General features: G+C 63.2%; 164 protein-coding genes, 1 tRNA gene and 1 pseudogene. 95 read left to right on the plus strand and 71 right to left on the minus strand.

Annotated features, from left to right (window positions below; all coding sequences use genetic code 11):
* Positions 1-293 precede the first annotated feature (293 nt).
* From ABEH27_RS15345 to pdeM, 5 genes are all read left to right on the plus strand, one after another.
* Positions 294-1,310, plus strand: coding sequence for a ligase-associated DNA damage response exonuclease (locus ABEH27_RS15345; RefSeq protein ID WP_346614414.1), 1,017 nt, complete (start codon positions 294-296; stop codon positions 1,308-1,310).
* Positions 1,307-2,965, plus strand: a complete 1,659-nt coding sequence (locus ABEH27_RS15350) for an ATP-dependent DNA ligase (protein WP_346614415.1) — start codon at positions 1,307-1,309, stop codon at positions 2,963-2,965. The genes ABEH27_RS15345 and ABEH27_RS15350 overlap by 4 nt, the downstream gene beginning before the upstream one ends.
* Before the next feature lie 106 nt (positions 2,966-3,071).
* The gene (locus ABEH27_RS15355) at positions 3,072-4,187 is read left to right on the plus strand and encodes a succinylglutamate desuccinylase/aspartoacylase family protein (RefSeq protein WP_346614416.1); all 1,116 of its coding nucleotides are present in this window, start codon (positions 3,072-3,074) and stop codon (positions 4,185-4,187) included.
* A gap of 68 nt (positions 4,188-4,255) precedes the next feature.
* A complete protein-coding gene (locus tag ABEH27_RS15360) occupies positions 4,256-6,709 on the plus strand; it encodes a ligase-associated DNA damage response DEXH box helicase (RefSeq protein WP_346614417.1) in 2,454 nt (817 codons plus the stop codon).
* Between the two features lie 44 nt (positions 6,710-6,753).
* Positions 6,754-7,362, plus strand: a complete 609-nt coding sequence (gene pdeM, locus ABEH27_RS15365; RefSeq protein ID WP_346614567.1) for a ligase-associated DNA damage response endonuclease PdeM — start codon at positions 6,754-6,756, stop codon at positions 7,360-7,362.
* Between the two features lie 13 nt (positions 7,363-7,375).
* On the opposite strand, the gene ABEH27_RS15370 is transcribed toward pdeM, so the two are convergent.
* The gene (locus ABEH27_RS15370; protein ID WP_346614418.1) at positions 7,376-7,603 is read right to left on the minus strand and encodes a hypothetical protein; all 228 of its coding nucleotides are present in this window, start codon (positions 7,601-7,603) and stop codon (positions 7,376-7,378) included.
* 98 nt (positions 7,604-7,701) lie between these two features.
* Positions 7,702-8,268, minus strand: coding sequence for a dCTP deaminase (gene dcd / locus ABEH27_RS15375; protein ID WP_012313046.1), 567 nt, complete (start codon positions 8,266-8,268; stop codon positions 7,702-7,704).
* 329 nt (positions 8,269-8,597) lie between these two features.
* Here dcd and ABEH27_RS15380 point away from each other — a divergent pair, with 329 nt between their 5' ends.
* Positions 8,598-8,807 (plus strand): cold-shock protein, encoded by a 210-nt coding sequence (locus ABEH27_RS15380; RefSeq protein WP_016488765.1) that lies wholly within the window; start codon positions 8,598-8,600, stop codon positions 8,805-8,807.
* Between the two features lie 197 nt (positions 8,808-9,004).
* Here the strand turns inward: ABEH27_RS15380 and apbC are convergent, their stop codons facing one another.
* Complete coding sequence (gene apbC, locus ABEH27_RS15385) at positions 9,005-10,099, minus strand: iron-sulfur cluster carrier protein ApbC (RefSeq protein ID WP_346614419.1); 1,095 nt, start codon at positions 10,097-10,099, stop codon at positions 9,005-9,007.
* A gap of 156 nt (positions 10,100-10,255) precedes the next feature.
* Here apbC and metG point away from each other — a divergent pair, with 156 nt between their 5' ends.
* From metG to ABEH27_RS15420, 7 genes are all read left to right on the plus strand, one after another.
* Complete coding sequence (gene metG / locus ABEH27_RS15390) at positions 10,256-12,301, plus strand: methionine--tRNA ligase (protein ID WP_346614420.1); 2,046 nt, start codon at positions 10,256-10,258, stop codon at positions 12,299-12,301.
* Between the two features lie 90 nt (positions 12,302-12,391).
* Complete coding sequence (locus ABEH27_RS15395; RefSeq protein WP_346614421.1) at positions 12,392-12,940, plus strand: Rnf-Nqr domain containing protein; 549 nt, start codon at positions 12,392-12,394, stop codon at positions 12,938-12,940.
* A gap of 9 nt (positions 12,941-12,949) precedes the next feature.
* Positions 12,950-13,924, plus strand: a complete 975-nt coding sequence (locus ABEH27_RS15400) for an RnfABCDGE type electron transport complex subunit D (RefSeq protein ID WP_346614422.1) — start codon at positions 12,950-12,952, stop codon at positions 13,922-13,924.
* Positions 13,921-14,523 (plus strand): RnfABCDGE type electron transport complex subunit G, encoded by a 603-nt coding sequence (locus ABEH27_RS15405; RefSeq protein ID WP_346614423.1) that lies wholly within the window; start codon positions 13,921-13,923, stop codon positions 14,521-14,523. Before ABEH27_RS15400 ends, ABEH27_RS15405 begins: the two co-directional genes overlap by 4 nt.
* Positions 14,516-15,040 carry an Rnf-Nqr domain containing protein gene (locus ABEH27_RS15410; protein ID WP_346614424.1) on the plus strand — a complete coding sequence of 175 codons (525 nt, stop codon included), beginning with the start codon at positions 14,516-14,518 and terminating at the stop codon, positions 15,038-15,040. Before ABEH27_RS15405 ends, ABEH27_RS15410 begins: the two co-directional genes overlap by 8 nt.
* Before the next feature lie 4 nt (positions 15,041-15,044).
* Positions 15,045-15,683 carry an endonuclease III gene (nth, locus tag ABEH27_RS15415; protein ID WP_346614425.1) on the plus strand — a complete coding sequence of 213 codons (639 nt, stop codon included), beginning with the start codon at positions 15,045-15,047 and terminating at the stop codon, positions 15,681-15,683.
* Between the two features lie 104 nt (positions 15,684-15,787).
* Positions 15,788-15,964 carry a hypothetical protein gene (locus tag ABEH27_RS15420; RefSeq protein WP_346614426.1) on the plus strand — a complete coding sequence of 59 codons (177 nt, stop codon included), beginning with the start codon at positions 15,788-15,790 and terminating at the stop codon, positions 15,962-15,964.
* Between the two features lie 49 nt (positions 15,965-16,013).
* Here ABEH27_RS15420 and ABEH27_RS15425 read toward each other — a convergent pair whose 3' ends face one another.
* Entirely contained in the window at positions 16,014-16,640 is a 627-nt protein-coding gene (locus ABEH27_RS15425; RefSeq protein ID WP_346614427.1) for a response regulator transcription factor, read from the minus strand.
* 365 nt (positions 16,641-17,005) lie between these two features.
* Here ABEH27_RS15425 and ABEH27_RS15430 point away from each other — a divergent pair, with 365 nt between their 5' ends.
* On the plus strand, positions 17,006-17,512 hold the full coding sequence (locus tag ABEH27_RS15430) for a hypothetical protein (protein WP_346614428.1): 507 nt from the start codon (positions 17,006-17,008) through the stop codon (positions 17,510-17,512).
* Between the two features lie 67 nt (positions 17,513-17,579).
* Here the strand turns inward: ABEH27_RS15430 and ABEH27_RS15435 are convergent, their stop codons facing one another.
* Together ABEH27_RS15435 and ABEH27_RS15440 are read right to left on the minus strand one after the other, a co-directional pair.
* Complete coding sequence (locus ABEH27_RS15435) at positions 17,580-18,797, minus strand: argininosuccinate synthase (RefSeq protein WP_346614429.1); 1,218 nt, start codon at positions 18,795-18,797, stop codon at positions 17,580-17,582.
* A gap of 653 nt (positions 18,798-19,450) precedes the next feature.
* The gene (locus ABEH27_RS15440) at positions 19,451-20,398 is read right to left on the minus strand and encodes an OmpA family protein (RefSeq protein ID WP_346614430.1); all 948 of its coding nucleotides are present in this window, start codon (positions 20,396-20,398) and stop codon (positions 19,451-19,453) included.
* 130 nt (positions 20,399-20,528) lie between these two features.
* Between ABEH27_RS15440 and pyrC the strand changes: the two genes are divergently transcribed.
* Positions 20,529-21,575 (plus strand): dihydroorotase, encoded by a 1,047-nt coding sequence (pyrC, locus tag ABEH27_RS15445; RefSeq protein WP_346614431.1) that lies wholly within the window; start codon positions 20,529-20,531, stop codon positions 21,573-21,575.
* Positions 21,572-22,246, plus strand: coding sequence for a ribonuclease T (gene rnt, locus ABEH27_RS15450; RefSeq protein WP_346614432.1), 675 nt, complete (start codon positions 21,572-21,574; stop codon positions 22,244-22,246). Before pyrC ends, rnt begins: the two co-directional genes overlap by 4 nt.
* A gap of 166 nt (positions 22,247-22,412) precedes the next feature.
* Here rnt and ABEH27_RS15455 read toward each other — a convergent pair whose 3' ends face one another.
* Entirely contained in the window at positions 22,413-23,015 is a 603-nt protein-coding gene (locus ABEH27_RS15455) for a peroxiredoxin C (protein WP_033702669.1), read from the minus strand.
* 213 nt (positions 23,016-23,228) lie between these two features.
* On the opposite strand from ABEH27_RS15455, the gene ABEH27_RS15460 reads away from it, so the two are divergent.
* Together ABEH27_RS15460 and bfr are read left to right on the plus strand one after the other, a co-directional pair.
* Positions 23,229-23,450: a bacterioferritin-associated ferredoxin gene (locus ABEH27_RS15460; protein WP_346614433.1), complete on the plus strand. Its 222-nt coding sequence runs from the start codon at positions 23,229-23,231 to the stop codon at positions 23,448-23,450.
* A 201-nt stretch (positions 23,451-23,651) separates the two neighbouring features.
* On the plus strand, positions 23,652-24,125 hold the full coding sequence (gene bfr, locus ABEH27_RS15465) for a bacterioferritin (protein WP_346614434.1): 474 nt from the start codon (positions 23,652-23,654) through the stop codon (positions 24,123-24,125).
* 57 nt (positions 24,126-24,182) lie between these two features.
* On the opposite strand, the gene grxD is transcribed toward bfr, so the two are convergent.
* Positions 24,183-24,518: a Grx4 family monothiol glutaredoxin gene (grxD, locus tag ABEH27_RS15470; protein WP_312151734.1), complete on the minus strand. Its 336-nt coding sequence runs from the start codon at positions 24,516-24,518 to the stop codon at positions 24,183-24,185.
* A 91-nt stretch (positions 24,519-24,609) separates the two neighbouring features.
* Positions 24,610-26,715, minus strand: coding sequence for a molybdopterin oxidoreductase family protein (locus tag ABEH27_RS15475; RefSeq protein ID WP_346614435.1), 2,106 nt, complete (start codon positions 26,713-26,715; stop codon positions 24,610-24,612).
* Positions 26,716-27,080: 365 nt separating this feature from the next.
* On the opposite strand from ABEH27_RS15475, the gene argF reads away from it, so the two are divergent.
* Positions 27,081-28,001, plus strand: a complete 921-nt coding sequence (argF, locus tag ABEH27_RS15480; protein WP_233691116.1) for an ornithine carbamoyltransferase — start codon at positions 27,081-27,083, stop codon at positions 27,999-28,001.
* Positions 27,998-29,107, plus strand: a complete 1,110-nt coding sequence (locus tag ABEH27_RS15485; protein WP_346614436.1) for an ABC transporter ATP-binding protein — start codon at positions 27,998-28,000, stop codon at positions 29,105-29,107. The genes argF and ABEH27_RS15485 overlap by 4 nt, the downstream gene beginning before the upstream one ends.
* A 93-nt stretch (positions 29,108-29,200) precedes the next feature.
* Here ABEH27_RS15485 and ybaK read toward each other — a convergent pair whose 3' ends face one another.
* The gene (ybaK, locus tag ABEH27_RS15490; RefSeq protein WP_346614437.1) at positions 29,201-29,671 is read right to left on the minus strand and encodes a Cys-tRNA(Pro) deacylase; all 471 of its coding nucleotides are present in this window, start codon (positions 29,669-29,671) and stop codon (positions 29,201-29,203) included.
* A 301-nt stretch (positions 29,672-29,972) separates the two neighbouring features.
* Here ybaK and ABEH27_RS15495 point away from each other — a divergent pair, with 301 nt between their 5' ends.
* The 4 genes from ABEH27_RS15495 (at position 29,973) to glpD (ending at position 34,929) form a co-directional block, all read left to right on the plus strand.
* The gene (locus ABEH27_RS15495) at positions 29,973-30,824 is read left to right on the plus strand and encodes an MIP/aquaporin family protein (protein ID WP_346614438.1); all 852 of its coding nucleotides are present in this window, start codon (positions 29,973-29,975) and stop codon (positions 30,822-30,824) included.
* A 41-nt stretch (positions 30,825-30,865) separates the two neighbouring features.
* Positions 30,866-32,365 (plus strand): glycerol kinase GlpK, encoded by a 1,500-nt coding sequence (gene glpK / locus ABEH27_RS15500; protein WP_346614439.1) that lies wholly within the window; start codon positions 30,866-30,868, stop codon positions 32,363-32,365.
* 102 nt (positions 32,366-32,467) lie between these two features.
* A complete protein-coding gene (glpR, locus tag ABEH27_RS15505; protein WP_233691111.1) occupies positions 32,468-33,223 on the plus strand; it encodes a DNA-binding transcriptional repressor GlpR in 756 nt (251 codons plus the stop codon).
* Positions 33,224-33,399: 176 nt separating this feature from the next.
* Positions 33,400-34,929 carry a glycerol-3-phosphate dehydrogenase gene (glpD, locus tag ABEH27_RS15510; RefSeq protein ID WP_346614440.1) on the plus strand — a complete coding sequence of 510 codons (1,530 nt, stop codon included), beginning with the start codon at positions 33,400-33,402 and terminating at the stop codon, positions 34,927-34,929.
* A 36-nt stretch (positions 34,930-34,965) separates the two neighbouring features.
* Here glpD and ABEH27_RS15515 read toward each other — a convergent pair whose 3' ends face one another.
* Positions 34,966-39,093 (minus strand): NEL-type E3 ubiquitin ligase domain-containing protein, encoded by a 4,128-nt coding sequence (locus tag ABEH27_RS15515; RefSeq protein ID WP_346614441.1) that lies wholly within the window; start codon positions 39,091-39,093, stop codon positions 34,966-34,968.
* A gap of 339 nt (positions 39,094-39,432) precedes the next feature.
* Between ABEH27_RS15515 and ABEH27_RS15520 the strand changes: the two genes are divergently transcribed.
* The 6 genes from ABEH27_RS15520 to ABEH27_RS15545 all read left to right on the plus strand — a co-directional run bounded on the left by ABEH27_RS15520 (position 39,433) and on the right by ABEH27_RS15545 (position 45,941).
* Complete coding sequence (locus tag ABEH27_RS15520; RefSeq protein WP_346614442.1) at positions 39,433-40,350, plus strand: glutamate/aspartate ABC transporter substrate-binding protein; 918 nt, start codon at positions 39,433-39,435, stop codon at positions 40,348-40,350.
* Positions 40,351-40,492: 142 nt separating this feature from the next.
* Positions 40,493-41,239, plus strand: a complete 747-nt coding sequence (locus ABEH27_RS15525) for an amino acid ABC transporter permease (protein WP_346614443.1) — start codon at positions 40,493-40,495, stop codon at positions 41,237-41,239.
* On the plus strand, positions 41,240-41,911 hold the full coding sequence (locus tag ABEH27_RS15530) for an ABC transporter permease subunit (RefSeq protein WP_346614444.1): 672 nt from the start codon (positions 41,240-41,242) through the stop codon (positions 41,909-41,911).
* Positions 41,908-42,642 (plus strand): amino acid ABC transporter ATP-binding protein, encoded by a 735-nt coding sequence (locus ABEH27_RS15535; RefSeq protein ID WP_346614445.1) that lies wholly within the window; start codon positions 41,908-41,910, stop codon positions 42,640-42,642. The genes ABEH27_RS15530 and ABEH27_RS15535 overlap by 4 nt, the downstream gene beginning before the upstream one ends.
* Before the next feature lie 69 nt (positions 42,643-42,711).
* Positions 42,712-44,616, plus strand: coding sequence for an ATP-binding protein (locus tag ABEH27_RS15540; RefSeq protein WP_346614446.1), 1,905 nt, complete (start codon positions 42,712-42,714; stop codon positions 44,614-44,616).
* Entirely contained in the window at positions 44,613-45,941 is a 1,329-nt protein-coding gene (locus ABEH27_RS15545) for a sigma-54 dependent transcriptional regulator (protein WP_346614447.1), read from the plus strand. Before ABEH27_RS15540 ends, ABEH27_RS15545 begins: the two co-directional genes overlap by 4 nt.
* Positions 45,942-45,991: 50 nt before the next feature.
* Here the strand turns inward: ABEH27_RS15545 and ABEH27_RS15550 are convergent, their stop codons facing one another.
* Complete coding sequence (locus ABEH27_RS15550; protein ID WP_346614448.1) at positions 45,992-46,987, minus strand: alpha/beta hydrolase; 996 nt, start codon at positions 46,985-46,987, stop codon at positions 45,992-45,994.
* 196 nt (positions 46,988-47,183) lie between these two features.
* Here ABEH27_RS15550 and metR point away from each other — a divergent pair, with 196 nt between their 5' ends.
* Positions 47,184-48,101 carry a transcriptional regulator MetR gene (gene metR, locus ABEH27_RS15555; protein WP_346614449.1) on the plus strand — a complete coding sequence of 306 codons (918 nt, stop codon included), beginning with the start codon at positions 47,184-47,186 and terminating at the stop codon, positions 48,099-48,101.
* Here the strand turns inward: metR and ABEH27_RS15560 are convergent.
* The gene (locus ABEH27_RS15560) at positions 48,085-48,498 is read right to left on the minus strand and encodes an NUDIX domain-containing protein (RefSeq protein WP_346614450.1); all 414 of its coding nucleotides are present in this window, start codon (positions 48,496-48,498) and stop codon (positions 48,085-48,087) included. The two genes, metR and ABEH27_RS15560, sit on opposite strands and share 17 nt — an antisense overlap.
* A 209-nt stretch (positions 48,499-48,707) precedes the next feature.
* Here ABEH27_RS15560 and ABEH27_RS15565 point away from each other — a divergent pair, with 209 nt between their 5' ends.
* Both ABEH27_RS15565 and ABEH27_RS15570 read left to right on the plus strand, forming a co-directional pair.
* The gene (locus ABEH27_RS15565; RefSeq protein ID WP_346614451.1) at positions 48,708-52,991 is read left to right on the plus strand and encodes a DEAD/DEAH box helicase; all 4,284 of its coding nucleotides are present in this window, start codon (positions 48,708-48,710) and stop codon (positions 52,989-52,991) included.
* Positions 52,992-53,124: 133 nt separating this feature from the next.
* Positions 53,125-54,744: an FMN-binding glutamate synthase family protein gene (locus ABEH27_RS15570; protein WP_346614452.1), complete on the plus strand. Its 1,620-nt coding sequence runs from the start codon at positions 53,125-53,127 to the stop codon at positions 54,742-54,744.
* A 41-nt stretch (positions 54,745-54,785) separates the two neighbouring features.
* On the opposite strand, the gene ABEH27_RS15575 is transcribed toward ABEH27_RS15570, so the two are convergent.
* Entirely contained in the window at positions 54,786-56,204 is a 1,419-nt protein-coding gene (locus ABEH27_RS15575; protein ID WP_346614453.1) for an amino acid permease, read from the minus strand.
* Between the two features lie 391 nt (positions 56,205-56,595).
* Between ABEH27_RS15575 and ABEH27_RS15580 the strand changes: the two genes are divergently transcribed.
* The 3 genes from ABEH27_RS15580 to ABEH27_RS15590 all read left to right on the plus strand — a co-directional run bounded on the left by ABEH27_RS15580 (position 56,596) and on the right by ABEH27_RS15590 (position 61,119).
* Positions 56,596-59,733 (plus strand): transglycosylase domain-containing protein, encoded by a 3,138-nt coding sequence (locus tag ABEH27_RS15580; RefSeq protein WP_346614454.1) that lies wholly within the window; start codon positions 56,596-56,598, stop codon positions 59,731-59,733.
* Between the two features lie 89 nt (positions 59,734-59,822).
* The gene (locus ABEH27_RS15585; protein ID WP_346614455.1) at positions 59,823-60,368 is read left to right on the plus strand and encodes a PadR family transcriptional regulator; all 546 of its coding nucleotides are present in this window, start codon (positions 59,823-59,825) and stop codon (positions 60,366-60,368) included.
* Positions 60,361-61,119, plus strand: coding sequence for a siderophore-interacting protein (locus ABEH27_RS15590; RefSeq protein WP_346614456.1), 759 nt, complete (start codon positions 60,361-60,363; stop codon positions 61,117-61,119). The genes ABEH27_RS15585 and ABEH27_RS15590 overlap by 8 nt, the downstream gene beginning before the upstream one ends.
* A gap of 101 nt (positions 61,120-61,220) precedes the next feature.
* On the opposite strand, the gene ABEH27_RS15595 is transcribed toward ABEH27_RS15590, so the two are convergent.
* A complete protein-coding gene (locus ABEH27_RS15595; RefSeq protein ID WP_346614457.1) occupies positions 61,221-61,862 on the minus strand; it encodes a Pr6Pr family membrane protein in 642 nt (213 codons plus the stop codon).
* A 1-nt stretch (position 61,863) separates the two neighbouring features.
* A complete protein-coding gene (locus ABEH27_RS15600; protein WP_346614458.1) occupies positions 61,864-62,085 on the minus strand; it encodes a VF530 family protein in 222 nt (73 codons plus the stop codon).
* A gap of 169 nt (positions 62,086-62,254) precedes the next feature.
* Here ABEH27_RS15600 and ABEH27_RS15605 point away from each other — a divergent pair, with 169 nt between their 5' ends.
* The 7 genes from ABEH27_RS15605 to cmoB all read left to right on the plus strand — a co-directional run bounded on the left by ABEH27_RS15605 (position 62,255) and on the right by cmoB (position 73,375).
* The gene (locus tag ABEH27_RS15605; RefSeq protein WP_346614459.1) at positions 62,255-64,300 is read left to right on the plus strand and encodes a TonB-dependent receptor; all 2,046 of its coding nucleotides are present in this window, start codon (positions 62,255-62,257) and stop codon (positions 64,298-64,300) included.
* A 293-nt stretch (positions 64,301-64,593) separates the two neighbouring features.
* The gene (locus tag ABEH27_RS15610) at positions 64,594-65,931 is read left to right on the plus strand and encodes a carbohydrate porin (RefSeq protein WP_346614460.1); all 1,338 of its coding nucleotides are present in this window, start codon (positions 64,594-64,596) and stop codon (positions 65,929-65,931) included.
* Between the two features lie 28 nt (positions 65,932-65,959).
* Positions 65,960-68,371, plus strand: a complete 2,412-nt coding sequence (locus tag ABEH27_RS15615) for a glucose/quinate/shikimate family membrane-bound PQQ-dependent dehydrogenase (RefSeq protein ID WP_346614461.1) — start codon at positions 65,960-65,962, stop codon at positions 68,369-68,371.
* Between the two features lie 228 nt (positions 68,372-68,599).
* Entirely contained in the window at positions 68,600-71,026 is a 2,427-nt protein-coding gene (gene lon, locus ABEH27_RS15620; RefSeq protein ID WP_346614462.1) for an endopeptidase La, read from the plus strand.
* 170 nt (positions 71,027-71,196) lie between these two features.
* Positions 71,197-71,589, plus strand: coding sequence for a protease inhibitor I42 family protein (locus tag ABEH27_RS15625; protein WP_346614463.1), 393 nt, complete (start codon positions 71,197-71,199; stop codon positions 71,587-71,589).
* Positions 71,590-71,678: 89 nt separating this feature from the next.
* Positions 71,679-72,422: a carboxy-S-adenosyl-L-methionine synthase CmoA gene (cmoA, locus tag ABEH27_RS15630; protein WP_346614464.1), complete on the plus strand. Its 744-nt coding sequence runs from the start codon at positions 71,679-71,681 to the stop codon at positions 72,420-72,422.
* Entirely contained in the window at positions 72,419-73,375 is a 957-nt protein-coding gene (cmoB, locus tag ABEH27_RS15635) for a tRNA 5-methoxyuridine(34)/uridine 5-oxyacetic acid(34) synthase CmoB (protein ID WP_346614465.1), read from the plus strand. The genes cmoA and cmoB overlap by 4 nt, the downstream gene beginning before the upstream one ends.
* A 69-nt stretch (positions 73,376-73,444) precedes the next feature.
* Here cmoB and ABEH27_RS15640 read toward each other — a convergent pair whose 3' ends face one another.
* Entirely contained in the window at positions 73,445-73,648 is a 204-nt protein-coding gene (locus ABEH27_RS15640; RefSeq protein WP_346614466.1) for a hypothetical protein, read from the minus strand.
* A gap of 231 nt (positions 73,649-73,879) precedes the next feature.
* On the opposite strand from ABEH27_RS15640, the gene ABEH27_RS15645 reads away from it, so the two are divergent.
* Together ABEH27_RS15645 and ABEH27_RS15650 are read left to right on the plus strand one after the other, a co-directional pair.
* Entirely contained in the window at positions 73,880-74,554 is a 675-nt protein-coding gene (locus ABEH27_RS15645; RefSeq protein ID WP_346614467.1) for a heavy metal response regulator transcription factor, read from the plus strand.
* A complete protein-coding gene (locus ABEH27_RS15650; protein ID WP_346614468.1) occupies positions 74,551-75,933 on the plus strand; it encodes a heavy metal sensor histidine kinase in 1,383 nt (460 codons plus the stop codon). Before ABEH27_RS15645 ends, ABEH27_RS15650 begins: the two co-directional genes overlap by 4 nt.
* Positions 75,934-76,027: 94 nt before the next feature.
* On the opposite strand, the gene pdxJ is transcribed toward ABEH27_RS15650, so the two are convergent.
* From pdxJ to rpoE, 10 genes are all read right to left on the minus strand, one after another.
* Positions 76,028-76,768 carry a pyridoxine 5'-phosphate synthase gene (gene pdxJ, locus ABEH27_RS15655; protein WP_346614469.1) on the minus strand — a complete coding sequence of 247 codons (741 nt, stop codon included), beginning with the start codon at positions 76,766-76,768 and terminating at the stop codon, positions 76,028-76,030.
* Between the two features lie 42 nt (positions 76,769-76,810).
* On the minus strand, positions 76,811-77,494 hold the full coding sequence (gene recO / locus ABEH27_RS15660) for a DNA repair protein RecO (RefSeq protein WP_346614470.1): 684 nt from the start codon (positions 77,492-77,494) through the stop codon (positions 76,811-76,813).
* Positions 77,495-77,545: 51 nt separating this feature from the next.
* Positions 77,546-78,448 (minus strand): GTPase Era, encoded by a 903-nt coding sequence (gene era / locus ABEH27_RS15665; RefSeq protein WP_346614471.1) that lies wholly within the window; start codon positions 78,446-78,448, stop codon positions 77,546-77,548.
* Positions 78,441-79,130 (minus strand): ribonuclease III, encoded by a 690-nt coding sequence (rnc, locus tag ABEH27_RS15670; RefSeq protein WP_346614472.1) that lies wholly within the window; start codon positions 79,128-79,130, stop codon positions 78,441-78,443. The genes era and rnc overlap by 8 nt, the downstream gene beginning before the upstream one ends.
* A gap of 161 nt (positions 79,131-79,291) precedes the next feature.
* Positions 79,292-80,146, minus strand: a complete 855-nt coding sequence (gene lepB, locus ABEH27_RS15675; RefSeq protein ID WP_346614473.1) for a signal peptidase I — start codon at positions 80,144-80,146, stop codon at positions 79,292-79,294.
* Positions 80,147-80,151: 5 nt separating this feature from the next.
* The gene (gene lepA / locus ABEH27_RS15680) at positions 80,152-81,951 is read right to left on the minus strand and encodes a translation elongation factor 4 (protein WP_346614474.1); all 1,800 of its coding nucleotides are present in this window, start codon (positions 81,949-81,951) and stop codon (positions 80,152-80,154) included.
* A 183-nt stretch (positions 81,952-82,134) separates the two neighbouring features.
* A complete protein-coding gene (locus tag ABEH27_RS15685) occupies positions 82,135-83,574 on the minus strand; it encodes a DegQ family serine endoprotease (protein ID WP_346614475.1) in 1,440 nt (479 codons plus the stop codon).
* Between the two features lie 175 nt (positions 83,575-83,749).
* On the minus strand, positions 83,750-84,715 hold the full coding sequence (locus tag ABEH27_RS15690) for a MucB/RseB C-terminal domain-containing protein (protein ID WP_346614476.1): 966 nt from the start codon (positions 84,713-84,715) through the stop codon (positions 83,750-83,752).
* 12 nt (positions 84,716-84,727) lie between these two features.
* The gene (locus tag ABEH27_RS15695; RefSeq protein ID WP_346614477.1) at positions 84,728-85,318 is read right to left on the minus strand and encodes an RseA family anti-sigma factor; all 591 of its coding nucleotides are present in this window, start codon (positions 85,316-85,318) and stop codon (positions 84,728-84,730) included.
* Between the two features lie 31 nt (positions 85,319-85,349).
* Positions 85,350-85,931: an RNA polymerase sigma factor RpoE gene (rpoE, locus tag ABEH27_RS15700; protein WP_003252049.1), complete on the minus strand. Its 582-nt coding sequence runs from the start codon at positions 85,929-85,931 to the stop codon at positions 85,350-85,352.
* Between the two features lie 436 nt (positions 85,932-86,367).
* Here rpoE and nadB point away from each other — a divergent pair, with 436 nt between their 5' ends.
* Positions 86,368-87,972 carry an L-aspartate oxidase gene (gene nadB / locus ABEH27_RS15705; protein WP_346614478.1) on the plus strand — a complete coding sequence of 535 codons (1,605 nt, stop codon included), beginning with the start codon at positions 86,368-86,370 and terminating at the stop codon, positions 87,970-87,972.
* A 72-nt stretch (positions 87,973-88,044) separates the two neighbouring features.
* Here nadB and ABEH27_RS15710 read toward each other — a convergent pair whose 3' ends face one another.
* Both ABEH27_RS15710 and ABEH27_RS15715 read right to left on the minus strand, forming a co-directional pair.
* Positions 88,045-88,503: a protein YgfX gene (locus ABEH27_RS15710; RefSeq protein ID WP_346614479.1), complete on the minus strand. Its 459-nt coding sequence runs from the start codon at positions 88,501-88,503 to the stop codon at positions 88,045-88,047.
* Complete coding sequence (locus ABEH27_RS15715) at positions 88,487-88,741, minus strand: succinate dehydrogenase assembly factor 2 (protein WP_346614480.1); 255 nt, start codon at positions 88,739-88,741, stop codon at positions 88,487-88,489. The genes ABEH27_RS15710 and ABEH27_RS15715 overlap by 17 nt, the downstream gene beginning before the upstream one ends.
* A 133-nt stretch (positions 88,742-88,874) precedes the next feature.
* On the opposite strand from ABEH27_RS15715, the gene ABEH27_RS15720 reads away from it, so the two are divergent.
* Together ABEH27_RS15720 and ABEH27_RS15725 are read left to right on the plus strand one after the other, a co-directional pair.
* A complete protein-coding gene (locus ABEH27_RS15720) occupies positions 88,875-89,816 on the plus strand; it encodes a folate-binding protein YgfZ (RefSeq protein WP_346614481.1) in 942 nt (313 codons plus the stop codon).
* 31 nt (positions 89,817-89,847) lie between these two features.
* Positions 89,848-90,654 (plus strand): HDOD domain-containing protein, encoded by an 807-nt coding sequence (locus ABEH27_RS15725; protein WP_346614482.1) that lies wholly within the window; start codon positions 89,848-89,850, stop codon positions 90,652-90,654.
* Between the two features lie 87 nt (positions 90,655-90,741).
* Here ABEH27_RS15725 and ABEH27_RS15730 read toward each other — a convergent pair whose 3' ends face one another.
* On the minus strand, positions 90,742-92,121 hold the full coding sequence (locus ABEH27_RS15730; protein ID WP_346614483.1) for a sensor histidine kinase N-terminal domain-containing protein: 1,380 nt from the start codon (positions 92,119-92,121) through the stop codon (positions 90,742-90,744).
* On the minus strand, positions 92,114-92,785 hold the full coding sequence (locus ABEH27_RS15735) for a response regulator (RefSeq protein WP_346614484.1): 672 nt from the start codon (positions 92,783-92,785) through the stop codon (positions 92,114-92,116). Before ABEH27_RS15735 ends, ABEH27_RS15730 begins: the two co-directional genes overlap by 8 nt.
* A 199-nt stretch (positions 92,786-92,984) precedes the next feature.
* On the opposite strand from ABEH27_RS15735, the gene ABEH27_RS15740 reads away from it, so the two are divergent.
* The 5 genes from ABEH27_RS15740 to ABEH27_RS15760 all read left to right on the plus strand — a co-directional run bounded on the left by ABEH27_RS15740 (position 92,985) and on the right by ABEH27_RS15760 (position 98,441).
* Positions 92,985-94,274, plus strand: coding sequence for an OprD family porin (locus ABEH27_RS15740; protein WP_346614485.1), 1,290 nt, complete (start codon positions 92,985-92,987; stop codon positions 94,272-94,274).
* Positions 94,275-94,306: 32 nt separating this feature from the next.
* Positions 94,307-95,287 (plus strand): tripartite tricarboxylate transporter substrate binding protein, encoded by a 981-nt coding sequence (locus ABEH27_RS15745; protein WP_300029687.1) that lies wholly within the window; start codon positions 94,307-94,309, stop codon positions 95,285-95,287.
* A gap of 138 nt (positions 95,288-95,425) precedes the next feature.
* Positions 95,426-95,884, plus strand: coding sequence for a tripartite tricarboxylate transporter TctB family protein (locus tag ABEH27_RS15750; RefSeq protein ID WP_346614486.1), 459 nt, complete (start codon positions 95,426-95,428; stop codon positions 95,882-95,884).
* A gap of 3 nt (positions 95,885-95,887) precedes the next feature.
* On the plus strand, positions 95,888-97,402 hold the full coding sequence (locus tag ABEH27_RS15755; protein ID WP_346614487.1) for a tripartite tricarboxylate transporter permease: 1,515 nt from the start codon (positions 95,888-95,890) through the stop codon (positions 97,400-97,402).
* Entirely contained in the window at positions 97,395-98,441 is a 1,047-nt protein-coding gene (locus ABEH27_RS15760) for an AbrB family transcriptional regulator (RefSeq protein WP_346614488.1), read from the plus strand. Before ABEH27_RS15755 ends, ABEH27_RS15760 begins: the two co-directional genes overlap by 8 nt.
* A gap of 2 nt (positions 98,442-98,443) precedes the next feature.
* On the opposite strand, the gene ung is transcribed toward ABEH27_RS15760, so the two are convergent.
* A complete protein-coding gene (ung, locus tag ABEH27_RS15765) occupies positions 98,444-99,136 on the minus strand; it encodes a uracil-DNA glycosylase (protein ID WP_346614489.1) in 693 nt (230 codons plus the stop codon).
* Between the two features lie 126 nt (positions 99,137-99,262).
* Here ung and ABEH27_RS15770 point away from each other — a divergent pair, with 126 nt between their 5' ends.
* Positions 99,263-100,369 (plus strand): enoyl-CoA hydratase/isomerase family protein, encoded by a 1,107-nt coding sequence (locus ABEH27_RS15770; RefSeq protein WP_346614490.1) that lies wholly within the window; start codon positions 99,263-99,265, stop codon positions 100,367-100,369.
* 30 nt (positions 100,370-100,399) lie between these two features.
* On the opposite strand, the gene ABEH27_RS15775 is transcribed toward ABEH27_RS15770, so the two are convergent.
* On the minus strand, positions 100,400-100,840 hold the full coding sequence (locus tag ABEH27_RS15775) for a hypothetical protein (RefSeq protein ID WP_346614491.1): 441 nt from the start codon (positions 100,838-100,840) through the stop codon (positions 100,400-100,402).
* 211 nt (positions 100,841-101,051) lie between these two features.
* Between ABEH27_RS15775 and ABEH27_RS15780 the strand changes: the two genes are divergently transcribed.
* The 5 genes from ABEH27_RS15780 (at position 101,052) to ABEH27_RS15800 (ending at position 104,921) form a co-directional block, all read left to right on the plus strand.
* On the plus strand, positions 101,052-102,542 hold the full coding sequence (locus tag ABEH27_RS15780; protein ID WP_346614492.1) for a sensor domain-containing diguanylate cyclase: 1,491 nt from the start codon (positions 101,052-101,054) through the stop codon (positions 102,540-102,542).
* Positions 102,535-102,765 (plus strand): cysteine-rich CWC family protein, encoded by a 231-nt coding sequence (locus ABEH27_RS15785; protein WP_346614493.1) that lies wholly within the window; start codon positions 102,535-102,537, stop codon positions 102,763-102,765. Before ABEH27_RS15780 ends, ABEH27_RS15785 begins: the two co-directional genes overlap by 8 nt.
* Positions 102,766-102,797: 32 nt before the next feature.
* On the plus strand, positions 102,798-103,490 hold the full coding sequence (locus ABEH27_RS15790; protein ID WP_346614494.1) for a 16S rRNA pseudouridine(516) synthase: 693 nt from the start codon (positions 102,798-102,800) through the stop codon (positions 103,488-103,490).
* Between the two features lie 345 nt (positions 103,491-103,835).
* Entirely contained in the window at positions 103,836-104,726 is an 891-nt protein-coding gene (locus tag ABEH27_RS15795) for an alpha/beta fold hydrolase (protein ID WP_346614495.1), read from the plus strand.
* Positions 104,727-104,847: 121 nt separating this feature from the next.
* A tRNA-Gly gene (locus ABEH27_RS15800) sits at positions 104,848-104,921 on the plus strand.
* A 113-nt stretch (positions 104,922-105,034) separates the two neighbouring features.
* Here the strand turns inward: ABEH27_RS15800 and ABEH27_RS15805 are convergent.
* Positions 105,035-106,102: a glycerophosphodiester phosphodiesterase gene (locus ABEH27_RS15805; RefSeq protein ID WP_346614496.1), complete on the minus strand. Its 1,068-nt coding sequence runs from the start codon at positions 106,100-106,102 to the stop codon at positions 105,035-105,037.
* A 112-nt stretch (positions 106,103-106,214) separates the two neighbouring features.
* On the opposite strand from ABEH27_RS15805, the gene ABEH27_RS15810 reads away from it, so the two are divergent.
* Positions 106,215-107,225, plus strand: a complete 1,011-nt coding sequence (locus ABEH27_RS15810; protein ID WP_346614497.1) for a DUF4917 family protein — start codon at positions 106,215-106,217, stop codon at positions 107,223-107,225.
* A gap of 21 nt (positions 107,226-107,246) precedes the next feature.
* Here the strand turns inward: ABEH27_RS15810 and ABEH27_RS15815 are convergent, their stop codons facing one another.
* From ABEH27_RS15815 to ABEH27_RS15830, 4 genes are all read right to left on the minus strand, one after another.
* Entirely contained in the window at positions 107,247-107,756 is a 510-nt protein-coding gene (locus tag ABEH27_RS15815; protein WP_346614498.1) for a DNA-binding protein, read from the minus strand.
* Between the two features lie 2 nt (positions 107,757-107,758).
* Positions 107,759-108,037, minus strand: a complete 279-nt coding sequence (locus tag ABEH27_RS15820; protein ID WP_346614499.1) for a hypothetical protein — start codon at positions 108,035-108,037, stop codon at positions 107,759-107,761.
* A gap of 161 nt (positions 108,038-108,198) precedes the next feature.
* Positions 108,199-109,422, minus strand: a complete 1,224-nt coding sequence (locus tag ABEH27_RS15825; protein ID WP_346614500.1) for an SAM-dependent methyltransferase — start codon at positions 109,420-109,422, stop codon at positions 108,199-108,201.
* 99 nt (positions 109,423-109,521) lie between these two features.
* On the minus strand, positions 109,522-110,139 hold the full coding sequence (locus ABEH27_RS15830) for a TPM domain-containing protein (protein WP_346614501.1): 618 nt from the start codon (positions 110,137-110,139) through the stop codon (positions 109,522-109,524).
* A gap of 187 nt (positions 110,140-110,326) precedes the next feature.
* Between ABEH27_RS15830 and bglX the strand changes: the two genes are divergently transcribed.
* The 7 genes from bglX to ABEH27_RS15865 all read left to right on the plus strand — a co-directional run bounded on the left by bglX (position 110,327) and on the right by ABEH27_RS15865 (position 119,975).
* Entirely contained in the window at positions 110,327-112,621 is a 2,295-nt protein-coding gene (bglX, locus tag ABEH27_RS15835; RefSeq protein ID WP_346614502.1) for a beta-glucosidase BglX, read from the plus strand.
* A 133-nt stretch (positions 112,622-112,754) separates the two neighbouring features.
* A complete protein-coding gene (locus ABEH27_RS15840; protein ID WP_346614503.1) occupies positions 112,755-114,512 on the plus strand; it encodes an ATP-binding protein in 1,758 nt (585 codons plus the stop codon).
* Positions 114,506-115,831, plus strand: a complete 1,326-nt coding sequence (locus ABEH27_RS15845) for a sigma-54 dependent transcriptional regulator (protein WP_346614504.1) — start codon at positions 114,506-114,508, stop codon at positions 115,829-115,831. The genes ABEH27_RS15840 and ABEH27_RS15845 overlap by 7 nt, the downstream gene beginning before the upstream one ends.
* 225 nt (positions 115,832-116,056) lie before the next feature.
* Positions 116,057-117,376 (plus strand): MFS transporter, encoded by a 1,320-nt coding sequence (locus ABEH27_RS15850; RefSeq protein WP_346614505.1) that lies wholly within the window; start codon positions 116,057-116,059, stop codon positions 117,374-117,376.
* Positions 117,377-117,530: 154 nt separating this feature from the next.
* Entirely contained in the window at positions 117,531-118,670 is a 1,140-nt protein-coding gene (locus ABEH27_RS15855) for a Fic family protein (RefSeq protein WP_346614506.1), read from the plus strand.
* Positions 118,671-119,002: 332 nt separating this feature from the next.
* Positions 119,003-119,251, plus strand: coding sequence for a heme utilization protein (locus ABEH27_RS15860; RefSeq protein WP_346614507.1), 249 nt, complete (start codon positions 119,003-119,005; stop codon positions 119,249-119,251).
* Between the two features lie 118 nt (positions 119,252-119,369).
* Complete coding sequence (locus tag ABEH27_RS15865) at positions 119,370-119,975, plus strand: flavin reductase family protein (protein WP_346614508.1); 606 nt, start codon at positions 119,370-119,372, stop codon at positions 119,973-119,975.
* 13 nt (positions 119,976-119,988) lie between these two features.
* Here ABEH27_RS15865 and ABEH27_RS15870 read toward each other — a convergent pair whose 3' ends face one another.
* Positions 119,989-120,222 carry a hypothetical protein gene (locus ABEH27_RS15870; protein ID WP_346614509.1) on the minus strand — a complete coding sequence of 78 codons (234 nt, stop codon included), beginning with the start codon at positions 120,220-120,222 and terminating at the stop codon, positions 119,989-119,991.
* Between the two features lie 56 nt (positions 120,223-120,278).
* Positions 120,279-120,572, minus strand: coding sequence for a putative quinol monooxygenase (locus ABEH27_RS15875; protein ID WP_346614510.1), 294 nt, complete (start codon positions 120,570-120,572; stop codon positions 120,279-120,281).
* A gap of 202 nt (positions 120,573-120,774) precedes the next feature.
* Here ABEH27_RS15875 and ABEH27_RS15880 point away from each other — a divergent pair, with 202 nt between their 5' ends.
* A complete protein-coding gene (locus tag ABEH27_RS15880) occupies positions 120,775-121,695 on the plus strand; it encodes an AraC family transcriptional regulator (RefSeq protein WP_346614511.1) in 921 nt (306 codons plus the stop codon).
* 6 nt (positions 121,696-121,701) lie between these two features.
* Here the strand turns inward: ABEH27_RS15880 and ABEH27_RS15885 are convergent, their stop codons facing one another.
* On the minus strand, positions 121,702-123,339 hold the full coding sequence (locus ABEH27_RS15885; protein WP_346614512.1) for a 5-guanidino-2-oxopentanoate decarboxylase: 1,638 nt from the start codon (positions 123,337-123,339) through the stop codon (positions 121,702-121,704).
* A 113-nt stretch (positions 123,340-123,452) separates the two neighbouring features.
* On the opposite strand from ABEH27_RS15885, the gene ABEH27_RS15890 reads away from it, so the two are divergent.
* Entirely contained in the window at positions 123,453-124,328 is an 876-nt protein-coding gene (locus ABEH27_RS15890; RefSeq protein WP_346614513.1) for a LysR substrate-binding domain-containing protein, read from the plus strand.
* 9 nt (positions 124,329-124,337) lie between these two features.
* On the opposite strand, the gene ABEH27_RS15895 is transcribed toward ABEH27_RS15890, so the two are convergent.
* Entirely contained in the window at positions 124,338-124,952 is a 615-nt protein-coding gene (locus ABEH27_RS15895) for an NAD(P)-dependent oxidoreductase (RefSeq protein ID WP_346614514.1), read from the minus strand.
* Positions 124,953-125,128: 176 nt separating this feature from the next.
* On the opposite strand from ABEH27_RS15895, the gene ABEH27_RS15900 reads away from it, so the two are divergent.
* On the plus strand, positions 125,129-125,302 hold the full coding sequence (locus ABEH27_RS15900; RefSeq protein ID WP_346614515.1) for a hypothetical protein: 174 nt from the start codon (positions 125,129-125,131) through the stop codon (positions 125,300-125,302).
* A gap of 20 nt (positions 125,303-125,322) precedes the next feature.
* Here ABEH27_RS15900 and ABEH27_RS15905 read toward each other — a convergent pair whose 3' ends face one another.
* The gene (locus ABEH27_RS15905; RefSeq protein WP_346614516.1) at positions 125,323-126,192 is read right to left on the minus strand and encodes an oxaloacetate decarboxylase; all 870 of its coding nucleotides are present in this window, start codon (positions 126,190-126,192) and stop codon (positions 125,323-125,325) included.
* A gap of 454 nt (positions 126,193-126,646) precedes the next feature.
* Here ABEH27_RS15905 and ABEH27_RS15910 point away from each other — a divergent pair, with 454 nt between their 5' ends.
* Positions 126,647-128,110, plus strand: a complete 1,464-nt coding sequence (locus tag ABEH27_RS15910) for an MDR family MFS transporter (protein WP_346614517.1) — start codon at positions 126,647-126,649, stop codon at positions 128,108-128,110.
* Between the two features lie 59 nt (positions 128,111-128,169).
* Here the strand turns inward: ABEH27_RS15910 and ttgR are convergent, their stop codons facing one another.
* Positions 128,170-128,802: an efflux transport transcriptional regulator TtgR gene (ttgR, locus tag ABEH27_RS15915; protein ID WP_346614518.1), complete on the minus strand. Its 633-nt coding sequence runs from the start codon at positions 128,800-128,802 to the stop codon at positions 128,170-128,172.
* Between the two features lie 259 nt (positions 128,803-129,061).
* Between ttgR and ttgA the strand changes: the two genes are divergently transcribed.
* The 6 genes from ttgA to ABEH27_RS15945 all read left to right on the plus strand — a co-directional run bounded on the left by ttgA (position 129,062) and on the right by ABEH27_RS15945 (position 138,102).
* A complete protein-coding gene (gene ttgA, locus ABEH27_RS15920) occupies positions 129,062-130,216 on the plus strand; it encodes a toluene efflux RND transporter periplasmic adaptor subunit TtgA (protein ID WP_346614519.1) in 1,155 nt (384 codons plus the stop codon).
* Between the two features lie 3 nt (positions 130,217-130,219).
* Positions 130,220-133,372: a multidrug efflux RND transporter permease subunit TtgB gene (ttgB, locus tag ABEH27_RS15925; protein WP_346614520.1), complete on the plus strand. Its 3,153-nt coding sequence runs from the start codon at positions 130,220-130,222 to the stop codon at positions 133,370-133,372.
* Positions 133,369-134,823, plus strand: coding sequence for an AdeC/AdeK/OprM family multidrug efflux complex outer membrane factor (locus ABEH27_RS15930; RefSeq protein ID WP_346614521.1), 1,455 nt, complete (start codon positions 133,369-133,371; stop codon positions 134,821-134,823). The genes ttgB and ABEH27_RS15930 overlap by 4 nt, the downstream gene beginning before the upstream one ends.
* Positions 134,824-135,068: 245 nt before the next feature.
* Entirely contained in the window at positions 135,069-136,322 is a 1,254-nt protein-coding gene (locus ABEH27_RS15935) for an OprD family porin (RefSeq protein WP_346614522.1), read from the plus strand.
* Between the two features lie 207 nt (positions 136,323-136,529).
* On the plus strand, positions 136,530-137,453 hold the full coding sequence (locus tag ABEH27_RS15940) for a LysR family transcriptional regulator (protein ID WP_346614523.1): 924 nt from the start codon (positions 136,530-136,532) through the stop codon (positions 137,451-137,453).
* 124 nt (positions 137,454-137,577) lie between these two features.
* Positions 137,578-138,102: an Mpo1-like protein gene (locus ABEH27_RS15945; RefSeq protein WP_346614524.1), complete on the plus strand. Its 525-nt coding sequence runs from the start codon at positions 137,578-137,580 to the stop codon at positions 138,100-138,102.
* Positions 138,103-138,176: 74 nt separating this feature from the next.
* Here the strand turns inward: ABEH27_RS15945 and pcaC are convergent, their stop codons facing one another.
* The 8 genes and pseudogenes from pcaC to pcaR all read right to left on the minus strand — a co-directional run bounded on the left by pcaC (position 138,177) and on the right by pcaR (position 146,255).
* Positions 138,177-138,575 carry a 4-carboxymuconolactone decarboxylase gene (pcaC, locus tag ABEH27_RS15950; RefSeq protein ID WP_346614525.1) on the minus strand — a complete coding sequence of 133 codons (399 nt, stop codon included), beginning with the start codon at positions 138,573-138,575 and terminating at the stop codon, positions 138,177-138,179.
* Positions 138,576-138,585: 10 nt separating this feature from the next.
* On the minus strand, positions 138,586-139,377 hold the full coding sequence (pcaD, locus tag ABEH27_RS15955; protein ID WP_346614526.1) for a 3-oxoadipate enol-lactonase: 792 nt from the start codon (positions 139,375-139,377) through the stop codon (positions 138,586-138,588).
* Positions 139,378-139,388: 11 nt separating this feature from the next.
* Entirely contained in the window at positions 139,389-140,741 is a 1,353-nt protein-coding gene (locus ABEH27_RS15960; RefSeq protein ID WP_346614527.1) for a 3-carboxy-cis,cis-muconate cycloisomerase, read from the minus strand.
* A gap of 9 nt (positions 140,742-140,750) precedes the next feature.
* Positions 140,751-142,040: an MFS family transporter gene (locus ABEH27_RS15965; protein ID WP_346614528.1), complete on the minus strand. Its 1,290-nt coding sequence runs from the start codon at positions 142,038-142,040 to the stop codon at positions 140,751-140,753.
* Between the two features lie 187 nt (positions 142,041-142,227).
* Positions 142,228-143,433: a 3-oxoadipyl-CoA thiolase gene (gene pcaF, locus ABEH27_RS15970; protein ID WP_346614568.1), complete on the minus strand. Its 1,206-nt coding sequence runs from the start codon at positions 143,431-143,433 to the stop codon at positions 142,228-142,230.
* Positions 143,430-143,549: pseudogene (locus ABEH27_RS15975) on the minus strand (CoA-transferase subunit beta); the annotation flags it as partial. The pseudogene ABEH27_RS15975 and the gene pcaF, both read right to left, overlap by 4 nt.
* Positions 143,550-143,725: 176 nt before the next feature.
* Positions 143,726-145,069, minus strand: a complete 1,344-nt coding sequence (locus ABEH27_RS15980) for an MFS transporter (RefSeq protein WP_346614529.1) — start codon at positions 145,067-145,069, stop codon at positions 143,726-143,728.
* A 310-nt stretch (positions 145,070-145,379) separates the two neighbouring features.
* Complete coding sequence (pcaR, locus tag ABEH27_RS15985; protein WP_346614530.1) at positions 145,380-146,255, minus strand: pca regulon transcriptional regulator PcaR; 876 nt, start codon at positions 146,253-146,255, stop codon at positions 145,380-145,382.
* A gap of 466 nt (positions 146,256-146,721) precedes the next feature.
* Here pcaR and ABEH27_RS15990 point away from each other — a divergent pair, with 466 nt between their 5' ends.
* Positions 146,722-146,922, plus strand: a complete 201-nt coding sequence (locus ABEH27_RS15990) for a hypothetical protein (protein ID WP_346614531.1) — start codon at positions 146,722-146,724, stop codon at positions 146,920-146,922.
* Positions 146,923-147,239: 317 nt separating this feature from the next.
* Positions 147,240-148,712: an inorganic phosphate transporter gene (locus tag ABEH27_RS15995; RefSeq protein WP_346614532.1), complete on the plus strand. Its 1,473-nt coding sequence runs from the start codon at positions 147,240-147,242 to the stop codon at positions 148,710-148,712.
* Positions 148,713-148,808: 96 nt separating this feature from the next.
* Here ABEH27_RS15995 and ABEH27_RS16000 read toward each other — a convergent pair whose 3' ends face one another.
* Positions 148,809-150,284: a helicase HerA-like domain-containing protein gene (locus ABEH27_RS16000; protein ID WP_346614533.1), complete on the minus strand. Its 1,476-nt coding sequence runs from the start codon at positions 150,282-150,284 to the stop codon at positions 148,809-148,811.
* Positions 150,285-150,450: 166 nt separating this feature from the next.
* On the opposite strand from ABEH27_RS16000, the gene ABEH27_RS16005 reads away from it, so the two are divergent.
* The 4 genes from ABEH27_RS16005 (at position 150,451) to ABEH27_RS16020 (ending at position 155,328) form a co-directional block, all read left to right on the plus strand.
* The gene (locus ABEH27_RS16005) at positions 150,451-152,325 is read left to right on the plus strand and encodes a methyl-accepting chemotaxis protein (protein ID WP_346614534.1); all 1,875 of its coding nucleotides are present in this window, start codon (positions 150,451-150,453) and stop codon (positions 152,323-152,325) included.
* Positions 152,326-152,460: 135 nt separating this feature from the next.
* Entirely contained in the window at positions 152,461-153,582 is a 1,122-nt protein-coding gene (locus tag ABEH27_RS16010; RefSeq protein WP_346614535.1) for a glycosyltransferase family 1 protein, read from the plus strand.
* Entirely contained in the window at positions 153,575-154,339 is a 765-nt protein-coding gene (locus tag ABEH27_RS16015) for a DUF2334 domain-containing protein (RefSeq protein WP_346614536.1), read from the plus strand. Before ABEH27_RS16010 ends, ABEH27_RS16015 begins: the two co-directional genes overlap by 8 nt.
* Positions 154,336-155,328, plus strand: coding sequence for a lysylphosphatidylglycerol synthase transmembrane domain-containing protein (locus ABEH27_RS16020; protein ID WP_346614537.1), 993 nt, complete (start codon positions 154,336-154,338; stop codon positions 155,326-155,328). The genes ABEH27_RS16015 and ABEH27_RS16020 overlap by 4 nt, the downstream gene beginning before the upstream one ends.
* Here ABEH27_RS16020 and ABEH27_RS16025 read toward each other — a convergent pair.
* The gene (locus tag ABEH27_RS16025; protein WP_346614538.1) at positions 155,234-155,467 is read right to left on the minus strand and encodes a hypothetical protein; all 234 of its coding nucleotides are present in this window, start codon (positions 155,465-155,467) and stop codon (positions 155,234-155,236) included. The genes ABEH27_RS16020 and ABEH27_RS16025 overlap by 95 nt on opposite strands.
* A 50-nt stretch (positions 155,468-155,517) precedes the next feature.
* A complete protein-coding gene (gene purU / locus ABEH27_RS16030) occupies positions 155,518-156,369 on the minus strand; it encodes a formyltetrahydrofolate deformylase (protein WP_346614539.1) in 852 nt (283 codons plus the stop codon).
* Positions 156,370-156,665: 296 nt separating this feature from the next.
* Here purU and mvaT point away from each other — a divergent pair, with 296 nt between their 5' ends.
* On the plus strand, positions 156,666-157,043 hold the full coding sequence (gene mvaT, locus ABEH27_RS16035; RefSeq protein WP_346614540.1) for a histone-like nucleoid-structuring protein MvaT: 378 nt from the start codon (positions 156,666-156,668) through the stop codon (positions 157,041-157,043).
* 81 nt (positions 157,044-157,124) lie between these two features.
* Here mvaT and sbcB read toward each other — a convergent pair whose 3' ends face one another.
* From sbcB to ABEH27_RS16050, 3 genes are all read right to left on the minus strand, one after another.
* Positions 157,125-158,561, minus strand: a complete 1,437-nt coding sequence (gene sbcB, locus ABEH27_RS16040; protein WP_346614541.1) for an exodeoxyribonuclease I — start codon at positions 158,559-158,561, stop codon at positions 157,125-157,127.
* 46 nt (positions 158,562-158,607) lie between these two features.
* The gene (locus tag ABEH27_RS16045; protein ID WP_346614569.1) at positions 158,608-158,967 is read right to left on the minus strand and encodes a PilZ domain-containing protein; all 360 of its coding nucleotides are present in this window, start codon (positions 158,965-158,967) and stop codon (positions 158,608-158,610) included.
* A 122-nt stretch (positions 158,968-159,089) separates the two neighbouring features.
* Positions 159,090-159,476: a tetratricopeptide repeat protein gene (locus ABEH27_RS16050; protein ID WP_346614542.1), complete on the minus strand. Its 387-nt coding sequence runs from the start codon at positions 159,474-159,476 to the stop codon at positions 159,090-159,092.
* Between the two features lie 180 nt (positions 159,477-159,656).
* Between ABEH27_RS16050 and pyk the strand changes: the two genes are divergently transcribed.
* Positions 159,657-161,111: a pyruvate kinase gene (gene pyk, locus ABEH27_RS16055; protein WP_346614543.1), complete on the plus strand. Its 1,455-nt coding sequence runs from the start codon at positions 159,657-159,659 to the stop codon at positions 161,109-161,111.
* A gap of 138 nt (positions 161,112-161,249) precedes the next feature.
* Here the strand turns inward: pyk and ABEH27_RS16060 are convergent, their stop codons facing one another.
* Positions 161,250-162,170 (minus strand): iron-sulfur-binding ferredoxin reductase, encoded by a 921-nt coding sequence (locus ABEH27_RS16060; protein WP_346614544.1) that lies wholly within the window; start codon positions 162,168-162,170, stop codon positions 161,250-161,252.
* Positions 162,171-162,418: 248 nt separating this feature from the next.
* Here ABEH27_RS16060 and ABEH27_RS16065 point away from each other — a divergent pair, with 248 nt between their 5' ends.
* Complete coding sequence (locus tag ABEH27_RS16065) at positions 162,419-163,942, plus strand: fumarate hydratase (protein WP_346614545.1); 1,524 nt, start codon at positions 162,419-162,421, stop codon at positions 163,940-163,942.
* 120 nt (positions 163,943-164,062) lie between these two features.
* Here ABEH27_RS16065 and ABEH27_RS16070 read toward each other — a convergent pair whose 3' ends face one another.
* Complete coding sequence (locus tag ABEH27_RS16070) at positions 164,063-164,935, minus strand: carbon-nitrogen hydrolase family protein (protein WP_346614546.1); 873 nt, start codon at positions 164,933-164,935, stop codon at positions 164,063-164,065.
* Complete coding sequence (locus ABEH27_RS16075) at positions 164,932-165,522, minus strand: GNAT family N-acetyltransferase (RefSeq protein ID WP_346614547.1); 591 nt, start codon at positions 165,520-165,522, stop codon at positions 164,932-164,934. Before ABEH27_RS16075 ends, ABEH27_RS16070 begins: the two co-directional genes overlap by 4 nt.
* 115 nt (positions 165,523-165,637) lie before the next feature.
* Between ABEH27_RS16075 and ABEH27_RS16080 the strand changes: the two genes are divergently transcribed.
* On the plus strand, positions 165,638-166,036 hold the full coding sequence (locus ABEH27_RS16080) for a nuclear transport factor 2 family protein (RefSeq protein ID WP_346614548.1): 399 nt from the start codon (positions 165,638-165,640) through the stop codon (positions 166,034-166,036).
* A gap of 18 nt (positions 166,037-166,054) precedes the next feature.
* Here ABEH27_RS16080 and ABEH27_RS16085 read toward each other — a convergent pair whose 3' ends face one another.
* The 6 genes from ABEH27_RS16085 to ABEH27_RS16110 are packed head-to-tail and all read right to left on the minus strand — an operon-like array spanning position 166,055 to position 170,777.
* Positions 166,055-166,633 carry a DJ-1/PfpI family protein gene (locus ABEH27_RS16085; RefSeq protein ID WP_346614549.1) on the minus strand — a complete coding sequence of 193 codons (579 nt, stop codon included), beginning with the start codon at positions 166,631-166,633 and terminating at the stop codon, positions 166,055-166,057.
* Between the two features lie 51 nt (positions 166,634-166,684).
* Complete coding sequence (locus ABEH27_RS16090; RefSeq protein WP_346614550.1) at positions 166,685-167,842, minus strand: phosphatidylserine/phosphatidylglycerophosphate/cardiolipin synthase family protein; 1,158 nt, start codon at positions 167,840-167,842, stop codon at positions 166,685-166,687.
* 1 nt (position 167,843) lies between these two features.
* The gene (locus ABEH27_RS16095) at positions 167,844-168,425 is read right to left on the minus strand and encodes a YceI family protein (RefSeq protein WP_346614551.1); all 582 of its coding nucleotides are present in this window, start codon (positions 168,423-168,425) and stop codon (positions 167,844-167,846) included.
* 44 nt (positions 168,426-168,469) lie between these two features.
* Positions 168,470-168,766 carry an amidase gene (locus ABEH27_RS16100; RefSeq protein ID WP_346614552.1) on the minus strand — a complete coding sequence of 99 codons (297 nt, stop codon included), beginning with the start codon at positions 168,764-168,766 and terminating at the stop codon, positions 168,470-168,472.
* Positions 168,763-169,842, minus strand: a complete 1,080-nt coding sequence (locus tag ABEH27_RS16105; RefSeq protein ID WP_346614553.1) for a serine hydrolase — start codon at positions 169,840-169,842, stop codon at positions 168,763-168,765. Before ABEH27_RS16105 ends, ABEH27_RS16100 begins: the two co-directional genes overlap by 4 nt.
* A gap of 47 nt (positions 169,843-169,889) precedes the next feature.
* On the minus strand, positions 169,890-170,777 hold the full coding sequence (locus ABEH27_RS16110; RefSeq protein WP_346614554.1) for an acyl-CoA dehydrogenase: 888 nt from the start codon (positions 170,775-170,777) through the stop codon (positions 169,890-169,892).
* A 148-nt stretch (positions 170,778-170,925) separates the two neighbouring features.
* Between ABEH27_RS16110 and olsB the strand changes: the two genes are divergently transcribed.
* A complete protein-coding gene (gene olsB / locus ABEH27_RS16115; protein WP_346614555.1) occupies positions 170,926-171,681 on the plus strand; it encodes an L-ornithine N(alpha)-acyltransferase in 756 nt (251 codons plus the stop codon).
* Positions 171,681-172,469, plus strand: coding sequence for a lysophospholipid acyltransferase family protein (locus ABEH27_RS16120; protein WP_346614556.1), 789 nt, complete (start codon positions 171,681-171,683; stop codon positions 172,467-172,469). Before olsB ends, ABEH27_RS16120 begins: the two co-directional genes overlap by 1 nt.
* Positions 172,470-172,526: 57 nt before the next feature.
* On the opposite strand, the gene ABEH27_RS16125 is transcribed toward ABEH27_RS16120, so the two are convergent.
* Entirely contained in the window at positions 172,527-173,108 is a 582-nt protein-coding gene (locus tag ABEH27_RS16125) for an ACP phosphodiesterase (RefSeq protein ID WP_346614557.1), read from the minus strand.
* Between the two features lie 151 nt (positions 173,109-173,259).
* On the opposite strand from ABEH27_RS16125, the gene ABEH27_RS16130 reads away from it, so the two are divergent.
* Together ABEH27_RS16130 and ABEH27_RS16135 are read left to right on the plus strand one after the other, a co-directional pair.
* Entirely contained in the window at positions 173,260-173,562 is a 303-nt protein-coding gene (locus ABEH27_RS16130; RefSeq protein WP_346614558.1) for a helix-turn-helix transcriptional regulator, read from the plus strand.
* A gap of 17 nt (positions 173,563-173,579) precedes the next feature.
* Complete coding sequence (locus tag ABEH27_RS16135) at positions 173,580-174,629, plus strand: alkene reductase (RefSeq protein WP_346614559.1); 1,050 nt, start codon at positions 173,580-173,582, stop codon at positions 174,627-174,629.
* 91 nt (positions 174,630-174,720) lie between these two features.
* Here the strand turns inward: ABEH27_RS16135 and ABEH27_RS16140 are convergent, their stop codons facing one another.
* The 3 genes from ABEH27_RS16140 to ABEH27_RS16150 all read right to left on the minus strand — a co-directional run bounded on the left by ABEH27_RS16140 (position 174,721) and on the right by ABEH27_RS16150 (position 177,565).
* Positions 174,721-175,545, minus strand: a complete 825-nt coding sequence (locus ABEH27_RS16140) for an ATPase (RefSeq protein WP_346614560.1) — start codon at positions 175,543-175,545, stop codon at positions 174,721-174,723.
* Between the two features lie 87 nt (positions 175,546-175,632).
* Positions 175,633-176,628, minus strand: a complete 996-nt coding sequence (locus ABEH27_RS16145; protein WP_346614561.1) for an NAD(P)-dependent oxidoreductase — start codon at positions 176,626-176,628, stop codon at positions 175,633-175,635.
* Between the two features lie 46 nt (positions 176,629-176,674).
* Positions 176,675-177,565: a LysR family transcriptional regulator ArgP gene (locus tag ABEH27_RS16150; protein WP_346614562.1), complete on the minus strand. Its 891-nt coding sequence runs from the start codon at positions 177,563-177,565 to the stop codon at positions 176,675-176,677.
* Positions 177,566-177,665: 100 nt separating this feature from the next.
* On the opposite strand from ABEH27_RS16150, the gene ABEH27_RS16155 reads away from it, so the two are divergent.
* The 4 genes from ABEH27_RS16155 to ABEH27_RS16170 all read left to right on the plus strand — a co-directional run bounded on the left by ABEH27_RS16155 (position 177,666) and on the right by ABEH27_RS16170 (position 182,847).
* Positions 177,666-178,265 carry a LysE/ArgO family amino acid transporter gene (locus ABEH27_RS16155; protein ID WP_346614563.1) on the plus strand — a complete coding sequence of 200 codons (600 nt, stop codon included), beginning with the start codon at positions 177,666-177,668 and terminating at the stop codon, positions 178,263-178,265.
* Positions 178,266-178,457: 192 nt separating this feature from the next.
* On the plus strand, positions 178,458-179,054 hold the full coding sequence (locus ABEH27_RS16160) for a Fe-Mn family superoxide dismutase (RefSeq protein ID WP_346614564.1): 597 nt from the start codon (positions 178,458-178,460) through the stop codon (positions 179,052-179,054).
* A 255-nt stretch (positions 179,055-179,309) separates the two neighbouring features.
* Positions 179,310-181,361 carry an EAL domain-containing protein gene (locus tag ABEH27_RS16165; RefSeq protein ID WP_346614565.1) on the plus strand — a complete coding sequence of 684 codons (2,052 nt, stop codon included), beginning with the start codon at positions 179,310-179,312 and terminating at the stop codon, positions 181,359-181,361.
* A gap of 148 nt (positions 181,362-181,509) precedes the next feature.
* Entirely contained in the window at positions 181,510-182,847 is a 1,338-nt protein-coding gene (locus ABEH27_RS16170) for an imelysin family protein (protein ID WP_346614566.1), read from the plus strand.
* The last annotated feature ends 349 nt before the right edge of the window (positions 182,848-183,196 follow it).

The following is a 183,196-nucleotide window of genomic DNA, read 5'->3' on the forward strand; positions in this document are numbered from 1 at the left end:
AGGCCAGAGCGTCATCTACAGTACGGGCTCGATGCCCTAGGAGCGGCTCCGCTTCAAGACCTTCCCTCGATGATCAGTCGAGAACTTTCGCCTCTTGGGAGGCGAAAGTCGAGATACAAGGAGCGGCGGTGCGGCGATCCGACTTGCCCGCGATGCGCCGCGCGGGCGGCGCTCGATCACAAGAGCGCCACTGCCCTCGCGACAGGCACCTTAACCTCAAACTCAAACCTCTGCGAACTTCCCAACCCTGGCATCGCTCCTAACTGGTAACCCCAACCACCAGTGCCTACGCCATGGACCTCGTCATCGCCCGCCCCGAAGGCCTGTACTGCCCGCCCGGTGATTTCTACATCGACCCGTGGCGGCCGGTGGCGCGTGCCATCATCACTCATGGCCATGGCGACCATGCCCGTCGCGGCAACGCGCATTACCTGACCGCCACCCCTGGCGCCGGTATCCTGCGCAGCCGCCTTGGCCAGGACATCGACTTGCAGACGCTGACCTACGGCGAACGCATCCGTCACCACGGCGTCACCATCAGCCTGCACCCGGCCGGGCATGTGCTGGGCTCGGCCCAGGTGCGCCTGGAGCATGAGGGCGAGGTCTGGGTGGCCTCCGGTGACTACAAGGTCGAGCCCGACGGCACCTGCGCCCCGTTCGAGCCGGTGCGCTGCCACACCTTCATCACCGAATCGACCTTCGGCTTGCCCATCTACCGCTGGCCAAGCCAGGCCGAGGTGTTTGCCGGGGTGAATGCCTGGTGGCGGGCCAACCGGGATCAGGGCAAGGCCAGCGTGTTGTTCTGCTACGCCTTCGGCAAGGCTCAGCGCATTCTGCACGGCCTGGATAGCAGCATCGGGCCGATTCTGGTGCACGGTGCGGTGGAGCCCCTCAACCAGGTATACCGCGAGGCGGGTGTGTACCTGCCGCAAACCCTCTATGCGGGTGATGTGCCCCGAAACGACCCGCTCATGCGCCAAGCCATCGTTCTGGCGCCCCCCTCTGCCGCAGGCAGCAGCTGGATGCGCCGCTTCGGCGATTACAGCGATGCCTTCGCCAGTGGCTGGATGCTGCTGCGCGGCACGCGGCGCCGGCGCGGCGTGGACCGTGGCTTCGTGTTGTCCGACCATGCTGACTGGCCAGGCCTGCTCTGGGCCATCGAGCAGACCGGTGCCGAACGGGTGATGGTCACCCATGGCTCGGTCAATGTGCTGGTGCGCTTGCTCAATGAAAAGGGCCTCGATGCCCGCGCCTTCGTGACCGAGTATGGCGAGGAAGATGACGCCCCTGCGACGGAAGCCGGAGCATGAGAGCCTTCGCCCAACTCTACCTGCGGCTGGATGCCACGACGTCCAGCAATGCCAAGCTCGAAGCGCTGCGCGACTATTTTGCCGCCGCCCCTGCCGAAGATGCGGCCTGGGCCGTGTATTTCCTGTCGGGTGGCCGGCCGCGCCAGCTGGTGCCTACCCGCGTACTGCGCGAACTGGCGACGGCACTGGCCGGCCTGCCCGATTGGTTGTTCGAAGAAAGCTACCAGGCGGTGGGCGATCTGGCGGAAACCATATCGCTGCTGCTGCCTGAAAATCACCACGGCAGCGACGACGGCCTGGCCCATTGGGTTGAAGGCCACCTGCTCCCCCTTCGCGGGCTGCCCGCCGAAGAAGTGCAGCAGCGCCTGCCTCCCCTGTGGGCACAACTGGACCGCCCCAGCCTGATGCTGTGCCTGAAGCTGATCACCGGCAGCTTTCGCGTCGGCGTGTCCAAATTGTTGGTCACCCGCGCCCTGGCACAGCTGGCCGGGCTGGATGCCAAGCGCGTGGCGCAGCGCCTGGTTGGCTACACCGACATCAGCCATCGCCCTACTGCCGACAGCTACCAAAAGCTGATCGCCGCCGAATCGGCTGATGAACACAGCCAGCGCGGCGGCCAGCCTTACCCGTTCTTTCTGGCACATGCCCTCCAGGCCCCCACCGAGCAGTTCGACGACCTGCTTGGCCCCCCCAGCGCCTGGCAGATCGAATGGAAGTGGGATGGCATACGCGCCCAGGTGGTCAAGCGCGATGGCCAGGTGTGGGTGTGGTCGCGTGGCGAAGAGCTGATCACCGACCGTTTCCCGGAGCTGCACAGCCTGGCGCAGAGCCTGCCGGACGGCGTCGTCCTCGACGGCGAGATCCTGGTCTGGAAACCCGGCGCCACCGCCGAAGCGCTGGCCGTGCAACCGTTCGCCCTGCTGCAGCAACGCATTGGCCGCAAGACCCTGGGCAAGAAGCTGCTGACCGACACGCCCGTGGTACTGCAGGCGTACGATTTGCTGGAGTGGCAAGGCGAGGACTGGCGTAACCGGCCACAACATGAACGCCGTCAGCAATTGCAGCGCCTGGTCGCCGACTACCCACTGGCCCCCGTGCTGCTTTCGCCGCTGCTGGAAGGGCAGGACTGGCAAGACCTTGCCGTTCAGCGCGAACAGTCGCGCAGCCTGGGGGTCGAGGGCCTCATGCTCAAGCAGCGTGACGCCTTGTACGGTGTGGGCCGAACCAAGGACATGGGGGTGTGGTGGAAATGGAAGATCGACCCGTTCAGCGTCGATGCGGTGCTGATTTACGCCCAACGCGGCCATGGCCGTCGCGCCAGCCTGTACAGCGACTACACCTTCGCCGTCTGGAACGCGCCACCCGGTAGCCCGGAGCGTGCGTTGGTCCCGTTCGCCAAGGCCTACTCGGGCCTCAGCGATGAAGAAATGCGCAAGGTGGATGCCATCATCCGCAAGACCACGGTAGAAACCTTTGGCCCGGTGCGCAGCGTGACCCCGACGCTGGTGTTCGAGCTGGGCTTCGAGGGTATCGCACTGTCCAAGCGGCACAAGAGCGGCATCGCCGTGCGCTTCCCACGCATGTTGCGCTGGCGCCAGGACAAACCGGTCGCCGAGGCGGACGACCTGGCGACCTTGCAAGCACTGCTAACCTGACCGCATACCGTGGCAAGACGCGCAGAGAGGCACAGCCGGCAAAATTATGCTTAGCTTTGTGCCGACCCGTGTCGCAGACCGTTTTCGCCACGTAATCAGGACCACCATGCACCATTCGACCCACGACTTGCTGTCCCCCGTACCCGGCATCACTCGCCAACTGCACAGTTTCCACTTCGGCCCGCGCGGTGGCGCCAAGGTGTATATCCAGGCCTCACTGCATGCCGACGAACTGCCGGGCATGCTGGTGGCCTGGCACCTCAAGCGCCGCCTGGGCGAGCTGGAACAGCAAGGGCGCCTGCGCCGCGAAATCATCCTGGTGCCCGTGGCCAACCCGGTGGGCCTGGAGCAGGTGATGCTGGATGCGCCGCTGGGCCGTTTCGAGCTGCAAAGTGGCGAGAACTTCAACCGCAATTTCGTCGACCTTTCCGATAGCATCGGCGACCAGATCGAGGGGCATCTGACCCAGGACCCCGCGCACAACCTCGCGCTGATCCGCGAGTACCTGCGCCGCGGCCTGGACGCCCACCCGGCGCTTACGCCGCTGCAGTCTCAGCGCCTGATCCTGCAGCGGCTGGCCTGCGATGCAGACCTGGTCCTCGACCTGCATTGCGACTTCGAGGCGGTCGAACACCTCTATACCACCCCGGAAGCCTGGCCTCAGGTCGAGCCGCTGGCCCGCTACCTGGGGGCCCAGGCCAGCCTGTTGGCCACCGATTCCGGCGGGCAGTCGTTCGATGAATGTTTCAGCCTGGTCTGGTGGCAGCTGCAGCAACGCTTTGGCAAGCGCTTCCCGATCCCGTTGGGCAGCGTAGCGGTGACCGTCGAACTGCGTGGCCAGGCCGACGTCAGCCATGACCTGGCGAGCAAGGATTGCCAGGCGATCCTTGACTACCTCACCCACGCGGGCGTCCTAGCGGGTACACCCGCGCCCTTGCCGGCACTGCCCAGCCCCGCTACCCCGCTGGCCGCTGTCGAACCGGTATCGGCCCCTCTCGGTGGGCTGCTGGTGTATCACGCCCGGCCTGGCCAGCAGCTTGAGGCTGGCCAACTTATCGCCGAAGTCATCGACCCGCTCAGCGACCGGGTGACCGCCGTGCGCAACAGCCAGCCCGGCCTGCTGTATGCCCGTAGCGTGCGGCGCATGGCCACGGCTGGAATGGTCATTGCCCACGTAGCAGGTCAACAGGTGTGCCGCAGCGGCTATCTGCTGGCGAACTGACTCGGTAAAACCAATGCACCGGGCGGGTGGTCCTTATAAGCACAGCCTTCGAAGGACACCGCGCCCGCATGCCCGCCCAAACCGACCTAGCCAATGCCTGGTTCACCGCACGCGGCTGGAAGCCCTTTGCCTTCCAGCGGCAAGTCTGGGCGGCGGTCGGCCGCGGCGAATCGGGGTTGCTGCATGCCAGCACTGGTGCCGGCAAGACTTACGCGGTATGGCTTGCGGCGCTGCGCGCCTTTGCCCAGCCTGCCCCAGGGCGCCAGCCCGCGCCGTTGCAAGTGCTGTGGATCACACCCATGCGCGCGCTGGCCGCAGATACCGCCCGGGCCTTGCAAGCACCGCTGGATGAGCTCGGCCTGAACTGGAGCGTCGGTGTGCGCAGCGGTGACACCGGCAGCGCCGAGCGCGCCCGGCAAGCCAGGCGCCTGCCGAGCACGTTGATCACCACCCCCGAAAGCCTGACCCTGCTGCTGACCCGGGCACAAGCCTGCGAGGACTTCGCCCACCTGCGCCTGGTGGTGGTGGACGAATGGCACGAACTGCTGGGCAACAAGCGCGGCGTGCAACTGCAACTGGCCCTTGCCCGCCTGCGCCGCTGGCACCCGCGCCTGGTGACCTGGGGGCTCTCGGCCACCCTGGGCAACCTGCCCCATGCGCTCGAGGTGCTGTTGCCCGAGGGCGGCCAGTTGGTGCGGGGCCGCCAGGACAAACGCCTGATTGTCGACACCCTGCTGCCCGAGGCCATCGAACGCTTCCCTTGGGCCGGCCACATGGGCCTGAAAATGCTCGAGCCGGTCGCCCGTGAGCTCGACGGCAGTGCCAGCAGCCTGGTGTTCACCAATACCCGCGCCCAGGCCGAGCTGTGGTACCAGGCCTTGCTCGACGCCCGCCCCGACTGGGCCGGGCAGATCGCCCTGCACCATGCCTCATTGGCCCGCGCGACCCGCGACTGGGTGGAACTCAGCCTCAAACAGGGTGCGCTCAAGGCCGTGATCTGCACGTCCAGCCTGGACTTGGGGGTGGATTTCCTGCCAGTGGAGCGGGTCATGCAAATTGGCTCGGCCAAAGGTATCGCTCGCCTGATGCAGCGCGCCGGGCGTTCCGGGCATGCGCCGGGGCGTCAGTCGCGGATCACCCTGGTGCCCACCCACAGCCTGGAACTGGTGGAAGCCGCAGCGGCGCGCAGCGCCTTGGCTGCGGGGCATATCGAAGCACGCCGCTCGCCACGCCTGTGCATGGATGTGCTGGTCCAGCACCTGGTCTCTATGGCACTGGGCAGTGGGTTTCGCCCAGCCGAACTGCTTGCTGAAGTGCGCAGCACCTGGGCATTTCGCGAGCTGCGTGATAGCCAATGGCAGTGGGCGCTGGACTTCGTCAGCCATGGCGGCAGCTCACTCAGCGCCTACCCTGACTACCAACGCGTCGAAGCCCACGCCGATGGTGTCTGGCGGGTCGCCAGCGAGCGTCTGGCGCGGCGCCATCGCATGGGCATCGGCACCATCGTCAGCGACGCCAGCCTGCAGCTCAAATACTGGAGCAAAGGTGGCGGCGGCAAACACCTGGGCAGTGTCGAAGAAGCGTTCATCGCCCGCCTGCGCCCAGGCGACACCCTGGTCTTTGCCGGGCGTGTACTGGAGCTGGTGCGCGTAGAGAACATGACTGCCTACGTGCGCCGCAGCACTGCCCGCAAAGCCGCCATCGCCCGCTGGAATGGCGGGCGAATGCCGCTTTCCAGCGAACTGGCCGATGCCTTGGTGGAAAAGCTCGATGCCGCCGCCCACGGCCATTTCGACGACCCGGAGATGCGCGTGGTGCGCCCATTGCTCACGCTTCAGGGGCAGTGGTCGGCCTTGCCCAGCACACAGACACTGTTGGCCGAAACGCTTGCCACACGCCAAGGCTCACACCTGTTTCTGTACCCCTTTGCTGGGCGCATGGCCAACCTGGGCTTGGCCAACCTGATCGCCTGGCGGATCAGCCGCCAGCAACCGCTGTCGGTGTCCATTGCCGTCAGTGACTATGGCTTCGAGCTGCTCAGCCCTAGCCCCGTGGACTGGGCCACCCACCTGCCTGCGGCGTTGTCCGGCGAGGGTCTGCTGGATGATGTGCTGGCCAGCCTGAACGCCAGTGAAATGGCCTTGCGACGCTTTCGTGAAATCGCCCAGATTTCCGGGCTGGTGTTTGGCGGGTACCCGGCGGCGCAAAAGAGCACCCGGCAGATCCAGGCGTCGAGCGGGCTGTTCTTCGAGGTCTTTCGCAAGCATGATGCCGGCAACCTGCTGCTGGGCCAGGCACGGGACGAAGTGCTGCGAGAGGAACTGGAAATCGAACGATTGCAGGGTCAATTGGCTAAAATGAGCCAGCTGCGCCTGGACGTGCGCGAACTGCGACGGCCCGGGCCACTGGCGTTCACGCTGCTGGTGGAAGGCATGCGAGAAACCCTGAGCACAGAGAAGCTGGCGGATCGCATAGCGCGGATGGTCGCCGACCTTGAAAAAGCCGCGAGCAGAACGAAGTGAGTGAACACCTGGCCATCGAACATTGCGGGCAAACACTGTGGTTGATGCCTGATCGTGCGCTTTACTGGCCAGCCCGTCGTGCACTGCTGGTAGCCGACGTGCATATCGGCAAGGCTGCCAGTTACCGTGCACTGCACCAACCCGTACCACGCGGCACCACCGAAGCCACGCTCCAGCGCCTGGATGCACTGCTTGCAGCCTGTGAGTGCGAGATGCTGATCGTGCTGGGCGACTTCCTGCATGCGCGAACGGGCCGCACCGCAGCAACGATGGCCAAGCTACAGGCCTGGCGGGCGCGCCATGCAGGGTTGCGCATCGTGCTGGTGCGTGGCAACCACGATCGCCATGCAGGTGATCCACCCGCACAGCTTGGCATCGAGGTTCAGGATGAACCTTGGGTACTGCCGCCGTTCGCGCTGCAACACGAACCTGAAACACACCCGGACCACCCGGTGTTGTCAGGCCATGTACACCCGGTATACGTCCTGCGTGGTCGCGCCCGCCAGCGGCTGAGGCTGCCCTGTTTCGTCATGGGTCAGGTCAGCCTGTTACCGGCGTTTGGTGAATTCACTGGCGGCTGGAATGTCGAGCAGAACCCGGGCAACCGCATCTACCTTGCCGGCGCGGACCAGGTCTGGCCCTTGCATCTCTGACTGAACGGGCCGTTCAGGCCACAGGGGCAGGAGGCGGTTCATCGGGCAGGGTTGGCTCGCCCGGTTCCATGGGTGGGGTATCCCCAGGCTGGGCGGGTTGCGGGGTATCCGGGCCAGGCTGACCGGGTACGCCGCCAAGGTGCATCGGCGCAGGATGGGCCAGCAGAGACCACGCCAGCATGCCGATATGGTTGGGCTGCAGCACAGCCAGCTTTGCACTGATTGCGGGATCGAGTTTCATGGGTAACTCCTGACTAGGGCCGCCACGCATCATGCATGGCAGCACTGTTCAGTAACTTGGAGTGCCCAAGCGAGAACTAATTCCCCGCGCTCGTCGGCTCAGGTGCGTGGCAGGGTAACGCCGCGCTGGCCCTGATACTTGCCGCCACGGTCCTTGTACGACACTTCGCACTCTTCATCGGACTCGAGGAAGAGCATCTGCGCTACGCCTTCATTGGCGTAGATCTTCGCCGGCAGTGTGGTGGTGTTGGAGAATTCCAGGGTCACGTGGCCTTCCCACTCCGGCTCGAGTGGCGTGACGTTGACGATGATGCCGCAACGCGCATAGGTGCTCTTGCCCAGGCAGATGGTCAGCACGTTGCGCGGGATGCGGAAGTACTCGACGGTACGGGCCAGGGCGAAGGAGTTCGGCGGGATGATGCAGACATCGCTCTTGACGTCGACGAAGCTGCCGGCGTCGAAGTTTTTCGGGTCGACGGTGGCCGAGTTGATGTTGGTGAACACCTTGAATTCGTCGGCGCAACGCACGTCGTAACCGTAGCTGGAAACGCCGAACGAGATCACCCGGCTGTCGTGCTCGCCGCGCACCTGGCGCTCGACGAACGGTTCGATCATGCCGTGTTCCTGCGCCATGCGGCGAATCCACTTGTCCGATTTGATGCTCATGGCGGGGGTGTCCTGAGAGTTGCGAGGTGAAAAAACGAAAGGCGCATCTTACCGGTCCCCGCGCTCAGGTTAAAGTTCCATCCCGCATCCCGCGCCAGACGGGGCTTGCGGCCGCCGCCGATCCGAATTTCATCAAAGGCTATTTTGGAGATTGGCAGCTCGTGGAAAGTGGGTTAAGGTGACGCCACTGTGCTGCACGTGACACCGAGAATCTCTAGTTTGATGCACGATCCTGATCGCACCATCGCTGAATTTTCTGCTCTCTTTGCACTCAGTCCCGGCCAGGGTTTTTCCTGACCGTTATCTACTTTGTCCAAGGAGACAGAAAAATGTCCAACCGTCAATCCGGTACCGTTAAGTGGTTCAACGATGAGAAAGGCTACGGCTTCATCACCCCTCAGTCGGGCGACGATCTGTTCGTGCACTTCAAAGCCATCCAAGCTGACGGCTTCAAAACCCTGAAAGAAGGCCAGGCTGTTACTTTCGTCGCTACCCGCGGCCAGAAAGGCATGCAGGCTGAAGAAGTTCAAATCGCCTAAGCGATTTAGCTTCCTAGCTTTCAAAAAAACCCGCCTTCTGGCGGGTTTTTTATGCCTGTCCAGAAGCGGCCTTGCCGGCGCGCCGGACCGGTCGGAAAGGGGTGCGAAGCGCCCCCAAGCCATGTGATCCAACCACATAGTGCTGGGGCCGCTTTGCGGCCCTTTCGCGGCACAAGGCCGCTCCCACACAAAATGCGTCAGTCTTCGCTGATGGTAATGCTCGGCATAGCGGGTGCCGCCGCTTCTTGCAAGACGATCCGTGCACCCACCTGGCGGGCCAGTTCCTGATAGACCATGGCAATCTGGCTTTCCGGCTCGGCAATCGCCGTGGGCTTGCCGCTGTCGGCCTGCTCGCGGATCAGCATCGACAACGGCAACGATGCCAGCAAGTCGACGCCATACTGACTCGCCAGCTTCTCGCCGCCACCTTCACCGAACAGGTGCTCGGCATGGCCGCAGTTGGAGCAGATGTGCACCGCCATGTTCTCGACCACGCCCAGCACCGGGATGTTGACCTTGCGGAACATCTCCACGCCTTTCTTCGCATCCAGCAGCGCCAGGTCCTGCGGCGTGGTCACGATCACCGAACCCGCCACCGGGACCTTCTGCGCCAGCGTCAGCTGGATATCGCCGGTACCCGGCGGCATGTCGATAACCAGGTAATCGAGGTCGTCCCAAGCCGTCTGGGTCACCAATTGCAGCAGCGCACCAGACACCATCGGGCCACGCCATACCATCGGCGTGTTGTCATCGGTGAGAAAGGCCATCGACATGACCTCGACACCATGCGCCTTGATCGGCACGAACCACTTCTGCTCGCGAATCTGCGGCCGGGTGCCTTCGGCGATACCAAACATCACACCCTGGCTGGGGCCGTAGATATCGGCGTCGAGGATGCCCACCCGGGCCCCTTCGCGGGCCAGGGCCAAGGCCAGGTTGGCGGCCGTGGTCGATTTGCCGACACCGCCCTTGCCCGAGGCCACGGCGACGATGTTCTTGACGTTGGCCATGGCCGGCACCTGGGCCTGGGCCTTGTGCGCGGCGACCACGCAGTCGATCGATACCTGGGCCGAACTGACACCGTCGAGGTTCTCGATCGCGGTCTGCAACACCTGGGCCCAGCCGTTCTTGAACAGACCAGCGGCATACCCCAGTTGCAACTGCACAGCGACCTGCCCGCCCTGGATATCGATGGCGCGCACGCAGCCGGCGCTGACCGGGTCCTGGTTCAGATAAGGGTCGGTGTACTGGCGAAGCACGCCTTCGACGGCGGCACGGGTGACGGCACTCATGGAGGCTCCCATTGGCAAACGGATAGTCAAACAGACGCCTATCCTAACCCGTCAATCGTCAGCAGTTGCGTACATGGGGTGAAATATATTCGCCGGCCCTTTATAGTGGCCGATCACCCTCATTTTTACCCGAGCCATATAAGTAGCCGAGCCACCATGTCCGAGCCACGCCAGATTCTCGTCACCAGCGCCCTGCCCTATGCCAATGGGTCCATCCACCTTGGCCATATGCTTGAGTACATTCAGACGGACATGTGGGTTCGCTTCCAGAAAATGCGCGGCAACCAGTGCATCTATGTCTGCGCCGACGACGCCCACGGTTCGGCCATCATGCTGCGCGCCGAAAAGGAAGGCATCACCCCGGAGCAGCTGATCGCCAACGTCCAGGCCGAGCACAGCAGCGACTTCGCCGACTTCCTGGTGGATTTCGACAATTTCCACTCCACCCACAGCGACGAAAACCGCGAACTGTCGGGCATGATCTACTCGCGTCTGCGCGACGCCGGGCACATCGCCACCCGTTCGGTCACCCAGTACTTCGACCCTGAGAAGGGCATGTTCCTGGCCGACCGCTTCATCAAGGGCACCTGCCCCAAGTGCGCGGCCGAAGACCAGTACGGCGACAACTGCGAAAAATGCGGTGCCACCTACGCGCCGACCGAGCTGAAGAACCCCAAGTCGGCAATCTCCGGCGCCACGCCGGTACTGCGCGACTCGCAGCACTTCTTCTTCAAGCTGCCGGACTTCCAGGCCATGCTGCAGCAGTGGACCCGCAGCGGCACGCTGCAGGACGCCGTGGCCAACAAGCTGGCCGAATGGCTGGACGCCGGCCTGCAGGAATGGGACATCTCGCGTGACGCGCCGTACTTCGGCTTCGAGATCCCGGGCGAGCCCGGCAAGTACTTCTACGTGTGGCTGGATGCCCCGATCGGCTACATGGCCAGCTTCAAGAACCTGTGCGCACGCCGCCCTGAGCTGGACTTCGATGCGTTCTGGAACGAAGGCTCGAAAGCCGAGCTGTACCACTTCATCGGCAAGGACATCGTCAACTTCCACGCCCTGTTCTGGCCAGCCATGCTCGAAGGCGCAGGGTTCCGCAAGCCGACCGCGGTCAACGTGCACGGTTACCTGACCGTCAACGGCGCCAAGATGTCCAAGTCGCGCGGCACCTTCATCAAGGCCCGCACCTACCTGGACCACCTGCAGCCTGAATACCTGCGTTACTACTACGCCGCCAAGCTCGGCCGTGGCGTCGATGACCTGGACCTGAACCTCGAAGACTTCGTGCAGAAGGTCAACTCGGATCTGGTTGGCAAGGTGGTAAACATCGCCAGCCGCTGCGCCGGCTTCATTCACAAGGGCAATGACGGCGTGATGGTTGCCGGCGACGCTGCGCCAGAGCTGAGCGAAGCGTTCCTCGCTGCGGCCCCGTCCATCGCCGAAGCCTACGAGGCCCGTGACTTTGGCCGTGCCATGCGCGAAATCATGGCCCTGGCTGACCGTGCCAACGCCTGGATCGCCGACAAGGCTCCGTGGTCGCTGGCCAAGCAGGAAGGCAAGCAGGACGAAGTCCAGGCAATCTGCGCCCAGGGCATCAACCTGTTCCGCCAACTGGTGATTTTCCTCAAGCCGGTCCTGCCGGTACTGGCCGCCGACGCCGAGGCGTTCCTCAATGTCGCGCCGCTGCACTGGAACGACCACCAGTCGCGCCTGGAAAACCACACGCTCAACCCGTTCAAGGCACTGATGAGCCGCATCGAACCGGCCAAGGTCGAAGCCATGATCGCCGCCAGCAAGGAAGACTTGCTGGCAGCTGGCGGCCAGGCCCAGGCACCCGCCGGCAACGGCGAACTGGCCAAGGACCCGCTGTCGGCGGAAATTGAATTCGACACCTTCGCCGCCGTCGACCTGCGCGTAGCGCTGATCGTCAAGGCCGAAGCGGTGCCGGGTGCCGACAAGCTGCTGCAGCTGACCCTGGATATCGGTGACGAACACCGCAACGTGTTCTCGGGCATCAAGTCGGCCTACCCCGACCCATCCAAGCTTGAAGGCCGCCTGACCATGATGGTCGCCAACCTCAAGCCACGCAAAATGCGCTTCGGTGTGTCCGAAGGCATGGTCATGGCGGCAGGCCCTGGCGGCGAAGAGATCTACCTGCTCAGCCCGGACAGCGGCGCCAAGCCTGGCCAGCGCATCAAGTAACCTCCCCCGCCCCGGCCTCAGTGCCGGGGCTTTTTCATCCCCTCGCGCATTACCGGACATCGCCAGCGATTCCCGGCTATCGTCATTGGCATGAATGACCATGCCCTGGTTCTGGTCAGCGCAGCGCTGCTCAGCCATCTGCTTTTGCAACAACAGCCGGCCTCACGACTGCGCCTGCACGTGTGCGGCCTGGCGTGCGCCTTGTCGATCGTGTTTGGGGTCACCGGGGGGCAACTGCTCGAGCGTCTGCTCGTGGTGCCTTGGCAATTGCAGAACCTGCGCTTGTTCCTGCTGCTGCCTTGGATGGCACTGCTCGCCTGGGGTGTAACGCGAACACTGGCAAGGTTACGGCCTGATTGGCCAACAGCAGACCTGGCCTGGCCGATAGCAACCAATGCCTTGCTGCTGGGCCTTGCATTGCAGGTCATCGGCGAGCACCGTGGATGGCTTGCCGCGCTGGGTTACGGCTCAGTCGCCGGGATGGGTTTCTGGCTGGCCCTGGTGCTTTTTGCTGACCTGATGCAGCGGTGCGAACACCCTGACGTGCCGAACGCATTGCGCGGCCTGCCTGTCACTTTGCTCTGCGCAGGTGTCATGGCCCTCGCGATCTCGGGCCTCAACGGCTTACTCGGGCAGTGAGACTGGCTCATGACCACACCTGACCCACGGCTGCTGCGCGACGCAATGGGCCTGGTGCTGCTGGCCTGTCTTCCTGGTTTGCTGGCATCGTTCTGGCTGTTGGGGTGGGGCCTGCTGTTCAGCCTGCTGCTGTGCATGCTCGCTGCAGCCTGCTGCGAAGCTGCGTGCCTGACGCTTCGAGGCCGGCCTGTGGCAACGGCACTGAGCGACGGTAGCGCGTTGGTGAGCGCAGTACTGCTGGCGCTCGCCCTGCCCACCCAGGCGCCTTGGTGGTTACCGGTGATTGCCGCCACCATCGCTATTGGCCTGGGTAAGCAAGCCTTCGGCGGCGTGGGACGCAACGCGTTCAACCCGGCGATGGTCGGCTATGCCTTCGTGCTGCTGAGCTTCCCGCTGCAGATGAGCCATTGGCCCGCGCAGTCGCCAGGTTTTTTCGACAGCTTGAACCTGGTGTTTGGCAGTCGCGAACAGATCGATGCATGGGCCGGGCCGACCGTGCTCGACGGCCTTCGCCACAACCTCAGCCTGACCATCGATGAACTGTTCGCCCATCACCCGGGCTTTGGCCATTTCGGCGGCCGCGGCATTGAATGGGTGAACCTGGCGTTTCTTCTGGGCGGGGTGTTTCTGATACAGCGCAAGGTCTGCAGCTGGCATGCCCCGGCAGGCCTGCTGGCCGCGTTGTTCGTGTTCAGCTTGCTGGGCTGGAATGGCTCAGGCTCGGACTCCAACGGCTCGCCACTGCTGCACCTGTTCTCGGGCTCGACCATGCTGGCGGCATTTTTCATTGCCACCGAACCGGTGTCCGGCCCCAAGGCCGGTTTGGCAAAGTTGATGTTCGGCGTTGGCGCCGGCGCGCTGATCTACGTGATCCGTACCTGGGGTAGTTACCCGGATGGCAGTGCGTTTGCCATTCTGCTGATGAACCTTGCAGCCCCGGCGCTCGACCGGCTTGCCACCCGGCAACAGCAGGCCGCACCATGAACCGTCCTGTGCGCAGCGCATTGTGGGTGTTGCTGGTCGGGGCGCTGGCTTTGCTGGCCACGGTTGCCTGGCAGCAATTTACCCGAAAGCCCATGGCCGATGCCGAACAGCAACTGCAAGCCCGCCAGTTGCTCGCTGTTCTGCCTGGCCAAAGCTACGACAACAGCCCATTGAGCAACCCTCTGCCGCTGTCGGGGGCGCAGCCACCGAAGAGCCGGATATTGGCCGCGTATCGTGCGACCCGAGGCACGGCGGCTACAGCGTTGATCCTGGTGAGCCAGGTACAGGGTTATGCCGGGCCCATACGGCTGAGCATTGCCATCGCTGCGGATGGCCGCCTGATCGGCACCCGAGTGATCGATCAACAGGAGAGCCCCGGCCTGGGTGGGCGCATCAGTGACCCGCAGGTGAATTGGCTGGCGCAGTTCGCCAACCGTAGGCTTGATGCCCGCTGGGCACTCAAGCGCGACCAGGGCGACTTCGATCAATTGGCGGGAGCCACCGTCACCTCGCGCGCAGTCATCGAGGCACAGCACGACGCATTGCGCTACGTTGATCAACATCGCACGCAGTTGCTCGGCGGGCCTGGACATGACTAGGTTCTACTTGCTGGTGGCAAGCCTTGCGCCGCTGCTGGGCGCTACCCGGACATTCATGCAAGCAGCGGTCATCGGCATCAGCATGCTGCTGCTGACAGTGCTGCACCAGACGATGCTGCACCCTCTTCGGCCAAGGCTCGACGGAGCGATGTATGGGCTGGCGAGCCTGCTGCTGGTGGCTGCCCTGGCCTGTTGCCTGCAACTGGCCCTGCGCGCCTGGGCGCTGCCGCTTGCCTTGGCGCTCGGCGACTTCCCGGCACTGATCTGCCTTCAATGCCTGGCTATGGACCGCCTGCTGCCTGAGCAGGGCCGCTGGCGCCATCTGAGTGTGCATCTGGCTGGCTTGCTGGGCCTGTGCCTGTTGCTCGGTGCCAGCCGCCAATGGCTGGAAAATGGCCTGAACCTGCACATCGCCAGCCTGGCGCCTGGCGCGCTACTACTGCTCGGTTTGCTGTTGGCCTTGTACAATCGCCTGCGTCCGGGCCCAGCCCCCTCACGTCGTCAAGGAAAGCGTTGACCCCATGAATGCCGCCAAACGCCTGGAGATCTTTCGCAGGCTGCACGAAGATAACCCCGACCCCAAAACGGAACTGGCTTATACGACCCCTTTCGAGTTGCTGGTCGCCGTTACCCTCTCTGCACAGTCCACCGATGTCGGCGTCAACAAGGCCACCGCCCGCCTGTTCCCGGTTGCCAATACCCCGCAAGCCATCTACGCGCTCGGCGTCGAAGGTTTGAGCGAGTACATCAAGACCATCGGGCTGTATAACAGCAAAGCGAAGAACGTCATTGAAGCTTGCCGCTTGCTGATCGAGCGCCACGACGGTGAAGTGCCGCAGACCCGCGAAGCACTGGAGGCGCTGCCGGGCGTGGGCCGCAAGACCGCCAACGTGGTGCTCAACACCGCATTCCGCCAGCCCACCATGGCAGTCGATACGCATATTTTCAGGGTGAGCAATCGCACAGGTATCGCACCTGGCAAGACGGTCTTGGAGGTCGAGAAGAAATTGCTCAAGTTCGTGCCCAAGGATTACCTGCTCGATGCGCACCACTGGCTCATCCTGCATGGGCGCTACGTGTGTCAGGCGCGCAAGCCCCGCTGCGGCAGTTGCCGCATTGAGGACTTGTGCGAGTACAAGCTGAAAACGTCGGACGATTGACCCGATAGTGAATAGGTAGCGGTTTCGATTGAAAAAATCTTTTTTACCAATGTTCGCTTTCTGGTTATAAGGACGGCCAATGGCCCTTTGGCTTGGAGCGACTCATGAGTACCGATAAAGACGAGCTGTCGATCGAAGATGACTTTGCCACCACTGACGATGATGCCGAGCCCCAGGTAGAACCCGCCAAGACCAACCTGAGCAAGCGCCGGACCATCGACAACCTCCTCGAAGAACGACGCCTGCAGCGGCAACTCGCCGATTTCGACTACGACCTGTAGCCCGGACCAAAAAAAGCCTCCCATGTGGAGGCTTTGCGCTTCTCGGATGTCAGGTAAGGCCATGCCGCTGAGCAAGCTCGATCAGGTCCACCAGCGAATGCGCGTTGAGCTTGAGCAGCAAACGGGTCTTGTAGGTACTGACTGTCTTGTTGCTGAGGAACATGCTGTCGGCGATGTCCTTGTTGGATTTGCCGCGCGCCAGCTGCTGCAGCACCATCATTTCCCGCGCTGAAAGGCGGCTGACCATCTCGGTCTCACTAACACCCCCCACTTGCCCGCGTGACTTGTGCAAAGCCTGGTTGGGGAAATAGCTGTAGCCCGACAACACGGCCTTGATTGCGCTGAGCAGTTCGGTGAGCTCCTGTTGCTTGCACACATAACCTGACGCCCCCGCCTGCATGCAGCGCATCGAGAAATGCCCCGGTGATTGTGAAGTAAGCACCAGCACACGGCTGCACGGGCTGGCCGAAGCCATGCGGGCAATCACCTCGAGCCCGTCAAGTTTGGGAATGCCGATATCCAGCACCACGATATCCGGCAGGTGCTCCCGGGTAAGCTGCAAGGCCGCCACGCCGTTGTCGGTTTCCGCGACCACATCGTAGCCATGCCGCTCCATCAGCATGCGCACTGCCAAGCGTATGACCGGATGATCATCCACGATAAGGACTTTATTCATGCGAGATCCATTCATTCATTATTTTGCGTTGACGTCGGGACACCATAACCGAGCAGGGGGTTCAATGGCGTGTCAATTTCCCGCGCAAACAGACGAATAGATCAACCTTACATCGCTTTCGGAATTTTCCTACAGGATAAAAATTTACCCCCAAGCATAGATGCATATTTATCCGTTCACTTGAAGCGTCTGAATATCAAACGGCATGACAGGAAAAATCCGTTGCATTGGCGGGTTTAGCCAACCACAAATGGGTCAATCCAGCAGCTCGACGTCGGGATCAATTTCACCGTCCGGAAACGGTCCATCATTTAGTTGATCGCCTCGCTAGGGTATTGATTGAAAAACCGCAGGAGGCCCCCATCATGACTGCAACCCAGCCCGCAGCCCCACTGACGATCATCGCCATCTTCGCCGGGATCATCGAGTCCTCTGCACTGGCAACTCTTCCATTTCTCAGCGAAAAAAGTCAGGCACTCTACACTTGGTTTCTCGTGGGGTTTCCGTTTTTTCTTACCGCGCTTTTTTTCCTGACACTCAACTTCAATTACAAGTCACTCTACAAACCCGAAGAAGCGCGTACCTCAACTGAGCCTGCTACAGCACATGCCACAATTGATGCTCAACGATTGACGACCCAGTCTGATCGACCCAACGAAAACCCTGAACCATCCTCATCCGCAGTACAGCCTGTGACGCTCATGCTGTCCGGCCCCGATGCACAGAAACTGATCCAGGAACATCTACTGCGTGCCGTTTCAGAACCTCAACCCGTGGGCGCCAACTGGATATTTTGCAACTTGGACAATCAACAGTGTTTTCGCCTGTCAATAAGCGAGCTACCGGAAAGTGCGGCTCAGCTGATGAAGTGAATGTACGGCCTTTCGCGCCAAAAAAAACCCCGGCCGGAGCCAGGGTTCTTCCAACAGCCTGAGGCGCTTAGAGCATCCCGCGGCCTTTGTTCGCAGCAATACGCATGCGTAGTGCATTCAGCTTGATGAAGCCAGCAGCATCCGCCTGGTTGTAGGCGCCGCCGTCTTCTTCGAAGGTCGCGATGTTGGCATCGAACAGCGAGTCGTCCGACTTGCGCCCGACAACGGTGACATTGCCTTTGTACAGCTTCAGGCGCACAACGCCGTTCACGTTGACCTGCGAAGCGTCGATCATCTTCTGAAGCATCAGGCGCTCCGGGCTCCACCAGTAGCCGGTGTAGATCAGGCTGGCGTACTTGGGCATCAGCTCATCTTTCAGGTGAGCGACTTCACGGTCCAGGGTGATCGATTCGATGGCGCGGTGAGCCCTGAGCATGATGGTGCCGCCCGGGGTCTCGTAGCAGCCGCGCGACTTCATGCCGACGTAACGGTTTTCCACGATATCCAGGCGGCCAATGCCGTTGGCACCGCCGATGCGGTTCAGGTCGGCAAGGACGGTGGCTGGGCTCTTCTCGACGCCGTCGATGGCGACGATGTCACCATTGCGGTAGGTCAGCTCGATGTAGGTTGCCTGGTCCGGTGCGTTCTCTGGCGAGACGCTCCAGCGCCACATGTCTTCTTCGTGCTCGGTCCAGGTATCTTCCAGGACACCGCCTTCATAGGAGATGTGCAGCAGGTTGGCGTCCATCGAGTACGGCGATTTCTTCTTGCCGTGACGCTCAATCGGGATGCCGTGCTTCTCGGCGTAATCCATCAGCTTTTCGCGGGACAGCAGGTCCCACTCGCGCCATGGGGCGATGACCTTGACGCCTGGCTTGAGCGCGTAGGCACCCAGCTCGAAACGTACCTGGTCGTTGCCTTTGCCGGTGGCGCCATGGGAAATGGCGTCAGCGCCGGTTTCGTTGGCGATTTCAATCAGGCGCTTGGCGATCAGCGGGCGGGCGATGGACGTACCCAGCAGGTACTCGCCTTCGTAGACGGTGTTGGCGCGGAACATCGGGAAGACGAAATCACGCACGAATTCTTCGCGCAGGTCGTCGATGTAGATCTCTTTGACGCCCATTGCCTGGGCTTTGGCGCGAGCCGGCTCGACTTCTTCGCCCTGACCCAGGTCAGCGGTGAAGGTCACCACTTCGCAGTCGTAGGTATCCTGCAGCCACTTGAGAATCACCGAAGTATCAAGGCCGCCGGAATACGCCAGTACGACCTTTTTTACGTCCGCCATGCCATCACTCCACGGGGTTGTACGGAAAGGGATCGATTCTACCGGCGTTACGGATAAATTTACAGTGGGGCGACAGCTTGTGACGACAAAGCGACAGGAAGTGTCGAGAGGGCGACGCGGGGGGGGGTGGTTGGGTTGGGTGGGGGTGGGAGGTGTATGGCTGGAGGAGGTGTGGCTAGCGGGTGCATGCCTTGAGGGGGTTGGCGCATGTGAGATCGAGCGCCGCCCGCGCGGCGCTTCGCGAAGCGCTTGCCTTGGTATTTTTAGGGCCCTTGAGATCGAGCGCCGCCCGCGCGGCGCTTCGCGGGGCAAGCCCGCTCCCACATTTGTTGCAACGTGCCATTCCAGTCAGGCCATGGTTGTTCGCCTTGGCGCATGGCTGAAGACAGGTGGGGCGCCGGCCGCGCCAACCAAAAAATCGCGTCGTGCTAACAAGGCTGGCAACTATGGCCTATCAGGCCATGGCACGTTGCAACAAATGTGGGAGCGGGCTTGCCCCGCGATGCGCCGCGCGGGCGGCGCTCGATCTCAAAGGCGCTGAAGGTCCCAAGGCAAGCGCTTCGCGATGCGCCGCGCGGGCGGCGCTCGATCTCATAGGCGCCACACCCCTCAAGGCATGCACTTGGTGCCCCCTCGGTCCCCGCCCCCCGAAATCAGGATGCTTTCACCCCAGGTGCCGCCGGTGCTGAAGCCGGAACCGCCCCAGCCCCACTCGCCGGCGCCGCAACCGGTGCCGGCTTCTCCACCGGCACCACTCGATCCAGCTCGATATTCACCCGCCGGTTGCGTGCGCGATTCGCGGCACTGTTGTTCTTCACCAGCGGATATCGCTCACCATGGAAGCGTACGGTGATCTGATCTTCAGCAATACCGTGGGCCTTGAAGTATTCAGCCACCGCCAGCGCACGGCGCCGCGAAGTATCCCGGTTGGTCAGGCGGTTGCCACTGTTGTCGGAGTGACCATTGAGCTCGATATGGTTGACCGTCGGATCAGCCTTGAGATAGTCGAGAATCACATCCAGCCGCGCACGGGCCGAAGCGTCCAGATCAATCCCACCGCCGGGGAAACCGACCTGAGTCTGGCGAACCTGATCGTAGTTCATCGCCAACATCTTGCCGGCACAGGCCTGATAGTCACTGTAGGCCTTGGCGAAGCTCACCGGCAGCACACGGACTTCCATCGGCCGCCCCGCTTCGCCGCTATAGCTTCGCACCACCGTACTGCGGCCATCGAGCAACCCATTGATCAGGCGGCTTGCCTGGCCTTGGGACGAACTGAACAGGACACCGCTGCGCGCCAGGTGCACCGCTCCCAGGTTGATGTCACCACGCCCGGGTTGCCACGGTGCGGCAGCGGCCAGCAGCGTGGCAGACCCGGCACCCAGCACATTGCTGGTCGAACGCAGCTGGAACACTGGCTGCTCACCTGCCCTGCGCACGAATTCGCCACTGCCAAAACCGTCGATCGGCTGGATCAGGCGGCATTCGAACTGGTCACCCTCGACTTTCCAGGCGATGTTCTCCATGCGGGTCTGGAAGGTCAATGCACCGGCCGGCAGGCTGGCGAACAGGGTCAACAGGGCTAGGTAACGCTGGCGCACGGGCGGCTCCACTAATTCTGACGGCTTACAGGCAGGCTATCGGACGCATGCCGGAAAACTTGATAGCCGTGCTCGGCACGGGGTTTTCCGGTAGCATTGGGCCCTGAGTTCGACCCGCCTGGAATCCCCAATGTCCGATCGCCTGACCCTCCTGCGTCCCGACGACTGGCACATCCATCTGCGCGATGGTGCCGTCCTGCCCCACACCGTTGGCGATGTGGCGCGTACCTTCGCCCGTGCCATCATCATGCCTAACCTGGTTCCACCGGTACGCAATGCCGACGAAGCTACGGCCTACCGCGAGCGCATCCTTGCTGCACGCCCGGCCGGCAGCCGCTTCGAGCCGCTGATGGTGCTGTACCTCACCGACCGCACCAGCCCCGAGGACATCCGCGCGGCCAAGGCCAGCGGCATCGTCTACGCCGCCAAGCTGTACCCGGCCGGCGCGACCACCAACTCCGATTCCGGCGTCACCAGCATCGACAACATCTTCCCGGCCATCGAGGCGCTGGCAGAAGTCGGCATGCCGCTGCTGGTGCACGGTGAAGTGACCCGCAGCGAGATCGACGTGTTCGACCGCGAAAAGCGCTTCATCGACGAGCACATGCGCCGCCTGGTCGAGCGCTTCCCGTCGTTGAAAGTGGTGTTCGAGCACATCACCACGGCCGATGCCGCGCAGTTCGTCACCGAGGCCTCGGCCAACGTCGGCGCGACCATCACTGCCCAGCACCTGCTGTACAACCGCAACCACATGCTGGTTGGCGGCATTCGCCCACACTTCTACTGCCTGCCCATCCTCAAGCGCAACACCCACCAGGTGGCGCTGCTGGACGCGGCTACCAGCGGCAACCCGAAGTTCTTCCTCGGCACCGATTCGGCCCCCCATGCCCGTCATGCCAAGGAAGCTGCCTGCGGTTGTGCCGGTTGCTACACCGCTTATGCGGCCATCGAGATGTACGCCGAAGCCTTCGAACAGCGCAATGCGCTGGACAAGCTGGAAGGTTTCGCCAGCCTGCACGGCCCGGCCTTCTACGGCTTGCCGGCCAACACCGACAGCATCACCCTGGTGCGCGAAGAGTGGACAGCCCCGGACAGCCTGCCGTTTGGCGAGCACACCGTGATCCCGCTGCGCGCCGGTGAAAAACTGCGCTGGCGCCTGCTGGAGGACAACGCGTGAGCGAAGACCTCTACGAAGACGACCAGGAAGGCCAGGCCGGTAGCGGCTCGCGTCACCCGATGGCCGAGCGCTTCCGTGGCTACCTGCCAGTGGTGGTGGATGTCGAGACCGGCGGTTTCAACAGCGCCACCGACGCCCTGCTCGAGATCGCTGCCGTGACCATCGGCATGGACGAAAAAGGTTTTCTGTTCCCTGAACACACCTACTTCTACCGTGTCGAGCCATTCGAAGGCGCCAACATCGAGGCTGCCGCACTGGAGTTCACCGGCATCAAGCTGGACCACCCGCTGCGCATGGCGGTGAGCGAGGAAAGCGCGCTGACCGACATTTTCCGTGGCGTGCGCAAGGCACTGAAGGCCAATGGCTGCAAGCGGGCGATCCTGGTCGGCCACAACAGCAGCTTCGACCTGGGCTTCCTCAACGCCGCGGTGGCCCGCAACGATCTGAAGCGCAACCCGTTCCACCCGTTCTCCAGCTTCGACACCGCCACCCTGGCTGGCCTGGCGTACGGCCAGACCGTGCTGGCGCGTGCCTGCCAGAGTGCCGACATCGACTTCGATGGCCGTGAGGCGCATTCCGCGCGTTACGACACGGAGAAGACGGCCGAGCTGTTCTGCGGCATCGTCAACCGCTGGAAGGAAATGGGCGGCTGGCGCGACTTCAACGACTGAGTTGAGGCCCTCATCGCCGGCTAGCCGGTTCCCACAGGTACCGCGCAATGCTCGAGCCTGTGAAAGCCGGCTTGCCGGCGATGGGGCAAGAACAAGCACTGGAAGCCTCGACATCCAGGCATAAAAAAACCGGCCACGAAGGCCGGTTTTTTTATGCGCTTGGCAATTACAGCTTGCCAGCGTTCTCGCTCAGGTAAGCAGCAACGCCTTCTGGCGAAGCGTTCATGCCCTTGTCGCCTTTTTTCCAGTTGGCCGGGCAGACTTCGCCGTGCTCTTCGTGGAACTGCAGGGCATCGACCAGGCGCAGCAGCTCGTCCATGTTACGGCCCAGCGGCAGGTCGTTGACGATTTGCGAACGGACCACACCGTTGGTGTCGATCAGGAAGGCGCCACGGAAGGCTACGCCGCCTTCGGACTCGACGTCGTAGGCTTTGCAGATTTCGTGGGTGATGTCGGCCGCCAGGGTGTACTTGACCTGGCCGATGCCGCCGTTGTTGACCGGGGTGTTACGCCAGGCGTTGTGGGTGAAGTGCGAGTCGATCGACACGCCGATCACTTCGACGTTGCGCGCCTGGAAGTCCGGGATGCGGTTGTCCAGGGCGATCAGCTCGGACGGGCAGACGAAGGTGAAGTCCAGCGGGTAGAAGAACACCAGGCCGTACTTGCCCTTGATGGCCGAGGCCAGGTTGAAGCTGTCGACGATTTCGCCGTTGCCCAGCACAGCCGGAACGGTGAAGTCGGGGGCTTGTTTGCCAACGAGTACGCTCATTGTAATCTCCTGATGAGGGTGAAAAACCGGTTGCCGGGCCAAGCGGGCTTGCCCGACATCCAACAAAGGCCGCCCATCATACACGGCTTCTGATGACAGGCCGAATCCAACCACCGGTCGCTCAAGCACGCGGGCTCCGACGAAGTGTTTTGACAAGCATTCTCATTACCATTACTCTCCCCACATCGACTCAACCAGCGATGGTCCGACTTTATGTATGTGTGTCTTTGTGTCGGCGTGACCGACGGACAGATCCGCGATGCGATCTATGAAGGATGCTGCAGCTACAAGGAAGTTCGAGCCGCGACCAATGTCGCCAGCCAATGTGGCAAGTGTGCCTGCCTGGCCAAGGAGGTGGTGCGTGAGACGCTCACCAAGCTTCAGGTCAGCCAGCAAGCCGCCCTGCCCTATCCGGTAGAATTTACTGCCGCTTGATACCGCCGAATTTGAAGAACCGGACCTCGTGTCCGGTTTTTTTATGCCTAGAATTCAATAAGTTAGCTCACCAACGCGGTTCACAAACATTCTTATTCCTATTAATTTTCACTTATTATTCAAGAACTTAGGTTTGACAGCCCTAAGTATCAGGCTCAAACTTCTCTGTATTGGCACACTTCTACAGGGCAGGAACCCGCAATGAAAGGCGACGTAAGCGTCATCCAGCATCTCAACAAGATCCTCGGAAACGAGCTGGTCGCGATCAACCAGTACTTCCTGCACGCCCGTATGTATGAAGATTGGGGCCTGAACAAGCTCGGCAAGCACGAGTACAAGGAATCCATCGATGAGATGAAACACGCTGACAAACTGATCAAGCGTATTCTCTTCCTCGAGGGCATCCCTAACGTTCAGGACCTGGGCAAGCTGCTGATCGGCGAGCACACCAAGGAAATGCTCGAGTGCGACCTGAAGCTCGAACAGAAAGGCCTGGCCGACCTGAAAGCCGCCATTGCCCACTGCGAAACCGTCGGCGACTTCGGCTCGCGTGACATGCTCGAAGACATCCTCGAGTCCGAGGAAGAGCACATCGACTGGCTGGAAACTCAATTGAGCCTGATCGACAAGATCAGCATCGAGAACTACCTGCAGTCGCAGATGGGCGAAGAGTAAAATCAGCGCCCAATAAAAAACCCGCCATGAGCGGGTTTTTTTATGCCTGCCGGAAGGTCAGGCTTCGGAAGCTTTGGCCTTGGCGGCGGCTTCCTTGATCAGGGTCTGCAACTCGCCATTCTCGAACATCTCGAGGACGATATCGCTACCGCCGACCAGTTCACCGGCGACCCACAGCTGCGGGAAGGTAGGCCAGTTGGCGTACTTGGGCAGGTTGGCGCGGATTTCCGGGTTCTGCAGGATGTCGACGTAGGCGAACTTCTCGCCACACTGCATGACGGCCTGCGAGGCACGGGACGAGAAGCCACACTGCGGGGCATTCGGCGAGCCTTTCATGTAAAGCAGAATGGTGTTGTTGGCAATCTGCTCTTTGATGGTTTCGATGATATCCATGTAGCACCTCGGCTGAACTTTCCGACACGGTCGTCGGCACGGTGACGCATTGTATCGGAAACCCAAGCGCCGTGCTCGGCCTTGCCAAGCCTCAGGCGGCCTCCACTTGCACGGGCACGCCATTGAGCGCTGCGTTACCGGAAACGGCATCGCGCAAACACTCATCGGTCAAGTCATTGGCACTGACACCCGGCTGCGCCTGCGCGATCTGCATGTGCACGCCCTGGCGGCCATGACCGAAACCATGCGGCAGGCTGACCACCCCTGGCATCATGTCCTCGCAAGCTTGCACCTCGACTTCGAGGCTGCCGGTACGTGAACGGATGCGTACTCGCTGGCCATCCTCCAACTGCCGCTGCAGCAAATCCCGCGGATGCATGAGCAACTGATGGCGCGGCTTGCCTTTGACCAGCCGGTGGAAGTTGTGCATCCAGGAGTTGTTGCTGCGCACATGCCGCCGCCCGATGAGGAGCAATTCACCTGGCCCGGGTGGGGATTGTTCGCCAAGCCGGCGCAAGTCATCCAGTACGGCCTGCGGGGCTGCTTCCACTGCCTTGCTCGCGGTCGCCAGGCGTGCCCCCAGATTGGCGCCCAACGGCCCCAGATCGAGGCCATGCGGATGTTCAGCCAACGCTTGGAGGGAAAGCTTCCAGGCACTCTCCTCGCCATACCGCCCTTTACGCAACGCCAGGTCGATCATCTGCGCCGGTGCAAGGGTCGGCTTGAGTTCCAGCCCTGCGCGCTGGGCAAAAGCCTGCGCCAGGCCAACGAAGATTTCCCAGTCGTGCAGAGCGCCTTGCGGCTTGGCCAGGATCGCCCGATTGAAGCGGGTGACATTACGCACCGCCAGCAGGTTGAAGGTGCTGTCGTAATGGTCGTTTTCCAGCGCTGACGTAGAGGGCAGGATCAGGTCGGCATGGCGGGTCGTCTCGTTGATGTACAGGTCGATGCTGAGCATGAACTCCAGCCCCTGCAAGGCCGCATCCAGCTGTCGACCATTGGGCGTGGAGAGCACCGGGTTGCCAGCGACGGTCACCAAGGCCCGTACCTGCCCATCGCCAGGTGTCAGCATTTCTTCGGCCAGGGCGGCCACAGGCAATTCGCCAGCGTATTCGGGCAAGCCTGAAACCCGGCTCTGCCAGGCATTGAAATGGCCACCCGAGGTGCTCGCCACCAGGTCAACGGCGGGTTCGGTGCACAGCGCTCCGCCTTCGCGGTCGAGGTTGCCCGTCACCAGGTTGATCACTTGCACCAGCCAGTGGCACAGCGTGCCGAATGCCTGGGTCGACACGCCCATGCGGCCATAACAGACAGCTTTGTCGGCGGCGGCAAAATCCCGCGCCAGCTGGCGGATGCAGGCGGCGTCGATGCCGCAAAGCGCACTCATGGCCTCGGCGCTGAAAGGCGCAATCGCTGCCTGCACTTGCTCCAGCCCGTTGACCGACAAATGCGAGCCGCGCGCCAAGCCCTCGTCGAACAGGGTGTTGAGCAGCCCGGACAGCAAGGCGGCATCGCCGCCCGGACGAATGAACAGGTGCCGGTCCGCCATGGCCGCCGTTTCGCTACGCCGCGGGTCCACCACGACCAACTGTCCGCCACGTGCCTTGAGGGCTTTGAGGCGCTTTTCCACGTCTGGCACGGTCATGATGCTGCCGTTGGAGGCCAACGGGTTGCCGCCAAGAATCAGCATGAAATCGGTGTGGTCGATGTCCGGAACCGGCAGCAGCAGGCCGTGGCCGTACATCAGGTAGCTGGTCAGGTGCTGTGGCAGTTGGTCAACCGACGTGGCGGAAAAGCGGTTGCGCGTTTTCAGCAGGCCCAGGAAATAGTTGCTGTGGGTCATCAACCCATAGTTGTGCACGCTGGGGTTGCCTTGATAGACCGCCACAACATTACGCCCATGGGCCTGCTGGATCGACCACAGCCTGTCGGCCGCCAGGGCGAAGGCTTGCTCCCAGCTGATGGCCTGCCACTGGTCGCCGACCCGCCGGTGCGGTTGACGCAAGCGGTCAGGGTCGTCCTGGATATCTTGCAAGGCCACTGCCTTGGGGCAAATATGGCCGCGGCTGAACGGGTCCAGCGGATCGCCCTTGATCGAACTGATACGCGCCCGCCCTTGGTCATGGCTGACTTCGATGTTCAGCCCGCAGATCGCTTCGCACAGGTGACAGGCACGGTGATGCAGGGTCTTGGTCATGGCCGCCTCTGCCTTTGGTTGTTATCCGAAGCCGACTATGCGCCCTGCCCTTGCCCCCTGCCAGCGCGCTTCGTGGTGTGAATCCCCCGACATCAGGCACACGATTTGCGACAGCCATTTGCCAAATCGCCAGCAAGCCGTGTACAACCCCTGTAGCAAATAAAAAACAGCGCAGGCTCAATGGGTAATTACACCCTTTGCAACAGAGCCGCTGTTTCCCCTCTTGGTTTCAGGCGACATTTAATTATAGTATTGCGCCTTTCCCTATTTCGTCCGCCCCGTGCGGCTTACGCCGCAGGTCACTCCCGTTGTCAAAAAAAACCATACGGTCGACCTGCATACCGTTGCAGATAAGGTAGTCAATCATGAGCGCTAGGCACTTTCTCTCCCTGCTGGATTTCACCACCGACGAATTGCTCGGGGTGATCCGCCGAGGCATCGAGCTGAAGGACCTGCGCAAGCGCGGCGTGCTGTTCGAACCCCTGAAAAACCGCGTTCTGGGCATGATCTTCGAAAAGTCCTCGACCCGTACTCGGGTGTCGTTCGAGGCTGGCATGATCCAGCTCGGCGGCCAGGCGATCTTCCTGTCCCCGCGCGACACCCAGTTGGGCCGAGGCGAGCCGATCAGTGACAGCGCCATCGTGTTGTCGAGCATGGTCGATGCGGTGATGATCCGCACCCACGCCCACAGCACCCTTACCGAATTCGCCGCCAACTCGCGCGTGCCGCTGATCAACGGCCTGTCCGACGAGTCGCACCCGTGCCAGTTGCTGGCCGACATGCAGACCTTCCATGAGCACCGCGGCTCGATCCAGGGCAAGACCGTGGCCTGGATCGGCGACGGCTTCAACATGTGCAACTCGTACATCGAAGCTGCCCAGCAGTTCGACTTCCAGCTGCGCATCGCCTGCCCGGAAGGCTACGACCCCGATCCACGCTTCATGGCACTGGGCGGTGATCGCGTGCAGCTCATCCGTGACCCGCGTGAAGCCGTCCGCGGTGCGCACCTGGTAACCACCGATGTCTGGACTTCCATGGGTCAAGAGGAGGAAACTGCACGGCGCCTGGCGCATTTCGCGCCTTACCAGGTCACCCGCGCTCTGCTCGACCTGGCGGCACCCGACGCCCTGTTCATGCACTGCCTGCCCGCCCATCGCGGTGAGGAAATCAGCCATGACCTGCTCGACGACCCTCGTTCGGTCGCCTGGGACCAGGCTGAAAATCGCCTGCATGCACAGAAGGCCCTTCTCGAATTCCTTGTCGAACCGGCTTACCACCACGCATGAGTCAACCTCTACTGCTCAACCTGCGCGACCTCGCCTGCGGCTACGGCGACCAGCGCATCGTCCAGAACCTCAACCTGCACTTGAACGCAGGCGACATCGGTTGCCTGCTGGGCTCGTCGGGTTGCGGCAAGACCACCACCCTGCGTGCGATCGCCGGCTTCGAGTCGGTGCACGAGGGTGAGATCCAGCTGGCCGGCGAGGTTATTTCCCGCGCCGGTTTCACCCTGTCCCCGGAAAAACGCCGCATCGGCATGGTGTTTCAGGACTACGCACTGTTCCCGCACCTGACCGTGGCGCAGAACATCGCTTTCGGCATCGCCAAGCACCCTGAACAGGCGCAGGTGGTGGAAGAAATGCTCGAGCTGGTCAAACTCGGTGGCCTGGGCGGGCGTTACCCGCATGAGCTTTCCGGTGGCCAGCAGCAGCGCGTTGCCCTGGCCCGGGCGCTGGCCCCCGAACCGCAACTGCTACTGCTCGACGAGCCGTTTTCCAACCTCGATGTGGAGCTGCGCCGGCGCCTCAGCCATGAGGTCCGCGACATCCTGAAAAGCCGCGGTACCAGCGCGATCCTGGTCACCCATGACCAGGAAGAAGCCTTTGCGGTCAGCGACCACGTGGGCGTATTCAAGGAAGGTCGCCTGGAGCAGTGGGATACGCCCTACAACCTTTACCATGAGCCGCAAACCCCGTTCGTTGCGAGCTTCATCGGCCAGGGTTACTTCATCCGCGGCCAGATGAGCAGCCACGAGTCGGTCAATACCGAACTCGGTGAGCTGCGTGGCAACCGCGCCTACATCATGGCACCGGGCAGCTCGGTGGACGTGCTGCTGCGCCCAGACGACATCGTGCCTGCCGCAGACAGCCCGCTTCGGGCGAACATCGTCGGCAAGAGTTTCCTCGGCGCATCGACCCTGTACCGCCTGCAACTGCCCACCGGTAGCCAGTTGGAAGCGATATTCCCAAGCCATATCGACCACCAGGTCGGTGAAGCTGTCGGGATTGCCGTGAAGGCTGATCACCTGGTGCTGTTCCCGGCGCCGGGCAGTGTCGCGGCGCAATTGCCGCGCCAGGAGAACGGGGTTCGTCGGTACAGCTCGGCGACCTGATCATGAAACTGGGGCCGCTTTCGCGGCCCATCGCCGGCAAGCCGGCTCCCACAGGTACAATGTTCTTCTTGAGAAAACGCACGCTTTGTGGAATCAGCCCCGGCCGATTCCGGCAAACGTGCCCTGGGTATGTGCGGCCAACACCGCAGCTGCCAACTCCACTTCCAATCCACGGCGCCCAGCGCTGACATGGATGGTTGCAAAGTTTTGCGCCGAATCATCGATGAAGGTGCGCAGGCGCTTCTTCTGCCCCAACGGGCTGATGCCCCCGACCAGGTAGCCTGTGGCCCGCTGCGCTGCTGCGGGGTCTGCCATCTCGCATTTCTTCACGCCCGCGGCATGCGCCAATGCCTTGAGGTCCAGCGTGCCCACTACCGGCACCACCGCCACCAGCAATTCGCCCTTTTCGCTGCTGGCCAGCAAGGTCTTGAAAACCTGCTGTGGATCCAGCCCTAGCTTCTCCGCTGCCTCCAGGCCGTATGACGCCGATTTGGGGTCATGTTCGTAACTGTGCACGCGGTGCTCGGCGCGGGCTTTTTTCAGCAAATCGAGGGCGGGGGTCATGCAGGGCTCCGGTCTAGGACAGATCGGCGGCTACTTTAGGACAATTCCCACAACCCAGCCAATTTATGCCCTATGCGCCTGTCTAGCACGCGGACTCAGCAGCGCAAGTACCGTCCAGAACGTGACCGACCGTTCACTTTCGACCTTTGACATAAGCGTTTCTTGTCTATATTTTTTCGTTTCTGAATAAATGGTGCACTTATAAGGTGCATTCCTACATCTGCCTGGGGTCAACGGGGATAGACACCAGGCTTTGCTGTCGAGCGCCCACGCGCCTCACAACAAAAAAAACGAGGTCATAATGACGACTGCTCTACGCGAACCCACGCTGTCCAGCCAATGCCTGGCCGAGTTCCTCGGCACGGCGCTGCTCATATTCTTCGGCACCGGGTGTGTCGCCGCGCTCAAGGTAGCGGGCGCCAGCTTTGGGCTGTGGGAGATCAGTATCATCTGGGGCGTCGGTGTGAGCATGGCGATCTACCTCACCGCCGGCATTTCCGGCGCGCACCTGAACCCGGCCGTGAGCATCGCACTGACGCTGTTCGCTGGTTTCGACAAGCGCAAACTGCCGTTCTACATGCTGGCCCAGGTGTGCGGCGCGTTCTGCGGCGCGGCGCTGGTCTACACCTTGTACAGCAGCCTCTTCTTCGATTTCGAACAAACCCACGCCATGCTGCGCGGCAGCACAGAAAGCCTTGAACTGGCCTCGGTGTTTTCCACGTATCCGCACCCTTCACTCACCACTGGCCAGGCCTTTCTGGTCGAAGTGGTGATCACCGCGATCCTGATGGCGGTGATCATGGCCCTGACCGACGACAATAACGGCTTGCCCCGCGGTGCCATGGCACCGCTGCTGATCGGCCTGCTGATCGCCGTGATTGGCAGTGCCATGGGCCCGCTGACCGGCTTCGCGATGAACCCGGCCCGTGATTTCGGGCCAAAACTGATGACCTTCCTGGCCGGCTGGGGCGAAATCGCCTTCACTGGCGGCCGGGACATCCCGTATTTCCTGGTTCCGGTGTGTGCACCGATACTGGGCGCTTGCCTGGGCGCCGCGACTTATCGCGGCCTGATTGCCCGCAACCTGCCAGTGGCGCAAAACGCGAACCCTGAGACAAACGACAATCGCCAGGGCGATACTCAAGCCAACTGATGCTTGTGCCCTGACCCCCTATTTTTGCAAGGCCTACGACCATGACAGACACCCAGGATAAGAACTACATCATCGCCCTGGACCAGGGCACCACCAGTTCGCGGGCAATCATTTTCGACCGCGACGCCAATGTGGTCGGCACCTCGCAGCGCGAATTCGCCCAGCACTATCCGCAAGCGGGCTGGGTCGAGCATGACCCGATGGAAATCTTCGCCACGCAGAGCGCGACCATGGTCGAGGCGCTCGCCCAGGCCGGCATCAGCCATGCCCAGGTGGCAGCCATCGGTATCACCAACCAGCGTGAAACCACCGTGGTGTGGGACAAAGAGACCGGCCGCCCGGTGTACAACGCCATCGTCTGGCAGTGCCGCCGCAGCACCGAAATCTGCGCCCAGCTCAAGCGTGACGGCCACGAAGCGTACATCCGCGAAACCACTGGCCTGGTCACCGACCCGTACTTCTCCGGCACCAAGCTCAAGTGGATCCTCGACAACGTCGAAGGCGCCCGTGAGCGCGCCGAGCGCGGCGAACTGCTGTTCGGCACCATCGATACCTGGCTGATCTGGAAGTTCTCCGGTGGCAAGGTGCATGTCACTGATTACACCAACGCCTCGCGTACGCTGATGTTCAACATCCACAGCCTGCAGTGGGACGAAAAGCTGCTGGAAATCCTCGGCATCCCACGCCAGATGCTGCCCGAGGTGCGTCCGTCTTCCGAAGTCTATGGCCACACCAAGAGCGGCATCGCCATCGCCGGTATCGCCGGTGACCAGCAGTCCGCGCTGTTCGGTCAGATGTGTGTAGAACCCGGCCAGGCCAAGAATACCTATGGCACCGGCTGCTTCCTGCTGATGAACACCGGCAACAAGGCGGTCAACTCGTCCCACGGTCTGCTCACCACCATTGCCTGCGGCCCGCGTGGCGAAGTGGCCTATGCCCTGGAAGGCGCCGTGTTCAATGGCGGTTCAACCGTGCAATGGCTGCGCGACGAACTGAAGATCGTCAACGACGCCCTGGACACCGAGTACTTCGCCAGCAAGGTCAAGGACAGCAACGGCGTCTACCTGGTACCTGCCTTCACCGGCCTCGGCGCCCCTTACTGGGACCCGTACGCCCGTGGCGCGCTGTTCGGCCTGACCCGTGGGGTCAAGGTCGACCACATCATCCGCGCTGCGCTGGAGTCGATCGCCTACCAGACCCGCGACGTGCTCGACGCCATGCAACAGGACTGCGGCCAACGCCTGTCCGAACTGCGCGTCGACGGTGGCGCGGTGGCCAACAACTTCCTCATGCAGTTCCAGGCCGATATCCTCGGTACCTGCGTCGAACGCCCGCAAATGCGCGAAACCACAGCGCTGGGTGCTGCCTACCTCGCGGGCCTGGCCTGTGGTTTCTGGAGTGGCCTGGACGAGTTGCGCGACAAGGCGATCATCGAGCGCGAATTCAGCCCGCAGCTGGACGAAACGCAAAAAGAGAAGCTGTATGCCGGTTGGCGCAAAGCGGTCGACCGTACCCGTGACTGGGAAGATCACGACGCTTGATCCATAGGCAGGGGCCGCCTGGCGGCCCCATCGTCTACTGGCCGTCATCCGCTTCCTGCGGCATCATTGCAGAATTTGTCCGGCAGCCCATAAGGACCGCCCATGAATCTGCCCCCACGCCAACAACAAATCCTCGAGCTGGTGCGCGAACGCGGCTACGTCAGCATCGAGGAAATGGCGCAGTTGTTCATCGTCACCCCGCAAACCATCCGCCGCGACATCAATCAGCTCGCCGAACTCAACCTGCTACGCCGCTACCACGGTGGCGCGGCCTATGACTCGAGCATCGAGAACACCGCCTATGCCATGCGCGCCGACCAGATGCGCGACGAAAAGCAACGCATCGCCGATGCCGTGGCGCGGCAGATCCCCGACCATGCTTCGCTGTTCATCAACATCGGTACCACTACCGAATCCATCGCGCGGGCTTTGCTCAACCACAGCCATCTCAAGGTGATCACCAACAACCTGCACGTGGCCGCCATTCTCGCTGCCAAGGATGATTTCGAAGTGTTGGTGGCCGGTGGCACGGTGCGCCGCGATGGGGGTGTGGTCGGCCAGGCGAGTGTCGACTTCATCAGCCAATTCAAGGTCGACTTCGCCCTGGTCGGTATCAGCGGCATCGATGAAGATGGCAGCCTGCTGGACTTCGACTACCAGGAAGTACGGGTATCCCAGGCCATCATTACCAACGCGCGCCAGGTCATTCTGGCTGCCGACTCCAGCAAGTTCGGCCGCAATGCCATGGTGCGCCTGGGTTCGATCAGCCTGGTCGACTGCCTGGTGACCGACCAGCCGCCCACGCCTGCCCTGCATCAATTGCTCAACCAGTACAAGATTCGCCTGGACGTGGTCTAAGCCGCAAACGGGCCGCTTAAGCGGCCCCGATATTTTCGAAATTGTTCACTTTGTTGCCATATGATCAGTTTTTTCTATGAAGACTGACTGGCGACTGGCTTTCTGTTGCGTTAGTATTTTCGAAAACGAACATCAATGTTCATATTCGATGTGAACAGCCCCAGGAGGCCTTGCCCGTGTCCCAGTCCGTTTCGTCCCAGCCACCACTCGCCGACTGCTATGACCTCGCCGTGATCGGCGGTGGCATCAATGGCGTGGGCATTGCTGCCGACGCCGCCGGGCGTGGCCTGAAAGTGTTCCTGTGTGAAAAGGACGACCTTGCGCAACACACCTCGTCGGCCAGCAGCAAGCTGATCCACGGTGGCCTGCGCTACCTGGAGCACTATGAATTCCGCCTGGTGCGCGAGGCGCTGGCCGAGCGCGAAGTACTGCTGGCCAAGGCGCCGCATATCGTCAAGCCAATGCGCTTCGTACTGCCCCATCGGCCGCACCTGCGCCCGGCCTGGATGATCCGTGCCGGCCTGTTCCTCTATGACCACCTGGGCAAGCGCAAGCGCCTGGGCGCCTCGCGCAGCCTGCGCTTTGGCCCGGGCTACCCGCTCAAACCGGCCATCACGCGCGGCTTCGAATATGCCGACTGCGCCGTCGATGACGCCCGCCTGGTAGTGCTCAACGCCATGGCCGCGCGGGAAAACGGTGCCGACATTCTGACCCGCACCCGCTGCTTGCGTGCCGAACGAGTCGACGGCCTCTGGCAGGTCGACTTGCAACACGCCGATGGCAGCCTGCAGAGCATCCGTGCGCGCGCCCTGGTCAACGCCGCCGGGCCGTGGGTCGCCAGCTTCATCAAGGACGACCTCAAGCTCGACGCGCCGTACGGCATTCGCCTGATCCAGGGCAGCCACCTGATCGTGCCGCGCCTGTACGAAGGCGACCATGCCTATATCCTGCAAAACGAAGACCAACGCATCGTCTTCTGCATCCCGTATCTGGACCGTTTCACCCTGATCGGCACCACTGACCGCGAGTACAGCGGCGACCCGGCCAAGGTGGCGATTACCGAGCAGGAAACCGACTACCTGCTGAAGGTGGTCAACGCGCACTTCAATCATCAACTGAGCCGCGGCGATATCCTGCACACCTACTCCGGCGTGCGGCCGCTGTGCAACGACGAGTCGGACAACCCGTCCGCGGTCACGCGTGACTACACCCTTGCGCTGTCCGCCGCACAAGGCGAGGCGCCGTTGCTGTCGGTGTTTGGCGGCAAACTGACCACGTACCGCAAGCTTGCCGAGTCGGCCATGGCAGAGCTCAAGCCGTTCTTCACCCAGATGGGCCAAAGCTGGACAGCCCACGCAGCGCTGCCCGGCGGTGAAGGCATGAGCACGCCTCAGGCACTGGTCGAAGAACTGCTCGCGCGTCATCAGTGGCTTGCACCAGACATTGCCAAGCGCTGGGCCGTGACCTACGGCAGCCGCACCTGGCAGCTGCTCGAAGGGGTAACCGGGCCGGACGATCTAGGCCAGGCGATTGGCGGTGGCCTGTTCACCCGGGAAGTCGATTACCTGCGCGAGACCGAATGGGCCGTCAGCACCCAGGATATCCTCTGGCGCAGGACCAAACTGGGGCTGTTCACCAGCGCAAGCGAACAGCGCGCGCTGGCGGATTACCTGGCTCAGCGTGACGCCCGCAGCAACGCTGCCTGAACCTTGCGCGGGCGACCGCCTGACGGTCGTCCGCGCTCAACCCTCCCGCTCGTATGCCTCCTTTGCCAACTCCAGATAAAGAGCCCGTTCTTCGCCATTGAGCGCTTCCATCAAGGCTGCGGCGTGCTCGATGTACTGCTGTTCGCCCGACTCCCCAGCCTGGTGCTCATAGGCCTCCAGCTGTTCATGGAACGGCGCAGCCAGGGCTTCGAAGCGCTCGGGGTAGCGATTGCGCACATAGCCTTGCCAGAACTCTCGTTGCGCCAGTGCCTGGCTCAGCACGTTGGTGTTCTCGCCGGCGAGGACAGTTGCGCCCGCACGCGTGATCTGCATGGAACTCACACCGCTGTGCTCCATGTAGTTCATGTGCCGCGGTTGGGCCGGCAGGTCAAGCCTGTCAGCCAGATGAACCCGGTAGGCCAGGTAAACTTCGATGTCATCCACGGCGGCATAGGGGTTCTGGCGCATTTCCTGGATATGCCGAGCGGCAATGCTGTCCACTGCATCCAGGCGATAAAGCGATCGCCCCAGCCTCAGCAAGGTCGCTTCGGCCCGCCTGCCCCCTTCCCCTGCCGCATGCAAGGCAATATGGGCTCTGACTTCCAGTTGGCTGAGGATCAGCAACAGGCGGTCCTCACAGGTTCTGCGGCCCTGCGTCTGCCAGAACACCGCTTCGCGCACATCGGTGTTATCCGCGCACAGTTCGAGGATGCGCCATACCCTGGCGCGGTAGTAGCGCGGGTGATCGAGAAAGTCATCTGAGTGTGCAAAATCCGCTAGGAAGCGAAACAGGTCTGTCGACTGCGACTCCTGGGACAGATGCGTCCAGATCTGCGTGCGCTGGGAACGCATGGCATCGTCGGCGGCGCCCATCCATCGTTCCAGCAAGGTGCCGTCGGCAACAGCGTGACGATAGGAGTCGTTGCGGTGGGTGGCCGCCACAGTGCTACTGCGGGCCACTAGTGCTTCACTGGCTTCGTCCAAGGGGTTGTCATGTACTGAGAGCCGCTGCAGGCGATTGCGCAGGCTGCGCAAATCCCCGTTCAGCTGGCGTATCTGGTTCTCGCGAATATCCACCAAGCCTCTCCAGGGCATCTGCGCCTCCTCTGGCAAGGCCTGCAGGCCGGTTGCGCGCAGCGACACCTCGCGTAAATGAAGCAACCCTGACAGCTCGGGAACCTGGCCCAGCGGGTTAAAGTTCAGATCCAGTCGCTGAAGCATCGAAAGGCTTGCCAACCTTTGGTTGCCTGCGGCATCAACGGTAATCCGGTTACCCGCCAGTCGTAACGAACGCAACTCGGTCAAATGCTCCAGGCCTACCGGCAAGCTGGTCAACTGATTGTCCCGCAAGTCCAGCTCGCGCAGGTCGGAGAACCTACGCAGAAAGTCTTCATCAATCTGCTCAAGGCTCATGTTGCGCAAGGTCAGGCGCCGAACATGGCCGAACTCGATGCCGGCCGGCAAGGTCGGCAAACTGCCCACCTGTTCGCCGTCGATATGCACCACGAAGTCGTCACCGGCAATGCCAGCAGTCTTGCGCCGCCAGGCGCGACGGATCTGGTTGGCCACGCGTTGCCGCCTGAGCCCATCCACGAAGCTCACACGCTGCCCCTGCCAGGTATCCAGCGCCCCGCGCAGGTTTTCCAGCTGCTGCTGGAGACTGCTCAAGTGCTCCCAGAGCCCGATACGACGACGCGTCAGTTCGCGCAGGTAAGCGTCCAGCTGTGCGTCGGTCAAGGTCGGAAAGATGTCATGGATGCCGCGGCGAATCGCCTGGCGACTGCTCTCGCCGCCGCCACTCAATGCGTAGCCGCTGCGGCCGTCGGCCATTCGCTGCGGCGGGCGATAGCGCTCTGCGATAGGCTGCAAGCCCATTGATCTCGCGGTTTTTTCACGATCGACGCTGGCGTGTCGAGAGAGCTTTTGGCCAAGTTCAGTGGCCGTCAGTCGCGGACCGCCAAGCGCCACCTTCTGAGCGTCCTCAACGGTGAGCAGCAAACAGGGCAACAAGCCCGTGGCTGGGCCTGCTGCGGTGGGCTCACCCAAGTGATAGCCCTGCTCGGTCTGGATAATGCTTGTGATGTGCGACGCGTCGTCAGCGCCCTTCGACGCCAGCAGACGACCACCCGACTCCCCAAGGCGCAATTCAATACGCACCGACGGCGGCCATGGCGCCAGTTCATCGATCAGTTCCAAAGCTAAACGCTGGGTATCGGTATTGACCGCACCTTCGTACTCGAACCCCATCAGTGCTCGATCCAGCCGACTCTCGCGCAAGAACCAGCGTGCACGCTCGGCCATGACCAATGGCACACGGCCACCGGCCAGCAGCGCCTCGATGTGCTCACCGCTTGCATGTTCGAGGATTTCTTCGCTGCCACGCACGGACAAGCCTGGGAATGCCCTGAGCAATACGGCCCCGGCCGCAGAGGGCGTACCTTGCCAAGTCGCCAGCTCTCGTTCGAACGCGTCGCCACGCAGCAGAGGATTAACTGCATGGCATTCATAGCGTGCGTGGGCATCGAACAGCCGTGCAGGGGCTGGCAGCTCTTGCAGATGCAGATGGCGCAGTTGATCGTGTTCGAGCCCGGTAATACGAAGAAGCGTTTCGGCGGCCTGGTCGGAAGCTTGCGCGAAGTCCCCGCCAAATCTGCGCAGCAGCGGGCCGCCGCCATCCAGGTGATGGGCCGAGACCTGCCAGGCCGCCAACCTGGAGCGGCCCTCGCCCTCGTGCAAGGGCGTGAGCGCATCGACAAACGGCACCCGCTCAAGCACCCGGCCCACCCCCGCGACCCCGACGCCCACCAGGGCTCCGACAGCAACGTTCTCGGCCACGCCAAACAGGTGGTCCAGTGCCCCTTGGCGGTCGCCAATCTGCCAATCGGCATAGCCTTTGTAGACTTCGCTGACCACGTCCACCGCAGCCACGGCGAACATCACCTCCCCTAGAACCGGAATGAACAGTGCAGCCAGGTTGAGCGCATCGAGCCCCGCGCTCTTGAGCGCTTCCAGCCGCTGATGGCGTTCGATGGCGGTTTCGTCAGCAGTGGGTACCGCAAGAATACTTGCATCATCAAGCATCTTGTCCACCTGCAAGCCACGCAGATAGGCGAACAGCGGCGTTTCGACGGCGAGGTTGCGTCCATCCAGAACAGCCGGTGCTCGCACGCTGCTGGCTTCGATCAGACGCTCCAGGGTGGCGGTGAAGGTCACCCGATCACGCTCACTGATGAAACGACTGAAAAAGGATCGGTAGTGAGGCGCGCGGAGCTTTTTCGCCAACGACAGATAGAGGGCGTCCCACGAGGCGTGTTTGGCCACCGGGCGATGCGGGTCCTGCGGTACCCAGCAGATGATCCCCTCCAATGGCCCCTCGGCGCTCTCGCGCAGCTCCAGGGTGACGAGACCATGGATACGCTTGCCCAACAGGAACAACTGGCGAGGTGTGACGATACCGGGCACCGCCGGTACGATGGGTTTGCTTGCAATGACAGACAACAAGCGCAGGTAGTCGCCTTCGTCCAACTCGGACTTGATTCTTGCCATGCGCACCGCGACGTCCAGCTTGGCGCGCAGACTCTCTTCCAGCATGCGCTCCACCGCCACACGAGCGAAATCCTTCGGCGCCGTAGGCCTGCTCTTCGGAAACAGTTGCGCACGCAGCAGCTGCTGATACTGCCCACCGATATCCAGCGTTCTGCAGCACTGGGCAAACGCCTCGAACGCCATTGGCAGTCTTACTTTGTCAGCGTCTTGCAGATACGCTCGCCGATGCAGTGACGGCGAGGTCTCACTCTCGTGAAAGTTGTGCAGCGCCGCTGTCAGCAAGGGTTGCACGCTGTGCAGGGTTCTCCAGGGCGTATGCAGGCGCGGCGCGGCGCTGGGCATCGGCACATCTAGCTCGATGCACACCTGCATGGTGCGTACATTGACCTCGGCCAAGCCCCGGTCACGCAACGCCTGCTCCAGCCGCGGCGTGGCAAATGCCTCCAGGCTGGGAATGCCTGCCAAGGCGTTTTTTACATTTTCCGCAGCAGCCTGCTGATGACGCAGCGCCCTGTGCAGTGTCAGAAGAAGGTCGACATTGGCGCCTTTCAACCAATCTGCAAGCTGGCGGGCAATGAAGGCATCGACGGAATCGGAAGGGATGGGAATGACGGACACGATATGAGCTCCTGATGATGAGGCAGCAAGCTCAACATTTGCCGTTCATGCCAAGGTGTTACTTAAAGCTGACGCACAGGGCTACCGGGCAGACCTCATTCGGATTGCCGAACGAAAAAAACCCACGCATTCGGTGTTCCGACCACGTATCAAACTTCAAAAACCTTCATATTGGGTTCATGCCCAGGCTTTGCAGGGGGTTATGATCATTGGCAGAGCTTGGCACGAGTCATGCTCTACACTTGGAAGCCGAATGCACACCGCTTCATGCTGTATTCGTTGAACGAAAGAGTCCGCCAACGGCTCCATAAAAAAAACAAACACGTCGAGGAAAATTTGATGCGTATCGTTCGTCAATTGCTGGGCGCCGCCATCGCGGCTGCGGTCATCGCTTCGCCCGCCATGGCCGAAGAGCTGACCGGCACCCTGAAGAAGATCAAGGATTCGGGCACCATCACCCTGGGCCACCGCGACTCCTCCATTCCGTTTTCCTACCTGGCAGGCAAGCCGGAACCCGTGGGCTACTCCCACGACATCCAGCTGGCCGTGGTCGACGCCCTGAAGAAGCAACTGGGCACCGACATCAAGGTCAAGTACAACCTCGTCACCTCCCAGACCCGCATCCCGCTGGTGCAGAACGGCACCGTGGACCTTGAGTGCGGCTCCACCACCAACAACGTCGAGCGCCAGCAGCAAGTCGGCTTTTCGGTCGGTATCTTCGAAGTCGGCACGCGCCTGCTGACCAAGGTCAAAGATGGTCAGCCATCGTATAAAGACTTCCCGGACCTCGCCGGCAAGAACGTGGTGACAACCGCCGGCACCACCTCCGAGCGCATCCTCAAGGCGATGAACGCCGACAAGCAGATGAAGATGAACGTGATTTCCGCCAAGGACCACGGTGAAGCCTTCAACATGCTCGAAAGCGGCCGCGCCGTGGCCTTCATGATGGACGACGCCCTGCTGGCCGGTGAAATGGCCAAGGCGCGCAAGCCAGCGGACTGGGTCATCACCGGCACCCCTCAGTCGTACGAAATCTACGGCTGCATGGTGCGTAAGGAAGACGCTGCATTCAAGAAAGCGGTCGACGAGGCCATCGTCGCCTACTTCAAGTCGGGCGAGGTCAACAAGAGCTACGACAAGTGGTTCATGCAGCCCATTCCACCTAAAGGCCTGAACCTGCAGTTCCAGATGAGCGATGAGCTGAAAAAACTGATCGCCGAGCCGACCGACAAGGCCGCGGACGAGAAGAAGTCCTGATCCTCAGATAGTGGCCTGGTGCGCAAGCGCACGAATCAATTCTACAGGCCACTCATTAGTGTCTAACCTTTCATCCGAGGGCGCATGCCGCCCTTGGATGCTCGAAGGTGCCCGTGAAACAACCGTCTGAGGGGAAATCCCGATGAATTACAACTGGGACTGGGGCGTGTTCTTCAAGTCCACCGGCGTGGGCAGCGAAACCTATCTGGACTGGTACATCACCGGCCTGGGCTGGACCATCGCCATCGCCATCACCGCCTGGATCATCGCGCTGCTGCTGGGGTCTGTCCTCGGGGTCATGCGTACCGTGCCCAACCGCTTGGTATCGGGCATAGCCACCGCTTACGTGGAGCTGTTCCGCAACGTGCCACTGCTGGTGCAGCTGTTCATCTGGTACTTCCTGGTACCCGACCTGCTGCCCGAAGGCCTGCAGGAATGGTTCAAGCAGGACCTCAACCCGACCACCTCGGCGTTGATCAGCGTGATCGTCTGCCTTGGCCTGTTCACCGCCGCCCGCGTCTGCGAACAGGTGCGCACCGGTATCCAGGCGCTGCCCAGGGGCCAGGAAGCCGCCGCACGCGCCATGGGCTTCAGCCTGCCGCAGATCTACAACAATGTGCTGCTGCCGCAGGCCTACCGGATCATCATCCCGCCGCTCACCTCGGAGTTTCTCAACGTCTTCAAGAACTCCTCGGTGGCGTCGTTGATCGGCCTGATGGAGCTGCTGGCGCAAACCAAACAGACCGCAGAATTTTCCGCCAACCTGTTCGAGGCATTCACCCTGGCCACACTCATCTACTTCACCCTGAACATGGGCCTGATGCTGCTCATGCGCGTGGTCGAGAAGAAAGTCGCGGTGCCGGGCCTGATTTCCGTGGGGGGCAAGTAAATGGAAATGGATTTCAGCGAAATCATCCCCGCCCTGCCCGCCCTCTGGGAAGGCATGGTGATGACCCTGAAGCTGATGGTCATGGGAGTGATCGGCGGTATCGCGCTGGGCACCATCCTGGCATTGATGCGCCTGTCGTCGAGCAAGCTGCTGTCGCGGGTAGCTGGCGCTTACGTCAACTACTTCCGCTCGATCCCGCTGCTGCTGGTGATCACCTGGTTCTACCTGGCGGTGCCGTTCGTGCTGCGCTGGATCACCGGCGAAGACACCCCGGTGGGTGCCTTCACCTCTTGCGTGGTCGCCTTCATGATGTTCGAGGCGGCGTACTTCTGCGAGATCGTCCGTGCCGGCGTGCAGTCGATCTCCAAAGGGCAGATGGGCGCGGCGCAAGCGCTGGGCATGAACTACGCGCAGACCATGCGCCTGATCATCCTGCCCCAAGCGTTCCGCAAGATGACCCCGCTGCTGTTGCAGCAGAGCATCATCCTGTTCCAGGACACCTCGCTGGTATACACCGTGGGCCTGGTGGACTTCCTCAACTCGGCACGCTCCAACGGCGACATCATCGGGCGCTCCCATGAGTTCCTGATCTTCGCCGGGGTCGTCTACTTCCTCATCAGCTTCTCCGCTTCGTGGCTGGTCAAGCGCCTGCAAAAAAGGATCACCGTATGATTTCCATCAAGAACGTCAACAAGTGGTACGGCGACTTCCAGGTACTGACCGACTGCAGCACCGACGTCAAGAAGGGTGAAGTGGTGGTGGTGTGCGGCCCTTCGGGCTCGGGCAAGTCCACCCTGATCAAGTGCGTCAATGCGCTGGAACCGTTCCAGAAGGGCGACGTGGTGGTCGATGGCACCTCGATTGCCGACCCGAAAACCAACCTGCCCAAGCTGCGTTCGCGGGTGGGCATGGTGTTTCAGCACTTCGAGCTGTTCCCGCACCTGACCATTACCGAAAACCTGACCATCGCCCAGCGCAAGGTGCTGGGCCGCAGTGAGGCGGAAGCCACCCAGAAAGGCCTGGCCCTGCTGGAGCGTGTGGGCCTCAGCGCGCACGCCAAGAAACACCCCGGCCAGCTCTCCGGTGGCCAGCAGCAGCGTGTGGCGATCGCCCGCGCGCTGGCAATGGACCCGATCGTCATGCTGTTCGACGAGCCCACCTCGGCGCTGGACCCGGAAATGGTCAGCGAAGTACTGGACGTGATGGTGCAGCTGGCTCACGAAGGCATGACCATGATGTGCGTGACCCACGAAATGGGCTTTGCCCGCAAGGTTGCCAACCGGGTCATCTTCATGGACAAAGGCAGCATCATCGAAGACTGCACCAAGGAAGAGTTCTTCGGTGACCAGAGTGCCCGCGACCAGCGCACCCAGCACTTCCTCAGCAAGATCCTGCAACACTAAGCCGGCCACAGTTTCCGCTGCCCCGGGTTGCTCCGGGCAGCGGATGCTGGTCGTGACAAGGCCACTGTGATGAAATGCGACCCCTCGCTACTTCTCCCTGCCAAGCCTGCCGTGAAATCCCGCCTGATCCGCCAATTGTTGCTACCGCCCCTGGTCATCCTGTTGATGGTCGGTTTGGGCCTGGCCGGTTATCTGGTCAGCGAAAGCAACGGCATCCGCGCCCTCAGCGAAAACGGCGAACGCCAGCTGGAGCTGCACGCACGCACGGTCGAAAGCGAAATCAGCAAGTACACCTACTTGCCGAGCCTGCTGGAGCTGGAAGACAGCGTGTCGCTGTTGCTCACCAACCCTGATGGCGCCAACCGGCAGACCGTCAACGAATACCTCGAAGGCCTCAACCGCCGCAGCCGCAGCCGGGCGATCTTCGTCCTCGATACCAATGGCCGGGTGCAGGCCACCAGCAACTGGCGCGATGCCGACTCGTTCCTCGGTGAAGACCTGTCATTCCGTGCCTACTTCCAGACCGCCGTGCGTGGCGAACCGGGCCGTTTCTACGGCATCGGCAGCACCACCGGCGAAGCCGGCTACTACCTGGCCCATGGCCTGGAAGAACACGGCAAGATCATTGGCGTGGCGGTGATCAAGGTGCGCCTCGACACCCTTGAGGAGCGCTGGCAGCGCGCCCGCCTGGAAGCCTTCGTCAGCGACGAAAACGGCATCATCATCCTCTCCAGCGACCCTGCGCGGCGCTTGAAGTCGGTACGCCCGCTGACGCCGCAAATCAAGGAGCGGCTGGCGCGTAGCCTGCAATATTACTGGTGGCCACTGAACGAGCTGCAGCCGCTGGCCCGCGAGACGCTGGCCGATGGCGTGGAGAAATTGACCTTCCCGGCCAACAGCGAAACCGCCCACGGCAAACCCCATGAGGTGGCGTACCTGGCGCAGACCCGGTGCCTGGTCGATACCCCCTGGCATTTCACCCTGCTCACCCCTTTGCAGGACTTGCGCCGCGAATCGATGGTGCAAGGCATTCTGGTCGGCGTGGCGTTCGCCCTGCTGGCGATACTTGGCATCGCCTGGAACGAGCGGCGCAAGGTGATCGCCACCCGCCTGGCCGCGCGCGAGGCGCTGGAAGAAGCCAACAGCCAGCTGGAGCGGCGCATCGCCGACCGCACCGCCGACCTGCGCGCCAGCAACGAACGGCTCAAGGGCCAGATTCGCGAGCGCCGCCACGCCGAACAGACACTGCGCCATGCCCAGGACGAACTGGTACAGGCCGGCAAGCTGGCGGCCATCGGGCAGATGTCCACCAGCATTGCCCACGAGCTCAACCAGCCGCTGGCGGCGCTGCGCACCTTGTCCGGCAATACCGTGCGCTTCCTCGAGCGCGGCGCGCTGGAAACCGCCAGCACCAACCTGCGTACCATGAACGACCTGATCGACCGCATGGGCCGCATCACCGCCAGCCTGCGCTCGTTCGCCCGGCGTGGCGACGACCGCGGCCAGGCCTCGCTGGCCAAGGCTGTCGAGGCCACCTTGCAGGTGTTGGCCAACCGCATCAGCGGTTGCCACCTGAAGCTGCACAGCCAGTTCGACGACCAGCAACTGGCCATCGACCAGACCCGCCTGGAGCAGATCCTGGTCAACCTGATCGGCAACGCCCTCGATGCCATGGCCACCCAGCCCCTGCCTGAGCTGTGGCTGGAAGGCGAGCTGCAAGGCGACAAATACCGCCTGCGGGTGCGCGACAATGGCCACGGCATCGATGCCGAAGCGCGCAAGCACCTGTTCGAACCGTTCTTCACCACCAAGCCGGGCGAACATGGCCTGGGCCTGGGCCTGACCCTGTCGGCGAGCCTTGCCGCTGCGGCCAAAGGCAGCCTCAACGTCGAACACCCAGCCAGCGGCGGAACGGCCTTCGTCCTCGCTCTGCCGCTGGTGTCCCCCCCTAACGAATCGGCAGAGCAACCATGAACCAAGCGCCTCTTACCGTCCTGATCGTCGAAGACGACCCGCATGTGCTGCTCGGTTGCCAGCAGGCGCTGGCCCTGGAAGACATCGCCTGCGAAGGTGTGGGCAGCGCCGAGCAGGCGCTGGAACGTATCGGTGATGACTTCGCCGGTATCGTCGTCAGCGACATCCGCCTGCCGGGCATCGACGGCCTCGAACTGCTCAACCGCCTCAAGGCGCGCGACCGCAGCCTGCCGGTGGTGCTGATCACAGGTCACGGTGATATCGACATGGCGGTGGGTGCCATGCGCAACGGCGCCTACGATTTCATGGAAAAGCCCTTCTCGCCAGAGCGCCTGGTCGATGTGGTGCGCCGCGCCCTCGAACAGCGCGGGTTGTCGCGTGAGGTGCTGGCCCTGCGCCGCCAGCTCGCCGAGCAGAGCAGCCTGGAGGGCCGCATCATTGGCCGCTCGCCGGCCATGGAACAGCTGCGTGAACTGATCGCCAACGTCGCCGACACCTCGGCCAACGTACTGATAGAAGGCGAAACCGGTACCGGCAAAGAGCTGGTTGCCCGCTGCCTGCACGACTTCAGCCGCCGTCAGAGCCAGCCGTTCGTCGCGTTGAACTGCGGCGGCCTGCCGGAAAACCTGTTCGAAAGCGAAATTTTCGGCCACGAGGCGAATGCCTTTACCGGTGCGGGCAAGCGCCGCATCGGCAAGATCGAGCACGCCAATGGCGGCACATTGTTCCTCGATGAAGTCGAGAGCATGCCGATCAACCTGCAGATCAAACTGCTGCGGGTATTGCAGGAGCGTACCTTGGAGCGCCTGGGCTCGAACCAGAGCATCGCGGTGGATTGCCGGGTGATCGCCGCCACCAAGGCCGACCTCGATGCCCTTGGCCAGAGCGGGCAGTTCCGCAGCGACTTGTACTACCGCCTGAACGTCGTGACCCTGGAACTGCCACCGCTGCGCGAGCGCCGCGAGGATATCCTGCAGTTGTTCGAGCACTTCCTGCAGCAGTCGGCGCTACGCTTCGACCGCGAAGCGCCGACCCTGGACAGCCAGACCCTGTCGCGCCTGATGGCCCACGACTGGCCAGGCAACGTGCGTGAACTGCGCAATGTTGCCGAGCGCTATGCCCTGGGCCTGCCGGCTTTCAAGAAAGGCCCTAGCGGCGGTGCCAGCCAAGGCCTGGGGTTCGCCGAGGCGGTTGAAGCGTTCGAGCGCAACCTGCTCAGCGATGCGTTGCAGCGCACGGGTGGCAACCTCAGCCAGGCCAGCCAGGATCTGGGCATGGCCAAGACCACGCTGTTCGACAAGGTGAAGAAGTACGGGCTTGGCTGAAAACAGATGCGCTCTGCTTCGCGGGTAAACCCGCGTAAAGAGCGCTGATATCACAGGCCGGCAATGTGCGTAACGTCCTGGCGATGTGACTGCAGGTAAGGCAAAACCGCCCCCAGCAACGGCGCCTTGAACGGCTCCTGGAAGCGGTGCGCCAACCCCGGTATCAGCCGCAACTGGCTGCCCTGGATATGAGCCGCCAGGTGCACACCATGCATCACCGGCAACAACGGATCGGCCGTGCCATGCACCACCAGGGTCGGCACGCGCAATGCGTTCAGCAACGCCACCCGGCTAGGTTCGGCGAGAATCGCCATGATCTGACGCTTCGCGCCCTCGGGGTTGAACGCCCGGTCGTAAGCCACCGCAGCCTGCTCCAACAGCGCAGCCCTGTCATCGCGCACCTGCGGGCTACCCAGCGCCGCCAGCAGGTCGGCCTGCTGTTCGATCGCCACCTCGCGATTGGGCGCACTGCGCCGGGCCAGCAGCTGCACCAGTGCAGGGTCCGGCGCGGGCAGGCCTGCTGCGCCGGAGCTGGACATCACCAGGGTCAGGCTGCGCACCCGCTCCGGTGCCATCGCTGCCAGGTGTTGGGCGATCATTCCACCCATGCTCACACCCAGTACATGGAATTGGCGAATGCCCAATGCATCCATCAGGCGCAGCCCATCACCCGCCATGTCGGTCAACGTATAAGGTGCGGCAACTGGCAACCCAAGCTTGTAGCGCAGCAGCTCCACGGTCAGGTTGGCCGAAGGGGGCAGCTGGTTCCAGCGCGACAGGCCGACATCGCGATTGTCGTAGCGAATCACCCGAAAGCCCTGGCGGCACAACGCCTCGACCACATCGTCCGGCCAGTGGATCAATTGCCCACCCAGCCCCATCACCAGCAATAACGCCGGGTCACGGCGCGCACCGACGCTCTGGTAAACCAGGCTCAGGTCACCCAGTTCGGCCCGTTGAACCGCTACGTGAACATCACAGCGCTGATCGGCAAAGCTCGCCGGAACGCTGACCAGAAAGAACAAAAACAGCAGTAAAGCCCGCATGAAAGAAACACCAGAATGCAGATCCCCAGTAGAGCGCGAGTCTGATGAATTCAATTCAGCCGCGCTGCCACAGTTCGGTGACAGTTTGATGAACGCTGCCGAGCGGTGCGGCCGAAGGTCCAGTCGACAGCACGCGCAACATGAGGGAAACTCAACTCATTCCTTGTTAACTCAAATTTTTCTCTCGGAGCCTGCCGTGCTGGAGATGCGCCACCTGAAAACCCTTCACGCGCTGCGCGAGGCCGATAGCCTGGTGGAGGCCGCTGAGCGCCTGCACCTGACCCAATCGGCGCTGTCGCACCAGTTCAAGGAGCTGGAAGAGCGCCTGGGCTTGCCGCTGTTCGTGCGCAAGACCAAGCCGATCCGCTTCACCAGCGCCGGCTTGCGCCTGCTGCAGCTGGCCGATGCCACCCTGCCGCTGCTGCGCGGCGCCGAGCGTGATATCGCCCGCCTGGCCGGCGGTACAGCGGGGCGGCTGCACATGGCCATCGAATGCCATAGCTGCTTCCAGTGGCTGATGCCAACCATCGACCAGTTCCGCGATGCCTGGCCTGAAGTCGAGCTGGACCTGGCCTCGGGGTTTGCCTTTGCCCCGCTGCCTGCCTTGGCCCGCGGCGACCTGGACCTGGTGGTGACTTCCGATCCGCTGGACCTGCCCGGCATTACCTACGTGCCACTGTTCACCTACGAAGCCATGATTGCCGTGGCCAACCAGCACCCGCTCGCGAGCAAGCCGTTCATCGTGCCCCAGGACCTGCTCGACCAGACCCTCATCACCTACCCGGTGGAACGCGACCGCCTGGACATCTTCACCCGTTTCCTGGAGCCGGCCGACATCGAGCCGGCCGCCGTGCGCACCTCGGAGCTGACAGTGATGATGATGCAGCTGGTAGCCAGCGGGCGCGGGGTATGCGGCATGCCGCATTGGGCGCTGCACGAATACAGCTCGCGCGGCTACGTCAAAGGCAAGCGCCTGGGCGAGAAAGGCCTGTTTGCCACGCTTTATGCGGCGGTACGCACCGACATGCTCGATGCGCCGTACATGCGCGACTTCCTGCTGACCGCCAAGGACACGTCGTTCGCCACCCTCGATGGGGTCAGCGCGGTACGCTGACGGCCTGGCGGTACAACGGCAGGATCAGGTCGCGGGTCAGCGGCGCCAGCGCTACAGCCAGCGCCTGGTCTGCAGCCACCCAGACCACCTCTTCGATTTCTGCTGCCGGCACCACGGCCTCGGCAGTGTCGACCCGAAACAGCTCAGCGTGCACTTCAAAGCCCGGCTCGTTGGCAGCCGGGGCGCTGAAGACGCCCATAGGTGCGGCCTGTGCCGGATCGATGCGCAGGCCAAGCTCCTCATGCAGTTCACGCACCAGCGCCTCTACCGGCGACTCGCCCGCATCGATCTTGCCACCCGGCTGCATGAAGGCCTGGGTGCCGCGCTTGCGCACCAGCAGGGTGCGGCCTTGAGGGTCGATGAGCAGGGCGGCGGCGATACGGATGATGTTGGGCATGGATGGGCTCGCTGGAAAATGGCGGAGGGAGGATCCCATGGGCTTGTGGGCCTGACAAGGCTGGCCCTATCGCGGGTAAACCCGCTCCTACAGGTTCTTCGCAATCCCTGTAGGAGCGGGTTTACCCGCGATAGGGCCAGCGCAGACAGAAAAATCTCACAGACGAACGGCCCCTTGCCAAGCCGCCGCCGAGCCGCCATAACCATGGCATGAACCTGCCCGCCCATCAGCACCCGGTGCTGGAGCTGTTCCACCCCGCCGTCGGCACCTGGTTCCGTCGCCATTTCGCCACGGTCACCGACGCCCAGGCCCGTGCCTGGCCATTGATCCACGCCGGCCAGTCGATGCTGCTGGCCGCACCGACCGGCTCGGGCAAGACCTTGAGTGCCTTTCTCGCGGTACTCGACGAATTGTTCCGCCAAGGCCTTGAACACGGCGGCGAATTGCCCGCGCAAACCCAGGTCGTCTACGTTTCCCCGCTCAAGGCGCTGTCCAACGACATTCGCCTGAACCTGCAGACGCCGCTGGAAGGCATCAGCCAGGCGCTCGAAGATCAAGGCCTCAAGGCGCCGCGTATCAGCACCGCGGTGCGTACCGGCGACACGCCTCAGAAAGACCGTGCAGCCATGCGCAAGCTGGCGCCGCATATCCTGGTGACCACGCCGGAATCGCTCTATGTGCTGATGGGCTCGGCCTCGGGCCGCGCCGGGCTGGCCAGCGTGCACACGGTGATCATCGACGAGATCCATGCCCTCGCCGGCAACAAGCGCGGCGCTCACCTGGCGCTGACCCTGGAACGCCTGCAAGTGTTGTCGGGGCGGCCACTAAGGCGCGTGGGTCTGTCCGCTACCCAGCGCCCGGTCGAGCGCGTGGCGCAGTTTCTGGTCGGCCATCAACGACCCTGCGCGATCGTCGATATCGGCCATGCCCGCCAGCGCGACCTGGCCCTCGAAGTGCCGCCAGTGCCCTTGGGCGCAGTCATGGCCACGGACGTCTGGAACCTGGTTTACGACCGCCTGGCAACCCTCGCCCGCGAGCACCGCACGACGCTGGTGTTCGTCAACACCCGGCGCCTGGCCGAACGCCTCACTCGCCACCTCGGCGACCGCCTGGGCAAGGAGGCCGTGGCCGCGCACCACGGCAGCCTGGCCAAGGAGCTGCGCCTGGACGCGGAACAACGCCTGAAGCGCGGCCAGTTGCAGGTGCTGGTGGCCACTGCGTCACTGGAGTTGGGCATCGATATCGGCGATGTCGACCTGGTCTGCCAGATCGCTTCACCAGGGTCGATTGCCGGCTTCCTGCAGCGGGTCGGCCGCTCCGGCCACCAGGTGGAGGGCATCCCCAAAGGGCGCTTGTTCCCCACCTCGCGCGATGACCTGATCGAATGCACGGCCCTGCTCGACTGCGTGCGCCAGGGCGAACTCGACCGGTTGCATATCCCCAACGCCCCGCTGGATGTGCTGGCCCAACAGATCGTCGCCGAAACCAGCAACCAGCCCTGGCAGGAACAGGCGCTGTTCGACTGCCTGCGCCAGGCTACGCCCTATGCCGAACTCGACGTCACCCATTACCAGGCGTTGCTGCGCATGCTCGCCGAGGGCTACAACGGCCGCCTGGGCGTGCGCAGCGCCTACCTGCACCGCGATGCAGTCACCGGCACCTTGCGCGGGCGCCGGGGTAGCCAGCTGACCGCGCTGACCAGTGGCGGCACCATCCCCGAGACGGCCGACTATGCCGTGCTGCTGGAGCCGCAGGCGCTGAACATCGGCAGCGTCAACGAAGATTTTGCGGTGGAGAGCATCGCCGGTGACATTTTCCAGCTGGGCAATGCCTCTTACCGCATCGTGCGGGTCGAACCCGGCCGGGTGCGGGTGGAGGACGCCCATGGCCTGCCGCCGACCATTCCGTTCTGGCTGGGCGAGGCACCGGGGCGCAGTGACGAATTATCCGCTGCGGTGGCCCGCCTGCAAGCCCGCGTCGATGAACAATTGCGGCTGAGCGGCGCAGATCTCGCCCCCGTGCTGGCGTGGTTGCAAAGCGCTTTTGCGCTGGACCAGGCCTGTGCCAGCCAACTGCTCGATTATCTTGGGCGAACCCGTGAAGTGCTGGGCGCCCTGCCCTCGCAACAAACCTTGATCATGGAGCGTTTTTTCGACGAGTCTGGCGGCACCCAGCTGATCATCCATTCGCCCTACGGCAGCCGCATCAACCGCGCCTGGGGGCTGGCGCTGCGCAAACGCTTCTGCCGCACGTTCAATTTCGAGCTGCAGGCCGCGGCCAGCGAGGACGCCATCGTACTGTCGCTTTCCACCAGCCACAGCTTCGATCTGGACGAGGTCTGGCGCTACCTGTCCAGCCGCAACGCCGAGGCGACGCTGGTCCAGGCACTGCTCGACGCCCCCTTGTTCGGCGTACGCTGGCGCTGGAATGCGGCGGTAGCGATGGCGCTGCCGCGCTTCGTCGGCGGGCGCAAGGTTGCCCCGCAGATCCAGCGCATGAAGAGCGAAGACCTGATCGCCGCCGTGTTCCCCGACCAGATCGCTTGCCTGGAAAACATCGCCGGTGAACGGCAGATCCCCGATCACCCGCTGGTCGAGCAGACGCTCGACGACTGCCTGCACGAAGCCATGGACAGCGAAGGCTGGCTAGCCCTGCTACGGCGCATGGAAAACGGCGAAGTGCGCCTGCTGTGCCGCGACTTGCCTGCGCCATCGCCTCTGGCCTCGGCCATTCTCAATGCCAGGCCCTACGCCTTCCTCGACGATGCGCCACTGGAAGAACGGCGCACCCAGGCGGTGCTCAACCGGCGCTGGAACGAGGTGCACAGCGGCGATGACCTGGGTGCGCTGGATGCCGACGCCATCAGCGCCGTAGAGGCTGAAGCCTGGCCGCAGCCCGGTGGCACTGACGAGATGCACGAAGCGTTGATGAGCCTCGGCGCCATCAGCCAGCACGAAGTGCAGGCCAACCCGACCTGGGCGCTGCTGCTCCGGCAGTTGGCCAAGGCCGGCCGGGCGCTGCGCCTGCCCGCTGAGCAGTTGTGGCTGGCCCGTGAGCGCATGAACCTGCTGCGAGCGCTGTATCCCCACGCCCGCCATGAGCCCGACCTGGACGTGCTGCCCGGGTTCGATCAGGCCCTCGATCCGGACAGCGCGTTGATCGAGTTGCTGCGCTCGCGCCTGAGCGGCCATGGCCCGCTGACTCTGGCACAGATCGCCGAACCGCTCGGCAAGCCTGCAGCGGCCGTCGAACAGGCCTTGGCCCGGCTCGAAGCCGAAGGGTACGTGCTGCGTGGCCACTTCAGCCCTGGCCAAACTCAGCCGCAATGGTGCGAACGCCACCTGCTCGCGCGCATCCATCGCTACACGGTGAAGCGCCTGCGCCGGGAAATCGAGCCGGTCAGCCTGCAGGACTTCATGCGCTTTCTGTTCGACTGGCAGCACCTGGCAAACGACGAACGACTGCGCGGGCCGCTGGCGGTAGCCGAAGTGCTCGAGCAGTTGCAAGGCTTCCCTGGCGCCGCTGGCGCTTGGGAGGCGGAGGTGCTGCCCGCGCGGATCAAGGACTACAGCCGGCACTGGCTCGACGATGCCTGCCGCAGCGGGCAGTTTGCCTGGAGCCGGCTGGCGACAACGGTTTCCAGCAATACCTTGGCGAGTACGCCGCTGGTGCTGCTGCCCCGGGAGCACCTGGCGCTCTGGCGCAGCCTCGCCCCCCTACCTGCACTGGAGGGGCTCGGCCCGCGTGCCCAACGCGTGCATGAAGTGCTGCAAGCGCATGGCGCGCTGTTCTTCGACGAGCTGACACAGGAGGCCCACCTGCTGCCCAGCGAGCTGGAGGCAGCCCTGCAGGAGCTGGTCGGCTCCGGCCTGGTGGGCGCCGACAGTTTCACCGGGCTGCGCAGCCTGATCACCCCGGCGGCGAAACGCACATCGCGCAACAGCAGGCGTGGCCACCCGCCGATGTCCAGCAGCATGGCCCACGCCGGGCGCTGGGCGCTGTTGCGCAGGGGCAGTGCCGCGCTGGATGAAAGCCAGCGCCTGGAACACATCGCCCGCAGCCTGCTGCGTCGTTATGGGGTGATCTGCTGGCGGCTGCTGGAGCGCGAAAGCGATGTGCTGCCCGCTTGGCGCGACCTGCTGCGCTGCTATCACCGGCTGGAGGCACGCGGTGAGATTCGGGGTGGGCGCTTCATCGCGGGGTTGGCCGGGGAACAGTTTGCCTTGCCGGAGGCCGTCGGGTTGTTGCGCCAGGTGCGCCGGCGAGCGCTGGACGGCGCGCTGGTGCTGGTCAGTGCCAGCGACCCGCTGAATCTGGTCGGGTCTTTGTTGCCTGGGGCGAAAGTGCCGGCTGTCAGCGGCAACCGCTTGCTGTACCGCGATGGCGTGCCGGTGGCGGTGCGGGTGGCCGGGCGGTACGCGTTCCTGGCGGATGGACCGGCGCATGAGCAACAAGCGTGGCGGCAGAAGTTGCTGCGCGATACATCTGAGTGAGGCCGCCACTGGCAAGCAGCCGGCGCGAATGATTTTCGATACCCCGAATTTAATTTTCAGCGTCGCTCAACCCGGCTATGGTCGGGGTTTGCCCCAGGCCCTGAGCCTGACCGCGCCATCGTAAGGACCCCGTATGAGCCTGTCACTTCTCAGTCGCTATGCAGTGTTTGCCGCGTGTGTGTTGTTCACCCTGGCCAGCCTGCCGTTCCTCCACCACGAATGGCTATGGCCGTTCACCCTGACCACCGCCGTGCTCAGCCTGATCGGCTTGTTCGACCTGCTGCAGCAGCGCCACGCGGTGCGCCGCAACTACCCGATCCTGGGCAACATCCGCTACCTGGTCGAGGGCATCCGCCCGGAAATCCGCCAGTACCTGCTGGAGGCCGACAGCGACGCCCTGCCCTTCTCCCGGGCGCAACGTTCGCTGGTGTATGCGCGGGCCAAGAACGAAGCCTCGGACAAACCCTTCGGTACCCTGATCGACGTCTACGAGTCAGGTTTCGAATTCATCGGCCACTCCATGCGCCCGGCGCCGCTGGCCGACCCTGCGAGCTTTCGCATCATCGTCGGCGGGCCACAGTGCAGCCAGCCGTATTCGGCGTCGATCTTCAACATTTCCGCCATGAGTTTCGGCTCGCTCAGCGCCAATGCCATCCGCGCCCTCAACCAGGGCGCCAAGCTGGGCAACTTCCACCATGACACCGGCGAAGGCAGCATCAGCCCCTACCACCGCGAACACGGCGGCGATCTGGTCTGGGAACTGGGCAGCGGTTACTTCGGTTGCCGCACGGCAGACGGCCGTTTCGACCCCGAGCGCTTTGCCGCCCAGGCGCGCAGCCCACAGGTGCGGATGATCGAGATCAAGATGAGCCAGGGCGCCAAGCCCGGCCACGGCGGCATCCTGCCCAAGCACAAGGTGACCGAGGAAATTGCCGAAACCCGCGGCATCCTCATGGGCGAGGACTGCATCTCGCCGTCGCGCCACAGCGCCTTCTCCACGCCCATCGAGATGATGCAGTTCATCGCCCAGCTGCGCGAGCTGTCCGGCGGCAAACCGGTGGGCTTCAAGTTCTGCCTGGGCCACCCGTGGGAATTCATGGGCATCGCCAAAGCCATGCTGGAAACCGGCATCCTGCCTGACTTCATCGTCGTCGACGGCAAGGAGGGCGGCACCGGCGCGGCGCCGGTGGAGTTCACCGACCATATCGGCGTACCGCTGCGCGAAGGCCTGCTGTTCGTGCACAACACCCTGGTCGGCCTGAACCTGCGCGACAAGATCAAGCTAGGGGCCAGTGGCAAGATCGTCAGTGCCTTCGACATCGCCAGCGTGCTCGCCATCGGCGCCGACTGGGCCAACTCGGCGCGCGGTTTCATGTTCGCCATCGGCTGCATCCAGTCGCAAAGCTGCCACACCAACAAATGCCCGACCGGCGTTGCCACCCAGGACCCGCTGCGCCAGCGGGCGCTGGTGGTGCCGGACAAAGCCCAACGGGTGCTGAATTTCCACCACAATACCCTGCGCGCGCTGGCAGAGATGCTTGCCGCAGCGGGCCTGGAACATCCGGCGCAGTTGGAAGCCAAGCACCTGGTGCGGCGTGTTTCGGCCACCGAGATCAAGCTGTTCTCGCAGATGCACGTGTTCCTCAAGCCGGGTGAGTTGCTGACGGGCGAGGTGGACGGGCAGTTCTATTCGCGGATGTGGCAACTGGCCCGGGCGGACAGCTTCGAGCCCAACAGCGAAGTGGCAGCCTGACAACCATGGGGGCCGCTGTGTGCGGCCCCCATGGCTTCAGATCAGGAGGCGGTGCGGGCTACCGCGTGGTGATCCTTCGGCGCCAGGCGGAAGGTGTAGTACAAGGCCGTCAGCAACACCAGGAACGCCGGGCCGATATACAGCGCCACGCGGGTATCCTCGAAGTACGCCATCAGCCCCACCACCAGCACCAGGAAGGCCAGGGCCAGGTAGGAGCTCAGCGGCCACAGCCACATGCGGTATTTCAAGGCCTTGCTCTCGGCGGTAGAGAGCCCGGCGCGGAACTTGATCTGCGCCAGCAGGATCATCACCCAGGTCCAGATCGCCCCGAAGGTGGCGATCGAGGTCACCCAGACGAACACCTTCTCCGGCACCAGGTAGTTGGCCAGCACGCCCAGCAGCAAGGCGCCGATCGACAGCAGCAGCGCATTGCGCGGTACCCCGCTTTTCGAGGTGCGGGCGAAGGTGGCCGGGGCCTGGCCGTTCTGCGCCAGGCTGTAGAGCATGCGGCCGGTGCTGAAGATGCCGCCGTTGCAGGACGACAGTGCGGCGGTGATGACGACGAAGTTGATGATGCCGGCGGCAGTCTTGATCCCCAGGCGCTCGAAAGTCATGACGAACGGGCTGCCCTGGCTGCCGATCTCGTTCCACGGGTAGATCGACAGGATCACGAACAGCGCACCGACGTAGAACAGCAGGATGCGCCAGAACACCGAGCCGATGGCCTGGGGGATGGTTTTCTGCGGGTTGCGCGCTTCGCCGGCGGTGAGGCCGATCATTTCAACGCCCAGGTAGGCGAACATCACCATCTGCAGCGACATCAGCACGCCGGTCACGCCATTAGGCATGAAGCCGCCATTGCCCCACAGGTTGGAGATACCGACCGCAACACCGTCGTTACCGAAGCCGAAGGCGATGATGCCGATGCCCCCCAGGACCATGGCGATGATGGTGACGATCTTGATCAGGGCGAACCAGAATTCGAACTCGCCAAACGCCTTGACCGCGATCAGGTTTACCGCACCCATGCTGCCCAGCGCCGCCAGCGCCCAGATCCAGCGTGGCACGTCGGGGAACCAGATGCCCATGTAGATGGCCACGGCGGTGATTTCGGCGACACAGGTCACCAGCCACAGGAACCAGTAGTTCCAACCGGTCAGAAAGCCCGCCAACGGGCCAAGGTAGTCCTGGGCATAGCGGCTGAACGACCCGGCGACCGGGTTGTGCACGGCCATCTCGCCAAGGGCGCGCATGATCACCAGGATCGCCAGGCCGCCAATAATGTAGGAAAGCATGATCGCCGGGCCGGCCATTTCAATTGCTTTGGCCGAACCAAGGAAAAGACCGACGCCGATACAGGCGCCCAGTGCCATCAAGCGAATGTGACGTTCGCCCAGTTCACGCTTGAGCGGGCCGCCTTGTGCGGTCTCGCCATGGGCAGGGTGGTTGCCGACTGGCATAGCAATACAACCTCATTTTGTTATTGGATATGACCTTCGTGCAGCAGCCGCCATGCCGGTAGGCGTGGCGGTGGCTTGCCAGGCTGGCCTTGTGGGCCGGCCCGTATGCCGGAATAGAGCGGCCGGCAAGGCGAAGGGGCCGAGCAGTATAGGAAGCCCGCGGTAGGGCTTTTCACTGTTAATTCGTAGAAATTTGGCGAGAAACCGGGGCCGGCTGGCCTGCCCCACGCCTGTAGCAGCCACCCTAGCAATATCGCTGTATGAAGAAACCCACACCAAAGCCGCATATCCCACATTGCATTTCTGCAGTTCCTACAAAATTTTCACCTCCTGCCGTCAACGTCTAAGCTTCAGACAAGCAAGACGAAAATACCTGGCCGGATTGAAGACTATGGGCGCACTGTGGCAATCGGAACCAACCAGAACGGAAGCAGCCGAACCTCCTCTGGACCAGACGCCACAGCCGAAGTCCCCCCGTCAGCGCCGGCTGTGGTGGCGGCTGATACTGCTGATCCTGGTGGTGGGCATCATTGCCATCGGCTTCGCCGCCTATGACGAATTCCGCACGTCCGACCTGCAATCGCGGGAATTCAGCAGGCTGGCCACCACCCTGACCTATTCGCTGCAGCCCGGGCCCAGCGATGCCATCGTCTACCCGGGTGAAGGGCCGTTCGACAAACGCCTGGGTTACAGCGCGCTGGGCGAGTTCTTGCCGCGCCTGCTCAAACGCGACTACCTGATCAGCGAGCAGGTAAAGTTCTCGCCGGCGTTGATGAACTACGTCGATCACGGCCTGTTCGCACCCTATATCGAGAAAATTCAGGCTGGCCTGTCGATCACCGATTGCCGTGGCGACACGCTGTATCAGTACAACTACCCGCAACACCTGTACCCGGACTTCGCCGCCATCCCGCCGGTAATGGTCAACAGCCTGCTGTTCATCGAAAACCGCGACCTGCTCGACCCGAAAGACCCGAAGAACAACCCGGCGGTCGACTGGCCACGCTTTGCCAAGGCCGCCTACAGCCAGGTCGCCAAGTACCTGGCCCTGCCCGGCCAGTCCGCCGGCGGCAGTACCCTGGCCACGCAGCTGGAAAAGTACCGCCATTCGCCGGATGGCCTGACCGTCTCCGGCGCCGAGAAGATCCGCCAGATGATTTCCGCCAGCGTGCGCGCTTACCAGGGTGGCCCTGATACCACAGAGGCCCGCCAGCGCATCGTGCGCGACTACCTCAACAGCGTGCCGCTGTCGGCGGTGCCGGGCCACGGCGAGGTGCACGGCATGGCCGAGGGGCTGCGGGTGTGGTACGGCGCCGATTTCGACCAGGTCAACCAGGCGCTCACCTCGACCGCGACAGACGCCGACAGCATGGCCGCACGCGGCCTGGCGCTGCGCCAGGTGCTGTCGCTGATGATCGCCCAGCGCCGCCCTTCGCATTACCTGTCCAAGGGGCGGGTGGAGCTTGCCGAGCTCACCGACTCGCACATCCGCGTGCTCGCTGCCAACGCCATCATCGACCGCCCATTGGCCGACGCGGCCCTGGCCAGCAAGGCGGTCTATCGCGACTGGGTAGCACAGCCGACTATCGTGCCAATCATCACCAACAAAGGCATCAGCCTGGCGCGCAACCGGCTGGCGGCGATGCTCAACCGCCCGTTGTACGACCTCGACCGCCTCGACGTCTCGGCCACCAGCACCTTGCAGGCCGACCTGCAGTTGCAGGCCAGCCAGTACCTGAAGAACCTTTCCGACCCGGTATTCGCCGCGCAGATGGGCCTGATCGGCGAGCGCCTGCTGACCACCAAGACCACCGACCAGGTGCGCTACAGCTTCACCCTGTTCGAGCGCACCGCTGATGGCTCGCGGGTACGGGTGCAGACCGACAGCACCGACCAGCCTTTCGACATCAACGAGGGCAGCAAGCTGGAACTGGGCTCGACGGCCAAGCTGCGGGTACTCACCACCTACCTGGAGATCATTGCCGAACTGCACGACAAGTACGCCGGCAAACCCGCTGCCGAATTGAAGAAAGTCGACGTTGCAGAACTGGACCGCATCTCCCAGTGGTCGCTGGAATGGCTGGCGCAGAACAGCAAGAACCAGAGCCTGGACGCCATGCTCGACGCCGCCCTGGAGCGCAAGTATTCGGCCAACACTGGCGAGGCCTTCTTCACCGGCGGCGGCATGCACGTGTTCAACAACTTCCGCAAGGAAGACAACAGCCGCAACCCGACCCTCAAGGATGCCCTGCGCGAGTCGATCAACCTGCCGTTCATCCGCCTGATGCGCGACCTGGTGCGCTACGTCACCTACCAGCAGCCGTACAACCGGGTACCGCTGCTCAAGGACGACTCCGACCCGCGCCGCCAGGAATACCTCGCACGCTTTGCCGACAAGGAGGGCACCAACTACCTGATGCGCTTCTGGAGGAAGTACCAGCGCAAGACGTCGCAGCAACGCCTGGACACCTTCCTCGACAGCATGCGGGTCACCCCGCAACGCCTGGCGGCGGTACACCGTTATCTGTTCCCTGAAGCCGGCCAGGAAACTTTCAACGCCTTTGTCCGCGCCCACAGCAAGGGTGACAAGATCGCCCTGGGCAAGCTCACCGACGGCCGCCTGGCGGAGATGTACGAAGGCTACGGCCCCGGCAAATACGACCTGCCCGACCAGGGCTATATCGCCAAGGTCCATCCTTTGGACCTGTGGTTGCTTGGTTATCTGCTGAAAAACCCGAGTTCCACGCTGACCGAAATGGTCAACGCCAGCCGTTTCGAGCGCCAGGAAGTCTATGGCTGGCTGTTCAAGAGCCGTTACCAGGGCGCCCGCGACAGCCGCATCCGCACCATGGTCGAAATCGAAGCCTTTACCGACATCCATCAGCGCTGGAAGCGCGTGGGCTACCCGTTCGATCACCTGGTGCCGTCGCTGGCTACCGCCATTGGCAGCTCCGGCGACCGCCCGGCAGCGCTTTCAGAGCTGGTGGGCATCATCCAGAACGACGGCGTGCGCCTGCCCACCCTGCGTATCGACACCCTGCACTTCGCCGCCGACACCCCCTACGAAACCAAGCTGAACAGCGACCCCGACCGTGGCCAACGGATTCTCCCGGTGGAAGTGGCCAGGGCGCTCAAGGGGGCAATGTCGCAAGTGGTCGACGCAGGCACCGCGCGGCGTATCTCCGGCAGCTTCAAGCTGCATGACGGCACCCCGTTGGTGATGGGCGGCAAGACCGGCACCGGCGACAACCGCATCGAAAGCTTCGGTGCTGGCGGCCGGCTGATCGGCTCGCGCTCGCTGAACCGGACCGCCACGTTCGTGTTCTTCCTTGGCGACAACCACTTCGGCACGCTGACGGCCTTCGTCCCGGGGCGCTCGGCGGAAGCGTTCAAGTTCACCTCGGCGCTGCCCGTTCAGGTGCTCAAGGGCATGGCACCGATCCTCATGCCGTACCTGGAGCCAGGCAACCCGAACGAGTGCAAACCGCCGCAGGTGGCGATGCATGCGACCCACCCATCGAACATTTAGATGATAATCATCTGCATTTGACGGCTTGTGTTTAGATATATCTTGAGTAATATCTTGCGATATATCTAAACACACGGAGCCCGTCATCGATGCGCGACCATTCCAGCCACGACCCCTTCGAGCGTCGCCCCGGCCGCGGTGAACGCGGCCCGCGGGTATTCGCCCCGGGCGACCTGAAACTACTGATGCTGTCGCTGCTGGCCGAGCAGCCTGGCCATGGCTATGACCTGATCCGCCAGATCGAGAACCTGTTCGACGGCAGCTACACGCCCAGCCCCGGGGTCATCTACCCCACGCTCAACTTTCTTGAAGAGGCCGAGCTGATCAGTGGCCAGGTGCAAGGCAGCAAACGCCTTTACGCCATCACCGCAGCCGGCCGCACGGCCCTCACCGACCAGGCCGTGGCCCTCGACGGGGTGCGCATGCGCATCGAAGTCAGCAAGCGCGCCCTGCGCGGCCATGACCGCCCGCCCGAGATTCATGAAGCGGTCGGCAACCTGCGCCATGCCCTGCACATGCACAGCGGCCGCTGGAACCCGGACGAGATCGAACGGGTCCGCACGCTGCTCAACGATACCGCCAAGGCCATCGCCTCCGGGCCGGCCGAACCTGCCATGGAGAACGCCCATGAGTGACACCATTCACCGCGTCAACCACGAAATCCGCCAGCGTCGCCTGCAGGTGCTGCGGGTTACCGACCTGACCCCGCGCATGCGCCGCATCACCCTCGGCGGCCCCGAACTGCAGGGCTTCACCAGCCTGGGTAGCGACGACCACATCAAGTTGCTGTTCGCCGAAACCGCCGAGCAACAGCAGGCCATCGACGCCCGCAACCTGGGCCGCGACGGCGGTGCCCGGCCGACCATGCGCGAGTACACCCCACGGCGTATCGACCTCGTCACCCATGAACTGGACATCGACTTCGTAATGCACGGCGATGGCCCCGCTTCAACCTGGGCCGCACAGGCGGCACCGGGGCAGACGCTGAACATCGCCGGCCCCCGTGCTTCGATGGTGGTGCCGGATATCTTCGACAGCTACCTGCTGATTGGCGATGAAACGGCCATTCCGGCGATCGGGCGGCGCCTCGAGGAACTGCCAGCCGGGCGACGTGTGCTGGCGGTGGTGCAGATCGAGGATGAGCAGGAACGCCAGCCGCTGCCGAGCAAGGCTGAGGTGGAAATCATCTGGGTCAAGCGCGGGGAAGACTTGCTGGCGGTGCTGCAGGGGCTGAGCTTGCCTGAAGGGAAACTCTACAGCTGGGTGGCATTGGAGAAGTCGCTGACGCGGCAGGTCAAGGCGCTGCTGCTGGAAAAGGGAGCTGCAGAAGATGCGCTCAAGGCAGCTGCCTACTGGCGAGCTGATGGGGCTGCAGACGACGAATAGTCTGTCGCGCCGGTACTGGCCTCATCGCGGGCAAGCCCGCTCCTACAGGATCTCCACAGAACCTGTAGGAGCGGGCTTGCCCGCGATGAGGCCGGCACAAGCTAAGCAATATCCCGCAACCGCCACCCACGCCACCGATCCAGCCCCAGCAACACCAGCGAAATCACCCAGAACCCCGCCAGCACGCCAAACGCATTGAGCATCACCTGCCCATACCCCAGGGTCGCCACATCGATGAACGGGTACGGGTAAACCCCGATCTCGCTGCCACGCCATAGCGCATAAGCAAAATACACAGCCGGATACAGCGCCCACAGCGCCAGGTGCCAAAGGCGCAGATGCCCTTTGGGCACCTCGAACCACCAGTACAGGACGTACAGCGCAGGCATCACATCGTGCAGCAGCTCATCCGCCAGCCACTGCCAACCTTGCGGTTGCCACAGGTGCCTCAGCAGCACGCTGTAGGCCAGCGCCACCAGCACGATGCTGGCAGCCACCGCAGAGCTCACCGAGGGCGAAAGGAAGAAACGCTTCGCGCCACACTCGCGCCCGAAGGCCGCATAGCTGAGCACCGTAGCCACCAAGGTATTGGTCAGCACCGTGAAATAGCCGAACACATTGATCAGCCCGCCAATCAGGCTGGCCTGCTCCTGCCAGCGCGCCAGCAGCACCAGGTAAACCTGCACGGTCAGGCCCAGCCAGCCGAGCATGGCGGCCAGGGTCAGCCACGGACGACGCGGCATCTCAGGCGTTGCGCTGCAGCTTCACGTACAACTGCTCGACTTTCTCACGCGCCCAGGGCGTCTTGCGCAGGAAGGCCAGGCTCGACTTGATGCTCGGGTTGCTCTTGAAGCAACGCACATCCACGCGCTCGGCCAAGCCCTGCCATTGGTAGTGCGCCACCAGCTCGTTGAGGATCTGTTCGAGGGTCTTGCCGTGCAGCGCGTTGTGTTGGGCCGTGCTCATGCCAGTGCTCCAGCGTTGGAAAGATGCGCACCTTACACGAGTGTAGTGGCGAAGGGGATGCAGCAGATGCCAATGCAAAAACAGCTGGCAAACGGCGAAACCTCTGTGCTGAAATAGTGATGTTATATTGTAACAACACATAAGCATCTGCCAAGGACCGTCACTTTCCATGTTGTGCTCTCCCCTACGCCTCTCACCCCTCGCCGTCGCCCTCTGGCTCGCTTCATCACCCAGCCAGGCCGTGGAACTCGAACCCCAGGTGATCACCGCCAATCCGCTGGGCAACCGCCAGCTAGCCGCCCCGAGCACGGTGCTCGACGGTGACGACCTGCTGCAGCAACAGCACGGCAGCCTCGGCGAAACCCTCAACAAACAGCCGGGTGTCGCCTCTACCTGGTTTGGCCCTGGCGCCAGCCGCCCGGTGATCCGTGGCCTTGACGGCGACCGCATCCGCATCCTGCGTAACGGTGTCGGCGCTCTCGATGCCTCGGCGCTGTCCTACGACCACGCGGTGCCGCTGGACCCGGTCACCGTCGAGCGCGTCGAAATCGTCCGGGGCCCGGCCGCCCTGCTGTATGGCGGCAACGCCATCGGTGGCGTGGTCAACACCTTCGACAATCGCATCCCCGACTCGCCCATCGACGGCATCCATGGCGCCGGCGAGCTGCGTTACGGCGGCGCCGACACCACCCGCAGCAGCGCCGGCAAGCTGGAAGCGGGCGACGGCACCTTCGCCCTGCACCTGGATGCCAATAGCCGCCAGTTCAACGACCTGCGCATCCCCGGCTACGCCCGCAGCTCAAAGGTGCGCGACGCTGACGAACCCGGTAGCAAGCACCGCCTGGAGAACAGCGACGGGCGCCAGGATGGCGGCGCGATGGGTGGTTCCTATCACTGGGATCACGGCTATGCGGGCTTGTCTTACAGCCGTTACGACAGTAACTACGGCTCGGTCGCAGAACCCGGCGTGCGCCTGGACATGAAGCAGGACCACTACGCGTTCGCCTCCGAACTGCGGGACCTGGAGGGCCCGTTCAGTTCGGTGAAGGTCGATGCCGGCTACACCGACTACGAACACAGCGAAATCGAACAAGGCGAGGTGCACACCACCTTCAAGAACAAGGGCTACGAGGCACGTATCGAGGCCCGTCACCAACCGCTCGGCCCGCTTGAAGGGGTGATTGGTGCGCAGGTCAGCCGCAACGAGTTCTCGGCGCTGGGTGAAGAAGCCTTCGTGCCGCACACCGATACCGACAGCCTGGCGTTGTTCATGCTCGAGCAGTGGCAGGCCACCGAGCGCCTCAACCTCAGCCTCGGCGCGCGCCTTGAACATACTCGCGTCGACCCGGACGCCAAGGGCAACGAGAACTTCGTCGACGCGGACAGCGCCAGCAGTTTCAACGCCTTCAGCCTGTCGTCAGGCGCGGTTTACCAGCTCGACCCGGTCTGGGCACTGGCCGCCAACCTTGGCTACACCGAACGCGCCCCGACGTTCTACGAGCTGTATGCCAATGGCGCCCACGTCGCCACCGGCGCCTATGAGGTCGGTGATGCCAGCCTGAACAAGGAGAAGGCGATCTCCGCCGACCTTGCCCTGCGCTTCGACAACGGCACCCACAAGGGCAGTGTCGGGGTGTTCTACAGCCATTTTCGCAACTACATCGGCTTGATCGGCACGGGCAATGTGCGTGAAGGGCATGATCACGATCACGGCGAGGACGATCATGACCACGATCACGACGACGGTGGGTTCCCGGAGTATCGGTATCAGGGCGTGCGGGCGCGCTTCTATGGTATCGAGGCCCAGGACCGCTGGCAGTTGCTCGAGAACCGCTACGGCAGCTTTGCGCTGGAGCTGTCAGGCGATTACACCCGGGCCAAGAACCTCGACAGCGGCGAGCCGTTGCCACGCATTGCACCGCTGCGCCTGAACAGCGGCCTGGTCTGGGAACTGGACCGGTGGCAGGCACGGGTGGATGTGCAGCATGCAACGGCGCAGCACCGCAAACCGGCCAATGAAACCAGCACCGATGGCTACACCACACTGGGGGCCAGCGTCGGTTATCGCTTCGATATCGGGCAGAGCCAGTGGCTGGCGTTCGTGCGCGGTGAGAACCTGACAGATCAGACGGTGCGTTACGCCAGTTCGATTCTGCGGGATATCGCGCCGGCGCCGGGGCGCAGTGTGGAGGTGGGTTTGCGTACAACCTTCTGATTGCATGGAGGCCTTCGCGGGGCAAGCCCGCTCCCACAGGATCTCCGCCGCACTTTACCTGTGGGAGCCCGGCTTGCCGGCGATGGGCTGCAAAGCAGCCCCCAAATCGTTACTGTTACCAAACCAGCAACAATCAACTGCGACAATTTGTCTTTTTTTCTTACAACTTCCCCTATATCCTCCCCGCCGCAAGCTGAATCGCTTCACTTCCTGATCTGTCGCCATATCCATCGAAGAGCCCGCTCATCGGTGCGCTTGCCATTTTTTAAATAATCAAAAGATAGCGCTATCTCATGCCTGACAACCGCTACATCGGCCCAGTTTTTCTCGCCCTCGCCGCCAGCCTGTCGCCCAGCGTCAGCGCCAGCGAAATGTTCGCCAGCGACTCCCCGTGGATGCTTGGGGACTGGGGCGGCACGCGCAGCGAGCTGCTCGAACAAGGCTACGACTTCACCCTTGGCTACACCGGCGAGATGGGCAGCAACCTGCACGGCGGCTACGACCACGACCGCACCGCGCGCTACAGCGACCAGTTCACGTTCGGTAGCCACCTGGACCTGGAGAAGATCCTCGGCTGGCAAGACACTGAACTGCAGCTGACCATCACCGAACGCCACGGCGACAACATCAGCAACGACCGCATCAACGACCCGCGGGTCGGCGGCTTCACCTCGGCCCAGGAAGTCTGGGGCCGTGGCGAAACCTGGCGGCTGACGCAGATGTGGATCAAGCAGAAGTACTTCGATGGCGCACTGGACGTCAAATTCGGCCGCTTCGGCGAAGGCGAAGACTTCAACAGCTTCCCCTGCGACTTCCAGAACCTGGCCTTCTGCGGCTCGCAGGTGGGCAACTGGGTGGGTGGCATCTGGTACAACTGGCCGGTCAGCCAGTGGGCCCTGCGCGTGCGCTACAACCTGAACGAAGCGCTCTACGCCCAGGTCGGAGTGTTCGAGCAGAACCCTTCCAACCTCGAATCCGGCAACGGCTTCAAGCTCAGCGGCAGCGGCACCCAAGGCGCCGTGATGCCGGTCGAACTGGTCTGGAGCCCACGGCTGAATGGCCTGAAAGGGGAATATCGCGCCGGGTACTACTACAGTAATGCCAAGGCACAGGATGTTCTAAAGGACAGCAACGGCCAGCCGGCCGCCATCAGTGGCGCCGCCTACCGCAGCAGTTCGAGCAAGCACGGCCTGTGGATCGGTGCCCAGCAGCAAGTCACTTCGCTGGCCTCCGACCAGTCGCGCGGCCTGAGCCTGTTCGCCAACGCCACGGTGCACGACAAGAAGACCAATGCCATCGACAACTATGTGCAGGCAGGACTGGTATACAAGGGCCCCTTCGACGCCCGCGCCAAGGACGACATCGGTTTCGCCCTCGCCCGCGTGCACGTCAACCCTGCCTACCGCAAGAACGCCCGCCTGGCCAACCAGGCTGCCGGCGTCTACGACTATGACAACCCAGGTTTCCTGCCTGTGCAGGACACCGAATACAGCGCTGAACTCTATTACGGCATTCACCTGGCCGACTGGCTCACGGTGCGTCCGAACCTGCAATACATCCGCCACCCGGGCGGGGTGTCGCAGGTTGACGACGCCCTGATCGGCGGCCTGAAGATCCAAAGCACTTTCTGACAACCTTTCACCTAACGGAGAACATACGATGAGCACTGACGGTGCCAAGAATGGAAGCCGCTGGCTACCGCGCCTGATGGGCGTGCTGCTGTTGCTGATGGGCCTGGCCCTGCTGGCGGGCGGCATCAAGCTGAGCCAGCTGGGCGGGTCGCTGTATTACCTGGTCGCCGGTATCGGCTTTGCCCTCTCGGGCGTCCTGCTGCTGGCCCAGCGCCGCCTGGGCCTGGGCCTGTACGGCCTGGTGCTGCTGGGCAGCACGGTATGGGCATTGCTGGAGGTCGGCCTGGACTGGTGGCAGCTGGTGCCGCGCCTGGCCATCTGGTTCGCCATCGGCGTGGTGCTGCTGCTGCCATGGGCACGCCGCCCGCTGATTGGCCCGGCCAACAAGGCCAACGTCGCCGTGCTCAGCGTCGCGGTGCTGGCCTCCGGCGCCTGCGCGCTGGGCAGCCAGTTCACCCACCCGGGCGAAGTGTTCGGCGAGCTGGGCCGCGACAACAGCGAAATGGGCAGCGCCGCGCCGGCCATGCCTGACGGCGACTGGCAGGCCTATGGCCGCACCGAGCATGGCGACCGCTATTCGCCGCTGCGCCAGATCACCGCACAGAATGCCTACCGCCTGGAAGAAGCCTGGCGCATCCGCACCGGTGACCTGCCTACCGACAACGACCCGGTCGAGCTGACCAACGAGAACACGCCGCTCAAAGCCAACGGCATGCTCTACGCCTGCACCGCCCACAGCAAGGTGCTGGCCCTGGACCCGGACACCGGTGCCGAGATCTGGCGCTACGACCCGCAGATCAAGACCCCGGTCGGCACCTTCAAGGGCTTCGCCCACATGACCTGCCGTGGCGTCTCGTACTATGACGAGAACAGCTACGTCAGCCGCGATGGCAGCCCCGCGCCGAAAGTCTCGGACGCTGGCCAGGCCGTCGCCCAGGCCTGCCCACGCCGCCTCTACCTGCCCACCGCCGATGCCCGCCTGATCGCCATCAACGCCGACAACGGCAAGGTCTGCGAAGGCTTCGCCAACCAGGGCGCGATCGACCTGACCACCGGTATCGGCCCGTTCACCGCCGGCGGCTACTACTCCACCTCGCCGGTGGCAGTCACCCGCAGCCTGGTGATCATCGGTGGCCACGTCACCGACAACGAGTCGACCAACGAGCCGTCCGGTGTGATCCGTGCCTATGACGTGCACGATGGCCGCCTGGTCTGGAACTGGGACAGCAACAACCCGGACGACACCAAGCCACTGGCCCCGGGCAAGACCTACAGCCGCAACTCGGCCAACATGTGGTCGCTGGCCAGCGTCGATGAAGACCTGGGCATGGTCTACCTGCCGCTGGGCAACCAGACCCCCGACCAGTACGGCGCCAACCGCACCCCAGGCGCCGAGAAATACAGCGCCGGCGTGGTCGCCCTGGACCTGGCCACCGGCAAGGCGCGCTGGAACTACCAGTTCACTCACCACGACCTGTGGGACATGGACGTTGGCAGCCAGCCGACCCTGGTGCACCTGAAGACCAAGGACGACGTGAAACCCGCGATCATCGTGCCGACCAAGCAGGGCAGCCTGTACGTGCTCGACCGCCGCGACGGTACGCCGATCGTGCCGGTTCGCGAGATCCCGGTACCGCAGGGCGCTGTCAAAGGCGACCACACCGCGCCCACCCAGGCCCGCTCCGACCTCAACCTGCTCGGCCCGGACCTGACCGAACAGGCCATGTGGGGCGCCACGCCGTTCGACCAGATGCTGTGCCGTATCCAGTTCCGCGAACTGCGCTACGAAGGCCAGTACACCCCGCCGTCCGAGCAGGGCTCGCTGATCTACCCGGGCAACGTTGGCGTGTTCAACTGGGGCGGCGTCTCGGTCGACCCGGTGCGCCAACTGTTGTTCACCTCGCCCAACTACATGGCCTTCGTGTCGAAAATGGTCCCGCGTGAGCAGGTTGCCGCCGGCAGCAAGCGCGAAAGCGAGACCAGCGGCGTGCAGCCGAACACCGGCGCACCTTACGCGGTGATCATGCACCCGTTCATGTCGCCGCTGGGCGTACCGTGCCAGGCGCCGGCCTGGGGCTATGTGGCGGCCATCGACCTGTTCACCAACAAGGTGGTGTGGAAGCGCAAGAACGGCACTACCCGCGACAGCACCCCGGTACCGATCGGCATGCCGGTGGGTGTGCCGAGCATGGGCGGCTCGATCGTCACCGCCGGTGGCGTTGGCTTCCTCAGCGGCACCCTCGACCAGTACCTGCGCGCCTATGACGTGAACAACGGCAAGGAGCTGTGGAAAGCCCGCCTGCCAGCGGGTGGCCAGGCCACGCCGATGACCTACACCGGCAAGGACGGCAAGCAGTATGTGCTGATCGTCGCCGGCGGCCACGGCTCGCTGGGCACCAAGATGGGCGATTACATCATCGCTTACAAACTCGCTGAGTAACCCTCAACTGCGGCGGTGACCTTACCGCCGCATTCGCCGGCAAGCCGGCTCCCACAGGTACGGCGCTGTATTCAAGCGCTGCGCCGTACTTGTGGGAGCCGGCTTGCCGGCGATGAGGCCGGCGCAGGCCCGCGAAGATGAAACCCCTCCCCTCCTCCCTTCGTCTACCATTGAAACCCATCCCCCCGCGCCCCATCTAAGCACCATAGTCATTCACGCAGGTGCACCATGAGCGACCAGCAGGATTTCCCGGAACAACCTGACGAACACAGCGAAATCGAACACCTCGATGCCCAGGCCGAAACCGGCCATGGCCACGCCCTCGCCCTGCCCGGCCAACGTTTGCCGGACAAGGTGCATGTGATCCCGATCCACAACCGCCCGTTCTTCCCGGCCCAAGTGCTGCCGGTTATCGTCAACGAAGAACCCTGGGCCGAAACCCTCGACCTGGTTGCCAAGTCACAGGACCACTGCCTGGCCCTGTTCTTCATGGACACCCCGCCAGAAGACCACCGCCATTTCGACACTTCGGCTTTGCCGGAGTACGGCACCCTGGTCAAAGTGCACCACGCCAGCCGTGAAAACGGCAAACTGCAGTTCGTCGCCCAGGGCCTCACCCGGGTGCGCATCCGCACCTGGCTCAAGCACCATCGCCCGCCCTACCTGGTCGAGGTCGAATACCCGCGCCAGCCAAGCGAGCCGACCGACGAGGTCAAGGCCTACGGCATGGCCCTGATCAACGCGATCAAGGAACTGCTGCCGCTCAACCCGCTGTACAGCGAAGAGTTGAAGAACTACCTCAACCGCTTCAGCCCCAATGACCCGTCGCCGCTCACCGACTTTGCCGCAGCGCTCACCTCGGCCACCGGCAACCAGCTGCAGGAAGTGCTCGACTGCGTGCCCATGCTCAAGCGCATGGAGAAGGTCTTGCCGATGCTGCGCAAGGAAGTCGAGGTCGCACGCCTGCAGAACGAGATCTCCGCAGAGGTCAACCGGCAGATCGGCGAGCACCAGCGTGAGTTCTTCCTCAAGGAACAGCTCAAGGTCATCCAGCAGGAGCTGGGCCTGACCAAGGACGACCGCAGCGCCGACCTGGAGCAGTTCGAGCAGCGCCTGCAAGGCAAGACGCTGCCGGAGCAGGCCAGGAAGCGTATCGACGAAGAAATGGCCAAGCTGGCCATCCTGGAAACCGGCTCCCCCGAATACGCCGTCACCCGCAACTACCTGGAGTGGGCCAGCGCCCTGCCCTGGGGCGTGTATGGCAAGGACAAACTTGACCTCAAGCATGCGCGCAAGGTGCTCGACCAGCACCACGCCGGCCTGGATGACATCAAGGAACGTATTCTCGAGTTTCTTGCCGTTGGCGCCTGGAAGGGCGAGATCAGCGGCTCGATCGTGCTGCTGGTGGGCCCGCCCGGCGTGGGCAAGACCAGCATCGGCAAGTCTATCGCCGAATCGCTCGGCCGCCCGTTCTATCGCTTCAGCGTCGGTGGCATGCGCGATGAAGCCGAGATCAAGGGCCACCGCCGCACCTACATCGGCGCCCAGCCGGGCAAGCTGGTGCAGGCGCTGAAGGACGTCGAGGTGATGAACCCGGTGATCATGCTCGACGAGATCGACAAGATGGGCCAGAGCTACCAGGGCGACCCTGCCTCGGCCCTGCTGGAAACCCTCGACCCCGAGCAGAACGTCGATTTCCTCGACCACTACCTGGACCTGCGCCTGGACCTGTCCAAGGTGCTGTTCGTGTGCACCGCCAACACCCTGGACTCGATCCCCGGCCCGTTGCTCGACCGCATGGAAGTGATCCGCCTGTCTGGCTACATCACTGAAGAAAAGCTGGCCATCGCCAAGCGCCACCTATGGCCCAAGCAGCTGGCAAAGGCCGGCGTGTCGAAAAACAGCCTGAGCATCAGCGACAGTGCCCTGCGCCTGGTGATCGAGGGTTACGCCCGCGAAGCCGGCGTGCGCCAGCTGGAAAAACAGCTGGGCAAGCTCGTGCGCAAGGCTGTGGTCAGGCTGCTGGAAGACCCGGATGCCAAGCTCAAGATCGGCACCAAGGACCTGGAGGCCGCGCTCGGCATGCCAGTGTTCCGCAGTGAGCAGGTGCTGGCTGGCAAAGGCGTGATTACCGGCCTTGCCTGGACCAGCATGGGTGGCGCGACCCTGCCGATCGAGGCAACCCGCATCCATACGCTGAACCGCGGCTTCAAGCTCACCGGCAAGCTGGGTGACGTGATGAAGGAATCTGCCGAAATCGCCTACAGCTATGTCAGCTCCAACCTCAAGCAGTTTGGCGGTGACCCGAGCTTCTTCAACGAGGCGTTCATTCACCTGCATGTACCTGAAGGCGCTACCCCCAAGGATGGCCCGAGTGCGGGTATCACCATGGCCAGCGCACTGCTGTCGCTGGCCCGCGACCAGGCGCCGAAAAAAGGCGTAGCGATGACCGGCGAGTTGACCCTCACCGGCCAGGTGCTGCCGATTGGCGGCGTGCGCGAGAAGGTGATCGCGGCGCGGCGTCAGAAAATCTTCGAGCTGATCCTGCCGGAGCCAAACCGTGGTGACTTCGAAGAATTGCCGGAGTACCTGCGTGAAGGCCTGACCGTCCACTTCGCCAAGCGCTTTGCCGACGTGGCGAAAATATTGTTCTAACCTGCACTGGCCTCATCGCCGGCAAGCCGGCACCCTCAGGTACAGCGCTGCCCTTGAGCGTGGCGCGGTACCTGTGGGAGCCGGCTTGCCGGCGATGAGGCCAGAAGTGCCAGCACAAAACCGCACCTGCTTCGGTTATCCTCAGGCCATCGACAGCCTTCGGAGCCACCATGACTACTGCTCGTCTGCTCGTTCCCCTGAGCCTTGCCCTGCTGACCGCCTGCGCCCATCCAACCAGGCAGCCGGTAGAACTCGATGCCGAAAGCGAATGCCCACAGCGCCTGCAGGTAGGCCAGAGCCTGACGCTGACCCTGCCCAGCAACCCCACAACCGGCTACCGCTGGCTGGTGCAGAACCCGGCCTCGAACGTTTTGCGCAGCCTTGGCCCCGAGGTGTACAGCGCCCCTGAGGACGCAGGGATCGTCGGCAGCGCGGGTATCTCCACCTGGCGCTTCGAAGCCCGTGCCGCCGGTGAGGGTCACCTGGTGCTGGTCTACCAGCAGCCCTGGGCCCCGGAAGTTCGCCCGGTGCAGACCTTCGATTGCGCCGTGCAGGTCTACTGATCGCACAGCGCTGGTCAGCCAACCATGCATCCTTGTCGCGGTTTGGCTAGAATGCCGGCCCTGCCTCTTGTCAGCCGCCTGGATTCACCGTGAGCAAACAGCCCGACCGCCTTTTCGCCCAGCCTTTGGAGCAAGTCCCCGACTTCGTGTTCAACGAAGACGTGGTGCGCGTGTTCCCGGACATGATCAAGCGCTCGGTGCCCGGTTACCCGACCATCGTCGAGAACCTCGGCGTGCTCGCGGCGCGCTTCGCCCAGCCGAACACCGCCTTGTATGACCTCGGCGCGTCGCTGGGCGCCGTCACCCAATCGTTGCGCCGCCATGTGCGCAGCGAAGGCTGCCGAGTGATTGCCGTGGACAACTCGGCGGCCATGGTCGAACGCTGCCGCCAATACCTCACCGCCCAGGACTCGATGTTCCAGGAGCTGCTGCCGGTGCAGGTGCTGGAAGCGGACATCCTCGCCCTGCCCTTCGAGCCCGCCTCGGTGGTGGCGATGAACTTCACCCTGCAGTTCATCGCCCCCGAGCAACGCCTGGCGCTGCTCGCCGGTATCCGCCAGGCCCTGCTGCCCGGCGGTGCGCTGATCCTCTCGGAGAAACTGCGTTTCGCCGATGACGAGGAGCAGACGCTGCTCAACGACCTGCACCTGGACTTCAAGCGGGCCAATGGCTACAGCGAACTGGAAATTGCCCAGAAGCGCAGCGCCATCGAGAACGTGATGAGGCCCGATACCCTGCAAGCCCATACCGAGCGCCTGCGCGCTGCGGGCTTCAGCAAGGTGGTGCCGTGGTTCCAATGCCTTAACTTCGCCTCGCTGATAGCCCTGCCATGATCGATCTGTCCCCCCTCGTCCGCCGCCTGGCGGGCACGCCACTGGCTTGCTGGTCGCAAGGCCTGCAAGCACAACTGCAAGCCAAACTGGAAAAAGGCCACGGCGACCTCGACCGCTGGCGCGGTGCCCTGGATGCCCTGCCGGCCGTAAAGCCAAGCGAAATCGACCTGGTCAACGGCCTGCGCCTGGACTGCGACTGTGACGACGCCACGCGCATGCAGATGCGTGAAGCCCTGATGGGCCTGTCGCCCTGGCGCAAAGGGCCGTTCGACCTGTTCGGCGTGCATGTGGACACCGAGTGGCGCTCGGACTGGAAGTGGTCGCGTGTCGGCCCGCACCTGGACCTCAGGGGCAAACGCGTGCTCGATGTCGGCTGCGGCAACGGCTACTACCAGTGGCGCATGCTCGGTGCCGGCGCCGACATGGTCATCGGCGTCGACCCCAACTGGCTGTTCTTCTGCCAGTTCCAGGCCGTGCAGCAATACCTGCCCGACCTGCCCGCCTGGCACCTGCCGTTTGCACTGGAAGAGTTGCCGGCCAACCTCGAAGGCTTCGACACGGTGTTTTCCATGGGCGTGTTCTACCACCGTCGCTCGCCCATCGAGCACTTGCTGGCGCTGAAGGACTGCCTGGTCAAAGGCGGCGAACTGGTGCTGGAAACCCTGGTTATCGAAGGTGACGAGCAGCAGGTACTGGTGCCCGAAGACCGTTATGCGCAGATGCGCAACGTCTGGTTCCTGCCTTCGGTGCCTGCGCTGGAGCGCTGGTTGCGCCGCGCCGGCTTCAGCGATGTGCGCTGCGTGGATGTCAGCGTGACCAGCGTCGAGGAGCAGCGCAGCACCGAATGGATGCGCTACCAGTCGCTGGGCGATTTCCTCGACCCGAACGACCACAGCAAAACCATCGAAGGCCTCCCGGCCCCGCGCCGCGCCACACTGGTGGCGCGCAAATAAAAAAGGCGCCCATCCGGGCGCCTGAATACACCTGTGCCGAGGAGCAGACGCGGCACAGGTGGTGCCGTACTAGTCCTTCGCTACCTCGCGGGCTTTTTCCTGCGCCTTGCGCTCGCGCTCGGCCACTGCCTGCTGCTTGTCGCCGTGCAGGCGTTGCTGATCTTCGCGGAAGGCTTGCCAGAACTGGCGGGAGCGTTCGGCGCCGCCTTCGGCGTAGGCGCTGGCGCTGCCCAGGGCGAGGATTGCCAGCAGCAGGTATTTGCTCAGGTGCATCGTGGTTGCCTCGTGATAACCGATCAGATGGGGCAATGCTAGCGAGGCCTAGGTAACGGCAAGGTGAGGCGGGTATTACAGTCCTGCAATGTGCAACAGCCAGATAACACCCGGGTTACAAATCTGTTATCTGCGTCACTCGGCCGTTCTCATGCCGTAACATCCTGCCGCTTGACCCTGATCCTGCTACAGGGTGAAGAATCGCTCTCCTTTCACCACCCTGAGCCCGCCATGCGCCTATTGATCATCGAGGACGAACTGCGTACCGCCGACTACCTGCAGCAAGGCCTGCGCGAAAACGGCTATGTGGTTGACTGCGCCCACACCGGCATCGACGGCCTGCACCTGGCACGTCAACAGCCCTACGACCTGGTCATTCTCGACGTCAACCTGCCCGAACTCGATGGCTGGACCGTGCTGCAGCGCCTGCGCGCCGAATCGGCCACGCGCATCATGATGCTCACCGCCCACGGCCGCCTGGCCGATCGGGTCAAAGGGCTGGACCTGGGTGCCGACGACTACCTGCTCAAGCCGTTCGAGTTTCCCGAACTGCTGGCGCGCATCCGCAGCCTGCTACGCCGTAACGATCAGCAACTGCAGCCCAGCACCCTGCGCGTTGCCGACCTGGAACTCGACCCAGGCCGCCACCGCGCCTACCGCGCCGGGCAACGCATCGACCTGACGGCCAAGGAGTTCGCCCTGCTGCACCTGTTGATGCGCCAGAGCGGTGAGGTGCTGTCGCGTACCCAGATCATTTCGCTGGTGTGGGACATGAATTTCGACTGCGACACCAACGTGGTCGAGGTGTCGATCCGCCGCCTGCGGGCGAAGATCGACGACCCGTTCGAAGACAAGCTGATCCACACCCTGCGCGGCGTTGGCTACGTGCTGGAAGCGCGCGCGTGAAGCAGGCCAGCCTGTCCCTGCGCCTTGGCCTGAGCGTGACCCTGATGGGCGCTGCGCTCGTTCTGCTGCTGGCGTGCCTGGCGGTCTTTGCCCTCGACCATGAACTGGACAGCCGCGCGCGCAAGGACCTGGCCCGCAAGATGCTGCAGGTGGAGCACAACCTGCGGGTCGACCTGCGCAGCGAAGACCTCGGCACTCGCGCTCACCCGCTGCTCGACCTGGTGATGGGCCACGACAACCTCAGCCTCACCGTGCGGGCACTCGATGGCCGCCACCCGCACCTGCTCAGCCTGGGCCCGGCGCTGGAAGCACGGGTGGGCGAGCTGCGCGCCGAGGCGCGCTTGAGCTACCACGAATGGCGCGACAGCACCGGCAAGCAGCTGCTGACCGCGACCCGCCTGATGCGCCTGCGCGACGACACGCCGGTGCGGGTGATGATGACACTCGACCGTGCCGACGACAGCGACCTGCTGCAGGCCTACCTGCGCTCTACCCTGCTCGCCCTGCCGCTGCTGCTGGTGCTGATTGGCGCTGGCGCGTGGTGGCTGATGCAGCGTGGCCTCAAGCCGCTGCGCCAGTTCCGGCGAATTGCCGGGCAGGTGTCCGCGCACGACCTGCAGCACCGCCTGCCCGACAAAGGGTTGCCATTGGAGCTCGCCGAGCTGGCCCACGGCATCAACGTGATGCTCGACCGCCTGGACCAAGGTGTAAGCCAGCTGTCGCAGTTCTCCGATGACCTCGCCCATGAACTGCGTACGCCGTTGAGCAATTTGATGGGCAAGGCCCAGGTAACCCTGGCCCGCGAGCGGGACAGCGAAAACTACCGCGAAGTGCTGGAAGACAGCGTCGAGGAACTGACCCGGCTCAACCGCATCATCAACGATATGTTGTTCCTTGCCCAGGTCAGCCAGCCGCAGGCGCGAGTAGCGCTCAAGCCGCTGGCGTTGGCGGACGAGGCTGAACAGGTGATGGAGCTGTTTGCCTTCAGCGCCGAACACAAACGGCTGACGCTGCGGCTGCAGGGTTGGGGCACCGCGCTGGCGGACAGGTTGATGTTCCAGCGAGCGCTGTCAAACCTGTTGAGCAATGCGATTCGGCACAGCCCTGAAGACCACGAAGTGAACCTGGGCATCGAACGCCATGGCGAAGAGGTCTGGCTATGGGTGGCCAACCAGGGGCTGGGGATTGCCGATGAACATCAACCGCGGCTGTTCGAGCGGTTCTACCGCGCGGGGTCAGGGCGTTCACGGCTGGAGGGCGGGACAGGGCTGGGGCTGGCGATCGTGAAGTCGATCATGCAGCTGCATGGGGGGCGCGTTGAGGTGATCAGCAGTCCCACAGGACCTACCCGGTTTTCGCTGGTGTTTCGAACCGAATAGGTTGTTGTCAGTTCAGGCCTCATCGCCGGCAAGCCGGCTCCCACAGGTAACGCGCCGCGCTCAAGGTGTGGGGGCCGGTACTGACAACATGAATTCAGCGCGAAGCTGCCACTATCAGTGCCTTCATCTCCGCCACCGCCGCCTTGAAGCCGACGAACAGCGCATGGGCCACCAGCGCATGGCCGATGTTCAGTTCATTGATGCCCTTGATCGCCGCCACTGCCTCCACGTTGTGGTAGTGCAGGCCATGGCCGGCATTGACGATCAGCCCCTGACCAACGCCAAAGGCGACGCCATCGGCAATACGCTTGAGCTCTTCAGCCACATCGGTGGGGGTTTCAGCGTCGGCATAACGGCCGGTGTGCAGCTCGATGGCAGGTGCACCCACGCGGCGCGAGGCTTCGATCTGCCGCTCGTCCGCATCGATGAACAGCGACACTTCAGCGCCGGTGCGCGCCAGGCGCTCCACCGCAGCCTTGATCCGTGCCTCCTGACCCGCCACGTCCAGGCCACCTTCGGTGGTCAGCTCCTGACGGGTTTCGGGTACCAGGCAGATATGCGCCGGGCGGATCTTTTCGGCGAACAGCATCATCTCTTCAGTGACGCCCATCTCGAAGTTCATGCGCGTTTGCAGCACGTCCTTGAGCACCAGCACGTCGCGCTCCTGGATATGCCGACGGTCTTCGCGCAGGTGCACGGTAATGCCGTCGGCACCCGCTTCCTCGGCGTCCAGCGCCGCTTTGACCGGGTCCGGGTAACGTGTGCCGCGGGCCTGGCGCAAAGTTGCCACGTGGTCGATGTTGACGCCGAGAAGCATGCGGTTGCTGTGAGTCACGAAAGCTCTCCTGAAGATTTAGCCCCACAGCATACGATGTGCTCAGCGCTTGCGAAACAGTTCCCGGCTGACCAGTGGTTTTGGCCCCAGGTGCACGGCCAGTGCCTGGCGCATCAGGCGCTTGGCCGCGAGCAAGGCGCCGGGGGCCTCCCAGTCGGCCTGGGCCAGGGCCAACAGCTCGACGCCGTTGAACAGGCCCGGCTGTAGCAAGTACACGCGTTCCAGGCCGGCATCGACCCGCAGGCGGTACAGGCCTTCGGCTTCTATGGGCGCGTCATTGACGTCATGGTCCAGGGCGAAGGCGTAGCCCAGATCTTCCAGCAGGCGCCATTCGAAAGAGCGCAACAGCGGTTCGAGCGCACGCCCGGCCGCCAGCGCCTGCAGGGTCAGGGCGTAATGCTCGAACAATTCGGGTTGGGGTGCTTCGGCAGGCAGCAGGCGCATCAACAATTCGTTCAGGTACAGCCCGCTGAACAGCGCATCACCATGCAACCAGGCGGCAATACCGACGCTGTCCAGGCGCCCGACGTTCTTCAGCTCGCCACGCCCGCGCAGTTCCACTTCCAGCGGCACGAACGGCCGCACCAGGCTGCCACCCTTGCCCCGTGCACGGCGCAACACCGCGCGCAGGCGGCCCTGCGGCGTGAAGAAGTCCACCAGTGCGCTGGTCTCCTTGTAGGCACGGCTGTGCAGCACGTAGGCCGGCTGGCCGACAGGTTGTTCCATGGGATTGGCCTGAAAGCAGAAGCCCGGATAAATCCGGGCCACTGATGGGGGTTACAGGTCGCCGTAGCCCAGCGAACGCAGGGCGCGCTCGTCGTCGGACCAACCGCCTTTGACCTTGACCCAGAGGTTGAGCATGACCTTGGCGTCGAACAGGGTTTCCATGTCCTTGCGCGCGTCGGAACCGATGCGTTTGATGCGCTCGCCCTTGTCGCCAATGATGATCTTCTTCTGCCCGTCACGCTCCACCAGGATCAGAGCGTGGATGTGCAGTACATGGCCCTGCTGCTTGAACTCTTCGATCTCCACGGTGATCTGGTACGGAAGCTCCGCACCCAGCTGACGCATGATCTTCTCGCGCACCAGCTCGGCGGCCAGGAAGCGGCTGCTGCGGTCGGTGATCTGGTCTTCCGGGAAGAAGTGGTCGTTTTCCGGCAGGTGCTTGGCGATCAGGCCTTCGAGCGATTCGAGGTTGTGACCCTGCTGCGCGGAGATCGGCACGACCTCGGCATTCGGCAGTTGCTCCTGCAGCCACTGAAGATGCGGGATGAGGTCGGCCTTTTCGTCCATGCGGTCGGTCTTGTTGACCGCAATGATCAGCGGGCCGGTCACGTACTGGACGCGTTCGAGCACCAGCTGGTCTTCGTCGGTCCAGCGCGTACGGTCAACCACGAAAATCACCACGTCGACGTCTTTCAACGCGGCCGAGGCATTGCGGTTCATGTAGCGGTTCAAGGCCTTGTCGTTGGCCTTGTGCATGCCTGGGGTATCGACGTAGATCGCCTGCACATCACCCTCGGTCTTGATGCCGAGCATGTTGTGACGGGTGGTCTGCGGCTTGCGCGAGGTGATCGCCAGCTTCTGCCCGAGGATGTGGTTGAGCAAGGTCGATTTGCCCACGTTGGGGCGGCCGACGATGGCCACGTAGCCGCAGCGGGTCGGATTGTTCTCAGTCATTGCCATTCTCCACGCCCAGGGCGATCAATGCAGCGGCGGCGGCGACTTGCTCGGCAATACGCCGGCTCACGCCCTGGCCACGGCTCTTGTTGTTCAGCAGCACCACTTCGCATTCGACGAAGAAGGTACGGCAGTGCGGTTCGCCCTGGATGTCCACGACCTCGTAACGAGGCAGCTCACAGCTACGCGACTGCAGAAATTCCTGCAGGCGGGTTTTCGGGTCTTTGTTGGTATCGACCAGGGTCAGGCTGTCGAACTCGTCGGTCAACCAGGCCAGCACGCGCTCGCGGGCGGTCTGCATGTCGGCATCCAGGTAGATGGCACCGATCAGGGCTTCGAGGGCATCCGCCAGGATCGACTCGCGACGGAAACCGCCGCTCTTTAGCTCACCGGAGCCCAGACGCAGGTACTCACCCAGGTCGAAGCCCCTGGCCAGGCGGGCCAGGGTCTCGCCCTTGACCAGCCGCGCGCGCAGGCGCGACAGCTGGCCTTCGCGGGCCTGCGGGAAGCGCTCGAACAGCGCCTCGCCGGCGACGAAGTTGAGGATGGCATCGCCAAGAAACTCCAGGCGCTCATTGTTGCGCCCGGCGTAGCTGCGATGGGTCAGGGCCAGCACCATCTGGTCCTGGTCTTTGAAGGTGTAACCGAGCTTGCGCTCGAGACGGGCAAGGGAAGCACTCATGCAGCCACCCGTTGGTTGTTCAACGCGTTGTTCAAATCAACTTCCTGAAAGACTGTTTGGCTGTGGCCCGTCGCGGCGAGCAACGAAACTCTCGATCCCTGAGAACACAGCCTATGTCAGAAATGCATTCGGCGCTGTCTGCTGGACAGCGCCGATGGGTATCAATGGATCAGGCCGACCCGCGACAGGTTGGGCAAGTGGCTGAGTTTTGGCTCTGGCCAGCTCATCCACACCGCGAAGGCCTTGCCGACGATGTTCCGGTCCGGAACCATGCCGTGCAGTTCCTTGGGAATGTTCGGGTCATCCCAGTAACGGCTGTCGTTGGAGTTGTCGCGGTTGTCGCCCATCATGAAGTAATGGCCGGCTGGCACGGTCCATTGCTGGTCCGGCGGCATGCGATAACGGGTCATTTCCTTGCGGATCAGGTGTTCGGCCTCGCCCAGTTTTTCCTTGTACAGCTCGGCGCTGCCCAGGGTGCCTGGCTCGGCGCCGACCAGCTGCTCGGCGATCGGCTGACCATTGACGTACAACCGCTTGTCGTTGGTATAGCGGATCTGGTCGCCCGGCAGGCCAACCACACGCTTGATGTAGTTGACGTTAGGGTCGCTTGGGTAGCGGAACACCATCACATCGCCGCGCTGCGGGTCACCGACTTCGATGACTTTCTTGTCGATCACCGGCAGGCGAATGCCGTAGGAGAACTTGTTCACCAGGATGAAATCGCCCACTTCCAGGGTCGGCTTCATCGACCCGGAAGGGATCTGGAACGGCTCGACCAGGAACGAACGCAATACCAGCACGATGAACAGCACCGGGAAGAACGACTTGCCGTACTCGACCAGCAACGGTTCCTTGTTCAGGCGCTCGACCACGGCCATTTCTGGCTGGGTGACGCTACCCTGGTAGTTGGCGATCGCTGCCCGCCGGCGCGGGGCCAGGAACAGCAGATCGATCAAACCCAACAGACCGCAAACGGCTACGGCGATGACGAGCAACAGCGGGAAATTTAGCGACATAGGACCTAGCTATCCAACCTGAGCACGGCGAGGAAGGCTTCTTGTGGAATCTCCACGTTGCCCACCTGTTTCATGCGTTTCTTACCGGCCTTCTGCTTCTCCAGCAGCTTTTTCTTACGGCTGACGTCACCACCGTAGCACTTGGCCAGTACGTTCTTTCTGAGCGCCTTGACGGTTGTCCGCGCAATGATCTGGCCGCCGATGGCTGCCTGGATCGCCACATCGAACATCTGCCGAGGGATCAGCTCCTTCATCTTCTCGGTCAACGCACGGCCTTTGTAGGCCGCGTTGTCGCGGTGCACGATCAATGCCAGGGCATCGACCTTGTCGCCGTTGATCAGTACATCCAGCTTGACCAGGTTGGCCGACTGGTAGCGATCGAAATGATAGTCCAGCGAAGCATAGCCGCGGCTGGTGGACTTGAGGCGGTCGAAGAAGTCCAGCACCACCTCGTTCATCGGCATGTCGTAACGCACTTGCACCTGGCTGCCGAGGAACTGCATGTCGCGCTGTACGCCACGTTTCTCGATGCACAGGGTGATGACGTTGCCCAGGTGTTCCTGCGGCACCAGAATGGTCGCGGTGACGATCGGCTCGCGGAAATCGGTGACAGACGAGACATCAGGCAGCTTCGACGGGTTGTCGACGATGATGGTTTCGCCGGTCTTGAGCTCCAGCTCGTAGATCACGCTCGGGGCGGTGGTGATCAGGTCCAGGTCGTATTCGCGCTCCAGGCGCTCCTGGATGATCTCCATGTGCAGCATGCCCAGGAAGCCGCAGCGGAAGCCAAAGCCCAGTGCGTCGGAGCTTTCCGGCATGTACTGCAGCGACGAGTCGTTCAGGGTCAGCTTCTGCAGGGCGTCGCGGAAGTCCTCGAAGTCGTCGGAGCTGACCGGGAACAGGCCGGCATAGACCTGTGGCTGGATCTTCTTGAAGCCTGACAGCACTTCGACCTCGGGGGTCGAGGACAGGGTCAGGGTGTCACCTACCGGTGCACCGTGAATGTCCTTGATGCTGGCGATGATGAAGCCTACTTCACCGGCTTTCAGATCAGCGGTCTGGGTATGCTTGGGCGTGAAGACACCGACGCTGTCGACCAGGTGCACCTTCCCGGTGGACTTGACCAGGATCTTGTCGCCCTTCTTGACGCGGCCCTGGCGCACACGCACCAGCGAGACCACGCCCAGGTAGTTGTCGAACCAGGAATCGATGATCAGCGCTTGCAGCGGTGCGTCGATCTCGCCTTCGGGCGCGGGAATGGTGTGCACCAGGCGCTCGAGCACCTCGTCCACGCCCATGCCGCTCTTGGCGCTGCAGGCCACGGCGTCGGTGGCGTCGATACCGATGATCTTCTCGATCTCGTCCTTGACGCGGTCCGGGTCGGCCTGGGGCAGGTCCATCTTGTTCAGGACCGGCATCACTTCGAGGCCCTGCTCGATGGCGGTGTAGCAGTTGGCGACGGACTGGGCTTCAACGCCCTGGCCGGCATCCACCACCAGCAATGCGCCTTCACAGGCAGCCAGCGAGCGCGAAACCTCATAGGTGAAGTCAACGTGGCCAGGCGTGTCGATGAAGTTCAGCTGGTAGGTCTTGCCGTCCAGTGCCTTGTAGTGAAGCGTGACGCTGTGGGCTTTGATGGTGATCCCGCGCTCGCGCTCCAGGTCCATGGAATCGAGGACCTGCGCTTCCATTTCGCGCGCCGACAGGCCGCCGCACATCTGGATGAAACGGTCGGCCAGCGTCGACTTGCCATGGTCGATGTGGGCGATGATGGAGAAATTGCGGATATGACTCAAATCACTCACGGGTCAACACTCGGAAAAGGCTGCGAGCCGGACGCCCGCCGAAAAATAGCCGGGAATTGTACCTCAACCAGCAGGGATATGGGAGATTCCTCTGACGCACGATACAGGCCGACTCCGGCAAATAATTGTGAACACTCATGAAAAAGGGCAGCCGAAGCTGCCCTTTCCTACCTGCAGACCAGCTTATTCCGCTAGCTTGAAGGTGATGAAGCTCGCTCGCCCCTGGCGTAGCACACGCATGGACACCGAGCGGTTCTTCGGCAGGTCCTTGGCGATTTCGGTGAACTGCTTGGCCGAGGCGATCGCCTGGTTGTTCAGGTGGCTGATGACATCACCCGGACGCAGGCCGATCATCGCTGCCGGGCCGTCCTGAACCTCTTTGATGACAACGCCGCCTTTGAGCTCCAGCGATTTCTTCTGCTCGGCGGTCAGGTCAGAGACTGATACACCCAGGCGGTTGCTGCTGCGCTCGGCGCTGCCGTCGGCGCCGGTACCGGTGGCGATATCGGCATCGTCATCCGGCATAGCGCCAATGGTCACATCCAGGTTCTGGCGCTTGCCATTGCGAATGATCTCCAGTTTGGCCTTGGCGCCATCCTTGAGGGTACCGACCAGGTGCGGCAGGTCAGCCGACATGACGATCGGCTGGCCGTTCATGCTCAGGATCACATCACCCACCTGCAGGCCGCTCTTGGCGGCCGGGCCGTCTTCCAGCACCTGCGCCACCAGGGCACCGGCCGGTTTGTCGAGGCCGAAGGATTCCGCGAGGTCCTTGTTGACCTCCTGGATCACCACCCCCAGCCAGCCACGGCTGACCTTGCCGTCTTTCTTCAACTGATCGGAGACATCGATGGCCACGTCGATCGGAATGGCGAACGACAGGCCCATGAAGCCGCCCGAACGGGTAAAGATCTGCGAGTTGATACCCACCACCTCACCATTCATGTTGAACAGCGGGCCGCCAGAGTTACCCGGGTTGATCGCCACGTCGGTCTGGATGAACGGCACATAGGTGTCATTGGGCAGGGTACGCCCCTTAGCACTGACGATACCTTTGGTTACCGAATGGTCGAAGCCGAACGGCGAACCGATGGCCAGCACCCACTCACCCACCTTGAGCTTCTCGGAGTCGCCCAGTTTCACCGTTGGCAGGTTCTTGCCCTCGACCTTCAGCAGCGCCACGTCGGTGCGCGGGTCGGTGCCGACCAGCTTGGCCTGCAATTCGCTGCGGTCTGAAAGGCGGACGATGATTTCATCGGCATCGGCGACCACATGGTTGTTGGTCAGCACATAGCCATCGCTGGAAATGATGAAGCCCGAGCCCAGCGACTGCGCCTCACGCTGGCGATCACCCCGCGGCGAACGCGGCTGCTGCGGTATGTTGCGCTCGAAGAACTCGCGGAACATCGGCGGCAGGCCTTCGAGGTCCGGCATCTGCCCGGCGGCAATGCGGCGGTCCGGCAGCTTCTGCTTGGTACTGATGTTGACCACGGCCGGCGAGGCCTGCTCGACCAGGGTGGTGAAGTCCGGCAGGGCTTCCGCGGCCTGGGCGGTGAGCACCTGACCGAGCATGAGCACGGCGGCGAACATCGATAGGTAGGGTTTCAAGCGTGGTATTGACATACGGCTCCCGTCACAACGAGCGTAGTTAACGTAAGACCCCTGCAGAAGCAGGAAAGGCCAGACTTCAAGAAGCCTGACCTATAGAAAATTTGCAGAGAGATTGCAAATGACAATGCTTTAATTTCATTTCAGCCGCATGCCCGCACGCCTTCGAATGGGCCGAAAAAACGCGCCATCACTGGCGCGCCTGAGCATCCTGGGGCCGCATCGACAGCGCAATGCGCTCTGCGGTACCCAGTGGAATTTCGCCGACCACGGTAACCATCACCTTACCCTTGGGCGTGTTCAGGCGACGCGAAACCGCCGAGGTCGGGCCAAGCTGGGTACGCACATCGGCGCTGGCATCTTCCTTCACCGGTTCGAGGAACACCGAGAAGCGTGCCAGACCGTCGTCGTACATCAGGCTGCTGACGGCGCTGTTACGGGAGGGGTCACGGCGTACCGTGCTGTTGATCAACTCGAAACCTGGCGGCAGCCAGTCCGATCGCCAACCTGCAACGGCTTCGGTCTTGGTACTGGCGACACGCTCCACCGGCTTGCAGGCAGCGCTGGCATGCAACTGCGCATCAGTCGGCAGATTGTCGGTATCGAGGCTGGTCATCTGGAAGCGTTCGAGCAACTGCCCCTTTTCGTTGAGCATCAACGAGCGCAGTGGCAGGCCGGTTTTACGGTCCAGATGCAACTCGAACGCATAACGATGCTGGTCACGCGGGCTGAGCGAGACGATCACCGCATCGCGGCCGGCGACGCGCGACTTGCCCTGCACACTCAAGTCGTACCAACTCATCAACTTCAAGGGATCGAGCATGCGCGGCGCAGCGTCAGGCAGGTCGCTCACTCCACTGGCCAGGGCACCGCTGACGCATTGCACCTTGCCATCCACGCGCACGATTTCCTGGGCAGTGCCATCGAGCTGCAGAAGCCGCTCGCTGACCTTGCCGTCCTGAACTCGATGCCAGATATCGTGGGAAGAGAAGCTGCCGTTTCGTTCGTAGACGAAGGAGCCCTGATAACTCTGCTTTTGCTCGGCCTGTGCCAGCTTGTTCAACCACTCGCTCGCCTCGGGCGACGAGTTGGCTGCCAACGCTGGCACCGTCATGCAGCTGCCTATCAGCAGCGACAAGAGAGGTAGCGCGCGCATGATCCTCCTTACTTAGCGGTTTTCCAGGCTGGCGGCGCGGGCATACGGCAGGGCAGTTTCAGTGCCCTTGAGCGCGGATTCCTGCGCGTGCTGACGCAGATAGCCTGGCAGACGCTGGTCCCAGCCGGCCTGGTTCTGCAGCACGCCGTTGGCCATTGGCCCGGTCGGTTGCTCACTGCTTTCACTATAGCCTGCCAAAACAGCCGGGCCCTGAGTTTGTGGCATGCTCAGGCCTTGCTGGACAGGTTGCTGCGAAGCCAGTTCTGCACCGGTGATTTCGTCCTGGTTGTACATCCGTACGCCGGCCAGCACCGCAACGGTGACCGAGGCGGCAACGGCCAGGCGACCAAGGCTGCGCCATGGGCCTTTGTTGACTTTGGCCGGCACGGCCTCGTCAGCCAGCGCTGCAGACACCGCCGAGGCGATATCCAGTTGGGGCAGCAGCAGCTCCTTGTGCATCGCTGCGCGGGCTACCTGGTAACGCGACCAGGTGGCACGGGTTTCGGCATCATCGACGGCGTTCAACACCCGTCGCAATTCCAGTTCGTCCGCTTCGTTATCCATTACCGCGGACAGCGATTCCTGCAAAGCTTCACGACTCATGGCGGTTCCTCTCTTGGCTGTCGCCGCTGTCTCAGGTTTCCTGCAACAACGGCTGCAGGGCTTTATCTATGGCCTCCCGAGCGCGGAAGATTCGAGAGCGCACGGTACCCACCGGACATTGCATGACACTGGCAATGTCTTCGTAACTCAACCCATCGAACTCACGCAGGGTCAGGGCCGTGCGCAGATCTTCGGGCAGTTGCTGGATGGTGCGATGGACAGTGCCTTCGATTTCATCCCGCAACAGGGAGCGTTCTGGGGACTCGAGATCCTTGAGACCATGATCGCCGTCGTAAAACTCCGCATCCTCGGAGCTCACATCACTGTCTGGCGGCCGTCTTCCACGGGACACCAGGTAGTTCTTCGCCGTGTTGATGGCGATGCGGTACAGCCAGGTATAAAACGCACTGTCTCCGCGGAAATTGCCAAGCGCACGGTAGGCCTTGATAAAGGCTTCCTGCGCCACATCCTGGGCCTCGTGGGTATCGTGAACGAACCGCACGATCAACCCGAGAATCTTGTGCTGATACTTCAGCACCAACAGATCGAACGCTCGCCTGTCGCCGCGCTGCACGCGCTCGACAAGCTGCTGATCCTCTTCCTGGGTTAGCATGAACACTCCTCAGTGAACTCGAAGGAGCGTTGCAAAAGCCATCGTTCAGGCTTGCAAACATAGACTCGGGCTTTTCGCAAAAGTTCTCTCCTCCAAGCAAGTTTCCTGCGGCCCTTGGTCTGGCTCGCACGGAAGACGCGGCGCGGGCACGGCCGGCTGCGTCGATAATCAGGTTTCGGATACGCAGGTGTCAGCCCGGATAGAGCCGCCGCCACGCGTCGCCGCGCGAATTTCTGGCGCACGGGCAGCCTTCATAGGATTTCCAGCCATGTAGGAAAGTTCCCACGAAGATCGCCGTAACGTCGCAGGTGGCATGGAAATTGGCCACCGCAGGCTGCTATAAAGGCTGCCCGGCCACCTTTCACGATAGTTTCACAATGCCATCTGCGCGTGACTATTGTGCCGTGCCCTTTCCAAAGATTACTAGTGTCCCGACATGAGCCAACAATTCCAACATGATGTCCTGGTGATCGGCAGCGGCGCTGCCGGTCTCAGCTTGGCACTTAACCTTCCCAGCCACCTGCGCATTGCCGTGCTGAGCAAGGGCGACCTGGCCAACGGTTCGACGTTCTGGGCCCAGGGCGGTGTCGCCGCAGTACTGGACGACACCGATACCGTGCAGTCCCATGTCGAGGACACGCTCAACGCTGGCGGCGGCCTGTGCCACGAAGATGCGGTGCGTTTCACCGTGGAGCACAGCCGTGAAGCCATCCAGTGGCTTATCGAACAAGGCGTGCCCTTTACCCGCGACGATCGGCACAGTGTCGACGACGGCGGTTTCGAATTTCACCTGACCCGCGAAGGCGGGCATAGCCACCGGCGCATCATCCACGCCGCCGATGCCACGGGCGCCGCCATTTTCACCACGTTGCTGGAACAGGCCCGCAAGCGCGCGAACATCGAGCTGCTCGAGCAGCGTGTAGCGGTCGACCTGATCACCGAGCGCCGCCTGGGCCTGCCCGGCGATCGCTGCCTGGGTGCTTATGTGCTGAACCGCAACAGCGGTGAGGTGGACACCTTTGGTGCGCGCTTTACCGTGCTGGCCACCGGCGGCGCGGCCAAAGTCTACCTGTACACCAGCAACCCCGACGGTGCCTGCGGTGATGGAATCGCCATGGCCTGGCGCGCCGGCTGCCGGGTAGCCAACCTTGAGTTCAACCAGTTCCACCCGACCTGCCTGTACCACCCGCAGGCCAAGAGCTTCCTGGTTACCGAGGCCTTGCGCGGCGAAGGCGCCCTGCTGCGCCTGCCCAACGGTGAGCGCTTCATGCCGCGTTTCGACCCGCGCGAAGAACTGGCCCCGCGCGATATCGTCGCGCGCGCCATCGACCACGAAATGAAGCGCCTGGGTGTGGACTGCGTGTACCTGGACATCACCCACAAACCGGCTGACTTCATCAAGAGCCACTTCCCGACCGTCTACGAACGCTGCCTGACGTACGGTATCGACATTACCCGTCAGCCGATCCCGGTGGTGCCGGCTGCCCACTACACCTGTGGCGGGGTGGTGGTCGACGATCGTGGGCACACTGACGTGCCAGGCCTGTATGCCATCGGCGAGACCAGCTTCACCGGCCTGCACGGCGCCAACCGCATGGCCAGCAACTCGCTGCTCGAGTGCTTCGTCTATGGCCGCGCCGCTGCTGCGGACATCCAGGCGCACCTGGACCAGGTCGCGATGCCCAAGGCTCTGCCCTGCTGGGACGCCAGCCAGGTCACCGACTCGGATGAGGACGTGATCATTGCGCACAACTGGGATGAGTTGCGCCGGTTCATGTGGGACTACGTGGGGATCGTGCGCACCAGCAAGCGCCTGCAACGTGCCGAGCACCGCGTTCGCCTGCTGCTCGACGAGATCGACGAGTTCTACAGCAACTACAAGGTCAGCCGCGATCTGATCGAGCTGCGCAACCTGGCCCAGGTGGCGGAACTGATGATTCGCTCGGCAATGCAGCGCAAGGAAAGCCGCGGCTTGCATTACACTCTGGATTACCCGTCGATGCTGCCCGAGGCCAAGGACACCATTCTGAGCCCGACCTGAAGGTCGGCGTCGCCTTTTTCGCGGGCAAGCCCGTTCGCAAGGTACCCGCGAAGAAGCCGACACTGAATATCGCTATTGCCCAGCAACCTCAGCCCACCGGCGCCGGCTAAACTTCAACCTTACCCGCAAGCGCCGGTGCTGTTCGGCCTCCAGGGCGTCGCGAACAATGCATTGGCTTTCACCAAACCAATGCCCCGGCCGCACGAACTTCAACACCACCAAACCCGGCAGCGCCACGCTATCCCGACCCAAACGCACGGCCTGCCAACCCTCGGCACGGCAGAACAGCCGCCAGCCAAGCGCATCACGCCTCAGGCCGGTGACGGCGCGAGCATGGGTCAGCAGGATACGTCGAGGGATGGCCCAGCAAGCATGGGCGAGGCAAAGGGCTACAGCAGGAAGGCAAAGCCACCAGGGTGTCGTACTCAGCCACAAGGCAGACTGTGCCAGCCCCTGGCAGATCAGGTAGGCCGTCAGCAACAGGCGTGAGCCTTGCCAACGGCACTCGAAACACTCACTTGGGCTGGACACGGTCCAGGATGATGCGGACCATGCGCTGCAGCTCCGGGTCCTCGGACTCGGTGCGCTCCATGAACCAGCCGAACATGTCCTGATCTTCACAGCTCAACAGGCGCACATAGAGTTCGCGGTCGGCATCGCTCAGGGTCGCATAGACCTCCTGGGTGAAAGGCACCAGCAGTACGTCGAGTTCCAACATGCCACGGCGGCTGTGCCAGAAAAGCCGGTTGAGTTCAGTTTGTTCGACCATGGGGCCCTCCTCAAATGGGCCGCCAGTATACAGCCCGGCGCACGAAGCGGCACGAGGCGTTGGTCTAGTCACCTACCTATTTTGTTACTGGCGTTCTATGATGGCCGCCAGTCTTTAGCCACCGCGATCCCCCATGGCCGATTCCGCTTTCTTCAGCCCCTTGTCCCACGAGGGCATCCTCGCCGTCCGCGGCTCCGACGCCGGCAAGTTCCTGCAGGGCCAGCTGACCTGCAACATCAACTACCTCAGCCTGGAGCACGCCAGCCTTGGCGCCCGCTGCATGGTCAAAGGGCGCATGCAGTCGAGCTTCCGTATCCTGCCCGAAGGCAACGGCTACCTGCTGGCCATGGCCAGCGAACTGCTCGAGGCGCAACTGGCCGACCTGAAGAAGTACGCCGTGTTCTCCAAGGCCACGCTCAGCGACGAAAGTGCCGCCTGGGCGCGGTTCGGCCTGCAGGGCGGTGACGCCGCGCTGCAGGCGCTGGGTTTGAGCGTGCCGACCGGCGCCGGCGCCACCGTGCGCCATGAAGGCCTGGTCGCCATTGCCGTGTCCGAAGGCCGGGCCGAGCTCTGGGTGCCCGCAGACGCTGCTGCCAGCGTGCGCGAAAAACTCAGTGCGGTATTGCCCGAAGGCAGCCTCAACGACTGGCTGCTGGGCCAGATCCGCGCAGGGATTGGCCAGGTCATGGGCCCAACCCGCGAGCTGTTCATCCCGCAGATGATCAACCTGCAGGCCGTCGATGGCGTGAGTTTCAAGAAAGGTTGCTACACCGGCCAGGAAATTGTCGCCCGCATGCAGTACCTGGGCAAGCTCAAGCGCCGTCAGTACCGCCTGCTGCTCGACCAACGGGACATCCCTGCGCCGGGCGCCGAAATCTTCTCGCCTACCCACGGCTCGTCCGTGGGTGAAGTGGTGCTTGCGGCCAGCACTGGCCAGGGCTGCGAACTGCTTGCGGTGCTGACTGCCGAGGCAGTGGCGGACAACAACCTGCACCTGGGTAGCCTTGAAGGCCCACGCCTGCACGTGTCGAGCCTGCCTTACGAACTGGACCGCGACCGGGAAATCCAGCGCTGACCAGCCCGCCACCCCTGCGGTAGAGAAGTACATGAACAAGCTGGCCGAGATGGTCCAAGCACAGTTGCTCGCGGCCATCGCCAACGATGACCTGGTCTTGCCGACCCTCCCGGAAGTGGCCTTGAGCATCCGCGAGGCGGCGGAGGACACCGAGATCAGCGTTGCCGCGCTGAGCAAGGTGATCGGCCGCGATGCCGCACTCTCGGCACGCCTGATCAAGGTGGTCAACAGCCCGCTGTTGCGCGCGGCGGTCGAGGTCACCGACCTGCACACCGCCATCACGCGGTTGGGCATCAACTACAGCTGCAACCTGGCGATCGGCCTGGTGATCGAGCAGATCTTCCATGCCCGCTCGTCTGCGGTAGAGCAGAAGCTCAGGGATATCTGGGCCAACAGCCTCGAAGTAGCGGGCATCAGCTACGAACTTTGCCGTCGCTTCACCCAGCTGAAACCTGACCAGGCGACCCTTGGCGGCCTGGTCCATCAGATTGGCGCGCTGCCGGTGCTGATCTATGCCGAAGAGCACAACGAACTGCTCTCCGACCCGGTCTGCCTGCACTACGTGATCGAGCAGATCCAACCGGTGCTGGGCGACAAGATCCTGTCCTCATGGGAATTTCCCGAGCAGTTGGTGCAACTGCCTAGCCAGGTGCAGGACCTGGACCGGCAAACCGACAAGGTCGACTACATCGACGTGGTGCAGATTGCCCGGTGCATCAGCCAACGCGGGCGTAGCCGGCCGCTGGCGGCGCTGCCGGCCTACCGGCACCTGGGGTTGCCCTTTGGCACCGAGCTGGAAATGGGCGAGCTGCTGGAAGCGCGGAGCCTGTTGCGCTGACCTGGGCTGCCTGGGCCGGCCTTTTCGCGGGGCAAGCCCGCTCCCACAAGGTGGACTGCATCAGCGAAGGGGCGGTACTTGCCCCCATCAATCCGCGATAAAGCTCACCCGCACCTTCAACCCGCCGTTCTCGCCATCGTGCAGGCTGATCTGTGCCAGATGGGCGCGGCAAATCTCACCGACGATTGCCAGGCCCAACCCGCTCCCCTGGGCACTGCGCCGGTAGAAGCGCTCGAACACCCGTTCGCGCTCATCCTCGGGGATGCCGGGCCCATCGTCCTCGACCTCCAGCACCGCCGGCGCCATCACCCGCAAGATCACGTTACCGCCCGCAGGCGTGTGGGCCAAGGCATTGTCCACCAGGTTGCTCAGCAGTTCGTTCAACAACGTGGGTTCGCCCTTGAGCCACACCGGTGCCTCAGCCTCCAACGCGAGCGCCACGCCGCGCTTGTGCGCGAGCGGCGCCATGGCCATGCCCAGCTCACGGGCCAGCTGGCTGAGGTCCAGGCGCTGGGCGCCCCCTTCGGCAATCGCCCGTGCGCCATTTTCGACCCGCGCCAACGACAGCAGCTGGTTGGCCAGGTGGGTCAGCCGATCGGTGCCTTGCGCAGCGGCCTCCAGGGTCTGGCGCCACTCCTCGGGCTGTTGCGAACGCAAGCCGAGTTCGACCCGCGCCTTGAGCGCCGCCAGCGGTGTACGTAGCTCGTGGGCGGCCTCGGCGATGAACTGCGCCTGGCGTTCGAACTGCTCGCGCAGCCGTTCAGTGAAGTGGTTCAACGCGCGCACCAGCGGGCTTAGTTCGCGCTGCACCTGCACCAGCGGCAGTGCGCGCAGGTCATCAGGCTGGCGCTCCTCCACAGCCGTGCGCAGGCGCTCGAGCGGGCGCAACGCCGCGCTGATCGCAAACCAGACCATCACCAACGCGCCCAACGCGAGCATGCCCAGGCGCAGCAAGGTGTCGGCCATCAGCCCACGGGCCATGCTGACCCGCGCTTCCTCTGTCTCGGCCACACGGATTTCTGCCATGCCGTTCATGTTGGGCTCACTCACTGCCTTGAGCAGGCTGACCACACGCACGTCCTGGCCGAGGTAGGTGGCGTTGTAGAAACGCGCAAGCGCCGGATAATCGTCGGTGCGCGGCGTGCCGGGCGGTGGCGGCGGCAGTTTCTCGTAGCCCGAGATCAGCTTCTGGTTGATGTCCAGCACCTGGTAGTAGATGCGCCCGGCGCTGTCATAGGCAAAGGTGTCCAGCGCCACATAGGGCACATCGGCGCTCAGGGTGCCGTCACGCTGGGACAGGCCGGCGGCGATGGTGCGCGCCGAGGCCAGCAAGGTGCGGTCGTAGGCGGTGTCGGCAGCCTCGCGGCCATTCCAGTAAGCACTCAGGCCGCTGGCCAGCATCAACACCACCAGCAACAGCGCCAGGTTGCCCAGCAAGCGCCCGCGCAGGCTGCCGTCGTCACGCATCACGGTGCTCAAGCAGATAACCCAGGCCGCGGAAGGTGACGATAGCCACCTGCTGGCCATCGAGCTTCTTGCGCAGGCGATGGATGTAGATTTCGATGGCGTCGGGGCTGGCTTCTTCGTCCAGGCCGAATACCTGGGCGGCCAGCTGTTCCTTGCTCATCACCCGGCCCGGGCGGGCGATCAACGCTTCCAGGACGCTCTGCTCGCGGGAGGTCAGGGTCAGGTTGTCCTCGCCCAGGCTGAAGCGCCGGGTATCGAGGTCATACACCAGCGGCCCGCAGCGCTGCTGGCGTTCGCCACCGAGCACGCTGCGTCGCAGCAGTGCTTTGACTCGCGCTTCCAGCTCGGTCAGTTCGAAGGGCTTGGCCAGGTAATCATCCGCCCCCAGGTTCAGGCCATGCACACGGTCTTTCACGTCGCTGCGGGCGGTCAGCATCAGCACCGGCAGGGTCTTGCCACGGCCGCGCAGACGCGCCAGCACCTCGAAGCCATCCATGCGCGGCAGGCCCACGTCGAGGACGGCAACGGCATATTCCTCGCTGGCCAGGGCCAGGTCGGCGGCCACGCCATCGTGCAATACATCCACGGTCAAACCGTGGCTCTTGAGGGCCTGGGCCACGCTTTCGGCCAGTTGCAGATGGTCTTCGACCAGCAGCACACGCATCGGATTCTCCCTGCTCGGGTGGGGCGGTGGCGCGGAGTGTACCGCCGTCACCCCGTCTGTGAAGCCCCATCTGACAAACCTTTCAGGCTGAAAGGTTAGCGAAAGGTTCGTTACCTAGCATCGCACCACGGTCGCCCCGCGCGCCGAAAAAAGCACCAGCAAGGTGCAACGAATAAGAACAATAACGGAGCCATCCTCGATGCTGTCATCGCAGCCGCAGGCGTACGCGCCTACCCGTTCCCTGTCCGCACGCCCGCCCGCCTATGCCTGCGCACTTGCGCTTGCCGGCGTTGCCCCGACCAGCCAGGCCGCCTTCTTCGAAGACAGCACGGCGACCTTCGAAACCCGCAATATGTACTTCAACCGCGACTTTCGCGACGGCACCAGCGCGCAGCAATCCAAGCGCGACGAATGGGCCCAGGGCTTCATGCTCAACTTCGAGTCCGGCTACACCGATGGCCCCGTAGGCTTTGGCCTGGACGCGCTGGGCATGCTCGGTATCAAGCTCGACTCCAGCCCGGACCGCACCGACACCGGCCTGCTGCCGACCCACGATGATGGCAAGGCCGCCGATGAGTACTCCAAGCTCGGCCTGACCGGCAAAGTGAAGGTGTCGAAGACCGAACTGAAAGTCGGCACGCTGATCCCCGAATTGCCGACCCTGCAGCCCAACGACGGGCGCATCCTGCCGCAAACCTTCGAAGGCGGCCTGCTCACCTCGCAGGAAGTCAAAGGCCTGACCTTCACCGGCGGGCGCCTGGACAAGGCCAAGGACCGCAATGACACCAACTGGGAAGACCTGGCCCTGAACAACAAGAACGGCCGCTTTGGCGGCACGTTCAGCGCCGACAACCTCGCCCTGGCCGGCCTCGACTACACGTTCACCGACCGCATCACCGGCAGCTACCACTTCGCCCAGCTCGATGACATCTACCGCCAGCACTTCTTCGGCATGCTCGCCACCCAGCCCTGGGGCCCGGGCACCTTCGGCGCCGATCTGCGCCTGGCGATCAGCGACGACGCAGGCGCGGCCAAGGCCGGGCGCATCGAAAACACCACGTTCAACGGCATGCTCAGTTACAGCCTGGGCGGGCACAAGGTCAGTGGCGCCTGGCAGCAGCTGTCTGGTGACAGCGCCTTCCCCTACATCGATGGTGCCGACCCTTACCTGGTCAACTTCGTCCAGATCAACGACTTCGCCGGTGCCGACGAACGCTCCTGGCAGGCCCGCTACGACTATAACTTCGCCGCCCTGGGTATCCCTGGGCTGACCTTCATGACCCGCTACATCAACGGCGACAACGTCAGCCGCGCCGCCGGTGGCGAGGGCAAGGAGTGGGAGCGCAACACCGAGTTCAAGTACGTGGTACAAAGCGGCCCGTTGAAAAACGTCGCCGTGCGCCTGCGCAACGCCACCTTCCGTTCCAACTTCGCCCGCGATGCCGACGAAGTGCGGCTGCTGGTGAGCTACAGCGTGGCCCTGTGGTAACCCAATAACAACAATGCTCACGGAGATAGACGATGACCTTTTCACTGCGCCGCCTCGTCCTGGCTACCGGTTGCCTGCTGCTGGCCGGCAATGCCCTCGCTGCCGAACCGAAACGCCCTGAATGCATCGCCCCGGCCTCGCCCGGCGGCGGTTTCGACCTGACCTGCAAGCTGGTGCAAAGTGCCCTGGTGCAGGAGAAGATCCTCAGCAAACCGATGCGCGTTACCTACATGCCCGGCGGTGTCGGCGCGGTGGCGTACAACGCTGTGGTTGCCCAGCGCCCAGGCGATGCCGGCACGCTGGTGGCGTGGTCCAGCGGCTCCCTGCTGAACCTGGCCCAGGGCAAATTCGGCCGCTTTGACGAAAATGCCGTGAAATGGCTGGCGGCGGTCGGCACCAGCTACGGCGCCATCGCGGTGAAAAGCGATTCGCCCTACAAGACCCTCGACGACCTGGTCGCGGCGCTGAAGAAAGACCCGAGCAAGGTGGTCATTGGTTCCGGTGGCACCGTCGGCAGCCAGGACTGGATGCAGACAGCGCTGATCGCCAAGGCCGCCGGCATCAACCCGCGCGACCTGCGCTACGTGGCGCTGGAAGGCGGCGGCGAAATCGCCACGGCGCTGCTGGGTGGCCACATCCAGGTCGGCTCCACCGACATTTCCGACTCCATGCCGCACATCCAGAGCGGCAACATGCGCATCCTCGCCGTGTTCTCGGAAAACCGCCTGGACGAGCCGGAAATGAAGGACATCCCGACCGCCAAGGAACAGGGCTACGACATCGTCTGGCCGGTGGTGCGCGGCTTCTACCTGGGGCCGAAGGTGAGCGATGAAGACTACGCCTGGTGGAAAGCGTCGTTCGACAAGATGCTCGCCTCCGAGGACTTCGCCCAGCTGCGTGACCAGCGCGAGCTGTTCCCGTTTGCCATGACCGGTGAAGAGCTGGACGGCTATGTGAAGAAACAGGTGGCGGACTACAAGGCGTTGGCCAAGGAATTCGGCCTGATTCAGTAAATCGCCGATTACCTGAACCGATCCCTGTAGGAGCGGGCTTGCCCGCGAAACTGACACCACGGTGCATGGCACCGGCTTTGCCGGTGTTCGCGGGGCAAGCCCGCTCCCACAAAGTCCGCGCCCAATGAGGATTTACTCATGATCCTGCAACGTATCTTCGCCCTGGTTCTGCTGGCGGTGTGCGCCGCCCTGGCCGTGATGGCCTGGCCCTACCAGGCGGCGTTTTCCTACGAACCGGTCGGCCCCCGCGCCTACCCGCTGCTGATGCTCGGCCTGATGGGCCTGGGCCTGCTGTACCTCGCCATCCGCCCTACGCCGATCGTACGCAAGGACGACGAGCCAGCGCTGGACCGCGAAACCCTGATCAAGATCGCCGCCTGCGTCGGCCTGCTGATCGTCTTCGCCGCTACCTTCGAGGCCCTGGGCTTCATCCTCAGCGCCATGCTGGTCGGTATCCCCATGGCACGGCTGTATGGCGGCCGCTGGCTGCACAGCGCCATCGTGGTGGTGGGCATGAGCCTGTTCCTCTACTGGCTGTTCGACCGCGTGATGGACGTCCCCCTCCCCCTTGGCCTGCTGAGCGCACTGGAGAACTGACACATGGATACCTTGAGCTACCTGGGCCAGGGCTTCGGCGTCGCCCTGAGCCCATACAACCTGGTCACCGCCCTGTCGGGCACGTTGATCGGCACCGTGGTCGGCCTGCTGCCGGGCCTTGGCCCGATCAACGGCGTGGCGCTGCTGATCCCGATCGCCTTCGCCCTCGGCCTGCCACCGGAGTCGGCGCTGATCCTGCTGGCTGCGGTGTACCTGGGCTGCGAATACGGCGGGCGGATCAGCTCGATCCTGCTGAACATTCCCGGCGAAGCCTCGACCGTGATGACCACCCTCGACGGCTACCCGATGGCCCGCAAGGGCCTGGCCGGCGTGGCCTTGTCGTTGTCGGCGTGGAGTTCGTTCATCGGCGCCTTCATCGCCACCTGCGGCATGGTGCTGTTCGCCCCGCTGCTGGCGAAATGGGCGATAGCCTTCGGCCCGGCGGAGTATTTCGTGCTGATGGTGTTCGCCATCGTCTGCCTCGGCGGCATGGCCGGCGACAAACCGTTGAAGACCTTCATCGCCGCGCTGATCGGCCTGTTCCTGTCGGCAGTCGGCATCGATGCCAACAGCGGCGTGTACCGCTTCACCGGTGACAGCGTGCACCTGGCCGACGGTATTCAGTTCGTGGTGCTGGTGCTGGGGCTGTTCTCGATCAGCGAAATTCTCCTGCTGCTGGAGAAGACTCACCATGGCCACCAGGCGGTCAAGGCCACCGGGCGCATGTTGTTCAACGTCAAGGAAGCCGCGTCGGTGTTCGCGGTCAACATCCGCTGCGGCCTGCTCGGTTTCATCATGGGCGTGCTGCCGGGCGCCGGCGCAACGCTGGCCAGCGCCGTGGCCTACATGACCGAAAAACGCATTGCCGGTACCAAGGGCAACTTCGGCAAGGGTGATGCACGCGGCCTTGCCGCGCCGGAAACCGCCATCGGTGCCTCCTGCTGCGGTGCCCTGGTGCCCATGCTGACCTTGGGCGTACCTGGCTCGGGTACCACGGCAGTAATGATCGGCGCACTGACGCTGTACAACATCACCCCGGGCCCGCTGCTGTTCGAACAGCAACCAGACATCGTCTGGGGCCTGATCGCGTCGCTGTTCATCGCCAACATCATGCTGGTGATCCTGAACATCCCGATGATCCGCATCTTCACCCGCATCCTCGCCGTGCCGAACTGGGCGCTGGTGCCGGTGATCGCGATCATCACCGCGATCGGTGTATACGCCGTGCATGCCACCACCTTCGACCTGTTCCTGATGGTCGGCATCGGCATCATGGGTTACATCCTGCGCAAGCTGGACTTCCCGCTGTCGCCGATTCTGCTGGGGTTCATCCTCGGCGGCCTGATGGAGCAGAACCTGCGCCGCGCGCTGTCGATTTCCAACGGTGAGCTGGGCATTCTCTGGTCGAGCCCGATCAGCATGTCGGTATGGGTATTGACCCTTTGCATGCTGACCCTGCCGCTGCTGCGCATCTGGCGCAAGCGCGCGCAACAGCGCCGGGCGATGGCCGATGCCTGACCGGTCGTTGCCGCTGTACTGGGCGACGGGGCTGGTCGGCCTGGCGGGCGGGTATCTCGCCAGCCTGGTCGGCTGGCCGCTGCCCTGGATGGTCGGCTCGTTGCTGGCGATCATCCTGGTGCGTTGCCTGACGCCGTGGCAGTTGTCGGAAATCCCCAACGGCCGCAAATGCGGGCAATGCATCATCGGCCTGGGGATTGGCCTGCATTTCACCCCGGCGGTGATCGAACAGGTGGCCAGCCATTTCGCGCTGATCTTCTTTGCTGCGCTGTTCACCACCGTTTCCAGCGTGGTCGGCGTGTGGTTGCTGCGGCGCACCGGCGAGGACCGGGCCACGGCATTTTTCGCCAGCATGCCTGGCGGCTCTGGGGAGATGGTCAACCTGGGCGCACGCAATGGCGCAGTGCTCAGCCAGGTCGCCGCCGCGCAGAGCCTGCGCGTGCTGGCGGTGGTGCTGTGCGTGCCGGCGCTGTTCAAGTTCCTCATCGGTGATGGCGTGCCGCTCAATCATGCCGGCAGCGTAAGCTGGGGCTGGCTGGCATTGATCGCACCGCTGGGGGTGGCAGTCGGTTTCGTCTGGCAGCGCTTGCGCCAGCCTAACCCTTGGCTGTTCGGCCCCTTGCTGGTGGCCGCGACAGCGAGCCTGGCGGGCGATCTGCAGATAGCCTTGCCCAACGGCGCCAGCCAGATCGGCCAATGGCTGATCGGCAGTGGCCTGGCCTGCCACTTCAACCGCGCGTTTTTCCGTCGCGCACCCTCGTTTCTGGGGCGCACCTTGCTGGCCACAGCGCTTTGCATGCTGATTGCCGGCAGTGCCGCATGGGGGTTGAGCGTGCTGACTGCGCTGGACCTGCGTTCGCTGACCCTGGGGATGATGCCCGGCGGGATTGCCGAGATGAGCCTGACGGCGGAAACCTTGCAGTTGTCAGTGCCGCTGGTGACGGCGTTGCAGGTGATGCGGTTGTTGTTCGTGCTGTTTCTGGCGGAGCCGCTGTTCAGGGTGTGGAACGCTGATCAGCGGCAACCGCGAAAAAACTGAATCTACAAGGGCGGCAACGCCCAGTCGATCGGCGCCAGCCCACGCTGTTGAAGGAAGCCGTTGGTCCGGCTGAAGTGCCCGCAGCCGAGGAACCCACGGTAGGCCGACAACGGCGACGGGTGCACCGACTTCAGCACCAAATGCTTGGTGCCGTCGATCAGCTTCTGCTTGCTCTGAGCGTGCGCGCCCCACAACAGGAACACCACGTTCGGGCAACGCTCGCTGACGACCTGGATGATACGGTCGGTGAAGAACTCCCAACCTTTCTTGGCATGCGAAGCAGCGTTGGCGCGCTCGACGGTCATGGTCGTATTCAGCAGCAGTACGCCCTGCTCGGCCCAGCTCTGCAGGTAACCGTGGTTGGCGATGGGAATGTTCAGGTCGCGCTGCAGCTCCTTGTAGATGTTCACCAGCGACGGCGGCGTGGGTACGCCTGGCTGCACCGAGAAGCACAGGCCGTGGGCCTGACCCGGGCCGTGGTACGGGTCCTGGCCGAGGATCACCACCTTCACCCGCTCCAGCGGCGTGGAGTTGAGCGCGTTGAAAATCAGCGGCCCTGGCGGGTAGATTTCCTTGCCGGCAGCGTATTCCTGGCGCAGGAATTCACGCAGCTGGTGCATGTAGGGCCGGTCGAATTCGGCACGCAGTGCGTCTTTCCAGCCGGGCTCGAGTTTGATGCGATCGTCGTCAGTCATGGGGGCGTCCGTAATCAATGGCGCGACACTAGGTAAGCCATCCCCCCTTGTCAATCGGTCCGACCGACGACCGGCGTGATCGGCCAGGCAGGCCATACTAGGGGGACGACTGGAGCGAGGTAGTCCATGGCCATTCACTGCGAGGTACTCACCGGCGTCGACGGCGCCCGAATCGGCATTGCCACCCTGGATGCGCCCAAGGCGCTCAATGCCCTCAACCTGCCGATGATCGAGGTGCTCGGCGAACAGTTGCATGAGTGGGCCCGCGACCCGGGCGTGGTCTGCGTATTGCTGCGTGGCAATGGCGCCAAGGCATTTTGCGCGGGTGGCGACGTGCGTGCGCTGGCCCAGGCCTGCCGCAAACACCCAGGCAGCGTGCCACCCCTGGCGGCGTCGTTCTTTGCCGCCGAGTATCGCCTCGACTATCTCATCCACACCTACCCCAAACCACTGCTGTGCTGGGGCCATGGCCATGTGCTGGGTGGCGGCATGGGGCTGCTGCAGGGTGCCAGGATACGCATCGTCACGCCCAGCAGCCGACTGGCAATGCCGGAGATCAGCATCGGCCTTTACCCCGATGTGGGTGCCAGCTGGTTCCTTGCCCGCCTGCCGGGCAAGCTGGGGCTGTTCCTCGGGCTGACTGGCGCGCCCATCAATGCCCGAGACGCCCTCGACCTGGGCCTGGCCGACCGGTTCCTTGGCGAGCATCAGCAAGAAGGCCTGATTGACGAGTTGCTGCAGATGAACTGGCAGGAGCAGACCGATTTGCAGCTCAACAGCCTGCTCAAGTCAGAGCAGCACCGTGCCTTTGCCGAACTGCCCAAGGCGCAATGGCTGCCGCGGCGCCAGGCGATCGATGCGCTGCTGGATGTCGCGGACCCTGCGGCCGCATGGCGGGCACTCGAAGGGCTTGAACACCATGAAGACCCGCTGCTGGCCGAGGCAGGTCAACGCTTGCACCAGGGTTGCCCGCTGACGGCGCACCTGGTCTGGGAGCAGATACGCCGCGCCCGGCACCTGTCACTGGCGCAGGTGTTCCAGATGGAGTACAGCATGAGCCTCAATTGTTGCCGTCACCCCGAGTTCAGCGAAGGGGTGCGCGCCCGCCTGCTGGACAAGGACAACCAGCCGCGCTGGCACTGGCCAGATGTGGCGCAGGTGCCCGACGCGGTGGTCGAGGCGCATTTCGTCAAGATATGGGAGGGGCGACATCCGCTGGCTGACCTGGCATGAACAAGGGCCGCAGCAGCGGCCCCTTGATGCTCAGCGTTGCCAGTTGCGATCACCGCCACGCCTACCATCAGGCCGGCGGTCACGGTCACCCCGGCCGTTGGAATGCCAGCGGTCGTTCTGATACCGCCGGCTGTCATTGCGGTAGTCATGCCGGTCGCGATCGCGCCCGTAGTCATAGCGCTGACGGTTGCCATAGTCATAGCGCGGGTTGCCATGCCACTGGTTCATCCCCGGCTGCGGATGTGGCCGGTATTGAGGCACGGGCGCCGGCCGGTAGTAACGCGGCGCCGGTTGATAGTAGTAGCGCGGTTGTGGCGCTACATAGTAGCGGTCATGGCGGTAGTAACCCGGCGACACATAGCGGTCGGTGGTGTAGTAATCGGAGCGGTAGTAGCTGCCCCCCTGGTAGTAGGGTACACAGGCGGTTGTCATCAGACCCAAAAGGGCGATCAACAGAATTCGATAGGACATGGCGGCCTCCTGGACCGCTGGGGTGCCCGAACAGCGGCGCTGGCGAGCGTCGACCGCAAAGCGTTCATCGACACTGAATAAGACATTACGGCCAACGTGCAGTGCCATTTCTGCAACAATTTGAAACAGCACGGATACCCACAAAAAACCTGCAGTCTTTTTCCGGTCATGTCACTAGAATGATCGCCTCGGCACACATCACGGGACGATCATGCCTTCACGCTCCGCATTGTTTTCGCAGCGCTCGTTGATCCTCACCCTGCTGATGCTGCTGGCCTGTGGCTTCCTCGCCACCTCGCTGCTCAGCTACTTCGCTTCACGCAGCGCGATCCGCGATGGCATCGTCAACACCGAGTTGCCGCTGACCTCCGATACCGTCTATTCGGAGATTCAAAAAGACCTCATCCGCCCGGTGCTGATCGCGTCGATGATGGCCCAGGACACGTTCCTGCGCGACTGGGTGCTCGCCGGCGAACAGGACCCCCAACGCGTCACGCGTTTTCTCGGCGAAGTGATGGGCAAGCAGGATACCTTCACCTCCTTCTTCGTCTCTGACCGCAGCCTGACCTATTACCAGGCCAAGGGGGTACTCAAGCATGTCGAGCCGGGCACCTGGCGTGATGCCTGGTACTTCCGCCTGCGCGCGCTCAAGGCGCCTTACGAAATCAACGTCGACCTGGACATGGCCAACCACGACAGCCTCACGGTCTTCATCAACTACAAGGTGCTGGACTACCAGCAGCGCTTCATCGGCGCAACGGGGGTGGGCCTTAGCGTGGACGCGGTGGTCAAACTGATCGACACCTACCAGCGGCGTTACCAGCGCTCGGTGTTCTTCACCGATGCCCAGGGCAAGGTCTTGCTCAGCGGTTCGGATGGCGGCCCACATGGCCTGCGGGCCGGCCAGCCACTGCGCGACAACCCCGGCCTGGACGAGCTGCTGATGCAGGGGCCGGTACCCGCCGAAGGCAGCCATGAATACAGGGACAGCGAGGGCCACAGCCATTTCCTGAATGTGCGGCACCTGCCGGAGCTTGACTGGTACTTGCTGGTGGACAAGCGCGAGACTGGCGCCCTGGACCGGGTACGCCACTCGCTGTACCTGAACCTTGCGATCTGCGCGATGATCACGCTGGTGGTGCTGTCGCTGTTGCATGCCATGCTCAGGCGTCATCAGGCCAGCATCGAGGCCCTGGCCACCCTCGACAGCCTCACTGGGCTGCCCAACCGGCGCAGCTTCGACCTGCTGGCGGCCCAGGCCCTGCAGGAGGCCCAGCGTGATTGCGCGCCGCTGGTGGCGCTGCTGATCGACCTCGACCACTTCAAGGCGCTAAACGATACCCACGGCCACCTGGCCGGCGACGAAGTGCTGCGCCAGTTCGCCAATGTGCTGCAAGGCAGCCTGCGCCAGTCGGATATACTCTGCCGCTGGGGCGGCGAGGAATTCATCGTGCTGCTGCGCGAAACCGAAGGCCGGCAAGCGCTCGACGTGGCGGAAAAGATCCGTCGGCGCACCGAGCAGCTGACCTTCAGCTACGACGAACAGCCGCTGCGCCTGACCACCAGCATCGGCCTCAGTGGCCTGCAGCCAGGCGACACCCTGCACGCCCTGCTGACCCGCGCCGACCGCGCGCTTTATCGTGCCAAGCAGGCCGGCCGCAACCGTGTATGCAGTGAAACACCCGGACTCGTTTATGAATGAAAACCAGCGCTGCCCCGCTTGCGGCGCCCTCAACCAGTGCACCCTGGCCGACCCACGCACCGCCACTGAGCCGTGCTGGTGCTTTGCCGTGGCCATCGACCCGGCGGTGCTGCAGGCGTTGCCAGCAGAGCTGCGTGACCAGTCCTGCCTGTGCCCGCGCTGTGCGGCGGGCGTCAGCCTGGCGGCGAACACCGCCACCCCGGTCGACCGTGAAAAGCGCTAGACTGCGCGGCCTTTTGCCTACGCTCGTGCCCCATGCGCCTCGACCGCTTCCTCGCCAACCTGCCCAGTTATAACCGCCAGCAAGCCCGCCTGCTGCTGGTGCAGCGGCGTGTGCGTGTGGATGGTGCGGCCGTCGCCGACCCGCGCACCGAAGTGCGCGAATTCAGCCGTATCGAGGTGGATGACCAGGTACTGCAGGCCGGCCGCCCGGCGCGTTACCTGATGCTGCACAAACCGGCCGGTTGCGTCAGCGCCACCCAGGACCCTCAGCACCGCACCGTGCTTGACCTGCTGCCCGCCGAATTGCGCGACGATCTGCACATCGCCGGCCGGCTGGACTACAACACCACCGGGCTGCTGATCCTGACCAACGATGGCCAATGGTCGCGCCGCCTGACCCAGCCAGCGACCAAATTGCCCAAACACTACCTGGTGCAGACCGAGGACGAAATCGGTGGCCATTACGTCGACAAGTTTCGTGCAGGGTTCTACTTCGCCTTCGAAGACCTCACCACCCTCCCCGCGCAACTGGACATACTTGGCCCGCGCCATGCAAGGCTGGCAATCGTCGAAGGCCGCTACCACCAGGTCAAGCGCATGTTCGGGCATTTCGACAACAAGGTGGTGGGGCTGCACCGGGAAAGCATGGGTTCGATACGCCTCGACCCAGGTTTGGCGCCGGGTGAATTCCGGGCGCTGACGGCCGAGGAAATCGCCGCGATCTAGCCCGCCACAGGCGCTGCGCAGGGGTCATACGACCGCCCAGCGGCAAAAGTCACAAATTTCCCCAGGCGACCCTTGCGGGATCCCCAACCCACTGCTTGAATCCTAACTTGTCGGTCTGCACGTGACTCACGAGTCACAAACGCGGACCAGGACACTTTTTGCCGGCCACCCAAGGCCTCGATGCTTTGGGGCACGGCAAATTGCCCGCCAAAAACAATACCGTCGACACGTGTGCCAAGGATCGACACAGGGCCCCGGTAATTTCTTCAGGCAAATGCCTACCTGTCATATTGAACGTGCACCCTAGGTGACGCGAATACCCTTTTTGCGCCAGGAGTCGATGACATGAGGCCAGAAATCGCTGTACTTGATATCCAAGGTCAGTATCGGGTTTACACGGAGTTCCATCGCGCCGATGCCGCCGAGAAAACGATCATCCTGATCAACGGCTCGCTGGCTACCACGGCCTCGTTCGCCCAGACGGTGCGTAACCTGCACCCGCAATTCAACGTGGTGCTGTACGACCAGCCGTATGCCGGCAAGTCCAAACCGCACAACCGCCAGGAGCGCCTGATCAGCAAAGAGGACGAAGCGCATATCCTGCTGGAGCTGATCGAGCACTTCCGCGCCGACCACGTGATGTCGTTTTCCTGGGGCGGTGCCTGCACCCTGCTGGCGCTGGCGCACCAGCCGCGGCTGGTGAAAAAGGCAGTGGTCAGTTCGTTCTCGCCGGTGATCAATGAACCGATGCGCGACTACCTCGACCGCGGCTGCCAGTACCTGGCCGCCTGCGATCGCTACCAGGTCGGCAACCTGGTCAACGACACCATCGGCAAGCACCTGCCCTCGCTGTTCAAGCGTTTCAACTATCGGCACGTCAGCAGCCTGGACACGCACGAGTACGCGCAGATGCACTACCACATCAACCAGGTGCTGCAGCATGACCTGGACCGGGCGCTGAAGGGTGCGCGCAACATCGATATCCCGGTGCTGTTCATCAACGGCGACCGTGACGAATACACCACCGCCGAAGACGCCCGACAGTTCGGCAACCATGTCGGCAAGAGCCACTTCACGGTGATCCGTGATGCCGGCCACTTCCTCGACATGGAAAACAAGACGGCTTGCGAAGCCACGCGCAGCGCCCTGCTTGGCTTCCTCAAGCCGACCGTGCGCGAATCCAGGGCTCGCAACCTCTACAGCAACACCCAAGGGCAGCATGCATGGGCGATCTGAGTGCATCGGCGTCCTGTAGCCATGACCCGCAGGCTATGGGCGCCGACAGCTTTTTTTAGGCCTGGTTTATAACTGGGGCTTCTAATTCGAGGAGCGTTCTGGTACAAAGTCGATCGCAGACGCGGGTATAGTTTAGTGGCAAAACGAAAGCTTCCCAAGCTTTAGTTGAGGGTTCGATTCCCTCTACCCGCTCCACACCGCATTCCCGCATGGCGTTCCAGCAACGTCATCGCTGTCAAAAGGAGCCTTGGCTCCTTTTTTCGTTTCTGTCCTTTGGTTGATCATCCCAGGGCAAAAACCCGGCTCGCTCAGTAACCTGATTTGTCCAGTAACGCCGACTCGTTTTCGGTGGGGCGCTGGTAGAAGCGCAGCAATTGCGCAGCCCGGTTAGTGAAGATCCCGTCCACCCCGGCCTGCATGGCGTTGGCGTAGTCCTGCGGCTCATCGAGCGTGTAAACATGCACCAGCAACCCGCGCTCATGGCTGGCCTGGTTCATCCACGGCTGAATGAGGTCGGCATAGCTCTGTTCACCCAGCTTGCCGCGCTTGGCCGAGGGGCCGGTGCCGATCGCCCCGCCCTGCTTGGCAATGTTCAGCCAGCGCAGGAATTCCGCCCGATCCTTCGGTTGCTGTCGCGCGTAAAAGGCGGCCTTGTCGCTTTCGCCTGAATCAGCGAAATCCTGGCCAGAGGCGGGTGCGATGGCCTTGGTTCCCACCCACAGCAGGAGAATCTTCGGCACCTGGGGCATGGCCTCGTGCAGCAGCGCCAGGCTGTTGCGATCAAATGTCTGCAGCACCACACGCCCAGGCCGGCTCAGCCAGCCACGGGCCTCGAGCCGCTGCTTGAGCTGCTTTTCAATCCCCGGGAACTGGTTAGGCACCTTGGTCTCGATATACAAGCCCGGTTGACGCTCGGGGTTGCCTTCGGCGATGTCGATGACTTCGTCCAGGGTAAGGATGGGCAACTTGCTGAACGACGGCCGGGCACGCTCCGGATACGCCTCGTTGAACCAACTGCCCGCGTCCAGGGTTTTGAGCTCGGCCAAGGTGAACGCGCTGACCGGGCTGAGCTTACGCTCGGGAAAGCGCTCGGCGACATCGCTGGTGCGTGACAGCTCATCGTCATGGACCACCACCAGCACCCCGTCACGCGTGCGTTGCAGGTCGAGCTCCAGGTAGTCAGCACCCAGATCGCGCGCCAGCAGGTACGCAGGTGTGGTTGATTCGGGGGCATCATAAGAGGCACCGCGGTGAGCGATCACGGCGGGGTATGGAATACCCTGAGCCGCAGCCAGGCTTTTGCCCTCCGTTGCCCAGCCCGCCGAGGCCGAACCCAGGGCCGCCAAGCCCAACATTGCGATCAAGCTTTTGCGCATGGTGAAGTCCTCTTTCATCCTGCCAACCGTGTCGTACCTGAGCCAACCCTCGCACACCTTGCATGACATGCTAAAGTCGCCACCGTTTTCCGCTCCAGCGAATGGACCCATCATGCCCGCACTAGACGCCCACCTCGCCACCTGGCAGGAACTCGCCCAACGCCACCCCTGCGACGCCCTGCTGCTGGGCAACGGCGCCAGCCGTGCACTGTGGAAGCCGTTCGGCTACTTCTCGCTGTTCGAGGAAGCCCAGCGCGCCGGGCGCAAGAAAGGCCTGGCGATCAGCGACCAGGCCTTGTTCAAGTCGCTGGGCACCGAGCTGTTCGAGCCTGTGCTGAGCACCCTCAACCACACCGTGCGCGCCAACGCCGCCCTGGCGATCAACTCCACCGCGCCGCTGAACCGCTATTACTCGATCAAGGAAGCACTGATCCACGCCATGCGCACCGTGCACGTGCCGTGGCCGCTGATGCCTGCAGCCACCCTGGCCGCGGTCAACCAGGCGTTGCGCAGCTACCGCAGTGTCTATACCAGCAACTACGACCTGATCCTGCCGTGGGCCGTACAGCACGACCCACAGGGCTTTGCCGCCCTGGTCGATGAGGAAGGCTTCTTCGACGTGCGCCGCACGCAAAGTGCAGGGACACGCGTGCTGCACCTGCACGGCGGGCTGCACCTGCTCAAGCTGCCCGACGGCGCCACCCGCCAGCGCAGCGCCGAAAGCGCTGAATTGCTCGATGGCTTTGCCGTGAACATCCCGGGTGAAGTGCCCTTGTTCGTCAACGAAGACCGCAGCGACGAGAAACTGCGTGCGATCCGCCACTCGGATTACCTGGGCTGGTGCCTGGGGCAGCTGGCGCAGGAAAGCCAAGGCCTCTGCCTGTTCGGCCAGCACCTGGACAGCAGGGACCAACACCTGCTCGAAGCGATTCGCCAAGCGCGGCCGGCGCATCTTTCGATTGCCATCAGGGCGCTGGGCGAGGCCTCGGTGATGAATCAGAAACGCCATTTTGTGGAGCGGTTTGGCGACCTGACGGGGACTGCGCTGCATTTCTTCGATGCGAGCACCCATCCGCTGGGGGCGATTGCGTTGGCGATCGAGGTGCCGACGGTGCGCCGCTAAGACTGCTCCAGCGGTGCAACTTCAATGAGCGAAAGCCGTGGGACTTTTGACTAACCGTGCATGTGCGGTTGACACATTGACGGCCATCGCAACCCGAGCCAGGTCCAGCGTCTCTTGGCCGATGGTGTAACTCCCTCGGGCCAGCAACCAGGCCAGGACGTCTGCGAGATGCCACAGCGAAGTGCTGCCTTCATGTATGGGAGCCGGGAAACTGTGAACATGCGCGAGCATCAGCTTGCGCATGTTCTGACGCGATACACCGACGATCTCTGCCACATCGGTCAGGCCGACAAGGTCTGGCGTGGCCTCGATCAGTCGTGCGCCAGGCACTGCCGTACGGACATCCCTGAGAGCGCCTTCGATTGCCTCGTTCGCGCCAGCAGATTCCCGTACAAATTCAAGCGAAAGGCGCCCCGGCTGGCCGATCCCGACCAGCGCGTCATCACAACCTGCCTCGGCCAGGCGCTCCAGGAGCGCATCGATATCTTCGTCCTCGACCAATTGGTACTTGAGGGTAAACTCGTATTCCATCGCTACTGCTCCTCACCACCCTTCGCTGCGGTATCGGTTTCACTGCTGCCTGTGCAATGGTCCACTACACGCTTTAGCTGGCGCGCAAAATTGCCAGGATTCTTCGGGGTGCTCCAGACACTGGTAATGCAACGCTCCCCGCACCGGCAATCGGCATCGTTGAACGGGCAGTACATCTTTCCCCAACAGTGCCCGCCCCCCACAACGATCCGCCATCCCTGTGACTCAGCGTGCCTCAAGGCCTGCTCGACCTCTTTCTTGGCATGAACCGGCCGTGACATCAAATCTTCTCCAGTGTGGGCTCGGACCTCAAGGTTGTCAAATGACAACCAGGTACGGTTTTGGTGTCGACCACACTACAGGTCTCTTGACGCTCAAATCAGCCGCTTGATGCGCTTGGGAATTGTCCTACGCACTGTTGGGAATGATGCCCAGCACACGTTCATTGCCCGGCGATCAAACCATCCCCCCGCAACAACGTCTCCAGGCAATGCTCCTGCACGCCATAAAACGCTTTCAGCTGCGCGATCTTCTCCAGCAACGCCCCCGCCTCCACCGGCTGCTTACGCTTCACCGCAAGAATCATCTTGTTCTTGTTGGTGTGCTCCAACGAGATGAACTCGAACACCTTGGTCTCGTAACCACAAGCCTCCAGGTACAAGGCGCGCAAGCTGTCGGTCAGCATCTCGGCCTGCTGGCCCAGGTGTAGCCCGTATTGCAGCATCGGCTGCAGCAGCCCCGGGCTGTGCAGTTGCGGGCGGATCTGTTTGTGGCAGCACGGTGAGCACATGATGATCGCGGCATTGCAGCGTATGCCGGTATGGATCGCGTAATCGGTGGCGATGTCGCAGGCATGCAGGGCGATCATCACCTCGATGGCCTCGGGCACCACGCTGCGCACGTCACCGCACTGGAACTCCAGGCCCGGGTGCTCCAGGCGCGAAGCTGCGGCGTTGCACAGGTCGACCATGTCCTGGCGCAACTCTACGCCCGTCACCTGAGCTTCACGACCCAGGGTGTTGCGCAGGTAGTCATGCATGGCAAAGGTCAGGTAACCCTTGCCGGAGCCGAAGTCGGCCACCCGCAACGCCTGCTCTGCAGGCACAGGCGCATTGGCCAGGGCATGTTCGAAGACTTCGATGAACTTGTTGATCTGCTTCCACTTGCGCGACATGGAGGGGATCAGCGCGCCTTGCGCGTCGGTCACCCCAAGGTCGCGCAGGAAGGGCCGTGACAACTCCAGGTGGCGTTTTTTCTCACGGTCGTGGCCGGTGCTGGTGACCGCCTCGCGGGGCGCCTGGGCACCGTGACGCTGGAGCATCGGCTTGCCCTTCTTGCTGAAAGTCAGCTGCTGCTCCCCCTCGGCATCGAACAGGTGGGCATTGCGAAAGCTTGCCGGCAGCAGTTCGGCAACCAGCGCCAGGGCTTGGTCCAGCGGCAGGTTGCGGGTGATGTCGCGGGTCTGGTGGCGGTACACCAGCGACAGGTTCGGCTGCCCCTTCACCTGCACCGGTTTGGCGATGATCCGCTGCAAGGTCGGGTCGGCACCAACGTGGCGCGCCAGCACCAGCTTGACCAGGGCGTTGCCGTGCAAGGCAGCGCTCAGCAGGTCGAGAAACTGGGCGCGCGCATCCGGCGCGGAAGAAGCGGAAGGATTGGCGGACATGGAAAACAGGTGCCTCGGGTAGCGGGAAGCGCGTTGCGCGATGCCGCGCATTCTACGTCGATGGCCGCCTCAGGCGAAGGTTTTCGCGATGGGCGTGGCTCAGTCGAGGACGACCAGGCGGTTGGGCAACTCGTTGCGTGCATGGGTGCGCGGCACGTGCTCGCACAGCCGCTCACCGCAGGCCTCGATACACTCGACAAAGCCCTGCAAGGTGCGGCCCTGGCGTACCTGCTCGGCAAAACGGGCAACGATGACCGCACGGGCCTTGGCATCCAGATGGCGATCGATGCCTTGATCGACGAGGATCTCCACATGCCGCTCAGCCTCGGCGACAAAGATCAGCACCCCGGTGCCGGCGGCAGTGCGCTGCAGGTTCTGTTCGCGAAACTGTTGCCGGGCCAGGCGCGATGCCCGCCAGCGGCGCAGCGCGCGCGGGATCAGCCAGGCGGCCAGGCGCGGGTTGCGCAGCAGCACACACAAGCCAAAGAACAGCAACACATTCGCCACCAGCAGGCCGCGCACACCCGGCCAGCCCAGCAGCAGGTGACACAGCCCTGGCACGGCCAGGGCCAGCACGGCGGCCCAGAGCAGCGGCAGGTAGGCATAGTCATCGGCGCGGCGCGCCAGCACGGTCACCAGCTCGGCATCGGTGCGCCGCTCCACGCGGGCAATGGCCTCGGCGATCTGGCGCTGCTGGTATTCGTTGAGGGGGGTCATGCCTTCGGTCTCTCGATCGTTCTTATTGTTGTTGTCCCGGCGTTCGGGTGTTCCTCAGCGAGCGACATATTCAGGCATAATCCGCCGCTGGAATTAATGCCCGTGAATCGTACAACAATAGCCGCCTGAAAACTTCGGCCGCGCACGTATCACCGTGGATACGGCACAGGCCCCGACAACGGAATTCATGATGAAACTGTCTTTGCTGGGCCTGGCCATGATGGGCCTTGCCAGTCAGGCGGCCCTTGCCGCCCAAACCGCCCCGCCCCTGCAAGACAAGCAGGCGTTCATCGAGCACCTGATCAGCCAGATGACCGAAGCCGAAAAGATCGGCCAGCTGCGCCTGATCAGCATCGGCCCGGAGATGCCGCACGAGAAGATCCGTGAAGAAATCGCCGCCGGGCGCATCGGCGGCACCTTCAACTCGCGCACCGCCCCCGAGAACCGGCCGATGCAGGACGCCGCCATGCGCAGCCGCCTGAAGATCCCGATGTTCTTCGCCTACGACACCATCCACGGCGAACGCACCATCTTCCCGATCGGCCTGGGGCTGGCCGCTACCTGGGACATGGACGCCATCGCCAAGGTCGGCCGCACCTCGGCCATCGAGGCCTCCGCCGACGCCCTGGACATGACCTTCGCGCCGATGGTCGACATCGCCCGCGACCCACGCTGGGGCCGCACCAGCGAGGGCTTTGGCGAGGACACCTACCTCACCTCGAAGATCGGCCAGGTAATGGTCCGCTCGTTCCAGGGCAGCAGCCCGGCCAACGCCGACAGCATCATGGCCATCGTCAAGCACTTCGCCCTGTATGGCGCAGTGGAAGGCGGGCGCGACTACAACACGGTCGATATGAGCCTGCCGAAGATGTACAACGACTACCTGCCGCCTTACCGCGCCGCGCTGGACGCCGGTGCCGGCGGGGTGATGGTGGCGCTGAACTCGATCAACGGCGTGCCGGCCACCTCCAACACCTGGCTGATGAACGACCTGCTGCGCAAGGAGTGGGGCTTCAAGGGCGTGACCATCAGCGACCACGGCGCCATCCAGGAGCTGATCCGCCATGGCGTCGCGCGCGACGGCCGCGAGGCCGCCAAGCTGGCGATCAAGGCCGGCATCGACATGAGCATGAACGACACCCTGTATGGCGAAGAGCTGCCAGGGCTGCTCAAGACCGGCGAAGTGACCCAGGGTGAACTGGACCAGGCCGTGCGCGAAGTGCTGGGAGCCAAGTACGAGATGGGCCTGTTCAAGGACCCCTACGTGCGCATCGGCAAGGCCGAAACCGACCTCAAGGACTACTACAGCGAAGACCGACTGCACCGTGATGCAGCCCGCGACGTGGCCCGCCGCAGCCTGGTGCTGCTGGAAAACCGCCAGCAGACCCTGCCGCTGAAGAAAGCTGGCACCATCGCCCTGGTCGGCCCGCTGGCCGATGCACCGATCGACATGATGGGCAGCTGGGCTGCCGACGGTAAGCCGATGCACTCGGTCACCGTACGCGAAGGCCTGCGCCGCGCTGTCGAGGGCAAGGCCAAGCTGGTCTACGCCAAAGGTTCCAACGTCACCGGCGACAAGGCGATTCTCGATTACCTGAACTTCCTCAACTTCGATGCCCCGGAAATCGTCGATGACCCGCGCCCGGCAGCGGTGCTGATCGACGAAGCGGTCAAGGCTGCGAAACAGTCCGATGTGGTGGTGGCCGTAGTGGGTGAGTCCCGCGGTATGTCCCACGAGTCGTCCAGCCGCACCACGCTGGAGATCCCGGCCAGCCAGCGCGAGCTGATCAAGGCCTTGAAGGCCACCGGCAAGCCGCTGGTGCTGGTATTGATGAACGGCCGCCCGCTGTCGATTGCCTGGGAGCGTGAGCAGGCTGACGCCATCCTCGAAACCTGGTTCGCCGGTACAGAGGGCGGCAACGCCATCGCCGACGTGCTGTTCGGCGACTACAACCCGTCGGGCAAGCTGGCCATCACCTTCCCGCGCTCGGTCGGGCAGATCCCGATGTACTACAACCACACGCGCATCGGCCGGCCGTTCACGCCGGGCAAGCCAGGCAACTACACCTCGCAGTATTTCGAGGAGCCAAACGGCCCGCTGTACCCGTTCGGTTATGGCCTGAGCTACAGCAGCTTCGAGCTGTCGGGGTTGACCCTGTCGGGCAAGGACCTCAAGCGCGGTAACACGCTTGAGGCCAAGGTGACGGTGAAGAACACCGGCAAGCTCGATGGCGAGACCGTGGTGCAGTTGTACCTGCAGGATGTCGCGGGCTCCATGAGCCGCCCGGTCAAGGAACTGAAGAACTTCCAGAAACTGCTGCTCAAGGCTGGCGAGTCGCGAACCGTGACCTTCCGCATCAGCGAGGAAGACCTGAAGTTCTACAATGGGCAGCTGCAGCGGGTCGCCGAGCCTGGCGAGTTCAATGTTCAGGTCGGGCTGGATTCCCAAGCTGTACAGCAGCAGAGCTTCGAATTGTTGTAAGCCGCACTGGCCCTTTCGCCGGCAAGCCGGCCCCCACAGGACTTCCACTGCGCCATGCCGAGCGCAGTACCTGTAGGAGCCGGCTTGCCGGCGATAGGGCCCTACCCGCCACTCAATCATCCGGATCTGCCCCATGCCCTTTTCCTTTCGCGCCCTGCGTCTGGGGCTGATCATCCTGCTGATTGTGGCCGGCACTGCGCTCAGCGCGGGCTGGGCCATGCATCAGGCCAAGCGCCAGGCCATGGAGGACGACGCCCGCCGCGCCAGCCAGCAGCTGGGGTTGTACGCCACGGCCCTGCATACCTTGATCGACCGCTACCGCGCCCTGCCCGCCGTGCTGGCCTTGGACCCGGAGCTGATCCAGGCACTGCGTGGGCCGGTCGACGACGCCATGCAGGACGCCCTAAACCGCAAACTCGAACGCATCAATGGCGCGGCCAATTCCTCCACCCTCGAATTGCTCGACCGTACCGGCCTGGCCATCGCCGCCAGCAACTGGCGCCTGCCCACTACCTACGTCGGTTCAAACTACGGCTTTCGCCCCTACTTCAAGCAAACCCGCAGCCAGGGCAGCGGCCGCTTCTATGCGGTCGGCGTGACCAGCGGCGTACCGGGTTACTTCCTGTCCAGCGCCGTCACCGACGAACAGGGGCGCTTCCTCGGGGCCATGGTGGTCAAGCTGGAGTTTCCCGAACTGGAGCGCGAGTGGCGCCAGGGCAGTGATGTGTTGCTGGTCAGCGACGCGCGCGGCATCACCTTCATCGCCAACCAGGACGGCTGGCGCTACCGCGAGCTGCAACCGCTGAGCGGCGCCGACCGCGCCGAACTGGCCGAAACGCGTCAATACGACAAGCAACCGCTGGTGCCCTTGCAGCATCAGGTCCTCACCCGCTTTGCCGAAAACAGCCACCTGAGCCGGGTGCAGGGCCCGGCCGGCACTGCCGAGTACCTGTGGGAGAGCCTGCCGCTGGCGGGTGAGGCCTGGACCCTGCATCTGTTGCGCAAACCGCAGGTCAGCGCTGCCGGGCGCAACGCTGGGCTGGGCGCCGCCGCCGTATGGCTGAGCCTGGTGTTCGCCGCGCTGTTCGTCAGCCAGCGCCTGCGCCTGGCCCGCCTGCGCCAGCGCAGCCGTGAAGAACTCAAGCGCCAGGTCGAGGAGCGTACTCGCGAACTGCGCACCGCACAGGAAGGCCTGGTGCAGTCGGCCAAGTTGGCTGCGCTTGGGCAAATGTCTGCGGCCATGGCCCACGAGATCAACCAGCCGCTGACCACCCAACGCATGCAGCTGGAAACCCTGCGCCTGCTGCTCGACCACGGCCGCTACGACGAAGCGCGCCTGGCACTGGAGCCGCTGGAGCAGATGCTCACACGCATGGCCGCGCTCACCAGCCATCTGAAGACGTTCGCCCGCAACAGCCCGGTCGGCCTGCGCGAACGGCTGGACCTGGCGACCGTGGTCGATCAGGCACTGCACCTGCTGGATACGCGCTTGCGCAGCGACGAGGTCGACGTGGCCCTGTACCTGGCACGCCCCGCCTGGGTGCGGGGCGATGCGATCCGCCTGGAGCAAGTGCTGATCAACCTGCTGCGCAACGCCCTCGACGCCATGGCCGACAAACGCTACAAACGCCTGGAAATCCGCATCGAACCCGAACAGGATCAATGGCGCCTTAGCGTCCTCGACTCTGGCGGGGGGATTGCCGACACCCATCTGGCCAAGGTCTTCGACCCCTTCTTCACCACCAAGCCGGTGGGTGAAGGGCTCGGTCTGGGCCTGGCAATTTCCTATGGCATCATTCACGAGGCTGGCGGCCAGCTGCAGGCAGAGAACCTGCCGGGCGGCGCGCGCCTGAGCTTCACCCTACCCCGTGACCTGGAGCCTGTATGTTGAATTCAGTGATCGTCGTCGATGATGAGGCGAGCATCCGCAGTGCAGTCGAGCAATGGCTGAACCTGTCCGGGTTCAGCGTGCAGTTGTTCGCGCGCGCCGAGGAATGCCTGGCTCACCTGCCCCGGCACTTTCCAGGCGTCGTCATCAGCGATGTGCGCATGCCGGGCATGGGTGGCATGCAGTTGCTGGAGCGCCTGCAGGCCGATGACCCGGACCTGCCGGTAATCCTGCTGACCGGCCATGGCGATGTGCCGATGGCCGTCGAGGCCATGCGTAACGGCGCCTATGACTTTCTCGAAAAGCCCTTCACGCTGCAGCATCTGCTGGGCAGCCTGCGCCGCGGCCTGGAGAAACGCCAACTGGTGCTGGAGAACCGCCGCCTGCATGAGCAGGCTGACCTGAAGTCACGCCTGGAAGCCGCGCTGCTGGGCATGTCGCAAGGCCTGCAGCAACTGCGCCGGCAGGTGCTCGACCTGGCCAGCCTGCCGGTCAATGTGCTGATCCGCGGCGAAACCGGCAGTGGCAAAGAGCGTGTGGCGCGCTGCCTGCACGACTTCGGCCCGCGTTCAGGCAAACCCTTCGTCGCGCTCAACTGCGCAGCGATCCCGGAATCGCTGTTCGAAGCCGAGCTGTTCGGCCACGAGAGCGGCGCCTTTACCGGGGCCCAGGGCAAGCGCATCGGCAAGCTGGAGTATGCCAATGGCGGTACGGTGTTCCTCGACGAAATCGAAAGCATGCCGCTGGCCCAACAGGCCAAGCTGCTACGGGTGATCCAGGAGCAGAAGCTGGAACGGCTGGGGGCCAACCAGAGCATCAGTGTCGACCTGCGGATCATCGCCGCCACCAAGCCCGACCTGCTTGAAGAAGCCCGCGCCGGGCGTTTTCGCGAAGACCTGGCCTATAGGCTGAATGTCGCGGAATTGCGCTTGGCGCCGCTGCGCGAACGGCGTGAAGACATCCCGTTGCTGTTCGAGCATTTCGCCCACGCTGCAGCCGAGAAGCTGAGCCGCACAGCCCCGCCGCTGTCGGCGACGCAGTTGGCGCAATTGCTGACCCATGACTGGCCTGGCAACGTACGTGAGCTTGCCAACGCGGCCGAGCGCCATGCCTTGGGCCTGGGGTCACCCAGCATCGAGGCAGCACCGGCCGGGCAATCGCTGGGCGAGCAGATGGAGGCGTTCGAGGCACAGTGCCTGCGGGCAGCCTTGCGCCAGCATGCTGGCGAGATCAAGGCGGTGATGGAGGCGTTGCAGCTACCCAGGCGTACGCTGAATGAGAAGATGCAGCGGCACGGCCTGGTGCGTGAGGACTTTCTCTGATGAGCGGATTATTGCCGATCAAAACCAATCGATAAGCGGAAATCCGCTCACCCAGGTCATCACGACACGATAAGCCGCTGACCAGTCAATCACCGGCACGCCAGCGGCCGCACGCTCTATGCCCCCATTTGGATCATGCCGCACCCATTTGGCACACCTTCTGCAATCGTTCTGGCAAGCAGCGCCTCAGGCGCGCTCCACAAAAACAACGAGAAGGTATCCCTGATGGATAACGCCACCTCCCTGCCAACCGGGGCGGCCGTCGCGCCCGCCGCAGAAAAAACCACCGCCAGCCGCCTCAAGTCGATTTTCAGCGGCTCCATCGGCAACATGGTCGAATGGTACGATTGGTACGTCTACGCCGCGTTCTCGCTGTACTTCGCCAAAGCGTTCTTCCCTGCCGGCGACTCCACCGCACAACTGCTCAACACCGCCGCCATCTTTGCCGTGGGCTTCCTCATGCGCCCGATCGGTGGGTGGCTGATGGGCCTTTATGCCGACCGCAAGGGGCGCAAGGCCGCACTGATGGCCTCGGTCCTGCTGATGTGCGCCGGCTCCCTCGTCATCGCCCTGACCCCAGGTTATGAAACCATCGGCGTCGCCGCGCCGGTGCTGCTGGTGGTCGCCCGCCTGCTGCAGGGCCTGTCGGTGGGTGGTGAATACGGCACCTCGGCCACCTACCTGAGCGAGATGGCCAGCAAGGAGCGCCGCGGCTTCTTCTCCAGCTTCCAGTATGTGACCCTGATCTCCGGCCAGCTCATCGCCCTGGCGGTGCTGATTGTCCTGCAGCAGACGCTGACCACCGAGCAGCTGTATGCCTGGGGCTGGCGTGTACCGTTCGTGATCGGCGCGCTGTGCGCAGTGGTCGCCCTGTACCTGCGCCGTGGCATGGAAGAAACCGCCTCGTTCACCAAGAAGGAAAAGGCCAAGGAAAGCCTGATGCGCACCCTGCTGCGCCACCCCAAGGAACTGATGACCGTGGTCGGCCTGACCATGGGCGGCACCCTGGCCTTCTACACCTACACCACCTACATGCAGAAGTACCTGGTCAACACCGTGGGCATGAGCATCAGTGACTCCACCACCATCTCGGCGGCCACGTTGTTCCTGTTCATGTGCCTGCAGCCGATCATCGGCGGCCTGTCGGACAAGATCGGCCGTCGCCCGATCCTGATCGCCTTCGGTGTACTCGGCACGCTGTTCACCGTACCGATCCTCACCACCCTGCACACCATCCAGACTTGGTGGGGCGCGTTCTTCCTGATCATGGCAGCGCTGATCATCGTCAGCGGCTACACCTCGATCAACGCCGTGGTCAAGGCCGAACTGTTCCCCACCGAAATCCGCGCACTGGGGGTTGGCCTGCCGTACGCGCTGACCGTTTCGATCTTCGGCGGCACCGCGGAATACGTGGCCCTGTGGTTCAAGAGTGCAGGCATGGAGAGCGGTTTCTACTGGTACGTCACCGCGTGCATCGCGTGTTCGCTGTTGGTGTACGCGACTATGAAAGACACCAAGCAGCATTCGCGGATTACGACTGACTGACCCTGCCGCCAGCTTGAACAAAAGGCGCCTCGTGGACAACGGGCGCCTTTTTTCTTTTGTCTAGCCAATCCTGAGCCAAATATCCAGCCTATTCGGCTCACAAAATGAGCCGAATAGGGTTATTATTCGGCTCACCATAGATTGCGAGGCAACCATGAACGCTCATCGATGGATCTGGCAGCAGCCGAAATGGCCCCACTTCCAATGGCAGAGTGAGCAGCTCGCGCCATTGTTGCGCAGTTGTGTAGAGGCTCAAGGCCGTCTGCTGGGCAGGATGGGAGCCGTCGATGCGTTCAGCGAGAGCCAGAATATCCTCGATACCCTCCTGCAAAATATCGTCACCTCATCTGCCATCGAGGGCGAGCAACTGAATGTTGGCTCAGTACGCTCTTCCCTCGCCCGTCGTCTTGGCATCAAGGAGCAAGGTGCCACCAATGCGCGAAGTGAAGGCCTGGCGGAACTCATGCTGGATGCGACGCAGGCATACGACCAACCCCTGACCCTGCAGCGGCTGTTCACATGGCACCACTGTTTGTTCCCCGACAGCAACGATGGCCTGTCAAAGCCGATACTGGTTGGCCAACTGCGCGACGAAGCACCGATGCAGGTCATCTCCGGTCGTCTCGACAAACCCACCGTACATTTTGAAGCACCACCGCGTATTGGCCTTGAAGACCAGCTAACAGGCTTTCTCGACTGGTTTGCGAACAGCCAAAGCAGCGTTGAACTCGATCCGTTGCTGCGGGCCGGCATCGCTCATTTCTGGTTCGTCACCCTGCATCCCTTCGACGATGGCAATGGGCGCTTGACCCGTGCCCTGACTGATTTGGCACTCGCTCAGGGGGAGCGTCAGGCCATTCGTTTCTACGCCATGTCGGCGAGCATTCTCGAAGATCGAGCGGGCTATTACCGCATATTGGAAAACAGCCAGAAAGGTGGGATGGACATTACCCATTGGCTGGCCTGGTTTCTCGAAACGTTGCTGCGCAGCCTCGAGCACGCCCTTTTGCGTATCGACCGTGTACTGGTCAAGGCGCGGTTCTGGAATGCGCACCGCGCTGACGGTTTGCTGCCTGAGCAGGTCAAGGTACTGAACAGGTTGCTCGATGGAGGCCCACGCGGTTTCGAAGATGACATCAATGCAGCGCAATACCAGGCAGTGGCTAAGGTGTCGAAGGCCACTGCAACGCGCCACCTCACTGACCTGCTGGACAAAGCATGCCTGGTGAAACTAGCCGGTGGAGGACGCAGTACGCGTTATCAGATCAATACCCAGGGTATCCCCAACCCCTGACGCGGTTCACGTAGCTGATACCAGCTGGCAATCATTACCCGCACCAGCAGCACCCCTCCCATCACGGCCGACGACCCTACTCGATTTTCTGCTCTTAACCCCCGATTAATTCAGCGTCTGCATCCTGCAGAGGCTGGCAAAGCATTCAGCACTCGAGGCGCTTGTATCTCAAGAGGTACCAAAACCGAATGCTGAATGGCGACGCTCACGCCAATATACATCTATCAACTCGATTCTTAAGCGCTATTTTTTGCGCTTTTTAATCAAATTAATTGGCGTAGCATTGAATCCATAGAAACAAACAACTTCTCGCATCCAACGGAGCAACGACCATGAAAAACAAAATGATCCTCACCCTGGCCCTTTCGGTTTTCGCGGCTGGCGCCTTCGCCGAAGATGGCTTCGACCGCACCAACGCCCACAGCTTCACTGCGGTGCAAACGCAAACCGCCACTTACGCTGAAGATGGTTTTGACCGCACAGGTGCACAACGCTTCGCCGAAGACGGCTTCGACCGCACTGGCGGCCAACGCTTTGCCGAAGATGGTTTCGACCGCACCAACGCCCACCGCATCAGTTGATAACGGATGCGTGCAACCAGCCCGGCCTTGGCCGGGCTTGATCATTTGCAGGCGGCCGCAGACTTGGCACACTAGGCCCCTCGTCCAACCAGAGGTAGGGCCAGCAAGCCCAACGCAGATGTATTACTACGAACCCGCCAAAGGCCACGGCCTGCCCCACGACCCGTTCAATGCCATCGTCGGCCCGCGCCCGATCGGCTGGATCTCCTCGCAGAGCAGCGAAGGCCAACTGAACCTTGCGCCCTACTCCTTCTTCAACGCGTTCAACTACATCCCCCCGATCATCGGGTTCTGCAGTGTCGGGCGTAAAGACAGCCTGAACAACATCGAGCAGACCGGTGAGTTCGTCTGGAACCTGGCCACCCGCCCGCTGGCGGAGCAGATGAACCAGAGCTGCGCTGCAGTGCCCGCCGATGTGAATGAATTCCAGCTGAGCGGCCTGACTGCCGCGCCGTCGAGCATCGTCCAGGTGCCACGTGTGGGCGAAAGCCCCGTGGCGTTCGAATGCAAGGTGAGCCAGATCGTCCAGCTCAAGCGGGCCGACCAGGAGCTGGTGCCAAGCTGGCTGATCCTTGGCGAAGTGGTGGCGGTGCACATTGCCGAACACCTGCTCAAGGACGGCATCTACGACACCGCCGCCGCCGAGCCGATTCTGCGTGGCGGTGGGCCGGCGGATTACTTCGAGCTGGGCAACCTGTTCAAGATGCGCAGGCCGCAGGCTTGATCGACAGGGCGGGTTACCAGATCAGCTCGCCGTCTTCAGCCACGCCCTGAAGGCGCTCGAGCTCGGCGCAGGCGGCCTCATCGGCCGCAATGGCGCCTTTGAACACCTGGCCTTCCAGCACCTTGTGAAAGCGCGGCGCCCCGCCCATGCCCAAAGCCTTGACTGCGATGGCGGCGTTGTAGCCACCGCCGTCTACCGGGACCATCGCCGAAACCGCTTCAAAATGCGGGAATTCTCTACGTGCCATGTCGCTATCCGCGTGATTGATCGAGGGGCGGCATTCTAACCCGTGGCGTGTGCCTTTCAATCGAAGGTATGCAGATCCAGGCTGCTGACCACCTGGGCCTGCACCAGATCGCCAAACACCTGCAGGGTCGGCGAGGCGAAATAGCCGCTCATTGCCTGCTGGTCACGCCAGCTGCCGCTGAGCAGCCACAGGTCGGCATCGGCTTGCGAGCGCTGTACGGTGAAACTCAGGCAGCCGGGCGTGCGCAACGACGGCTCGAGCAGGTCACGCAGGCGCGCGCCAAGCTCCGCCGAACGACCGCTGCTGGCACGGATGAAAGCCAAGTGGGTGACCGGTTGGGAAAGGGCCATTGCACAATCTCCTTGAAGCAGGCGGACGGAAAAACCAGGCTGCCAAGGTTAGGGCCGCGCCCGCGCGGCGCGTTAGGCCAATACTGCACGTCGATTGCCTGATCCTGCAGCGGTGCAGGATCAGGCAATCGACGTGCAGCTTTCGACTAGCGCCCGCCATTGCCCAAACCTATGCTGCGTCGGTCAGTAGAGGAAAGCCATCATGACCACCACCCCGTCCATCGACCCGACCCTGGAAGTGCAGCGCCAAGAGCTGGCCGAGCTGATCGGCCGCCATGCCAGCGACGTTCACGGCCCGGCGTCCGCCATCGACGACCTGTACCTGGTGCGCTATACCGAGAATGTCCGCTCTGTGCCAACCTTGGCCCAACCCGCGCTGTGCATCCTGGCCCAGGGCAGCAAAAGCTTGTTCCTCGGCGACGAACAGTACGCTTACGACCCTTTGCACTACATGGTGGTGTCGGTGACGCTGCCGCTGAGCGGCGCGAGGCTCGATGCCAGCCCGGAAAACCCGAGCCTCGGCCTGCGCCTGGACCTCGACCCGGCCGAGATCAGCCAGCTGATTGCCGAAAGCGGGCCGATGCTGGTGCCCAACCTGCCTTCCGGCCGCGGCCTTTATGTGGAAAGGACTGACCCGCAACTGCTCGACGCCTTGCTGCGGTTGATTCGCCTGCTGGACTCGCCACGTGACATCGCCATGCTGGCGCCGCTGATCCGTCGGGAAATTCTCTACCGACTGCTGCGCGGCCCCCAGGGCTACCGCCTGTACGAGATTGCTCTGGCCAACAGCCAGACGCACCGGGTGTGCCAGGCCATCACCTGGCTCAACCAGAACTTCCAGCAACCGCTGCGCATCGAGGACTTGGCGCGGGAGGTCAACCTCAGCACCTCGACCCTGCACCACAGGTTCAAGGCCGTCACCTCCATGAGCCCGTTGCAGTACCAGAAGCAGTTGCGCCTGCAGGAGGCGCGCCGGCTGATGCTCAACGATGGCCTGGAGGCGGCGGTGGCGGGGTATCGGGTAGGGTATGAAAGCCCGTCCCAGTTCAGCCGCGAGTACAGCCGGTTGTATGGTGCGCCACCGATCCGCGATGTTGCGCGGTTGCGCGCCAGTACCGGCTGATTATCCTCAGCCCAGTACAGCTGCCTGCCACCGGTTCTGATCAACCTGAATCAGGGTCGGCCCCTTGCGCTCCACGGCCCGGCCAAGGGCAGCGTGCAATTGCGCCACATCGCCGACATCTTCGGCCTCAGCGCCCAGGGCACGGGCCACGCCGATGAAGTCCGGGGTATGGATGTCCACCCCGACCGGCTCGATGGCGCGGTTGACCATGTACTTCTTGATTTCCTCGTAGCCCTGGTTATTCCACAGCAGCACGATCAATGGCACCTGGGCCTCCACCGCGCTGGCCAGTTCCGGCAGGGTGAACTGCAGCCCACCATCGCCAATCAGGCAAACCGCCGGTGCACGCGCGGCCGGTTGCTCGGCGCTGCCCAGCCAGGCCCCCATCGCTGCGGGCAGTGCATAGCCCAAGGTGCCGTAGCCGGTCGAGGCATTGAACCAGCGACGTGGTTGATCCATGTCCAGCGTCAGGTTGCCGGTGTACACCGGCTGCGTCGAATCGCCGACCAGGATGGCATTGGGCAGACGCTCCAGGATGCTGGTCAGCAGGCGGGTCTGGCTGAGGGTCGGCTGATCCCAGCCAGCATTCAGCGCATCACGCAGATGCCGAACACGTGCAGCCCCCCAGCTACCATCCCGGGCCGGTTGCGGCAGCGCCTGCAAGCAGTCGAGCAACGCCTGCGCCGCCAACGCTGCATCGGCAACCAGCGCCAGCTCCGGTAGGTAATTGCGCACGGTCTGGTCCGGGTCGATATCGATGCGCAGCAGGCTGCCAGGGATTTCGAAGCCGCCCTTGAATGTCACGTCGTAGTCGGTTTCGGCCAGCTCGGTACCGATCGCCAGCACCACGTCGGCCTCCGCCACCAGCGCGCGGGTGGCGACCAGCGACTGGGTCGAACCGATCTGCAGCGGGTGGCTGGAAGGCAGCAGGCCCTTGGCATTGATGGTCAGCGCCACCGGGGCTTGCAGATGTTCGGCCAGGCCCGCCAGCGCAGCACCTGCATCCAGCGCACCACCCCCTGCGAGGATCAACGGCTTGCGCGCCTTGGCCAGGCGTTCGGCCATCTGCGCCGCGGCCTGTGGCGCGGCACCTGCGCGGCTGCTGCGCACCGGCCGGCCCGGCAGCAGGTGGTCGGCAGGCTCAACCAGTACATCCAGCGGGATTTCGATATGCACCGGCCGCGGGCGGGCGCCGTCGAATACGGCAAAGGCACGGGCCAGCACTTGCGGCAGGTCGTCGGCGCTCATCAGCGTCTGCGAAAACGCCGCCACACCGGCCACCAACGCGCTCTGGTTGGGCAGCTCGTGCAGCTTGCCACGGCCACCGCCCAGCTGGTCACGCGACTGCACGCTGGAAATCACCAGCATCGGGATAGAGTCTGCGTAGGCCTGGCCCATGGCGGTGGTGATGTTGGTCATCCCGGGGCCGGTGATGATGAAACACACCCCGGGCTTGCCGCGTGTGCGCGAGTAGCCGTCAGCCATGAAACCAGCACCTTGCTCGTGGCGTGGCGTGATATGGCGGATCGACGAGCCCGCCAGCCCTCGGTAGAGCTCCACGGTATGTACGCCCGGGATACCGAAAACATGGTCAACGCCATAGCCTTCGAGGAGTTTGACCAGTACTTCGCCGCAAGTTGCCATCGGTTTCACCTTGGATCTTGTTGGAATCTGTGCGCATTGGACCCAACGTGCAGCTATCGCCACAAGGCAAAAAAACACATACTAGCCATGTCCCTTAATCATGGCTCGCCACGATGAAACGCCTTCCGCCCCTCCCCGCCCTGCACACCTTCCTCATCACCGCGCAGCATTGCAATTTCACCCGTGCCGCTCAGCAGTTGCATATCACCCAAGGCGCCGTCAGCCGGCAGATCGCTGGGTTGGAAGAACACCTGGGTTACGCCTTGTTCCAGCGCCAGGCCCGCGGCTTGACCCTTACGCGTGAGGGGCAGGACTGGTTGCCACGCGTTCAGCAGGTATTCGCCCTGATCGAACAAGGCGTGCGTGAGGTAGGTGGGCGCAGCACTACCCTGCAGCTCAAGGCGCCAACTTGTGTGATGCGCTGGTTGTTGCCGCGGCTGATGGAATGGCAGGCCCTGCGCCCGGACGTACCCGTGGAGCTGACCACCACCGTGCAGCATGGCGTGGACTTTCGCCGTGAAGGGTTCGATGCGGCGGTGGTCTATGGCAGCTTGCCCAATCACGGGCTGCGGGCGCTCAAGCTGTTCGATGAGCAGCTGACGCCCGTGTGTGCACCCTCGCTGCTGGCAGGCCCTGTACCGTTGAAGCAGATTGAAGACCTGGCGCGCCATATGCTGTTGCACCCCTCACGGGATGGGCACGACTGGCGCCTGTGGCTGCAGGTGGCCGGCGCGTCGTTCGAGCTGCACGGCCCTAAGCAGCATTTCGAGACCCTGGACATGGCCATGGCGATGGCGTCCCAAGGCACAGGGGTGGCCATTGGCGATTGGGCGCTGATTGGCGATGACCTGCGCGGCGGGCGCTTGTGCATGCCATTCGGCTTGAAGGTAAGCACCGGCAAGGGCTACTACCTGGTCAGCCAGGCCAAGAGCCTGCCAGCAGGGCTGGTCGAGCTGATGGACTGGCTGGCCGGGCGTGCCGAACAGTGACAGGTCGGTTCAGTAACCGACGGTGAAGCGTTGCCGCGAATGCGCCGGCTTCTCCAGTTCATCAATCATGGCGATGGCAAAGTCGGCAAAGGTGATCCAACTCTTGCCATCGGCACCAATCAGCAGATGATCCTTGCCCAAGGTGTAGTGCCCGGTGCGTTCCCCTTCGACGAATTCGGCCGACGGCGACAGGAAGGTCCAGTCCAGGTTCTGCTCCTGGCGCAGCGCCTCGAGAAAACGCCCACCCGCGCTGGCTTCGGCCTTGTAAGCCTCGGGGAAATCCGGGCTGTCGATGACCCGATGCCCGGAAGGCAGCAACAGGCTACCGGCGCCGCCCACCACCAACAGGCGCTTCACGCCCGCACGCTTGACCGGTTCGATGATCGCGTGCGGCGCGATGGTCGAAAAATGCGCCGCACTCAGCACCGCATCCATGCCGGCGACGGCCTTTTGCAGCGCCGCGCTGTCGTTGACATCAAGCGCCTGCACGGTAACCCCCCCACGCCCCTGCAGTGCTGAAGGGTCACGGGCGATGGCCAGCACACTGTGCCCCCGGCGCAGGGCTTCTTCCAGCAGTTGGCTGCCAGCGCGGCCGGTGGCACCGATGATTGCGATGTTGCTCATGAAGAACACTCCTTCAGCTGGATAGACTTAACAGTTGATCTCCCCCCAGCTTAGTTGCCCGATCCATGACAGATTTGTTGTGAACTGGCGCGCAAGCAGGCCGTGGCGGCAAGCGCCCGCCTGCAGTTGGCCTATGCTTGAGGTATCACCTGTTTTTGCAACAGGAGGTGAGCACCATGGGTATCAAGTCCAGAAGAGTCGCCCTTGTCATGGCCTTGACCGCCGTTGCCGGGCTTTACGGCTCCGCCTGCTGGCGTGCCGAGCTGCTACGCAGCCAGCCTAACGCGGCAGCGAGTTGCGAGCAGGCGCATTGCGTGCCGCACACTGCCACCTTGAGCGCCGTCCGTTGAGCTGAACGGCGCCACGCCGGTCACTCGTCGACGCTCATGTACTCCTTGGCCCAGCGGATGTAGTCCTCAGGCTGGGTGTAGGTGTGCGAGAGCTCGGTGGCGGTGAGGTTCTCCGACTTGTTCTGCTGGCCGCGTTGCAGCCGCAGGCAGTCGTAAGTGGCCTTGATCGCAGCGAAGTACGCGGCGTGGCCATCGACCACGATACGCACGCCCAGGCGCGCCAGGCGCTCGTCGTCACGCAGGTTGGGGTTGGCGTAGGTCACCAGCATCAAGGGCACGGTCAGGTGCTCGGCAATCTGCTCCAGTTGTTCGAAGTCCTTCACACCCACCATGCAGATACCGTCGGCACCGGCCTTCTGGTAGCTCTGCGTGCGCACGATGATCTCTTCGGTGCTGAGCACCCCGGCGTTGGTGCGGGCAATGATCGACAGCGACGAATCCACGCGTGCTTCCAGGGCTGCACGGATCTTGCCGACACCTTCGTCGACCGGGATCAGGTCGGTGGACTTGCGCCCGAACTGGGCCGGCAGCAGGGTGTCTTCGATGGTCAGCGCAGCCACGCCGGCGCGCTCCAACTCGATGACCGTGCGCATCACATTCAGCGCATTGCCGTAGCCATGGTCGGCATCGGCGAGCACCGGCAATTGGGCCACGCGGCCGATGCGGGTAGCCTGTTCGACGAATTCGCTCAGGGTGATCAAGGCGAAGTCTGGCGCAGCCAGCACCTGCAACGAAGCGACCGAGCCGCCGAGAATTCCAACCTCGAAACCCAGGTCGGCGGCAATACGCGCCGACATCGGGTCGAACACAGACGCTGTGTGGTAGCAGGAACCTGAAGCGAGCAGCTCGCGGAATGCAAAACGCAAATCTTGGTGGGAAGCCCTGGGCATGATCACTCCGCTTATACGTGAAATTGAACGGTTGCTACCGACCCCTGAATCGGGTCTACCTGACCTGTTCCAACCGTCGCCATCTGGGCGGTCATGCTCGACATGCAGGCAGAGGAATAAAAGGTGTGGGATACAGCGGCACCGAAATCCTGCGACATCTTGCTGCACCAAGCTGGTGCAAGCCCCGGATTTCAGCCCCTGCGGCTCATGCACGATATCACGCGGCCATGCACCACTGGATGAATGCGCCAATGCCGATCTTGCATAGGGGATGCAGATAGTACATAGGAAGCTACCTAAGTCGGGTTACAATCCGGCTATTCATGTCGGCCCCTGTGCGGGTAAAGCCGCTGCCACAGGCTCGCCACTGTTCTTACGGCCAGTGCTGAACCTGCGGCGGCGGCTTTACCCGTGAAGGGGCCGGAAAAGTCACCGCCATTAGACAAGGTGCTCCGTGACAGCTGCCCTGCCCCCCACCGCCCTGCGCAACGTACTCACCGCGTTGATGCTGGCCATCTTCCTAGGTGCCCTCGACCAGACCATCGTCGCCGTTTCCTTGCCGGCCATCTCCGCGCAGTTCAATGACGTCGGCTTGCTGGCGTGGGTGATCTCCGGGTACATGGTGGCGATGACCGTGGCGGTGCCGATCTACGGCAAGCTGGGTGATCTGTACGGGCGTCGGCGCATGATCCTCACCGGTATCAGCCTGTTCACCCTGGCTTCAATCGCCTGCGCCCTGGCCCAGGACATGCAGCAGCTGGTGCTGGCGCGCGTACTGCAGGGGGTCGGCGCGGGCGGTATGGTCTCGGTCAGCCAGGCGATCATCGGTGACTTCGTGCCACCGCGTGAGCGGGGCCGCTACCAGGGCTATTTCAGCAGCATGTACGCCGCAGCAAGCGTTGCCGGGCCCGTGCTGGGCGGCTGGCTGACCGAGTATCTGTCATGGCGCTGGGTATTCTGGATCAACCTGCCGCTGGGCCTGGTTGCACTGTGGGCGATCCACCGTGCCTTGAGTGGCCTGCCGGTGCAACGCCGCGAAGCACGGGTGGACTACCTGGGCGCCGTGTTGCTGATCGTTGGCCTGGGCAGCCTGTTGCTGGGCATTACCCTGGTCGGCCAAGGCCAGGCCTGGACCGCGCCCGCGGTCATGGGCCTGTTTGCCTGCGCCGGGCTTGGCACGGCCGTGTTCATCGCCCACGAACGCCGCTGCCAGGAACCCTTGCTGCCGCTAGGCCTGTTCGGTAACCGGGTTGCCGTGCTGTGCTGGGGGGTGATTTTCTTCGCCAGCTTCCAGTCTATTTCACTGACCATGCTGATGCCTCTGCGCTACCAGGGCATCACCGGCGCCGGCGCCGACAGTGCAGCGCTGCATCTGCTGCCCTTGGCCATTGGCCTGCCCATAGGGGCCTTTACCGGCGGGCGCATGACCAGCATCACGGGCCGCTACAAACCGCAGATCCTCGCCGGCGCGCTGCTGATGCCGGTCGCGGTCTTCGCCATGGCCATCACCCCGCCACAGTCGGCCCTGCTCAGTGCCGTGTTCATGCTGCTGACCGGCATCGCCTGCGGCCTGCAGTTCCCGACCTCGCTGGTGGGCACGCAGAGTGCGGTGGGCAGCAAGGACATCGGCGTGGCCACCAGCACCACCAACCTGTTCCGCTCACTGGGCGGGGCGATGGGCGTGGCGTGCATGTCCAGCCTACTGCTGGCGCTGTTGCACCAAGGCGGTTTCGAGTTGCAGGGTAACCCGTTGCTGGGCAGCCTGCAGGCCGGCGAAGCAGACCCGGCAACCCAGGCGCGGTTGCTGGCAACCTTCCGGCATCTGTTACTGGGCAGTGCGGCGGTGGCGTTGCTCGGCCTGGTGGCGGCCCTGGCATTACCGGACCGGCAATTGCGCGGGCGTGAGGGAGCAGCCTGAGGTATTAATCCCCCCTTAACATCAGGGGGAAACACTCCCTCACAATCCTTAACAAAGTGTCATTTGCGCAGGGCCGGGCTCAAGCGCAGCATATCCAGCCCGGTGTCGACCCATTTTTCGGCATCGCGCAGCAGCTCGAAGCTGTCCGGCAGCAACAACCAGCGCCCGATCAGGCCATCGACATAGGCAAACAGGGCCACGGCTGCGCGCTCTACATCCAGCTCGGCCGGCAATTGTTCGCGGCGTACGGCATTGGCCAGCGCCAGGTTGATGCCCACGTGGCAATCCAGTACAGCGCTCTGGCGCTGCTGGCGAATTTCACACATGTCATCGGTAAACTCGCACTTGTGATGCAGGATTTCGTTGATACGACGGGTACGGGCGTCCAGCACCAGCTCGTTGAACACTTGCAGCAGCAGCTTGCGCATGCACCCAAGCGGGTCGACTTCGTCCTCGCTTTCACTGGCACGCGCCAAGTGGTCATGGGTTTCGTGCAAGCTGTCGAGCAACGCCTGCACCAGCTCTGCCTTATTATTGAAATGCCAGTAGATCGCACCCCGAGTCACGCCCGCCAGCTCGGCGATGTCCGCCAGGGTGGTGCGCGCAACCCCGCGCTTGTAGAAGGCCTTTTCCGCTGCCTCGATGATTTGCGTGCGGGTTTCCTGGGCTTCTTCTTTGGTTCGACGGACCATGGCAGTACAACCTCATCTGGGCCCGCAGGCGCGTCGCGTGCAGGGAATCCGCCGGGGCCACACCTCTGCAGGGTGCTTCCCGGATTGGCTAATAAAAGGGCTGGGGTAGTAGCCAAGTACCACCCAACGGTATTTACAAACAACCATGAATGTAAGTATATTCGTTAGTAAGCTATTTATCCACCTGGTAGCATTTTTTCCGTCAAGACTCTTCCATTACCCTTGAGCATCTCCCAGCTCTAGCGATCCGAGGATCCTCATGCAATTCAAGCCAGCCGTTACCGCTCTGGTTTCCGCCGTCGCCCTGGCAACCCTGCTCAGTGGCTGCAAGAAAGAAGAAGCCGCGCCCGCAGCACAGGCTCCTCAGGTCGGCGTAGTGACCATCCAGCCCCAAGCCTTCACCTTGACCTCGGAACTGCCGGGGCGCACCAGCGCGTTCCGCGTCGCTGAAGTCCGCCCACAGGTCAATGGCATCATCCTCAAGCGCCTGTTCAAGGAAGGCAGCGAGGTCAAGGAAGGCCAGCAGCTGTACCAGATCGACCCTGCCGTGTACGAGGCCAACCTGGCCAACGCCCAGGCCAACCTGCAAGCTACCCGCTCGCTGGCCGAGCGCTACAAGCAGCTGATCGACGAACAGGCGGTGTCCAAGCAGGAATACGACGACGCCAATGCCAAACGATTGCAGGCCGATGCGTCGCTCAAAAGCGCCCAGATCGACCTGCGCTACACCAAGGTACTGGCGCCGATCAGCGGTCGCATCGGTCGCTCGTCGTTCACCGAAGGCGCACTGGTGAGCAATGGCCAGACCAACGCCATGGCCACCATCCAGCAGCTCGACCCGATCTACGTCGACGTCACCCAGTCCACCGCTGAGCTGCTCAAGCTGCGCCGTGAGCTGGAAAGCGGCCAACTGCAGAAGTCCGGCGCCAACACCGCATCGGTTCAGTTGGTACTGGAAGACGGCAGCCTGTTCAAACAGGAAGGTCGCCTGGAGTTCTCCGAAGTTGCGGTCGACGAGACCACCGGCTCGGTGACCCTGCGCGCCATTTTCCCCAACCCGGACCACACCCTGCTGCCAGGCATGTTCGTGCATGCGCGGCTCAAGGCCGGGGTCAACAGCCAAGCTATCCTGGCCCCGCAGCAAGGCGTCACCCGTGACCTCAAGGGTGCACCAACCGCGCTGGTGGTCAACCAGGAGAACAAGGTCGAACTGCGCCAGCTCAAGGCCAGCCGCACCCTGGGCAGCGACTGGCTGATCGAGGAAGGCCTGAACCCGGGCGACCGCCTGATCACCGAAGGCCTGCAGTACGTGCGCCCTGGTGTCGAGGTCAAGGTCAGCGATGCCACCAACGTCAAGAAGCCAGGCAACCCTGATCAGGCCAACGCGGCCAAAGCAGACGCCAAAGCGGAGTAAACCATGTCGAAGTTCTTTATCGATCGCCCGATCTTCGCCTGGGTGATTGCCTTGGTGATCATGCTGGTCGGCGCCTTGTCGATCCTGAAGCTGCCGATCAACCAGTACCCAAGCATCGCGCCGCCGGCCATCGCCATCGCCGTGACCTACCCGGGCGCTTCGGCGCAGACCGTGCAGGACACCGTGGTGCAGGTGATCGAGCAGCAGCTCAACGGTATCGACAACCTGCGCTATGTGTCTTCGGAGAGTAACTCCGACGGCAGCATGACCATCACGGCCACCTTCGAGCAAGGCACCAATGCCGACACCGCGCAGGTACAGGTACAGAACAAGCTGAACCTGGCCACCCCGCTGCTGCCGCAAGAGGTGCAGCAGCAAGGTATCCGCGTGACCAAGGCAGTGAAGAACTTCCTGCTGGTGATCGGCCTGGTGTCCGAAGACGGCAGCATGACCAAGGATGACTTGGCCAACTACATCGTCTCCAACATGCAAGACCCGATCTCGCGGACCGCCGGTGTAGGTGACTTCCAGGTGTTCGGTGCCCAGTACGCCATGCGTATCTGGCTGGATCCGGCCAAGCTGAACAAGTTCCAGCTGACCCCGGTCGACGTCAAGACCGCAGTTGCCGCGCAGAACGTGCAGGTATCGTCCGGCCAGCTCGGCGGCCTCCCTGCACTGCCGGGCACCCAGCTCAACGCGACCATCATCGGCAAGACCCGCCTGCAGACCGCCGAGCAGTTCGAGAAGATTCTGCTCAAGGTCAACAAGGACGGTTCGCAAGTGCGCCTGGGTGATGTCGCCCAGGTAGGCCTGGGTGGCGAGAACTACGCCGTCAGCGCCCAGTTCAACGGCAAGCCGGCATCCGGCCTGGCGGTCAAGCTGGCGACCGGGGCCAACGCCCTGGACACCGCCAAGGCGCTGCGCCAGACCATCAGCGACCTGGAACCGTTCTTCCCGCCTGGGGTGAAAGCGGTATTCCCGTATGACACCACCCCGGTGGTCACCGAATCGATCAGCGGGGTAATCCACACCCTGATCGAAGCCGTGGTCCTGGTGTTCCTGGTGATGTACCTGTTCCTGCAGAACTTCCGCGCCACCATCATTACCACCATGACCGTACCGGTGGTATTGCTGGGTACCTTCGGCATCCTTGCCGCTGCGGGCTTCAGCATCAACACCCTGACCATGTTCGCCATGGTCCTGGCCATCGGCTTGCTGGTGGACGACGCCATCGTCGTGGTGGAAAACGTCGAACGGGTGATGTCCGAGGAAGGCTTGCCGCCCAAGGAGGCGACCAAGCGCTCGATGGAGCAGATCCAGGGCGCCCTGGTGGGTATCGCCCTGGTGCTGTCGGCGGTACTGCTGCCGATGGCCTTCTTCGGCGGCTCCACGGGTGTGATCTACCGGCAGTTCTCCATCACCATCGTCTCGGCCATGGGCCTGTCGGTGCTGGTGGCGCTGATCTTCACCCCGGCGCTGTGCGCCACCATGCTCAAGCCGCTGAAGAAGGGCGAGCACCATGTGGCCAAGGGCGGTTTCTTCGGCTGGTTCAACCGCAACTTCGACCGCAGCGTAAACGGCTACGAGCGCAGCGTCGGTACCATCTTGCGCAACAAGGTGCCGTTCCTGCTCGCCTATGCCCTGATCGTGGTCGGCATGATCTGGCTGTTCGCCCGTATTCCAACGGCGTTCCTGCCTGAGGAAGACCAGGGCGTACTGTTCGCCCAGGTGCAAACCCCGGCAGGCTCCAGTGCCGAGCGCACTCAGGTGGTGGTCGACCAGATGCGTGAATACCTGCTCAAAGACGAAGCAGACACCGTATCGTCGGTGTTCACCGTCAACGGTTTCAACTTCGCCGGCCGCGGCCAGAGCTCCGGTATGGCGTTCATCATGCTCAAGCCGTGGGGCGAGCGGTCCAAGGAGAACAGTGTGTTCGCCCTGGCTGAGCGCGCCCAGCAGCACTTCTTTACCTTCCGCGATGCGATGGTGTTCGCCTTCGCGCCGCCTGCCGTACTCGAACTGGGTAACGCCACCGGCTTCGACGTGTTCCTGCAGGACCGCGGCGGTGTCGGCCATGCCAAACTCATGGAAGCACGCAACCAGTTCCTGGCCAAAGCGGCACAAAGCAAGGTGCTCAGTGCCGTGCGCCCGAACGGCCTGAACGATGAGCCGCAGTACCAGCTGACCATCGATGACGAACGTGCCAGCGCCCTGGGCGTGACCATCGCCGACATCAACAACACCCTGTCGATTGCCCTGGGTGCCAGCTACGTCAACGACTTTATCGACCGCGGCCGGGTCAAGAAGGTGTACATCCAGGGTGAACCAAACGCCCGTATGAGCCCTGAAGACCTGCAGAAGTGGTACGTGCGCAACGGTGCTGGCGAGATGGTGCCGTTCTCCTCGTTCGCCAAAGGCGAGTGGACCTACGGTTCGCCCAAGCTCTCCCGTTACAACGGCGTCGAGGCGATGGAAATCCTCGGTGCACCGGCCCCGGGCTACAGTACCGGTGACGCCATGGCCGAGGTGGAGCGTATCGCGGGCGAGTTGCCGGACGGTATCGGCTTCTCCTGGACCGGCATGTCCTACGAGGAAAAACTCTCCGGCTCGCAAATGCCGGCGCTGTTCGCCCTCTCGGTACTGTTCGTGTTCCTCTGCCTGGCAGCACTGTATGAAAGCTGGTCGATCCCGATCGCCGTCGTGCTGGTAGTACCGCTGGGTATCATCGGTGCGCTGATTGCCACCAGCCTGCGCGGGTTGTCCAACGACGTGTACTTCCTGGTGGGCCTGTTGACCACCATCGGCCTGGCGGCGAAAAACGCCATCCTGATCGTCGAATTCGCCAAGGAACTGCATGAGCAAGGCAGCAGCCTGTACGACGCAGCGATCGAGGCGTGCCGCATGCGTCTGCGCCCGATCATCATGACCTCGCTGGCGTTCATCCTCGGCGTGGTACCGTTGACCATCGCCAGCGGCGCCGGCGCGGGCAGCCAGCACGCCATCGGCACCGGCGTGATCGGCGGCATGATCAGCGCAACCATCCTGGCAATCTTCTGGGTACCGCTATTCTTCGTCGCAGTGTCGTCGCTGTTCGGCAGCAAAGAGCCGAAAAAAGACGCCACCCCTGAAACTCCACGTTATGAGGCTGGGCAATGACCAAGTCTTTGTTGTCCCTGGCGGTAACCGCTTTCATTCTTGGCGGCTGCTCGCTGATCCCTGATTACCAGACCCCGGAAACCCCGGTGGCCCAGCAGTGGCCGCAAGGCCCTGCATACTCGCCGACCCAGTCGGCCGACGTGGCCGCCGCTGAACAGGGCTGGCGCCAGTTCTTCCAGGACCCGGCACTGCAGCAGCTGATCCAGACCTCGCTGGTGAACAACCGCGACCTGCGCGTCGCGGCGCTGAACCTGGACGCCTACCGCGCCCAGTACCGCATCCAGCGTGCCGACCTGTTCCCGGCGGTTTCGGCCACCGGCAGCGGCAGCCGCCAGCGCGTGCCGGCCAACATGTCGACCACCGGCGAATCCAACATCACCAGCCAGTACTCGGCCACCCTGGGCGTCAGCGCCTATGAGCTGGACCTGTTCGGCCGCGTACGCAGCCTGACCGAGCAGGCCCTGGAGACCTACCTGTCCAGTGAGCAGGCGCGCCGTTCCACGCAGATCGCCCTGGTGGCCAGCGTGGCCAACGCCTACTACACCTGGCAGGCCGACCAGGCGCTGTTCAAGCTGACCGAAGACACCCTCAAGACCTATGAGGAAAGCTACAACCTCACCCGCCGCAGCAACGAGGTAGGTGTGGCGTCGGCGCTGGACCTGAGCCAGGCACGCACCGCCGTGGAAGGCGCCCGGGTCAAGTACTCACAGTACCAGCGCCTGGTCGCCCAGGACGTCAACAGCCTGGCCGTGCTGCTCGGCACCGGCGTGCCGGCCAACCTGCCGGCCCCGCTGAAACTCGATGCCGACCAGTTGGCCGAGGTTCCGGCGGGCCTGCCCTCCGACCTGCTGACCCGCCGCCCGGACATCCAGGAAGCGGAGCACCTGCTGAAAGCTGCCAATGCCAACATCGGCGCTGCGCGTGCTGCGTTCTTCCCGAGCATCAGCCTGACCGCCAACGCGGGTACCCTGAGCCCGGACATGGACGGGCTGTTCAAGGGCGGTTCGGGTACCTGGCTGTTCCAGCCGCAGATCAACCTGCCGATCTTCAACGCCGGCAGCCTGAAGGCCAGCCTGGACTATTCGAAGATTCAGAAGGACATCAACGTCGCCAAGTACGAAAAGACCATCCAGACCGCCTTCCAGGAAGTCTCCGATGGCCTGGCGGCGCGCAAGACCTTCGAAGAGCAGTTGCAGGCGCAACGTGACCTGGTGCAAGCGAACCAGGACTACTACCGCCTGGCTGAACGCCGTTACCGCATCGGCATCGACAGCAACCTGACCTTCCTCGACGCCCAGCGCAACCTGTTCAGCGCCCAGCAGGCACTGATCACCGATCGCCTGTCGCAGCTGACCAGCGAGGTCAACTTGTACAAGGCGCTGGGTGGCGGCTGGTACGAGCGGACCGGCCAAGCCAATCAGCAGGCCTCGGTGAATACACCGAAGGGCTGACCCAACGGCTGCGACCTCAAGCCCACCCTCGCGGTGGGCTTTTTTTTGCCACCATAAAAAATTAACCAACCGGAACATTCCGTTCGATTATCGCCCGCTACCGTGTGCGACGAATTGCCTCGCCCCTTCCCTTCCCCGCACCATCGCACCCAGCAACGTTACCCACGTTCATCAAAAAAGACCGCCCTGCAGGCCGCATCCTGCAGCACAGCGGTTCGCCAATAAAAACAAGAGATCCACGACAGATGAGCACTTCGCACCCCGCACGCCAGCTGCTGCCCGGCCTGTTGGCCATGTCCTGCGCGTTCCACGCGTTTGCCGCCGAAGGCGGTTTCATGGAGGACGCCAAAGCCAGCCTCAACCTGCGCAACTTCTACATCAACCGCAACTTCGTCGACCCGGCCCACCCCCAGGCCAAAGGCGAAGAATGGACGCAAAGCTTCATCCTCGATGCCCGCTCCGGTTTCACCCAGGGCACCGTGGGTTTCGGCGTGGACGTACTGGGTTTGTACTCGGTCAAGCTCGATGGCGGTAAAGGCACCACCAATACCCACCTGCTGCCGGTACACGACGATGGCCGCCCCGCCGACGACTTCGGCCGGCTGGGCGTGGCACTGAAAGCCAAGCTGTCGCAAACCGAATTGAAAGTCGGTGAATGGATGCCGGTGTTGCCGATCCTGCGCTCGGATGACGGCCGCTCACTGCCGCAGACCTTCCGCGGCGGCCAGCTTACCTCGAAGGAAATCGACGGCCTGACCCTGTACGCCGGCCAGTTCCGCGGCAACAGCCCGCGCAACGATGCCAGCATGGAAGACATGTCGCTCAACGGCCGTGCGGCCTTCACCTCCGACCGCTTCAATTTCGGCGGCGGTGAGTACACCTTCAACGACAAGCGCACCATGATCGGCTTGTGGGATGCCCAGCTCAAGGACATCTACCGCCAGCAATACCTCAACCTGGTGCACAGCCAGCCACTCGGCGAATGGACACTGGGCGCCAACCTCGGCTATTTCATCGGCAAGGAAGATGGCGCCGAACGCGCCGGCCAACTCGACAACCGCACCGCTTCGGCGATGCTCTCGGCGCGCTACAAAGGCAACACTTTCTACGTCGGTTTGCAGAAAGTCAGCGGCGACGATGCCTGGCTGCGGGTCAACGGCACCAGCGGTGGCACCTTGGCCAACGACAGTTACAACTCGAGCTTCGACAACGCCAAGGAACGCTCCTGGCAGGTGCGCCACGACTTCAACTTCGTCAGTGTCGGTATCCCTGGGCTGACGCTGATGAACCGCTATATCAAGGGTGACAATGTCACCGCGGGCGGTGTTGACGATGGCAAGGAATGGGCCCGGGAGACCGAACTGGCCTATGTGGTGCAATCGGGTTCGTTCAAGGATTTATCGGTGAAATGGCGCAACTCGACCATGCGCCGCGACTTCAGCACCAACTCGTTCGACGAGAACCGGTTGATTGTGAGTTATCCGCTGAATCTGCTCTGACTTTACCGGCCTCTTCGCGGGCAAGCCCGCTCCTACAGGGATTGCGCTCACTCCAAGTCTGCGCATTTCCTGTAGGAGCGGGCTTGCCCGCGAAGAGGCGGGCAAACCCTAAAATAACTTTATCGAATAACAACCTACATAATCCTTCATTGACGACATATGCGGTAACAGCTTAAATCGACGTCCGATCCGCCGCAGAGCCTCGACATGGACCTTCGCCAACTGCGCTACTTCATTGCCCTCACCGAGTACCGCAGTTTCGTCCGTGCCGCCGAAGCCATGGGTATCACCCAGCCCGCGTTCAGCCGTGCTATCCAGGGCCTGGAGCAGACTTTCGGCTGCCCGTTGGTCGACCGCGCCAGCAAGGCACTGCCACCGACGCCTGAAGGGCTGGTGGTGCTGCAACACGCCCGGCGCCTGGTACAGGGCGCCGCGCAGTTGAGCAACGAAGTGCTGCAGATGACCAAGCTCGACGCCGGCGAACTGCATTTCGGCAGCGGCCCGGCCCTGGCCGTGCGCCTGGTGCCTGAAGCGTTGCGGCATTTCATCGGTACCCACCCTGGCATCCGCACCGCGCTGCTGGTCGATAATGCCGAACGCCTCGGCCAGGCCCTGCGCCGTGAACAGATCGAATTCTTTGTCGATGACATCCGCCCGTTCGAAGCCGACGCCAACTTCCACACCGAACCGCTCAGCCCGCGCCCGGGGCTGTTCTTCTGCCGCCCCGGGCATCCGCTGCTGGCAAAGGACAGCTTGTCGACCAACGACCTGTTCGCCTACCCCCTGGCCAGCGCTCTGCTCGCCCCCGGAGTCCGCAAGCGCCTGGCCAACCTCAGTGGGCGCAGCGACTTCACCCCGCACCTGCAGACCGAACACCTGGCGGTGCTGCGCAGCGTGGTGCAAGCCACCGATGCCATCGGCACCGCCAGCGAGGAAGCCGTGGCCGACGACCTGGCCGCAGGGCGCCTGGTGCGCCTGCACTGGCGCAACCTGCCGCCGGCTCTGGAGGTGCTGAGTGTCCGCTGCGGTGTGGTCAGCCGTAGCGGCTACCGCCTGTCACCGGCCGCACGGGCGATGATCGAGACCCTGGTTGGGCTGGATGCGCCCGTGCGCAGTGCTGCCATTCGCTGAACGGATGATGATGGTGAGCTTCGCGCTATTCTGATCAGTATTGGCCTCTTCGCGCCCACGCTGCGGGAGCGGGCCTGCCGGCACAGCCAGCACAACTGAACAGGTAAACCAGGGAGGAACAACAATGAAAAACCTCGTCGAACACCTGAGCCAATACGCCAATTACCACCGCGACCCGCGCAACATCGGCACGCATTTCATCGGCATTCCGCTGATCGTGGTGGCAGTGACCGTCTTGCTGTCGCGCCCGGGCTGGGACGTGGCGGGCATGTGGCTGTCCCCTGCCCTGCTGGCGGCGGCGGCCGCAGTGTGGTTCTACCTGCGCCTGGACCTGCGCTTCGGGTTGGTCATGGGCCTGCTGCTGGGCCTGTGCCTGTGGCTTGGCCAAGTGCTGGCGGTGCAAACCACCGCGCTGTGGCTCAGCGCCGGGCTGGGGGCGTTCGTGGTGGGCTGGATCATCCAGTTCGTCGGGCATCATTACGAAGGCCGCAAACCGGCGTTCGTCGACGACATCAGCGGGTTGATCATCGGCCCGCTGTTCGTGGTGGCGGAAGCGGCATTCATGCTGGGCTTGTGCCCGGAGCTCAAACGCGCCGTGGAGGCCAATGCCGGCCCGGTGGCGCTGCGGCACAAGAAGGCAGCCATCTAGTCGTCACTGGCCTCATCGTTGGCAGCGCTGCAATCCCTGTGGGAGCCGGCTTGCCGGCGATGAGGCCGGTGCAGTCAATCGTGCTGGCGAGACTCTACCCCCAACTCGTCCCACACCGACTCGGCCAGGTGGAACGTGGCATTGGCCGCCGGAATGCCGCAGTAGATCGCGCTTTGCATCAGCACTTCCTTGATCTCGTCACGCGTCACGCCGTTGTTGGCGGCGGCGCGCAAATGCAGCTTGAGCTCATCGTTGCGGTTCATGCCGATCAGCATGGCGATGGTGATCAGGCTGCGGGTGTGCCGCGGCAGGCCCGGGCGGGTCCAGATATCGCCCCAGGCATGCCGGGTGATCATCTCCTGGAACTCGCCGTTGAAGTCATTGAGCTTCTCCAGGCTGCGGTCCACGTGCGCATCGCCCAGTACCGCGCGGCGTACCTGCATACCGGCGTCGTAACGTTGTTTCTCATCCATGGCGTAATCCTCAGCGAGCCAGCAGGAAGTCGAGCACGCGGCGGCTGAACGCCTCGCCGATTTCGACGTTGGACAGGTGCGCGGCCGGGAACTCGGCGTAGGTAGCACCGATGATGGCGGCCTGCATGAAGCGACCATGCTCCGGCGTGGTCACCACGTCTTCGCTGCCGGCGACGATCAGCGTTGGCACCTGGACACGGCCCAGTTGCTCGCGGAAATCGGCATCGCGCACGGCCGCGCAGTTGCCGGCGTAGCCTTCAGGGGAAGTTTGCGCAAGCATCTGGCAGATGCGCTGCGCCTGCTCAGGCTGAGCCTCGGCAAACGCGGGGGTGAACCAGCGGGCGATGGAGGCATCGCGCAGGTCGGCCATGGCTTGCTGGCCGCCCTTGAGCACGGTGTCGATACGGGTGTTCCACACCTCGTCATTGGCGATCTTCGCCGCAGTGTTGCACAGGGTCAGGCTGTGCAGGCGATCGCCCGCATTGATGCCCAGCCACTGGCCGATCAGGCCGCCCATCGACAGGCCGACGAAGTGCGCGTGGGCGATATCCAGCGCATCCAGCAACGCCAGCACGTCGCGGCCCAGCTGTTCGATGCTGTAAGGGCCCTGGGTGACCAGCGAAGCGCCGTGCCCACGGGTGTCGTAACGCAGCACCCGGAAGTGCTCGCTCCACATCGGGATCTGGCTGTCCCACATGCCAAGGTCGGTACCCAGCGAGTTGGACAGCACCAGCACCGGGGCATCGTCCGGGCCATCGAGTCGATAGTTCAATACGCCATCGGCCAGTTGCAATTGCGCCACAGCGGTCTCCTTCAGGCAGTGAAACGTTGATGTTCAGCCACGGCGCGCGCCACCCAGACGCGGGCCTGGCCGAGGTAATGGGCAGGGTCGAGCAGGCGGTCGAGCTCTTGCTCGGTCAGCTCGGCCGTGACCTGCGGCTCGTCACCCAGCACGGCGCGCAAGTGGCGCTGCTCGGCGACGGCGCGCTGGCAGCATTGTTCCAGCAGGTGGTGGGCGCGGTCGCGGCCAAGGCGCTGGGCCAGGACGATGCTTACCGCCTCGGCCAGCACCAGGCCTTGGGTCAGGTCGAGGTTGCGGCGCATGCGCTCGGCGTCCACTTCCATGCCCTCGGCGATCACCTGGGCCTGGCGCAAGGCGCCTGAAACCAGGCAGCAGATATCTGGCAGGGTTTCCCACTCGGCATGCCACAGGCCGAGGCTGCGCTCGTGCTCCTGGGGCATGGCACTGTAAAGCGTCGAAAGCAGGCCCGGCACACGGGTGGCGGCGCCGATCAGCACCGCCGCGCCCACCGGGTTACGCTTGTGCGGCATGGTCGATGAACCGCCTTTGCCAGGTGCGGAAGGCTCGAATACTTCACCTGCCTCGGTCTGCATCAGCAGGCTGATGTCGCGGCCGAACTTGCCCAGGCTACCGGCCACAAGGCCCAGCACCGAGGCGAACTCCACCAGGCGGTCGCGCTGGGTGTGCCAGGGTTGCTCAGGCAAGGTCAGCTTTAGCTGTTCGGCAAGGCCTTCGGCGACCGGCAACGCCTTGCTGCCCAGGGCCGCCAGGCTGCCCGAGGCACCGCCAAACTGCAGCACCAGCAACCGCGGGCGCAGTTCCTGAAGGCGTTGACGGTGGCGCGTCAAGGCGCCGAGCACACCGGCCAGCTTCATGCCCAGGGTCACCGGGGTGGCGTGCTGCAGCCAGGTACGCCCCACCAGCGGCGTGTCGGCATGCAGCAGGGCTTGGCGCGACAAGGTCTCGGCCAATGTGGCGAGGTCGCCCTCGATCAGCGCCAGGGCATCACGCAACTGCAGCACCAGGCCGGTATCCATCGCATCCTGGCTGGTCGCACCCAGGTGCACATAACGCTCGGCCTCGGGCACGCCGCTGGCGATCACCTTGCCCAACGCCTTGACCATCGGGATCGCCGAGTTGCCGGCGGTGGCGATGGCATCGGCCAACGCACGCACGTCATAGCGCTCGGCCTGGCAGCCAGCCTCGATGGCGGCGACCGCGCTGTGCGGCACCAGCCCGGCGGCAGCCTCGGCGCGGGCCAGGGCGGCTTCGAAGTCGAGCATGCCCTGCAGGCGGCCGCGGTCAGAGAAAATCTCGCGCATGGCCGGGGCCGTGAAGTAGGCGTCGAACAGCTGGTTGGTCATGCCACGTCCTTAATCATCATGGTGCAAGTACGCCGCCTGCTTCGGCAGGCGCAGGCTGAACAGGAACGCAATCGCCATCATCGCCGTCACGTACCAGTAGAAGGTGTTTTCCATGCCGAGGGTTTTCAAACCCAGGGCTACGTATTCCGCCGAACCCCCGAACAGTGCGTTGGCTACCGCATAGGCCAGGCCCACACCCAGTGCCCGCACCTGTGGCGGGAACATCTCGGCCTTCACCAGGCCACTGATCGAGGTGTAGAAACTGACAATGCACAGCGCCAGGCTGACCAGCACGAAGGCCATGAACGGGCTGCTGACGGTCTTCAGCGCCATCAGCAACGGGACGGTGAACAGCGTACCAAGGGCACCGAACAGCAGCATCGAATTACGCCGGCCGATACGGTCCGAAAGCATGCCGAAGAACGGCTGCAGCACCATGAACAGAAACAGCGCACCGGTCATCACGTAGCTGGCGTTCTTGGCGGTCATGCCGGCCGTGTTCACCAGGTACTTCTGCATGTAGGTGGTGAAGGTGTAGAAGATCAGCGAGCCGCCGGCGGTGTAGCCGAGCACGGTGATGAAGGCTGCAGCGTGGTTGCGGAACAGGCCTTTGACCGAGCCTGCGTCCTTGTCGTTGCGGGTTTCGGCGCTGCTGGTTTCGTGCAGCGAACGGCGCAGCATCAGCGAGATCAGGGCGGCAATGGCGCCGACCACGAAGGGGATGCGCCAGCCCCAGGCGCGCAGCTCGTCTTCGGTCAGCAGCTGTTGCAGGATCACCACCACCAGCACTGCCAGCAACTGGCCGCCAATCAGGGTGACGTACTGGAACGAGGCGAAGAAACCGCGCTGGCCGCGCAGTGCTACTTCACTCATGTAGGTAGCGGTGGTGCCGTACTCGCCACCCACCGAAAGGCCCTGGATCAGGCGGGCCAGCAACAGCAGTGCCGGGGCCCAGGTGCCGATGCTGGCATAGGTGGGCAGGCAGGCGATCATCAAGGAGCCGAAACACATCATCAGCACCGAGATCATCAGGGAATTCTTGCGGCCATGGCGGTCGGCCAGGCGGCCGAAAATCCAGCCCCCAATCGGGCGCATCAAAAAGCCCGCAGCGAACACGCCGGCGGTATTGAGCAACTGCACGGTCGGGTCGTCGGAGGGGAAGAAGGCCGGGGCGAAGTAGATCGCACAGAAGGCGTAGACGTAGAAGTCGAACCATTCCACCAGGTTGCCTGAAGAGGCACCGACGATGGCGAAGATGCGCTTACTGCGCTCTTCGCCGGTGTAATAGGCTGAGGTCATGACGATTTTACTCCTGGAGGGTCCTAGGTAAGTCTAGACATACCTAGTAACACACTCGTTCCGCTTTGGGGCTGGCCATTAGCCTTGGGTCTTACAGATACGGCCTCTTCGCGGGACAAGCCTGCGCCCACAAAGGAGGCGTGGTCCCCTGTGGGGCGGGCTTGTCCCGCGAAGAGGCCGTTACTGGTCAAACTCGCTCGATGGCCAGCGCCAAACCTTGGCCGACACCCACACACATGGTCGCCAGGCCTTTGCGCCCGCCGCTCTTTTCCAGCTGGTGAAGCGCAGTCAGCACCAGGCGCGCACCGCTCATGCCCAGCGGGTGCCCCAGGGCGATCGCGCCGCCGTTGGGGTTCACCTGCGGCGCATCATCGGCCACACCCAGCTCGCGCAATACCGCCAGGCCTTGGCTGGCAAAGGCTTCGTTAAGCTCGATCACATCGAAATCGCTCACCGCCACGCCCAGGCGCTCGGTCAGCTTGCGTACCGCCGGGACCGGGCCGATGCCCATCACCCGAGGTGCCACGCCGCCACTGGCCATGCCCAGCACGCGGGCACGCGGGGTCAGGCCGTGCTGCTTGACCGCTTCTGCCGAGGCCAGGATCAGCGCCGCAGCACCGTCGTTGACCCCCGAGGCGTTGCCCGCAGTAACGGTCTTGTCCGGGCCATTGACCGGCTTGAGCCTGGCCAGTGCCTCAAGGGTGGTTTCCGGGCGCAAGTGCTCATCGCGCTCGACAATGGTTTCGCCTTTCTTGTGGGCGATACGCACCGGCACGATCTCTTCGGCAAAGAAACCGGCAGCCTGCGCTGCAGCTGCTTTCTGCTGGCTGCGCACGGCGAAGGCATCCTGGTCGGCACGGGAAACCTGATAGTCGTCAGCGACGTTGTCGGCGGTCTCGGGCATGGAGTCCACGCCGTACTGGCTCTTCATCAGCGGGTTGATGAAGCGCCAGCCGATGGTCGTGTCTTCGAGCTTCATGTTGCGCGAATAGCCGCTTTCAGCCTTGCCCATGACGAACGGGGCACGTGACATGGACTCGACGCCGCCAGCAATGGCCAGCTCCATCTCGCCACTGGCGATGGCACGGAATGCCGTACCAATGGCGTCCATGCCCGAAGCGCACAGGCGGTTGAGGGTCACACCCGGAACGCTCTCGGGCAGGCCGGCCAACAGCAGGGCCATGCGTGCCACGTTGCGGTTGTCTTCACCGGCCTGGTTGGCGCAGCCGAAGAACACTTCGTCGAGCTGGTCCCACTGCACGCCTGGGTTGCGCTCGATCAGCGCTTTGAGCGGTACTGCTGCCAGGTCGTCGGCACGCACGCCAGCGAGGGCCCCGCCGAAGCGGCCGATGGGGGTGCGGATGGCGTCACAGATGAATACGTCGCGCATTATGCTTCTCCTGCCACTTGGCCATGGGCTGCGGCGGTACGGGATTCGAGGTCACGCAGGGCGCCAAGTTCGACATCGGTCGGCTCGGCGGTGGTCTGTACATCGTCGGCGAAGCGAATAGGCCGAATGGCAGCCATTGGGAGACTCCTGGTCAGGGTGCTACGTTGCGCTCAGATTAAGGAGAGTGGTGGGTCGCTTACAATCCGATAATCGACTCTTTGTGCGATTATCGAACTGTATGTTGCCTTGCTATCCATCTCCGTAGCGGGCTGCAGCGCAGCCCCTGGAGGCGCGCTCAGGTCGCGTCCGCGTGGCTTACCAGGCCTTTCACAATCACGCCTACGGTCGCCAGGGCTGCCGGTACCAGCAACGCCGTCAGCACTTGCTCGAAGTTCCAGCCCAGGCCCAGCAGCGTCGCACCACTCCAGGCACCGAGAATCGCGCCGAAACGGCCGATGCCGAGCATCCAGGAGACGCCGGTGGCGCGCCCTTGGGTTGGATAGAAGCGCGCCGCCAGCGACGGCATGGCCGATTGCGCACCGTTCACGCACATCCCGGCAATCAGCACCAGGGTGGCGAGCACGGTGATGTTGCCCAGGCTCTGCCCTACCGCGTAGGCAAACACGCCGGCCAACAGGTAAAAGATGCCAATGACCTTGTGCGGGTTGTAGCGGTCCATGGCCCAACCGACCGCCACGGCACTGAGCACCCCGCCGAACTGGAACAACGCACCGATGAAGGCGGCCTGCTCCATGCTCGCACCGCTGTCGCGCATCAGCGTCGGCAGCCAGCTGGTCAGCAGGTAGACGATTACCAGGCCCATGAAATAGGTCAGCCACAGCAGCATCGTGCCCAGGCCATAGGTGCCGGAGAAGATCACCGCGAACACGTTGCGCGCAGCGACCGCTTTCTGCTCCGGCACACTGAAACTGGCCGCCTGCGCCACCACGGCCGGGGCAATTGGCGCCAGGGTCTTGCGTACCTTGTCGGTGCCGCGGTTGCGCACCACCAGAAAGCGCGCCGACTCTGGCAGCCAGACCAGCAATACAACCGCCAGCAACAGCGGCAGCACCCCGCCGACCACCAGCAGGCTATGCCAGCCGTAGGCCGGGATCATCTTGGCGGAAATGAACCCACCACCGGCCATGCCCAGGTTGAAGCCACAGAACATGCTGGTGACCAGCAGCGACTTGAGGCGTTCAGGCGTGTATTCGGAGAGCAGCGTGGTGGCGTTGGGCATCCCTGCGCCCAGCCCCAGGCCCGTCAAAAAGCGCAGCACCAGCAACTGGTCGACGTTGCTTGCATAGGCCGAGGCCAGGCTGAAGCCGCCAAACACCAATACCGCGCCGACCAGCACGCCCTTGCGGCCGAATCGGTCGGCCAGCGGGCCAGAACCCAGGGCACCGAACACCATGCCAATCAAGGCGGCACTCATCACCGGGCCGAGGCTGGCGCGGTCGATCCCCCACTCCTGCGACAGGGCCGGGGCGATGAAGCCCATGGCGGCGGTGTCCAGGCCATCGAGGAAGACGATCAGGAAGCAGAGGATCACCACGCGCCATTGAAAGCGCGACAGCGGCTGGTCATTGATGAACGACTGGACGTCGAGGCAGGTCCCGACGGATTGTGGTTTGTTCATTGTTGTTATCCAGAAATGGGGCACGGTCGGGCCACTGCACGAGAGCAACCAGTACAGGGTTCAGCGTCGATGAAGTGTGGCCTGGGTCAGCCTGGATACAACGGTACTGCGTGCGGGTGCGGCCGCGAAGTGACAGTGGTCATGGTGTGCGCCTCTAATGTTGTTCTTGTGCGGTCGGCAAAGCCGACCGTTGCGAGAGACATTAATCAGCGAATGAAGGGGGCGCAATTCACCCAGAGCGACACTGTGCGTTTATCGAACAGGAAACGGTAGCCGTGCTCGACAATGGTGCACGGCAGCGCCCGTTTGTTCAACCAAACAGCTGATGGCAAAGATCACGGCTGGATGCCAGCAGGATCGGCAGGAACCGCTGCTCGAGCTCGCTGCGGCTGACGCGCCCCACATGGGTACTGACATTCAGCGCCGCCAGCACCTGCCCCGAGGCGTCATAGATAGGCACCGCGATGGAACGCAGCCCCTGCTCGAGCTCCTGATCGACAACACACCAACCTTGAGCGCGTACCTGCTGGATGCACGCGAACAACGACTCGGCATCATGCAGGGTACGGCTTGTACGGGCCTTGAGGTCGGCGCGATCGAGGTATTCGCGCAGGCTGGTGTCGTCCATCGCCGCCAGCAGGATGCGCCCCATCGACGTGCAGTAGGCCGGTAACCGCCCGCCAACCGAAAGGTCTACCGATATCAGCCGTTCGACAGTGGCCGAACGGGCTATATAAAGGATGTCATCGCCTTCGAGGGTGGCCATGTTGGCGGCCTCGTGCAACTGGTCGCTGATACGGTCCAGGTAAGGCTGGGCCGACACCGCCAGCGGCGTCGACGAAAGGTAGGCATGGCCCAGGGTCAGTACCTTGGGCAGCAACGAATACGTGCGCCCGTCAGTGGTGGCGTAGCCCAGCTTGATCAGCGTATGCAGGCAACGGCGCACGGCCGCCCGCGGGATCTCGGTGCGGTGGCTGATCTGGGCGATGGTCAGGTGACGCTTGCGCTCCTGAAATGCCTGGATGACGGCAAGCCCCCGCGCCAGCGACGTCATGAAGTCTGGATCGCCGGTAAAGGCCTGTATGCGCTTGGCGGGTGAAGCCACGATGGGCGGCGCCATTGCCGGTGTCGTCGGGCGTGCCGACTCTGGGCTGGCAGATTCGCTGCCCGGGATTTCGTCACTCATCGCTCACCTCAAAAAAAACCCTGCTTCGTGCGATTATCGAACAAACGGCCGATAATCGCAATTGACCGCTGACACGTTTGCTTATACCTTTCTCCTGCCACTTGTGGCTTCTTTGGAGAGACTGGTCAGGTACCCACCGTAGAAGTCCCCAGGCAACGGCCTCGCCTTCGTGCGAGGCCGTTTTATTTGTACGCCCCGGCCTCTTTACCGCAGCGAACTTCCGCCGCCAGGTCCGTTCAAAAGAATACACCGCCGACCAAAGTCGCAAACTTTGACATTACACGTCAGGGTTGGGTAAATAAGACTGTTTGGCGTTTTATCGATTGCTATAATCGATTCTGCTGGCCCGGATCGGTACTCCGGCATGGCAACACTGGCCTGACCCCTATCCGAAAACCAGCACATCCTGTGCATGGGCAACTTGCACCTGCACGCAACACCAGCACTTTTACATTCAGGTACTACTGTGACGAAAGATGAACTGCGCGCGGAACTCGAGCGCCAGGCTGAACGTTACAAGGAAGTTTACGGCGGTGAAGTCACCACCTACGCCGCTCAACCGGAGCCGGAGCGCAAGCCTTGGCGAAAAAGGGCCACGGTCCAGGACCAGGCCTTTAACCAAGAACTGGAAAAGATGGAAAAGGAGCTGCGCAGCGACGAACCCTGAGCAGCCGCCCCAGTGCTCACTCGCGTCGCGGGCAGCGCACCCTCGACGCGGAAAATCCTGACCGAAAGGCCGAGGATGAAATGGAATTACACAAATTTCATACGACCGTTTGAACGCAAGGCAAGCTGACCGTTTTTCAGACATTTGGCGGATTTTGGCTTTTTTAGTAGCTTTTAACGGAACCTTTCCTGTGTTTTTACGTCTGGGATAGCGTTTGGATGCAGTTCACAAAGCTGCCATCGGTCAGCTGCGGGTGCATCGATTGCCATTGTTTTCTGGCATAATCCCGCCCCCCAAATGACCGCCAGACAACCTTCATGATCGATTTATTCAGCGGACTGGATGCATGGGTATTGGTGAGCCTGCTGCTCGCCTTGACCTTCGTGCTCGCATTCGAGTTCATCAATGGCTTTCATGACACCGCCAACGCGGTAGCCACCGTCATCTATACCAAAGCCATGCCGCCACACCTGGCCGTGTTCTTCTCCGGGGTGTTCAACTTCCTTGGGGTTTTGCTCGGGGGTGTCGGGGTGGCCTATGCCATCGTTCACCTGCTGCCGGTCGAACTGCTCATCAATGTGAATACCGGACATGGCCTGGCCATGGTCTTCTCGTTGCTGGCTGCGGCCATCACCTGGAACCTGGGCACCTGGTACTTCGGCATCCCGGCCTCCAGCTCGCACACCCTGATCGGCTCGATCCTCGGCGTGGGCCTGGCCAATGCCATGATCAACGACATCCCACTGGGTGACGGCGTCAACTGGCAGAAAGCGATCGACATCGCCATGTCGCTGGTGGTTTCGCCCATGGCTGGCTTCGCTGTTGCAGCATTGGTATTGATCGGCCTGAAATGGTGGCGCCCGCTGTCGAAGATGCACAAGACGCCAGAGCAGCGTCGCAAGCTCGACGACAAAAAACACCCGCCTTTCTGGAACCGCCTGGTGCTGGTCATTTCGGCGATGGGCGTGAGCTTCGTGCACGGCTCCAACGATGGCCAGAAAGGCATCGGCCTGATCATGCTGGTGCTGATCGGTATCGTCCCGGCCAAGTTCGTGCTCGACCTGAACAGCACCACCTACCAGATCGAACGCACCCGCGACGCGACCCTGCACCTGAGCCAGTTCTACGAGCGCAACGCCCCGACCCTGGGCGAGTTCCTGGCGCTCGGCAAGGCACAGGCCAGCGACCTGCCAGAGCAGTTCAGCTGCAACCCTCAGCAGACCGAGCCAACCATCGCCGCACTGCAGTCCTCGCTGCAGGGTGTGACCGATTACCGCGCACTGGATGCCGAAAAACGCGTGGAAGTGCGTCGCTACCTGTTGTGCCTGGATGACACCGCGAAGAAGGTCGGCAAACTGCCAGGCCTGGACGCGCGTGAAAAAGCCGACCTCGACAAGCTGCGCAAGGACCTCACTGCCACCACCGAGTACGCCCCGTTCTGGGTAATCGTGGCGGTAGCCCTGGCCTTGGGCCTGGGTACCATGGTCGGCTGGAAGCGCGTGGTACTGACCGTGGGTGAGAAGATCGGCAAACAGGGCATGACCTATGCCCAGGGCATGTCGGCGCAGATTACAGCGGCCTGCGCCATCGGCCTGGCCAACGTCTTCGCCTTGCCGGTTTCGACCACACACGTGCTGTCGTCCGGCGTGGCCGGCACCATGGTTGCCAACAAGAGCGGCCTGCAGGGCGGCACGGTCAAAACCATCCTGTTGGCCTGGGTGCTGACCCTGCCGGCATCGATGGGCCTGGCGGCTGGCCTGTTCTGGCTGGCGTCGAAAGCGATTGGCTAAGTGATTTTGCTGCAATGAAAAAGGCGCCTTCAGCAGGCGCCTTTTTCATGTGTCAGTAATGGCCCCTTCGCGGGCAAGCCCGCTCCTACAGGCACGCTAGCGCTTCTTGCCTCCGAGCAACGACCCCATCAACCCGCGCACCAACTGCCGCCCGAACTGATTGGCCGCCTGGCGCACCGCCGATTTGATCGCCTGCCCTGCCGCACTCTGCAGAAAATCCCCGGCCTTGTCGGCCAGGCTCTCTTCGTCCGCCTTCGGCACTGGTACGGGCTCGACCGGTTCACCTTTGCGCTGGGTCAGCATTTCATAGGCCGACTCACGATCAATCGGCTTGTCGTAGCGCCCCGCCAATGCAGACCCGGCAATCAAGACACTGCGCTCGCCCGCACTCAACGGCCCGATCCGCGATTGTGGCGGCGCTATCAATACCCGCTGCACCATCGCTGGCGTGCCCTTTTCTTCGAGCGTACCAACCAGCGCCTCACCGATCCCAAGCTCAGTCAACACTGCCAACGTATCGAACGCCGGGTTCGGGCGGAAACCGTCAGCCACGGCCCGCAGTGCCTTCTGCTCCTTGGCGGTGAACGCGCGCAAGCCATGCTGAATACGCAAACCCAACTGGGCCAGTACGCTGTCCGGCAGATCGCTTGGCGACTGGGTGACAAAGAACACCCCGACACCCTTGGAGCGAATCAGCCGAACCACTTGCTCCAGGCGATCCTGCAGTGCCTTGGGGGTGCCGTTGAACAACAGATGCGCCTCGTCGAAGAACAATGCCAGCACCGGTTTGTCGGCATCTCCACGCTCCGGCAGCTGTTCGAACAATTCGGCCAGCAGCCACAACAGGAACGTGGCGTAGACCTTCGGCGCTTCATGCACCAGCCGGCTGGCATCGAGCAGGTGGATTCGCCCGCGGCCATCGCCGTCCAGCCGCAACAAATCTTCCAGCTGCAACGCCGGCTCGCCGAACAGCGCCTCGGCGCCCTGCTGCTCAAGCGTTGCCAGGCGGCGCAACAAGGCCTGGGTCGAGGCCGTGGTCATCAGCGCGCTGTCTTCGCCCAACAGCTGCGGATGGTCTTTCAAGTGAGCGAGCAGCGCCTTCAGGTCCTTGATGTCGAGCAGCAACAGGCCTTCTCGATCAGCCACCTTGAACGCGGCATAAAGTGCCGCCTGCTGGCTGTCGGTCAGCTCCAGCAGGTTACCGAGCAACAGCGGCCCCATCTCGCTGAGCGTGGTGCGCAGCGGGTGGCCGGTTTGCCCGGCGATGTCCCACAGGCTCAAGGGGTATGCCTGCGGCTTGTACCCCAGCCATGGCATACCGGCGATCCGCTCGGCCACCTTGCCCTGCGGCGCACCGGCAGCACCGACACCGCACAGGTCGCCTTTGACATCGGCGGCAAACACCGCCACGCCGGCGTCGCTGAACACTTCCGCCAAGTGCTGCAAGGTCACGGTCTTGCCTGTGCCGGTAGCACCGGCGACCAGCCCGTGGCGGTTGGCCAGGCGCATGGCTTGTTTGACAGGCTGGCCATCCAGGCCAGCGCCTACAACTATGGTCGAAGATTCCGGCATCTTTTTAATCCCCTGCTCAAGCTTGACCACCCGTCGGCCGATACGTCTGGATGATATTCGCCTTAAAAGACAGAACACCCCTGGAAGGACTTTCGGGATGTTGCACTGTTTTATAGCGGTACTCGTGCGAACGCCCGATAAAAACCTTAGCGGAACCGATTACGCCATGAATAAAAGCCTTCGTTTCAGCCACAAGATTCTCTTGGCCGCATCACTGATCGTGATACTCGCCTTCAGCCTGTTCACCCTTTACAACGATTATCTCCAGCGTAATGCCATCCGCGAAGATCTGGAGAATTATCTGGCTGAAATGGGCGCGTCCACTTCAACCAACATTCGCAACCTGTTCGAAGGCCGTATCAAGCTGGTGGAAAACCTGGCGCAAAACATCGCCCAGCAACCTGCCAACGCCGAAACACTGATGGGCCAGAATGCCCTGACCTCGAGCTTTCTGACCGTGTACCTGGGCAAGGTCGATGGCGGCTTCAGCGTGCGCCCCTACTCGCCCATGCCCGAAGGCTACGACCCGCGCACCCGCCCCTGGTACAAGGACGGCATGAACGCCCAGGGCGCCATCCTCACCGAGCCCTACATCGACATGACCACCAACAAGATGGTCATCGGCATCCTCAGCAAGGTGTCCAGCAGCGTTGGCGTGGTCGGTGGCGACCTGGCCCTGGATGGCCTGGTACAGATCATCAACTCGCTGAATTTCGGCGGCATGGGCTACGCCTTCCTGGTCAACGACCAGGGCAAGGTCCTGGTGCACCCGGACCAGGCACTGGTCATGAAGTCGCTGTCGGACCTGTTCCCGCAGCACACGCCGAAACTGTCCAGCCAGCTCACCGAAGTCCAGGCCGATGGGCAAACCCGCCTGCTGACCTTCGCCCCGATCAAAGGCCTGCCGTCGGCCAACTGGTACATCGGCCTGTCGGTGGATAAAGACAAAGCCTTCTCCATGCTCAGCACTTTCCGCACTTCTGCGGTGATCGCCACCGTGGTGGCGGTGGTGATCATCATTGGCCTGCTCGGCCTGCTGATCCGCGTGCTCATGCAACCGCTGCTGACCATGACCCGCGCCATGGAAGACATCGCCGAAGGCGAAGGCGACTTGACCAAGCGCCTGAAAATTCACAACCACGACGAGTTCGGCATTCTGGGCACCGCGTTCAACCGTTTCGTCGAGCGCATCCACAGTTCGATCCGCGAAGTGTCTTCGGCCACCGAACGCGTCAATGAAGTGGCCTTGCAGGTCATCAGTGCCTCCAACTCGTCGATGAGCAACTCCGACGAGCAGTCCAACCGCACCAACAGCGTCGCCGCCGCCATCAACGAGTTGGGCGCCGCCGCCCAGGAGATCGCCGGCAATGCCGCACAGGCCTCGCAGCATGCCAGCTCGGCACGCCTGCTGGCCGAAGAAGGGCAGCAGGTGGTGGAGCGCAACATCGCGGCAATGAATCGCCTGTCGGACCTGATCGTCACCTCCAGCGCGCACATCGAAACGCTCAACAGCAAGACGGTAAACATCGGCCAGATCCTCGAGGTGATCACCAGTATTTCCCAGCAGACCAATTTGCTGGCGCTCAACGCCGCGATCGAAGCCGCCCGAGCCGGTGAGGCCGGCCGTGGTTTCGCCGTGGTGGCGGACGAAGTGCGCAACCTGGCGCACCGCACCCAGGAATCGGCGCAACAGGTGCAGAGCATGATCGAAGAGCTGCAGGTCGGTGCCCGCGAGTCGGTCGACACCATGGGCCAGAGCCAGCGCCACAGCCAGGACAGCGTCGCCATCGCCAATCAGGCAGGCGAACGCCTCGACAGCGTCACCGTGCGCATTGGCGAGATCGACGGCATGAACCAGTCGGTAGCCACCGCAACCGAAGAGCAGACCGCCGTGGTCGACTCGATCAACATGGACATCAACGAGATCAACATGCTCAACCAGGAAGGCGTCGAAAACCTGCAGGCCACCCTGCGGGCGTGTGCGGACCTGGAGCAGCAGGCCACGCGCCTGAAGCACCTGGTGGGCAGCTTCCGCATCTGACCTCAGGCGGCAAGCAGCAAAGCTGCTTGCCGCTAACCCAACCGAACAAACTATCCTTCAGAGAGGTCAACCTTTAGGCGTGTCATCGCCGGCTCTTTACAGCCGGGTGACAGACCCGAAGACGATCCCGGAGGGATGCTGATCGTGCACATCGCTGACATCACCATGTTCTACGCCCCGGCCAGCGGCGGCGTACGGACTTATCTTGATGCCAAACATCACCGCCTCGGCGCTATTCAGGGGGTGCGCCATAGCCTCTTGATTCCCGGTGCCAGCGCGCACCACGCCGATGGTGTCCACCATGTCCCCGCACCTCCCCTGCCCTTTGGCAAAGGCTACCGCTTCCCGGTGCGCCTGGCGCCCTGGTGCAATGTGCTGCGCGGCCTCAAGCCAGACCTGATCGAGGTTGGCGACCCTTACCTGACCGCCTGGGCAGCCCTGGAGGCGCGGCGTCAGCTCGATGTACCAGTGATCGGCTTCTACCACTCCGACCTGCCGTTGCTGGTCAGCAACCGCATGGGCAACTGGTTCACGCCCAACGTCGAAGCCTACGTCAGCAAGCTGTACGGCAATTTCGACCGGGTGCTGGCCCCCAGCCAGGTGATGGCCGACAAGCTGCGCCGCCTGGGCGTGCGCGATGTGCATGTGCAGCGCCTGGGCGTTGACCTCGCGACCTTCAACCCGAACCACCGCGACCCGCAGCTACGCGCCGAACTGGGCATCCCCGATACCAGCCGCTTGCTGATCTTCGCTGGCCGCGGTTCGCGGGAAAAGAACCTGCCAGTGCTGCTCGACTGCATGCAGCGCCTGGGCCGCCCCTACCATCTGTTGCTGGTGGGCTCGAACATGCCCGCCAACGTTCCAGACAACGTCAGCGTGATCAATCACTTCTGCCCCCTCCACGAGGTCGCCAGGTTGGTGGCCAGCGCCGACCTGCTGGTGCATGCCGGCGACCAGGAAACCTTCGGCCTGGTCATCCTTGAAGCGATGGCCAGCGCCACGCCCGTGGTGGCCGTGCGCGCCGGGGCGTTCGGCGAGATCGTCAACGAGCAGTGCGGGCGCCTTTGCCGCGCCAACGATGGCCTGGCCATGGCGGCTGCGGTGCGCGAAGCGTTCGAGGCGGGCGTACGCACGCTTGGGGCGCAGGCGCGTAACCATGTCGAGCAGCATTACTCATGGGATAACGTGGTCAACGGTTTGCTGCAGCACTACCAGGCAGTGCTGGGCCACCAGCCGTTGGTGCGCGCCCATGGCTGAGGCCAACGGCACACGGGCCAGCCTGATGCTGGTGCTGCACGACGTCGCCCCCGAAACCTGGCCGGACTATCAGCCTTTCATAGAGGCCGTGGACGAAATGGGCGACGTGCCCATGACCTGGCTGGTAGTGCCGGACTTCCATCACCGTAACCCCCTGGCGCACTCCCCGGCCTTCTGCCGCCTGCTGGAGCGGCGCCTGGCGCGCGGCGATGAGCTGGCGCTGCATGGCTTCTACCATGCCGACGACGGGCCAACGCCGCGCAACCTCGGCGACTACTTCATGCGCCGCATCTATACCCATGAAGGGGAGTTCTATGCCCTTGACCAAGCGCAGGCGATGCAGCGCCTGGAGGCCGGGCTTGCGTTGTTCGACCGCCAAGGCTGGCCCGTGGCAGGCTTCGTCGCCCCCGCTTGGCTAATGAGCCAGGGCACGCGCCAGGCTTTGCGCCAACTGCCGCTGCGCTACACCAGCACCCCCCAGCATTTGTACCGTTTGCCAGACTTTACCGCCTTCGATGCCCCGGGCCTGGTCTGGAGCGCGCGCAGCGCCTGGCGCCGAAGCTTGTCCAGGGTCGTCTGCGACTGGCAGTGCAAGCGCTGGGGGGCGGCTGAAACCCTGCGCCTGGGACTGCACCCGGTAGACATGCGCCACCGCTCTTCGCGCAACTACTGGTTGCACACCCTCGACAAACTGCTGTTGCAAGGCCGTGAGCCGCTGACCAAATCGGCCTGGCTGGAGCGCCAGGTGAGCGCATGAACCGCCTGGGCTGGCTGGCCGTGGCGGTGCTGTTTGCCGTGTTGGTCCCTGCAGTGCTGGGCGGCAATGAGCTGCTACCCAGGCTCAAGGCCTTCGACCCCGGCCTGATGCTGACGTTGCTAGGCATGATCCTGCTGTGCTGGGTCATCAACGCTATCCGGTTGCGCCTGCTGCTGGGTCAGCATGGGGCCACGTTGGGGCGCATGCGCAGCCTCGGCGTGGTGATGGCCACTGAGTTCGCCATCTGCACCACCCCGGGGGGCAGCGGTGGCCCACTGACGCTCATGGCATTGCTGGCCCGCGACCGTATCGGCCCAGCGCGCAGCGGTGCGGTGTTCGCCATGGACCAGCTCAATGACCTGCTGTTCTTCTTCTGCGCCATGCTGGCAATTGCCGGCTACGCGTTGTTCCACAGCCTGGGCCGCAGCCAGGAGAGCATGTTGCTGGGCAGTGCCCTGCTGCTGTGCTCGGCATTGGCGGCGATAGTGGCGCTGCTGCGCTATCGGCGCGCAGTCATGCGCTTCAACGGCCGACTTCTGCAGCGCTTGGGCACGGCGCCACGGCGTAAACGGCGCTGGGCCCGCAAGGTGCTGCATTTCATCGATGCCTTGGCGCAGACCTGGCAACTGCCCAAACGCACCCTCGCGCTGGTGTTTACACTCACCTGTGTGCACTGGAGCCTGCGCTACAGCGTGCTGTACCTGGTGCTGCAAGGCCTGGGCGTGGAGCTTTCGTGGATCCCGAGCTTTCTGGTGCAGATGCTCTCGCTCAGCGCTGGGCAGTTCAGCCTGCTACCCGGCGGCGCCGGCGCCGCCGAGCTGACGTCGGCAAGCCTGCTGACGCCACTGGTGGGCAGCTCGACAGCTGCCGCAGCGATCCTGATCTGGCGCGCGGTTACTTACTATTTTTATCTGCTGGCGGGCGGGCCGGTGTTTGTCTGCCTGCTGGCGCGCCCGCTGCTGGAGCGCTGGCGGCGTCAGGCGAGTTGAGCTGGCGCCAGAGTTCGGCGGCATCGGGAAAGTCAGTGCCGTCTTCTTCACTCAGGGCTTCGGGGTCGTAACGCGCGAGGCAGCCCTCGCCGAGGGTCGGCGGCAGTGAAACGGCGGGCTTGTTGCGGGAAGTTGCCATCATTGCTCCCCATCGGTATTGGGGGCTGCGTGGCAGCCCCCTTGGGTGTATCAGTCGAATACCACCGTCTTGTTACCATGCACCAGCACGCGGTCTTCCAGGTGGTAACGCAGGCCACGCGCCAGCACCATCTTCTCGACATCACGGCCAAAGCGCACCATGTCCTCGATGCTGTCGGCATGGTTAACACGCACCACGTCCTGCTCGATGATCGGGCCGGCGTCCAGCTCTTCGGTCACATAGTGGCAGGTCGCACCGATCAGCTTCACACCCCGCAGGGCGGCCTGATGGTACGGCTTGGCGCCGACGAACGAAGGCAGGAAGCTGTGGTGGATGTTGATCACCTTCTCGGCGTAATCCTGGCACAGCTGCGGCGGCAGGATCTGCATGTAGCGCGCCAGCACCACGACGTCAGCCGCGTGCTCTTGAACCAGGCGCGACACTTCGGCAAACGCCGGTGCCTTGTCTTTCGGGTCGACCGGTACGTGGAAGAACGGAATACCGTGCCACTCCACCATGCTGCGCAGGTCGTTGTGGTTGGAAATCACGCAAGGAATCTCGCAATCCAGCTCGGCCGTGTGCCAACGGTGCAGCAAGTCGGCCAGGCAGTGGGATTCGCGGCTTGCCATCAGCACAACACGTTTCTTCTGCGCAGAATCCGTCACTCGCCAGATCATGGAGAACTCTTCGGCAATCGGCGCGAATGCTTCGCGGAAGGCCTCGATACCGAACGGCAGCGATTCGGCACGAATTTCATGGCGCATGAAGAACCAACCACTCTGCTCATCGGAGTGGTGGCTGGCTTCGTTGATCCAGCCATTGTACAAAGCCAGGAAATTACTGACTTTCGCCACGATACCAACACGGTCGGGGCAGGCGATCACCAGACGATAGGTGCGCATGAATAAGACTCCAGAACTTCGCAAAGGCGCTCATTCTAGCGGCCCGCTCGAAAAAACGCAGTAATCATTGCGCCCACCGGTAGCGCCCCCCTTGGCCAACGGGCTGCGGCAGCCTGTCGCTAGCAACAGATGAAAAACATGACGAACTGCAGGGCTTATGTAAATTTTTCTTAACCTTGAGATATTTTGTCACAGCCGTATTAACACTTGATCAATTGATTAATATGTTTACTTGAGACTTTCGCCTGTCTATTATTGCCCCACACATTCTCTGAACATGCATCAAGGAACACTCCATGTCTCTGATCAACGAGTACCGCGCCACCGAAGAAGCCATCAAGGAACTTCAGGCCCGCCTGGCCAACCTGTCGCAGGATGACAAGCTGAAAAAAGAACTGGAGTTCGAAGGCAAACTGCGCACGCTGATGGGCGAATACTCCAAGTCGCTGCGTGATGTCATTGCCCTGCTCGACCCAGAGTCGAAACTGAGCAAAGCCCCACGTGGCGCAGTCAAGGCCACCGCCACCAAGCGTGCGCGCAAGGTCAAGCAATACAAGAACCCGCACAACGGTGAAGTAATCGAAACCAAAGGCGGCAACCACAAAACCCTGAAAGAATGGAAAGCCAAGTGGGGTGGTGATGTGGTTGAAAGCTGGGCGACTCTGCTGGACTGATTGTCCGCAGCCCTGCTGCTACTGCTTGTAACAAGAACGCCGGCTCAATGCCGGCGTTCTTGTTTGCGCATGCATCAACACTCAAGCGCCGATTGCAAATTGCTCAGCCAATTGCCGCGCATGCGCCTGCCAGGCATCCAGTACCCGCCGCCCCGCCTCGTCGGCGCTGGCCCAGGCGCTCTGCCGGGCCTGCTCGAAGTCCCCTAGCGTGTTCGGTGCGCCCCACTGCGGGTCACTCAGGCGTTGCTGGCAGAAGCCATACCAGCGCTGACGCTCTTCACTGTTCAAGGTCTCGGGGAAGTTACGGGCCCGGTAACGGAACAACAACTCGGGCATGCGCGGGTCATCGAACATCCAATGCCCCTGCCCCAACTGTGCAGGGTCCAGCGTGCGCACTTGCTCGCACAAGCGCCGGTCACGGTCCCCCAGAAAACCGTCATACAACTGTTGTTCCGGATCTTCACTTGGGGTGAAGTCATCCTTGCCGTAGATGTGCTCCAGCTTGTGTTGCCATTCTTCTTGTTGATTGGCCAACGCCTCACCGCGTGATTGCAGCAGTGGCAAATCGATGCCGAGGCGTTGCTGATCCGCCGGGCGTAAAACCGAAAGCGGCGCCACCACCGGGCAGCGATTGATCTGCAGCAACTTCAATGGCACGGGTAATTGCCCTTCAGCTAATTCCTCATGGCGCGTGTACAAGCGTTCACGAAGTAGCTCGGCACTTTCCCTTATCAAAGGTAGGGTTTCCTGATGCAGGTCGCACACAATCAGTGCATTGCGATTACGCGGGTGCCAGGCCAACGGCAAGATCACGCCCAGGTAATTGCGCGCCGCCGAAAAGCGACCCGATATATGCACCATCGGCTGCAACAAACGGATCTGCTCCATCACTTTGTGCTTGCTGCGCAACTGGAACAGCCACTCGAACAACTTCGGTTGTTTCTCTCGTATCAGGCGGGCCAATGCGATGGTGGCCCGCACGTCGGAAAGTGCCTCGTGTGCATGCCCATGGTCAATGCCATTGGCTTTGCTCAACAGTTCCAGGCGCAGGCTGGTGCGCCCGTCCTGTTGCGGCCATTGGATGCCTTCCGGGCGCAGGGCATACGCCGTGCGTACCACATCGATCAAGTCCCAGCGGCTGTTGCCGCCCTGCCACTCACGGGCGTAGGGGTCGAAGAAGTTGCGGTACAAGCTGTAACGGGTAACTTCGTCGTCAAAACGCAGCGTGTTGTAACCCGCCCCGCAGGTTCCAGGGCGCGCCAGTTGCTCATGTACCCGCGTCATGAATTCGGCTTCGCACAGCCCTTGGTTGGCCAATTGCTGGGGCGTGATGCCGGTTACCAGGCAGGCTGCCGGGTGCGGCAGGATATCGTCGGAGGGGCGGCAATAAAGGCTGATCGGCTCGTCGATCTCGTTGAGGTCGAAGTCGGTGCGCAGGCCTGCGACCTGCAGCGGCCGATCGCAGCGTGGGTTGATGCCAGTGGTTTCGTAGTCGTGCCAGAAGATGCTGGAGGTCACGGGAGCGTCCTGATTCAAGGTCGCCCCGATTCTAGCGGACCTGCCCTCAGACGGAAGCGTTGGCTGGGTGGAAACTGAAATAGTCACGCAGCGAGCGGACGAATTCGTCGTACTCGCGCGGGGCTTGCAGCAGCATGAACCCCGAGTCGTAATGCCCTGGGGTCTGATCCTCGCGGCACCACAGGCAACTGGCGGTCAGGTTGATGAACTGAAAACCGCCACCGGCCAGCGGCAGGCGCAATTGCAGCTCGAAATCAGGCCCGACCAGCACAGGTAGCTGGCTGATCAACATCAGACCATCTTCAGAGGCATTACCCAACTGCCCGATCGGCTGATCGGTAAAACGGTTGAAGACCTTGAGAACACAAGGCAACTGATGGCGTTCGATATGACGCTGGTTGAACATGGTCACAGTGCAGTCCGTACCCGGTGCCAGGAATGCGAGGTACTGGCGGTTGTTGTAACAGCTAAGTTACAGGTTAGCGCAGCGTCGGCGGCAAATCCCGTGAAATAAACGATACCTTGGTATTAACGCCAAGGAGAGGCCTTCACCGGGCTGGCCACCGCCGCCTCGCCACCGCGGTAGTGACCCAGCTGCTGCAGTGTCTGCAGCCGCGCCTTGGCCCGGTAGGCGTATTCGTTGCGCGGGTACTGCTGGATCAGGTATTCGTAGGTTTGCGCAGCATCGACGAACAGTTGCTGGCGCTCCAGGCACTGGCCCCGCAGCAGTGACACTTCCGGATGGATGAACGGCCGCGCGCGGCTGGTACGGTCGACCTGCGACAGCTCGAGCATGACCTGCTGGCAGTCGCCACGGTCGTAGGCGCGGTAGGCGTTGTTCAAATGGTGGTCCATGGACCAACGGGTGCAGCCGACGGCGCTGGCCGCCAAGGCTAAAACGATCAGGGCTCGCATGGGGGATCTCCTTTGATGCCAGTGTATCGGCCTTTGCCGCCAAATCTTCACAGGCTTTTGCAAGGATACCCCGCCCGTTCAAATGCCACCCTGCACTGCTTGCAGGTAGTGCAACGGAACAATGACTACAGCGCGATTCAGGAGTAGCCTTTCGCTGCGCTTCACTATAGGAGTCTGTGCATGACCATCCGCCGTACCAAAATCGTCGCCACCCTTGGCCCCGCCAGCAACTCGCCGGAAGTGATCGAGCAACTGATCCTCGCCGGCCTGGACGTGGCACGCCTGAACTTCTCCCACGGCACGCCGGACGAGCACAAGGCGCGCGCCCGCCTGATCCGTGAGATCGCTGCCAAGAATGGTCGCCACGTCGCACTGCTGGGCGACCTGCAGGGTCCGAAGATCCGCATCGCCAAATTCAGCAACAAGCGCATCGAACTGAAAGTCGGTGACACGTTCACCTTCTCCACCGCTCACCCGCTGACCGAAGGCAACCAGGACATCGTCGGTATCGACTACCCGGACCTGGTCAAGGACTGCGGCGTCGGCGACGAGCTGCTGCTCGACGATGGCCGCGTGGTCATGCGCGTCGAGACCGCCACCGCTGATGCCCTGCACTGCGTGGTGATCGTCGGTGGCCCCCTGTCGGACCACAAAGGCATCAACCGCAAAGGTGGCGGCCTGACCGCTCCGGCCCTGACCGAAAAAGACAAGGCCGACATCAAGCTGGCCGCGGAAATGGACCTGGACTACCTGGCCGTGTCGTTCCCGCGTGACGCCAAGGACATGGAATACGCCCGCAAGCTGCGTGACGAGTCCGGCGGCAGCGCCTGGCTGGTGGCCAAGATCGAGCGCGCCGAAGCCGTTGCCGACGACGAGACCCTCGACGGCCTGATCGCCGCCTCCGACGCAGTCATGGTTGCCCGTGGCGACCTGGGCGTGGAAATCGGCGACGCCGAGCTGATCGGCATCCAGAAGAAGATCATCCAGCACGCCCGCCGCAACAACAAAGCGGTGATCGTGGCGACCCAGATGATGGAGTCGATGATCCAGAACCCGATGCCGACCCGCGCCGAAGTGTCCGACGTGGCCAACGCCGTGCTCGACAACACCGATGCGGTGATGCTGTCGGCCGAAAGTGCCGCAGGTTCCTACCCGATCGAAGCCGTACAGGCCATGGCGCGTATTTGCCAAGGTGCCGAAAAGCACCCGACCAACCAGAAGTCCAGCCACCGCCTGCACACCACCTTCGAGCGCTGCGACGAAAGCATCGCCCTGGCGGCCATGTACACCGCCAACCACTTCCCCGGCGTCAAGGCGATCATCGCCCTCACCGAAAGTGGCTACACCCCGCTGATCATGTCGCGCCTGCGTTCGCACGTGCCGATCTACGCACTGACCCCGCACCGCGCCACCCAGGCCCGTACCGCGATGTTCCGCGGCGTCTACCCGATCGCCTTCGACCCGGCATCGCTGCCGGCCGACAAGGTGAGCCAGGCGGCGGTCGACGAGCTGCTCAAGCGCGGGCTGGTGGAGCAAGGCGACTGGGTCATCCTGACCAAGGGCGACAGCTACCACACCATCGGTGGCACCAACGGCATGAAAATCCTGCATGTCGGTGATCCGCTGGTTGGCTGATCTGCCTCCCCAGGGCCGCTTTGCGGCCCATCGCCGGCAAGCCGGCTCCTACAAGTATTGCGCCAGCCTCTGGCCTGTCGCTGATCCTGTGGGAGCCGGCTTGCCGGCGATGAGGCCGGTCCACACAGCACACAACCTTCAGGCATGCTCGACAAATACATCGGCAAACACCTGCCCCCTCGGCACCCCGGCAATAAACAGCCGCCGCGCGAAACGCTCCACACTCCCCGCCGCCCCGCACACCAGCGCGACTGTCTGCCGCGAAGACGGCCGCAACGCCGCCAACGCTTCATCCAGCTGATCCGCCAGCACCAGGTCGATCCTCACCGCTTCGATATTCTTCAACGTCTCAGCCAGATAATGCCCGGCGTGCTCACGCGCCACATGCATCACCCTGATCTCGCCGCAATGCCCCTGGCGCAGCGCCTCGCGCAAGATGCCCCACAACGGCGCAAGCCCGGTCCCCGCCGCCAACAGCCAGAGCGGCCGCTCCTGCCAGTCCGGATCGTAGTGCAACGCCCCACCCCTGAGTTCGCCCAGGCGCAGCACGTCGCCCACCTGCAACCCCCGCGCCTTGTCGCAAAAGGCCCCCGGCCGGCGGCAGTCGATATGAAATTCCAGAAATTCATCTTCACCCGGTAGGCTCGCCAGCGAATAGGGGCGTGCTACCGAACCGTTCCACAGCACCACGTGCTGGCCAGCCTGGTAGCGCAGTGTTCGCTCTGGCCGCAGGCGCAGGCGCAACACCTCGCCGAACCAGTCCAGCGCACAGACCTGCGCAGGAATGCCGTCCTGCAGCGGGTCGAACACCGCCACGCGCAAGTCGCCGACCACCCGGCACTGGCAGGCCAGGCGCCAACCCTGGGCGTGTTTTTCCAGCGCCAGGGCCTCGGGCAAGGCATCTGCCGGCTGCCCGTCCAGGCAATGCACCAGGCAGGCATGGCAACTGCCGGCACGGCAGCTGTAGGGCACGTTCAAGCCGGCCTCGTTCAGGGCATCGAGCAGGTTGCTGCCGGTGGGCACCGTCCAACGGCGCTCGCCCACACAGAGTTCAGGCATGGTCACATTTCTCCGGGTCTACACGGCCACTCTAAGGCAAGCGGGCAGCCTCAGCAAAAACGATGCCCGCTGCCTGCAGACCAAGGTCCAGACCACACGCAGGTGTTTCGCCGCCGCAGGCGCGCTATACTGCCGCGCCTTTTTACGTCGGCCTGACCTGCCGACGCCTTGCCAGGCGTTTCGACACACGGGTGTGCAGTGTCGAAAAGCCTTTATGAATGTTCCCGTCTTTAAGAGGAGCGCGCTGCATGACCGTGATCAAGCAAGACGACCTGATTCAGAGCGTCGCCGACGCCCTGCAATTCATCTCGTACTACCACCCCGTCGATTTCATCCAGGCGATGCACGAGGCCTACCTGCGTGAAGAGTCGCCTGCCGCGCGCGACTCCATCGCCCAGATCCTGATCAACTCGCGCATGTGCGCCACCGGCCACCGCCCGATCTGCCAGGACACCGGCATCGTCACCGTGTTCGTACGTGTGGGTATGGACGTACGCTGGGACGGCGCCACCCTGAGCGTCGACGACATGATCAACGAAGGTGTGCGTCGCGCCTACAACCTGCCTGAAAACGTCCTGCGTGCGTCGATCCTGGCCGACCCGGCCGGTGCCCGCAAGAACACCAAGGACAACACCCCGGCCGTCATCCACTACTCGATCGTCCCTGGCGACAAGGTCGAAGTCGATGTCGCAGCCAAGGGCGGCGGTTCCGAGAACAAGTCGAAGATGGCCATGCTCAACCCGTCCGACTCGATCGTCGACTGGGTGCTGAAAACCGTTCCGACCATGGGCGCTGGCTGGTGCCCCCCTGGCATGCTCGGCATCGGCATCGGCGGTACTGCCGAGAAGGCCGCGGTGATGGCCAAGGAAGTGTTGATGGAGTCCATCGACATTCACGAGCTGAAGGCGCGTGGCCCGCAGAACCGTATCGAAGAGATCCGCCTGGAGCTGTTCGAGAAGGTCAACCAGCTGGGCATCGGCGCCCAGGGCCTGGGCGGCCTGACCACCGTGCTCGACGTCAAGATCATGGACTACCCGACCCACGCCGCGTCCCTGCCGGTATGCATGATCCCGAACTGCGCCGCCACCCGCCACGCGCACTTCGTGCTCGACGGTTCGGGCCCTGCCGAGCTGGAAGCACCGTCGCTGGACGCCTATCCGGAAATCGTCTGGGAAGCGGGCCCAAGCGCCCGCCGCGTCAACCTCGACGACATCACCCCGGAAGAAGTCGCCAGCTGGAAGCCAGGCGAGACCATCCTGCTCAACGGCAAGATGCTCACTGGCCGCGACGCCGCGCACAAGCGCATGGTCGAGATGCTCAACCGTGGCGAGGAACTGCCGGTCGACCTCAAAGGCCGCTTCATCTATTACGTTGGCCCGGTAGACCCGGTCGGTGACGAAGTGGTTGGCCCAGCCGGCCCGACCACCGCCACCCGCATGGACAAGTTCACCCGTCAGATCCTCGAGCAGACTGGCCTGCTGGGCATGATCGGCAAGTCCGAGCGTGGCCCGACCGCCATCGAAGCGATCAAGGACAACAAGGCCGTGTACCTGATGGCTGTTGGCGGCGCCGCCTACCTGGTCGCCCAGGCGATCCGCAAGTCCAAGGTCCTGGCGTTCGCCGAGCTGGGCATGGAAGCGATCTACGAGTTCGATGTGAAGGACATGCCGGTCACCGTCGCGGTGGACAGCAACGGTGAGTCGGTACACATCACCGGCCCTGCGCTGTGGCAGAACAAGATTGCCGAGAGCCTCGCTGTTGAAGTGAAGTAAGGCAGTTGCACTAGCGGCGGCCCCTTCGCGGGTAAACCCGCTCCCACAGGTACAGCGCTGATCCAAAGTGTGCGCTGTACCTGTAGGAACGGGTTTAACCGAGAAGGGGCCGCCGCCGTTTCAGAGAACCCGTTCGAACTGCTCAGGCCAATCGCGCCGCGTGAACACCTGCCCCTCCTCCCGCACACGCCGCACCTGCGCCAGGTCAATATCACACACCAGCCATTGGCTGCTCGCCGGGCTCAGTTGCTGGCTCTCGGCAATTACCCCATTTGCCGGCATGCCGTGATCCGGCGGCACGAACAGCCCCGCCCGCCCGATGTTCTCATCCAGCGCCTGCGACCAGGCTGCCAGGCCCGCGGTCGGGCTCTGCAACACCGCAATCTGATTCTCCAGCGCCCGCGCCTGGGCGCCGATGCGCACCCGGTGGTAGCCGGCCTCGGTATCGGTGCAGCTGGGCGCAAGGATCAGGTCAGCCCCCGCTTCAGCCAGGCCTCGCGCCAGCATCGGGAATTCATTGTCGTAGCAGATCAGAATGCCCAGCCGGCCCAGCGGGGTGTCGAACACCGTCAGCCCCTGGCCGGCCGCAATGTCCCACTGCTCGCGCTCGAAGCGGGTCATCATCAGCTTGTCCTGATGCCCCAGCTCGCCGTCGGGGCCGAACAGCCAGGCACGGTTGCGATAGCGCCCATCGGCGTCCAGCACCGGCAGGCTGCCCGGTTGCAGGTAAACGTCCCAGCGCCGAGCCATGCTTTCGCACAACGCCCGCCACGGTTCGATCAGGGGCTGAATACCGGCAATGGAAGCCTTGAGGTCACCACGTTGCTCGGCGGGCAACTGGCCGCTGAGCACCAGGCCTGCATATTCCGGCAGCAGCAACAACTGGGCGCCCGCCTCCACCGCCTCGGCGCACAGGCGCTGCAGGTGGTCGGCGTAAGCATCCCAGGTTTCATGCAGCTCGATGGCGTACTGGCAGGCCGCCAGGCGGATCATATCGGCAGTTCCTTGAGCCAGAACGACATGATCTTGTCGCTGCTGTGCGGCTCGCCAAGGTCGCGCCAGGCATAGCTGGTACGCAGCGACGGGTCGTGCAGGAAGCCGCGGTTGCGCCAAAAACCGTGCAGCGGTTTGTAATTGGCTGGCCGCAACGGGTGCACACCCGGGCGCTCTACGGCGCAGAACGCGCAATAATCGAATTCGGCCAGCTTGTGCGCATACGACTCGCGTTCGATGAAAAAGCGCACACCCAGGCCTTGGCCACGGTATTCGGGCAACACCAGGGATTCGCCGAAGTAGTACACGCTGGCCGGGTCACGCCCCTGCGCCAGGAACGGCTGCTGGAACTGCGGCGCAACGTCCACCAGCGGCAGGCCGGTAGAAGCGCCCACCACCTTGTCGTCATCCAGCGCCAGCACTACCAGGCTGCGGCCGGAGCGAGCATAGGCACCCAGGTAGTCGGCTTCATATTCGGGCGTACCGTCGTACAGGTAGGGAAACTCGCGGAACACGGTTAGCCGCAGGCGAGCGAGGTCATCGATGTAAGGCGCGATAGCGGCGCCGTGCAACAGGCGGATTTCCATGCTTGGCGGTCGTTTTGTCGATGTGGATGACGCGCTCGGCTAAGCCGGGCTTGAGGGGAAACCCTATCATCCGAACCAACGCTGCGCCTTTTCCCTACACGACAGGTATTGTTCCATGACCGCTACCGAACTGGTAAATGCTTACTACGCCGCCTTCAATGCCGGTGACATGCCGAGCTTTCTGGCCCTGCTCAGCGAGGACGTGATCCATGACATCAACCAAGGCGAGCGGGAGATGGGCAAGGCGAAGTTCGCTGCATTCATGGGCAAGATGAACCGCTGCTACCGCGAGCGCCTGGCCGACATCGTGGTGATGCAGAACGCCGATGGCAGCCGGGCGGCGGCGGAGTTCACCGTGCATGGCGAATATGTGGCCGATGACGAAGGCTTGCCGGCCGCCAATGGGCAGACCTATGTGCTGCCGGCGGGGGCGTTCTTCTACCTCCACTGCGGGAAGATTGCCCGGGTGACCAATTACTACAACCTCAATGACTGGGTCGAGCAGGTGGAGTGACACCACGGGCCGAGTAGATCAGGCGATACGCGTCCCAAGCACCTTCAGGAAAGCCGCCAACCAGGCAGGATGCGCCGGCCACGCTGGCGCCGTCACCAGGTTGCCATCGACATGCGCCTGGTCCACCGCGATGTCGATGAACGTCCCGCCGGCCAGCCGCACCTCCGGTGCACACGCCGGGTACGCACTGCATTCGCGCCCTTCCAGCACCCCGGCCGCCGCCAGCAGTTGCGCCCCATGGCACACCGCCGCAATCGGCTTGCCCGCCTGGTCGAAGGCCCTGACCAGCGCCAGCACCCGCTCATCCAGGCGCAGGTATTCTGGCGCCCGCCCACCCGGGATGAGCAACGCGTCGTAACTTTCGGGCCGGACCTGGACGAAGTCATGGTTCAACGCAAAGTTGTGCCCAGGCTTCTCGCTGTAGGTCTGCTCGCCCTCGAAATCATGGATTGCCGTGCGCACGGTCTGCCCGGCGATTTTCTCCGGGCACACCGCGTGTACCGTATGGCCAACCATGGTCAAGGCCTGGAACGGCACCATCGCCTCGTAGTCCTCGACGTAGTCGCCCACCAGCATGAGAATCTTCTTCGCCGTCATCGCATCCACTCCTTCGGTGATAGGGGAACAGCCATTGCACGATAGTCTGCTTCAGTCGCGACGGTCGAGCAGGTTGACCACCAGCCGGTCCAGCCAGCCCCATACCCGCTGCTTGACCCGGCGCCACAACGGCCGGGCGTTCCAGTGGTCAAGGTCGACTTCTTCGCTCAAGGCGAAATCCCGTTCGAAGCTGGCCCTGACGGCTGCCGTCAGCGGCGGGTCCAGCGCCTCGACGTTGGCCTCCAGGTTGAAGCGCAGGTTCCAGTGGTCGAAATTGCACGAACCGACGCTGACCCAGTCGTCCACCAGCGCCATCTTCAGGTGCAGGAAGCATGGCTGGTATTCATAGATCCGCACACCCGCGCGCAGCAATCGGGGGTAGTAACGGTGGCCCGCATAACGCACCGAAGGGTGGTCGGTGCGTGGGCCGGTGAGCAGCAGGCGCACGTCGACGCCTTTGCCCGCAGCCCGGCGCAATGAACGGCGCACACTCCAGGTCGGCAGAAAATACGGCGTGGCCAACCACACGCGTTGCTTGCCGCTGTTGAGCGCACGCACCAGCGAATGCAGGATGTCCCGGTGCTGGCGGGCGTCGGCATAGGCTACACGGCCCATGCCCTGCCCTTGCGCCGGGATCCTCGGCAGGCGTGGCAGGCCGAAACCTTCAGGCGGGCGCCAGGCGGTGCGGCGGTTGTTGGCCTGCCACTGGCGATCGAACAGCAGTTGCCAGTCGCCCACCACCGGGCCCTGCATCTGCACCATCACCTCGTGCCACTCGCTGGTCGCCTCACCCGGCGTCCAGAACTCGTCGGTGACACCGGTACCGCCGACCACCGCCCAACGCTCGTCCACCAGCAGCAACTTGCGATGGTCGCGGTACAGGTTGCGCAGGCCGCGGCGCCAGCGCAGGCGGTTGTACCAGCGCAGGTGCACGCCGGCGTCCAGCAGGCGTTGGCGCAAGGCCGAATTGAAAGCAAGCGAGCCATAATCATCGAACAGGCAACGCACGCGCACACCGCGCCTGGCTGTCTGCTCCAGCGCCTCGACCACCGCCTCGGCGCAGGCACCGGCCTCGACCAGGTACAGCTCCAGGTCAACTTGCGTCTGCGCGTGCTCGATGCCCTGCAGCATACGCGGAAAGAATTCAGGCCCGTCGACCAGCAGCTCGAACTGATTGCCATCCCGCCAGGGGAAGACCGGCCCCGGCATGTCAGCGCGCGTTGAAGATCAGCACCGCATTGACCGGTACCGTCGGGTTGATGGACTTGAGCTTGGCGAACGTGCGCAAGGTTTCCAGGCCGGGCAGCAGGCCGAAGTCCTGGGCGCGCAATATCAATGGTTCGAGTGTTACCACCTGGAAGCGCCGTGCATCCAGGCGGGTGGCCAGCAGCAAGGCGTTGTAGCTGTGCGACTGGCCGTGCAGGGTGACGGTCAGCGGCAGGCGCAATTCAATCTGTGCACCATCGGCAAGGTCGTTGATCGGCCGCAGGTCGAGCTGGGCCTTGACCGTCGCCTCGGCAAAGCGGCCGACTTCGAACAGGTCGTCACGCATGCGCTCGTCACGCAGCGGAATACCGCTACTTACCGAGTCCATCTCGATACGCAGCCCCGCCATGCCTTTGCGGTCGACGCTGCCATGCAGCACCAGAAAACGATGGACCTCGGCCGTATCGCCGTTCTTGCCGGTGATGAATGACAGGCGTGAAGACTCGCCATCGAGGTGCCAATTGGCGTGGGCGGGCAGGCATAAAGCCAGCAGTAGAGCGGGCAAAAGACGCGGCAGCTTGAACATGACAGATCTCGTGAAACCAGACCGCCAACCTTACCCGCCCGCCTTCATGGCAGCAAGCGGCAGCCGGCCTGGGCAGACTGCCACGCCGCCGCATTGTGCTGGCCCAGGCCGGCGGCCCTGACCAGGCGCTGCTGGCGGTCCTCCTCCAGCGAGCTCAAGGGCAGCCACTGCTTCACATAACCCCGGCAATACGCCTGGTCGAAGCCCATGACAAACCGGCACGAGCAATACTCCTTGGCCGAATAGGCCGAAAGGATGCCCGGAAAATCCGCCAATGCCTGGCGCTCGAGCCAGGCCCACCCCAGCAAGGCAACAGCCACCAGCCATGCAAGGCGCTTCATGCGCCCTCCCTGGGCAACGCCGCCAGCACGCGCTTGAGCAATTCGTTATGGCTGTAGCTACCGTCGCGATCATCGCCGTAGCGGACGATGACCAGCCTGTGTCTGGGCAGTATGTACAGCGCCTGGCCCCAGTGGCCGAGGGCGGCATAGGTGTCCGCCGGCGCATCGGGCCAAGGCAGCCCGCTGCCCGCCAGTGGCAAGTTCAGCCACCAGTGGCCGCCTGGGTTGGCCTGGCCGGGCGTGGGCCGCGCCTGGCTGAACGGCGTACGGTTGAAGCTGACCCAGCTCGCCGGCAGCACCTGCCGTTCACGCCAGCGCCCTTCACGCTGCATCAACAGGCCGATACGCGCCAGGTCGCGCGCCTTGAGGTAAAGGTAGGAGGAACCGACAAAGGTGCCGCTGGCGTCACGCTCCCAGACGGCGCTGTCGATACCCAGCGGCGTGAACAGGGCCTGCCAGGGATATTCGGCATAGGCGTCGGCTGCGAGCATGCCGCGCAACGCGGCGGCCAGGATATTGCTGTCGCCACTGGAATAGAGAAATTGCTGGCCGGGTTTTTGCGCAGCACGTTGCGCGGCGGTATAGCCTGCCATGTCGTTGCGCCCACGGGTGTAGAGCATGGCGACCACCGAGGATTTCACCGGCGCGTATTCGTAGTCCTCCTGCCACGCCAGGCCACTGGCCCAGTGCAGCAGATCGGCCAGGCGCACATCGGGGTGCGCCTGCATCGGCGGGTAAAAGCGTGCTACGGGGTCGTGCAGCTGGAAGCGTCCCTCGCCCTGAGCCACACCCAGTACCGTGGCCAGCACACTCTTGCTCACCGACCAGGTGAGGTGGGCAGTGCTCGCGGTGGTGGGGGCGACGTAGCGCTCATGCAGGATGCGGCCATCACGGATGATCAGCAGGGCGTCACTGCGGATACCGTTGCGCTGGCTGGCGCTGCGTTCGGGGAAGGCATAGCTGTCGACGGCCTGCCAATCGACGCTGACGGGGTCGACCTGCCAGTCCGGTATCGGCCAGCTCTCTGCCCTGGCCGAGCTGACGGCCAACGCCAGGGCAAGCAAGCACGCCTTCATGGTGAGCGCCCCCAGGTTTCAATGGTGCCGTCAATCCTGGCAAACGCTCATGACAATCCGGCGGCGCTCCAGGCTTTTGCCAGGCGTTTTTCCCGGGCAGCGGTAGCCAGCGCCATGACCCCCTGATCCCGCTGCCAAAGCTGCGCCCACTGCTCCGGCCCCGCCATCAGCGCCTTGTCGATGGCCCCTCTCAGCTCCTGAAACTGCGCAAACAACCCGCCCAGCAGCAAATGACAACCGACGCTGTCGGCACACTGGCGACTGGCCTCGGCACAGCCCGCCAGCAAAGCGATCAGACGCAATCGCAGCGCCTGCGGCCAGTCACACTCCTGCCCCACGCCATACAGCCAGGCGGTCATGGCTGCGAGCACATACAAGTCTTCGAGCGAGCGGAACGGCCTGACGTAGGCGTCCCAGCCGTCCCCCGCCAACAGTTCGCAGGCAGCGTGCTGCAGCAGCAGCCGACCATGGCCCACCTCAGGCATCAGTGGCAGGGTCGGCAATGCCTCGAGGGTCACCCCCGCCTCCCCCGGATACACCACCGCCAAGTTGAGCCGTGGCGCTTCACCCTGCCCTTCGCTGCGCGCCGCCACCAGCAGCCATTCGGCGTCGAGCCCGGCGGTGACGAAATCCTTGCTGCCGGTGAGGCGCAAACCCTCCAGGCGTGTCTGCATGTCCGCCGGGCGCACGCTGCGCCGCTCGGTGGCGCACAGCGCGCCGAGGCTGGCCGGCGCGCTGGGCCAGAGCGCACGCAGGGCCGCCTGGTAGCCGATCAGAAAGGCGAGGCCCGGCGTGGCCATGGCGCGCCCGCCCAACACCGCCAGCTCGAAGGGCGCGACGGCGCCGAGGTGCTCGAGCTGCGCGGCATAGGTCTCGCCCAGGGTGCCGGCCAGGGGCTGGCGGAGGGGGTCGTTGAGTCGTTGTAGCCAAGCCATGGGGCGCTCCTTTGATAGGCGCTTGTCGGGGGTGTCACGCAAGCATCACCAAAGATTCACAGGGGTGACACCGCGCCTACCTAGGCTGACTTTGCACAACAAAGCCGACCGGCCGCAACCCTTCATGGCTGGCTTATGGAGACTCGCAATGACTCGGATCGCTCGCTCTGGCGACAACAGCACTGAACGCCGTCTGCAAGCCGAACGCCTGGTCGGGGCCGCAGCCCTGAAGGAAGCACAGACCCTGCGCTTCAACGTGTTCAGCGCAGAATTCAAGGCCAAGCTCAAAGGCGCCGAACAGGGCCTGGACATGGATGACTACGACGTCCACTGCCAGCACATCGGCGTACGCGACCTGAGCACCGGCGAACTGGTCGCCACCACCCGCCTGCTCGACCACCAGGCTGCCAGCAGCCTGGGGCGTTTCTACAGCGAAGAAGAGTTCAGCCTGCACGGCCTGCTGCAACTGCAAGGCCCGATACTCGAACTCGGCCGCACCTGCGTGGCCCCCGCTTACCGTAACGGTGGCACCATCGCCGTGCTCTGGGGCGAACTGGCCGAAGTACTCAACGAGGGCCGCTACAGCTACCTGATGGGCTGCGCGAGCATCCCCATGCAGGATGGCGGCGTCCAGGCCCACGCCATCATGCAACGCCTGCGCGAGCGCTACCTGTGCACCGAGCACCTGCGCGCCGAACCGAAAAACCCGCTGCCAACCCTGGCCCTGCCCAACAACGTCATCGCCGAGATGCCGCCGTTGCTCAAGGCGTACATGCGCCTGGGTGCGAAGATTTGTGGCGAGCCGTGTTGGGACAAGGACTTCCAGGTTGCCGACGTGTTCATCCTGCTCAAGCGCGACGACCTCTGCCCGCGCTACGCCCGCCACTTCAAGGCGGCGGTCTGATGCCCAGGCTGCGGGTGGTCGCCCGCCTTGCCAGGCTGTTGCTGGTGCTGCTGTTCGGCATGCTCATGGCCAGCGTGATCGCCGTCGGCGAGCGCCTGGGCGTCAACGCCCCCCTCGAACGCCGTCAACGCTGGGCGTGCTTGTTCATGAAACGCCTGGTCGCCGCCCTGCCCTTCGAGGTGCAGGTGATTGGCGAGCTGCCCAAGCGGCCCATGCTGTGGGTCAGCAACCACGTGTCCTGGGCCGATATCCCGCTACTCGGCATGCTGCGGCCGCTGTCGTTCCTGTCCAAGGCAGAGGTGCGCCACTGGCCGGTGGCCGGCTGGCTGGCGGAGAAGGCGGGCACGCTGTTCATCCGCCGCGGCGGCGGCGACAGCCAGCGCTTGCGCGAACAGATAAGCGAACAACTGGGTGATGCCCGGCCGTTGTTGATCTTCCCCGAAGGCACCACCACCGACGGGCGCCAGGTGCGCACCTTTCATGGGCGCTTGCTGGCCGGTGCCATCGATCAGGGCGCAGCGGTGCAGCCGGTGGCCATTCAATACCTGCGCAATGGCGAGGCTGACCCGCTTGCGCCGTTCATTGGTGACGATGACCTGGTGTCACACCTGATGCGCCTGTTTGCCGAGCCGCGGGGCGAAGTGTGCATTCACCTGTTGCAGCCGATCAGCAGCGCCGGCAAGGAGCGCGCGATGTTGGCGCTTCAGGCACAGCAGGCCATTCAAATGGCGTTGTTCGGGGTTGAAGAGGTTGAGGGGGGGCGGCGCCGGCAGGCGCGGGCGGCTTGAGATTTCCAGTGTCTGGGCGGGCTCTTCGCGGGCAAGCCCGCTCCTACACGTTGGGGTCTAGCCCGCCGACCTCTGCTCAGTGGCAAACACCTGCAGTTGCGGATAAAACTCACGAAAATCCGCCAGCAACGGCTCATACAAACGCTCCAGCTCGCCCATCACCCCCACCATGCCCTCTGGCCGTGACAAGCGCCGGCCAATGCCACTGAACACCTGCTCAAGCGTAGCGAAGTCGCCATACGCCCCCAGCCAGTCATCTGCCGCCATGAACGGCGCAATCCGCGCCAACCTGCCTGGCAATTCAGGCTCTGCCAGCAACACGCGGTAAAACGACCCGGTGAATTGCTCCAGCGGCTGTTCGGCATAGTCGCCCCAATGCCGCGCCAGGCAATGATCGAAGAACACATCCAGCACGATCCCGGCAAAGCGCCGCCGCTCTCGCGGAAAACGCGCCAGTGCCGCCAGCACCAGCGGGTGACGATCGGTGTAGCTGTCGATGTGCCGGTGCAGGCGGATCGCCGCCTCCAGCGCGGGCGGAAAACGCCCTTCCAGCGAGCCTTTGACGAAATCGCCATACAGGCTGCCGAGCAGTTGTTGCGGCGCGCGGCCGCCAAGGTGCAGGTGTGCGAGGTAGTTCATGAGCGCAGTCTAGCACTGCGCCTGCGTATATCGTTATAACGCGATATAGCGATTCGTGATCAGCTCAGAACCACTTCATATTTCTATATCGTGAAGTACCGATCTATATTTCGGCCTATCGCGATATGCCGCTACACCATGAGCCCAGACCATGCCTCTTGATCTCGACGAAATAATAAAAGCCCTGGCCCACCCGGTCCGACGAGAAATCCTCAACTGGCTGAAAGACCCTGCAGCGCACTTCCCCGCCCAGCATCACAGCACCGAAAACGGCGTGTGTGCCGGGCAGATCGACCAGCGCTGCGGTCTGTCGCAGTCGACCGTCTCTGCCCACCTGGCCACGCTGCAGCGCGCCGGGTTGATCAACAGCCAGAAGGTCGGCCAGTGGCACTTCTTCAAACGCAACGAAGCCACCATTCAAGCGTTCCTCGAACAACTGCGCCAAGCACTTTGACAAGGCAGGTAACCGTTATGACCACGCTTTTCGATCCGATCACACTGGGTGACGTGCAACTGCCCAACCGCATCATCATGGCCCCGCTGACACGCTGCCGCGCCGATGAAGGCCGGGTGCCCAACGCGCTGATGGCCGAGTATTACGTGCAGCGCGCCAGCGCCGGGCTGATTCTCAGCGAAGCGACTTCGGTTACCGCCATGGGTGTCGGCTACCCGGACACGCCTGGCATCTGGAACGACCAGCAAGTCCGCGGCTGGAACAATGTCACCAAGGCCGTGCATGGCGCTGGCGGGCGGATCTTCCTGCAGCTGTGGCACGTTGGCCGCATCTCGCACCCCAGCTACCTGAATGGCGAGTTGCCTGTGGCACCCAGCGCCATCCAGCCCAAGGGCCATGTCAGCCTGGTGCGCCCGATCACCGAGTACCCGACCCCGCGCGCCCTGGAAAGCGAAGAAATCGCCGACATCGTCGAGGCTTACCGCAGTGGCGCCGAGAATGCCAAGGCCGCCGGCTTCGACGGCGTGGAGATCCATGGTGCCAACGGCTATCTGCTCGACCAGTTCCTGCAGAGCAGCACCAACCAGCGTACCGACCGCTATGGTGGCTCGCTGGAGAACCGTGCACGCCTGCTGCTGGAAGTGACCGACGCGGCCATCGAGGTTTGGGGCGCAGGCCGTGTGGGCGTGCACCTGGCGCCGCGTGCCGACTCCCATGACATGGGCGACGCCAACCGTGCCGAAACCTTCACCTATGTGGCGCAGGAACTGGGCAAGCGCGGCATCGCGTTCATCTGTTCGCGGGAGAAAGAGGCCGACGACAGCATCGGTCCGCTGATCAAGGCAGCGTTCGGTGGCCCGTACATCGTCAACGAACGGTTCGACAAAGCCAGCGCCAACGCTGCATTGGCCAGTGGCAAGGCGGATGCGGTGGCATTTGGCGTGCCGTTCATTGCAAACCCGGACCTGCCGGCCCGGCTGGCGGCCGATGCGCCATTGAACCAGGCCCATCCGGAAACCTTCTACGCCAAAGGGCCGGTGGGGTACATCGACTACCCACGGCTGTGATCGAACACCCGGCCATGCCTGCAGACGCTCGCGGTCATCTGTAGGCGCGGCCTGGTGTCATGAAAGGAGGGCAAAGCCCTCCCCTGCGGCCTCAAGGCCGGGCGTTGATCTGCTGCTGCAGGTTCTGGATCTGGCTCTGCAGCGTATTGAAGTTACGCGTGGTCTGCCCACGGAACGCATCGAATTCCTGCACTGAAGCACCACCGGCCGCCGCAGCTGGGCGGTTGTCCGCCTGGCTCTTCAACACCAGCATGTCCTGTTCCAGGCTCTCGATGGCCGCTTTCTGGTTGCCTTGCTTCTTCAGCGCCGCCACCTCGTCACTCAGGCTCTTGAGCTGCCCGTCCAGCTTGCCGCCATCCACCTGGCCTGACTTCAACGCCGCCAGTTCGCCGTTCACCGCCTTCAACTGCGCCTGCAGCTGAGTCTGCAGTTCAGTCACAACTTTTTGCTGTTCGCGCGTATCGGCCAACACCTGTTCCAGGCGCTTGCCCAGATCACCTGTCTGCCCGACCACGCCCTGCTGTTGCTTGCCCTGCTCGGCCAGGCTGGCCTGCAGCTGGCGGATCTGCAGCTTCAGGGCCTCGCTGCCGGTGCTGGTCGAGGACTCGCTGGCATCGACCTTGCCGCTGATGGCCTGCAGGCGCCCCGCCGCTTCTTCGCTGATGCGTGCAAAGCTTTCCTGGGTGGCAACCAGTTGCTGCTCCATCAGCGAAATCTGCTGGAAGCTCCACCAGCCAAGCCCGGCCAAGGCAATGAAAGCGGCGCCCAGCAGCGCCCACAAAGGGCCGGTACTGGCGGGCCTGACGGCCTTCTGCCGGCTGCGCGACACGTGCGCCGGCAACAGTTCGTCATCATCAGGGGTACCGGCCCGCAGGGCTGGCACATCATCGAAATCGTCGTGGGCATCGTTGCGCATGGGTAGGTTCAACCGCGGTAGTAGCAAAAAGGCATGAGTATAAACCGCTCGCGCGGCGCACTGATGACCATCATCCCTGCCCCAGGTTCACTGGCCAAGTGGCTGGTGCTTCCACCAACCGCAAAATTCATCCAAGGCTGTCCACACGCTGACCTTGGGCTGGTAGTCCAGGTACTGCCGGGCACGGCTGATGTCCAGGGTGAAATCGCGGCTCATCACCTGCATCCCCAGGCGCGACAGGGTCGGCTGCGGTCGCCCGGGCCAGAGCATGCAGGCCGCCTCGTTCAGCGCCGCCATGCTGTAGGCCAGGCCGTAGGAGCGGTAGCGGGTCACCTGGGGCAGGTGCATCTGGCGCATCACGTAGTTGACCACGTCCCATAACGGCAACGGCTGGCCGTTGCTGATGTTGTAGGCCTGGCCCAAGGCGCGGTCCTCAGCGAACAGCGCGCTGAGCAGCGCCTCGTTGAGGTTGTGCACGCTGGTGAAATCGACCTTGTTCAGGCCGTTGCCGATGATCGCCACACGGCCCTTGCGCTGCATTTGCATCAGCCGCGGGAAGATACTGGCATCGCCGGCACCAGTAACGAAGCGCGGGCGCAGCGCCAGCACTTCCAGGCCGAACTCCTGGGCACCGAATACCTTTTGTTCGGCGAGGTACTTGGTCTGCCCATAGTGATCGTGAAAACGCCGTGGCACCTGGTCCTCGCGGATATCCAGGCGTGAGCGGCCATTGAAGTAGATCGACGGCGACGACAGGTGCACCAGGCGCCGCACGTGCTCCTTCAGGCACCCTTCGACCACGTTCTCGGTAACCACCACATTGCCCTGGTGGAAATCCTGATAGCGCCCCCAGTTGCCCACTGCACCCGCGCAGTGCACCACGGCATCGACGCCCTGGCACAGGCGCCGGGCCAATTCGGCGTCACCCAGGTCGCCAGGGATGAACTGCGCGCCGCGCTTGACCAGGTGCTCGACCCCCTCGGCGCGCCGGCCGCTGACCCGCACGTCCAGGCCCTGCTCCAGGGCAAAGCGCGCAAAGCGCCCGCCAATGAAGCCGCTCGCGCCAGTGACCAGAATTTGCATGTAACACCCCGCCTCAGATTTCAGATGCAACAGACGCCGGCCACCTTTACAACGGCACCAGCCAATGCCGTGCCGTGTGCCGCAAGTGTTCGGTCAGTTGCGCGAGCAGATGCCCGCCATTGCGCCAATGATGCCAGTACAGCGGCACATCGATAGGGGTATCGGCACATATTTCCACCAGTTTGCCATCCGCCAACTGTTCACGGGCCTGTAGCTCCGGCACCAAGCCCCAGCCCAGGCCTGCTTCAGTCATGCGCAAAAAGCCTTCGGACGACGGGCACAGGTGGTGCAGGAAACCGCCATCGATGCCCAGCGACGCCAGGTAACGGTGCTGCAGGAAATCATCCGGGCCATACACGATGGCCGGTGTACGCGCCAGGCGCTTGGCATCGAACCCCTGCGCAAAATACCGCGCCATGAACGCCGGGCTGGCCAGCGCCCGATAGCGCATGGCGCCAAGCGGCAGGCTGCGGGCACCGGCCACCGGCCGCTCGCTGCCGCACAGGCAGGCCGCCACCTCGCCAGCGCGCATGCGTTTGAGGCCGACCTCCTGGTCTTCCACCACCAGGTCGGTGAGCACCTGCTGCTCGGCGCAGAACGTGCCCACCGCGCCCGCCCACCAGGTGGCCAGGCTGTCGGCGTTGAGGGCGATGCGCAGGCGCTCCGGCAGGCCCTCCTCGTCCAGGGCCGGCACCTGGCGTTGCAGGTCGCGCTCAAGCAACCGCACCTGCTGCACATGGTTGAGCAACTGCCGGCCGACCTCGGTGGGGCTCGGTGGCGTGGCGCGCACCAGTACTGGCTGGCCAACCCGCGCTTCGAGCAACTTGATACGTTGCGAGATTGCCGATTGCGAAAGCCCGAGTACCTGCGCGGCCCGCTCGAACCCACCTTGCTCGATGACCGCCGCAAGGGCAGCCAGCAGCTTGTAGTCGAACATCGATTTTCCTAATGAGGGATCAGCTTTATTTGTTTTTCTTATACAGGGCAGAGAACCACAATAGCCAGCATCTTCTTCTGAACCTTCCCTGGAGCCTGCCATGTGGCAAAGCTATCTGAACGGCATGCTGGTGGCCTTCGGCCTGATCATGGCCATCGGCGCACAGAACGCCTTTGTTTTGGCACAGAGCCTGCGCCGTGAGCATCACCTGCCGGTGGCGGCGCTGTGCATCGTCTGTGACGCCCTGCTGGTAGCTGCCGGCGTGTTCGGCCTGGCAACGGTGCTGGCGCATAACCCGACCTTGCTGGCTGTCGCCCGCTGGGGTGGCGCAGTGTTTCTGATCTGGTACGGCGCCAAAGCACTGCGCAGCGCCTGTTCCAAACAGAGCCTGCAGCACCAGCAAGGCCAAGGCATGCGCTCGCGCCGTGCGGTGCTGCTCAGCGCCCTGGCGGTGACCCTGCTCAACCCGCATGTCTACCTCGACACCGTGCTGCTGATCGGTTCGCTCGGTGCCCAGCAGACCGTGCCCGGGGCGTATGTGGCCGGGGCCGCCAGTGCATCGCTGGTGTGGTTTTCGACCTTGGCGATCGGTGCCGCGTGGCTGGCGCCCTGGCTGGCCCGCCCGGCGACCTGGAGGATGCTCGACCTGATGGTGGCGGTGATGATGTTCGCCGTGGCGGCGCAGCTGATCTTCAATTGACGCCCACCCGTCGGCGCCGGCCAAGCGCTCTGGAACCTCTATTCCCTATCTTTGTTGCGTGGTTATGCGCCGGGGCTGGTGCTATGATCCAGCCCTTGCGTCGCAAAGAGTACAAACTCGCCGACGCACATAGGGCCGCCCGTGATCGGCCCTGCGCAAACCGCGAACTAGACCTGAATCAGGAGATCCACCATGGCTTTTGAATTGCCGCCGCTGCCGTACGCCCACGATGCCCTGCAGCCGCACATCTCCAAGGAAACCCTGGAGTATCACCACGACAAGCACCACAACACCTATGTCGTGAACCTGAACAACCTGGTCCCAGGCACCGAATTCGAAGGCAAGAGCCTGGAAGAGATCGTCAAGAGCTCTTCGGGCGGCATCTTCAACAACGCCGCTCAAGTCTGGAACCACACCTTCTACTGGAACTGCCTGTCGCCAAACGGCGGTGGCCAGCCTACCGGTGCCCTGGCTGAAGCCATCAACGCCGCGTTCGGTTCCTTCGACAAGTTCAAGGAAGAGTTCACCAAGACTTCGGTTGGCACTTTCGGTTCCGGCTGGGGCTGGCTGGTGAAGAAAGCCGACGGCTCCCTGGCCCTGGCCAGCACCATTGGCGCCGGCTGCCCGCTGACCAGCGGCGACACCCCGCTGCTGACCTGCGACGTCTGGGAACACGCCTACTACATCGACTACCGCAACCTGCGTCCGAAGTACGTCGAGGCATTCTGGAACCTGGTCAACTGGGCCTTCGTTGCCGAACAGTTCGAAGGCAAGACCTTCAAGGCCTGATGACTCACGCCCTGAACAAAACCCGGCCATGTGCCGGGTTTTTTTATGCCTCAAGGGGCCAATCGACAGTTTTCCGCGCACCTCTTGCTCACCCCGTATAGCGCGCTAACATCAAACGTCTGGAAGTTCGCTAAGCGCGCTCAAGTTGCAGGGTCAGGCAACCGATACACTGCTCAGGACAGCCCTACCGGCCGATAGTGTATTGCCAACGTTAATGGCAAAATGATGCCATGCGCATGGATTAAGGAAACCCCATTGAAGCTGGAATTGCGGAACAGCTTATCGGTCAAGTTGCTCAGGGTCGTGCTCCTGTCGGCGCTGGCGGTCGGCGTTGTCCTCAGCTGCGCGCAGATCGTCTACGACACCTACAAGACCCGCCAGGCCGTCAACAATGACGCCCAGCGCATCCTCGACATGTTCCGCGACCCTTCAACCCAGGCGGTCTACAGCCTCGACCGGGAAATGGGCATGCAGGTGATGGAAGGCCTGTTCCAGGATGAATCGGTACGCCAGGCCTCGATCGGCCACCCCAACGAAACCATGCTGGCAGAAAAGTCCCGCCCGCTGCAGGACTCGCCCATGCGCTGGCTGACCGACCTGATCCTCGGCCAGGAACGCACCTACACCACCCAGCTGGTCGGCCGCGGCCCGTACAGTGAGTATTACGGTGACCTGAGCATTACCCTCGATACGGCCGCCTACGGTGAAGGCTTTTTGGTCAACGCCATCATCATTTTCATTTCCGGCGTGCTGCGCGCCCTGGCCATGGGCCTGGTGCTGTACCTGGTCTACCACTGGCTGCTGACCAAGCCGCTGTCGAAGATCATCGAGCACCTCACCCAGATCAACCCCGACCGCCCCAGCCAGCACCAGATTCCCCTGCTCAAAGGCCATGAGAAGAACGAGCTGGGCATCTGGGTGAACACCGCCAACCAGCTGCTGGCCTCGATCGAGCGCAACACTCACCTGCGCCACGAAGCCGAGAACAGCCTGCAGCGCATGGCCCAGTATGACTTTCTCACCGGCCTGCCGAACCGCCAGCAGTTGCAGGCGCAGTTGGACAAGATCCTGGTCGATGGCGGCCGGCTGCAGCACCGCGTCGCCGTGTTGTGCGTGGGGCTGGACGATTTCAAAGGCATCAACGAGCAGTTCAGCTACCAGGTCGGCGACCAGTTGCTGCTGGCCCTGGCCGACCGCCTGCGCGCCCACAGTGGCCGGTTGGGCGCGTTGGCGCGACTGGGCGGCGATCAGTTCGCCCTGGTCCAGGCCAACATCGAACAGCCCTACGAAGCCGCGGAGCTGGCCCAGAGCATCCTCGACGACCTGGAAGCGCCATTCGGCCTCGGCCACCAGCAGATCCGCCTGCGCGCCACCATCGGCATCACCCTGTTCCCCGAAGACGGCGACAGCACCGAGAAGCTGCTGCAAAAGGCCGAGCAGACCATGACCCTGGCCAAAGCTCGCTCGCGCAACCGTTACCAGTTCTACATCGCCAGCGTCGATAGCGAGATGCGCCGCCGCCGCGAGCTGGAAAAGGACCTGCGCGAAGCCCTGCCGCGCAACCAGCTGTACCTCGTCTACCAGCCGCAGATCAGCTACCGCGACCACCGCGTGGTGGGGGTCGAGGCGTTGCTGCGCTGGCAGCACCCGGAGCTGGGCATGGTGCCGCCGGACCAGTTCATCCCGCTGGCCGAACAGAACGGCTACATCATTACCATCGGCGAATGGGTGCTCGACCAGGCCTGCCGGCAACTGCGCGAATGGCACGACCTGGGCTTCAGCGAACTGCGCATGGCGGTCAACCTGTCCACCGTGCAGTTGCACCACAACGAACTGCCGCGGGTGGTCAACAACCTGCTGCAGGCGTACCGCCTGCCCCCGCGCAGCCTGGAGCTGGAAGTGACCGAGACCGGCCTGATGGAGGACATCAGCACCGCCGCGCAACACCTGCTGAGCCTGCGCCGCTCAGGGGCGATGATCGCCATCGACGACTTCGGTACCGGCTACTCGTCGCTGAGCTACCTGAAGTCGCTGCCGCTGGACAAGATCAAGATCGACAAGAGCTTCGTCCAGGACCTGCTCGACGACGACGACGATGCCACCATCGTGCGGGCGATCATCCAGCTGGGCAAAAGCCTGGGCATGCAGGTGATCGCCGAAGGCGTGGAAACCGCCGAACAGGAAACCTACATCATCGCCCAGGGCTGCCACGAAGGTCAGGGTTACCACTACAGCAAGCCGCTGTCGGCGCGCGAGCTGACCAGTTACCTGCGCCAGGCGCAGCGCAATCAGGTTTCCGCCTTCTGACCCCTGCCGTTGCGGGTTACAAGCCGTGACCTGCATTTACATGAATTGCGCCGTCGCCCCTTTACAGCAAATGCAAATCTTTCGCATGATGTGGCGGTTTTACGTGCCACGGCGCACTGTCCAACCACACGACGCAGGGAAACCAATAATGATTCGAATGCCTCTGGCCTCCGCCAGTCTGCTGGCCATCGCCATCGCTCTCGCCGGTTGCGGTGAAGGCAAGGACGACAAGGCTGCCGCTCCGCAAGCTCAGGCACCTGCTGCCGCCAGCACCACCGCTGCGGCGCCCGGGGCTGTCGACGAAGCGGCCGGCAAAGCCGTGGTCAAGCATTACGCCGACATGGTCTACGCCGTGTACAGCGACTCGCTGAGCACCGCCAAGACTCTGCAGACCGCCATCGACGCGTTCCTGGCAACCCCCAACGACGACACCCTGAAAGCCGCCAAGGCTGCCTGGGCCGCCGCACGTGTACCTTACCTGCAGAGCGAAGCCTTCCGCTTCGGCAACACCATCATCGACGACTGGGAAGGCCAGGTGAACGCCTGGCCCCTGGACGAGGGCCTGATCGACTACGTCGACAAGAGCTACGAGCACGCCCTGGGCAACCCGGCCGCCGGCGCCAACATCATCGCCAACACCGAGATTCAGGTGGGCGAAGAAAAAATCGACGTCAAGGACATCACCCCTGAGAAACTGGCCAGCCTGAACGAGCTGGGCGGTTCCGAAGCCAACGTCGCCACGGGCTACCACGCCATCGAGTTCCTGCTCTGGGGCCAGGACCTCAACGGCACCGGCCCTGGCGCGGGCAACCGCCCAGCCTCCGACTACCTCGAAGGCAAAGGTGCCACCGGCGGCCACAACGACCGCCGCCGCGCCTACCTGAAGTCGGTCACCGAGCTGCTGGTCAAAGACCTCGAAGAGATGGTCGGCAACTGGGCACCGAACGTCGCCGACAACTACCGCGCCACCCTGGAAGCCGAGCCGGTCAACGACGGCCTGCGCAAGATGCTGTTCGGCATGGGCAGCCTGTCGCTGGGCGAACTGGCCGGCGAGCGCATGAAGGTCTCGCTGGAAGCCAACTCGCCGGAAGACGAGCAGGACTGCTTCAGCGACAACACCCACTACTCGCACTTCTACGACGCCAAGGGCATCCGCAACGTCTATTTGGGCGAGTACACCCGCGCCGACGGCAGCAAACTGACCGGCCCAAGCCTGTCGTCCCTGGTGGCCAAGGCCGACCCGGCCGCCGACGCGACCCTCAAGGCCGACCTGGAAGCCACCGAGGCGAAGATCCAGGTGATCGTCGACCACGCGCTCAAAGGCGAGCACTACGACCAGCTGATCGCTGCCGACAATGCGGCCGGCAACCAGATCGTGCGTGATGCCATCGCCTCCCTGGTCAAGCAGACCGGTGCGATCGAGCAGGCTGCGGGCAAGCTGGGCATTGCCAACCTGAGCCCGGACACGGCCGATCACGAGTTCTGATTGGCAACATGGTGTGCTGAAAGAGGCGACCTTCGGGTCGCCTTTTTTCTGCCCGGGCGCCTTCGGCCGTGAGCACCGGGGAGTAACTGTGGGAGATTACCCAGCCTTTCGGGCTGCGTTGTCGCGCAGAGAACAAAGCCTGCGAGCGCGCCGCATACCCTGTGGGAGCGGCTTCAGCCGCGAAGCAGGCGCCGCGGTGGATGGCACCGGCTTCGCCGGTGATCGCGGCTGAAGCCGCTCCTTGTATCTCGACTTTCGCCTCCCAAGAGGCGAAAGTTCTCGACTGATCATCGAGGGAAGGTCTTGAAGCGGAGCCGCTCCTAGGGCATCGAGCCCGTACTGTAGATGA

It is taken from the genome of Pseudomonas sp. P39-UII1, from assembly GCF_039672635.1.
Taxonomy (GTDB): Bacteria; Pseudomonadota; Gammaproteobacteria; order Pseudomonadales; family Pseudomonadaceae; genus Aquipseudomonas.

Excerpts from the sequence above, each read along its gene's own strand:
- ABEH27_RS15345 (WP_346614414.1), top strand. The coding sequence starts at position 294 with ATGGACCTCGTCATCGCCCGCCCCGAAGGCCTGTACTGCCCGCCCGGT.
- ABEH27_RS15350 (WP_346614415.1), top strand. The coding sequence starts at position 1,307 with ATGAGAGCCTTCGCCCAACTCTACCTGCGGCTGGATGCCACGACGTCC.
- ABEH27_RS15355 (WP_346614416.1), top strand. The coding sequence starts at position 3,072 with ATGCACCATTCGACCCACGACTTGCTGTCCCCCGTACCCGGCATCACT.
- ABEH27_RS15360 (WP_346614417.1), top strand. The coding sequence starts at position 4,256 with ATGCCCGCCCAAACCGACCTAGCCAATGCCTGGTTCACCGCACGCGGC.
- pdeM (WP_346614567.1), top strand. The coding sequence starts at position 6,754 with ATGCCTGATCGTGCGCTTTACTGGCCAGCCCGTCGTGCACTGCTGGTA.
- ABEH27_RS15370 (WP_346614418.1), bottom strand. The coding sequence starts at position 7,603 with ATGAAACTCGATCCCGCAATCAGTGCAAAGCTGGCTGTGCTGCAGCCC.
- dcd (WP_012313046.1), bottom strand. The coding sequence starts at position 8,268 with ATGAGCATCAAATCGGACAAGTGGATTCGCCGCATGGCGCAGGAACAC.
- ABEH27_RS15380 (WP_016488765.1), top strand. The coding sequence starts at position 8,598 with ATGTCCAACCGTCAATCCGGTACCGTTAAGTGGTTCAACGATGAGAAA.
- apbC (WP_346614419.1), bottom strand. The coding sequence starts at position 10,099 with ATGAGTGCCGTCACCCGTGCCGCCGTCGAAGGCGTGCTTCGCCAGTAC.
- metG (WP_346614420.1), top strand. The coding sequence starts at position 10,256 with ATGTCCGAGCCACGCCAGATTCTCGTCACCAGCGCCCTGCCCTATGCC.
- ABEH27_RS15395 (WP_346614421.1), top strand. The coding sequence starts at position 12,392 with ATGAATGACCATGCCCTGGTTCTGGTCAGCGCAGCGCTGCTCAGCCAT.
- ABEH27_RS15400 (WP_346614422.1), top strand. The coding sequence starts at position 12,950 with ATGACCACACCTGACCCACGGCTGCTGCGCGACGCAATGGGCCTGGTG.
- ABEH27_RS15405 (WP_346614423.1), top strand. The coding sequence starts at position 13,921 with ATGAACCGTCCTGTGCGCAGCGCATTGTGGGTGTTGCTGGTCGGGGCG.
- ABEH27_RS15410 (WP_346614424.1), top strand. The coding sequence starts at position 14,516 with ATGACTAGGTTCTACTTGCTGGTGGCAAGCCTTGCGCCGCTGCTGGGC.
- nth (WP_346614425.1), top strand. The coding sequence starts at position 15,045 with ATGAATGCCGCCAAACGCCTGGAGATCTTTCGCAGGCTGCACGAAGAT.
- ABEH27_RS15420 (WP_346614426.1), top strand. The coding sequence starts at position 15,788 with ATGAGTACCGATAAAGACGAGCTGTCGATCGAAGATGACTTTGCCACC.
- ABEH27_RS15425 (WP_346614427.1), bottom strand. The coding sequence starts at position 16,640 with ATGAATAAAGTCCTTATCGTGGATGATCATCCGGTCATACGCTTGGCA.
- ABEH27_RS15430 (WP_346614428.1), top strand. The coding sequence starts at position 17,006 with ATGACTGCAACCCAGCCCGCAGCCCCACTGACGATCATCGCCATCTTC.
- ABEH27_RS15435 (WP_346614429.1), bottom strand. The coding sequence starts at position 18,797 with ATGGCGGACGTAAAAAAGGTCGTACTGGCGTATTCCGGCGGCCTTGAT.
- pyrC (WP_346614431.1), top strand. The coding sequence starts at position 20,529 with ATGTCCGATCGCCTGACCCTCCTGCGTCCCGACGACTGGCACATCCAT.
- ABEH27_RS15455 (WP_033702669.1), bottom strand. The coding sequence starts at position 23,015 with ATGAGCGTACTCGTTGGCAAACAAGCCCCCGACTTCACCGTTCCGGCT.
- ABEH27_RS15460 (WP_346614433.1), top strand. The coding sequence starts at position 23,229 with ATGTATGTGTGTCTTTGTGTCGGCGTGACCGACGGACAGATCCGCGAT.
- bfr (WP_346614434.1), top strand. The coding sequence starts at position 23,652 with ATGAAAGGCGACGTAAGCGTCATCCAGCATCTCAACAAGATCCTCGGA.
- grxD (WP_312151734.1), bottom strand. The coding sequence starts at position 24,518 with ATGGATATCATCGAAACCATCAAAGAGCAGATTGCCAACAACACCATT.
- ABEH27_RS15475 (WP_346614435.1), bottom strand. The coding sequence starts at position 26,715 with ATGACCAAGACCCTGCATCACCGTGCCTGTCACCTGTGCGAAGCGATC.
- argF (WP_233691116.1), top strand. The coding sequence starts at position 27,081 with ATGAGCGCTAGGCACTTTCTCTCCCTGCTGGATTTCACCACCGACGAA.
- ABEH27_RS15485 (WP_346614436.1), top strand. The coding sequence starts at position 27,998 with ATGAGTCAACCTCTACTGCTCAACCTGCGCGACCTCGCCTGCGGCTAC.
- ybaK (WP_346614437.1), bottom strand. The coding sequence starts at position 29,671 with ATGACCCCCGCCCTCGATTTGCTGAAAAAAGCCCGCGCCGAGCACCGC.
- ABEH27_RS15495 (WP_346614438.1), top strand. The coding sequence starts at position 29,973 with ATGACGACTGCTCTACGCGAACCCACGCTGTCCAGCCAATGCCTGGCC.
- glpK (WP_346614439.1), top strand. The coding sequence starts at position 30,866 with ATGACAGACACCCAGGATAAGAACTACATCATCGCCCTGGACCAGGGC.
- glpR (WP_233691111.1), top strand. The coding sequence starts at position 32,468 with ATGAATCTGCCCCCACGCCAACAACAAATCCTCGAGCTGGTGCGCGAA.
- ABEH27_RS15520 (WP_346614442.1), top strand. The coding sequence starts at position 39,433 with ATGCGTATCGTTCGTCAATTGCTGGGCGCCGCCATCGCGGCTGCGGTC.
- ABEH27_RS15525 (WP_346614443.1), top strand. The coding sequence starts at position 40,493 with ATGAATTACAACTGGGACTGGGGCGTGTTCTTCAAGTCCACCGGCGTG.
- ABEH27_RS15530 (WP_346614444.1), top strand. The coding sequence starts at position 41,240 with ATGGAAATGGATTTCAGCGAAATCATCCCCGCCCTGCCCGCCCTCTGG.
- ABEH27_RS15535 (WP_346614445.1), top strand. The coding sequence starts at position 41,908 with ATGATTTCCATCAAGAACGTCAACAAGTGGTACGGCGACTTCCAGGTA.
- ABEH27_RS15540 (WP_346614446.1), top strand. The coding sequence starts at position 42,712 with ATGAAATGCGACCCCTCGCTACTTCTCCCTGCCAAGCCTGCCGTGAAA.
- ABEH27_RS15545 (WP_346614447.1), top strand. The coding sequence starts at position 44,613 with ATGAACCAAGCGCCTCTTACCGTCCTGATCGTCGAAGACGACCCGCAT.
- ABEH27_RS15550 (WP_346614448.1), bottom strand. The coding sequence starts at position 46,987 with ATGCGGGCTTTACTGCTGTTTTTGTTCTTTCTGGTCAGCGTTCCGGCG.
- ABEH27_RS15560 (WP_346614450.1), bottom strand. The coding sequence starts at position 48,498 with ATGCCCAACATCATCCGTATCGCCGCCGCCCTGCTCATCGACCCTCAA.
- ABEH27_RS15565 (WP_346614451.1), top strand. The coding sequence starts at position 48,708 with ATGAACCTGCCCGCCCATCAGCACCCGGTGCTGGAGCTGTTCCACCCC.
- ABEH27_RS15570 (WP_346614452.1), top strand. The coding sequence starts at position 53,125 with ATGAGCCTGTCACTTCTCAGTCGCTATGCAGTGTTTGCCGCGTGTGTG.
- ABEH27_RS15575 (WP_346614453.1), bottom strand. The coding sequence starts at position 56,204 with ATGCCAGTCGGCAACCACCCTGCCCATGGCGAGACCGCACAAGGCGGC.
- ABEH27_RS15580 (WP_346614454.1), top strand. The coding sequence starts at position 56,596 with ATGGGCGCACTGTGGCAATCGGAACCAACCAGAACGGAAGCAGCCGAA.
- ABEH27_RS15585 (WP_346614455.1), top strand. The coding sequence starts at position 59,823 with ATGCGCGACCATTCCAGCCACGACCCCTTCGAGCGTCGCCCCGGCCGC.
- ABEH27_RS15590 (WP_346614456.1), top strand. The coding sequence starts at position 60,361 with ATGAGTGACACCATTCACCGCGTCAACCACGAAATCCGCCAGCGTCGC.
- ABEH27_RS15595 (WP_346614457.1), bottom strand. The coding sequence starts at position 61,862 with ATGCCGCGTCGTCCGTGGCTGACCCTGGCCGCCATGCTCGGCTGGCTG.
- ABEH27_RS15600 (WP_346614458.1), bottom strand. The coding sequence starts at position 62,085 with ATGAGCACGGCCCAACACAACGCGCTGCACGGCAAGACCCTCGAACAG.
- ABEH27_RS15605 (WP_346614459.1), top strand. The coding sequence starts at position 62,255 with ATGTTGTGCTCTCCCCTACGCCTCTCACCCCTCGCCGTCGCCCTCTGG.
- ABEH27_RS15610 (WP_346614460.1), top strand. The coding sequence starts at position 64,594 with ATGCCTGACAACCGCTACATCGGCCCAGTTTTTCTCGCCCTCGCCGCC.
- ABEH27_RS15615 (WP_346614461.1), top strand. The coding sequence starts at position 65,960 with ATGAGCACTGACGGTGCCAAGAATGGAAGCCGCTGGCTACCGCGCCTG.
- lon (WP_346614462.1), top strand. The coding sequence starts at position 68,600 with ATGAGCGACCAGCAGGATTTCCCGGAACAACCTGACGAACACAGCGAA.
- ABEH27_RS15625 (WP_346614463.1), top strand. The coding sequence starts at position 71,197 with ATGACTACTGCTCGTCTGCTCGTTCCCCTGAGCCTTGCCCTGCTGACC.
- cmoB (WP_346614465.1), top strand. The coding sequence starts at position 72,419 with ATGATCGATCTGTCCCCCCTCGTCCGCCGCCTGGCGGGCACGCCACTG.
- ABEH27_RS15640 (WP_346614466.1), bottom strand. The coding sequence starts at position 73,648 with ATGCACCTGAGCAAATACCTGCTGCTGGCAATCCTCGCCCTGGGCAGC.
- ABEH27_RS15645 (WP_346614467.1), top strand. The coding sequence starts at position 73,880 with ATGCGCCTATTGATCATCGAGGACGAACTGCGTACCGCCGACTACCTG.
- recO (WP_346614470.1), bottom strand. The coding sequence starts at position 77,494 with ATGGAACAACCTGTCGGCCAGCCGGCCTACGTGCTGCACAGCCGTGCC.
- era (WP_346614471.1), bottom strand. The coding sequence starts at position 78,448 with ATGACTGAGAACAATCCGACCCGCTGCGGCTACGTGGCCATCGTCGGC.
- rnc (WP_346614472.1), bottom strand. The coding sequence starts at position 79,130 with ATGAGTGCTTCCCTTGCCCGTCTCGAGCGCAAGCTCGGTTACACCTTC.
- lepB (WP_346614473.1), bottom strand. The coding sequence starts at position 80,146 with ATGTCGCTAAATTTCCCGCTGTTGCTCGTCATCGCCGTAGCCGTTTGC.
- ABEH27_RS15685 (WP_346614475.1), bottom strand. The coding sequence starts at position 83,574 with ATGTCAATACCACGCTTGAAACCCTACCTATCGATGTTCGCCGCCGTG.
- ABEH27_RS15690 (WP_346614476.1), bottom strand. The coding sequence starts at position 84,715 with ATGCGCGCGCTACCTCTCTTGTCGCTGCTGATAGGCAGCTGCATGACG.
- ABEH27_RS15695 (WP_346614477.1), bottom strand. The coding sequence starts at position 85,318 with ATGAGTCGTGAAGCTTTGCAGGAATCGCTGTCCGCGGTAATGGATAAC.
- rpoE (WP_003252049.1), bottom strand. The coding sequence starts at position 85,931 with ATGCTAACCCAGGAAGAGGATCAGCAGCTTGTCGAGCGCGTGCAGCGC.
- nadB (WP_346614478.1), top strand. The coding sequence starts at position 86,368 with ATGAGCCAACAATTCCAACATGATGTCCTGGTGATCGGCAGCGGCGCT.
- ABEH27_RS15715 (WP_346614480.1), bottom strand. The coding sequence starts at position 88,741 with ATGGTCGAACAAACTGAACTCAACCGGCTTTTCTGGCACAGCCGCCGT.
- ABEH27_RS15720 (WP_346614481.1), top strand. The coding sequence starts at position 88,875 with ATGGCCGATTCCGCTTTCTTCAGCCCCTTGTCCCACGAGGGCATCCTC.
- ABEH27_RS15725 (WP_346614482.1), top strand. The coding sequence starts at position 89,848 with ATGAACAAGCTGGCCGAGATGGTCCAAGCACAGTTGCTCGCGGCCATC.
- ABEH27_RS15730 (WP_346614483.1), bottom strand. The coding sequence starts at position 92,121 with ATGCGTGACGACGGCAGCCTGCGCGGGCGCTTGCTGGGCAACCTGGCG.
- ABEH27_RS15735 (WP_346614484.1), bottom strand. The coding sequence starts at position 92,785 with ATGCGTGTGCTGCTGGTCGAAGACCATCTGCAACTGGCCGAAAGCGTG.
- ABEH27_RS15740 (WP_346614485.1), top strand. The coding sequence starts at position 92,985 with ATGCTGTCATCGCAGCCGCAGGCGTACGCGCCTACCCGTTCCCTGTCC.
- ABEH27_RS15745 (WP_300029687.1), top strand. The coding sequence starts at position 94,307 with ATGACCTTTTCACTGCGCCGCCTCGTCCTGGCTACCGGTTGCCTGCTG.
- ABEH27_RS15750 (WP_346614486.1), top strand. The coding sequence starts at position 95,426 with ATGATCCTGCAACGTATCTTCGCCCTGGTTCTGCTGGCGGTGTGCGCC.
- ABEH27_RS15755 (WP_346614487.1), top strand. The coding sequence starts at position 95,888 with ATGGATACCTTGAGCTACCTGGGCCAGGGCTTCGGCGTCGCCCTGAGC.
- ABEH27_RS15760 (WP_346614488.1), top strand. The coding sequence starts at position 97,395 with ATGCCTGACCGGTCGTTGCCGCTGTACTGGGCGACGGGGCTGGTCGGC.
- ung (WP_346614489.1), bottom strand. The coding sequence starts at position 99,136 with ATGACTGACGACGATCGCATCAAACTCGAGCCCGGCTGGAAAGACGCA.
- ABEH27_RS15770 (WP_346614490.1), top strand. The coding sequence starts at position 99,263 with ATGGCCATTCACTGCGAGGTACTCACCGGCGTCGACGGCGCCCGAATC.
- ABEH27_RS15775 (WP_346614491.1), bottom strand. The coding sequence starts at position 100,840 with ATGTCCTATCGAATTCTGTTGATCGCCCTTTTGGGTCTGATGACAACC.
- ABEH27_RS15780 (WP_346614492.1), top strand. The coding sequence starts at position 101,052 with ATGCCTTCACGCTCCGCATTGTTTTCGCAGCGCTCGTTGATCCTCACC.
- ABEH27_RS15785 (WP_346614493.1), top strand. The coding sequence starts at position 102,535 with ATGAATGAAAACCAGCGCTGCCCCGCTTGCGGCGCCCTCAACCAGTGC.
- ABEH27_RS15790 (WP_346614494.1), top strand. The coding sequence starts at position 102,798 with ATGCGCCTCGACCGCTTCCTCGCCAACCTGCCCAGTTATAACCGCCAG.
- ABEH27_RS15795 (WP_346614495.1), top strand. The coding sequence starts at position 103,836 with ATGAGGCCAGAAATCGCTGTACTTGATATCCAAGGTCAGTATCGGGTT.
- ABEH27_RS15805 (WP_346614496.1), bottom strand. The coding sequence starts at position 106,102 with ATGCGCAAAAGCTTGATCGCAATGTTGGGCTTGGCGGCCCTGGGTTCG.
- ABEH27_RS15810 (WP_346614497.1), top strand. The coding sequence starts at position 106,215 with ATGCCCGCACTAGACGCCCACCTCGCCACCTGGCAGGAACTCGCCCAA.
- ABEH27_RS15815 (WP_346614498.1), bottom strand. The coding sequence starts at position 107,756 with ATGGAATACGAGTTTACCCTCAAGTACCAATTGGTCGAGGACGAAGAT.
- ABEH27_RS15820 (WP_346614499.1), bottom strand. The coding sequence starts at position 108,037 with ATGTCACGGCCGGTTCATGCCAAGAAAGAGGTCGAGCAGGCCTTGAGG.
- ABEH27_RS15825 (WP_346614500.1), bottom strand. The coding sequence starts at position 109,422 with ATGTCCGCCAATCCTTCCGCTTCTTCCGCGCCGGATGCGCGCGCCCAG.
- ABEH27_RS15830 (WP_346614501.1), bottom strand. The coding sequence starts at position 110,139 with ATGACCCCCCTCAACGAATACCAGCAGCGCCAGATCGCCGAGGCCATT.
- bglX (WP_346614502.1), top strand. The coding sequence starts at position 110,327 with ATGATGAAACTGTCTTTGCTGGGCCTGGCCATGATGGGCCTTGCCAGT.
- ABEH27_RS15840 (WP_346614503.1), top strand. The coding sequence starts at position 112,755 with ATGCCCTTTTCCTTTCGCGCCCTGCGTCTGGGGCTGATCATCCTGCTG.
- ABEH27_RS15845 (WP_346614504.1), top strand. The coding sequence starts at position 114,506 with ATGTTGAATTCAGTGATCGTCGTCGATGATGAGGCGAGCATCCGCAGT.
- ABEH27_RS15850 (WP_346614505.1), top strand. The coding sequence starts at position 116,057 with ATGGATAACGCCACCTCCCTGCCAACCGGGGCGGCCGTCGCGCCCGCC.
- ABEH27_RS15855 (WP_346614506.1), top strand. The coding sequence starts at position 117,531 with ATGAACGCTCATCGATGGATCTGGCAGCAGCCGAAATGGCCCCACTTC.
- ABEH27_RS15860 (WP_346614507.1), top strand. The coding sequence starts at position 119,003 with ATGAAAAACAAAATGATCCTCACCCTGGCCCTTTCGGTTTTCGCGGCT.
- ABEH27_RS15865 (WP_346614508.1), top strand. The coding sequence starts at position 119,370 with ATGTATTACTACGAACCCGCCAAAGGCCACGGCCTGCCCCACGACCCG.
- ABEH27_RS15870 (WP_346614509.1), bottom strand. The coding sequence starts at position 120,222 with ATGGCACGTAGAGAATTCCCGCATTTTGAAGCGGTTTCGGCGATGGTC.
- ABEH27_RS15875 (WP_346614510.1), bottom strand. The coding sequence starts at position 120,572 with ATGGCCCTTTCCCAACCGGTCACCCACTTGGCTTTCATCCGTGCCAGC.
- ABEH27_RS15880 (WP_346614511.1), top strand. The coding sequence starts at position 120,775 with ATGACCACCACCCCGTCCATCGACCCGACCCTGGAAGTGCAGCGCCAA.
- ABEH27_RS15885 (WP_346614512.1), bottom strand. The coding sequence starts at position 123,339 with ATGGCAACTTGCGGCGAAGTACTGGTCAAACTCCTCGAAGGCTATGGC.
- ABEH27_RS15890 (WP_346614513.1), top strand. The coding sequence starts at position 123,453 with ATGAAACGCCTTCCGCCCCTCCCCGCCCTGCACACCTTCCTCATCACC.
- ABEH27_RS15895 (WP_346614514.1), bottom strand. The coding sequence starts at position 124,952 with ATGAGCAACATCGCAATCATCGGTGCCACCGGCCGCGCTGGCAGCCAA.
- ABEH27_RS15900 (WP_346614515.1), top strand. The coding sequence starts at position 125,129 with ATGGGTATCAAGTCCAGAAGAGTCGCCCTTGTCATGGCCTTGACCGCC.
- ABEH27_RS15905 (WP_346614516.1), bottom strand. The coding sequence starts at position 126,192 with ATGCCCAGGGCTTCCCACCAAGATTTGCGTTTTGCATTCCGCGAGCTG.
- ttgR (WP_346614518.1), bottom strand. The coding sequence starts at position 128,802 with ATGGTCCGTCGAACCAAAGAAGAAGCCCAGGAAACCCGCACGCAAATC.
- ttgA (WP_346614519.1), top strand. The coding sequence starts at position 129,062 with ATGCAATTCAAGCCAGCCGTTACCGCTCTGGTTTCCGCCGTCGCCCTG.
- ttgB (WP_346614520.1), top strand. The coding sequence starts at position 130,220 with ATGTCGAAGTTCTTTATCGATCGCCCGATCTTCGCCTGGGTGATTGCC.
- ABEH27_RS15930 (WP_346614521.1), top strand. The coding sequence starts at position 133,369 with ATGACCAAGTCTTTGTTGTCCCTGGCGGTAACCGCTTTCATTCTTGGC.
- ABEH27_RS15935 (WP_346614522.1), top strand. The coding sequence starts at position 135,069 with ATGAGCACTTCGCACCCCGCACGCCAGCTGCTGCCCGGCCTGTTGGCC.
- ABEH27_RS15940 (WP_346614523.1), top strand. The coding sequence starts at position 136,530 with ATGGACCTTCGCCAACTGCGCTACTTCATTGCCCTCACCGAGTACCGC.
- ABEH27_RS15945 (WP_346614524.1), top strand. The coding sequence starts at position 137,578 with ATGAAAAACCTCGTCGAACACCTGAGCCAATACGCCAATTACCACCGC.
- pcaC (WP_346614525.1), bottom strand. The coding sequence starts at position 138,575 with ATGGATGAGAAACAACGTTACGACGCCGGTATGCAGGTACGCCGCGCG.
- ABEH27_RS15960 (WP_346614527.1), bottom strand. The coding sequence starts at position 140,741 with ATGACCAACCAGCTGTTCGACGCCTACTTCACGGCCCCGGCCATGCGC.
- ABEH27_RS15965 (WP_346614528.1), bottom strand. The coding sequence starts at position 142,040 with ATGACCTCAGCCTATTACACCGGCGAAGAGCGCAGTAAGCGCATCTTC.
- ABEH27_RS15980 (WP_346614529.1), bottom strand. The coding sequence starts at position 145,069 with ATGAACAAACCACAATCCGTCGGGACCTGCCTCGACGTCCAGTCGTTC.
- pcaR (WP_346614530.1), bottom strand. The coding sequence starts at position 146,255 with ATGAGTGACGAAATCCCGGGCAGCGAATCTGCCAGCCCAGAGTCGGCA.
- ABEH27_RS15995 (WP_346614532.1), top strand. The coding sequence starts at position 147,240 with ATGATCGATTTATTCAGCGGACTGGATGCATGGGTATTGGTGAGCCTG.
- ABEH27_RS16000 (WP_346614533.1), bottom strand. The coding sequence starts at position 150,284 with ATGCCGGAATCTTCGACCATAGTTGTAGGCGCTGGCCTGGATGGCCAG.
- ABEH27_RS16005 (WP_346614534.1), top strand. The coding sequence starts at position 150,451 with ATGAATAAAAGCCTTCGTTTCAGCCACAAGATTCTCTTGGCCGCATCA.
- ABEH27_RS16010 (WP_346614535.1), top strand. The coding sequence starts at position 152,461 with ATGCTGATCGTGCACATCGCTGACATCACCATGTTCTACGCCCCGGCC.
- ABEH27_RS16015 (WP_346614536.1), top strand. The coding sequence starts at position 153,575 with ATGGCTGAGGCCAACGGCACACGGGCCAGCCTGATGCTGGTGCTGCAC.
- ABEH27_RS16020 (WP_346614537.1), top strand. The coding sequence starts at position 154,336 with ATGAACCGCCTGGGCTGGCTGGCCGTGGCGGTGCTGTTTGCCGTGTTG.
- ABEH27_RS16025 (WP_346614538.1), bottom strand. The coding sequence starts at position 155,467 with ATGGCAACTTCCCGCAACAAGCCCGCCGTTTCACTGCCGCCGACCCTC.
- purU (WP_346614539.1), bottom strand. The coding sequence starts at position 156,369 with ATGCGCACCTATCGTCTGGTGATCGCCTGCCCCGACCGTGTTGGTATC.
- mvaT (WP_346614540.1), top strand. The coding sequence starts at position 156,666 with ATGTCTCTGATCAACGAGTACCGCGCCACCGAAGAAGCCATCAAGGAA.
- ABEH27_RS16045 (WP_346614569.1), bottom strand. The coding sequence starts at position 158,967 with ATGTTCAACCAGCGTCATATCGAACGCCATCAGTTGCCTTGTGTTCTC.
- ABEH27_RS16050 (WP_346614542.1), bottom strand. The coding sequence starts at position 159,476 with ATGCGAGCCCTGATCGTTTTAGCCTTGGCGGCCAGCGCCGTCGGCTGC.
- pyk (WP_346614543.1), top strand. The coding sequence starts at position 159,657 with ATGACCATCCGCCGTACCAAAATCGTCGCCACCCTTGGCCCCGCCAGC.
- ABEH27_RS16060 (WP_346614544.1), bottom strand. The coding sequence starts at position 162,170 with ATGCCTGAACTCTGTGTGGGCGAGCGCCGTTGGACGGTGCCCACCGGC.
- ABEH27_RS16065 (WP_346614545.1), top strand. The coding sequence starts at position 162,419 with ATGACCGTGATCAAGCAAGACGACCTGATTCAGAGCGTCGCCGACGCC.
- ABEH27_RS16070 (WP_346614546.1), bottom strand. The coding sequence starts at position 164,935 with ATGATCCGCCTGGCGGCCTGCCAGTACGCCATCGAGCTGCATGAAACC.
- ABEH27_RS16075 (WP_346614547.1), bottom strand. The coding sequence starts at position 165,522 with ATGGAAATCCGCCTGTTGCACGGCGCCGCTATCGCGCCTTACATCGAT.
- ABEH27_RS16080 (WP_346614548.1), top strand. The coding sequence starts at position 165,638 with ATGACCGCTACCGAACTGGTAAATGCTTACTACGCCGCCTTCAATGCC.
- ABEH27_RS16085 (WP_346614549.1), bottom strand. The coding sequence starts at position 166,633 with ATGACGGCGAAGAAGATTCTCATGCTGGTGGGCGACTACGTCGAGGAC.
- ABEH27_RS16090 (WP_346614550.1), bottom strand. The coding sequence starts at position 167,842 with ATGCCGGGGCCGGTCTTCCCCTGGCGGGATGGCAATCAGTTCGAGCTG.
- ABEH27_RS16095 (WP_346614551.1), bottom strand. The coding sequence starts at position 168,425 with ATGTTCAAGCTGCCGCGTCTTTTGCCCGCTCTACTGCTGGCTTTATGC.
- ABEH27_RS16100 (WP_346614552.1), bottom strand. The coding sequence starts at position 168,766 with ATGAAGCGCCTTGCATGGCTGGTGGCTGTTGCCTTGCTGGGGTGGGCC.
- ABEH27_RS16105 (WP_346614553.1), bottom strand. The coding sequence starts at position 169,842 with ATGAAGGCGTGCTTGCTTGCCCTGGCGTTGGCCGTCAGCTCGGCCAGG.
- ABEH27_RS16110 (WP_346614554.1), bottom strand. The coding sequence starts at position 170,777 with ATGGCTTGGCTACAACGACTCAACGACCCCCTCCGCCAGCCCCTGGCC.
- olsB (WP_346614555.1), top strand. The coding sequence starts at position 170,926 with ATGACTCGGATCGCTCGCTCTGGCGACAACAGCACTGAACGCCGTCTG.
- ABEH27_RS16120 (WP_346614556.1), top strand. The coding sequence starts at position 171,681 with ATGCCCAGGCTGCGGGTGGTCGCCCGCCTTGCCAGGCTGTTGCTGGTG.
- ABEH27_RS16125 (WP_346614557.1), bottom strand. The coding sequence starts at position 173,108 with ATGAACTACCTCGCACACCTGCACCTTGGCGGCCGCGCGCCGCAACAA.
- ABEH27_RS16130 (WP_346614558.1), top strand. The coding sequence starts at position 173,260 with ATGCCTCTTGATCTCGACGAAATAATAAAAGCCCTGGCCCACCCGGTC.
- ABEH27_RS16135 (WP_346614559.1), top strand. The coding sequence starts at position 173,580 with ATGACCACGCTTTTCGATCCGATCACACTGGGTGACGTGCAACTGCCC.
- ABEH27_RS16140 (WP_346614560.1), bottom strand. The coding sequence starts at position 175,545 with ATGCGCAACGATGCCCACGACGATTTCGATGATGTGCCAGCCCTGCGG.
- ABEH27_RS16145 (WP_346614561.1), bottom strand. The coding sequence starts at position 176,628 with ATGCAAATTCTGGTCACTGGCGCGAGCGGCTTCATTGGCGGGCGCTTT.
- ABEH27_RS16150 (WP_346614562.1), bottom strand. The coding sequence starts at position 177,565 with ATGTTCGACTACAAGCTGCTGGCTGCCCTTGCGGCGGTCATCGAGCAA.
- ABEH27_RS16155 (WP_346614563.1), top strand. The coding sequence starts at position 177,666 with ATGTGGCAAAGCTATCTGAACGGCATGCTGGTGGCCTTCGGCCTGATC.
- ABEH27_RS16160 (WP_346614564.1), top strand. The coding sequence starts at position 178,458 with ATGGCTTTTGAATTGCCGCCGCTGCCGTACGCCCACGATGCCCTGCAG.
- ABEH27_RS16170 (WP_346614566.1), top strand. The coding sequence starts at position 181,510 with ATGATTCGAATGCCTCTGGCCTCCGCCAGTCTGCTGGCCATCGCCATC.